We start from the raw sequence: 184,311 nt of genomic DNA, 5'->3' as shown, positions 1-184,311 counted from the left end.
GGAACCAACGAAGCCCCCCGGCCGTCGGCGTGTTGAGTGAGATCACCACACCAACGACGAGGGGCTTCGCCACGTCACCGCACCTGACCAGCCTGGTTCACCCGACAGCCCAGGATGAAATAGGTTCAGTGAACCTCTTTCATCCTGTATAGTCGCAGGTCAAAAGTGTGCGGATGGCTTGGACGGCGGTGCCGATACGCCGGGTGGAACATCGGGCTCGCCGTAAGAGTCGCCAGGACTTCAGCTGCGCAAAGGCACGTTCGCCGGGAGCCAGAGCCCGTGACCCAACTGCACCTTCAGCGCAGCAAATTGGGCCTCGCGAAACAGCGACGAGACCCAATCGGCTGCCACAATCCGAGCTCCAGTTCAGCGGTGAGACCCGCTAGCCTTTGAGCCGTCTTCAGGTGTGACAGGTGGCGCATGCCCGACGGTCGCGAGGTCTTCGAGCGCTTCCGCTGTAACCACTGCACCCGAGCTCTTCTTGTTGCGCCTAAGCCAGCCTTCCAGCCAGCTCGCGAAGCTTGTGAGAGCGAAGTTGATGACGATGAAGATCACGGCCACGACGGTGAAGCTGGCAATGGTGTTGGCGCCGTAGTACGAGCTCATCGGGCTCACGGCGGCGATCAAGTCGGGGAACGTGAGGACCGCGCCGCCGAGGGCCGTGTCCTTGACGATCACGACGAGCTGGCTGACGATCGCTGGCAGCATTGCGGTGACTGCTTGGGGGAGCAGGATCGATGTCATGGTCTGGGTCTTGCGCAGACCTACGGCCTGCGCGGCCTCCGTCTGACCCTTGGGCAGGGAAAGGATGCCCGCGCGGACGATCTCCGCGAGCACCGAGGCGTTGTAGAGCACCAGGCCTGTGATGACCGCGTACAGGGGGCGATCCTCGGAGCTGACATTCGTGTACTCCGAGTACAGGGCCACGCCGAAAATCATCAGGATCAGCACAGGAATGGCGCGGAAAAACTCGACGACCATGCCGGCCGGTACACGGACCCACGCGTGGTCCGAGAGGCGTGCGATGCCCAAGACCGCCCCGACCGGCAGGGCGATGACCATAGAGAGACCTGCTGCAACCACCGTGTTCTTCAGGCCGGGCAGGATGTACGTGGTCCATGCCTCAGTACCGGAGAAGAATGGCTTCCACTTCTCCCAGTCCAGTTGGCCCTTGTCATCAAGACTCTTGTAAACCCACCACACGAGCCCGGCCAAGGCGATCACAAACAGAGTCGTGAAGAGGACGTTACGACGCTTGGCACGCGGGCCCTGGGCGTCGTACAGGACGGAACTCATCGCTTCACCGCCACCTTCTTGCCCACCCAACCGAGGATCAAGCCGGTCGGCAACGTCAGGCACAGGAACCCGAATGCGAAGACCGCGGAGATCAGCAGGAGTTGTGCCTCGTTTTCGATCATGTCCTTCATCAGCAGGGCTGCTTCGGCCACGCCGATGGCGGCAGCGACCGTGGTGTTCTTGGTAAGTGCGATCAGCACGTTGGTGAGCGGGCCGACGACCGAACGGAAGGCTTGCGGCAACACGATCAGCGTAAGGACCTGCGTAAAGCTCAACCCGATGGCGCGGGCTGCCTCTGCTTGGCCCACTGGAACAGTGTTAACGCCGGAGCGGATTGCCTCGCAGACGAACGCCGAGGTGTATGCGATCAGACCGAGCACGGCGAGCCGGAAGTTGATGGAGTCGAAGTTGTCCGCACCCAGGCTGATGCCAAGGGTCTGGTTCAAGCCAAGAGAAGTGAACAGGATGATCACTGTGAGCGGAATGTTCCGCACCACATTGACGTATGCGGTGCCGAAGCCCCGCATCAGAGGCACCGGGCCGACGCGCATGGCGGCCAAGAGGGTTCCCCAGATAAGGGAACCGACAGCGGAGAGCAGGGTGAGCTGCACTGTCACCCAGAAGGCTCCCAGCAGGTCATAACCTTCAAGAAAGTCGAACACGATCTCCCGCGCTTCCGTATGCGGACTCGCCCCGGTGCGCCGCCCCTCTGGGCGGCGCACCCGTCAGGCGCTACTTCAGCTCTTGATGTCGCCGATCTTCGGTGCGGGCTCGTTCTTGTAGTTCGCGGGACCGAAGTTCTCCTTCACGGCTGTGTCCCAGGAACCGTCGGAGACCATGTCCTCCAGAGCCTGGTTGATCTTGTCCGTGAGGTCGCTTCCCTTCTTGACGCCGATGCCGTAGTTCTCGTTGGTCATCTTGAAGCCGCCGAGCTTGAACTTGCCCTTGAAGCTCTCCTGTGCGGCGTATCCGGCCAGGATCGAGTCGTCCGTGGTCAGCGCGTCAATGGCCTTGTTCTGCAGACCCGTCAGGCAGGCCGAGTACGTCGGGTACTGCTGCAGGTCCGCTTTGGGCGCCAGCTTGTCCTTGACGTTCTGTGCCGACGTCGAGCCGGTCACCGAACACAGCTTCTTGTCGTTCAGGTCCGACGGAGACTTGATCGAGTTGTCGTCCGCCCGGACCAAGACGTCCTGGTGCGCCAGGAGGTACGGGCCGGCGAAGTCGACCTTCTCCTGACGTTCGGGGGTGATCGAGTAGGAGGCGGCGATGAAGTCGACGTCACCACGCTGCAGCATGGTTTCGCGGTCGGCGCTCTTGGCTTCCTTCCACTCGATCTGGTCCTCGTTGTAGCCGAGCTTCTTGGCGACGTAGGTGGCGACATCGACATCGAAGCCCGAGTAGCCCTGCGGCGTCTTCTGGCCGATACCCGGCTGGTCGAACTTGATGCCGACAGTGATCTTGTCGCCGCCGCCCGAGCCGGTGTCGGCGCTGTCGCTGTCCTTGTCGTCGCCGCCACAGGCCGTCGCGGTGAGGGAGAGGACGAGCGCAGCGGCCGCCGCGGCGGTGACCTTGCGGAGCTTCATGGTGAACATCCTTTGTCTGGTGAAGAGATGCGAGCCGTCGGTGCGGTGACGCAGGGCCTGCGAGAGCGCCGGTGCGTCGTCAGTGGTGCAGGATCTTGGACAGGAAGTCCTTGGCACGGTCGCTGCGCGGGTTGCTGAAGAACTGGTCCGGCACAGCCTCTTCGACGATCCGCCCGTCCGCCATGAACACCACACGATTGGCGGCCGAACGGGCAAAGCCCATCTCGTGGGTGACGACGATCATGGTCATGCCGTCCCGGGCGAGCTGCTGCATGACCTCCAGCACCTCGTTGATCATTTCCGGGTCGAGGGCCGAGGTCGGCTCGTCGAAGAGCATGACCTTCGGGTCCATCGCCAGGGCGCGTGCGATGGCCACGCGCTGCTGCTGGCCGCCGGAGAGCTGGGCGGGGTACTTGTCCGCCTGGTTCGCCACACCCACCCGGTCGAGCAGGCCGCGGGCCTTCTCCTCGGCCTGCTTCTTGTCCGCCTTGCGGACCTTGATCTGGCCCAGCATGACGTTCTCGAGCACCGTCTTGTGCGCGAAGAGATTGAACGACTGGAAGACCATGCCGACGTCGGCGCGCAGCCGGGCCAGCTCCTTGCCCTCGTCGGGCAGCGGTTTGCCGTCGATGACGATCGTCCCCGAGTCGATCGTCTCCAGGCGGTTGATGGTGCGGCACAGGGTGGACTTCCCGGACCCGGAGGGCCCGATGACCACGACGACCTCGCCGCGGGCGATCGTCAGGTCGATGTCCTGGAGCACGTGCAACGCGCCGAAATGCTTGTTGACACTCTTCAGGACGACCAGGTCGCCGGTCGCAGCCACGTCTTCCTTGGCCACCGATACTTCGGTCATCGCTCTCAGGCTCCGTCCTCCTCGGTTTCGGAGGACACTAATAACCGTATCCGACCTGCGTCATTAGTCCTGAGGGGAATTTGAGCATCACGATCCGGTAGCAATCAGACACGTGTCGTAGCCCCGGAGACCTGGGCGCGTACCGGGTGGGTAACGACAAGCTCCGCGCAACCGGAACCCACTTGACGGCGTCCTCGTCCATCAGCGTGACTGCCAGGGTGCACGCGCGCGCGTGCACGCTTCGTGTGTAGCGAGGTCACCCGTACGGCCGATGAACAGGAGGGAGACGGGATGCGACTGCTCCTCGTCGAGGACGACAACCATGTCGCCGCCGCCCTGTCCGCGGTCCTGGCCCGGCACGGCTTCGACGTCACGCACGCCCGCAGCGGCGAGGAGGCCCTGCAGGCGCTCGTCCCGGAGGGCGCCGGCTTCGGCGTCGTCCTGCTCGACCTGGGCCTGCCCGACCAGGACGGCTACGAGGTCTGCGGCAAGATCCGCAAGCGCACCAGCACCCCGGTGATCATGGTCACCGCGCGCTCCGACGTCCGCTCCCGCATCCACGGCCTCAACCTCGGTGCCGACGACTACGTGGTCAAGCCGTACGACACCGGTGAGCTGCTCGCCCGGATCCACGCCGTCAGCCGGCGCTCCGTCCACGACGACCCCGCGGCCGGCGGCGACACCGTGCTGCGCCTGGGCCCGGTGCACATCGAACTGCCCACCCGGCAGGTCAGCGTGGACGGCTCGGTCGTCCAGCTGACCCGCAAGGAGTTCGACCTGCTGGCCCTGCTCGCCCAGCGGCCCGGCGTGGTCTTCCGCCGGGAGCAGATCATCAGCGAGGTGTGGCGGACCAGCTGGGAGGGGACCGGACGCACCCTGGAGGTGCATGTGGCGTCCCTGCGGGCCAAGCTGCGGATGCCGGCCCTGATCGAGACCGTGCGCGGGGTCGGCTACCGGCTCGTCGCCCCGGCCGCCTAGCGGGGACGGGTGCGCACACGACTCCTTCCGCTGCTGATCGTTCTGATGGCGGCCGTACTGCTGGCGCTCGGGGTGCCGCTCGCCGTCAGCCTGGCCGCCGCCCAGCAGCAGAAGGTGGTCGTCGACCGCATCGACGACACGGCCTACTTCGCCGCCATGGCCCGGTCCGTCATGGACACTCCCGAGGGCCCGCGCGACGAGGGCCGCACCCTGAGCCGGGAGCTGGAGAGCTACCACGGCGTATACGGCATCCGGGCCGGTGTCTTCCTGCCCGGCGACGCCCCGCTGGCCAACGCCCCGCGGACCTGGTTCCTGCCCGACTCGGGCGAGGTGCGCGACGCCTTCGAGGAGGCGCTGCTCAGCCGGCGCAGCCATGACCCGCGGCAGGTGTGGCCCTGGCAGCGCAACCGCCTGGTCGTCGCCTCACCGGTGGTCCGGGACGGCGATGTCGTCGCGGTCGTCGTCACCGACTCGCCCACCGGGGACATGCGCTCGCGCATCCTGTACGGCTGGCTGGTCATCGCCGCGGGCGAGTTCGCCGCGATGCTGCTCGCCGTCGGCGCCGCGCTGCGGCTCACCGGCTGGGTGCTCAGACCCGTACGCGTCCTGGACGCCACCACCCACGCCATCGCGAGCGGCGCGCTGAAGTCCCGGGTCGCGGCGGCCGGCGGACCGCCGGAACTCCAGCGCCTGGCCCGGTCGTTCAACGAGATGGCGGACAACGTCGAGGGCGTCCTGGAGCAGCAGCGCGCCTTCGTCGCCGACGCCTCGCACCAGCTGCGCAACCCGCTCGCCGCGCTGCTGCTGCGGATCGAGCTGCTCGCCTTCGAACTGCCCGAGGGTAATCAGGAGATCGCCTCGGTCCAGGCCGAGGGCAAGCGTCTCGCCCAGGTCCTGGACGGCCTGCTCGACCTCGCGCTCGCCGAGCACACCGCCGCCGACCTGCGGCTCACCGACATCGGTGCGCTGACCGCCGAGCGGGTCGCCGCCTGGTCGCCGACGGCCGCGGCGAAGGGGGTCGAGCTGGCCGGGGACTGCCCGGCCACCACCGCCTGGGTGGACCCGGTGGCGCTGTCGTCCGCGCTGGACGCGGTGATCGACAACGCCGTGAAGTTCACCCCGCGGGGCGAGCGGGTCGAGGTGGTGGTCGCCTCCAACGGCGACAGCGCGACCGTCGTGGTCGCCGACCGCGGGCCCGGGCTGACCGACGAGGAACTGGTCCGCATCGGCGACCGCTTCTGGCGCAGCGGCCGCCATCAGAACGTCAAGGGCTCCGGCCTGGGCCTGTCCATCTCCCGGGCCCTGCTCTCGGCGGGCGGCGGATCGATCGCGTACGGCCATCACGAGCCGCACGGGCTGAAGGTGACGGTGCGGGTGCCGCGCAGCGAGGCTACGGCTTGACCGAGCGGTAGTAGCGCCGGGCGCCCTCGTGCAGCGGCAGGGGGTCGGTGTAGATCGCGGTGCGTACGTCGACCAGTTGTGCGGAGTGGACGTGGGCACCGATGCCGTCCCGGCTGTCGAGCACGGTCCGGGTCAGCCACTCGGTGAGCCGGGGGTCCAGGTCCTTGCGGGTCACCAGCAGGTTGGAGACGGCCATGGTCGCGACCGTGGAGCCGTTCTGAATCGTCTTGTAGGCCGATTCCGGCATGTTGGTGGCCCGGTAATAGCGGGTGGCGCCGCCCTGCGCGTGCACCCGGGCGACCATCGAGGACTCGATCGGCACGAACCGGAAGGCGGAGGTCTCGGCCAGCTCCCGCAGCCCGCGCGTGGGCAGGCCGCCGGACCAGAAGAACGCGTCCAGGTCGGAGCCCAGCCGCTTCGGTCCGGTGTCGATGCCGTCGGAGCGGGGCGTGATGTCCTTCGCCGGGTCGATGCCCGCCGCCCGCAGCACCCGGTTGGCGATCAGCCGCACACCCGAGTTCGGTAGCCCTATGGCCACCCGCTTGCCCCGCAGGTCCGCGACGGACTCGATGTCGGAGTCCGGCGGGACGACCAGCTGCACATAGTCGTCGTACAGCCGCGCCACCCCGCGCAGCAGGTCCGCGCCGGTGCCGCCGTCGGTCTCGTACGTGTCCACCGCGTCGGCCGCGGCGATGGTCACGTCGGCGTTCCCGGTCGCCACACTGCGCACGTTCGCCAGTGAGCCGTCGCTCGTCTTCAGCTTGACCGTCAGGCCCGGCATGTCCTTGGCGAGCTCCTTCTGGAGCCGCTCGCCGTACTCGTGGTACACCCCGGCCTCGGTGCCCGTGCTGAAGGTGATCGTCCCGCTCGGCGGGTCCTCGCCCAGCGGCAGCAGCCACCACAGCAGCAGCCCGAGCGCGACGAAGCCGGCGACCGCGCCCTGAAGGGCCCGGCGCCTGCCGGCAGAGGGGAACAGCGTGGGCATGCGGCGATACTGCCAGGCCCTTCACCCCCCTGACCAGGGGCGGCGCCGCGCGGCCGCCGCTATACGTCGGCCACCGGGGCCTCCGTTTCCTCGTACCGCCGGGATTCCTGCCGCCTGCGCACCGCCGGTCCGCGGTCCGTCCACCACATCGCCACCGGCTCCGTGAACCGTGCCGTCAGCGGGCCGACGATCACCAGGATGAGGACGTAGGCCGTGGCCAGGGGCCCCAGCGACGGCTCGATACCCGCGCTCACCGCCAGCCCCGCGATGACGATGGAGAACTCGCCGCGGGCCACCAGGGCACCGCCCGCGCGCCAGCGGCCCTTGACGGAGATGCCCGCCCGGCGCGCCGCCCAGTACCCCGTGGCGATCTTCGTCGCCGCCGTCACCACCGCGAGCGCGAGGGCGGGCAGCAGGACCGGGGGGATGCTCGCCGGGTTGGTGTGGAGGCCGAAGAAGACGAAGAACACCGCGGCGAACAGGTCCCGCAACGGGCTGAGCAGGGTGTGCGCGCCCTCCGCCACCTCCCCGGACAGGGCGATGCCCACCAGGAAGGCGCCCACCGCCGCGGACACCTGGAGCTGCTGCGCGACGCCCGCGACCAGGATGGTCAGCCCCAGCACCACCAGCAGCAGCTTCTCCGGGTCGTCGCTGGAGACGTAACGGGAGATGACCCGGCCGTAGCGGACCGCGACGAACAGGACGAGTCCCGCCGCCCCCAGCGCGACGGCCAGCGTGACACTGCCCGCCAGCAGGCCCGCCCCGGCGACCAGGGCCGTGACGATGGGCAGGTACACCGCCATCGCCAGGTCCTCCAGGACCAGCACGCTGAGGATCACCGGTGTCTCGCGGTTGCCGATCCGGCCCAGGTCGCCCAGGACCTTCGCGATGACGCCCGAGGAGGAGATCCAGGTGACGCCCGCCAGCACCACGGCAGCCACCGGGCCCCAGCCGAGCAGGAGGGCCGCCAGCGCGCCCGGGACGGCGTTGAGCGCGCAGTCGACGAGGCCGGCGGGGTAGTGGGCCTTGAGGTTGGTGACGAGATCGCCGGCCGTGTACTCCAGGCCCAGCATCAGCAGCAGCAGGATGACGCCGATCTCCGCGCCCGCGGCGATGAACTCCTCGCTGGCCCCGAGCGGCAGCAGCCCGCCCTCGCCGAAGGCCAGCCCCGCGAGCAGGTACAGCGGGATCGGCGAGAGCCGGAAGCGGGCGGCGGCCCGGCCGAGCAGACCCAGACCGAGGATGATCGAACCGAACTCGATCAGCAGGATGCCGGAGTGCACCGGTTCACTCCCGCCCGAGTATCGACGCGGCGGCGTCCACACCCTCGCGGGTGCCGATGACGATCAGGGTGTCGCCGCCCACCAGCCGGAAGTCCGGCGCCGGGGACGGGATCGCCTCGGCCCGGCGCAGCACCGCCACCACGGAGGCGCCCGTCTCGGTGCGCATCCGGGTGTCGCCGAGCAGCCGGCCGTTCCAGCGCGAGGTCGCGGCCACCTCGATCCGCTCGGCGACCAGGCCCAGATCGGTGGTGTAGAGCAGGCTCGCGCTGTGGTGGGACGGCTTGAGGGCGTCGATCAGCGAGTCCGCCTCGGAGCCGGTCAGCCGCAGCGACTGCAGGCACGAGTCGGGATCGTCGGCCCGGTACACGTTCACCGTGCGGCCGCCGTCGCGGTGTGCCACCACGGACAGATGGCGGTGTTCCCGTGTCACGAGGTCGTACTGGACCCCGATGCCGGGCAGCGGCGTCCGCTTCAGGCGTGGAGCTGACACGTTTGTTCCCCTTGCCGTTCGTGATCGTTTCGATGGCTCGGTCGGCATGCTGCCAGGCCCCCGTACGGTGGCGATATGGGTGTCGTCACGGATATACGCGATCGGACTCGAGCATCGAGGCTGGTGACGGCCGTGCCCCGGAGAGCCGGAAGGAGCCGGAACGCGCCCGTGTCCCTGTTCTGGCGGATCTTCTCGCTCAACGCCGCGGGCCTGGTGGTGGCCGCGGCCCTGCTGCTCGGTCCGGTCACCGTCTCGACACCCGTGCTGCCGGCCGAGGCCCTGGTCGTCGTCGCGGGCCTCGCGCTGCTGCTGGTCGCCAACGCCCTGGTGCTGCGTCTCGGCCTCGCCCCGCTGCACCGGCTCGGCCGCGCCATGGCCGCCGCCGACCTGCTGCGGCCCGGGGCCCGCGCGGTGGTCGCGGGACCGGCCGAGGCGGCCGAGCTGATCACGACGTACAACACGATGCTCGACCGGTTGCAGAGCGAGCGGGCCGCCGGGGCCGCCCGCGCGCTGTCCGCGCAGGAGCGGGAGCGCCACCGGATCGCGCGGGAGCTGCACGACGAGGTCGGCCAGACCCTGACCGCCGTGCTGCTCCAGCTCAAGCGGGTCGCCGACCGGGTGCCCGCGGAACTGCGCGAGGACGTCGGCCAGGCGCAGGAGGCGACCCGGGCCGGCCTCGACGAGATCCGGCGCATCGCCCGCCGGCTGCGCCCCGGCGTCCTGGAGGAACTCGGCCTGGTCAGCGCCCTGCGTTCGCTCGCCGCCGAGTTCACCACGCACGGCCTGACCGTCCGCCACCACGTGCCCGCCGAGGCGCCCCCGCTCACCGAGGAGTCCGAACTCGTGCTCTACCGGGTCGCCCAGGAGGGCCTGACCAATACCGCCCGCCACGCCGGCGCCGACCGCGCGGAGATCACGCTCCACGTCCTCTCCTACGGCGTCGAACTCGTCGTACGCGACAACGGCAAGGGCGTCGGGGATTGCCCCGAGGGCGCCGGAATCCGCGGGATGCGGGAGCGGGCGCTGCTGGTGGGGGCGGAGCTGGCCGTGGGGCCGGGACCGGACGGCGGTACCGAGATACGGCTGCGGGTGCCGGCCGGGGCCGCGGGAGGCCGCTGATGCCGATCCGGGTGCCGGCCAGGGCTGCGGGAGACCGCTGATGCCGATCCGGGTGCTCCTGGCCGACGACCACACCCTCGTGCGCCGGGGCGTGCGGCTCATCCTGGACGGCGAACCGGACCTGGAGGTCGTCGCCGAGGCCGCCGACGGTGCCGAGGCGGTCGCGCTGGCCCGGTCCCGCGAGGTCGATCTCGCGGTGCTGGACATCGCCATGCCCCGCATGACCGGCCTGCAGGCGGCCAGGGAACTCTCCCGGCGACTGCCGGACCTGCGGATCCTGATCCTCACCATGTACGACAACGAGCAGTACTTCTTCGAGGCGCTGAAGGCGGGCGCGGGCGGGTACGTCCTCAAGTCCGTCGCCGACCGCGATCTCGTCGAGGCCTGCCGGGCGGCCGTACGCGACGAACCGTTCATCTACCCCGGGGCCGAACGCGCCCTGGTGCGCTCGTACCTGGAGCGGCTGCACGGCGGTGACCGGCTGCCGGAACGGCCCGTGACCGAGCGCGAGGAGGAGATCCTCAAGCTGGTCGCCGAGGGGCACACCTCCAAGGAGATCGGCGAGCTGCTCTTCATCAGCGCGAAGACCGTCGAGCGGCACCGGGCCAACCTGCTGCAGAAGCTGGGCGTGCGGGACCGCCTGGAGCTGACGCGGTACGCGATCCGGGCCGGGCTGATCGAGCCCTGAGGCGGCGGCCGGGAAGGGCGCTCCCGGCGCGCCCTTACCCTTGTGCCATGAGCAGCATCGACCGGAGCCACGCCGTGGACGTCAAGCGAACGTATGAGGTGCGCACCTACGGGTGCCAGATGAACGTCCACGACTCCGAGCGATTGTCCGGACTGCTCGAGGAGGCCGGTTACGTCCGCGCCCCCGAGGATGCCGACGGTGACGCCGACGTCGTCGTCTTCAACACCTGCGCCGTCCGTGAGAACGCCGACAACCGGCTCTACGGCAACCTCGGACGCCTCGCGCCGAGGAAGGCCTCGCGGCCCGGGATGCAGATCGCGGTCGGCGGCTGCCTGGCGCAGAAGGACCGCGACACCATCGTGAAGAAGGCGCCCTGGGTGGACGTCGTCTTCGGCACGCACAACATCGGCAAGCTGCCCGTCCTGCTGGAGCGCGCCCGCGTGCAGGAGGAGGCACAGGTCGAGATCGCCGAGTCGCTGGAGGCGTTCCCGTCGACCCTGCCGACCCGGCGCGAGAGCGCCTACGCGGCCTGGGTGTCGATCTCGGTCGGCTGCAACAACACCTGCACCTTCTGCATCGTCCCGGCCCTGCGCGGCAAGGAGAAGGACCGCCGCCCCGGCGACGTCCTCGCCGAGGTCGAGGCGCTGGTCGCCGAGGGCGTCTCCGAGATCACGCTGCTCGGGCAGAACGTCAACGCCTACGGCAGCGACATCGGCGACCGCGAGGCGTTCAGCAAGCTGCTGCGGGCCTGCGGGAAGATCGAGGGCCTGGAGCGGGTCCGGTTCACCTCCCCGCACCCCCGCGACTTCACGGACGACGTGATCGCGGCGATGGCGGAGACCCCGAACGTGATGCCGCAGCTGCACATGCCGCTCCAGTCCGGTTCGGACACCGTCCTGAAGGCGATGCGCCGCTCGTACCGGCAGGACCGTTACCTCGGGATCATCGAGAACGTGCGGGCCGCGATCCCGCACGCCGCGATCACCACCGACATCATCGTGGGCTTCCCCGGCGAGACCGAGGAGGACTTCGAGCAGACGATGCACGTGGTCCGCGAGGCCCGCTTCGCCCAGGCGTTCACCTTCCAGTACTCCAAGCGCCCCGGCACCCCGGCCGCGACCATGGAGAACCAGATCCCCAAGGAGGTCGTCCAGGCGCGCTACGAGCGTCTCGTCGCCCTTCAGGAGGAGATCTCCTGGGAGGAGAACAAGAAGCAGGTCGGCCGCACGCTGGAGCTGATGGTCGCGGAGGGCGAGGGCCGCAAGGACGGCGCCACCCACCGCCTCTCCGGCCGCGCCGCCGACAACCGCCTGGTCCACTTCACCAAGCCGGACCAGGAGGTCCGCCCCGGTGACGTGGTCACGGTCGATATCACCTACGCCGCCCCCCACCACCTCCTGGCCGAGGGCGACGTCCTCTCCGTGCGCCGCACGCGCGCGGGCGACGCCTGGCAGAAGCGCACCGCCGCGGCGGCGGCCGAGCCGGCGGGCGTGATGCTGGGCCTGCCGACGATCGGCGCCCCGGAGCCACTGCCGGCGACCACCGGAGGCTGCGCCCTCGGCTGACGGCTGGAGTGGGGCGGACCTCGGCTGCGCCTGCGGGGGCGGGGTGGGCGTCGGTTGTCGGCGGGGGCGGGGTGGGCGTCGGTTGTCGGCTGGGGTGGGGCGGGTCCGGTTGTCGGCTGGGGTAGCGGGTAGCGCTGGCCTCGACTGATGAGCGGGGTTTCGCGCGGGCCTGTGCTGCGCCTGCGGTGGGGTGGGCCCGGTTGTCGGCTGGGGTAGGGCTGGCCTGGACTGATGAGCGGGTTTCGCGCGGGCCTGTGCTGCGCCTGCGGTGGGGTGGGCCCGGTTGTCGGCTGGGGTAGCGCGTACCTCGACTGATGAGCGGGATTCGCGCGGGCCTGTACTGCGCTGCGGTGGGGCGGGCCTCCGCTGACGGTTGGGGTAGCGCGTGCCTCCACTGATGACCGTGGTGGCGCAGTCCTCGGCTGACGCCCGGGGTTCGCGCGGGCCTCGACTGCGCCCGTGGTGGCGTGGGCCTCGGCTGACGTCCGCGGTCGGGCGGGGTTACGCTGCCGATCATGCTTGTCGCCGCCGCCGTCTGTCCCTGTCCGCCCCTGCTCGTGCCCGAGGTCGCCTCGGGGGCGGCGCCCGAGCTGGACGCCGCGCGTGCCGCGTGCGCGGACGCGCTCGGGGTGCTGGCCGCCGCGCGGCCCGACCGGCTGCTGGTCGTCGGGCCCGCCGTGGAGGAGGGGCGCGGGACGTTCCCGGCGGGGTCGCGGGGCTCCTTCCGGGGCTTCGGCGTGGAAGTCGACGTACAGCTGGGAACGGCGGCCGGGTCCGGGCGTGAGCTGCCGGCGTCGCTGGCGGTGGCGGCGTGGCTGCTGGAGCGGGTCGGATGGGCCGATGCCCCGGTCGAGGGACTGGGGGTGGGGGAACCTCTGGCCGCCGAGCGGTGTATCGAAGTGGGAAGGGAGATCGCCGCGGGCCCGGACCGGGTGGCGATGCTGGTGATGGGCGACGCCAGCGCCTGTCGCACGCTCAAGGCACCCGGCTACCTCGACGAGCGCGCGGAACCCTTCGACGCCGCCGTCGCGCGGGCGCTGGGCGCGGCGGACCTGGGCGCGCTCAGGGGGCTGGACGCCGAGCTGGCGTCCGAGCTCAAGGCGTCCGGCCGGGCGCCCTGGCAAGTTCTCGCGGGCGCCGCGGAGGGTGCCGGGCTGTCCGGGGCGCTGCTGTACGAGAGCGCGCCGTACGGCGTGGGGTATCTCGTCGCGACCTGGTCGTAGCGCCTGCACGACGGCGGACGGCCGGGAGCGGGTCTGCTCCGCGGCCGTCCGTCGTTGTGCCGTGTCGCCTTGATCAGGTGGTCGGAGGCGGCGTGCCGGGCGGGGTGCTCGGCGGCGTGTGCGGCGGGGGGTTCGGCGGGGAGTACGGCGATGTGGCGCCGCCGCCCGTGCCAGTGCCTGTGCCGGTGCCCGAGCCAGTGGCTGTGCCAGTGGCCGTGCCCGTGCCCATGCCCGTGCCGTCCTCGTCCTTGTGCGCGAGTCGGTCCACGGCGCCCTTGGCCTTGCCCGAGCCCTTCTGGATCTTGTCGCTGTACTTGCCCTTGGTCTTCTCGTCGACGACCTTGGCAGCCTTGTCCAGGCCGTGCTGGACCTTGTCGCCGTGCTGCTGGGCGAGGTCGGTCACCTTGCCCTTGGCAGGTCCGAGCTTGGCCTTCAAATTGTCCAGGAGACCCATCGTTCGCCTTCCCACGCGGGATCGTCAGCTGCGGGCGCCCTCGCCGGCCTCTCGCTCGGCCGCCTCGTCGGCGGACTGCTGCTTGGGGATCTCGACGCCGTCCGCGGACTCGGACCCGACGGCCGCCGTCGTCTCCTGCGGAGCCCGGGCCTCGGTCCCGGCCGGCTCCTTCGCCCCGGTGGCCTCTTCCGGCTGAGCCGCCTCTTCCGCCTCGGTCCCGGCCGCACTGGTGTCGGCCCCTGCCTCGGCGGCCGACGCCTCCTGCGACGTCTTCGACCTCCGAAGAAGCCGTGCCAAAACGCCCATATCAACTCCATACGTTACTCGTGCGGGCGAAATCCCGCGTCGTCCGGTGCGTCCGTTTGCGTCGCCCGGATCGCCGCCTCTCGGGGACCGGCGGCGCGAACCACGCATCTGGCAACGACGCCGGATCCGCCCCGTCACGTAACTCGTTCGAGGCCACCCCGTGAGGTTTGCGAGACTGGGTCGGTGAGCAGCACACCTCCCGCCCCCCGCGTCATCGCCGTCGTCGGCCCCACTGCGGCCGGAAAGTCCGATCTGGGCGTCTTCCTCGCCCAGCGGCTCGGCGGCGAGGTCGTCAACGCCGACTCCATGCAGCTGTACCGAGGGATGGACATCGGCACCGCCAAGCTGACGCCCGAGGAGCGGTCCGGCGTCCCGCACCACCTGCTGGACATCTGGGACGTCACCGTCACCGCCTCGGTCGCCGAGTACCAGCGGCTCGCCCGGGAGCGGATCGACGCGCTGCTCGCCGAAGGGCGCTGGCCGATCCTGGTCGGCGGCTCCGGCCTGTACGTCCGTGGCGCCGTCGACAACCTGGAGTTCCCCGGCACCGACCCCGAGGTCCGGGCGCGCCTGGAGGAGGAGCTGACGCTGCGCGGTGCGGGCGCGCTGCACGCCCGCCTGGCGGCCGCCGACCCGGACGCCGCGCACGCCATCCTGCCCAGCAACGGCCGCCGTATCGTCCGTGCCCTCGAGGTGATCGAGATCACCGGCCAGCCCTTCACCGCCAACCTCCCGGGCCACGACTCGGTCTACGACACGGTGCAGATCGGCGTCGACGTCGCCCGGCCCGAACTCGACGAGCGCATCGCCCGCCGGGTCGACCGGATGTGGGACGCGGGACTCGTCGAGGAGGTGCGCGCACTGGAGGCGCAAGGGTTGCGCGAGGGGCGTACGGCCTCGCGCGCGCTCGGCTACCAGCAGGTCCTCGCGGCGCTCGCCGGTGAGTGCACCCTGGACGAGGCCCGCGCCGAGACCGTACGAGCCACCAAACGCTTCGCGCGCCGCCAGGATTCATGGTTCAGGCGCGACCCTCGGGTGCACTGGCTGAGTGGGGCTGCGGCGGATCTCACAGAACTTCCGCACCTCGCACTGGCGTTGGTCGAACGACCGGTTACAGCCTGATCACGTCCTGGCATCGGGACGCTCCGGCCGTCATCGCGGCCTCCGGCGCCGTGCCATCATCGAGCTTCGATCGACCAAGTGGAGTCCGAGTTGGGAGGGCGCGTGGCGATGGAGGCCGGCCCTCGCGACACCGCACAAGGCACCGAACCCGTCACCAGTGACCGGGGCGAACCGGAGCAGGACGGCGACCGTCTGAGCCCGGACGGCCCCGACGACACAGAGGGCGGCGTGACCGCCGACGGCCCCGAGCCGGAGGAGATGTTCACCGGCGGCCCCGAGGTCGAGGTCGAGCTGCGCCCGCAGCGCCGACTGCGCATCTGGCAGCTCGCCCCCATCGTGTCGCTGGCCGCGGTCGGCTCCCTGATGTTCGCCTTCCCGCTCGCCTTCGACTTCGGCGACAGCGGCGCGGTGATCGCCATGCTGGGCCTGCTGATCTGCTCGTGCGCCGCGGGCTGGGGCATGATGGCGGCCCGCCGCGTGGGGTACACCTGGCCCGGCCTGCCGCAGCGCGGCTCCGGCAGGCGCCCGGACTGGCGGGTGGTGCTGGCGTACGTGCTCGTCGTGGCCGTGGTCGTGGTACTGGCCGTGTGGCGCGTGGCAAGACTGCGCTGACCGGGTTTCGGGCACTGTCGGTGGCGCCCCGTACGATCGAGGCATGAGCACGCGGATCGCCTTCCTCAAGGGTCACGGCACCGAGAACGACTTCGTGATCGTCCCGGACCCCGAGAACGCCATCGACCTGCCCCCCTCGGCCGTCGCCGCCCTGTGCGACCGGCGCGCGGGCATCGGCGGTGACGGCCTGCTGCACGTCGTGCGGTCCGCCGCCCACCCCGAGGCGAAGGACATGGCGGCCGAGGCCGAGTGGTTCATGGACTACCGCAACGGCGACGGCTCCATCGCCGAGATGTGCGGCAACGGCGTCCGCGTCTTCGCCCGCTACCTCCAGCGCGCCGGACACGTCACCGAGGGAGACCTCGCGATCGCCACGCGCGGGGGCGTCAAGCGCGTGCGCCTCGCCCAGGACGGGGACGTCACGGTCGGCATGGGCAAGGCGCTCCTGCCCGAGGGCGACGTCACGGTGAGCGTCGGCGAGCGCAGCTGGCCCGCGTGGAACGTGAACATGGGCAACCCGCACGCCGTGGCCTTCGTGGAGGATCTCGCGCACGCCGGCGACCTGCGCTCCGCGCCGCCGTTCCGCCCTGCGTCGGCCTACCCGGACGGGGTGAACGTCGAGTTCGTCGTGGACCGCGGCCACCGGCACGTCGCCCTGCGCGTGCACGAGCGCGGCGCCGGTGAGACCCGCTCGTGCGGCACGGGCGCGTGCGCGGTCGCCGTGGCCGCGGCCCGCCGGGACGGCGCCGATCCCTCGGTCACCGGTACCCCGGCGACGTACACCGTCGATGTGCCCGGTGGCACCCTGGTGATCACCGAGCGGCCCGACGGCGAGATCGAGATGACCGGACCCGCGGTGATCGTCGCCGAGGGCACCATCGACGTCGGCTGGCTGGAGACGCTCGCCCGCTGAGCCGGGCAACGACTTGATATCGGTGTGCCGGGCATTCGGTCGGCGCGGGCGCTCCTTCCCCGGTCGCCCGGTCGAGGATCGAAACCCCGGTCGGCCGCAGGTCGCGGGGTTCGAAACCGTAAACCTGCGAACCTTCGCTCGAATGGGTGATCCGTTTCACGCTCGGCGAGAGGCGGTCAGCCGGGCGTGATGGGCTCGGTAGCATCAAGCACCGGCCCGGACGGGGGACCGTTGCACAGTCCCGTGAGCCGTGTCCGCCATGGGGCACCCCGTCCGCCGGTCCACGCAGCCGGAGGTGCCCATGAGTGCGGAGGCCACGAACCCCGCGACGCCAGGCCCGGTGACCGCCGGGCCCACCGCGCGCTGGCGGGCACGGATCGACCTGCGGCGCCTGGGCCGGGCCGCACTGCTCGGTCCGGCCACCCGGGACCGGCTGCCCGACGCCATCGGCCATGTCGCCGAGGCGCACCGCGCCCACCACCCCGACGCCGACCTCGAACCCCTGCGCCGCGCCTATGTGCTGGCCGAGTCCTCGCACCGGGGCCAGATGCGCAAGAGCGGCGAGCCGTACATCACGCACCCCCTCGCCGTGACCCTGATCCTCGCCGAACTCGGCGCCGAGACCACCGCGTTGACCGCCTCCCTGCTCCACGACACCGTCGAGGACACCGAGGTGACGCTCGATCAGGTCGGCGAGCAGTTCGGCGCGGAGGTGCGCTTCCTCGTCGACGGCGTGACCAAACTGGAGAAGGTCGACTACGGCGCCGCCGCCGAGCCGGAGACCTTCCGCAAGATGCTCGTCGCCACCGGCAACGACGTCCGCGTGATGTCGATCAAACTCGCCGACCGGCTGCACAACATGCGCACCCTCGGCGTGATGCGCCCCGAGAAACAGGCCCGGATCGCCAAGGTGACCCGGGACGTCCTCATCCCGCTCGCCGAACGGCTCGGCGTCCAGGCGCTCAAGACCGAGCTGGAGGACCTGGTCTTCGCGATCCTGCATCCCGAGGAGTACGAGCACACCCGGGAGTTGATCGTCGACAACGCCTCCCGTACGGACGATCCGCTCGCCGAGGTCGCCGACGAGATGCGCACGGTCCTGCGGGACGCCGACATCCAGGCCGAAGTCCTCATCCGGCCGCGGCACTTCGTCTCCGTGCACCGGGTGGCCCGCAAACGCGGCCGGCTGCGCGGCGCCGACTTCGGACGGCTGCTGGTGCTGGTCGGCGAGGACGCGGACTGTTACGGCGTCCTGGGCGAGCTGCACACCTGTATGACGCCGGTGGTCTCGGAGTTCAAGGACTTCATCGCCGTACCGAAGTTCAACCTCTACCAGTCCCTGCACACGGCGGTGGCCCGCGAGGACGGCCAGGTCGTCGAGGTCCTCATCCGCACCCACCAGATGCACAAGGTGGCGGAGGCCGGTGTGATCGCCCTCGGCAACCCCTACGCGCCCTCCTCCGACGAGCCCGTCGACGGCGAGCGCGCGGACCCGACCCGGCCCGGCTGGCTCTCCCGCCTCCTCGACTGGCAGGAGGCGGCCCCCGACCCCGACACCTTCTGGTCCACCCTCCGCGAGGACCTCGCCCAGGACCGCGAGATCACCGTGTTCCGCCCCGACGGCGGCACGCTCGGCCTGCCCGAGGGCGCGACCTGCGTGGACGCCGCCTACGCGCAGTACGGCGAGGACGCGCACGCCTGCATCGGCGCCCGGGTGAACGGCCGGCTGGCGACCCTGAGCACGGTGCTCAGGGACGGCGACACCGTCCAGCTCCTCATGGGACAGGACCCCGCCTCCGAGCCCTCCAGGGAGTGGCTGGAGCACGCCCACACCCCCGCGGCCCGCATCGCCATCCAGCGCTGGCTGGCCGCCCATCCCTCGCACGAGGACCAGGCCAGCCGCGCCGACGCCGACGCGACGGCCCCCCGCCCCACCACGGAGGCCCTGTCCACGGAGGGGTCGCCGACCGCCCGGCCGGCGGCGAACGTCGTGGCCGACCAGCCGGACGCGACGGTCCGCCTGGCCGGCTGCTGCACTCCGGTGCCGCCGGACGGGATCACGGGGTTCGCGGTCCGCGGGGGAACGGTGACCGTGCACCGGGTCGAATGCGCGGCGGTGGCCCGCATGAAGAGCACGGGCCGCGCGGAGATCGGGGTGCGCTGGGGCGACACGACGGAGGTCCGGGTGACGCTGGTAGCCGAATCGTTCGTCCGCCCCCATCTCCTGGCCGACCTGACCGAAGCGATGGCCCAGGAGGGCGCGGAGATCGTCTCGGCCACCGTCGAACCCCCCACCCAGCAACGGGTCCGCCACACCTACACGGTCCAGCTCCCGGACGCCGGACATCTCCCGGCGCTGATGCGGGCGATGCGGAATGTGGGCGGGGTCTATGACGTGAGCCGGACGCAGACCCAGCCGGGGATGTCCTAGGGCGCCGCTGAACCCCAACCCGTTCGGGTGGGCCGATCGCGCGTCGCCGCCGTCCCGCACGCCCCCGCTGGTAGCCGTGGTCCATGCCGCACACCCCCCGCAAGGCCACCGCCCTTCTCGCCTCGGCCGTCACCGTCTGCATCCTTGCCGCCGCCGCCCCCGCCGAGCCCCTCGGCATCGGCGACCGCCTCTTCCCCCACCTCGGCAACCCCGGCTACGACGTGGCGTCGTACGACCTCTCCTTCACCTATCCCGGCAGCAACAGCAAACCGCTCCCGTCGGTCACCACCATCGACGCCTGGACGACGACCCCCCTGGACCGCGTCAACCTGGACTTCACCCACGGCGACGTGGAGTCCGTGGAGCTGGACGGCGAACCGGCCGCCTTCAGCACCGCGGGCGAGGACCTCGTGGTCACCCCCGACGAACCCCTGCCCGCCGGCAGCTGGATGCGGATCACCGTGCGGCACACCAGCGACCCCAGGCCGGCCGAGAACCGGGACGGAGGCTGGCTGCGCACCGCCGACGGCCTGGCGATGGCCAACCAGGCCGACGCCGCCCACCTGGTGTTCCCCGGCAACGACCACCCCTCCGACAAGGCCATGTTCACCATCAGGGTGACCGCCCCGAACGGCTACACGGCGGTCGCCAACGGCCTGCCCACCGACATCGACCGCTCACACGCGGCGACGACCTGGACGTACCGCACCCAGCACCCCATGGCCACCGAGCTCGCCCAGGTCTCCATCGGCCGCTCCACCGTCCTGCGCCGCACCGGCCCGCACGGCCTGCCCGTCCGTGACGTGGTCCCCACCAAGCACCGCGAGCAGCTGGAGCCTTGGCTGCGGAAGACGCCCGACCAGATCTCCTGGATGGAGGAGAAGGTCGGCCGCTACCCCTTCGAGACGTACGGCGTGCTCATCGCGGACGTGGACACCGGCTTCGAACTGGAGACACAGACCCTCTCCCTGTTCGAGAAGGCCCTGTTCACCGACCGCGGCTTCCCCGCCTGGTACGTGGATTCGATCATGGTCCATGAGCTGGCCCACCAGTGGTTCGGCAACAGCGTCAGCCCCCGCACCTGGTCCGACCTGTGGCTCAACGAAGGGCATGCCACCTGGTACGAGGCCCTGTACGCGGAGGAGAAGGCCGGCCGCCCCCTGGCGGCGCGGATGAAGGCCGCGTACGGCGCCTCCGACCGCTGGCGCGCCGCCGGCGGCCCCCCGGCCGCGCCCAAGGTCCCCAAGCCCGGCCAGAAGATCGGCATCTTCCGCCCGAACGTCTACGACGGCGCGGCGCTCGTCCTGTACGCCCTGCGCCAGGAGATCGGCCACCCGGCCTTCGAGCGCCTGGAACGCGCCTGGGTCACCCGGCACCGGGACGGCGTCGCCACCACAGACGACTTCGTCGCGCTCGCGTCCGAGATGACCGGACGTGACCTCAGCGGCTTCCTCCAGCCCTGGCTGTACGGCGAGACGACCCCGCCCATGCCCGGCCACCCGGACTGGAAGCCGGTCGCACCCGCGAAAGCACCCGCCGCTTCCCCTGTGCGATAAGCCGATGACGAGACGCCTCGTCCCGTGCGAACATCTTCAGGTCGGCGCGGGCACGAGGCCGGGGCCGCAGGCGGTTCCACGGGAATCTCCCGGGGCACTCGTACGTTGTGCACTATGACTGCCGTACACGAATCCTCAACGACGTAAGGATCCAATGACCTCCTCTTCTTCCCCTTCCCAGGACTCGCAGCGCCTCGCGCACACCTACCCCGACGGTCTTCGGGCCGATGCCCTGATGGAAGAGGACGTCGCCTGGAGCCACGAGATCGACGGAGAGCGGGACGGCGATCAGTTCGACCGCTCCGAGCGCGCGGCTCTGCGCCGCGTCGCGGGCCTGTCCACCGAGCTCGAGGACGTCACCGAGGTCGAGTACCGCCAGCTCAGGCTCGAGCGGGTCGTGCTCGTCGGTGTCTGGACCACGGGGACGGTACAGGACTCGGAGAACTCCCTCGCCGAGCTCGCCGCCCTCGCGGAGACCGCGGGCGCGCTCGTGCTCGACGGCGTGATCCAGCGCCGCGACAAGCCGGACGCGGCCACCTTCATCGGCTCCGGCAAGGCTCTCGAACTGCGCGACATCGTCGTCGAGACCGGCGCGGACACCGTCATCTGCGACGGTGAGCTCGGCCCGGGCCAGCTCATCGCCCTCGAAGACGTCGTCAAGGTCAAGGTCATCGACCGTACGGCCCTGATCCTCGACATCTTCGCCCAGCACGCCAAGTCCCGGGAGGGCAAGGCGCAGGTCGCGCTCGCGCAGATGCAGTACATGCTGCCGAGGCTGCGCGGCTGGGGCCAGTCGCTGTCCCGTCAGATGGGCGGCGGCAAGGGCGGCGGCCTCGCCACCCGTGGTCCCGGTGAGACCAAGATCGAGACGGACCGGCGCCGGATCCGCGAGAAGATGGCGAAGATGCGCCGGGAGATCGCGGACATGAAGACCGGCCGCGAGATCAAGCGCCAGGAGCGCAAGCGCCACAAGGTGCCCTCCGTCGCCATCGCGGGCTACACCAACGCCGGTAAGTCCTCCCTGCTCAACCGCCTCACGGGCGCGGGCGTCCTGGTCGAGAACGCCCTGTTCGCGACCCTCGACCCGACCGTCCGCCGGGCCGAGACCCCGAGCGGCCGGCTCTACACGCTGGCCGACACCGTCGGCTTCGTCCGACACCTGCCGCACCACCTGGTCGAGGCGTTCCGCTCCACCATGGAGGAGGTCGGCGAGTCCGACCTGATCCTCCACGTGGTCGACGGTTCGCACCCGAACCCGGAGGAGCAGCTGGCCGCGGTGCGCGAGGTGATCAGGGACGTCGGCGCCACCGAGGTACCCGAGATCGTCGTGATCAACAAGGCCGACGCGGCCGACCCGCTGACCCTTCAGCGGCTGATGCGGATCGAGAAGCGTTCCATCGCGGTCTCGGCCCGTACCGGCCGGGGCATCCCCGAGCTGCTCGCGCTGATCGACAACGAGCTGCCGCGGCCGTCGGTCGAGATCGAGGCCCTGGTGCCGTACACCCTCGGCAAGCTCGTCGCCCGCGCACACGACGAGGGCGACGTGATCTCCGCGGAGCACACCCCGGAGGGCACTCTGCTCAAGGCGCGGGTGCACGAGGAACTGGCGGCCGAGCTGGCGCCGTACGTGCCTGCTCCCGCCGCGTAAGCGGTAAGCGCGAAGAAGGCCCGCCTCCTAAGGAGGCGGGCCTTGGTCATGTCGGCGTCGTCACTGGCCGCCGTAGGTCTTGCTCATGTCCTGGTACAGCGCCTCCGCGCTCTCGCCGAGCTGGGGTCCGGCCAGCCAGGTGTTGTCCTCGGGGCCGATCGACGTGTTCGACACCAGCTTGGTCTCACCGTCCACCACCCGGAACCAGCCGCCACCGGAGGAGCCCCCGGTCATCGTGCAGCCGATCCGGTACATCGTCGGCAGCGTCGGGTTCAGCGAGAACCGGCCCGGCCGGTCGAGGCACTTGAACATCTGCTGACCGTTGTACGGCGGCGCCGCCGGGTAGCCCCAGGCGCCCATCGTGCCCGACTCGGTCGCGGACGGGGCCGAGAAGTCCACGTCCAGCGCCGCGCCGACGGTCTCCTCGAGCGACTTGGAGCCCTGCTCCGGCTTCACATGCAGCACCGAGTAGTCGTACGCCGCACCCGCACCGCCGGTGGCCGAGCCGCCCTGGATCCACTCGTCGGACGTGGCGGCCCAGTCGGCCCACCAGTTGCCGTAGGGGGCGATCTCGGTGGCGTTCGCGCCGGCCAGCTGCGCCTCGGACTTGCCGAGGTCGTTGTAGGCCGGGACGAAGACGATGTTGCGGTACCAGCCGCCCGCACCGCCCGCGTGCACACAGTGGCCGGCCGTCCACACCAGGTTGGACTTGCCCGGGTGGTTGACGTCCTTGATCACCGTGCCGGAACAGACGGCGGGACCGTCGGGGGAGTCGAAGAAGACCTTCCCGACCGGAGCGGCGTTCTCGTGGTACGGCGTCTTCTCGGCCGTCGCCTCCACGGGCTCCGGCTCCGGGTCGCTGATGCCCTGGTCGGCGGAGGCGTCCTTCGTCGAGACGGTCTTGTCGGCCTCCTGCGCGGACCGCATCCGGTCCGGCTTCCACAGGCCCTCGATCACCGGGTTGACGAAGTCCTTGGCCTCACTGAGCCACTTGTCCTTGTCCCAGTCCCGCCAGCCGCCGTCGGCCCAGGCATCGACGTCGATGCCGTGTTCCTTCAGCCTGTCGGCGATGCCCTGACCGATCTCGGCCTTGCCCTGGTCGGCGGCGGCCTGAGAGGTGCTCGGCTTGTCACTCGCCTTGTCGTCGCCGGAACCGCTGCACGCGGTGGCGGTCAGCGCCACGGCCGCGAGAAGCGCGGTGGCGGCGAGGCGGGTACGTGTGGAACGCATGCTGCGGTGACCCCCGTAATACTGCTCTGACTGATTCGCACGTGCCCCTGGCACGCGACACCCCACTATGCCCGGGGAGTTGAGGGCGAACGGCGGTGAGACCGTGAAAGTTTCCCGGGCTCACCGCTGCCGGTGCTCACTGACCGGCGAACTTCCCGCTGACCTCGTCAAACACGCCCTTGGCCTCCGCACCGAGCCGCGGCCCGGCCAGCCAGCCCGACTCCACCGGCCCGATGGAGGTGTTGGAGACGAGCGCGGGCTTGCCGTCGGAGCCCGTCGCGACCCAGCCACCGCCCGATGAACCACCGGTCATCGTGCAGCCGATGCGGTACATCGTGGGATCGGCCTTGGTCAGCGACAGCCGCCCCGGCTGGTCCTGGCACTGGAACAGCTTCTGCCCGTCGAACGGCGGCGCCGCCGGGTACCCGGTCGCGGTGATGCTGTCCACCTCCTGCACGGCCGGCGCGTCGAAGTCCACGGGAAGCGCCGAACCGACCATCTCCTCCAGCGACTTGCCGCCGCTGCCCTCCTCCGGCGTCACATGGATGACGGCGAAGTCGTAACTGGCGCCGTCACCGCCGGTGGCACCACCCTGCTCGATCCACTGGTCCGAGGTCTGCACCCAGTCACCCCACCAGACGCCGTACGGAGCGACCTCCTCCCGGGAGGCACTCTCCAACTCCGCCGTTTCCATGGCGTCGTTGTTGTACGACGGCACGAACGCGATGTTCCGGTACCAGCCGCCGTCCTTGCCGGCGTGCACACAGTGGCCCGCCGTCCACACGAGGTTGGACTTACCGGGGTTGGCCGGGTCCGCCACGACCGTCGCCGAACACACCATGGTGCCCTCGGGGGAGTCGAAGAACACCTTGCCTGCCGTCGGCACGCTGTCGTGGTACGCCGCCTGCACGGCCTGCGCCTCCACCGGAGCGGGCGTCGGGTCGGTCACACCCGCGTCACCGGAGATGTCACCGGCGTCGACGTCCTTGTCCGGCTCCTCGGCCTCACGCATCCGGTCCGGGTCCCACAGGTCCTCGATGATCGGGTTGACGAAGTCCTCGGCCTCGCGCAGCCAGTCGTCCTTGTCCCAGTTCTTCCAGGCGCCGTCCTTCCACTTGTCGATGTCGATCCCGTGCTCCTTGAGCCGGTCCTTGATGTCATCAGGGATCGAGATCTTGTCGTCACCGGCGGCGGAGGTCGCGGAGGCCTCGCCACCGGCTTCGGCGTCGCCCGAGTCACAGGCGGTGGCGGTGAGCGCGAGGGCCGCGGCGAGGGCGACGGCAGCGGGCAGGGGGGACGTCCTGCGCCGCGCGCCCCTTCCTCGGCGAACGGTGAACGACGGCCGTATGGATCGCATGGTCTGACTCCCCCTGGGACGAACGAACTTGGCAGCACTGCCGCGCTCCCGCGCCGCTCGACGCGGCGACCGGGAACGGCAACACACACTATGCGCTCGCTGTGGGGGACTTCCCACGGAACGGCAACGGTTCCGTCACGGCAAGGATCTTGAGGCAACCCGTAACCGGGTGAGCGGTGCGGGGTTGGTAGCGGTGGGGGTTCTGCTGCCTGTACGCGGCCCTCTGTGCCCAATTCCCCGGAGCTTCGAGTGAAGCCTCGCGGGGGTGCGTATGTCGGGACGGGCGAGGACCGAGGTGACCTGCTCGCCCCTGAACGGCGGGAGGACGGCGAACGGTGGCTGTGACCGGGCCTGGTGGTGGGGGGTTGTGGCGGGGGTCTGTGACTCGGGTGCCTGTGACTCGGGTGCCTGTGATGGGGGTGAGCGAGGCCGAGGCATGTGGGCCGGGAGCGGTTGGGCCGGGCTGTGCGTCGGGTGAGGGTGAGCTGGGAGTGCGTGGCTTGGGTGGGCGTGAGCGGGGCGTGTGTGAGCCGGGAGTGCGTGGCTCGGGTGGGCTTGAGCAGGGCGTGCGTGAGTCGGGTGCACCTGACGTGGGTGGGCGTGGCGAGCGTGAGCCCCGAGTGCGCGCGTTGGGTGGGCGGAGGTTCGTGGGGCGCGGGGCCCCGGAGGAGCGCTCCTCCTGGCAGGAAGGGATCCTGCGGAGGCAGGCGGCGCGCGAGTCGGCGGCACGCACCTACGCGCGGGCGCTGCCCATCGTGCCGGTACGGGCGCGCGGGATGACGATCGAGGGCGCGGACGGACGCCGGTACCTGGACTGCCTCTCCGGGGCCGGGACCCTGGCCCTGGGCCACAACCACCCGGTCGTCCTGGAGGCCATTCGCAAGGTCCTGGACTCCGGTGTCCCCCTGCACGCTCTTGACCTGGCGACCCCCGTCAAGGACGCCTTCACCACCGAACTGTTCCGCACATTGCCTCCGGGGCTCGCCGAGCACGCCCGCGTGCAGTTCTGCGGCCCCGCCGGAACCGACGCCGTCGAGACCGCCTTCGAGCTGGTCCGCACCGCCACCGGCCGCACCGGAATGCTCGCCTTCACCGGCGCCTACCACGGCATGACCGCCGGTGCCCTCGAAGCGTCCGGCAACGCCCTCGACGTACGCGTCGCCCGCCTGCCCTATCCGCAGGACTACCGCTGCCCCTTCGGCGTCGGCGGCGAACGCGGTGCCGAACTCGCCGCCCGCTGGACCGAGTCCCTCCTCGACGACCCCAAGTGGGGCGTACCGCACCCCGCCGGGATGATCCTCGAACCCGTGCAGGGCGAAGGCGGAGTGATCCCCGCCCCCGACACCTGGCTGCGCCGCATGCGGCAACTCACCGCCGACCGGTCCATCCCGCTGATCGCCGACGAGATCCAGACGGGAGTCGGACGCACCGGCGCCTTCTGGGCCGTGGAACACGGTGGCGTCACACCCGACGTGATGGTCCTCTCCAAGGCCATCGGCGGCAGCCTCCCCCTGGCCGTCGTGGTCTACCACGAAGATCTCGACGTCTGGGCGCCCGGCACCCACGCCGACACCTTCCGCGGCAACCAACTTGCCATGGCCGCGGGCACCGCCACCCTCGCTCACGTCCGTGAGAACGGCCTCTCCGAGCGCGCCCATCACCTCGGCTCCCGCATGCTCGCCGAACTCCGCGGACAGGTCACCGAATTCGCCTGCGTCGGCGACGTCCGGGGGAGGGGCTTGATGATCGGCGTGGAAGTGGTGGACCCGACGGAGGGGCCGACACACGGCTGGGCGGAGGGGGCGACGGAGGGGCTGACACAGGGGTGGGCGGAGGGGGCGACAGAGCAATCGCCGGAAGGGCTGACGCCGAAGCAGCCCCTTGAGCCGAGTCAGGATCCGCTGCGGCCGGACGCCGCTCGTGCCCCTCGTCCACCGGCTCCGGGACTCGCCGCCGCCGTCCAGCGGGAGTGCCTGAGGCGAGGTCTGATCGTCGAACTCGGCGGACGCCACAACAGCGTCGTACGGCTCCTTCCACCGCTCACGATCAGCGATGAGCAGGCGGCCGCGGTACTGGACCGCCTCACCGACGCCCTGCACACGGTCGCCCGCGACCACGCCGAAAGCCGGCCACCGCACTGACGGCTTCCCCTCCACCAGAACCACCTCCCCAGGAACAGAGCAGAAGTTGAACACCACGCGCTCATCCGACGAGCACACCCCGAGGGACGCGGCAGGCCTCACCGACGCCGAGCCGCCCACGCCGACGGCCGCGACCGTCCCCCGGCAACAGGGAGCCAGCCCCGAGCTGAGCGAACCGGGGACCGCCGACTCGCTGCGAGGAAGGACTGCCGCACCCTCGCCGGAGCGCACTCCGGCGCAGCGTGGTGGACCCGACGCCGCACCCTCACGCCGCCCAGCCGCCGACCTTCTGGAGCACCCCGACCCGTACACCGCGGCCCAGGCCGCCGCCGTGGAGAACCTGCTCCGCTGCTGGGTGAGGGAGGTGGGCCTCCCCGCCCCCACCGACGGGTTCCTGCGCATCCCGCTGCCCGCCAGCGGCACAGCCCTCCTCGCACGGGTCCACTTCTGGTCCCCTACGGGTTGGCACCGCTTCGGCCTCCCACGCATGGCGGGCGCACCCGACCAGGCCCCGACTGCCGACGCGGTCACGGTCGCGGCACTGCTCGCCCGGGAAGCTCCGGAGGGCGCCGGCCCAGGGGCCGCTCCATCGGCCGACGGGGGAGTTGGCCCAGCAAGCCCCCCACGGGCCGACGAGGCTCCGGCACCGCGCGCCGCTCCGGCACCGCCGGCCGCTTCAGCACCGCCCGCTTCGGCACCAGGTGACACCCCGGCGATTCCCGGCGTCAGCGCCAGCGCCGATGCCACCCACAGCACCGACCTCGCCGCTCGCGTCGCCGACTCGGTCCGGCGTACCGCCCTGTTCATCAGCGACCGCCGGGACCGGCCCGCCGACGGCCCGGACCTCTTCCTCAGCGCCGAGCAGGCCCTCGTCCTGGGGCACCCGCTGCACCCCACCCCGAAGGGCCGCGAAGGCCTCTCCGACTCCGAAGCCCGGCTGTACTCACCCGAACTGCGCGGCTCCTTTCCCCTCCACTGGATCGCCGTAGCTCCCTCCCTGCTCGCCACCGACTCGGCCTGGACCGAACGCGGACGCCCTGTCGCCGCACCCCAGCTCACCGCCAGACTCGCCGGCCCTGGCCTGCCCCTGCCCGACACCTACGCGGCCCTGCCCCTACACCCCTGGCAACTGCGCGAGGCCAGCCACCGCCCCGAGGTCGCGGCCCTGTTCGACGCCGGCCTGCTCCGGGACCTCGGTCCTCATGGAGTCCCGTGGCACCCCACCTCCTCCGTACGGACCGTCCACCGGTCCGGGGCCCCCGCCATGCTCAAGCTCTCGCTGGGCCTGTGCATCACCAACTCCCGTCGCGAGAACCTCCGTAAAGAACTGCACCGCGGTGTCGAGGTCCACCGCTTGCTGCGGGCCGGCCTGGCCGGGCAGTGGCAGACCACGCACCCGGGTTTCGACATCGTCCGTGACCCCGCCTGGGTCGCCGTCGACGGACCGCAGGGTGATCCCGTGCCGGGTCTCGACGTGATGATCAGGCACAACCCCTTCCACCCCGCCGCCGATGTCTCCTGCATCGCCGGACTCGTCTCGCCCCGCCCTTACGCCGAGCCGGGCGCTCCGCGCGACGGCCACCGGCCCGCCTGGCGGTCCCGCCTCGCCGAGGTCGTCACCCGCCTCGCCGCCCGAACCGGCCGCCCCCGTGGCGCCGTGTCCACCGAGTGGTTCCTGCGCTACCTCGAACACGTCGTCCGCCCCGTGCTCTGGCTGGACGCGAACGCGGGCATCGCCTTGGAGGCGCACCAGCAGAACACCCTGCTCCTGCTGGACTCGGATGGTTGGCCCAGCGGCGGCCGCTACCGCGACAACCAGGGCTACTACTTCCGCGAGTCCCGTCGCGCGGAACTCGACGCCCGGCTCCCCGGCATCGGCCGGCACAGCGACACGTTCGTCTCCGACGAGGTGACCGACGAGCGCTTCGCCTACTACCTCGCCATCAACAACGTGTTCGGCCTCATCGGAGCCTTCGGCTCCCAGGGCCTCGCCGACGAACGGCTGCTGCTCGCCGCCTTCCGCCGCTTCCTCGGCGACGTGGCCTCCGGGCCCGCCCGACTGCGCACCTCGCTCCCGGCCCACCTGCTCGACTCACCCACCCTGCGCTGCAAGGCCAACCTCCTGACCCGGCTGCACGGCCTGGACGAGCTCGTCGGCCCGGTCGACACACAGTCCGTCTACGTCACCATCGCCAACCCCCTCCATTCCTGAGTGCGCCGTCGAACCACCTGAACCGCACCTCCGCACCACCTCACTCCCTCCAGCAAGGACCATGACCCACCCCGTCTTCTGAGAGGAGCGTCGCCGTGCCTCCCAACGACGCGAGCACCGACGCCGGAATCGACCCCGCCGCCTTGGTCGGCACCGACACGGCCCCCGGCGCCTGCCCCGGCGACGGGGACAGTGAGGACACGCTGGACCTGCGCCTGCCCGCCGAACTCCTCGCGCTGTTCGCGGCAACGGAGGAGGCCCAGGGCGATGTCGTCGGTGACGGGGGTGAGGGGGCAGCGCCGCCCGCCTGGTCCGCCTCCGTCATGACTGCCCAGCACCGAGCCACAGCCGGCGACGACCTCCTGGACCGCGTCGTCGACTGGGGGCCGATCACCACGACCGCGGGCGTGCTCCAACTCGTCCCCGTGCGCGTCGAGCAGGACCTTCCACTCATCGGCCGCTGGATGAACGACCCCGCCGTCGCCGCCTTCTGGGAGCTGGCCGGGCCCCAGAGCGTGACCGAGGAACATCTGCGGTCCCAGCTGGCCGGGGACGGGCGCAGTGTGCCGTGCGTGGGCGTACTGGACGGCACACCCATGAGTTACTGGGAGATCTACCGGGCGGACCTCGACCCGGTGGCCCGGCACTATCCCGCCCGTCCTCACGACACCGGGATTCATCTCCTCATCGGTGATGTGGCGGACCGCGGCCGTGGTCTCGCGACCACATGTCTCCGAGCCGTCGCCGATCGTGCCCTCGAGCGGCGGCCCGCCTGTGCACGCGTCATCGCGGAACCCGACATCCGTAACACTCCTTCCGTCGCTGCTTTCCTCAGCGCCGGTTTCCGGTTCTCGGCCGAGGTCGAGCTGCCCGGCAAGCGGGCCGCCCTCATGGTCCGGGACCGGGCCTTGCGCAATCTGCTGTAACGCCAAGCTGCGGTGTCGTCACTTTTGGTACACCGCTCGGGCGGCCGGGGTTCCCACTCGACGCGGAGCAATTCGCACCGGTCACCGGGTCTGCCCTTCGCATCACCCATCGGACCCACGCTGCATACCTTCCGACCCCTCGCACACCTCCCGCCCCCCCCGCATATCTCCCACCCGAGGACCCCAGGTCTTGATCCAGCCCCCCTCCACCTCCGTGATCACCCGTTTGTCAGTGCCGGGCCGTAGGGTGGTCGCGCTATGACGAAGCCCTCACTCCCCGAACTCCTGCATGCTGCCGTCACTGCCGTCGGCGGTACGGAGCGCCCCGGCCAGGTGACCATGGCCGAATCCGTCGCGGAGGCGATCGACGAAGGTTCCCACCTGCTGGTCCAGGCCGGCACCGGCACCGGAAAGTCGCTCGGCTATCTCGTGCCCGCGCTCGCACACGGGGAGCGCGTCGTGGTCGCGACGGCCACCCTGGCCCTGCAGCGCCAGCTCGTGGAGCGGGATCTGCCCCGCACGGTCGACGCCCTGCACCCGCTGCTGCGCCGCCGTCCCGAGTTCGCGATGCTCAAGGGCAGGTCGAACTACCTGTGTCTGCACCGCCTCCACGAGGGCGTCCCCCAGGACGAGGAGGAAGGCCTCTTCGACCAGTTCGAGGCGGCCGCGCCCACCAGCAAGCTCGGCCAGGACCTGCTCCGCCTGCGGGAGTGGTCCGACGAGACCGAGACGGGCGACCGCGACAACCTCACCCCCGGAGTCTCGGACCGCGCCTGGGCGCAGGTCTCCGTATCGTCCCGTGAGTGCCTGGGTGCCACGAAGTGCGCCTACGGAGCGGAGTGCTTCGCCGAGATGGCCCGTGAGCGGGCCAAGCTCGCCGAGGTCGTTGTCACGAACCACGCCCTGCTCGCGATCGACGCCATCGAGGGCGCCCCGGTCCTTCCCCAGCACGAGGTGCTGATCGTCGACGAGGCCCATGAGCTGGTCTCCCGGGTCACCGGCGTCGCCACCGGCGAGCTCTCCCCGGGTCAGGTCAACCGCGCCGTGCGCCGCGCCGCGAAGCTGGTCAACGAGAAGGCCGCCGACCAGCTCCAGACCGCCGCGGAGGGCTTCGAGCGGGTGATGGAGCTGGCGCTGCCGGGCCGTCTGGAGGAAGTCCCGGAAGATCTGGGTTACGCGCTCCTGGCTCTGCGCGACGCCTGTCGCACGGTGATCTCGGCGATCGGCGCGACCCGAGACAAGTCGGTCCAGGACGAGGACGCGGTCCGCAAGCAGGCGCTGGCCTCGGTGGAGTCGGTGCACGACGTGGCGGAGCGGATCACCAACGGCTCCGAGTGGGACGTCGTCTGGTACGAGCGCCACGACCGCTTCGGTGCGTCCCTGCGGGTGGCGCCCATGTCGGTCTCGGGCCTGCTGCGCGAGAAGCTCTTCGCGGACCGCTCGGTGGTGCTGACCTCGGCGACCCTGAAGCTGGGCGGTGACTTCAACGGCGTCGGCGCCTCCCTGGGCCTCGCCCCGGAGGGCACCGAAGGCGAGGACTTCCCGCAGTGGAAGGGCGTCGATGTCGGCTCGCCCTTCGACTATCCCAGGCAGGGAATCCTGTATGTCGCCAAGCACCTGTCGCGCCCCGCGCGGGACGGCGACCGGGCGGACATGCTGGACGAGCTGACGGAGCTGATCCAGGCGGCCGGCGGCCGGACGCTCGGCCTCTTCTCCTCGATGCGGGCCGCCCAGCTCGCCGCCGAGGAACTGCGCTCCCGGATTCCCGAGTTCCCGATCCTCCTCCAGGGCGAGGAGACGCTCGGCGAGCTGATCAAGAACTTCGCCGCCGACCCGAAGACCTGCCTGTTCGGCACGCTCTCGCTCTGGCAGGGCGTCGACGTCCCGGGCCCCAGCTGTCAGCTCGTCGTCATGGACAAGATTCCCTTCCCGCGCCCCGACGATCCGCTGATGAGCGCCCGCCAGAAGGCGGTCGAGGACGCGGGCGGCAACGGTTTCATGGCGGTGGCCGCCACCCATGCGGCACTGCTGATGGCCCAGGGCGCCGGTCGTCTCGTACGGGCGTCGGGGGACCGCGGTGTGGTCGCCGTACTGGATCAGCGGCTGGCCACGGCGCGCTACGGAAGCTATCTGAAGGCGTCGCTGCCCGACTTCTGGTACACCACGGACCGTAACCAGGTCCGTAGGTCGCTGGCCGCGATCGACGCGGCGGCGCAAGCTCAGGCGCAGGCCGAAGACGAGTGAGGTGTGGTTGGCCTGCCCGCAGCCGGGACAGGCAGACCACCCGCAGCGGGTGGTTGGCCTGCCCGCAGCCGGGACAGGCAGACCACCGCTGCGTAACCGAGCGTCGACCGGGGCCGGAAAGAGCAGGGCCCCGGAACCGGCGCAGGGGTCCCGGGGCCCGGTCAGATCGGCGAGATCTGCCGCGCGGTGCTCACACGCGCCGCAGCACCGCCACGACCTTGCCGAGAATGGTCGCGTCGTCGCCGGGGATCGGCTCGTACGCGGAGTTGTGCGGGAGGAGCCAGACGTGGCCGTCCTCGCGCTTGAAGCGCTTGACGGTGGCCTCGCCGTCGAGCATCGCGGCCACGATGTCGCCGTTCTCGGCGACGGGCTGACGGCGGACCGTGACCCAGTCGCCGTCGCAGATCGCGGCCTCGATCATCGAGTCACCGACGACCTTCAGGACGAACAGCTCGCCGTCGCCGACCAGCTGCCGCGGGAGAGGGAAGACGTCCTCGACGGATTCCTCCGCGAGGATCGGACCGCCGGCGGCGATCCGGCCGACCAGCGGGACGTACGACGCGGCGGGCTTGCCGGCGGTGTCCGTCGGCTGCACCGAGGCTGCCTGGTCGGAGCCGCGCACCTCGTACGCGCGCGGGCGGTGCGGATCGCGCCGGAGGAAGCCCTTGCGCTCCAGTGCCATCAGCTGGTGTGCGACCGAGGAGGTGCTCGACAGGCCGACGGCCTGGCCGATCTCGCGCATTGACGGCGGGTAGCCGCGCCGCTGCACCGAGTCCCTGATCACCTCGATGACCCGGCGCTGCCGGTCGGTCAGCCCTGAGCTGTCCGCCCGGATGCCTGGAGGTCGGCCCGGCAGGGAGCGCTTGTGCCCCTCGGGATTCGCGGCTTCGTTCATCGCATGCACCGGCTCGAGTCGGCCCTGGGAGCGGTCCTGGGCAGTGATGGTGGCACTGTCTGCGGTGGTGGTCACGTCGGCCCCTCTCGATGGTCTCCCTGCTGGACAACGGTAGTTGCTTTCGAAAGGTTGCGCCAAACACACGTTCGAGTGAAAAATCGCGATTCACCTGACGCGATCATGTGTCTGGGTGTATGGCTAACGCGGTGCCTGGCGGACAAAAGGGGTCATTGCTGTACCCTTCACCGCCGGGGTGACGACCTCGTGGGTTGTTGCCCCAGTCTGCCATCCGGCGTCCGGACGGCCGGGACGTGGTCCCTATCTCTGCGGGAGTCCCACGACGCCCCCCTGTGGCGCTCACGGTATCTCCGCATGTGCCGGAACGGTACGGCTGTGCACGCCCGTGTTGCCGCGGTACCGCGGTTCACCGCTGCGGCCCGGTGGGGTTGGTCTCCACAAGTGCGACACGCGCGCCTGGCGTGTATGTATGCGCCAATCCCCACATCTAGTGGTTGGATTGCAACAGCAGCCCAGAAGTTGTGGTCCCCCGGGTCTTCGGACTCCCAGCGATCGCCTATGCTTGGGGCTGCTTCGAGGGGCCCATGAGGCCCACGAGGCTATTGAGTCTGCTGTGAGGAGGGTTGGAGTTCATGCACTGCCCCTTCTGCAGGCACCCCGACAGCCGTGTGGTCGACAGTCGTACGACCGACGACGGCACGTCGATCCGCAGACGCCGCCAGTGCCCTGACTGCTCCCGTCGTTTCACGACCGTGGAGACGTGCTCGCTCATGGTGGTGAAGCGGTCCGGAGTCACCGAGCCGTTCAGCCGGACCAAGGTCATCAACGGCGTGCGCAAGGCGTGCCAGGGGCGGCCTGTCACCGAGGACGCACTCGCCCAGCTCGGCCAACGGGTCGAGGAGGCGGTGCGGGCCACCGGGAGCGCCGAGCTGACCACCCACGACGTGGGGCTGGCCATACTCGGTCCGCTGCAGGAGCTGGACCTCGTCGCCTACCTGCGATTCGCCTCCGTGTACCGGGCGTTCGACTCGCTGGACGACTTCGAGGCCGCGATTGCGGAACTCAGGGAGACACGACGTCCCGGCGCCGACGACGATGACGCGCGCGCGGGGAGCCAGGAAGACGACAGCGGGCCCGGAGGGACGGCTCACGTCCCCGTGCCCGCCAGCGCCGCCGACTGACCGACGGACCGGATCCGGAATTCCAGGACCCCGGGTCCGGCCGCGCGGCGGCGACCGAAGACCTGTTGCGGGCGGCAGCGCGAGATGCCCGCAACACCAGACAGAACACCGTGCCACGGGAACATCGGGGCACTTCAGGGCGTTTTAGCCCGTACCAGGGAGGCGGCATGACAGAGACGGCGAGCGGTCCGGCACGAGGTTCCCGCGCCAAGGGCACCAAGGCGAGCAAGGGCCTGCGTATCGAGCGCATTCACACCACCCCCGGCGTGCACCCGTACGACGAGGTCCAGTGGGAGCGCCGTGACGTCGTCATGACCAACTGGCGCGACGGCTCTGTGAACTTCGAACAGCGCGGCGTCGAGTTCCCCGACTTCTGGTCGGTGAACGCGGTCAACATCGTCACCAGCAAGTACTTCCGGGGTGCCGTCGGCACCCCGCAGCGCGAGGTGAGCCTCAGGCAGCTCATCGACCGGATCGTGAAGACGTACCGGAAGGCAGGTGAGGACTACAAGTACTTCGCCTCGCCCGCCGATGCCGAGATCTTCGAGCACGAGCTGGCCTACGCCCTCCTGCACCAGATCTTCAGCTTCAACAGCCCCGTCTGGTTCAACGTCGGCACGCCCCAGCCGCAGCAGGTCTCCGCCTGCTTCATCCTGTCCGTCGACGACTCCATGGAGTCGATCCTCGACTGGTACAAGGAAGAGGGCATGATCTTCAAGGGCGGCTCCGGTGCCGGCCTGAACCTCTCCCGCATCCGCTCCTCCAAGGAGCTGCTGTCCTCCGGCGGCAACGCCTCCGGCCCGGTCTCCTTCATGCGCGGCGCCGACGCCTCGGCCGGCACCATCAAGTCCGGCGGTGCCACCCGCCGCGCCGCCAAGATGGTCATCCTCGACGTCGACCACCCCGACATCGAGGACTTCATCGTGACCAAGGTGAAGGAGGAGGAGAAGATCCGCGCCCTGCGCGACGCGGGCTTCGACATGGACCTGGGCGGCGACGACATCACGTCCGTCCAGTACCAGAACGCCAACAACTCGGTCCGGGTGAACGACGAGTTCATGAAGGCGGTCGAGCAGGGCGGCAAGTTCGGCCTCCGCGCGCGGATGACCGGCGAGGTCATCGAAGAGGTCGACGCCAAGTCCCTGTTCCGCAAGATGGCCGAGGCGGCCTGGGCCTGCGCCGACCCGGGCATCCAGTACGACGACACCATCAACCACTGGCACACCTGCCCGGAGTCCGGCCGGATCAACGGCTCGAACCCCTGCAGCGAGTACATGCACCTGGACAACACGTCCTGCAACCTCGCCTCGCTGAACCTGATGAAGTTCCTGAAGGACGACGGCAAGGGCAACCAGTCCTTCGAGGTCGAGCGCTTCGCGAAGGTCGTCGAGCTGGTCATCACCGCGATGGACATCTCCATCTGCTTCGCGGACTTCCCGACCCAGAAGATCGGCGAGAACACGCGCGCGTTCCGCCAGCTCGGCATCGGCTACGCCAACCTCGGCGCCCTGCTGATGGCGACCGGCCACGCCTACGACTCCGACGGCGGCCGCGCCCTCGCCGGTGCCATCACCTCCCTGATGACCGGCACCTCGTACCGGCGCTCCGCCGAGCTCGCCTCGGTCGTCGGCCCGTACGACGGCTACGCCCGCAACGCGCAGCCGCACCTGCGGGTCATGAAGCAGCACGCCGACGAGAACACCAAGGCCGTCCGCGTGGACGACCTGGACACGCCGATCTGGGCCGCCGCCACGGAGGCCTGGCAGGACGTGCTGCGTCTCGGCGAGAAGAACGGTTTCCGTAACTCCCAGGCGTCCGTCATCGCCCCGACCGGCACCATCGGTCTCGCGATGTCCTGCGACACCACCGGTCTCGAGCCCGACCTCGCGCTGGTCAAATTCAAGAAGCTGGTCGGCGGCGGCTCCATGCAGATCGTCAACGGCACCGTCCCGCAGGCCTTGCGCCGCCTGGGCTACCAGGAGGAGCAGATCGAGGCGATCGTCGCCCACATCGCCGAGCACGGCAATGTGATCGACGCTCCGGGCCTCAGGCACGAGCACTACGAGGTGTTCGACTGCGCCATGGGTGAGCGCTCCATCTCCGCGATGGGCCACGTCCGGATGATGGCCGCGATCCAGCCCTGGATCTCCGGCGCGCTCTCCAAGACGGTCAACCTGCCGGAGACGGCGACCGTCGAGGACGTCGAAGAGGTCTACTTCGAGGCCTGGAAGATGGGCGTCAAGGCGCTCGCCATCTACCGCGACAACTGCAAGGTCGGCCAGCCGCTCTCCGCGAAGACCAAGGAGAAGGAGAAGGCCGAGGTCACGGAGAAGGCCGAGGCGACCATCCGCGAGACGGTCGAGAAGGTCATCGAGTACCGCCCGGTCCGCAAGCGCCTCCCCAAGGGCCGCCCCGGCATCACCACGTCCTTCACGGTCGGCGGCGCCGAGGGCTACATGACGGCCAACTCCTACCCGGACGACGGTCTCGGCGAGGTCTTCCTGAAGATGTCGAAGCAGGGCTCGACCCTCGCGGGCATGATGGACGCCTTCTCCATCGCGGTCTCCGTCGGCCTCCAGTACGGCGTGCCGCTGGAGACGTACGTCTCGAAGTTCACCAACATGCGCTTCGAGCCGGCCGGTATGACGGACGACCCGGACGTGCGGATGGCGCAGTCGATCGTCGACTACATCTTCCGCCGCCTGGCGCTGGACTTCCTGCCCTTCGAGACGCGCTCGGCGCTCGGCATCCACTCCGCCGAGGAGCGTCAGCGCCACCTGGAGACCGGTTCGTACGAACCGGCCGACGACGAGGTCGACGTCGAGGGCCTGGCCCAGTCGGCGCCGCGCGCCCAGGAACTGAAGGCCGTCGTCACGCCCAAGGCCGAGGTCGAGGCGGCCAAGCCCGCCCCGCAGCAGGCCCACACCAGCGCCGAGCTGGTGGAGATGCAGCTGGGCATCCAGGCCGACGCCCCGCTCTGCTTCTCCTGCGGTACGAAGATGCAGCGGGCCGGTTCCTGCTACATCTGCGAGGGCTGCGGCTCGACCAGCGGTTGCAGCTGATCATCAGTCCCTGACGAAGGAGGGGCACCGACTCTGCGTCGGCGCCCCTCCTTCGTCGTGCCCGGGGTCAGGGCTGGTGGGCCTTGCCCATGGCGCGGGTGAAGGTGGCGGGGTCGTCCTCGAAGCCGTGGATACCGGGATGGAAGTCCCAGGTGCCGTCCTCCTGGCGGGCGAACTCCGCCACCGTGGCGGCCGTAGCGCCGAGGACGCTGCCGAAGTCGTCCGTGACCAGGTCGTGATAGCCCTCGCGGATGCGCAGACCCGGGCTGGTCACGCTGACGAAGGTGCGCCGTCCCGACCGCTGCTGGATGACGACGCCGACCACCACGCGCGCGTAGCGGCTGTCGAGGCGGTTGAGCTCCACCGTCATGACCTCGTCCCAGCCGAAGCCCTTGCCGTCGTGGCTGTCGCGGTTGAGGTAGATGGTGCCGTCGGGGGACCGGCTGTCGAAGTGCACGACGAACGCCGGATCGCCGTACGGGTCGCTCGCCAGGTACGCCCCGGCGACAAGATCCAGATCGGTGGGCGGCTGCCCCGCCGGACTCGGATCCCACCTGAGCGAGATCTCGACCTTCTGGATCCCCTTGTTGAGGCCGTTCACAGACTCCCCTTCCCCGGTTCAACCTGCGCGTGCGGCCCGAACTGCTCGACAGACGAGGCCGATTGTCCATCCTGCCACGCGCGCGTGGGCCCTCGTGGGGGAGCAGTCGCCGCGAGGGCGGACTGTGCCAGGCGCCGTGGCCTTACCATGGCGCGGTGCTGGTCAAGTGGATTCGCTGCACCGTGGTGGACCGCCGCGGTTTCGAGCGCGGGCAGCGAAAGTGGGCGGGGCTTCTGGGGGAGCCGGGGTTTCGGGGGCAGGGCGGTGGTTGGAGCCGGAGCCGGCCGGGGGTGGCGCACATCGTCGCCTTCTGGGAGAGCCGCGCCTTCTACGACTCCTTCATGGCGCGCTCGCACGACCGGCTGGCCGCGTCCCAGTCGGGCACGTTCAAGGACGCCCAGGTCAAGCTCTTCGACCACCGGTTCGACGTGAAGACCGGCTTCGAGCCGCGTTTCACCGACGCCGACCTGCTGCGCGTCGCGCACTGCCGGGTGCACGAGGAACGTGCCGAGCACTTCACGCTGATGCAGGAGAAGGTCTGGAACCCTGCGATGGCGGGCTCACCCGGCATGGTCCGCGGGCTGTTCGGCGAGGCACCCGGCCATGAGTTCCTCGTCCTGTCGATGTGGCTGTCCGCCGCCGAGCACGGCAAATACCGTGCCGAACGCGTCGAGCGGCTGGCCCTGAGGGCCCAGACGGACGCGGACGTCGCCGCCCTCACCGGCGACATCGTGCAGCTGGAACCCTCCTGGACGGTGTGATCATCACGGCACAAACCGGAAGGACCACTCCCGGAAATATGTGACCTACGCCGTATGGAGCCCGTACGGGTGCTCCCTGGGCCCTCACCCGATCTAGGGTTTTGGCATGGCACGACCACGGCGCATCGTCCTTGTCCGGCACGGCGAGTCAACGGGCAATGTTGATGACACCGTGTACGAACGCGAACCCGATCACGCGCTGGCCCTCACCGAGCAGGGCTGGCGGCAGGCGGAGGAGACGGGCAAACGGCTGCGCGAGGTGTTCGGCCGCGAGCGGATCAGCGTGTACGTCTCCCCCTACCGCCGTACGCACGAGACGCTGCGCGCCTTCCATCTGGACCCCGAGCTCATACGCGTCCGGGAGGAGCCGCGCCTGCGCGAGCAGGACTGGGGGAACTGGCAGGACCGCGACGACGTACGCCTGCAGAAGGCCTACCGGGACGCCTACGGCCACTTCTTCTACCGCTTCGCCCAGGGGGAGTCCGGCGCCGACGTGTACGACCGGGTCGGCGGATTCCTGGAGAGCCTGTACCGCAGCTTCGAGGCCCCCGACCATCCGCCGAACGTCCTGCTGGTGACCCATGGGCTCGCGATGCGTCTGTTCTGCATGCGGTGGTTCCACTGGACGGTCGCGGAGTTCGAATCGCTGTCCAATCCTGGGAACGCCGAGATGCGGATGCTCGTTCTCGGGGACGACGGCAAGTACGCGCTTGACCGGCCTTTCGAACGCTGGCGAGATCCGGAACCGTACGGAATCACCGGATAGAGTGGACAGAGCGATGACCGCTGATTCCTCACCCGACGGGCGCCTGGGCCGCGCCCTTGCCAGCCTGCGCGGACTGTCCGTGGGGGACGCGCTGGGCTCCCAGTTCTTCGTCCCCGCGAACTACCCGCTGCTGAAGCGCCGTGAGCTGCCGGCCGGCCCCTGGCAATGGACCGACGACACGGAGATGGCCTGCTCCGTGGCCGCGGTCCTCGCCGTCCACCACCGCATCGACCAGGACGCGCTGGCCCGCTCCTTCGCCGAGCACCACGACTTCGACCGCGGCTACGGCCCTGCCACGAACCGCCTGCTGCGGCTGGTCCGGGAGGGCGGCGACTGGCGCGAGCTGTCCTCCGCGCTCTTCAAGGGGCTGGGCTCGTGGGGCAACGGCGCGGCGATGCGGATCGCGCCCCTCGGCGCCTGGTACGCGGACGATCCCGAGCAGGCCACCCACCAGGCCGAGATCTCGGCGTATCCGACGCATCAGCATCGCGAGGCCGTCGTCGGTTCGATGGCCGTCGCGGCGGCAGCGGCGCTGGCCGCCGCCCCGGGTGGTCCGCCCACTGCCGAGACGCTGCTCGACGGCGTGATCGCGCTGGTTCCGAAGAGCGCGGTCGGGGCCGGGTTGCGCCGGGCGCGCGACATGCTGGACTACGGCGACGCCGCGACCGTCGCTGCCGTACTCGGCTGCGGTCGGCGGACGACGGCCCATGACACCGTGCCTTTCGCGCTCTGGTCGGCCGCGCGGTCCCTCGGTGACTACGAGCAGGCGTTCTGGACCACCGCGCAGGTCGGCGGTGACATGGACACCACGTGCGCCATCGTCGGCGGGGTGCTCGCCGGGGGAAAGGCGGGGACTCCGCCGTCGGAGTGGGTGCAGCGGACCGAGGCGTTGCCGGAGTGGGTTCCGGGGGTTTGACGGAGCCCGCTCCCGTGCCTTTGCGGCGACATCGGAACTCTCCGTGAAGCACGGGAACTCTCTGTGACTGCCTACGCGTTCTTCTGGCATCGGCTGTGCGAGGCATGGGCTCGTGTGTGATCCACGGGTCCGTACAGCCAGGGGATGCGAAAGGGGGGCGGGGGGTGGACAGGTACGTGGTGCCGGCGCTGGCGCTTCGGTTGCTGGTGCTTCGGTTGCTGCGACGAGTGCGGATGACCGGGCCGTCGCCCTCGCCGTCGGTCCCCCGGGCGAGGTCCGGCCATCCGCGGTCCCATGCGGCGCCGGCCGGATCAACCGGCCATCGGGCCCGCCGTGCCGGCCAGGGCTTCCAGGTCGCTCTTGCGGACCTTGATCACCAGCCATGCGGTGGCCAGGGCGAGGACGCCCATCGCGGCGGCCGCCACGAAGCCCATGGAGATGCCCTGCGTGAGCACCGCGTGCCCCCAGGGGCCGGGCATCTGGTGCGTCTCGGCGAACTGTGCCTTCTGCTCCGGCGAGGCCTCTGCCATGAACCGCGGCAGTTGCTTCTCCGCCTCCTCCTTGCTGGCGGAGCCGAACACCGTGGTCAGGATGGACAGACCGAGCGCCCCGCCCACCTGCTGGGTGGTGTTGAGCAGTCCGGAGGCGGCACCGGCCTCGTGCTGGGCGACCCCGGAGACGGCGGTGATCGTCAGCGTCACGAAGTTCAGTCCCATGCCCAGGCCGAACAGCAGCATCGGCCCCAGCACTCCGCCCGCGTAGGAGCTGTCGGCGCTGATCAGTGCCTGCCAGGCCAGTCCGATCACGACGAGCGTCGAGCCGGCCACCATGAAGGGCTTCGGACCCAGCACCGGCAGGAACCGCTGCGACAGACCCGCGCCGATGGCGATCACCACGGTCACCGGAAGGAAGGCGAGGCCCGCTTCGATCGGGGTGTACCCCAGCACGTTCTGCACGAAGAGCACGATGTAGAAGAACATGCCGAACATCGCCGCTGCCAGGCTCAGCATGATCACGTACGTGCCGGAGCGGTTGCGGTCGGCGAACATCCGCAGGGGAGTGATCGGCTCCTTGGCCCGCCTCTCGATGAACGCGAAGGCCAGCAGCAGGACCACCGCCGCGACGAAGGATCCGATGGTCAGGCTGTCCCGCCAGCCCTCGTCGGCCGCCCGGATGAAGCCGTACACGAGGGACGCCATGCCCAGCGTCGAGGTCATCGCGCCCGTGATGTCGAAGCGGCCGCTGTGCCGTTCGGATTCGTTGATGTAGAGCGGGGTCAGGACGGCGATCAGGATGCCGATCGGCACGTTGACGAAGAGCACCCACCGCCAGTCGAGCCATTCGGTGAGCATGCCGCCGGCGAGCAGTCCGATGGCGCCGCCGCCCGCGGAGACCGCGGCGAAGACGCCGAACGCCCGGTTGCGTTCCGGGCCTTCGGGGAACGTCGTGGTGATGAGCGCCAGCGAGGTCGGCGACGCGATGGCGCCACCCACGCCCTGCAGCACGCGCGCCGCCAGCAGCTGCCAGGGCTCCTGGGCGAGGCCACCGAGCAGCGAGGCGAACGTGAAGAGCAGAATGCCGGTCATGAAGACCCGGCGGCGACCGAGGATGTCGCCGGCCCGGCCGCCGAGCAGGAGCAGACCGCCGAAGGTCAGCGTGTAGGAACTGACGACCCAGGTGAGGTCGGTGGTGCTGAACTTGAGGGCGTCTTGAATGTGCGGGAGTGCGATGTTCACAATCGTCGCGTCGAGGACCACCATGAGTTGGCAGGCCGCGATGACGGCGAGTGCGATGCCGGGACGGCCCGGCCTGCGGGCCGCACCTGGTTTCTGGTCCTGAATCAACTGAGAGGTTGTCACTATGGGTCCCCCACAAAGGCGTTAGTGAACGCTCGCGTTCACTGTCGCGTCAACGGTAGTGAGTCCCCAGTAGTGAACGCAAGCGTTCACTCAGCTTGTCGCCGCGTGGCGTTCCCCCTGTCGCTGCCGCGCGGTCTTCCTGAATCCCCTGAAACACCCGCTCCCTTGTTCGCTGGAGACGCTGATGGTTACCTCGCGCTGGACGGCCGCCCCCGCTCAGGCGGCCTCGATGCGCCGGCGCGGCGCCGTGCTGGAACGCGCGATCCTCGACGCCACGCTGGAACAGCTCAGTACGGTCGGCTGGAACGGCCTCACGATGGAGGGTGTCGCCGCCGGCGCCCAGACCGGCAAGGCCGCGGTCTATCGCCGCTGGCCGTCGAAGGAGGACCTCGTCGCCGACGCGCTGCAGGCCGGGCTGCCCCGGATAGAGGCGGTGCCCGATCTCGGCAGCGTGCGCGACGATCTGCTCGCGCTGTGCCGTATGGCGCGGGACGCCATGTACTCGCGCCCCGGTTTCGCCCTCCGTGCGGTCATTCACGAATGCGACCAGGTTCAGGCGGAGCGGTTCCACAGCGTGATCTACGACGGTGTCGTGGAGCCCACCCTCAAGCTGATCCGCGAGGTCATCACCCGTGGAATAGAGCGGGGAGAAGTGCGCTCCGACGCTGCCAACGGATGTGTCTTCGATGCGATCCCGGCGATGATGATGTACCGCTCCAAGATGCGCGGAAGTGAATGGGGCGATGACGAACTGGCGGAGTTGATCGATCAGCTGATGATGCCGGTGCTCCGGCCGAGCGGAGGCTGAGCGGCTGGGAAGCGGTGCCTGGAGCCGTCAGGGGAAACCGGGGTACCGCCCGGTGATCCGGGCGGCGTACGCTAAGGGCGCCATGCCGTACGAACCGCCTACTCACACCGTCGAGCGCTCACTCCGCGCCACGACCGGAGCGAAGATCATTGCCGGTGTCGACGAGGTGGGGCGCGGCGCCTGGGCCGGCCCCGTCACCGTCTGCGCGGCGATCACCGGACTGCGCCGGCCTCCCGACGGACTCACCGACTCCAAGCTCCTCACCCTCAAGCGGCGCACCGAACTGGCCGTGGTGTTGAAGACATGGGTGACGTCGTACGCCCTGGGGCACGCCTCGCCGGGGGAGATCGACGATCTCGGGATGACGGCCGCGCTGCGGCTGGCCGCGGTACGCGCCCTGGAGGCGCTGCCGGTCCGTCCCGACGCGGTGATCCTCGACGGCAAGCACAACTACCTCGGGGACCCGTGGAAGGTCCGCACGGTGATCAAGGGCGACCAGTCCTGTGTGGCGGTCGCGGCGGCCTCGGTGATCGCCAAGGTTCAGCGCGACAAAATGATGGCCGAACTGGGTATCGACCATGCAGACTTCGGTTTTGCGGACAATGCCGGGTATCCGTCGCCCGTGCACAAGGCCGCACTGGAGGAGCGGGGACCCACCCCGTACCACCGCTTGTCGTGGGCGTATCTTGATGCGCTGCCCCAATGGCAGCATCTCAAGAAGGTCCGCAGGTGGGCGGAACGGAGTGTTCCGGAGATCGAGGGGCAGCTCGGCTTCGATTTCTGACCGTTCTGTTCGCACTCATGTGCCACCCGTTCACGTGAGCCGCACCAACGTTTGATAAATATCAGCCCATGCCTCTCATTCCCGAGGAGCCTCAGATTCACGAGAGTGCCCAGGGTCCCCGCGCCACGCCGGCCAGTGGCCGCACCGCGCCGACCCCCCGCCCCGTACCCGGTCCGCGTCCCGCGGCTCCGTCGCGTCCCGGCCGCCCCGGGCCCCCGCGGCCCACGGCGCCGGCGCAACGCACGCCCCGTGACGTGCCCGCGGCCAAGCCCGGACCGGCCGGTCCGGCTGCCCCCGTCCCCGCACCGGCTGCGGCGACTCCGCAGATCCAGCTGATCCCGGCCTCGGCCGAGGGTGCGCTGGACGCTGCCGAGGAAGCCGTCGACCTGCTGCTGGAATCGGGCCGTTCCCCTGGTGACGTCCTGGTGATCACCACCGGCGAACAGCACCCGTGGGCCGCGCACGAGCTGTCCTTCGGCGAAGCCTCCTACTGGGCCCAGCACGACGCGGGCGACGACGTCTTCTACGCGGACGCCGCCACCGTGAGTCGTGCCGCCTCGCGCCCCGTCGTCGTGGTCGCCGTCAACGGCGGATCCGACACCGCCACCGCCCTGCCCCTGGCCCTCGGCCGGGCCGGCGCCCTGCTGATCGTCTGCGGCGACCCGCAGCAGATCAACTCGGTGCTGGGTGCGGGCGTCTGAGCCGCCTCCGGTTTCCTCCGGAGGCGGGTCCGCCGGGGTGCCGCCGCGGCGCGCGGCGGTATCGGCACGGGGTGGGCTTCGGCGTGCGCGGGTGAGGGCTGGCTCGGCTCCAGCCGTCGCCATCGGGTCTTCCGGCCTGAGCGTCCATGGGCGCCCCTAGGGCCGGCGTCATGTGGCGTCCTGTGGGGCGCCCGGCGTCTTGTGGGGCGTAAGAGGGCACGTGCGTCAGGTACAGGCCGTTGTGGGCGGAGAAACGTTCCGCCGTCGGGGAGGCTCAGCGAGCCGCCGCACGGCGCAACAGTTCCGAGGCGCCGCCGCCGGTGCGGGGGAGCGGGGGCGGTGACTCGGAGGTGGCGAACGGCTCCGGTATGGAGTCGACGCTGGGGCGACGGCCGCCGCGCCCCTCACCGAGCACCTGCCAGCCGTCCCGGGTCAGCGTGATGTACGCGCCGCAGCGCAGGCCGTGCAGAGTGCAGGCGTCCCGCAGGCCCCACATCCATGCTCCGTCCTCCGGCGTCCAACGCGCGTCTCCGTCACGGCAGTAGAGCAGGACGGCGGTGCGCACCGGGGTGCGGCGGCGCAGGTCGTGCGGGATGATCCGGCGCAGCTGGTCGAGCAGGACGTTGCGGAACATCCAGCCGTCGGCCGGGGCCGGCCGGCGGGTGAACGAGGCACTTGCCAGCAGCCGCTCGTCCGGATCCAGGACGGCCACGATCGCCGTCGCGGGCCGGGGGTGGTGCCGGGAGTGCAGTCCGCTGACGACCTCGCGGGGATTGCGCAGCAGGGGGATTCCGGCGGCGGCCCACTCCGCGGGCTCCAGCACGCGGCCCAGCGAGGTGGCGGACAGATCGTTGGAGGTCGACGTGGATGCCGCGGGGGACGGAGCGAATCCGAAGGTCACGGTCCTCCCTTCGGCTACGCGCCCACACTGCGGGCGGGGTGGAATCGGGGGAGCGCACACCGCGGCGGAGCCCTGCCGGACCACGGGCGAGCCGTGCGGGGAGCGGACTTCAATTCTTCCTGTCGAACTGGGTTGCGGCAACGAGCAATTGGGGCGACCGACCGATATAGGACGGCGTGCGTCTTATATCCCTACCCATTGCGTCACCTGGTGACGCGTGGGGTGCGACGCTCTTTGGAGGTGAGGGGGCGCGCGGCGGCGGTACAGGCCACTCTGCGCGCCGTACGACGCCATGACCCGCTGGTTACCAGCCTGGGGCGACACGTCGGTCGTGTCCACCGAGCAGTGATGCTTCGGCACGCGCGCGGGGCGGTGGGAAGCGGCCGGGCACGGGCTGCGGTGGCTGACTGTCAGTGCTATCAGGTTGCATGGGGGTATGGACGAACTGGAACTCCGTGCCGAAGCCGATGCCATCCTCGGTCAGCTGGTCGGCGACCGGGACAGAACGGCCCGCCTGCGGGAGGACCAGTGGCAGGCGGTCGCCGCCCTGGTGCGCGAGCACCGGCGCGCCCTGGTGGTGCAGCGCACCGGCTGGGGGAAGTCGGCGGTCTACTTCGTCGCCACCGCCCTGCTGCGCAAGCGCGGCGCGGGTCCCACGGTGATCGTCTCGCCCTTGCTGGCGCTGATGCGCAACCAGGTCGAGGCGGCGGGGCGGGCCGGCATCCGCGCGCGCACCATCAACTCGGCCAACCCCGAGGAGTGGGACACCATCCAGGAGGAGGTCGAACGCGGCGAGACCGATGTGCTCCTGGTGAGTCCGGAGCGTCTCAACTCCGTCGACTTCCGCGACCAGATGCTGCCCAAGCTGGCGGCTACGACCGGTCTGCTCGTCGTCGACGAGGCGCACTGCATCTCCGACTGGGGACATGACTTCCGCCCGGACTACCGCAGGCTGCGGGCGATGCTCGCCGAGCTCGCACCCGGTGTCCCCGTGCTGGCCACCACCGCGACGGCCAACGCGCGCGTGACGGCCGACGTGGCCGAGCAACTGGGCACCGGCGCGGGCGAGGCCCTGGTGCTGCGCGGCCCGCTGGAGCGGGAGAGCCTGCGCCTCGGTGTGGTCCAACTGCCCGACGCCGCCCACCGACTGGGCTGGCTCGCCGAGCACCTGAACGACCTCTCCGGGTCCGGGATCATCTACGCCCTCACCGTGGCCGCGGCCGAGGAGGCCACCGCCTTCCTGCGGCAGCGCGGCTTTGCTGTCGCCTCCTACACGGGCCGCACGGAGAACGCGGACCGGCTCCAAGCCGAGGAGGACCTGCTGGCGAACCGGGTGAAGGCACTGGTGGCGACCTCGGCGCTCGGCATGGGCTTCGACAAGCCTGACCTCGGCTTCGTGGTCCACCTCGGCTCTCCGTCCTCGCCCATCGCCTACTACCAGCAGGTCGGACGGGCGGGCCGAGGCGTCGCCCACGCCGACGTCCTGCTGCTGCCGGGCAAGGAGGACGAGGCCATCTGGCGCTACTTCGCCGACACCGCCTTCCCGCCCGAGACCCAGGTCCGCCAAACCCTCTCGGCGCTCGCCGGGGCCGGGCGCCCGCTGTCCGTACCCGCGCTGGAGGCGGCCGTGGACCTGCGGCGCAGCCGCCTGGAGACCATGTTGAAGGTGCTGGACGTCGACGGCGCGGTGAAGCGGGTCAAGGGCGGCTGGATCGCCACCGGAGCCGACTGGGTGTACGACACCGAGCGCTACGCCCGCGTCGCGCGCCAGCGGGCCGCCGAGCAGCAGGCCATGCGCGAGTACGCGAGTACGACCGGCTGCCGGATGGAGTTCCTGCGGCGCCAGCTGGACGACGAGGGTGCGACCGCGTGCGGCCGCTGCGACAACTGCGCGGGACCCTGGGCCGACCCCACGGTGACGGCGGAGGCGCTGACAGGCGCGGCCAAGGAACTGGACCGCCCCGGCGTGGAGGTCGAACCGCGCCGGATGTGGCCCACGGGGATGCCCGCCCTGGGCATCGAGCTCAAGGGCCGCATCCCCGCCGGAGAGCAGTGTTCCACCGGACGCGCCCTGGGCCGGCTCTCGGACATTGGCTGGGGCAACCGCCTGCGGCCACTGCTGGCCGGGCACGCGGCGGACGGCCCGGTCCCCGACGAAGTTCTGCGGGCGGCGGTGTCCGTGCTCGCCGACTGGGCACGGTCCCCCGGCGGTTGGGCATCGGGTGCGGCGGACGCCCCGCCCCGGCCGGTGGGAGTCGTCGCGGTGCCGTCCCTGACCCGTCCGCGGTTGGTGGCCACGCTGGCCCAGGGGATCGCTGACATCGGGCGGCTGCCTTTTCTCGGCACGCTGACCTACACCGGCCCGGGCGGCGCGCATGCGGTGCGGCGCAGCAACTCCGCGCAACGGCTGAGGGCACTGTCCGGCGCGTTCACCGTGTCCGGGGAACTGGCGGAGGCGCTGGCGAGCTCTCCGGGCCCGGTGCTGCTCGTGGACGACTACACGGACTCCGGCTGGACACTGGCGGTCGCGGCCCGTCTGCTGCGGCGGGCGGGGAGCGGGGAGGTGCTTCCGCTGGTGCTGGCCGCGGCGGGCTGAGCCTGGTCGGGCTGAGGTTCGCCGGACCGAGCTCGCACGGCAGTCGAGGTCGGGTCTGCGTTCCTGACGCAATTGCCATGTCCCTGCTCGGAGTTATCCACAGGCTCAAGCGGAGATTCGCAATCCGCGAGATCGTCAGGGCATGACGAATCACGGCGAAAACGCTGGAAACACCGAGAACGGCGACATCGTGGGGCACGAGACCCATCCCACCGACCAACTCGCCTGCACCGCTTACGAAAACCACGGGGGCGACCGGCAGGTCACCCTGCGCACCCCCGCCGAACTGGCCGACGCGCTGCCGTATCTGCTCGGATACCGGCCCGAGGACAGCATCGTGCTGGTCGCCCTGCACGACCGCGACGGCCGCGGCCGCTTCGGCGGACGAGCCCGGCTCGGCATCCCCACCAACCCGGCCGACTGGCCCTCCGCGGCACGACAGTTGGCCCAGGGTCTCGTCACCGGCAGCGAACGCCGGGGCACCCGACCCGAGCAGATGGTGGCCTACGTCTGCAAGGAGCCCGAGCCGGGCGAGACCGGCCGACAGGTCATGGAGCGGCTACGGCCGCTGGCCCAGAAGCTGCGCACCGAGTGCGGCCACCTCGACGTACCCGTGATTGAGGCCCTCTGCATCTCCGAGGGCCGCTGGTGGTCCTACTGCTGCGGGAACGAAGGCTGCTGCCCGTCCGACGGCACCCCCATGGGCCTGCCCGGGACCTCCGTGCTGGCAGCGGCCGCCACCTACGCCGGACTCCAGGTGCGCGGCACCCTGCGCGAACTGCGGGCCCGGCTCTTCCCCTGGGAGGCCCCGGCCGCTGCCCTGGAACAGGAAATCGCCCTCGACACCGCCGGTATGGCCCTGGTCCCCCGGATCCTCGACGAGACAAGTCGAGGGGAGGTTGCCGAGGAGACCCTGACACTGGCCGGGCGGATCATGGAACGCCTCGCCGGGGCATCCCCCGTCTCAGGCACCCTCACCGCGGATCTCCGCGACGACCAACTGATCACCCATGACGAGGCGGCCCTGCTCATCCTCGGCCTCCAGGACCGCACCACGCGCGACTGCGCCGCCGAATGGATGGAGGGCGACGAGGCCACCCACGCCCTGCGTCTGTGGCGGGCACTGGCCCGCCGCTGCGTCGGCCCCTACGGCGAGCACGCCGCGGCGCCGCTCACCCTCGCCGGCTGGGTCGCCTGGTCCACCGGTGACGAACTGGAGGCCCGCGAGGCCCTCGCCATGGCCCTCGGCGCCGACCCCGACTACCTCTTCGCCCGCCTCCTGCACCAGGCCTGCAACGAAGGGCTCGACCCCGAGTCCATCCGCCGCTGCCTGCGCGCGGCACGCACCGACCGAGCCCCCACGCAGACCACCGCCGAGCCGGCCCGCAAACACCGTGCGCGTGCTGCCACTTCAACCGCCGGGGCCTCCTCGGGACCCGCCGGCAGGGCCGGCCGCCGACCGGGGACCAGGGTCCCGGGTCCGCGCACCCCGGTCAGTGGCACGCATCCCGGCTCGGGCCGAAAGCCCCGCACCACCCGAGCCCAGGGGAAGCGGCGTGACGCGGGCAGGGAGACGGAGGGGGAGTCGTGACGGCGGGCGGGGTGGAGACCGGGGCCGAGGGGGAGCCGTGACGGCGGGCGGAGTGGACACTGGGACCGAGGGGGAGCCGTGACCGCGAGCCGCGTGGACACCGGGATCGAGGGGGGACGCGTGACCGCGAGCGGCGACGCGGACAGGAGGAGAGAGGGAGTCGGGGCCGCGAGCAGCGAGACGCAGGGGGAGTCGTGATCGCGAGCGACGCGAACACAAGGGCCCAGGGGAGCCGTGACCAAGAACGACACGCCTCCCTCCCACCCTCATTCGGCCGCTCCGAGCGTGACCCCGAGGAGCGCCCCCCCGTTCACCTGAGTGGCGGAACAACCCCACCCGCCGTGCCGCCGACCTGCCTGGGTATCCCCGGATCCCCCACCCGGCGCCGAACACGCCCGAGGTCCACAGAGCGCAGAGGAAGCCGCCCCATGCACCAGCCGACTCCGCCCTCTGCCGCCGACCGCAACCGCCCACCCGCGGCCCGCCCGCCCGAACCCCCCTTCGGCCCGATCCACCTCGCACCACCGCCCCACACAGCCGACGCCGCGTCGGACACCCCCCGGCAGACAGCCGGCTCAGTCGCAGGCGACCCTCGAATTAAGGCCCCCGTCCACCCCCCGCACTCCACCCACGCCCCGCACCCTCGCCGCCCCACCGACCTACCCCCCACCCACACCGCCCTGATCTGCGTAGCCCTCCCCGCTCTCGCCATCTCCACCGAACAGGGCCAGCTGACCGGCCGAGGGCTGGAAGGCTTCTACCGGGCGGGACGGCGCCTGCTCTCCCGATGCCAGGTACGCGTCGCCGGACGCGAGCCCCTCCCTGTGCACGCCCGGATGACCGCCGCGGACCAAGCACGTTTCGTCGGTACCCTCCGCGCCTCCCCCGACGCGGGCCCGGACCCCGACATCGTCGTCGAGCGCGTCCGTCACGCGGACGGCACCGAGCGGATCACCCTGCACAGCTCCGCCCCGCGCCCCCTGCGCCTCCCGGTCGAAGTCGCTCTCGGCACCGACCTGGCCGCCCTGGGAGCCATCGCGGCCGGCACTACCGGCCCCGAACTGCCCGCCACCGTCCACGACTCCGGCCTGCGCTGGACCTGCGCCTCCGGCAACGCGGCCGTCACAGCCCACCCCCCGCCCACCGACGCCCTGGCCTCCGCGGGCCTGCTGCGCTGGGAGTTCGAACTGCCCCCCGGCGGAAGCGCCCATGTGGAACTGCGGGTACGGCCCGACGGAGCAGGCCCGCTCCGCACCGTGGGCCGGACATCGGCGACGACCCCGCTGGCCCCCGCCCGGGCCTCGGGTGACCACTCCGGCGTCCAGCCACTGCTGCACACCTGCGTCGAAGACCTCCAGGCCCTGCTGCTGCGCGACCCCGCCCACCCCACCGACATCCACCTCGCCGCCGGAGCACCCTGGCGCTGCGGACTGGCCCCCGCCGAAGCCCTGGCCGCCGCCCGGATGACCCTGCCCCTCGGCACCCGGCTCGCCGCGGGCACACTGCGCACCCTGGCCCGCACCCAGCTGCCCGGATCCGGACCCCGGTCCGGCATGATCCCCGGGCCGCGCAGAGACGCCGGCCCCCACCTGCCACCGAGTTGCACGGCCACCGAAGCCACCCTGCTCTTCCCGGCCCTCCTCGCCGAAGCCCACCGCTGGGGACTCCCCGAGAAGGACACCGAGGAACTGCTCCCTGCCGCCGAGAACTGCCTGACCTGGCTGCGCAGAACCGTGGGCGACGACACCTATCTCCGCGACCCCCATCCCGGCGGACCACAGCGCTGCGAAACCCAGGCCCACGCCCACCGCGCGGCGCTGCTCGGCGCCGCACTGCTCGACACCTTCGGCAGACCGGGCGGCGCCGAGCTACGGCACTGGGCGAGGAGTCTGCGGACGGCGTTCCAGCGGGAGTTCTGGATCGACGACCTGGGCGGAGGCCGACCCGCGGGTGCCCGCTCCCCGGACGGACGGCTCGTACCGCACCTGGGCTCCGCCACCGTCCACCTCCTCGATACCGGCCTGCTCGGCGGAGGCGAACAGGCACCCGGGCTGCTCGACAAGGTGCAGACCGAACAGCTCGCCCGACTCCTCGGCGGCCCGGCCATGGACTCCGGCTGGGGCCTGCGCGGGCTCGGCGCCAAAGAGGCCGGGTTCAACCCGTTCGGCCACCGCAGCGGCGCCGTACGGACCCACGAGACCGCCATCGCCGTAGCGGGCCTGATCGCCGCAGGCTACGAGAGGGAGGCGACCGGGCTGCTGCGCGGCGTCATCGCGGCCGCCGAGGCATTCGGCCACCGGCTGCCGGAGATGTACGGCGGACAGCAGCGCACCGACGCCGGCACTCCCCTCCCGCACCCCGCGGCCTGCCGACCCGCCGCCACCGCCGCGGCGGCCGGAGTCCTGCTGCTGACCACCCTCGCCGGTATCCGCCCCGACGCCCCCGCCGGCACGGTCACCCTCCGCCCCGCGGCCGGCGCACCCCTCGGCGAGATCGTCCTCACTGGACTACGCGTCGCGGGCGCCCCCTTCTCCGTACGGGTGGGTCGGCTCGGCCTCGCCATGGTGGAGGAGGCCGCCGACGGCCTGCAACTGGGAGTGTGACCTCGTACGACAGCCTCACCGGAAACAGCGGACGCAAGATCGATCACGGACGAAACCGATCAGGGGACAGACCAGCGAACGACACCCGCGACCCGGGTCACTGATCGAACCCGATCAGGGAAGCGACCGCCGAGCGACACCCGAAAGACCGATCACCGACCGAACCCGATCAGCCGCCCCTGCGGCCGGCGAAGGGAGTGTTTATCGTCAGGAAGACGACTATGATCGCCGCATGCCCTACGACCCGTCAGCCTTTCCGCCCTTCGCCGTCACCGTGGACCTGGTCGTGCTGACCGTGCGCCGCCATGCCCTGTGCGCGCTGGCGGTCCGCAGGGGCGAGCCGCCGTTCCAGGGCCGCTGGGCCCTCCCCGGCGGATTCGTCCGGGCCGACGAGGACCTGGCCCAGGCGGCGGCACGCGAACTGGCCGAGGAAACGGGCATGCGCGCCCACGACGCCGCCGTACCCGTCCCGGACAACGGCGCCCACCTGGAACAGCTCGCCACCTACGGCGACCCCAAGCGCGACCCGCGCATGCGCGTCGTCAGCGTCGCCCACCTCGCCCTCGCCCCCGACCTGCCCGCCCCCCGCGCGGGCGGAGACGCCAGCAACGCCCGCTGGGCCCCGGTCGAGGAAATGCTCCAGCAGGACGGCTACGGCCGCGAGGACGAACCCGTCGCCCCGCTCGCCTTCGACCATGCCCAGATCCTGGCCGACGGCGTCGAGCGCGCCCGCTCCAAGATCGAGTACTCCTCGCTGGCCACCGCGTTCTGCCCCACCGAGTTCACCGTCGGCGAGCTGCGCCGCGTCTACGAGGCCGTCTGGGGCGTGGCCCTCGACCCGCGCAACTTCCACCGCAAGGTGACCGGCACCCCGGGCTTCCTCGTCCCCACCGGAGGCACCACCACCCGCCAAGGGGGACGCCCGGCGCAGCTCTTCCGAGCCGGCGGCGCCACCCTCCTCAACCCCCCGATGCTGCGCCCCGAAGTCTGAGACGAGCCCCGGGGCTCCAGCGGCCCGGATCCGCACACGAACCACGAACCACGAACAAGGATCCGAGCACACCGACTGCCGCCCGGGCAACGGGCCTTGCGGTGCCCGAAAAACCGGACATAGCGCGCTATCTTGCATCGGGTGATCCAGGCCTTCGGACTGACCAGCGACCCCCGCAAGGAGCTTCCGCCCGCCGTCGACGACGTCTCCTTCGAGGCACACGCGGGCCGTGTCACGGCGCTGCTCGGCGCCCCCGGCGCGGGCAAGACGACCGCGCTCAGACTCATGCTCGAACTCCAACAGGGCCGCGGGCTCACCTACTTCAGAGGCCGCCCCCTGCACCGCATCGCCCACCCCTCCCGCGAGGTGGGCGTACTCCTCGGGGATGTGCCGGGCCATCCCGCCCGCACGGTCCGCGGCCACCTGCGCATGCTGTGCGCCGCAGCCGGCGTCCCCGTCCGCCGCGCCGACGAAGTCCTCGAAGTCGTCGGCCTGGTCAGCCTGCGCGACGAACGGCTCGGCACCCTGTCCCGCGGTATGGACCGCCGCCTCGGCCTGGCCTGCGCCCTGCTCGCCGACCCCCACACCCTCGTCCTCGACGACCCCGCCGATGGACTGTCCGCCCGTGAGAGCCGCTGGCTCCACGGCCTCCTGCGAGCCCACGCCACTCAGGGCGGCACGGTCCTGCTCACCACCGCCGACCCCAAGGAAGCCGCACGCACGGCCGACCGCGTCATCACCCTGGACCAGGGCCGGCTCGTCGCCGACCAGGACGCCGCCGACTTCGCCCGCACCCGCCTCCGCCCCCGTGTCGCCGTCCGCACCCCCCACGCCGCCCGCCTCGCGGCCCTCATCGCCAAGGACGCCCGCACGGCACAACGCTCGGTGGAAGTCGTCCGCGAGGGCGGCAACCGCCTCTCGGTGTACGGCAGTACCTGTGCCGACATCGGCGAACTGGCCTTCCGGCACGACGTCCTCGTGCATCAACTCGCCGACGAGGTAGGGGACATGGGGCCCGGAGCGGCGGCGAGGGAGGAAGCGGCCGACGCCGTGGGGGAGACGGAGGCCGCGCAGGGATCCGGCGAGGAGCGGGACACCGGCCCCACCGAGAACGGTCCGGGGGCCCCCTCCCCCCTCCCCTCCCTCCCACCCCCCATCTCCGTCCGCCCCGCCCCCTCCCCCCTGCGCCCCCTCCGCTACGAGATCCGCCGCGCCGCGGGCGTCGGTACCGGGTTCCTCACCGCTGCCGCCGTCCTCGTCGTGTCGGCCCTCACCGCGCTGGTGCTCGCGCGCATCGGGCACACCCCGCAGGCCCGGCTGCTGGCTGCCTGGCCGCGGGAGCTGCCGTTGCCGCCCGCGGCGCTCGGGGCCGGGTTGCTGGGCGCGCTGGCCTTCGGGGACGAGTTCCGCCATCCCGCGCTGGCGGTGGACCGGGGCACCGTGCCCCGCCGGCTGGGGCTGCTGGCCGCCAAGCTCCTCGTCTCCGGGGTCACCGCGCTGTCGCTGGCTTGTCTGACGGTGGGGTGCGATGCCGAAGTGCTGTACCTCGTATACGGACGGGAGGTGGCGGAGGTTCCCGCGGACTGGCTGTCGCTGGGGGTGAGTTGGATCGGACTGGTGGTGGGGTGCGCGTGGGCCGGTGTGCTGGCCGCGGGGGTGTTCCGGTCCACCAGTGCCGGGCTCGCCGCCGTGGTGGCGGTACCCATGGTTGTCGTACCGCTGGTGCACAAGGTGCTGGAGGGGCCCGCGGTGCGATCGGCGGCCGGATTTCCCTTGCGGCTCAGGGAAGTGCTGCTGATGCAGTGGCCCTTCGGGGGAGAGCGGTATCTGGCGGCCGCGGTACGGGTGGTCGCCCAACCCGTGGGCGGTGCGCTGATGTTGTCGCTGACCGCACTGTTGTGCGCGTATCTGCTCACGACCCTGCGCAGCAAGGTCCGATGACGACCGTCCGCCCGCTTTCAGCACCCCCTGTGCGCACAACTCCCCGGGGAAAGCCCATTTCTTTCCGATAAGGCGTCAATTGCGACGGGGTGAGCGATCACCCTTTCGTGTGCTTTTCACCAAAGACCTCAAGGGAGTTGAAGAGGGCGCCGACAAAGGATCCGTGAGTACCCTTGCGCACACCATGATGACCGCCGCCCGCTCCGCCGACTCCGGTCTCGCCGGCCCGGGCGAACTCGACCGCTACCCCTACGCCGAGGCCCCTGTCGCCGGCCGCGTCGCAGTCCCCTCCTGGGAGGGCGCGGACCAGGAGCTGGGCCGCGTGGGCCGGCGCTCCGCGGGCCGCGGACGCGGACTGCACGGCCAACTCGTCCAGCAGCTCGGCCAGATGATCGTTTCCGGTGACCTGGGCGCCGACCGCCCGCTGGTGCCCGAGGAGATCGGCCAGCGGTTCGAGGTCTCCCGCACCGTCGTCCGTGAGTCGCTCCGCGTCCTGGAGGCCAAGGGCCTGGTCAGCGCCCGGCCGAACGTCGGCACGCGCGTGCGTCCCGTCAGCGACTGGAACCTCCTCGACCCGGACATCATCGAGTGGCGGGCCTTCGGACCGCAGCGCGACGATCAACGACGTGAGCTGACCGAGCTGCGCTGGACGATCGAGCCGCTGGCCGCGCGGCTGGCCGCCGGTCACGGCCGTGAGGACGTCCAGCAGCGGCTGGGTGACATGGTCGAGATCATGGGCCACGCCATGGCGCAGGGTGACGCCCTGACCTTCTCCCGGGCCGACGCCGAGTTCCACTCGCTGCTCATTCAGGTCGCCGGCAACCGCATGCTGGAACACCTGTCCGGGATCGTGTCGGCCGCGCTCCAGGTCTCCGGCGGTCCGGTCGCGGGGTGTGACCGGCCGAACGACGCCTCGCTGGCGCACCACGCCCGGATCGCCGACGCCCTGGCCGCGGGCGACGGCACGGGCGCGGAGACGGCGATGCGGCAGCTTCTGATGGTTCACCCCGAGGTGGAGCGCGTGGTGCCCGCCCCGCGCGAGCACTGAGCGCGCCCCACGGGCGGCGCGGCCGGCGATGCCTCCCCCCTCCTGTGGCATCGCCCGGCCGGCGGACCGCCTGCCGTCGGACCCCGCAGGATCACCCGGATCCGGCGGGGTCCGACGGTGCGGCGGGGCGAGGGCGCGGTGGCGTACGGCGGATGGGACCGGGAGACTGACCTCATTTGCCCGCATCTGACAGTTTTGAGCGCTTACGGGGTGTGACTCGGGCCACGCAGATTGGGCGTAACGCTCGTGGGAGCAGCGCGATGACCTAAGAGGTGACAGCCGCGGAGGGAATACGGACGCCATACAAGGCGCTGTGCATCTTCCCGGCCCCCGCCCGCACCGTCGGTCCATCCCCAGGCCGGTGGTCGGCTCCTGTCCGTCATGGACGGGGCCGGAAGCCGTTTTCCAACGTTCCGAGAGGTTGTTCGTGTCGGCCAGCACATCCCGTACGCTCCCGCCGGAGATCGCCGAGTCCGTCTCTGTCATGGCGCTCATCGAGCGGGGAAAGGCTGAGGGGCAGATCGCCGGCGATGACGTGCGTCGGGCCTTCGAAGCTGACCAGATTCCGGCCACTCAGTGGAAGAACGTACTGCGCAGCCTCAACCAGATCCTCGAGGAAGAGGGTGTGACGCTGATGGTCAGTGCCGCGGAGCCCAAGCGCACCCGAAAGAGCGTCGCAGCGAAGAGTCCGGCCAAGCGCACCGCCACCAAGACGGTCGCGGCGAAGACGGTGACCGCGAAGAAGGCCACCGCCACCGCCACGCCTGAGGCCCCCGCCGCCGAGGCAGCCGTCGAGGACGAGGCGCCCGCGAAGAAGGCCGCTGCCAAGAAGGCGACGCCCGCCAAGAAGACGGCCGCGAAGAAGACCGTCGCCAAGAAGATGGCGGCCAAGAAGACCACCGCCAAGAAGGACGACGCCGAGCTCGTCGAGGAAGAGGTCCTCGAGGAGGTCAAGCCCGGCGAGGAGCCCGAGGGCACCGAGAGCGCCGGCTTCGTGCTCTCCGACGAGGACGAGGACGACGCGCCCGCCCAGCAGGTCGCCGCCGCCGGTGCCACCGCCGACCCGGTCAAGGACTACCTCAAGCAGATCGGCAAGGTCCCGCTGCTCAACGCCGAGCAGGAGGTCGAGCTCGCCAAGCGTATCGAGGCCGGTCTGTTCGCCGAGGACAAGCTGGCCAACGCCGACAAGCTCGCCCCCAAGCTCAAGCGCGAGCTGGAGATCATCGCCGAGGACGGCCGCCGCGCCAAGAACCACCTCCTGGAGGCCAACCTCCGTCTGGTGGTCTCCCTGGCCAAGCGCTACACCGGCCGCGGCATGCTCTTCCTGGACCTCATCCAGGAGGGCAACCTCGGTCTGATCCGCGCGGTCGAGAAGTTCGACTACACCAAGGGCTACAAGTTCTCCACGTACGCCACCTGGTGGATCCGTCAGGCGATCACCCGCGCCATGGCCGACCAGGCCCGCACCATCCGTATCCCGGTGCACATGGTCGAGGTCATCAACAAGCTCGCGCGCGTGCAGCGCCAGATGCTCCAGGACCTGGGCCGCGAGCCCACCCCGGAGGAGCTGGCCAAGGAACTCGACATGACCCCCGAGAAGGTCATCGAGGTCCAGAAGTACGGTCGCGAACCGATCTCCCTGCACACCCCGCTGGGCGAGGACGGCGACAGCGAGTTCGGCGACCTCATCGAGGACTCCGAGGCCGTCGTCCCGGCCGACGCGGTCAGCTTCACGCTCCTCCAGGAGCAGCTGCACTCCGTCCTCGACACCCTGTCCGAGCGCGAGGCGGGCGTCGTCTCGATGCGCTTCGGTCTCACCGACGGTCAGCCGAAGACCCTCGACGAGATCGGCAAGGTGTACGGCGTGACGCGTGAGCGCATCCGCCAGATCGAGTCGAAGACCATGTCGAAGCTGCGCCACCCGTCGCGCTCCCAGGTGCTGCGCGACTACCTCGACTAGGCCGCGGTCCTACGGCGTACAAGGCCCGGTTCCCCGAGCGGGAGCCGGGTCTTTCGCGTGCCCGCGCGGGTGCGAGGCGCTGTGGGGTGGATCACGCTGGGTTTCTCAGCAACAGCCCTGAGTGAGGAGTACGCATGCGTCGCCCCCTTGTCCGGGCGCTGGCCGGGCCGCTGGTCCTGGCCGCCGCCGCGGCCGTCATACCGCTCGCGTCCGCCGCTCCGGCGGCCGCCGACAACGTCGTCGTCGGAGGTTTTCCGGTCGAGGCCTCCGACAGTCCCTGGACGGTGGCCCTCTCCAGCCGTGACCGGTTCGGGGGTACGCGCTCGGGCCAGTTCTGCGGCGGCGTGGCCGTCGGCCCGTCCACCGTGCTCACCGCGGCGCACTGCCTGGACGAGGACGTCCTCGGGGGGCCGCCGGGGCAGGTGGCCGACTTCAGCGTCATCGCGGGCCGCACGGACCTGCGCACGAAGGAGGGCCAGGAGATCAAGGTCCGCGAGGCCTGGGTGAATCCGGGGTACGACGGCGCCACCAATGTCGGGGACTTCGCCGTGCTCACGCTCGCCGAGTCCCTGCCGAAGGGGTCGGTGATCGCGATGGCGCCGACCGGGGATCCGGCGTACGTGGCGGGCACGCGGGCCATGGTCTACGGCTGGGGTGACGCGACCGGCAGCGGCAACTACCCGTCGGGCCTGCGGGCGGCACGTCTGCAGGTGCTGTCCGACACCCTGTGCCGGCAGGCGTACCCGGGCGGCGCGGGCGGCTCCTACAGCGCCGACAGCATGCTGTGCGCCGGTGAGGTGCACGGCGGTCCGGACGCCTGCCAGGGGGACAGTGGAGGGCCGCTGGTGGCCGGGGGGCGGCTGGTCGGGCTGGTGTCCTGGGGCGGCGGCTGCGGCCGCGCCGGCAGCCCCGGGGTGTACACACGGGTGTCCCACGCCCTGAAGACGCTGGGCTGGGACCTCGGCACCGGCCGGGCTGACGGGGCCGCTACGGGCCTCTGAGGGGGCCTGAGCGGCACGGCAACGCGTACGGGCGGCTGCCCCTGAAGGATCAGGGGCAGCCGCCCGTACGCCGGCCTAATGCCTGGAGCTGGCTCGTCGTGGACGCGAGTTGTCAGCGCTCTTCTTCGGAGGCGGTGGCTGGAGCGGCCGTCAGTCGCTCCGTCTCGTCCTGTATCTCAGCGGCGATCTTCTTGAGTCCCGGCTCGAACTTGCGGCCGTGGTGGGCGCAGAAGAGCAGTTCTCCGCCGCTCAGCAGGACGACACGCACGTATGCCTGAGCGCCGCAGCGGTCGCAGCGGTCGGCGGCCGTCAACGGGCTCGCGGGGGTCAGAACAGTAGTCACGTCGCCTCTTCTCTAGCTCGACGAGCTGTCGTACCAGGGTCAACATCCAACCAGCCCGAAAACGTTCCCGCTCGGGGCTTTTGCTTGAAAAAACTTTCCAGGCGGCCGGCTGTTGCCGGTTGGCGGCGAATGTGCCGTATTGCGTGTCTGTGTGTCGTACGGGTTCGCGCTGTCGGTAGTGGTCGGTCCTCCCGGCTGGATTGCCGCTTTGTTCATGAGGACGTGCCCGGAGCCTAAATGGTTCATGCCCCGAAGGGAACGTGATATGTACTTCACTCCATCGAGGGATCGAACACCTATGCGACCCTGCACTACTCTGCCCAGAGACGAGGGTGGCGTTACATCGGCTCTACCAGGCCTCTGTACGCTCTGAGCGGCAACCGAAGCCGCGCCCTTACCCCAAAGGGCACCACCTGAAATTCAGCGAGGAGCGAACCGCGTGACCGCCGAGACGTCCGTGCCGTCCACAGCGCTGCTGGCAGGAGCAGACCGGGACGGTTCCAACTACACCGCGCGGCACCTCCTCGTCCTCGAGGGACTCGAGGCCGTGCGCAAACGCCCGGGCATGTACATCGGCTCGACCGACAGCCGCGGCCTGATGCACTGCCTCTGGGAGATCATCGACAACTCCGTCGACGAGGCCCTCGGGGGCTACTGCGACCACATCGAGGTCGTCCTCCATGACGACGGCTCGGTAGAGGTCCGCGACAACGGCCGGGGCATCCCCGTCGACGTCGAGCCCAAGACGGGCCTCTCCGGTGTCGAGGTCGTCATGACCAAGCTGCACGCGGGCGGCAAGTTCGGCGGCGGCTCCTACGCGGCCTCCGGCGGCCTGCACGGCGTCGGCGCCTCCGTGGTGAACGCCCTGTCCGCCCGGCTCGACGTCGAGGTGGACCGCAGCGGCCACACCCACGCCATCAGCTTCCGGCGCGGTGTCCCGGGAGCCTTCGCCTCCGACGGGGCCGACGCCAAGTTCGAGGCCAAGAGCGGACTGCGCAAGACCAAGAAGATCCCCAGGAACCGCACCGGCACGCGCGTGCGCTACTGGGCGGACCGCCAGATCTTCATCAAGGACGCCAAGCTCTCCCTGGAGCACCTGCACCAGCGGGCCCGCCAGACGGCCTTCCTGGTGCCGGGCCTGACCATCGTCGTGCGCGACGAAGTCGGTCTCGGCCAGGACGGCAGCAAGGGCGAGGAGTCCTTCCGCTTCGATGGCGGCATCAGCGAGTTCTGCGAGTACCTCGCCGCCGACAAGCCGGTCAACGACGTCCTCCGCTTCTCCGGCCAGGGCACCTTCAGGGAGACCGTCCCGGTCCTGGACGAGCACGGGCAGATGACGCCTACCCAGGTCACCCGCGAGCTCGACGTCGACGTCGCCATGCGCTGGGGCACCGGGTACGACACCACCCTGCGCTCGTTCGTGAACATCATCGCCACCCCCAAGGGCGGCACCCATGTCGCGGGCTTCGAGACGGCCGTCACCAGCACGCTCAACGAGGTGCTGCGGGCCAAGAAGCTGCTGCGCGTGGCCGAGGACGACATCGTCAAGGACGACGCCCTGGAGGGCCTCACCGCCGTCGTCACCGTGCGTCTGGCCGAACCCCAGTTCGAAGGCCAGACCAAGGAGGTCCTCGGCACCTCGGCGGCCCGCCGCATCGTGAACGCCGTGATCACCAAGGAGCTCAAGGCGTTCCTGACGTCCACCAAGCGGGACGCGGCCGCCCAGGCCCGGGTGGTCATGGAGAAGGCGGTCGCAGCCGCCCGTACGCGCATCGCTGCCCGTCAGCACAAGGACGCCCAGCGCAGGAAGACGGCCCTGGAGTCGTCCTCGCTGCCCGCCAAGCTCGCCGACTGCCGCAGCGACGACGTCGAGCGCAGCGAGCTGTTCATCGTCGAGGGAGACTCCGCGCTCGGCACCGCCAAGCTCGCCCGGAACTCCGAGTTCCAGGCGCTGCTGCCGATCCGCGGCAAGATCCTCAACGTCCAGAAGTCGTCCGTGACCGACATGCTGAAGAACACCGAGTGCGGCGCGATCATCCAGGTCATAGGAGCGGGCTCGGGCCGCACCTTCGACATCGACGCGGCCCGCTACGGCAAGATCGTCATGATGACCGACGCCGATGTGGACGGCTCGCACATCCGCTGTCTGCTGCTGACGCTGTTCCAGCGCTACATGCGGCCCATGGTCGAGGCGGGACGCGTCTTCGCGGCCGTACCGCCGCTGCACCGGATCGAGCTCGTCCAGCCCAAGAAGGGGCAGGACAAGTACGTCTACACGTACTCGGACCGGGAACTGCGCGACAAGCTCATGGAGTTCCAGACCAAGGGCATCCGCTACAAGGACTCGATCCAGCGCTACAAGGGCCTCGGCGAGATGGACGCCGACCAGCTGGCCGAGACCACGATGGACCCGCGCCACCGCACCCTGCGCCGCATCAACCTCTCCGACCTGGAGGCGGCCGAGCAGGTCTTCGACCTGCTGATGGGCAACGACGTGGCACCGCGCAAGGAGTTCATCTCCTCCTCCGCGGCGACCCTGGACCGCTCGCGCATCGACGCGTAGGCGCCGCGCCCGGCGAGAGACGGGGTGGGCACGGCACAGGCCGTTCCCACCCCGTTTCACGGCTTCCTCCGGGACAAATCACCTGATGGGGTGAAAGGCGAGGGGAACAAGAGTCGGGGATCTTCCCGTTCTGTCCATCCTTGGGCATGCAGTCAAGCAACGGTCGCTCCCACGCGCGCGTGCCCTACGACGACCCCTGGTACGACGCGCTGGCCTCCGGCTGGGGTGAGGCGGACGCCGGTGCCGACGCCGTCCCCGAGCCCCGCGAGGAGGGCGCGAGGGCCGCGGCCGACATCTACCTGGAGGTGCAGCGCAGCGCCGCCTTCCAGGAGGTGCGCAGCCGGTACCGGAGGTTCGTGGTGCCGGCCGTCATCGGCTTCCTGGCCTGGTACATCGGCTACGTCGTGACCGCCACCACCGCACCGGGGCTGATGGCCCGGCCCGTGGCCGGCGCGGTGAACGTGGCGATGCTCGCCGGCCTCGGGCAGTTCCTCTCCACCTTCCTGCTCACCTGGGCCTACGCCCGGCACGCGCGCCTGCGCCGCGACCGGCCCGCGCTGGACCTGCGCTGGGACACCCAGGAGCTGACCCGGGCCGCGAAGGGCGGCCACTCGTGACGGGCGATCATCAGACCCTGGCGCTGCTGCTGTTCAGCGCGTTCGTCGCGGTCACCCTCGCGATCACGACCTGGGTGAGCCGCCACCGCCACGGTTCGGCCGAGGAGTTCTACGCCGGCGGCCGGCTCTTCTCGCCGATGGAGAATGGTTTTGCCATCGCGGGCGACTACATGTCGGCCGCCTCCTTCCTCGGCATCTCCGGACTCATCGCGCTCTACGGCTACGACGGACTGCTCTACTCGGTGGGCTTCCTCGTCGCCTGGCTGGTCGTGCTGTTCCTGGTCGCCGAACTGGTCCGCAACTGCGGCCGGTTCACCCTGGCCGACGTCGTCGCCGCGCGGATGCGCGAGCGGCCCGTCAGGATCGCGGCGGGAACTTCCTCGGTCACCGTGTCCGTTCTGTATCTGGTGGCGCAGATGGTGGGTGCGGGCAGCCTGGTCGCGCTGCTGCTCGGCGGCCAGAGCGAGGCGGCGCGGACCTGGACCGTCATCGGCGTCGGCGCGCTCATGGTCATCTATGTGTCGTTGGGAGGGATGCGAGCCACCACCTGGATCCAGATCGTCAAAGCGGTCCTGCTGCTCGGCGGCACCATCACCCTGACCGTGCTCGTCCTGGTGCGCTTCCACGGCGACTTCGACGCACTGCTGCTCACCGCGGCCGAACGCAGCGGCCACGGCGCATCGTTCCTCGCGCCCGGGCTCAAGTACGGTGCCGACTGGACCGCCCGCTTCGACTTCATCAGCCTCGGCATCGCCCTGGTGCTCGGCACCGCTGGGCTGCCGCACATCCTGTCCCGCTTCTACACCGTGCCCACCGCCCGCGCGGCCCGGCGCTCGGTGGTCTGGTCGATCGGACTCATCGGCAGCTTCTACCTGATGACGATCGTCCTCGGCTTCGGCGCCGCCGCGATCGTCGGCACCGACGTGGTGCGCCGCTCGAACGCCGCGGGCAACACGGCCGTACCGCTGCTCGCCCTCGATCTGGGCGGCGGGCCGGAATCCGCCGGTGGAACGGTTCTGTTCGCGATCGTCGCCGCCGTCGCCTTCGCCACCATCCTCGCCGTGGTCGCCGGGATCACCCTCGCCTCCTCCGCGTCCGTGGCCCACGACCTGTACGCGTCACTGCGGCGCCGGCGCGCCGCACCGCGCAGCGAGGTCGCCGTCGCCCGGGTCGCCGCGGTCGGCATCGGCGTCGTCGCCATCGCCCTCGGCCTGCTCGCCCGCGACCTCAACGTCGCCTTCCTGGTGGGCCTCGCCTTCGCCGTCGCCGCGTCCGCCAACCTGCCCGTGCTGCTCTACTCCCTGTTCTGGCGCGGCTTCACCACCCGCGGTGCCGTCTGGTCGGTGTACGGCGGCCTGATCCCGGCCGTCGCGCTCGTGCTGCTGTCCCCCGTGGTGTCCGGCAGCCCCGACTCCCTGTTCCCCGGCGTCGACTTCCAGGTGTTCCCGCTGCAGAACCCCGGCATCGTCTCGATCCCGCTCGGCTTCCTCGCCGGCTGGCTCGGCACCGCCACCTCCGGGGAGGTCCCGGACGAGGCCAAGCACGCGGAGACCGAGGTGCGGTCGCTCACCGGGGCGGGGGCGGCCTAGCCGTAACGGCGCCGCCGGAGACAACGGCGTGCCGGATCCGTATGGACAGGGGGTACGGCCGCTTCCCCGCCCCCACCGCCGGCCGTGCCCTCAGGCGCGGGTCGCCCACACGTAACGGTGTTCCGGGCGGCCCGCGTCCCCGTACTTGAGGGTGAGCCGTGCCCGGCCCGTGCGCTCCAGGAGCTTCAGATACCGCTGGGCGGTCTGGCGGCTGATGCCGGTGCGCTCCGCGATCTCCTGGGCGGACAGAGGGCCTTCGGCGCCGATCAGGCAGCGGCGGACGACGTCGGCGGTCGTGGGGGAGTGGCCCTTGGGCAGCGCCGGCTCCGACGGCGTGGAGAGCGCGCCGAAGATCCGGTCCACCTCGGCCTGTTCGGCCTCGCCGCCTCCGTCGAGGGTGCGGCGCAGCTCCGCGTACGCCTCCAGCTTGGTGCGCAGGCCCGCGAAGGCGAACGGCTTGACCAGGTACTGGAGCGCGCCGTGCCGCATCGCCTCCTGGACGGTGGAGACGTCCCGGGCCGCCGTCACCATGATCACGTCGGCCCGGTGGCCGCGCCGCCGCATCTCCCGGACGACCGACAGACCCGTTTCGTCGGGCAGGTAGTGGTCCATCAGGACCAGGTCCACCCGGGGCAGCTCCTCGACCCGCCGCAGCGCCTCGGCAGCGCTGTGCGCCTCGCCGGCCACGTGGAAGCCCGGCACCTTCTCCACGTAGGCGGCATTGACCCGCGCGACCCGTGTGTCGTCGTCCACGACCAGGACCTCGATCATCGCGACTCCCTCTCGGCGGTGCGGTGTGCCAGGGGCCCGGTGAGGGCCGGTTCGGCGTCCGGCTCGGTGAGCGCCTCGGGCAGGACGACGGTGAACTCCGCGCCGCCCCCGTGCGCCTGGTCCACGGTGGCGGCGCCGCCCTGCCGTTCGGCGAGCCTGCGCACCAGGGAGAGACCGATCCCGCGCTCGCGATGGGCCGGTGCCTCCTTCGTGGACCAGCCCTCCGTGAAGATCAACTCGCGCTGTGCGGCCGGGATCCCCGGCCCCGTGTCCCGCACCCGCAGGACGGCCGCGCGCCCCTCGGTGCGCAACTCGACCTCCACGCGCGCGTGCGCCGTCCCGGCGACCGCGTCCAGGGCGTTGTCCACCAGGTTCCCGACGATCGTGACGATGCCCCGGGGGTCGATCAAGCGGTCCGGGAGCCGCGTCCGCTCCGACACCAGCAGCGCGACCCCGCGCTCCGCCGCCACGGTCGCCTTGCCCACCAGCAGCGCCGCCAGCAGCGGGTCCTGGATCTTCTCCGTGATCTGTTCCGCGGTCACCCTGTGGTCACCCACCACCTCGCCGACGAACTCCATGGCGTCGTCGTACATCTCCAGCTCCAGCAGCCCGAGAAGCGTGTGCATCCGGTTGGCGTGCTCATGGTCCTGGGCGCGCAGGGCGTCGATCAGGCCGCGCGTGGAGTCCAGCTCCCGCCCGAGCTGCTCCAGCTCCGTGCGGTCGCGCAGGGTGGCGACCGCGCCGCCGTCGTCGGTGGGCATCCGGTTGGCGACCAGGACGCGCCGGCCGCGCACGGTGAGCAGATCGGTGCCCGTGACCCGCCCGGCCAGCACATCGGTCGTACGGCCTTCCCCCAGCGCCTCGTCCAGGGAGCGGCCGACGGCCTCCTCGCCGACGCCGAGCAGCCGGCGCGCCTCGTCGTTCAGCAGCCGCACCCGCCCCGCGCGGTCCAGGGCGACGACGCCCTCCCGGATGCCGTGCAGCATCGCCTCGCGCTCCGCGAGCAGCGCCGCGATGTCGGAGAAGGCCAGGTCACGCGTCTGCCGCTGGACCCGCCGAGAGATCAGCCACGCGGCCAGCGCGCCGACCGCCAGCGCACCGCCCGCATACGCCAGCAGCTCCGGTATCGCGTGGATCAGCCGGGCGCGGACACTGTCGTACGCGATCCCGACCGAGACCGCGCCCACGATGTCCCCGTCGCTGTCGCGCAGCGGCACCTTGCCGCGGGCGGTGCGGCCGAGGGTGCCGTCGTCGATCTGCATGACTTCGTGACCGGCGAGGGCCTGCCCGGGATCGGTGGACACCGTCCTGCCGATCTCGCCGGGCGTGGGGTGCGACCAGCGCACCCCACGCCAGTCCATCACCACGACGTACTCGGCCCGGGTGGCCCTCCGGATCCGCTCCGCCGCCTCCTGGACGGGGCCGCCGGCCGTCGGAGGCGTGTTCACGACGTCCTCGGCGATCCGCGGCTGGACGGCGGTGGTCTGGGCGATGGCGAGGGCCCGGCGCATCGCCTGGTCGTCGAGCTGGTTGCCGAGCGGGGCGAGGAACAGGCCGGTCGCGAGCACCGCGACACCCGCCGCGATGGCCACCTGCATCAGCAGCACCTGCGAGAACATCCGCCGCGGCAGGCCGAGGCGCAGGCGGCGCGCGGGGGCAGTGGGGCTCATACCCCAGACGGTACGTGGACGCGTCGGGAGCACCGAAGGGGGTGTGGCCCGGATCTCTTGATCAATGGTGGACGCGGGGCCTCTTGATCAGACGCGGGGCCTCTTGATCAATGGTGGACGGGGCCGGTCCACGAGGGAGGCCGGCCACGGTCGACCAGGCAGGTCAGCCCGCCAGTGCCGTCGCGGCCGCCAGCTCCCGCACCGCGACCACGTCCATCTGCGCGGGCGAGCCCAGCACCGAGGTTCCGCAGCTCTCCGCGCGGGGCGGCAGCGCGGCTCCCTGGGTGACGACCACATGCCAGAGGCGTCCGTCGGTGTGCGCGACGGTCACCGTCCAGCGTGGCGCGGCACCCTCCGTACGGACGACGCTCAGCACGTTCACCGCGTACTCGCCAAGGGCCCTGCGCACGGCCAGCTCGGCCGCCTGCCCCGGCCGCTCCCAGGCGGAGCTCCCGCGGCATCCCTCGACGACGACCCGGCCCTCCCGCACCTCGCGGAGGATCTCCTGCACGGAGTGCGCCTCGGCCCGGCCGTAGGCGTAGCCGTACGGCAGGACCAGCAGCGTCGGCGAGAAGCGATGTCCACCCAGATGGGTGACCTCCCAGACGCCACCGACGCCGGAGGCGGCCAGCTCGGCGGCGAGGGGGCGGCCCAGGAGGGCGCAGCACCGGTCCCGCTTGCCGTTGGTGCACACCAGCGCGAGCGGGTCGCCCGTGTACGGCCCCGCCCCCAGCGCCGAGTCGAAGGAGCGGGCGTCGCCCCTGCCGAGCGCGGCGAAGTCGAGGTCGAGCAGCCGGCGCGGATCGCGGACCGCCGCGCCGTGCAGCCAGGCATGACCCGGGGTGGTGTGGGCGGCGTACACCTGCCGCTCGACGGGTGTGCCGCCGTCGGCGTGCCGCCCGGGGCGGCGGATGAGCGCCACACGCACCCCGGTGTGCTTGGCGGCAGCCTCCAGTGCGCGGCCCAGTGCGGGGTCCAGATGGCTGGAGGTGAGCGCCTTGGCACCCCACGGGCCGGGCTGTTCCAGCAGCAGCCAGGTCCTCGCGGTGGCCGCGGTGCCCGCGATGGGCTCGCCGAGGTCCCGGGAGTCACTTGAGCAAGTACTCACAAAGGTGAGCCTAACCTGAGTTGATCCGGTGTCGCTCACCGAACCGCTCGTGTCCTGCTCCGGCAATGGCTGCGTCCTACTCCGGCAATGGTTGCGGGGGCCTCGGGCCCACGTAGTGACCGCTGGGGCGCATCCGCAGCGGGCGCTCGCCGTACTCCTCCAGGGCGTGGGCGATCCAGCCCGCCGTTCGGGCCACGGCGAAGATCGTCTCGCCCGCGGTGGCGGGCATACCGCTGGAGGCGGTGAGCACGGCCAGCGCCAGGTCGACATTGGCGTGCAGCGGCGTGTGGCGGGCGGTCGTGGCGACGATGTCGCGGGCCGCCGCGAGCGCGGGTTCGGCCCGCGGGATCTCCTCCAGCAGCCCGAACAGCACACGCGCGCGGGGGTCTTCGCCCGGGTACAGCCGGTGGCCGAGCCCGGGGACGCGGCGGCCGGCCCGCAGCTCCTCGGCGATCACCGGGGCCGCGTCGCCGCGGTCGAGGACGTCCAGCAGCATCCGGTGGGCAAGCCCGCTGGCGGCGCCGTGCAGGGGGCCTTCGAGGACGCCCAGGCCCGCCGAGACGGCCGCGTAGGCGTGGGCGCGGGCGGACGCTGCGACGCGTACCGCGAGCGTCGAGGCGGCGAGGTCGTGGTCGACCAGCAGGGCCAGTGCCGTGTCCAGGGTGCGCAGCGAGGCCTCGTCCGCCTCGTGGCCGCTGAGCCGGGCCCACAGCCGGTGCGCCAGCGGGCCCGCGTCGCGGTGGTCGCGGCGCACCGGCGGCAGGGCGGCGACGAGGGTGGGGATGAGGCTGCGCGCGGTGCCCAGGACGGCGTTCTCGGACAGGTCGAAGCGCAGCGGGTCCACTGTCGCGGCGGCGATGGCCGCGACCCTCAACCGGTCGGTGGGCCCGGCGTGTTCGGGCAGGGCGTCCACCGCGCGGCGGGCGGCGGCGACCGTGGCCTCGGGGGCGGCGAAGGCGATGCCGGGGCGCAGTTGGCCGGTCCACAGCCACTCGGCGACCTCCTCGTAGGAGTGGCGGACGGCGAGTTCGGCCGCGTCGACGCCCCGGAAGTAGTACCGGTCCGTGTCGATGAACGTGATGCGGGTGCGCACCGCCAGCTCACCGCCCGATCCCGAAGTCCCACTGCTCTCACGCCGGTTGCGCCGTGCGAGCGCCTCGACCTCCTGCGCGTCGAAGGTGCTGCCCCGGCCGCTGGGCACCCGCCGGCTGCTGAGCTGGCCGCGGCTGACGTACGCGTACACGGTCTCGGGCTTCACGCCGAGCAGTTCGGCGGCTTCCTTGGTGGTCAGCCGCCGGGTCGGGTGGGGGGAGCCGGGCTCTTGATCGCGCATGGGGGTCACCGTATCCGCTGGACGATGTATTGACACACGTATTGACCCGATCAATATTGACAGGGATTGAGTCAAGCATGGACAGTCAAATCAAGTCCAGGGAGGAAATCATGTCCGTCAACAGGTCGGCCCCTGCTCTCGTCGAGGCGCCGCGAGGACTCGCCGGCGTCGTCGTCACCGACACCGCCATCGGTGACGTCCGAGGGCTGGAGGGCTTCTATCACTACCGCCAGTACTCGGCCGTCGAACTCGCGCAGACCCGCGCCTTCGAGGACGTCTGGCATCTGCTGGTCCACGGCGAGCTGCCGGACGCCGAGCGTGCCGCGGCCTTCGCCGCCGAGACCGCGGCGCTGCGGTCGCTGCCGGACGAGGTCCGCGCGGTCCTGCCTGCCGTCGCCGGGGCGAGCGGAGGCGCGGGCGGCTCCGGCCCGCTGGCCGGGATGCGCACCGCGCTGTCGCTGCTCGGTGCGGTGCGGGGCTTCCGGCCGGTGTACGACCTCGACGCGGACGAGCGCCGCCGGGACGTGCTCACCGCGGCGGCCGCCGTACCGACGCTGCTGACGGCGCTGTACCGGCTGGGTGAAGGGCTGGAGCCGGTCGAGCCGCGGGAGGATCTGTCGTACGCGGCGAACTACCTGTACATGCTGACGGGTTCGGAGCCGGATCCGGTGCGGGCGAGGGCCGTCGAGCAATACTTGATCTCAACCATTGACCACGGATTCAATGCATCAACGTTCACGGCGCGGGTCATCGCCTCTACCGGAGCGGATGTGGCGGCCTGTCTGATGGGGGCGGTCGGGGCGCTGTCCGGTCCTCTGCACGGGGGCGCGCCCAGCCGGGCGCTGGACACCCTGGACGCGATCGGAACGCCCGAGCGCATCGACCCCTGGATCCGCGGACGCGTCCTCGCCGGCGACCGCATCATGGGCTTCGGCCACGCCGTCTACCGCACGGAGGACCCCCGCTCCCGCATGCTCCGCGAGATCGCCCAGCGCTTCGGCGGTCCGCGCGTGGATTTCGCCGTGGAGGTGGAACGCCGGGTCGAGGCGATCCTCGCCGAACTGAAACCCGGCCGCGAACTCCACACCAACGTCGAGTTCTACGCGGGCGTGGTCATGGAACTCTGCGGTCTGCCCCGCGAGATGTTCACCCCCACCTTCGCGGCGGCCCGCGTGGTGGGCTGGAGCGCCAACATCCTGGAACAGGCGGAGGACCCCAAGATCATCCGCCCGGCGGCGCGGTACGTGGGGCCGGGGGCGCCGGTGGCGGTACCCCGGCGGGCGGCCTGACGCGCGAAGCCCGGCAGGGAGGCGTACCGGGCTGCGCGGGGCGGATCAGGCATCGGGAATGTCAGGTCTGGCGCGCAGCAGTGTCTCGCGTGAGATGACCACGATCCGCTCGTAGTCGGCCCGTGCGGCGTCGGACGGAAGCTCGGGGTCGAGCTCCGCGGTCGCTTCGCGCCCAATGACGGCGAAGTCGCCGTTGCTGAGCTCGAAGATGTCGGGGCAGGTCTGGCCGGTGGCGCTGCCGCGCTCACGAGGGGAAGCCCCGACACGTCGCACGATCTTCACGGAGAGATACCGCCTTCTTGGGAGGGAAAATGAGTCCTCCAGGCAGGGCGGCCTCCGGACAAGGGTGCGCCGGAGTCGACGAAATTCTCCGAGCGCAAGGGGTGTTCGTCGGAGCGCCCGGAGAGGGCCAGCGACAAGATATCGACTTTGCCGTGCGTGCGGCGGCAGTTACGAACAGGCGGGGGAGTGAATTTCGGGAGCGGCTCCTGACCCCTCCGCACGCCGGAATCAAGGCGCGTCGTCGGAGGGTGGCCGGCCGACGACCCACCACTGTTCGGTGTCGGAGTCGGCGAGTTCCTGGATGAGTTCGTCCATCATCCGGCCCAGCTCGAACTCCTCCGAGACGGCCGGAAGGCTCTTGCGGTGGTGCCGCGTCGCCTCCCAGTACTCCTGGAACACCTCGTTGCGGCACATGACCCGCAGATGTCCGTGGAGTTCGGCCCGGCTCAGGGCGCCGATCCGGTGGAAGTGCAGGGCGTTGATGTAGAGCGCGTTGGCGAAGAGGAACTGGCGCTGCTTGTCCAGGGGGACATCGGTCTCGTAGGTGTCGAGGACCGCGGCGAGCGCAGGGTCGTCCATGGCCTTGCAGAGCAGGGTCAGATGGAGTCGATGCTGTTCGCGGAGCGCTGCTTTCTTGTGGTGGCGCGTGCTCGGTGCGGCCAGGGAGTGGCTCATGGCCACGAACCCCGCTCGCACCGCAGAACCGATCCTCCGAATGCCAGAACTCTGTGTGGCCATGTCAACCCCCGAATTAGGCGGCCGTCCGCCGGTCGTCGGGGTGCGGGTCGACTGAAGGGGACCGGCGAGCGGTGGGCGGCGCTTGCCGTCTCCCAGGGTGCCGAGCGGCTCTGATCGGCGGGGAGGCGGAGAGGAGGCGCACGGAGGGAAGCGAGGGTCGCACAGTCCGGCGCCATGCCCAACGTCTGCCCCGCTGGCGCAGCTAACAATCGTTCACTTCGCGCGGTTTCTCGCGGCTCGTATCCTGGACCGGCATTCATTGTTCGTACGCTCGCCGGAACGTGAGCCGGTGCACGCGTAGGGGTGAGAGAGGTCGCTCGTTGGTCCGCAGCCGCACTGCGCAGCAGATCCCCGTCGTCGTTCTCGCCGGTTTCCTCGGCTCCGGCAAGACGACGCTCCTCAACCATCTCCTCCACCGCAGCAAAGGCAGCCGGATCGGAGCGCTCGTCAACGACTTCGGGGCCATCGAGATCGACGCCATGGCCGTGGCCGGCGCGCTCGGCGACTCGACCGTCTCCCTCGGCAACGGCTGCCTGTGCTGCGCCGTCGACGCCAGTGAGCTCGACCGCTACCTGGAACGCCTCGCCGCCCCCTCCGCCGGCCTCGACGTCATCGTCATCGAGGCCAGCGGTCTCGCCGAGCCGCAGGAACTGGTCCGCATGGTGCTCGCCAGCGAGCATCCGGGGATCGTCTACGGCGGTCTCGTCGAGGTCGTCGACGCCGCCGAGTTCGACGCCACCCGCGCCAGGCACCCCGAGATCGACCGCCATCTCGCCCTCGCCGACCTCGTCGTCGTCAACAAGCTCGACCGCGTCGCGGACCCGGACCAGCTCGTCCCGCGCGTCCGGGAGCTCGCCCCGCGCGCCGCCGTCGTACCCGCCGTCCACGGCCGTATCGACCCGGAGTTCCTCTTCGACTGCCGGCCCGGCGAGGAGCGCGTCGGGCAGCTGTCCTTCGACGACCTGCACGAGCACGGCGACCACGACGGGCATCTGCACGCCGGCTACGACAGCGTCTCGTTCGTGTCGCGGCAGCCCCTCGACCCCCGCGCCCTCATGAGCTTCCTCGACAGCCGCCCAGAGGGGCTCTACCGGATCAAGGGGTACGTCGACTTCGGCCCCCACGACACCCTGAACCGGTACGCCGTGCACGCCGTCGGGAGCTTCCTGCGGTTCTACCCCGAACCCTGGGCGCCCGCCGAGGAGCGGCTCACCCAGCTCGTCCTCATCGGCTCCGGCATCGACGCCCCCGCCCTCGGCAAGGAACTCGAGGCGTGCCGCAGCGACGCCCCGCACGCCGACGAGCACGGCATGTGGGGCGTCCTGCGCTACGTACAGGGCACCGAGGACGAGCCCGGCGACGTGGCCTAGACCGGGCCCGCCACCACCGCCACCGTCTTCGGCAGCGACACGCCCGAGCCGTCGCGGCGCGGGTCCATCTCCGGAAGCTCGGCCGGGGTGCCGTTCTTCTGCGCCGCCCGGGCCGGAGCGGGGCCCGCCCAGGCCAGCGAGAGACAGTCCTCGCCCTTCAGGAACCGCTGGCAGCGGACCCCGCCGGTCGCGCGTCCCTTGCGCGGGTACTGGTCGAACGGGGTCAGCTTGGCCGTCGTCTGGACCGAGTCGTCCAGCGTGCCGCGCGAGCCCGCGACGGTGAAGACGACCGCGTCGGCCGCCGGGTCCACCGCCGTGAAGGAGATGACCTTCGCGCCCTCGGTCAGCTTGATGCCCGCCACACCGCCCGCCGGCCGGCCCTGCGGACGCACCTGCGCGGCCTGGTAGCGCAGCAGTTGCGCGTCGTCCGTGATGAAGACCAGGTCCTCCTCGCCGGTGCGCAGTTCCACCGCGCCGACGATCCGGTCGCCCTCCTTGAGGGTGATGACCTCCAACTCCTCCTTGTTGGACGGATAGTCGGGCACCACGCGCTTGACGACACCCTGCTCGGTGCCGAGCGCCAGGCCGGGGGAGGACTCGTCCAGCGTGGTCAGGCAGACCACCGTCTCGTCGCCCTCCAGGGAGACGAACTCCGTCAGCGGAGCGCCGCCCGAGAGGGTGGGACGCGCCGCCGTGTCCGGCAGCGTCGGCAGGTCGACGACGCTGATCCGCAGCAGCCGGCCCGCGGACGTCACCGCGCCCACCTCACCGCGGGCCGTGGCCGGCACCGCCGAGACGATCACGTCGTGCTTGGCGCGCTTGGTGTCGGCGTCCTCCGCGAACGGGTCGCCGTTCGCCGTACGGGCCAGAAGGCCCGTGGAGGACAGCAGAACCCGGCACGGGTCGTCGGCCACCTGGAGCGGTACGGCGGCGGACACCGCGCCCGCCGAGTCCAGCAGGACCGTACGCCGCTCGGTGCCGAACTTCTTGGCCACCGAAGCCAGTTCGTTGGAGACCAGCTTGCGCAGCTCGGCGTCCGAGTCCAGGATCCGGGTCAGCTCGGCGATCTCCTCGTTGAGCCGGTCCTTCTCCGCCTCCAGTTCGATGCGGTCGTACTTGGTGAGCCGGCGCAGCGGGGTGTCCAGGATGTACTGCGTCTGGATCTCCGACAGCGAGAAGCGCTCCATCAGGCGCTGCTTGGCCTCGGCGCTGTTCTCGCTGGAGCGGATCAGCCGGATGACCTCGTCGATGTCGACGAGCGCGGTGAGCAGGCCCTCCACCAGGTGCAGCCGGTCGCGCCGCTTGGTGCGGCGGAACTCGCTGCGGCGCCGCACGACCTCGAAACGGTGGTCGAGGTAGACCTCCAGCAGCTCCTTGAGGCCCAGGGTGAGGGGCTGGCCGTCGACCAGGGCGACGTTGTTGATGCCGAAGGACTCCTCCATCGGCGTCAGCTTGTACAGCTGCTCCAGCACCGCCTCCGGCACGAAGCCGTTCTTGATCTCGATGACCAGGCGCAGGCCGTGCGCGCGGTCGGTGAGGTCCTTGACGTCGGCGATGCCCTGGAGCTTCTTCGAGCCGACCAGGTCCTTGATCTTGGCGATGACCTTCTCGGGGCCGACCGTGAAGGGCAGCTCGGTGACGACGAGGCCCTTGCGGCGCGCCGTCACGTTCTCCACGGCCACCGTCGCGCGGATCTTGAAGGTGCCGCGGCCGGTCTCGTAGGCGTCCCGGATGCCGGTCAGGCCGACGATCCGGCCGCCGGTGGGCAGGTCGGGGCCCGGGACGTGGCGCATCAGGGCGTCCAGATCCGCGTTCGGGTGGCGGATCAGGTGGCGGGCCGCCGCGATGACCTCGGCGAGGTTGTGCGGGGGCATGTTGGTGGCCATGCCGACCGCGATGCCCGACGCGCCGTTGACCAGGAGGTTCGGGAACGCGGCGGGCAGCGCCACCGGCTCCTGCTCCTGGCCGTCGTAGTTGGGCGCGAAGTCGACCGTGTCCTCGTCGATCGACTCGGTCATCAGGCTGGTCGCGGCGGCCTGCCGGCACTCGGTGTACCGCATGGCGGCCGGCGGGTCGTCGTTGCCCAGCGAGCCGAAGTTGCCGTGGCCGTCGACCAGGGGGAGCCGCATCGAGAAGGGCTGCGCCATGCGCACCAGCGCGTCGTAGATCGACGCGTCGCCGTGCGGGTGCAACTTACCCATGACCTCGCCGACCACGCGCGCGCACTTCACATAGCCGCGGTCGGGGCGCAGGCCCATCTCGTTCATCTGGTAGACGATCCGGCGGTGCACCGGCTTGAGGCCGTCACGGGCGTCCGGCAGGGCACGGGAGTAGATGACCGAGTACGCGTACTCGAGGAAGGAGCCCTGCATCTCGTCGACGACGTCGATGTCGAGGATCTTCTCCTCGTACGAGTCGTCGGGCGGCGGGGTCTTCGTGCTGCGGCGGGCCATCGCTGCCAAGGCTCCTTTTTCTGTGTGCTCACCTACGGGGCGCTCATGCTGACGCGTGAACTGGATCCGACGCGGACCATTGTGGACCGCGGCACTGACAACCCGGACCAGGACCCGGCGTCGCCCGTCCGCCCCGGCGCGGAGAGGGGCCTCCGCTCACGGCTGCCCGCAGGCTACGCGATCCGCTGTCGGCATCCGCCCTCGGCGTACGCGGCCCGGGAACTTCGCCGCGGCCCCGCACGCTTGCATACAGTGGCAGGACCGGCAGGAAAACCGCGGTTTCGAGACCGCGTCCGCGATCGAAGGGACGTACATGCCCATGGGTCACACGGCCACCACCCAGGCAGGCTCCGGAGGCCTGACAGCGACCGAGCACCGCCTGGCCAACGGCCTGCGCGTGGTGCTCTCGGAGGACCACCTGACCCCGGTCGCGGCGGTGTGCCTCTGGTACGACGTCGGCTCGCGCCACGAGGTCAAGGGGCGCACCGGCCTGGCTCACCTTTTCGAGCACTTGATGTTCCAGGGCTCCGCCCAGGTCGAGGGCAACGGTCACTTCGAGCTCGTGCAGGGCGCGGGCGGCTCGCTCAACGGCACCACCAGCTTCGAGCGCACCAACTACTTCGAGACCATGCCCGCGCACCAGCTGGAGCTCGCCCTCTGGCTGGAGGCCGACCGCATGGGCTCGCTGCTCGCCGCCCTGGACGACGAGTCGATGGAGAACCAGCGCGACGTCGTGAAGAACGAGCGCCGCCAGCGCTACGACAACGTCCCCTACGGCACGGCCTTCGAGAAGCTGACCGCTCTCGCCTACCCCGAGGGCCACCCCTACCACCACACGCCGATCGGTTCGATGGCCGACCTGGACGCGGCGACCCTGGAGGACGCGCGCGCGTTCTTCCGTACGTACTACGCGCCCAACAACGCCGTGCTGTCGATCGTCGGCGACATCGACCCCGAGCGGACGCTCGCCTGGGTGGAGAAGTACTTCGGCTCCATCGCCTCCCATGACGGCAAGCCCGCCCCGCGCGACGGCTCGCTGCCGGAGATCATCGGCAAGGAGCTGCGCGAGGTCGTCGAGGAGGAGGTCCCCGCGCGGGCGTTGATGGCTGCCTACCGCCTCCCCGAGGACGGCACGCGCGCGTGCGACGCGGTCGACCTGGCCCTGACGGTGCTCGGCGGCGGCGAGTCCTCCCGCCTCTACAACCGTCTCGTACGCCGTGACCGCACGGCCGTCGCCGCCGGGTTCGGCCTGCTGCGGCTGGCCGGAGCGCCCTCGCTGGGCTGGCTGGACGTGAAGACCTCCGGTGACGTCGAGGTCCCGGTCATCGAGGCGGCCATCGACGAGGAGCTCGCCCGGTTCGCGGCGGAGGGCCCCACGGCGGAGGAGATGGAGCGCGCCCAGGCCCAGTTGGAGCGCGAGTGGCTGGACCGGCTCGGCACGGTCGCGGGCCGCGCCGACGAACTGTGCCGCTACGCCGTCCTGTTCGGCGACCCGCAGCTCGCCCTCACCGCCGTGCAGCGGGTGCTGGAGGTGACCCCCGAGGAGGTCCAGGAGGTCGCCAAGGCCCGCCTGCGCCCCGACAACCGCGCGGTGCTCGTCTACGAGCCGACGGTCCCCCCGGAGACCGTCGAGGAGCCCACCGAGGACCTGGAGTCCGCGGCCACCGTGGAAGCAAGCGCCCACAACGAGGAGACGGCCAAGTGACCGAGCTCGCCACCATGGAGTTCCACCCCCGGCCCGAGGCGGGCGAGCCGAAGGTCTGGGCCTTCCCGGCGCCCACGCGCGGGTCCCTCGACAACGGCCTGACGGTCCTGCGCTGCCACCGCCCCGGCCAGCAGGTCGTCGCCGTCGAGATCCTGCTGGACGCGCCCCTGGAGGCCGAGCCGGCCGGTCTGGACGGCGTCGCCACGGTCATGGCGCGGGCCTTCTCCGAGGGCACCGACAAGCACTCCGCCGAGGAGTTCGCCGCCGAGCTGGAGCGCTGCGGCGCCACCCTCGACGCGCACGCCGACCACCCCGGCGTCCGGCTCTCCCTCGAAGTGCCGGTCTCCCGCCTGCCCAAGGCGCTCGGGCTGCTCTCCGACGCCCTCAGGGCGCCCGCGTTCGCCGACAGCGAGGTCGAACGGCTGGTCCGCAACCGGCTGGACGAGATCCCGCACGAGCTGGCCAACCCCTCCCGGCGCGCCGCCAAGGAGCTGTCCCGGCAGCTCTTCCCGGCGACCTCGCGCATGTCCCGCCCGCGCCAGGGCACCGAGGAGACCGTCGCCGCCATCGACTCCGCGGCCGTACGCGCCTTCTACGAGCGCCATGTGCGCCCCGCCACGGCCACCGCCGTGGTCGTCGGCGACCTGACCGGCACCGACCTCGACGCGCTCCTCGCCGACACCCTCGGCTCCTGGACCGGCTCCGCCGCCGAACCCCGGCCGGTGCCCCCGGTCACCGCCGACGACACCGGCCGGGTCGTCATCGTGGACCGCCCCGGCGCCGTCCAGACGCAGCTGCTGATCGGCCGCGTCGGCCCCGACCGGCACGACCGCGTGTGGCCCGCGCAGGTCCTCGGCACCTACTGCCTCGGCGGCACCCTCACCTCCCGCCTGGACCGCGTTCTGCGGGAGGAGAAGGGTTACACCTACGGGGTGCGCTCCTTCGGGCAGGTGCTGCGCTCCACCCCCGACGGCACCGGCGCGGCGATGCTCGCCATCAGCGGCTCCGTCGACACCCCCAACACCGGTCCCGCGCTCGAGGACCTGTGGAGGGTGCTGCGCACCCTCGCCGAGGGCGGGCTCACCGACGCCGAGCGGGACGTCGCCGTACAGAACCTCGTCGGGGTGGCGCCGCTGAAGTACGAGACGGCCGCCGCCGTGGCGAGCACCCTGGCCGACCAAGTGGAGCAGCACCTGCCGGACGACTACCAGGCCACGCTCTACCGCCGGCTCGCCGAGACCGGCACCGTGGAGGCCACCGCGGCCGTCGTCAGCGCCTTCCCGGTGGACCGGCTGGTGACCGTGCTCGTCGGCGACGCGGCGCAGATCAAGAAGGCCGTCGAGCCCCTCGGAATCGGTGAAGTCACCGTCGTGACGGCCGAGTAGAGACACCCTCGGATGTGAACGTGCTGTCACGCGCGTGTGGGGCCCTGGTGACGGAAGCGTCACCAGGGCCCTTCCATGTCCGATTTGAGGGAGAGGTTGCCTGTCTGCTCTGTGGCGTGCGCTACAAAAACCGCGATCCGTTTGGGGATTGAAAGTTGCGGCGTTTAGCGTCATCCGGGCTGTTCGTCAGGCAGTGCGCCGCACCCGCGGCACCGGACAGTCATCGCCGAGTCCCCGTACGGCGCGAGCCAGGGGAGCCGGGGACCCATCGCAGTCCCTGGGGTGAATCGGACGCCCGCGCGTGAGCGAGGGGGTCCGTAGGAGACCTTCCTGCTCCGAACCCGTCAGCTAACCCGGTAGGCGAGAGGGAAGGAAAGGACCAGCCACTACATGGCGTTCACGCGCGCCACCGGGAAGCACCGACGTCCCAGCCGGATGCAGCGCACCACCGCCCGCGCGGCGGGTGTCGCGGCCCTCACCACCACCGGCGTCATCGGCACCCTCGCGAGCCCGGCGCTCGCCGCGGAGGCCGCGCCCGAGCAGACCGGTCTCACCCCCGTCATCACCATCGGCGACTCGGTCGCCCAGCAGATCGACGCCCAGGCCGCCGCCCAGCAGCAGGCCGCCGACGAGGCGGCGGCGAAGCAGGCGGCCGAGGAGGCCGCCCGCAAGAGGGCCGCCGAGGCGGCCGAGAAGGCCCGCGAGGCCAAGGAGCGCGCCGCCCGCGAGGCCGAGCGCAAGCGCCTGAACACCTTCGTCTCCCCGATCTCCGGCTCCTACGTCTCGACGAGCTACAAGGCCGGCGGCGCCGTCTGGTCCTCCGGCACCCACACCGGCGTCGACTTCCACGCCGCCACCGGCACCCCCGTCCGCTCGGTCGGCATGGGCACCGTCGTGGAGGCCGGCTGGGGCGGGGCGTACGGCAACCAGGTCGTCATCAAGATGCACGACGGCACGTACACCCAGTACGGGCACCTGTCGTCCGTCGGCGTCTCGGTCGGCCAGAGCGTCACCCCGGGCCAGCAGATAGGCGTCTCCGGCGCGACCGGCAACGTCACCGGGGCGCACCTGCACTTCGAGGCCCGCATGAGCGCGGAGTACGGCTCGGACATCGACCCGGTCGCCTACCTCCGCTCGCACGGCGTGAACATCTGACGGCACCCGCCCCGCGCTGCCCGGACCCCGGCTCACCGAGCCGGGGTTTTGGCGTTTGCGACCCCCCGCTGTCCAAAAAATATGCATGGATTCCGTCCCCCCTTCGGAAATTCCGGCTCATTGGAATAGAGTCACTGAACACACGTCAGTTGTCGACGTTTCACGGGGATTAAAGCGGAGGTCGGGTCATGCGTATTCCGGCGCACTCGGTATGCACGGCGATCCGGGACGACATCGTCGCCGGTGTCTACGAGCGCGGCAGCCGACTCACCGAGGAACTGCTCGCGCGCCGCTACGGCGTCTCGCGCGTCCCCGTCCGGGAGGCCCTGCGCACGCTGGAGGCGGAGGGCTTCGTGGTGACCCGGCGGCACGCGGGCGCGTGCGTCGCGGAACCGACCGAGCAGGAGGCCGCCGACCTGCTGGAGATGCGCTCGCTGCTGGAGCCGCTCGGCGCCGCCCGGGCTGCCCAGCGGCGCACCGAGGCACATCTGAAGGTGCTGCGCGGCCTGGTGCGGCTCGGTCAGGAGCGGGCCAGGCGGGGCAACAGCGAGGATCTGCGCTCCCTGGGCGGCTGGTTCCACGAGACGCTCGCCCAGGCCTCCGGCAGCCCCGCCCTGACCTCGATGCTGACCCAGCTGCGGCACAAGATCGCCTGGATGTACTCGGTGGAGGCGTCGGCCGCCCCCGTGGACGCCTGGGCGGAGCACGGGGCGATCGTGGACGCGGTGGCCCGCGGCGACAGCGAACGCGCGCGGGCGATCACGGCCGTGCACACCGAGCGCTCCAGCGGCACGCACCGACTGCGGTTCCCCGCCGGGGAGCGTGTGAGGAATTCGCAACATCCCGTAAACATGTCGGGCCTCCGGCATTAACATGCGCGCCGTATACAAAGAAGGCGTAATTCCCGGGGGATTATTTCCGCTGCCCGGAATCGGGAAATGCGAAGGGCTCGCCCGGTAATTCGGACGAGCCCGGTGAGGAGGCGGCGGCTGCCGCGCCCGGTATTCGCTCAGACGGTCTCGGGGAGTTCCTCGAGGCCCTCGGAGACCAGCTTCGCCAGACGGTCGAGAGCGGCGTCCGCGCCCTCGGCGTCGGAGGCGAGCACGATCTCCTCGCCGCCCTGGGCGCCCAGGCCCAGGACCGCCAGCATGGAGGCCGCGTTGACGGGGTTGCCGTCGGCCTTGGCGATCGTCACCGGGACGCCTGTGGCCGTGGCGGCTCGGACGAAGATGGAGGCGGGGCGGGCGTGGAGGCCCTCGGCCCAGCCGACGTTGACGCGGCGCTCAGCCATGTGATGCTGCCCTTCAGGTTCTCAGGTTGTCTAGACCAGTGTTCCACAACGCGAAGCGTGCCCGGTACGGTCCTGCGTCCCGTCCCGCGCGTGACCGTCGGACCGCGGCCTCGATCCGACACCCGTCCTCCACAGACTGCCCCGCGCCGTTGTCGTACGCGAGCCGTAGTCTGGGCCCCATGCAGAGCGCGTCGGACCGGCACGAGTACCCCGCCCACTGGGAAGCCGACGTGGTGCTGCGCGACGGCGGCACCGCGCGCATCCGCCCCATCACCGTTGATGACGCCGAGCGCCTGGTCAGCTTCTACGAGCAGGTCTCGGACGAGTCGAAGTACTACCGCTTCTTCGCGCCCTACCCGCGTCTGTCCGCCAAGGACGTCCACCGCTTCACGCACCACGACTTCGTGGACCGGGTGGGACTCGCGGCCACCATCGGCGGCGAGTTCATCGCCACCGTACGCTATGACCGCATTGGTGCCGACGGAATGCCCGCCTCCGCGCCCGCCGACGAGGCCGAGGTCGCCTTCCTCGTCCAGGACGCCCACCAGGGACGCGGAGTCGCCTCCGCCCTGCTCGAACACATCGGCGCCGTCGCGCGGGAGCGCGGGATCCGCCGGTTCGCGGCCGAGGTGCTGCCCGCCAACACCAAGATGATCAAGGTGTTCACGGACGCCGGGTACACCCAGAAGCGCAGCTTCGAGGACGGGGTCGTCCGGCTGGAGTTCGGCCTGGAGCCGACGGACCGCTCGCTCGCCGTGCAGCACGCGCGCGAGCAGCGCGCCGAGGCGCGATCCGTCCAACGGCTGCTGGCTCCCGGCTCGGTGGCCGTCATCGGCGCCGGCCGGACCCCCGGCGGGGTGGGCCGCGGAGTCCTCGACAACATCCGGCAGGGCGGCTTCCGCGGTCCGCTGTACGCCGTGAACCAGGCGTTCCCCGAGGACCTGAAGGAACTCGCCGGGGTGCCCGCGCACCGATCGGTGCGCGACATCGACGGGCATGTCGACCTCGCGGTGGTCGCCGTGCCCGCCGAACAGGTCCCCGAGGTCGTCACCGAGTGCGGTGAGCACGGCGTGCAAGGGCTGGTCGTGGTCTCCGCCGGCTACGCCGAGAGCGGCCCCGAGGGCCGGGAGCGCCAGCGCGAACTCGTCCGGCACGCACGCGCGTACGGCATGCGCATCATCGGGCCGAACGCCTTCGGCGTCATCAACACCTCGGTGGACGTACGGCTCAACGCCTCCCTCGCGCCCGAGATGCCGCGGCCCGGGCGGATAGGGCTGTTCGCCCAGTCCGGTGCCATCGGCATCGCGCTGCTGTCCCGGCTGCACCGGCGCGGCGGCGGGGTCACCGGGGTCACCGGGGTGTCCACCTTCGTCTCCTGCGGCAACCGCGCGGACGTGTCCGGCAACGACGTCCTGCAGTACTGGTACGACGACCCGGACACCGATGTCGCCCTGATGTACCTGGAGTCCATCGGCAACCCGCGCAAGTTCACCCGGCTCGCCCGGCGTACGGCCGCCGCGAAGCCGCTGGTCGTGGTGCAGGGCGCGCGGCACGGCGGGGCGGCTCCGCAGGGGCACGCGGTACGGGCGACGCGGCTGCCGCACGCCACCGTGTCGGCGCTGCTGCGGCAGGCCGGGGTGATCCGGGTGGACACGATCACCGAACTGGTCGACGCGGGGCTGCTGCTCGCGCGCCAGCCGCTGCCGGCCGGGCCCCGGGTGGCGATCCTCGGCAACTCCGAGTCGCTGGGGCTGCTGACGTACGACGCGTGCCTCTCCGAGGGGCTGCGGCCGCTGCCGCCGCTGGATCTGACGACGGGGGCGTCGGCGCGGGACTTCCGGGCGGCGCTGTCGCGGGCGCTCGCCGACGACGCCTGCGACTCCGTCGTGGTGACCGCGATTCCGGCGCTGGGGGAGCCCTCGGTGGGGGAGGCGGTCCTGGCGGAGGCGCTGAGGTCGGCGGCGGAGGAGGTGCCGGGCAAGCCGGTGCTGGTGGTGCACGTGGAACTGGGCGGACTGGCCGAGGCACTGTCCGCGGCGGCGAGCACAGCACCACAGACGGCGCCCGCGCCCGCCGGAGCGGCTTCGGGCGCCGGAGCTATTGCTGGGGCGGCGTCGGCCGTACCCGGGGCTGCGGCTGCGGCGGGGCCGGACGCGCGGCCCGGCGCTGACGCGGTGCCGCCCGCGCCCACCCGTGCCGCCCCAGGCGGCACGACTGCCCGCGGCCTGACGGGCCCGGCGGCCCGCGGTGAGGCGGAGGAGGCGGCCCGCGGCGGAGCCGAAGAGGGTGCCCACGGTGGAACCGAACCCGTTGCCCACGGTGGAGCCGAACCTGCTGCCCGCGGTGCGGTGGAAGGGGCTGCCGACGGTCAGGTGGATGCGGTTGCCCGCGATCAGGCGGAAAGGGCCGCCCGCGGCCAGCTGGATGCGGCGGGTGCCCGCAGCCACGCGGAAGAGGCCGCCCGCGATCAGGCGGAAGGGACTGCCCAAGGCCAAGTGGACGTGCCTGCCCGCGGCCAGGTGGAAGCAGTTGCCCGTGGCCAGGTGGAAGCCGCTGTCCGTGGCCGAGCGGAGGCCGCTGCCCGTGGCCCCGTGGGACCAAGTGTCCGTGGTGGCGAGGAGGCCGGTGGGGGAGAGCCGGCGCCTGCGGGTCGGCTCATTCCTGCCTACCCCGCCGCCGAGCGGGCCGTTCGCGCGCTCGCCGAAGCGGTCAAGTACGCCCAGTGGCGCCGGGAGGCCGCCGAGCCCGGGCGCGTGCCCGAGTACGACGACATCGACGAGCGCGGGGCCGCCGCCCTCATCGACGGGCTGCTCGCCAGGGGCCAGGGGCTCACCCTCGGCTCCGAGGACACCTGCGACCTGCTCGGGAAGTACGGGATCCATGTGCGCCGGGCCCTCCCCGCCCCCACCCCCGACGCCGCCGCGGAAGCCGCCCGGGCCGTCGGCTACCCGGTCGCCCTCAAGGCCACCGCACCGCACCTGCGCCACCGCGCCGACCTGGGCGGCGTACGGCTGGACCTCGCCGACGAGGAGCAACTGCGCAGGGCGTACACCGAGTTGGCCGAGCTGTTCGGGACGCCGGCGGAGCTGCGGCCGGTCGTGCAGGCGATGGCCCCGCGCGGGGTCGACACCGTCGTACGGGCCGTGATCGACCCGGCGGCCGGTGCCGTGCTGTCGTTCGCGCTCGCCGGGGCCGCCTCCCAGCTGCTCGGGGACATGGCGCACCGGCTCATCCCGGTCACCGACCGGGAGGCGGCCTCGCTGGTCCGCTCGATCCGGACCGCGCCCCTGCTGTTCGGCTGGCGCGGCTCCACCCCGGTCGACACACCCGCCCTGGAGGGACTGCTGCTGCGGGTCTCCCGCCTGGTCCACGACCACCCGGAGGTCGTCGCGGTGACCCTGGAGCCCGTCGTCGTCGCCCCGCACGGCCTGACCGTGCTCGGCGCGACCGTACGGCTGGCCCCGCCGCCCGCCCGCGACGACCTCGGCCCGCGCACGCTGCCCGCCTACTGACCGGCGCGAGCGGTCCCTCGCAGTCAGTGGGCCCCCGTAGGATGGGGGCCATGGCCAAGACCAGTACGACGACCCAGGGGCTGCGAGCGGCGATCGAGCGCAGCGGCTACTACCCGGCCCTCGTGGCCGAGGCGGTGGAGGCCGCCGTGGGCGGCGAGCCCATCCGGTCGTACCTGGTCCACCAGGAGACCACGTTCGACCAGAACGAGGTGCGCCGGCATGTCACCGTGCTGGTCCTCACCGACAACCGCTTCATCGTCAGCCACACCGATGAGCAGGCCGCCGACACCACCTCTCCGACCCCGTACGCCACCACCTCCACCGAGTCGGTCAAGATCGGCCGGATCTCGTCGGTCGTCCTGAGCCGGATGGTCGCGAACCCGGAGTCGTACACGCCCGGCACCCTGCCCCGCGAGGTCGTGCTGACCATCGGCTGGGGCGCGGTCTCCCGGATCGACCTGGAGCCGGCCGCCTGCGGCGACCCCAACTGCGAGGCCGACCACGGCTACACGGGCAGCTCCACGGCCGACGACCTCAGCCTCCGCGTCAGCGAGGCCGGCGACGGACCGGAGACCGTGCGCCAGGCGCTCGCCTTCGCGCAGGCCCTCTCCGAGGCGACCGCGGACACCGCCCGCTGATGGCCCAGCCCGCCTGGGAGCACGACCCGCAGCCGCTGCCCCTCGACTCCGCCCCCCTGCCCGAGTACGGCGCGGGATCGCTCGCCGACCTGCTGCCCACGCTGGCCGCCGGCATGGACGTACCCGGCATGACCGCCGCGATCAGCGAGCTGACCCCGGCCGACCGGAACTGCGTGTTCCTGATCGACGGCCTCGGCTGGGAGCAGCTGAAGGCGCACCCCGACGACGCCCCGTTCATGACGTCGCTCCTCGCCAGCTCCCGCGGCGGCACCGGACGGCCGCTCACCACCGGCTACCCGGCGACCACCGCGACCTCCCTCGCCTCCGTCGGCACCGGCCTGCCGCCCGGCGCGCACGGACTGCCCGGGTACACCGTGCGCGATCCGGCGACCGGCGCGCTGATGAACCAGCTGCGCTGGCAGCCCTGGACCGCGCCGGGCCCCTGGCAGCCGTACCCCACCGTCTTCCAGCTGGCCCACGACGCCGGTGTGCACGCCGCGCAGGTGTCGTCCCCCGCCTTCGAGAACACGCCGCTGACCAAGGTGGCGCTGAGCGGCGGCACCTTCCACGGGCGGCTGAGCGGCGAGGAGCGGATGGATCTCGCGGCCGAGCAACTGGCCGTCGGAGACCGCTCCTTGGTCTACACGTACTACGCCGAGGTGGACGGCGCCGGACACCGCTTCGGCGTCGACTCCGACCTGTGGCGCGGCCAGCTCATGTACGTCGACCGGCTCGTCCAGCGCCTCGCCGAGCAGCTGCCGCCGCGCACCGCGCTGTACGTCACCGCCGACCACGGCATGGTCGACGTGCCCTTCGACGAGCAGCACCGCATCGACTTCGACGAGGACTGGGAGCTGCGCGCCGGGGTTGCCCTGCTCGGCGGCGAGGGCCGCGCGCGGCACGTCTACGCGGTGCCCGGCGCCGAGAACGACGTCCTGACCTGCTGGCGCGAGGTGCTCGGCGAGCAGTTCTGGGTGGCCTCCCGGGAGGAGGCGATCGCGGCGGGCTGGTTCGGCCCGCGGATCGACGAGCGGGTGTACGCCCGGCTCGGCGATGTGATCGCTGCCGCTCGCGACGATGTGCTGATCATCGCTTCCGAGCGGGAGCCGAAGGAGTCGGCGATGGTCGGCAACCACGGCTCGATGACTCCGGCGGAGCAGTTGGTGCCGCTGCTGGAAGTACGTTCCTGAGGCCTCTCCCTCCCCCCGTTACGACCCTGTTGCCGAAAGGTGCTCAACACGCCATGCCCGAGCTGGTGTTCTTCTCCGGAACGATGGACTGCGGGAAGTCGACGCTGGCTCTCCAGATCGAGCACAACCGCTCGGCGCGCGGCCTGGCCGGCATGATCTTCACCCGGGACGACCGCGCGGGCGAGGGCAAGCTCTCCTCCCGCCTCGGCCTGGTCACGGACGCGGTGGAGGTCGAGGACGGGCAGGACCTGTACGCGTACCTGGTGGACCACCTCTCCCAGGGCGGCCGCGCGGACTACGTCATCGCGGACGAGGCGCAGTTCCTGGCCCCGCAGCAGATCGACCAGCTCGCGCGCGTGGTGGACGACCTGGGCCTCGACGTCTACGCCTTCGGCATCACCACCGACTTCCGCTCCAAGCTCTTCCCCGGCTCGCAGCGCCTGGTGGAACTGGCCGACCGCGTGGAGGTCCTCCAGGTGGAGGCCCTGTGCTGGTGCGGCGCCCGGGCGACCCACAACGCGCGCACGGTGGGCGGCGAGATGGTGGTGGAGGGCGCCCAGGTGGTCGTCGGCGACGTCGACCAGTCGGACACCATCGGCTACGAGGTCCTCTGCCGTCGCCACCACCGCCGCCGCATGACAGCGGCCACCGCGCGGGCGGCGGCCCTCTCCCCGGACGTCCTGCCGGTGCCTTCGGCCTAGCGGGAGCGGCGCCGGCCGCGGGCCGGGGTCAGGGGCGGCTCTGCAGCAGCGAGAACCTCGCGCCTTCCGGGTCCGTCACCGTGGACATGCGGCCCAGGGCGCTGTCGTGGGGCGGGGTCAGGATCTGGCCGCCCAGGGCTTCGGCCTGGGCCGTCGACGCGTCGGTGTCGGCCACCTCGAAGAAGGTCATCCAGTGGGGGCCCCGGTCGCGGGGGAGGGACTGGCCGAGGCCGAGGACCGCGGCGATGGTGCGGCCGGCGAGGTGGAGGGTGACGTAGTCGAAGTCCGCGGAGACCACTTTCTGCTGTTCGTGGCCGAACACCGTCTCGTAGAACTTGGTCACGGCGACCGTCTCGAAGGTCAGCAGCTCGTTCCAGACCGGGGTGCCCGGGACTCCGGTGAGGGCGCTGCCGAGGTGGGCCGCGGCCTGCCAGACGCCGAAGACGGCGCCGGAGGGGTCGGAGCAGACCGCGAGCCGGCCGGCCTCGGCGGCGTCCAGCGGGCCCACTCCCACGGTGCCGCCGCACAGCCGTACCGTCTCGGCCGTCAGGTCCACGTCCGTCGAGGCGAAGTAGGGCGTCCAGGCGATGGGCAGATGCCGGTCAGGCGGCAGCTGGCCGATGCCGGCGACTTCCTTGCCGTCGAGCAGCGCCCGTACGTACGGGCCGAGCTGCTGCGGTCCGGGCCGGAACTCCCAGCCGAACAGCTCACCGTAGAACTCCTGGGTCGCGGCCACCCCGTGCGCCATCAGACTCACCCAGCAGGGCGAGCCGGGCGCGTGCCGAGCGTGCGCTTCGCCGTTCAGGCCGGCCGACCCCCGTGCCTCGGTCATCGTCACTCTCTCCTCGGCCCCTCACGGTGGCCGCGTCGATTCCGCTCTCCGGACGCCCGTGCCGATGCTCGCACCACCCGTGGTGCCGTGCGTCCCGGGCGCGCCGCGGTACCGCGCGCTGTGCCCAGAGGATGCCCGGTGTGCCGCTTCTCGTCCGTTTCCGCGCGATGGCCCACGGGTGTCGATCGGCTGTACAGCATGTGCCCGATCCCGTACGCCTCGTGATCGGGGCTGTCCGGCCGAGCAGAGTAGCCGGACCTGGACTTCGCGGCCACCCCGTACGCGAGGATGGGAGCCATGAACGCCATCATCTCCGCAACCGAACTCGCGGGCGACCTGGGCGGATCCCGTCCGCCGGTGCTGCTGGACGTCCGCTGGCAGTTGAGCGTGGCTCGAGCGGCGGGCGAGCCGCCCTTCGACGGACGGGCCGAGTACGCGGCCGGACACCTTCCCGGCGCGGTCTTCGTCGACCTGGACGAAGAGCTCGCCGCCGCACCCGGAAGCGCCGGCCGCCATCCGCTGCCGGATCTCGCGGAGTTCGGCTCCGCGATGCGCCGCGCGGGTGTCTCGGCCGGACGTCCCGTGGTCGTGTACGACGGCGGCCAGGGCTGGGCCGCGGCCCGCGCGTGGTGGCTGCTGCGCTGGACGGGTCACCCGGACGTGCGGGTCCTCGACGGCGGGTTGCCGGTCTGGGACGGACCGCTGGAGACGTCGGTCCCGACGCCTGCGGAGGGTGATTTCCGGCCGAACCCGGGCGCCGCCGGCCTGCTCGACGCGGACGGCGCCGCCGCACTGGCCCGCTCCGGGCTGCTGCTGGACGCCCGCGCGGGGGAGCGCTACCGGGGCGAGGTGGAGCCGATCGACCGCGTCGGCGGGCACATCCCGGGCGCGGTGTCCGCGCCGACCGACCAGAACGTCGCCGCCGACGGCCGCTTCCTGCCCGCCGAGGAACTGCACGCCCGCTTCAAGGCCCTCGGCGCCGACGAGGGCACGGCGGTCGGCGTGTACTGCGGCTCGGGCGTCTCGGGGGCGCACGAGGTCCTGGCCCTCGCCGTCGCCGGTATCCCCGCCGCGCTCTACGTCGGCTCCTGGTCGGAATGGTCCACAGACCCTTCCCGCCCGGTGGCGACCGGTCCGGATCCGCAGTAGCGCACGGCAGAGGGCGAGGGTTTGGGCCGGGACGGAGGTGGTCGGCGGGGCTGACGTTGACTGGCTTCGGGCGGGGGGGTCTCGGATCCGGTTCGGACGGGCGCGCGGCCCGGATGCAGTGACACCGAGCGGCGTGAGGCTCTTGGGCCCGTCCCGGCCCGGCCCCGGGACGGTGGTGGTCGGCCGGGCTGACGCTGACCGGCATCGGGCGGGGGCCTCGGACCTGGTCCGGCTGGGCGCGCGGCCCGGTTCCGCGGCACTGCTGGGCGGGGTGGACTTGTCGGCGGTGGTCGGCTCGGGCCGCCTGTGCTGGCTAAGGCTGGCGTTGACTCGCGTCGGGTGGGGTGGTCTCGGAACCGGGATCGGCCGGGTGGTCGGTCCGCGGTGCGGTCCAGGGCCGGTCCGGCCGGGGTGGGTGGTCTCGCACTTGGCCCCGGCCTGCATGACGGGTTTCGGGCGGTGCGGGTGGAGCGGCTGGTGCTGGCTGGTGGGGTCCTCGGACCTGGGCCGGGCGGGGCAGGGGACGGGCTGGGCCCGCGCCGCGTGGGGCGGGCCCAGGGCGGCGATCTGGCGGCGCCGCGTGGTCGGTCGTTACGGCGCCCTCGGCGGCGTAACGACCGGACTACTCCTGCTTCTTGCGGCGGGTGCCGAAGACGATCTCGTCCCAGCTCGGGACCGCCGCGCGGCGGCCCGGGCGGACGCCGTCGGCCTCGGCCTGGCGGTCGGTCGAGCCGATCAGCCGGTCGCGGTGGCTGCCCACGGAGCGGGGCATGAGGACATCGGCGTAGGCGGAACCGGCCGACGCCGCGGGGGCGGGCGGTTCCTCCGCCTCGGGCTCGACCGGGGGCTCCTCCGTCGCGGGGGCATCCGACGGGCGCTCCGGTACCACGAGGTCGCCGCGGAAGCTGGGCACGGCCTCCAACAGGCTGGTCAGCGAGTCCCGTTCGCTCACGGTCTCCTCGACCGGCTCGGGCGCGGGCAGGCTCGGCCGCTCCCGCTCGATCCTGCCGTCCAGCGGACGGTCACGGGGCAGCCGGGCGATACGCGGAACGAACGGAAAGCTGGGCTCGGGCGGCGCCGCGAGGTCCTCGGACTCGCCGATCAGCGAGCGGGCCTCGTCGTCGACGGCCTGGACGAGCCGCCGGGGCGGGTCGTACGTCCAGCTCGCCGAGTGCGGTTCGCCCGCCACCCGGTAGACCAGCAGCACCTCCCAGGTGCCGTCGTCACGGCGCCAGGAGTCCCACTGCACGCTGTCCTTCTCGGCGCCGCGCAGCAGCAGCCGCTCCTGGACGGCCTCACCGAGCTGGGGTCCGGCGTTCTCGCCGGGGCGGCGGACCGGGGTCTTGCGGGCCCGCTCGGCCATGAAGGCGCGCTCGGCCAGCACGGGGCCCTCGAAGCGCCGGACGCGGTCGACGGGAATGCCCGCCATCTGCGCGACTTCCTCCGCCGTGGCACCCGCGCGTATACGCGCCTGAATGTCCCGGGGGCGGAGATGGCTCTCCACCTCGATCTCGATCTGGCCGAGGCGGGGACGGTCGCCGCGTACCGCGGCACGGAGACGTTCGTCGATCGGAAGCGTGTACTCCGTCGCGTCGGCAGCCTTCAGCACCAGCCGTGTGCCGTCATTGGAGACGGCCACGACACGCAGTTCGGGCATGGGGACCTCCCGGGTGGTGCCTGCCGACGTCACGTGCGTCGCTGCTTCCGCTAGTCGAGTGTGGCCTGCCCGGGTGCAGCCTGCCACAACCTTGCCGAGTTGCCCGGCGTGTCGGGCACGGGCCCTGGATCGCCGTTATGGCACGGTTACCTATTCGCAACGCTAAGTGACTAACTCCGTCACCCTGTGCAACTAGCCCCCTCCAGGCGGTCCTTGAAGGCCACGGACGCCCTGGCGGGAGACCGGACCCAGGGCTCGCAACAGTACTCCATTTGGGCCACGTGCGTGGATTGGCGCGCCGCCCGAGTTGGCGCAAGAGGCGGGAGTCGGCCGCAGGGCAAGGGGGTTGGGGGATCTGGAATGTGGCGTACCTCACGCGGCCCGGCGCTTGTGCTAGGCCCCCAGAACCCGCCGCAGGTAGTCGTTCTGGAACAGCCGGTCCGGATCCAGCCGGTCCCGCAGCGCCGTGAACTCGCCGAAGCGCGGGTAGACCCCGGCGAAGTACTCGGCGTCCCGTGTGTGCACCTTGCCCCAGTGCGGCCGCCCCTCGTGCGCGGTGAAGATGCGCTCCGCGGCCGTGAAGTACCGCTGGTGGGCCCCCTTGGCCAGGTGGACGGCGATGTACCCGCTGTCCCGGCCCGCGGCGGTGGACAGGGCGATGTCGTCGGCCGGGGCGGTGCGCACCTCCACGGGGAAGCTGACCCGCAGGTTGGAGCGGTCGAGCATCGACTTCAGTTCGCGCAGCGTCTCGACGACGGCCGCGCGCGGGACGGCGTACTCCATCTCCACGAACCGCACCCGGCGCGGCGAGGTGAAGACCTTGTACGGGATGTCCGTGTACGTCCGCGCGGACAGGGCCTTGCTGGAGATCCGGGCGATGGCCGGGACCGCGGGGGGTGCCGCGCGGCCGATCCACTGGGCGGCCTGGAAGACGCCGTTGGAGAGGAACTCGTCCTCGAACCAGGCTTTGAACCGGCCCACCGGACGCTCGGGGCCCGCGCTGCGGTTGTTGCGCTTGGTGTTGGTGCTGCCGGTGTGCGGGAACCAGTAGAACTCGAAGTGCTCGTTCTCCGCCCACAGTTCGTCGAAGTCCCGGGTGACCCGGTCGAAGGTCATCGGCTCCTCGCGGGCCGTCAGCAGGAAGACCGGCTCCACGGCGAAGGTGATCGCGGTGACGATGCCGAGCGCGCCGAGGCCGATCCGGGCGGCGGCGAAGACGTCCGGGTTCTCCTCGGGGGAAGAGGTGAGGACCGAGCCGTCGGCCGTGACCAGTTCAAGTGCCCTGATCTGGGCGGCTGTCGAGCCCGACTCCCGGCCCGTGCCATGGGTGCCGGTGCTGGTGGCTCCGGCGACCGTCTGCTCCATGATGTCGCCCATGTTGGTCAGCGACAGACCCTCGCGGGCCAGGGCCAGGTTGAGCCTCTTGAGCGGGGTGCCGGCCTCCACCGTGACGGTCATGGCGTCCCGGTCAATATTGCGGATACCGGTCAACAGTTGAGGACGGATCAACACACCGTCGGTGGCGGCGATCGACGTGAAGGAGTGCCCGGTGCCCACGGCCTTCACCTTCAGGCCGTCCTCGGCGGCCCGGCGCACGGCCTGAGCCAGTTCCTCGGCGGAGGCGGGCGTGACCTCCCGCGCAGGGCGGGCGGAGACGTTTCCGCCCCAGTTACGCCACGTGCCGTTCTTCCCGCTCGCTGTGCTGCTCAACGGTGCCTCCCCGACGCGGATCCGGCCGCTTGAGCCGGCGGTACCCGAGGAAACCGACCGCGACCGCGACGGCTCCGGACACCGCCGGAACCCCGTACCCGGCCTGCGCGCCGGCCGCGTCGATCACCCAGCCGGCCGCGGAGGAGCCGAGCGCGACCCCGACCGCGAGCCCCGTGCTCACCCAGGTCATGCCCTCGGTCAGCTGCGCGCGTGGTACGTGCTGTTCGATGAGGGACATCGTCGTGATCATCGTCGGAGCGATGCAGAGCCCCGCAAGGAACAGCGCCACGGCCAGAAACGGCAAGTTTCCGACCAGTAGGAGGGGGATCATACTCACGGCCATCGCACATATGCCCAGCAGCCAGCGGGGTTCGGGCGCCCCCTTGAGGTGCAGCAGCCCGAACACGGCGCCCGCCGCACAGGAACCGGCCGCGTACACGGCCAGGACGATGCTCGCGGCCCCCTTGTGGCCCTGCTCCTCGGCGAAGGCCACGGTGACCACGTCGACGGCCCCGAAGATCGCTCCCGTCGCCACGAAGGTGGCCACCAGGACCTGGAGGCCGGCGGAGCGCAGCGCGCTGGTGCCGCGCCTCTCGTGCCGCGCGCGCGGGTGCGGCTCGGGCTCGGTGGCGCGCTGGGAGGTCAGCCAGAAGACGCCGGCCGCGAGGAAGCAGGCGGCGAGCAGCGGACCCGCCTCCGGGAACCAGGCCGTGGACAGACCGATCGAGAAGATCGGCCCGAAGATGAAGCAGACCTCGTCCACCACCGACTCGAAGGAGTACGCGGTGTGCAGCTGCGGGGTGCCCCGGTACACGGCCGCCCAGCGGGCGCGGATCATCGCGCCGACGCTCGGCACACAGCCGATGCCGGCGGAGAACACGAACAGCGTCCAGTCCGGCCAGCGGTAGTGCGCGGCCAGCAGCAGCCCGGCCGCCGCGATGAGCGAGACCAGGGTCGCCGGCCGCAGCACGCGCCGCTGGCCGTACTGGTCCACCCATCGGGAGACCTGCGGCCCGGCCGCCGCCGCGGCCAGCGCGATGGTGGCCGACAGGGCACCGGCCAGGCCGTAGCGCCCGGTCAGCTGGGACACCATCGTCACCACGCCGATCCCCATCATCGACAGGGGCATCCGGCCGAGGAAGCCCGCGGCGGAGAAGGCCTTGGAGCCGGGGGCGGCGAACAGGGCGCGGTAGGGGCTGGGCACTGGGGTCTCCGGTCGAGAGGCGGGCGGCTCGTCGAGGACGCGCCCGGCACGGCGCGCACCCCTGCGCCCGTAAGGCGCGAACACAGCTGATACAGCTTACGAGTAAGGCAACCCTAATGCACCCGATCGGCCGGTCGGAGGCCCAGGTCGACCCCCCGCACTGTCCCGGCTGTCAGTGCCGGGTGGCAGGATCGGACCCATGCCAGACGCGCTCGATGCCAGCCCCTACGACGCCCTCCTGCTGCTCTCCTTCGGTGGCCCCGAGGGCCCGGACGACGTGGTTCCGTTCCTGGAGAACGTGACGCGGGGGCGCGGTATCCCCAAGGAACGGCTGAAGGAAGTCGGACAGCACTACTTCCTGTTCGGCGGGGTCAGCCCCATCAACGACCAGAACCGCGCACTCCTCGACGCCCTGCGCAAGGACTTCGCCGGCCACGGCCTGGACCTGCCCGTCTACTGGGGCAACCGCAACTGGGCGCCGTATCTCACGGACACCCTGCGCGAGATGGTGCGCGACGGCCGCCGCCGCATCCTGGTCCTCGCCACCAGTGCCTACGCCTCGTACTCGGGCTGCCGCCAGTACCGCGAGAACCTCGCCGACTCGCTCGCCGCCCTGGAGGCCGAGGGCCTGGAGCTGCCTAAGATCGACAAGCTCCGGCACTACTTCAACCACCCCGGCTTCGTGGAGCCCATGACCGACGGCGTGCTGCGGTCCCTGGCCGACCTCCCGGAGGAGGTCCGGGACGGCGCCCAGATCGCGTTCACGACCCACTCCATCCCCCTCTCGGCCGCGGACACCTCCGGACCGGTCGAGGACCACGGCGACGGCGGGGCGTACGTCAGGCAGCATCTGGACGTGGCGCGACTGATCGCCGAGGCCGTCCGCGAGCGCACCGGCGTCGACCGCCCCTGGCAGCTCGTCTACCAGTCCCGCTCCGGCGCCCCGCACGTCCCGTGGCTGGAGCCCGACATCTGCGACCACCTGGAGGAGCGGCACGCCGCCGGTGCCCCGGCCGTGGTCATGGCGCCCATCGGGTTCGTCTCGGACCACATGGAGGTCCTGTACGACCTCGACACCGAGGCCACCGCCAAGGCCGCGGAGCTAGGTCTTCCGGTCCGCCGCTCGGCCACCGTCGGAGCCGACCCCCGGTTCGTCGCCGCCGTCCGCGAGCTGGTCCTGGAGCGGGCAGCCGCCGAGAGCGGCCGGGCCGTCACCCCGTGCGCCCTGGGCGCCCTCGGTGCGAGCCACCACCTCTGCCCGGTCGGCTGCTGCCCGGCCCGCGCCCCCCGGCCCGCCGCCGCGGGCGCCGACAGCCCCTACGCCTGAGGAGCCCCGTGACCGACCCCGTCCACACGGACCTGCTCCGTCTCGCCCGGCAGGCCGCGCGCCGCGCGGGCGACCTGCTGCGGGACGGCCGCCCGGCCGATCTCGCGGTGGCCAAGACCAAGTCGAGCCCGATCGACGTGGTCACCGAGATGGACATCGCCGCCGAGAAGCTGATCACCGACCTGATCTCCGACCAGCGCCCCGACGACGGCTTCCTCGGTGAGGAGGGCGCCTCCACCGAGGGCACCAGCGGGGTCCGCTGGGTGATCGACCCGCTCGACGGCACCGTCAACTACCTGTACGGCCTGCCCACTTGGGCCGTCTCCATCGCCGCCGAGCAGGACGGCGAGACCGTCGTCGGAGTCGTCGCCGCCCCCATGCGCGGCGAGACGTACCACGCCGTCCGCGGCGCCGGAGCCTTCGCCACCGGCGCCTGGGAGGGCGAGCGCCCCCTGGCCTGCCGGCCGGCGCCGCCGCTGGAGCAGGCGCTGGTCTCCACCGGCTTCAACTACGTGACCGGCGTCCGGGTCCACCAGGCGGAGATCGCGCACCGGCTGATCCCGCTGCTGCGGGACATCCGGCGCTCCGGATCGGCGGCGGTCGACCTGTGCGACGTGGCCGCGGGCCGACTGGACGGCTACTACGAGCGGGGCCTGCACCCCTGGGACCTCGCGGCGGGCGACCTGATCGCCCGGGAAGCGGGGGCCCTGACCGGTGGACGGCCCGGAGAGGGCTCCACGGGTGATCTGGCGATCGCGGCCACCCCGGGCGTCTTCGAGCCCCTCCAGCGGCTGCTGGAGGACTTCGGCGCCTGGCACGACTGAACCGCTGTCCGGCACGGCACGAGAGCGGGCCCCCGGCGCTGGATTCGCCGGGGGCCCGCTCCTGTGCGTAAGTTTTTTGTGCGCAAGTACTGATCAGACGCTGTACGCGCCGACTTCCACACCGTGCTCCGCGGCGAGGCGGCGCAGGTCGTCGAGCTCGCCCTGCTCCACCTCGACGAGGAAGTCGTCGCCCTCGTCGCGGGCCCGCGTCAGGTCGGACTCGGTCGCCCTTATGCGCTGCAGAAGCCCTGCGGTGAATGCGTCCATGCTGTGCCCCCTCGTCCTGGGTCGTGGGTCGGTGGCACCGGGGTGTGCCGTTCGGAAGGGGCGATCACGTCCCCTGTGGGTGCCCGGCGCTGCCCCAGCCGGGCGGCGACGGTGCCGGACATCCACGACCGCTCTGCGGAAAGCGGATTGCCGCGTACCGCATGGTGGTGCGGCACAAGCGGAGCGTGATCGCGGGGTGTAAAGCCGTCCTCCCCCCGCGCTTCCTCACGGAAACCTCAACCCCCGCAGAAAATCCCGCATTCCCGGGCCCGCACAGCCGCCCTTCATGCGCCCCTCACCCGCCTTACCGCCGACTTATGGCCGAAAAGGGCAGGATGGACGCCGACACACCCCACCAGACCCCTGCTCGCGCGCCCCAGCGGCGCTACGCGGGTGGACCTCAGGAAGGAACAGCGACGTGCGCGTACTCGTCGTCGAGGACGAGCAACTGCTCGCCGATGCGGTGGCCACCGGACTGCGCCGGGAGGCCATGGCCGTCGACGTCGTGTACGACGGTGCGGCCGCCCTGGAGCGCATCGGCGTCAACGACTACGACGTGGTCGTCCTCGACCGTGACCTCCCGCTCGTGCACGGCGACGACGTCTGCCGCAGGATCGTCGAACTCGGCATGCCCACCCGCGTGCTGATGCTGACGGCGTCCGGCGATGTGAGCGACCGGGTCGAGGGCCTGGAGATCGGCGCCGACGACTATCTCCCCAAGCCCTTCGCCTTCAGCGAGCTCACGGCACGCGTGCGTGCCCTCGGCCGGCGCACCAGCGTGCCGCTGCCGCCCGTCCTGGAGCGCGCCGGGATCAAGCTCGACCCCAACCGCCGCGAGGTCTTCCGCGACGGCAAGGAGGTGCAGCTCGCCCCCAAGGAGTTCGCCGTCCTGGAGGTGCTGATGCGCAGCGAGGGCGCCGTGGTCTCCGCGGAGCAGCTGCTGGAGAAGGCCTGGGACGAGAACACCGACCCGTTCACCAACGTCGTCCGGGTCACCGTCATGACGCTGCGCCGCAAGCTGGGCGAGCCCCCCGTGATCGTCACCGTCCCCGGCTCCGGCTACCGGATCTGATCCCCCGTGGCAGCGACCCCCGCACCGCCCCATGCGCCCCCCAAACCGACCTGGGACCCGAGGAAGCCGGTGCAGCCCTTCCCCTGGCTGCGCCCCACCATCCGGATACGGCTCACCCTGCTCTACGGCGGCATGTTCCTGATCGCCGGCATCCTGCTGCTGTCGATCATCTATCTGCTGGCCGCGAGCGCGCTGAACGTCGGCAGTGATCTGCCGTTCAGGGTCCTGTCCGGCCAGGTGTCCAGTGACATGTGCAACATGCGCGCCACCCAACTGCCCGCGGACGAGCTCAACCGCGCGCTGAACGAGTGCGTGAACGAACAGCGGCAGAACGCCCTGGACACCCTGCTCAGCCGCTCCCTGCTGGCCCTGCTCGGCCTCGCCGTCATCGCCTTCGCGTTCGGCTACGCCATGGCGGGCCGCGTCCTGTCGCCGCTCGGCCGGATCACCCGAACCGCCCGCGCGGTGGCCGGCTCCGACCTGTCCCGGCGGATCGAGCTGGACGGCCCGGACGACGAGCTGAAGGAGCTGGCGGACACCTTCGACGACATGCTGGAGCGCCTCCAGCGGGCCTTCACCGCCCAGCAGCGCTTCGTCGGCAACGCCTCGCACGAGCTGCGCACCCCGCTCGCGATCAACCGCACGCTGCTGGAAGTGCACCTGTCCGACCCGATCGCGCCGGTGGAGCTCCAGCAGCTCGGCAAGACCCTGCTGGCCACCAACGAGCGCAGCGAGCAGCTCGTGGAGGGCCTGCTGCTGCTCGCCCGCAGCGACAACCAGATCATCGAGCGCAAGCCGGTCGACCTCGCGGAGGTGGCCGAGCAGGCCGTCGACCAGGTGCACGGCGAGGCCGAGGCCAAGGGCGTGGAGATCCGCGGCAAGCGGGACCCCGCGGTGGTCCAGGGCAACGGCGTCCTGCTGGAGCGGATCGCCCTGAACCTCGTGCAGAACGCCGTGCGGTACAACATCCCCGAGGGCGGCTGGGTCGAGGTCACCACCGAGCTGCAGCACGGCCAGGCGGTCCTGGTCGTGTCCAACACGGGGCCGGTCGTCCCGGCGTACGAGATCGACAATCTCTTCGAGCCGTTCCGGCGGCTGCGCACGGAGCGCACGGGCAGCGACAAGGGCGTAGGACTCGGTCTGTCCATCGCGCGGTCCGTGGCCCGGGCGCACGGCGGGCACATCGCGGCACAGCCGCGCGAGGGCGGAGGGCTGGTGATGAGAGTGGCTCTGCCGGTCTGAGAGCGGCGACCCAAACAGAGATCGATAAGGCGACACTCGGACTTGTTCGCTTTGCGCGGAATTTTCTGGACGTGAAGTAAGAGGTACCGTGTGTGATCGATCACAGGGGCGAATTTCCAGCCATCTACTCTCCGTGATCATGCGAGCCGCCGGAAAGCCGGGATAATCCGGGTTTTCGGGGGTCGTGATCACGGGAAGTACACGGTGAGACGCCTTTGAAGTGCGGCATTGGGACCGTGTACGGTCCGCATCGCCATCCAAGCCGATCACTCTTGAGGAGTCCGGTTGGGTGTCGATTGAGTAACAGACCTTGATGTGAGGCAAAATCTCCGCCTCGGGTCGGGCACAAGTCCGGCCTCTCACGCGTTACGTGCGCTGGAGACACCGCAGACACCCAGAGGGGGAGAGCGACATGGCAACGGATTACGACACCCCACGCAAGACCGACGACGACGTCGACTCGGACAGCCTTGAAGAGCTCAAGGCCCGCCGGAACGACAAGTCGACCTCCGCAGTGGACGTCGACGAATTCGAGGCCGCGGAAGGCCTCGAGCTGCCCGGCGCGGACCTCTCGAACGAGGAGCTGGCCGTCCGGGTGCTGCCCAAGCAGCAGGACGAGTTCACTTGCATGAGCTGCTTCCTGGTGCACCACCGCAGCCAGCTGGCCCGGGAGAAGAACGGCCAGCCGATCTGCCGCGACTGCGACTGAGGGCGGGTCGGCCGTGACTGGCTCGACCCCTCCCTGGAAGCGCCGCTTCCCCGGCCGGGGAGCGGACCAAGGGCCGCCCGGCGGCCCCTACGGCGCGCGTGACGACGGGCGAGGCTCATCCGCTGACGGATCGGCCTCGCTCGAACCGGCGGCCGGCTCCGGCACTGCGCCGGTGCCGGCTCAGCCTCCTGCTCCCGTCGCCCGGCGACGGGCCGCGGTGATCCGCGACAAGGCCCTGGAAGGCGTCCGCAAGGGCGGCAGCCGCGCCAAGGCGGGCCTCGCCTACCTCGCCGACCGGATCATCGACAACGCCCCGCGAGTGCCCGTACGGGACCTCGCGACCCTGCGCAGACAGTTCCCGGGGCTCGGCCCCGAACAGCTCGCCGACAAGCTCGTGGCCGGCGCGATGACCGCGACGTCCACGGTCGGTGCGGGCGTCGGTGCGGCGGCGATGCTGCCCGTGCCGCCGGCCATGCCGGCGGAGCTGGCCGCGGAGGTCACCGGAGTCGCCGCGATCGAGCTGAAGCTGATCGCCGAACTCCACGAGGTCTACGGCGTACGCCCGCCGGGGAACCTGAAACAGCGCTCCACCGCCTACCTGGACTCCTGGTCGGGGGAGCGCGGCATCGACGTGACCAAGCCGGCCACGGTGAGCACGGCGCTGAACAGCCACATGAAGCACCAGATGCGCCAGCAGATCATGAAGCGGATGGTGCGCAACCTGCCGAACCTGATGCCGTTCATGGTCGGCGCGGCCGTGGGCGCGCTGATGAACCGCCGGGACACCAAGAAGCTGGCCGACCGGATCCGTGCGGACCTGCGCCGGATCCAGGTGCCGTGGGACGCGCTGCCCGATCTCCCGCCGCTGGAGACACCGGCCGACCCGCTGACGCTGGGGGACGTCGCGAAGGAGGTCCGCCCCAGACGTCTCGGGCGCGGATGGCCGGGGAAATGACCTGCTCCGGGTCCCCGTTCCGGGGACCCTTCGACCCTGTGTGCTAGGCCGCCTTGGCCGCCGCGATGGCCTCCGCCAGGGCCTCTGGCTGCCGCGTCGACAGGTACAGGTACGGCGTCGGGTCCTCGGGGTCGGTGACCTGCACGCGCAGCGCGGTCGGGATGTAGGCCCGCAGCAGCAGGAAGGCGCGGGTGTCGGCCTTGTACGTGCGCCAGGCCCGGGCCTCCTCGCGGTCCAGGACCTCCGCCTCGCCCAGCGCCGTGACCGGGATCTTCGCGTCGCCCGCGATCAGCGAGCCGCCCACCACCCGGATCCGCACCGCGCCGTAGGAACTGGCCACCACGGCCGCCGCGGCGGTGCCACCCACCAGGCCGCCGAGCATCGGCAGGGTGCCGAAGGGCAGCAGGATCAGCGCCAGCGCGAAGCCGGCCAGCAGCGACACCAGCCACCACGAGCGGGGGGCGGTGAGGCGTTCTTCGTACGGGGTGGCGGAGAGCTGCATGGATCCAAGCTTGGCACGGTGTCCGGAAGGCGCCGACGCGCGGGTAAGGTCTGCGGCTGTGAGTGGTACATCCGCAAACCTTCAGCCCCCGGCCGGCGCCGTGAAACCGGTGCGACACCCGGACGCCCCCGCGCCCGGTGAACTGCTCGGCGCGCACTACGGCCAGTGTTTCGGCTGTGGCGGCGAGCAGCCGCACGGGCTGCACCTCCAGGCGCGGGCGGGCGAAGGGGTCACCCTCACCGCCGAGTTCACCGTGCGCCCCGAGCACCAGGGCGCGCCGGGCCTCGCGCACGGCGGCATCCTCGCGACCGCGCTCGACGAGACCCTCGGCTCGCTGAACTGGCTGCTGCGGACCATCGCCGTGACCGGCCGCCTGGAGACCGACTTCCGGCGGCCCGTGCCGGTCGGCACCGTGCTGCATCTCGAGGCCGAGGTGACCGCGGTGGCCGGGCGGAAGATCTACTGCACCGCCACCGGACGCGTCGGCGGCCCCGAAGGACCCGTCGCCGTCCGCGCCGACGCGCTCTTCGTCGAGGTCAAGGTCGACCACTTCATCGACAACGGCCGCCAGGAGGAGATCCAGGCCGCCATGAACGACCCGGACCAGGTGCGGCGGGCCCGCGCCTTCGAGGTGAACCCGTGAGCCGTGCCCCCCTGAACGTGCTGATCCGCCGCGTCGACCCGGACGTACCGCTGCCGTCGTACGCGCATCCCGGCGACGCCGGCGCGGATATGCGCACCACCAAGGCCTGTGAACTGAAGCCGGGCGAGCGCGCGGTGCTGCCGACGGGGGTGTCTGTGGCGCTCCCCGAGGGGTACGCGGCCTTCGTGCACCCACGTTCCGGTCTGGCCGCCCGCTGCGGTGTTGCCCTGGTGAATGCCCCGGGGACGGTTGATGCCGGGTACCGTGGGGAGATCAAGGTGATCGTGGTGAATCTCGACCCGCGCGAGTCCGTGCGGTTCGAGCGCTTCGACCGGATTGCCCAACTGGTCGTCCAGCAGGTCGAGAGGGTCCGCTTCCAGGAGGTCGCGGAGCTTCCCGGCTCGGCGCGGGCCGAGGGGGGCTTCGGGTCCACCGGTGGGCACGCCGCCGTGGACGGCGGGCGCGGCACAAGCGGTCAGGCCGCCGAGGGCGGCACGACGGGTGGGACTAGATACGCTTCGGTCGTATCCGACCGGGAAGGACAGTGACGTGTTCGGACGTCGCAAGAAGAAGGGTGCCGCCGAGGACGCGGCCGGCGAGCCCGAGCAGGTCGTCGACGGCGTCGACACCGAGGCGGACGACGAGGGCACGCGCGAGCGCGTGCGGCTGGAGCCGGAGCCGCGGCCCGACGGGCCGTGGGACAGCACCGAGGTGCGTGAGCCCGGCGAGGGCCGGGTCGACCTGGGCGGGCTCTTCGTGCCCGGGGTCGAGGGCATGGAGCTGCGGGTCGAGGTCGCGGGCGACGCGATCGTCGCGGCGACCGTCGTCCTGCGCGACAGCGCCATCCAGCTGCAGGCCTTCGCCGCCCCCAAGCGCGAGGGCATCTGGGGCGAGGTGCGCGAGGAGATCGGCTCCGGCATCACCCAGCAGGGCGGCATCATCGACGAGGTCGAGGGCCCGCTGGGCTGGGAGCTGCGGGCGCAGGTCCCGGTGCAGCTGCCGGACGGCACGGGCGGCTTCCAGGTCGTGCGGTTCGTCGGTGTGGACGGGCCGCGCTGGTTCCTGCGCGGAGTGATCTCGGGCCAGGGTGCGGTGCAGCCGCAGGCGGCCGGGCTGCTGGAGCAGATCTTCCGGGACACGGTCGTGGTCCGCGGCGAGGGCCCGATGGCGCCCCGCGACCCGATCGTCCTGAAGCTGCCGAACGACGCCCAGATGGTCCCCGAGGGGGTCCAGCAGGAGGATGCCGGATCCCGGTTCTCGGGCGGCATGGGGCAGTTGCAGCGCGGACCGGAGATCACCGAGGTCCGTTAGACAGGCCTGAGCGAGAGGGCCGTACCCCCGAGGGGGTGCGGCCCTCTCGCATGCGGTCCTCTCGCGTGCGCGGGGGTCTTGACGGCGTACGAACCGGACTGCTCGCGGCCGCCACCGGGTCGGTGCGTCAGGGTTGTGTCAAGGACGCACCGGCTGCCGCACCCGGCGGCATATGCCCGGTTTGCGGGTCGTAAGGTCGACGCTGTGGGACGCGGCAGGCTCAGGATCTATCTCGGTGCGGCACCGGGCGTCGGCAAGACGTACGCGATGCTCTCCGAGGCGCACCGGCGTGCCGAGCGGGGCACCGACTGCGTGGTGGCGTTCGTGGAGCACCACGACCGGCCGCGCACCGAGGTGCTGCTGCACGGCCTGGAGCAGATCCCGCGCCGGACGCCGGCCTACCGCGGCGGCACCTTCTCCGAGATGGACGTCGACGCCGTCCTCGCCCGGCGGCCCCGGGTGGCGCTGGTGGACGAGCTCGCCCACACCAATGTCCCCGGCTCCCGCAACGCCAAGCGCTGGCAGGACGTCGAGGAGCTGCTCGCGGCCGGGATCGACGTCATATCGACGGTCAACATCCAGCACCTGGAGTCGCTGGGCGACGTCGTGGAGTCCATCACCGGCGTACGGCAGCGGGAGACCGTGCCGGACGAGGTGGTGCGCCGCGCCGACCAGATCGAGCTGGTCGACATGTCCCCGCAGGCCCTGCGCCGGCGGCTGGCGCACGGCAACGTCTACCGGCCCGACAAGGTCGACGCGGCCCTGTCCCACTACTTCCGGCCCGGCAACCTCACCGCTCTGCGCGAGCTGGCGCTGCTGTGGGTGGCCGACCGGGCCGATGAGTACCTGCGCGCCTACCGCGGCGAGCACCGGGTGTCGAGGATCTGGGGCTCGCGCGAGCGGATCGTGGTCGGTGTCACCGGCGGCCCCGAGGGCCGGACCCTGATCCGGCGGGCCGCGCGGCTGGCCGAGAAGGGCGCCGGCGGTGAGGTCCTCGCCGTCTACATCGCCCGCAGCGATGGCCTGACCTCGGCCTCGCCCGAGGAACTCGCCGTACAGCGCACCCTCGTGGAGGAGCTGGGCGGCACCTTCCACCATGTCGTGGGCGACGACATCCCGGCCGCCCTGCTGGACTTCGCGCGCGGGGTGAACGCCACCCAGATCGTGCTCGGCTCCTCGCGCCGCAAGACCTGGCAGTACGTCTTCGGGCCCGGCGTCGGGGCGACCGTCGCCCGGGAGTCGGGGCCCGACCTCGACGTGCACATCGTCACCCACGAAGAGGCCGCCAAGGGGCGCGGGCTGCCGGTCGCCCGGGGAGCCCGGCTCGGCCGGTCGCGGATCGTGTGGGGCTGGCTGGCCGGGGTCGGCGGTCCGGCCCTGCTCACCCTGCTGCTGACCCACGTCGACGCCGACCTGGGCCTCACCAACGACATGCTGCTGTTCCTGGCCCTGACGGTGGCGGCGGCACTGCTCGGCGGGCTGCTGCCCGCGCTGGCCTCGGCGCTGACCGGATCGCTGCTGCTGAACTGGTTCTTCACCGCGCCCGTGCACCGGATCACCATCGCCGACCCGAAGAACATCCTGGCCCTGGTGATCTTCGTGGCCGTGGCGGTGTCGGTGGCCTCGGTGGTCGACCTCGCCGCCCGCCGCACCCACCAGGCCGCCCGGCTGCGCGCCGAGTCCGAGATCCTCTCCTTCCTCGCCGGGGACGTGCTGCGCGGCGAGACCAGCGTCGAGGCGCTGCTGGAACGGGTCCGGGAGACCTTCGGGATGGAGTCGGCGGCCCTGCTGGAGCGGGCGGGCGACCTCGATCCATGGACCTGCGCCGGCAGCGCCGGCCAGGGCGGGCCCGTGCGGCGGCCCGAGGACGCGGACGTGGACATGCCGGTCGGCGATCACCTGGCGCTGGCGCTGACCGGCCGGGTGCTCCCCGCCGAGGACCGCCGGGTGCTGGCCGCGTTCGCCGCGCAGGCCGCCGTCGTCCTGGACCGGCGCCGGCTCCACGAGGAGGCCGAGCAGGCCCGCGCGCTGGCCGAGGGCAACCGCATCCGTACGGCGCTGCTGGCCGCCGTCAGCCACGATCTGCGCACTCCGCTCGCGGGGATCAAGGCGGCCGTGAGCAGCCTGCGCTCGGACGACGTGGCCTGGTCGCAGGAGGACGAGGCGGAGCTGCTGGCCGGGATCGAGGAGGGCGCCGACCGCCTCGACCACCTGGTCGGCAACCTGCTCGACATGTCCCGCCTGCAGACCGGCACGGTCAGCGCGATCCTCCGCGGGACCGGCCTGGACGAAGTGGTGCCGGTGGCGCTCGGCGGGGTGCCCGAGGACAGCGTCGAACTCGACATCCCCGAGACCCTGCCCATCGTCGCCGTCGACCCCGGGCTGCTGGAGCGCTCGGTCGCCAACGTCGTCGAGAACGCCGTCAAGTACAGCCCGCCCGGCGCCCGCGTCCTCGTCTCCGCCAGCTCCCTCGCCGACCGCGTCGAGGTACGGGTCGTGGACCGCGGACCCGGTGTCCCCGATGACGCCAAGGAGCGGATCTTCGCGCCCTTCCAGCGGTACGGTGACGCGCCGCGCGGGGCCGGGGTGGGACTAGGGCTCGCGGTGGCGCGGGGGTTCGCGGAGGCGATGGGCGGGACGCTGAACGCGGAGGACACCCCGGGCGGCGGCCTGACGATGGTGTTCACGCTCCGCGTAGCCGCCGGCGAACTCGTACTGCCCCCCGTACCGGACGTACCCCAACCCGAAAGGCAGGAGGCCCCATGACCCGGGTGCTCGTGATCGACGACGATCCGCAGATCGTGCGGGCCCTGGTGATCAACCTCAAGGCCCGCAAGTACGAGGTGGACGCCGCGCACGACGGCGCCGGCGCCCTCCAACTCGCCGCCGCCCGCCATCCTGATGTGGTCGTCCTCGACCTCGGTCTGCCCGACATGGACGGCGTCGACGTCATCCGGGGTCTGCGCGGCTGGACCCGGGTGCCGGTCCTCGTGCTGTCCGCCCGGCACTCCTCCGACGAGAAGGTCGAGGCGCTGGACGCGGGCGCCGACGACTACGTCACCAAGCCGTTCGGCATGGACGAGCTGCTGGCCCGGCTGCGGGCGGCGGTCCGGCGCGCCGAGCCGCTCGGCGGCGATGAGGAGGTGATCGTCGAGACGGGCACGTTCACCGTCGATCTGGCCGCGAAGAAGGTCAACCGTGCCGGGGCCGACGTCCGGCTGACGCCGACCGAGTGGCACCTGCTGGAGGTCCTGGTCCGCAACGCCGGGCGGCTGGTCGGCCAGAAGCAGCTGCTGCAGGAGGTCTGGGGGCCGTCCTACGGGACCGAGACGAACTATCTGCGGGTGTACATGGCCCAGTTGAGACGGAAGCTGGAGGCGGACCCCTCGCACCCGAAGCACTTCGTCACGGAACCCGGGATGGGGTACCGCTTCGAGCGCTGACCAGGGCTGACCAGGGCTGACTAGGCCTGGAGGACGAGTTTCGCGAAGCGGTCGCCGATCAGGCGGTGGGTGGCCGCGTCCGGGTGGAGGTCGTCGGGAAGGGGGAACTCGGCCCAGTCCTGTTCGCCGTAGAGGTCCAGGCCGTCGAGGTAGCCGAGGTTCGGGTCCTCGGGGGTGCGCTGTTCGACGATCCGGGACAGCTCCTCGCGGATCACCTTGAGGGTCAGTTTGCCGGTGGCCCGCTCCGCGGGGTCGCCGAGGGCCTGGAACTTCAGGTGTCCGGTGCTCAGGGCGGCCGGGTCGAAGGCGCCGGGGCCCGGGGTGTCCTCGTGGATGGGGCACAGGATCGGGGAGACGACCAGCAGCGGGGTGTCGGGGTGGCCGTCGCGGATGGTGTCGAGGAAGCCGTGGACGGCGGGCGTGAAGGCGCGCAGCCGCATCAGGTCCAGGTTGACCAGGTTGATGCCGATCTTGACGCTGATCATGTCGGCCGGGGTGTCCCGCATCGCGCGGGCGGTGAAGGGGTCCAGGAGGGCGCTGCCGCCGAAGCCCAGGTTGATCAGCTCCACTCCGGCCAGGGTCGCGGCGCGGGCGGGCCAGATGCCGGTGGGGCTCGCCGCGTCGGAGCCGTGGCTGATGGAACTGCCGTGGTGCAGCCAGACCTTGCGGCCGCGGTCGGGCAGGGGCTCGACGGGGGCGTCGGCGCGCAGGTCCACCAGTTCGGTGGTCTCGTTGTGCGGCAGCCAGATCTCCACGTCCTTCTCGCGGGCCGGCAGCCCGGAGAAGAGCACCGTGGCGACCGGTCCGGGGCGGTGCTCGGTGGTGCCGGTGGCCATGTCGACGATCAGGGTGTTGCCGCCGGCCGCCACGGCCTGGTGGGTCAGCGTGCCGTCGACGAGCAGGTCGTACAGGCCGTCCGGGCGGGGCGGGACGCCGACGTAGGACCGCTTGGTGGGGAGCGTGTCCAGTTCGACGGTGGTGGCCCGGGTGCGGAAGGCGAGGCGTACGCCGGAGGGCTGGGACTCGACCATGGCGAGCTGGGGGTCGGCGCACTGGGCGCGGGCCCGCGCGGGGAGCCGGTGCGGGAGCAGCCCGTGCTCGGTGCGCTCCAGGTCGAGGGCGCCGCGGACGAGGGCGGGGGTGAGGGGCGTCGTCTGCATGGAGTGGGCTTTCAGGAGGGGGGCCAGGTGCGCAGGGTGGCGTCGAGGGCATCCAGGATCCGCGTCCAGGACTCCTCGCTGCCGGGGGAGCTGTGGCTGAAGCCGCCGGCCAGTTCCAGGTCGACGTAGCCGTGGAAGACGCTGCCCAGGAGGCGGACGGCGTGGGTCTGGTCCGGCTCGGCCAGGTCGTAGCCGCGCAGGATCGCCCGGGTCATCTGGGCGTGCCGCACCCCGGCGCTGCGGGCGGCCGTCTCGGGGTCGAGGCGGTAGCGGGTCGCGGCGTAGCGGCCGGGGTGGGAGCGGGCGTAGTCGCGGTAGACGTCGGCGAACGCGGTCAGGGCGTCCTTGCCGGCCCGGCCCGCCAGGGCGTCCGCCGCCCGGTCGGCGAGCTCCTCCAGGGCGAGCAGGGCGATGCGGGTCCTGAGCTCGTGGGAGTTCTTCAGATGCGAGTACAGGCTCGCGACCTTCACGTCGAACCGGCGGGCGAGCTCCGAGACGGTCACCCGGTCGAAGCCGACCTCGTCGGCCAGCTCCGCCCCGGCCCGGGTCAGCAGCTCCGGGGTGAGTCCTGCACGTACCATGATCGCCCTTCCTTTTGCCGAAAGCCATTATGGGATTGCCTAAAGGTTTTAGGCAAGTCGGGGCCGGTCCCACCGTCTCCCGCCGCTCCCCGGGGGTTACGTAGGTGTCGGTGTGCCCCGGTACGCTTCAGACATGAGTTCTGTTCCTCGATCCGAGAAACCGGCGGGCCGGTTCCGGCGCATGCTCGACCGGCTCTCCTCGTCGCAGGAGGACCTGGAGTCCGAGGAACTGCGCGAGGACTCCGCGACGGCCGGCTGTACCCGCATCGGTGACTGCCGGGACCGACAGATAGTCACGGTTACTGGTACCTTGCGCACGGTCACCCTGCGGCCGCGTGCCGGGGTCCCGGCCCTGGAGGCCGAGCTGTTCGACGGCTCCGCCGCGCTGGACGTGGTGTGGCTCGGCAGACGCTCCATCGTGGGCATAGAGCCGGGGCGCAAGCTGATCGCATCGGGCCGGATCTCGATGAGCCGGGGCCGCCGGGTGCTGTTCAACCCGAAATACGAACTGAGACCGCTCGGACGGGAGTAGCCGGTGACGTCGCTCGACAAGCCGACCGAAGACACCACCGCAGAAGGCGGGCACGACTCCCGGGCGGTGACCCAGGACGCGCTGTTCGAAGCCTTCGGCGGCCTGCGCGGCATGATCGAGACGGTGCTGCCCGGACTGCTCTTCGTCACGATCTACACCATCAACAAGGACCTGCACCTGTCGGCGATCGCCGCGCTCGGTGTGTCCCTGCTGCTCGTCGCCGTCCGCCTGGTGATGAAGGACACCGTCAAGCACGCCTTCAGCGGTGTCTTCGGCGTCGCCTTCGGTGTCGTCTTCGCGATGATGACCGGCAACGCCAAGGACTTCTACCTGCCCGGCATGCTCTACACGCTGGGCCTGGGCCTGGCGTACATCATCACCACCCTGTGCGGTGTCCCGCTGATCGGCCTGATCCTCGGCCCGGTCTTCAAGGAGAACCTCTCCTGGCGCACCCGCAACCCCGGCCGCAAGAAGGCGTACGCCAAGGCCAGTTACGCCTGGGGCGCGATCCTGCTCGCCAAGTGCGCGATCCTCTTCCCGCTGTACTGGTGGGCGGACACCGAGCAGCTGGGCTGGGTCCTGGTCTCCCTGAAGATCCCGCCGTTCCTACTGGCCGTCTGGCTGACCTGGGTCTTCCTCGCCAAGGCCCCCGCGCCGATCGACGTGTTCGCGGAGATGGAGGCGGCGGAGAAGGCCGAGAAGGATCGGCAGGCCGCCGGCTGACGGTACGAGAAGAAGGGCGCCCCGGGTGATCCCGGGGCGCCCTTCGCCGTCGTACGGCCTCAGTCGGCAGGCTGCTCGCGGCGTACCGAGAGCAGGTCCTCCAGCTGTTCCTCGCGGGCCTGGGCGGCCACGAACAGCAGCTCGTCGCCCGCCTCCAGGGAGTCGTCGCGGGTCGGGGTGAGCACCCGGGTGCCGCGGATGATGGTGACCAGCGAGGTGTCCTGCGGCCACTCCACATCGCCGACCTGGGTGCCGGCCAGCGCCGACTCCTCGGGCAGGGTCAGCTCGACGAGGTTGGCGTCGCCGTGGCTGAAGCGCAGCAGCCGGACCAGGTCGCCGACGCTGACCGCCTCCTCGACCAGGGCGGACATCAGGCGGGGGGTGGACACGGCGACGTCGACGCCCCAGGACTCGTTGAAGAGCCACTCGTTCTTGGGGTTGTTGACGCGGGCGACGACGCGCGGGACGCCGTACTCCGTCTTCGCCAGCAGGGAGACGACCAGGTTCACCTTGTCGTCGCCGGTCGCGGCGATCACGACGTTGCAGCGCTGCAGCGCGGCCTCGTCCAGGGACGTGATCTCGCAGGCGTCGGCGAGCAGCCACTCCGCCTGCGGGACGCGCTCGACCGAGATGGCGGTCGGCGCCTTGTCGATCAGCAGGATTTCGTGGCCGTTCTCCAGCAGCTCGCCCGCGATCGAGCGGCCGACGGCGCCGGCACCGGCAATGGCGACCCTCATCAGTGACCGCTCTCCTCTTCGGGACCCTGGGCGAACGCCGCCTCGACCTTGTCGACCTCGTCGGTGCGCATCATCACGTGCACCAGGTCGCCCTCCTGCAACACCGTCTGCGAGCTGGGCAGGATGGCCTCACCGAGGCGGGTCAGGAACGCCACGCGGACGCCCGTCTCCTCCTGGAGCCTGCTGATCTTGTGGCCCACCCAGGCCGGGGAGGTGTGCACCTCGGCGAGCTGGACGCCACCGGTGGGGTCGCGCCACAGCGGCTCGGCGCCCGAGGGGAGCAGCCGGCGCAGCATCTGGTCGGCGGTCCAGCGCACGGTCGCCACGGTCGGGATGCCCAGGCGCTGGTAGACCTCGGCACGGCGGGGGTCGTAGATACGGGCCGCGACGTTCTCCACGCCGAACATCTCGCGGGCCACGCGCGCGGAGATGATGTTGGAGTTGTCGCCGCTGGAGACGGCTGCGAAGGCACCGGCCTCCTCGATGCCCGCCTCGCGCAGGGTGTCCTGGTCGAAGCCGATGCCGGTGACCCGGCGGCCACCGAAACCGGGGCCGAGCCGGCGGAAGGCGGTGGGGTCCTGATCGATCACAGCGACCGTGTGCCCCTGTTGCTCCAGGGTCTGGGCGAGAGCGGAACCCACTCTTCCGCAGCCCATGATGACGATGTGCACGACCGTCCTTCCGAAGTCAAGAGTTACTGCTCAGCCAGATCAGGGTCTCAGATCGACGCCCAAGCTACACACGCGCGGTAGGACGTCGGCACCCCTGTGCACGGTTGCCGTCGGGACGGGTCGATCAGCGGCGGTTGATGCTGCGGACGCTCGCAAGTGTCAGGATTCCGAGGCCGACGAGCGCGGCGGCGGCGCCGATCAGCTGGGCGGTGGTGTCCATGGGACCTCCGGAGGGCGGCAACGGCGGGCAGAACCAGCGGGTTTAGTCATATAGACATGCCGACGCTCCGGCCTGCGGAATCCGCAGCCGCGCCACCCCCGTTTTCACCCGGAGAGCAGGGGCCGCCCGTAAGGGGGGTGGCGGGTGGGCGGCAGCCCGTTCGAACGCCTACGATCCTCTGTTGTGTCCAAACTGACCGACGTGCCCAAACGGATCCTGATCGGGCGCGCACTGCGCAGTGACCGGCTCGGGGAAACGCTCCTGCCGAAGCGCATCGCACTGCCCGTCTTCGCCTCCGACCCGCTCTCCTCCGTGGCCTACGCGCCCGGCGAGGTGCTGCTGGTCCTCTCCATCGCGGGCGTGTCGGCGTACCACTTCAGCCCCTGGATCGCGGTCGCGGTCGTCGTCCTGATGTTCACGGTCGTCGCCTCCTACCGGCAGAACGTGCACGCCTACCCGAGCGGCGGCGGCGACTACGAGGTGGCCAACACCAACCTCGGCCCCAGGGCCGGGCTGACCGTGGCCAGCGCGCTGCTCGTGGACTACGTGCTCACCGTGGCCGTGTCCATCTCCTCCGGCGTGGAGAACCTGGGTTCCGCCATCCCGTTCGTCGTCGAGCACAAGGTGTTCTGCGCGATCGGCATCATCGTGCTGCTGACGCTGATGAACCTGCGCGGGGTGAAGGAGTCCGGCAAGCTCTTCGCGATCCCGACGTACGTCTTCGTCGCCGGTGTCTTCCTCATGATCGCCTGGGGCGCGTTCCAGGGCCTGGTCCTCGACGAGACCATGAAGTCGCCCACCGCCGACTTCGAGATCAAGCCCGAGCACGAGGGCCTGGCCGGCTTCGCGCTGGTCTTCCTGCTGCTGCGCGCCTTCTCCTCCGGCTGTGCCGCGCTCACCGGTGTCGAGGCGATCAGCAACGGCGTCCCCGCCTTCCGCAAGCCCAAGTCGAGGAACGCGGCGACCACCCTCGCCCTGATGGGCGGCCTCGCGGTCACCATGTTCTGCGGCATCATCGGGCTCGCCATGGCCACCGATGTGCACATGGCGGAGAACCCGGCCAAGGACCTCATCGAGGACGGCGTGCCCGTCGGCAGCGACTACGTCCAGCACCCGGTGATCTCGCAGGTCGCGGCCGCCGTCTTCGGTGACGGCTCGTTCCTCTTCCTCCTGCTCGCCGCCGCCACGGCCCTGGTCCTGTTCCTCGCGGCGAACACCGCGTACAACGGCTTCCCGCTGCTCGGCTCGATCCTCGCCCAGGACCGCTACCTGCCCCGCCAGCTGCACACCCGCGGCGACCGCCTCGCGTTCTCCAACGGCATCGTGCTGCTGGCCGGCGCGGCCATCCTGCTGGTGTGGATCTACGGCGCCGACTCCACGCGGCTGATCCAGCTCTACATCGTCGGCGTGTTCGTCTCCTTCACGCTGAGCCAGACCGGCATGGTCCGGCACTGGAACCGCCATCTGCGCACCGAGACCGACCCGGCCAAGCGCCGCCGTATGATCCGCTCCCGCGCGATCAACACCTTCGGCGCCTTCTTCACCGGCCTGGTCCTGGTCGTCGTCCTGGTCACCAAGTTCACCCACGGCGCCTGGGTCGCCCTGCTCGGCATGGTGATCTTCTACGCGACCATGTCCGCGATCCGGAAGCACTACGACCGGGTCTCCGAGGAGATCGCGGCGCCCGACGGCCCGACCGACGACAGCGTCCGCCCCTCCCGGGTGCACTCCGTGGTCCTGGTCTCCAAGATCCACCGGCCCACGCTGCGCGCCCTCGCGTACGCCAAGCTGATGCGTACCGACACCCTGGAAGCGCTCAGCGTCAACGTCGACCCGGCCGAGACCAAGTCCCTCAAGGCCGAGTGGGAGCGGCGCGGCATCGACGTACCGCTGAAGGTCCTCGACTCGCCCTACCGCGAGATCACCCGGCCGATCATCGAGTACGTCAAGAACCTGCGCCGCGAGTCGCCGCGCGAGGCCGTGTCCGTGATCATCCCCGAGTACGTCGTCGGCCACTGGTACGAGCATCTGCTGCACAACCAGAGCGCCCTGCGGCTGAAGGGGCGGCTGCTGTTCACGCCGGGTGTCATGGTGACGTCGGTGCCCTACCAGCTGCAGTCCTCCGAGGTCGCGAAGAAGCGGGCCCGCAAGCGGCAGGACTGGACCGCGCCGGGTTCCGTGCGGCGGGGGCCGGCTCAGGAGCGGGCGAAGGAGTCCTCGAAACAGTCGTAGACTGGTGGGCTGTTGTCCCGGCGGCTGTTGTCCCGGCTCGAACCTCTACGCACCTGGAGTCACCCCGCCATGCAGGCAGAACCGAAGAAGTCGCTGGTGGGGCTGGAGTACGAGGTCGAGGTCGGCCCCGTCGCCCACGGCGGCCACTGCATCGCCCGCACCGACGAGGGCCAGGTCCTCTTCGTGCGGCACACGCTGCCCGGGGAGCGGGTGGTCGCCCGGGTCACCGAGGGTGAGGAGGGCGCCCGCTTCCTGCGCGCGGACGCCGTCGAGGTGCTCGACGCGTCCAAGGACCGCATCGAGGCGCCCTGTCCGTACGCCGGCCCCGGCCGCTGCGGCGGCTGCGACTGGCAGCACGCCAAGCCGGGGGCGCAGCGGCGGCTCAAGGGCGAGGTCGTCACGGAGCAGCTGGCGCGGCTCGCCGGGCTCACGCCCGAGGAGGCCGGCTGGGACGGCACGGTGATGCCCGCCGAGGGCGACAAGCTGCCCGCCGGGCAGGTGCCGCAGTGGCGCACGCGCGTGCAGTACGCGGTGGACGCCGAGACGGGCCGCGCGGGTCTGCGCCGGCACCGCTCGCACGAGGTCGAGCCGATCGAGCACTGCATGATCGCGGCCGAGGGTGTGAGCGAGCTGGGCATCGAGGACCGTGACTGGTCCGGGATGGCGTCCGTGGAGGCCATCGCGGCGACCGGCTCCCAGGACCGCATGGTGATCCTCGAGCCCAGGCCGGGCGCGCGGCTCCCCCTGGTCGAGCTGAACAAGCCGGTGTCCGTCATGCGGGTCGAGGAGAAGGACGGCGGCGTTCACCGCGTCCACGGCCGCGCCTTCGTCCGTGAGCGGGCCGACGGCCGGACGCACCGCGTGGGCAGCGGCGGCTTCTGGCAGGTCCACCCGAAGGCGGCGGACACCCTGGTCACGGCGGTGATGCAGGGACTGCTGCCGCGCAAGGGCGACATGGCGCTCGACCTGTACTGCGGCGTCGGCCTCTTCGCGGGCGCCCTCGCCGACCGCCTCGGCGACCAGGGCGCGGTGCTCGGCATCGAGTCCGGCAAGCGTGCGGTCGAGGACGCCCGGCACAACCTCGCGGACTTCGACCGGGTCCGGATCGAACAGGGCAAGGTCGAGGCGGTGCTGCCGCGCACGGGTATCACGGAGGTCGACCTCATCGTCCTGGACCCGCCGCGGGCGGGCGCGGGCCGCAAGACGGTGGCACACCTGTCGTCCCTGGGCGCCCGGCGCATCGCGTACGTGGCCTGCGATCCGGCGGCGCTGGCGCGGGACTTGGGGTACTTCCGGGACGGGGGGTATCGGGTGCGGACGTTGCGGGTGTTCGATCTGTTTCCGATGACTCATCATGTGGAGTGCGTGGCGATTCTGGAGCCTGCCGCCAAGGGTTCCTGAGCTGCCGTCTCCGCCAGGGTCGCTGCGCCCACCAGGCCGGAGTCCGGGCCCAACTCGGCCGGGACGGCGTGCAGATGGTTCAGGAACGGCATGGCCGCGTAGCGGCGCAGGTGGTGGGTGAGGGGGGAGAAGAGGACCTCGCCCGCCTGGGCGACGCCGCCGCCGATCACCGCGATGTCGATCTCGACCAGGGCGGCCGTGGCCGCGATGCCCGCTGCCAGGGCGCGGGCCGCACGGTCGAAGGCGGCTACGGCGGCCGGGTCGCCGGCCCGGGCCGCGGTGGCGACCGCCGAGGCGTCCGGCGTCGCGGGCGGGCGCCAGCCGAGCGAGAGCGCGTGGCGGGTGATGGCCGTACCGCTGGCGATGCCCTCCAGGCAGCCGCGCGCACCGCACGGGCAGGGGTCGCCGTCGAAGTCGACGCTGATGTGCCCGAGGTGACCGGCGTTGCCGGTGCGGCCGTGGCGGACCCGGCCGTCGAGGACCAGACCGGCGCCCACGCCCGTGGACACCACCAGGCACAGGGCGTTTCCGTGGCCGCGCGCCGCGCCGTGGCGGTGCTCGGCCGCGGCCATGGCCACCGCGTCGCCCGCCAGGACGACGGGTAGGCGCGCCAGCGCCGGGTGGGCGCCGACCGCCGCGACGAGCGGGAAGCCGCGCCAGGCGGGGATGTTCACGGGGCTGACGGATCCGTGCGCCAGGTCGACCGGGCCGGCGCTGCCGATGCCGAGGGCGCGGACGGTGTCCCACCGCGGGTCGGCGGCCAGGGCGTCCAGCACGTGGTGCACCGTGTCGAGGAGGGTGTCCGCCGAGCCCTGGGCCGGGGTGGGGCGGCGCACGCGGTGGACGAGGGTGCCGTCCCTCGTGACGAGCGCACCCGCGATCTTGGTCCCCCCTATGTCGAGGGCGGCTATCAGGGCATCGCCCAGGGTGGGGGCGGCACTTTCCTGACTACTCATCGTGATCGGTCTCCGGGGGAGTGGGGTGGGTGCTGGAGGGGGACGGCGCCCCTATCGGAGCACGCCTTTGACAACGATGTCCAGCGGTGCGCGCAGCTCCGCCACAGCGTGCGTCCCGGCCCGGTCCGATTTAGTCATGGTTTAGTAAAGCCGCAGATCAAGGCCGTCAGGATTGGGGAAATCGATCTAGACCGGTCTATGGACATTGCCACGACGTTACGTCTACGTTGAGCGCTCATCAGGCCGGGGGTGCCGTGGTCGAACGCGGCGTTCTGCTCGGTCTGGCGTCGACAGTTCGCGATGAGAGGTGGCGGGGATGCGGAGAAGTTGGGTGGCTCTTGTGGCTGCGACCATGGTGGCGGCCACAGCCTGTAGCGGTCAGGAGGACGACCAGCGTGGCGAGATCGCCGCTCCGCCGAGCGATCCGGCGAAGGTGTCGGGCGAGATCACTGTCCTCACCAACCGGACGGACCAGATAGCCGACGGCACCCTGAAGAAGTACGCCGCGGAGTTCCGCAAGGTGTACCCGGGTGTGAAGGTCAAGTTCGAGGGACTGACCGACTACGAGGGCGAGACCAAGATCCGGATGAACACCGACAAGTACGGTGACGTCCTGCTGATCCCCAACTCCCTGTCCGTGGAGCAGTACCCCACCTTCTTCGCCCCCCTGGGCAAGGCCGAGGAACTGTCGGCGAAGTTCGACTACACCGACCACGCCACCGTGGACGGCCAGGTCTACGGCCTCGCCAACATCGGTGTGGCCAACGGGTTCGTCTACAACAAGGCGGTCTGGAAGAAGGCCGGCATCACCGAATGGCCCGCCACGCCCGAGGAGTTCGTCGCGGACCTCCAGACGATCAAGGCGAAGACCGGCGTCACGCCGTACTACACGAACTACAAGGACGGCTGGCCGCTCACCAACTGGACGAACGCGGTGGGTTCCCCCGCCTGCGACCCCGGTGCCTACGACGCGCTGGCGACGACGGAGGAGCCCTGGAGCGAGGGCTCGGACCTGCACACGATCGACAAGCTCCTCTACACGATCGTCGACAAGAAGCTCTCCGAGACCGACCCCACCACCACCAACTGGGAGGACTCCAAGTCCCGGATCGCGACCGGCGAGGTCGCGTCGATGTGGCTCGGCTCCTGGGCGATCTCCCAGATGACGGCCGCGGCCGAGGCGGCCGGTGAGAACCCCGAGGACATCGGGTTCATGCCGTTCCCCGCGCAGAAGGACGGGAAGTTCTGCTCCGTGCTGCGCCCTGACTACCAGTACGCGGTCAACGTCCACTCCGACCGGAAGGCCGCCGCCCGGGCGTGGATCGACTGGTACATCACCAAGTCCGGCCAGGCCGCCGCCGAGGGATCCATCTCCTCCGTCAAGGGCACCCCGCTGCCGGACACACTCGAGGACTTCGCCGACAACGATGTCACCCTGATCCAGCAGCACCAGAAGAAGCGGGCCGAGGTCAGCGAGATCGACAAGGCGTCCGAGGTCGGTATCACCGCTCAGGACTACCGGCAGAAGCTGGTGGACGTCGCCCGCGGCGCCGCCGACGGCGACATGGACAGCTACTTCGACGAGCTGAACGGCAAGTGGTCCGAGGCGCAGCAGACCCTCGGCGGCTGACCGCACCACGCTACGGCGGACACCACCGCGCAGGGCCGTCCCGGCCGCACCGGGACGGCACGCGCCCCTCGATCGCCGTGCCGCCGCCGCTCAGCAGGCCCGACCGGGAACCCACCACGAGGAACCATGAGATGACCGCTGCCCAGAAGACCCGCGCCGGGGCACCTGCCGCCGGCCGGGGAAGCGCACCGCCTCCCGAGCCCGGCGCCGGCCGGCCAGGCACCGGCAGACGCCACCGCGCCACGGCCCTGACCCCCTGGCTCTTCCTGGCCGCCCCGCTGACGCTGCTGGTGATGTTCACCTATCTCCCGGTGGCCGACATGATCGGCTACAGCTTCACCGACTGGGACGGTGTCAGCCCCACCCGCTCCTACGTGGGCGGGGAGAACTACACCGACCTGGTCACGCGGCCCGCCCGGTTCGAGGTGTTCCTCGTCAGCGGCTTCTACCTGGTGGCCTCCGTCGTGCAGATCGCTCTCGCCCTGTACTTCGCGACGGTCCTCAGCTTCGACACCCGGTTCCGCAACCTGTTCAAGGGCCTGCTGTTCTTCCCCTACCTGATCAACGGGGTGGCCGTCGGCTTCGTGTTCCTGTACTTCTTCCAGCCCGACGGAACGCTCGACACGCTGCTGCGCATGGTCGGCGTCGAGGGCGAGCGTCTGTGGCTGGGCGACGCGGATCTGGCCAATCCCTCGCTGGCGGGGGTCTCGGTGTGGCGCTTCATGGGGCTGAACATGGTGCTCTTCCTGGGCGCCATCCAGTCGATCCCGCCGCACCTGTACGAGGCGGCACAGCTGGACGGCGCCAACCGCTGGCAGCAGTTCCGGCACATCATCGCGCCGAGCATCAAGCCCATCATCAGCCTGAGCTTCGTCCTCGCCGTCTCCGGCTCCCTGGCCGTCTTCGAGATCCCGTACATCATGACCGGCGGCGCCAACGGCACGGAGACGTTCGTCATCCAGACGGTCAAGCTCGCCTTCCAGTTCGACAAGGTCGGCCTGGCGTCCGCCTCGGCCGTCGTCCTGCTGGTCCTGATCCTGCTGATCACCTGGGTCCAGCGCCGGCTGATCCCCGAGGAGAGGGTGGAGCTCTCGTGACCACCGACACCCGCGGCGGCGCGCTCTCCCGGACCGCCGTCTTCCTGAAGTACCTCTCGCTGGTGCTGGCCTCGGCCGTGGTCGTCGTCCCGCTCGGCGTCGTCCTGCTGACGTCGCTGAAGACCCAGTCGGAGGTGGCGAACGACGGGCCGCTGTCGCCCCCCGGCAACTGGTTCAACTTCGCCAACTACGCCACCGCCTTCGAACAGGGCGCGATGCTGCGGGCGTTCGGCAACACCGCGCTGATCCTCGTGGTCTCCACCGTCGGGACCGTACTGATCGGCTCGATGACCGCCTACGCCATCGACCGTTTCCAGTTCCGGCTGAAGAAGCTCGTGATGGGCCTGTTCCTGCTGGCCACGCTGGTCCCGAGTGTCACCACCCAGGTCGCCACCTTCCAAGTGATCGACGAACTGGGCGCCTTCAACACCCGCTGGGCCCCGATCCTGCTCTACACCGGTACCGACATCGTCTCCATCTACATCTTCCTGCAGTTCATCCGCTCCATCCCGATGTCCGTGGACGAGGCCGCGCGTATCGACGGGGCGAGCCACTGGACGATCTACCGGAAGATCATCTTTCCGATGCTGCGGCCGGCCGTGGCCACGGTCGTCATCGTCAAGGGCATCGCCGTCTACAACGACTTCTACGTGCCCTTCCTCTACATGCCCGACCCCGAGCTGGGCACCATCTCCACCGCCCTGTTCCGGTTCAAGGGTCCCTTCGGCGCCCACTGGGAGACCATCTCCGCCGGCGCGATCCTGGTGATCGTGCCGACCCTGATCGTCTTCCTGGCGCTCCAGCGCTTCATCTACAGCGGCTTCGCGGCCGGTTCCACCAAATGACCCGCCCGCACCGCGCCCGCACCACGTCTCACGAGGAGTCCCGCATGAAGGTCCGCACCCCGCTGTCCCAGGGTTGGACGCTGCGCCTGAACACCGACCGTCACACCCCCGAGCAGGCGCCCCCGGGGCTGGCCGGGACCGCCGTGCCGGCCCGGGTTCCCGGCTGCGTCCACACCGACCTGATGGCGGCGGGATGGCTGGCCGACCCCTACCTCGACCGCAACGAGGAAGAGGTCGCCTGGGTGGGCCGTGCCGACTGGACATATGCGACTCAACTGCCCGCGCGGGACGGGGCGTTCGAGCGTGCGGACCTGGTCTTCGACGGTCTGGACACGGTCGCCGCGGTACGCGTGGGCGGCCGGCTGCTGGGCCGTACCCGCAACATGCACCGGTCCTACCGGTACGACGTCACCGACCTGCTGGCGGACGGGCCCGCCCCGCTCGACATCGCCTTCACCTCCGCCTACACCGAGGCCGAGGCGGTGCGGGCCGCGCTGGGGGAGCGGCCCAACTCCTATCCCGAGCCGTTCAACTACGTACGCAAGATGGCCTGTTCGTTCGGCTGGGACTGGGGTCCCACCCTGGTGACGGCCGGGGTGTGGCGCGAGGCGCGCATCGAGCAGTGGTCCACGGCCCGGCTGGCCGCGGTCCGTCCGCGGGTCACCGTCGCCGAGGACGGCACCGGTGTCGCCGAGATCGTCGTCGACCTGGACCGCACGGCGACCGGACACGACCGCGCCCTGCGGCTGGTGGCCACGGTCGGGGACGCGTCCGCGGAGATCGCCGTCGCACCCGGGGAGCACGCCGCGACGGTGACGGTGCGGGTGCCGGACGCGCGGCTGTGGTGGCCGCGCGGGTACGGCGAGCAGCCGCTGTACGGGTGCACCGTCGTCCTCGGCGATGCCGACCGCGGCCAGGCCCTGGACAGCTGGGAGCGCCGCATCGGCTTCCGCACGATCGAGCTCGACACCTCGGCGGACGCCCAAGGCAGCGCCTTCACCCTGGTCGTCAACGGCACCCCGGTCTTCGCCCGGGGCGTGAACTGGATCCCCGACGACGCCTTCCCCGCCCGCGTCACCGCCGACCGCTACCGCACCCGCCTCACCCAGGCCGCCCAGGCGGGCGTGGACCTGGTGCGCGTGTGGGGCGGCGGCATCTACGAGGACCGGGCCTTCTACGACGTGTGCGACGAACTGGGCCTGATGGTCTGGCAGGACTTCCTGTTCGCCTGCGCCGCCTACCCCGAGGAGCAGCCGCTGCGCTCGGAGATCGAGGCCGAGGCCCGGGAGAACGTGACCCGGCTGATGCCCCATCCGTCGCTGGTCCTGTGGAACGGCAACAACGAGAACCTGTGGGGCTTCGCCGACTGGGACTGGGAGCAGGCCCTGGCCGGCGACTCCTGGGGCGAGGGCTACTACCTCGGCCTGCTGCCGCGCATCGTGGCGCAGACGGACCCGACCCGGCCGTACTGGGCGGGCAGCCCCTGGTCGGGATCGTGGGACCACACTCCCAACGACCCCGACCACGGCACCGCGCACTCCTGGGAGGTGTGGAACCGCCGTGACTACAGCGACTACCTCACCACCGTGCCGCGCTTCGTCGCCGAGTTCGGCTGGCAGGCGCCGCCCGCGCTCGCCACGCTGGAACGCGCCCTGACGGAGCGGCCGTTGGCGGCGGACTCACCCGGCATGCTGCACCACCAGAAGGCGGAGGACGGCAACGGCAAGCTGAACCGGGGCCTCGCCCCGCACTTCACCGAGCCCGCCGACTTCGACACCTGGCACTACCTGACCCAGCTCAACCAGGCGCGGGCCGTGGCCGCGGGCGTCGAGCACTGGCGCTCCCACTGGCCGCGCTGCGCGGGCACGGTGCTGTGGCAGCTCAACGACTGCTGGCCGGTCACGTCCTGGGCGGCGATCGACGGCGACGGCCGCCTCAAGCCCCTCTGGTTCGAGCTGCGCCGCCTGTACGCCGACCGGCTGCTGACGATCCAGGACCGCGACGGCGAGCTGGTGCTCGCGGGCTGCAACCAGGGCGCGGCGGTCTGGGACACCACCGTGACGGTCCGCCGGATCCGTGCGGACGGGACGGTGCTGGCCCACGCCGAGGTCGCGCTGAAGGCGGCCGGACGGGAGGTGGCCCTGGAGCGGCTGCCGGAGTCGGTCGCACGCTTCGGCGACGCGCGCCGGGAGTTCCTGGTCGCCGACGCGGACGGGCTGCGCGCGGTGCACTTCGCCTGCCCGGACCGGGAGTTCACCTACCCCGCCGCCTCCTACGAGGTGGAGGTGAGCGCGGACGGCGACGACGGCGCGCTGATCACGGTCACGGCCGGCACGCTCGTACGGGACCTGCTGCTGCAGGCCGACCGGCTGGACGCGGACGCCCGTACCGACCACGGGCGGGTGACGCTCCTGCCCGGCGAGAGCACGACATGGCGGGTCACCGGCGCGCGGCCCGCCGCGGAGGCCGCCCGGGCGGCGCTGTTCTGCGTCAACGCCGGGAGCCGTCCGTGAATGAGGGGGCACGCCGGCCGAGGCGCGTCACGATCTCGGACGTGGCAGCCCGCGCCGGTGTGTCCCGGGGCGCGGTCTCCCTGGCCTTCAACAACCGCCCCGGGGTCTCGGAGGCCACGCGTGAGCGCATCATGGCCGCCGTCGCGGAGCTGGGCTGGGTGCCGAACCAGGCGGCGATCAAGCTGTCCGGTTCGGCGACCGGCGCGGGCGACACCGTCGGCCTGGTCATCGCCCGGCCGGCGCGGCAACTCGGCCTGGAGCCCTTCTACATGGAGTTCATCTCCGGCGCCGAGTCCGTGCTGGAGGAGCAGGGCTGCTCGCTCCTGCTGCACCTCGTGCGGGACACCGCCCAGGAGATCGCCGTCCACCGCCAGTGGTGGCAGTCCCGCCGGATCGCCGGGTCGATCCTGGTCGACATCCAGCACGACGACCCGCGGATCACCGAGCTGGCGACGATCGGGCTGCCCGCCGTCGCCGTCGGACACCCGTCCCTGACGGGCGACTTCACCTCGGTGTGGACCGACGACGCGACCGCGGTGCACGAGGCGGTGCGCTACCTCGCCGCCCTCGGCCACCGGCGCATCGCCCGGGTGGGCGGCCACCCGGCGCTCGGCCACACCGTGATCCGTACCGCCGCGCTCGACGCGATGGTGGCGGAACTGGGCCTGGAGCCCGCCCGCAGCCTCACCACCGACTACTCCGGGGAGCAGGGCGCCCGGGCCACCCGGTCGCTGCTCGCCTCCCGGGAGCGGCCCACGGCGATCATCTACGACAACGACATCATGGCCGTGGCGGGTCTGTCCGTGGCCGCCGAGATGGGCCTGAGCGTGCCGAAGGACGTCAGCCTGATCGCCTGGGACGACTCCCAGCTGTGCCAGCTGACCCATCCCAACCTGTCGGCCATGAGCCACGACGTCTTCGGGTTCGGGGCCGATGTCACCCGCCGGCTGTTCGACGTCGTCCACCGGCGCAACCCCTCGTCCGGCCCGGCCGCGACCCCGGTGCTGCTGCCCCGCGGCAGCAGCGCGCCGCCGCCGCGGGACACCGACTGACCTCACCGGGAGGGACCCATGCTCGCGGTCCGGGTCTGGGGCGACGGGCCCCGTACGGCCGTCCTGGTGCACGGCATCATGTCGGACTCGCGGGGCTGGAGCCGGGTCGCCCCGGCGATCGCCGGGCACGGCTACCGGGTGGTCGCCGTGGACCTGCCCGGCCACGGCGCCAGCGGGCCCGCCCCCGGGTACACGCCCACCGCGCTCGCCGCCGCCCTGCTCGACACCCTGCCCGTGGCGCCCGACCTCGCCATCGGCCACTCCCTGGGCTCGGCCGCCCTGCTGCTCGCCGTACCGGGACTCGGCTGCGCCCGAGCCGTCCACTGCGATCCCGCCTGGCTGCCCCGGCCACGGGACCTGGACGCCCTGCGGGCCGGCAAGCACGCCGGCCGGCGGGAGCTGCGCGCCGCCCATCCGAGGTGGCACGACGACGACATCACCGCCGAGCAGCAGGCCCTCGCGACCTGGGACCCCGCGTCGGTCACCGCGCTCCAGCACCTGCCCGGCCTGCCGGGCGCCCCCGCCGTCCCCTCGCTCGCCCTGCTCGCCGGTCCCAGCGAGCGGATTCCGCCGGCGCCCGCCGCCGCACTGCGCCGCCGCGGCTGGCACGTCCGCACGGTGGACGGTGCCGGGCACACCGTCCACCGTGACGATCCGGCGGGGTTCCTGCGGGCACTGCACGGCTGGCTGTGACCGGCACCGTCAGGGCAGCACGACCTCACCCTGGTTCAGCACACGGGGGTGGAAGTACGCCGCCTGGATCTCGGCGTTGGTGTTGTTCCCGCGCAGCTGCTCGGACCACATCATGAACCACGCCCACCTGGTCTGGCTGTTCAGCAGGGTGGAGTTCGGCACCTTGCCCATTTCGGCGAGGGCCATGGGCTTGGTCCCCGCGATGCTCTGCATCTGCTGGTAGTCGGCGGCACTGGGGTGGTTCTTGTACCAGACGTCCAGCGAGACGACATCCACGTACTGATGGCCCGGGTAGTACGTGTTCCAGCCGCCCGCGGGATTGTCCTGGACGTTCCAGACCCAGATCAGATTGTCCAGCCCTTTCGTGCCGGCGAGGTAGTCGCGGGTGATCTGATAGAGGCGCGCACTGCCGTTCGCTCCGGGCCGGTTTCCCCACCAGTTCCACGATTCGTTCATTTCGTGCAGTGGCCGGAAGAGAACCGGAACGCCCGCGTTCTTCAGTTGCTGGAGGTAGGGCACGACTTCGTCGAGACGCCGCTTCCAGGCATTGTTCAGGGCGCTTCCCGAGGTGATGATCTGGGAGAATTGCGCGTTGGTTATGTTCGACTTCACGCCGCCCTCGAAGGGGCAGCTGCTGCCGCCGGTCGGCGGGCAGACATGCCAGGTCAGGGTGACCAGCGAGCCGTTCGCCCACTCGGTCTTCGCCTGGTCGATCACCCGCTGGCGGTTGGCCACGTCGGTGGCGTTGAACATCAGGTCACCGCCCCACAGCCCGGGGTACTGCCCGGTCACGTCCTTGACCTGCTGCGTGTACTGGCCGGGCGCGGTAGCGGGCTCCTTGTTGTGCTGTCCGGAGACGATGGAGTTCCCCGTGATGGTGCGGAGGTAGTTCAGCACGGTCTGCTTGGGCGTCGCGGGAAATGCCCGCGCGGATTCCGCCGTGGGCCAGACGAAGATTGTCGCGGTGACGGCTGCGGCCGTCAGGACGGAAGTGACGCAGCGCCGCATTCTGCTCATGGGCGTACCAGCTCTCGTGGCCGAGGGAATTGCTTTTCGCCACAAAGGTGGCCGCCACGGCGGCAGTCGTCAATGGGCCGAATCGATTTCCGCAACCGGCCCGCGCAATGTTTTACTGAACCTTTCCTGAACGGCCGGGCGATTCCGGGAAATGTCGTATCGCCGCGATGACACGGCTCTGGGCGACGCTCGTCGCAAGGCCCGTGGGGGCGCCGGTGCGGACGGCGGCGGCGAAACGGGAGAGGGTGTTCGCGCACTGGTCGTCCGCCGGCAGGGTGCGCAGCTCCTGGTGGTCCTGGCGGTCGACGCGGATCACCGGGCGGTGGTCCCGGGGTGTGGTGAAGGCGTGGTCCACGGTGATCCGGCCGGTGCTGCCCAGGAGTTGGTAGCGGGACACGTAGAAGTGCTCCATGCCGAAGCCGATCTGGGCGGTGACACCGCCGGAGTGCCGCAGCAGGGCGTCGCCCGCGATGTCCACGTCATGGGTGGCGTGCGGCTTCAGGCTCGCCCCGAGCACTTCGAGGTCGTCGCCGAGGAAGAACTGGGCGGCCCGAATCGGATAGCCCGCCCCGTCCAGCAGGGCCCCGCCTCCGAGGCCGGAGCGCAGCCGGTGGTCGTCGGCGGGGCGGGGCGGGATGGTGAACGCGGCCTGGAAGGAGCGCAGTTCGCCGATAGCACCGTCGGCCACCAGGTCCCGTACGCAGTGGTGCTGGGAGTGGTGGACGAACATGTAGTTCTCCATCAGCGCCAGACCGGACGCCTCGGCCCGCGCCGCCAGGTCGGCCGTTCGCGCCGGGTCGGTGGTCAGCGGTTTCTCCGCGAACACATGCTTGCCCGCGTCGAGTGCCGCCCGTACCCACGGCGCGCGCAGCGCGGGCGGCAGCGGGATGTACACCGCCTCGACCTCGGGGTCCGCCAGCAGCTCCTCGTACCCGGCGACGGCCCGCGCGCCGAAGCGGGCGGCCACCTCCTCGGCCTTCTCGGGCGTACGGCTGGCCACCGCGGCCAGCCGCAGCCCGCTCGCGGGGGCCGCGGCCAGGGCGGGGAGCACCTTGCGGACCGCGATGTCGGCGCAGCCGAGGAGCCCCAGGCGTACCGGGTCGGACATCCGGGGTCTCCCTAGTCCATCAGGCAGGCGAGCAGTGAGCGCGCGACCACGTTGACGTGGTTGCCGTAGCGGACGAAGCCGGTGAGCTGGCGCCGGGTCATCCAGATGTAGTCCTCGGGCACGTCGGCGGGGAAGTCGTCCGGGACCTCCACCAGGAGATAGCGGTTCTCGGCGTGGTGGAACCGGCCGCCCTCCTCGGAGAGCACGGTGTCGACGTGGATCCGGGACGGCGGCGCGGACAGCACGGCGTCGAGGAACGGGGGCCGCTGCCGCTCGGGCAGATGGGCGTAGTTCTGCGGCACGCAGTTCACCGTCGGCGACATCTCGACCACGTCGGAGGTGCCCGCCTCGCTCTGGGCGTGCACGAGCAACTGCCAGTCCGCGTCCGGTCCGCCGCGCCGGGCCAGGAAGGCGACCACGCCCCGGTCGACGGGGGCGAGCAGTGGCTGCGACCAGCGGGCCACCTCCCGGCTGCTGGCCTCCACGTCGACCCCGAGCACGGTGAAGAAGGCGCCCCGCTCGTGCTCGATCCGCTCCGGGCCCCGGCTCCAGCCCTTGACCTGGTTCAGCGGGATCCGCCGCCGCTCCAGTACGTGATTGCTGCGCGCCTCGGTGAACCAGCTGAGGATCTCCGCCGCCGTGTGCGGTGCCGGCAGGCCCCGGTCCGGCGCGTCGTCGTACAGGAAGGGCAGCCCCGACAGCACGGTCCGGGAGTCCATGTTGACGACGTTGTCGATCCGCAGCAGCTCCTTCAGCAGCGCGAGGTTCACCCAGCGGAAGCTGTCGTGCGCGGGCACCTCGGCGTCCTCGGGGACCTCGACGATCATGTTGCGGTTGCGTTTGGCGAGGAACCAGGAGCCCTGCTCGGACTGCAGGGAGTCGAAGACCCGCCTGCCCCGCCGGGGGTCCACGAAGAAGTCCAGAAAGGGAACCGCGCTCCCGCGGTGCACGCGCGTGTAGTTGCTGCGCGTCGCCTGGACCGTCGGCGACAGCTGGAGCGTGTTCACGTTGCCGGGCTCCATCTTCGCCTGCATCAGGCAGTACGGGACGCCGCCGAACCGCTTGACCAGGATCCCCAGGATGCCGATCTCGTCCTGGATGATGATCGGCTGCGTCCAGCTGCCGACGTCCTCGCCCAGGGACGCCTCGATGCCCTCCACGGTGAAGAAGCCGCCGCTGCGGTGCCCGAGGTTCCCGGTCGCCGGGTCGAAGTGCCAGCCGTCCAGCTCGTCGAGCGGCACCGGCGTCACGCGGTAGTGGTTCGCCGCCCGCCGCTCGGCGAACCACTGCCGGAACGCGTCCGCGTCCTCCAGCACCGCGTCCTCCAGCGCCGTACTCCCGGTCACGTGCGCGCCCTGGCTTCGGCGTACGTCTTGGCGTGGCCCAGGGTGGCCCGGCTGTTGGTGCCCAGGGCGTTGCGCAGGAACACCCGGGCCTCGGGGACGCCCGCGTCCTCGCCCAGGATCGCCTGGATGTTCTCGGTGTTGACGATCACCGTGTGCTGGGAGGTGGCGGTGGTGACGCCCCGGTCGTCCTCGGTGAGCTGCCAGTACCCGGTGTGCAGGGCCATCAGCGCGGGCAGCGTGGTCTGCTTGTAGACGATGCGGTGGTGCGGGAAGCACACGCGGACGGACTCGGTGGTGTGGGACGAGCCGTCCTTGGTCAGGGTGTCCATCCGCAGCACCTGAAGGCCCGGGGTCTCCTCGCGCAGATCCACCGCGGCGACGTGCGGCAGCCGCTCGCGCCACCGGTCGGCCTCGTTGATGAAGTCGTACACGTCCTTGGCCGAGCCGTCGATCTCGACGCTGTCCTCGAAGGACAGCCTCAGGTCGGGCGCGCCGGTGGCCAGCTCCACATTGGTCTTCAGCGCGGCCAGCTCCGAGCGGCTGTTGCGGTCCACGGCCTCATCGATCCACTCCAGGCCCTTGGGGTCGTCGTCCACGGCCCGGTAGTCGTGCAGCAGCCGCAGCCGGGTGCGCTCCGGCGCCAGGGCCTCGGCGATCCAGGTGCCGCCCATCGCGGCCACGGGCGGCGCCGACACCTCCTGACGGAAGGTGATCGTCAGCGCCCCGGGGTCCAGGACCCGGCGGGAGGTCCAGTTCTTCGCGGTGCCGTTGGCGGTGGCCCAGATCCGGATCCGCTCCTCGTTCCCCGTCTGCTCCACCCGCTCCACGAGCACGGACGGCGGGAAGATCAGCGGCCAGTTCTCCACCTCGGCGATCAGCCGGTACACCTCCGCTGCCGGAGCCTCGACGGTGATCTCGTGCTCGACCTCGCGTACGGTCATGATCGGTGTCACCTCTTTCGACGGGTCCGAAGACGCCGGAGGGGTCAGAAGTTGCCGAGCCCGCCGCAGACGTTGAGCGCCTGCGCGGTGATGGAGGAGGCGGCGTCGGTGACCAGATAGCCGACGAGCCCGGCGACCTCCTCGGGGGTGGAGTACCGGCCGAGCGGGATCTTCGCCTGGAACTTCTCCAGGATCCGCTCCTCGCTGGTGTCGTACGCGGCCGCGTATCCCGAGCGCACCCGCTGCGCCATCGGCGTCTCCACATAGCCGGGGCAGACCGCGTTGACGGTGATCCCGGTCGGCGCCAGCTCGTTGCCGAGGGCCTTGGTGAAGCCGACCACCCCGTGCTTGGAGGCCGAGTAGGGGGCGCCCAGCACCACGCCCTGCTTCCCGGCGGTGGAGGCGATGTTGACGATGCGGCCCCAGTCCTTGTGCCGCAGCCCGCCCGTGTTCAGCACCTCACGGGTCATCAGGAACACGCTGTTGAGGTTGGTGCCGATGACGTCCAGCCACAGCTCGTCGGTGATGTCGGCGGTGACCCCGCCGCCGCTGCGGCCGGCGTTGTTGACCAGGACGTCGACCGTGCCGTACCGGTCGACGGCGGCACCGACGAAACGCCGGATGTCCTCGGTGGACCGCACGTCGCACGGCGTGCCGTCGACGTCGAGTCCCTCCTCGCGCAGTTCCTTGACCGTTCGCAGCACACTGTCCTCGGTACGGGCGCAGATGAAGACCCGGTATCCCCGCTGTGCCAGCAGCCGGGTGGTGGCGAGACCGATCCCGCTGGTCGCGCCGGTCACCACGGCGGTCCGTGACTCCTGCTCCGACATACATCCTCCTGACGGTGCTCCGGAAGGTCCGAACGACGCGGGGATGCTCACAGCCCGCTCTGGAAGGGCACTTGAAGGGACCTCAGGGCCCGGACGACGGCCCGTCGGGCCGTTCGCTCCCGCGACGCGGCACCACTGCCGCTCCATCTGTGGTCGAGGTGGCCTTCCCAGACTGACCGCCACCGTGACGACTCAAGAGGCGGCGATGACCCGTACTGCTCGGATCACGACACGCACGGCGGCACCCCCGGGGACGGTGGGAGCGGGCCCAAAGCTCTTCTGTTTCCCGCACGCGGGCGCCGGCACCTCCGCGTTCGGCGGCTGGCCCGCGGTGCTGGGCACGGCGGCACGGCCGGTACCCGTCCTGCTGCCCGGCCGCGACCGCAGACGCCGCGAGCCCCGCGTCACCTCGGTCCGCGGACTCTTCGCCGACCTGCTGCGGCAGCACGGACCGCCGCCCGGGGAGCCGTACGTCCTCTACGGGCACAGCCTGGGCGGGCTGATCGCGTACTCGGTGACCCGTGCCCTGGAGCGGGCGGGCAGGCGCGGGCCGGCGCTCGTGGTGGTGGGCGCCTGTCCGCCGCCCGACGCCCGCACCGCACTCGGGGACGCCCCCGAACTCCCCGACGACCTGCTGATCGACCTGCTGGAGACCTTCGGCGCGGTCGAGCCGGGCACCCCGCGCGGCGGCATCTGGCAGCGCACGGCGCTGGGTGTGATCCGTGACGACCTGCGGCTCGCCCGCGAGCTGCGCCGGGTCGCCGACGCCCCCCTCACCACCCCGCTGCTGACGGTCGCGGGCACCGACGACCCGCTGGCCGGTCCCGAGGTGATGGACGGCTGGCGGGCGTGGGCCGACGACTTCCACGGGCAGCACCTCGTCGCCGGCGACCATCACTTCGTCCGGGGCCGGGCCCTGCCCGAACTGCTGGGCCAGGTCTGCCGGGACCTGCCGCGCCATCCGTCCGCGAGCGCAGCCACTGATGAAGGGCAGCCGTTACTCATGAAGGGCAGCCGATGAACCGTCGTGTCGCCATCACCGGAATCGGTGTGGTCGCTCCAGGAGGGGTGGGAACGAAGGAGTTCTGGTCCCTGCTCACCTCCGGCCGGACCGCCACCCGGTCCATCACCTCGTTCGACGCCTCCCAGTTCAGGTCGCGGATCGCCGCCGAGGCCGACTTCGACCCGCTGGAGCACGGCTTCAGCGCCGCCGAGGCCGAACGCCTGGACCGCGCCGCCCAGTTCGCCCTCGTCAGCGCCCGGGAGGCGGTCCGTGACAGCGGCGCCGACCAGGATCTCGACCCGCTGCGCACGGGCGTCACCCTCGGCAGCGCGGTCGGCTGCACGATGGGCCTGGACGCCGAGTACAACGTCGTCAGCCAGGGCGGCAGCGCGTGGGAGGTGGACCACACCCTCGCCGTACCGCATCTCTTCGACTACTTCGTGCCCAGTTCCATGGCCGCCGAGGTCGCCTGGCGCACCGGCGCCCAGGGGCCGGTGTCCATGGTGTCCACGGGCTGCACCTCCGGTCTGGACTCGCTCGGCCACGCCGTCGAACTGATCCGGGAGGGCAGCGCGGACGTCATGATCGCGGGTGCCACCGAGGCGCCCATCTCGCCGATCACCATCGCCTGCTTCGACGCCATCAAGGCCACCTCGCCGCGCAACGACGACCCGGCGACCGCCTCCCGGCCGTTCGACGCCACCCGCAACGGCTTCGTGCTCGGCGAGGGCTCCGCCGTCCTGGTCCTGGAGGAGCTGGACCGGGCCCGTCGGCGGGGCGCGCACATCTATGCCGAGATCGCCGGGTTCGCCACCCGCTGCAACGCCTACCACATGACTGGTCTCACCAATGACGGCCGGGAGATGGCCGAGGCGATCCGGGTCGCCCTGGACGAGGCGCGGCTCGACCCCACCGACGTCCAGTACGTCAACGCGCACGGCTCGGGCACCAAGCAGAACGACCGGCACGAGACGGCCGCCTTCAAGCGCAGCCTGGGCAGTCACGCCCACGACATACCGGTCAGCTCCATCAAGTCGATGATCGGTCACTCGCTCGGCGCGATCGGCTCCCTGGAGGTCGCGGCCAGCGCCCTGGTCATCGAGCACGGTGTCATCCCGCCCACCGCCAACCTGCACACCGCCGACCCGGCCTGCGACCTGGACTACACCCCGCTGACCGCGCGGGAGCAGCGCACCGACGTCGTGCTCAGCGTGGGCAGCGGATTCGGCGGCTTCCAGAGCGCGATGGTCCTCATCCGCCCCGAGAAGGGAGACGCACGATGACCGCCCCCGCCCCCGCGCCCCCGGTCGTCACCGGTATCGGAGTGGCCGCGCCCAACGGCTTCGGGCGGGAGGAGTGGTGGCGCGCGACCCTCGCCGGGGAGAGCGGGATCCGGGAGATCAGCCGCTTCGACGCCGCCCGCTACCCGGCCCGCCTCGCCGGGGAGATCCGGGACTTCGACCCCGCCCAGCACACCCCCGGCCGGCTGCTGCCGCAGACGGACCAGGTCACCCGGCTGGCGCTCGCCGTCGCGGACGAGGCCCTCGCCGACGCCGCCGTCGACCCCGCCGCACTGCCCGACTACGCCGCGGGCGTGGTCACCGCCAGCTCCGCGGGCGGCTTCGAGTTCGGCCAGCGCGAGCTCGAAGCGCTGTGGAGCAAGGGCGGACGGTACGTCAGCGCGTACCAGTCGTTCGCCTGGTTCTACGCCGTCAACACCGGCCAGATCTCCATCCGGCACGGGCTGCGCGGCCCCAGCGGGGTGCTGGTCACCGAGCAGGCGGGCGGACTCGACGCGGTCGCCCAGGCCCGTCGGCAGCTGCGCAAGGGGATCCGCCTGGTGGTCACCGGCGGGGTCGAGTCCGCGCTGTGCCCCTGGGGCTGGGTCGCCCAGCTCGCCGACGGCCGGCTGAGCACGGTCACCGATCCGGACCGCGCCTATCTCCCGTTCTCCGCCGACGCCTCCGGGCATGTCGCCGGCGAGGGGGGCGCCCTGCTCGTCACGGAGGACGCGGCGGCCGCCCGGGAACGGGGAGCCGAGACGTACGGCACGATCGCCGGGTACGCGGCCACCTTCGACCCGGCGCCGGGCGAGGGCGGCTCGCGCCTGCGGGACGCCGCCGAACTCGCGCTGCGCGACGCACGGCTGACCCCCGCTGACGTGGACGTCGTGTTCGCGGACGCCGCGGGCGGCACCGCCGCGGACCGTGCGGAGGCGGAGGCCATTTCCGGGCTCTTCGGCCCGAACGGCGTTCCGGTCACCGTACCCAAGACGATGACCGGCCGGCTGTCCTCGGGCGGCGCCTCACTCGACCTGGCCGCGGCCCTGCTCTCGTTGCGCGACCAGGTGATCCCACCGACCGTCAACGTCGACGGTCCCGGCCCGGGTCTCACCCTCGACCTGGTCACCGGGAAGCCCCGCCCCGCGGCGCTGCGCACCGCACTGGTGCTGGCCCGCGGCCGGGGCGGCTTCAACGCGGCGATGGTGGTGCGGGCAGCGGACTGAGCCCGTCCCGCCGGACCCGCGACCCCACATGAGAACCCGACGCAGGAGACGGAGACACCATGCCGACTGAATTCACTCTCGACGACCTGACCACGCTGCTGCGTGATTGCGCCGGAACGGACGAGACGGTCAACCTGGACGGCGACATCCTCGACAAGACGTTCACCGATCTGAACTACGACTCCCTGGCCGTGCTCCAGATCACCGGCAAGATCGAGAACGAGCACGGCATCGACGTCGACGAGGACGCGGTGGCGGTCGCGGAGACCCCCCGCGCGTACCTGGCCGCGGTCAACGCCGCGTTCGCCGCGAACGGCGCGGCGACCGCCTGAGCGCACGACGGCCGGCGCGGTCAGCGCCGGCCGTCGCGACGACCCGGGGCCCGGCTACCAGTTGAGGCCCCCGTTCACCTCCAGCACATGCCCGTTCACGTACGAGCTCTCCGCCCCCGCGAGGAACAGCGCCGCGGCGGTGACCTCGTCGGGGGAGCCCAGGCGGCCCATCGCCAGCTTCGGCTCGTACACCGCCCAGACCCGCGCGTTGTCCTTGATCGAGCGGGTCATGCCCTCGTCGATCAGGCCCGGGCACAGCGCGTTGACGGTGATCCCCTTCGGTGCGAGCTCCACCGCAGTCACCCGGGTGAACATCTCCACCGCAGCCTTGGTCGCCGCGTAGGCGGACGCGCCCGGGGCGACGCGGGTGGCGAGCGCCGAGGACAGGTTGACGATCCGTCCGCCGTACTCACTGCGCTCCAGGTAGGGAACCGCGGAACGGGTGCAGTGGAAGACCCCGCCGAGGTTCGTGGCCATGGTGTCCGCGAAGGCCGCGGGGTCGAGCTGGGCCGCCGGTCCCGGCCGGCTGACCCCGGCGTTGGCCACCACCACGTCCAGGTGCCCGAAGTACTCGGCGGCCGCCCGCATCAGCTCGTCCACCGACTCGGGGTCCCGTACGTCCGCCTCGTGCACGACGATGTCGCCGCCGCTCCCCACCAGGTCCGCGCCGGCGCTCTTGTCCCGGCCCGCGGCGACGACCTTGCAGCCCTCGCGCGCGAACGCCTCGACGATCCGTCGGCCGAGCCCCTTGGTGCCGCCCGTGACGACCGCGACCCTTCCGTCGAGCCTCATGCGTGTCTCCCTCCGAGGTGGGTTGTCTGCTCACGTCGTGGGGAAGGGTCGTCGCACTCGCTGTGCGATGAATCGAGTTCACCTTGAGAGCGCGCTGGCACCCTCGGCCCGGGACGCGGAGGGGCCTCCGCGCGCAGCCGAGAACGAGGAGAAGAACTCGATGACCGAAGCCGCGGCCGTGCCCGGCCAGGCCGGCGACGGCAGCCTCTTCCAGCAGATCCAGCAGTTCTACGCCCGGCAGATGAGGCTGCTCGACCACGGCGCCGCCGAGGAGTGGGCGGACACGTTCACCGAGGACGGCGTCTTCGACCAGAACGTCGCCGAACCGCTGACCGGCCGCGTGAACATCGCCGCGGCCTCGCAGAAGAGGGTGGACCAGATCGTCGCCGAGGGCATCACCCGCCGCCACTGGCTCGGCATGCTCGAAGTGGATCCGCCGGACGAGCAGGGCGTCGTACAGACCCGTTACTACGCCTTCTCCATGGCCACCGAGCGCGGCGGCCGGCCGCGGATCACGGCGAACACCTATGCCGAGGACACCCTGGTCCGCCACGAGGGCGGCTGGCTCGTCCGGTACCGGCGCGTCACCCACGACGGCACCACCTGATCCGTACGCCCTGATCCGCCCGCCCTGATCCGTACGCCCCAAGGAGGCACACCCATGTCAATGCAGCGGGTCGCCCTGGTGACCGGTTCGACGTCCGGGATCGGCGAGGCGACCGCGAAAACCCTGGCAGCCGCGGGCTACCGGGTCGCGGTCAACTCCCGCAACTCGCCCAAGGAGGGCAAGGAACTCGCCGACTCGCTGCCCGGTGCCGTCTATGTGCAGGGCGACATCGCGGTGGAGGAGCAGGCGGCGCGGATCGTGGACACGGTGGTGGAGCGGCTCGGCCGGCTCGACCTGCTGGTCAACAACGCGGGCGCCACCCGGCTCATCCCGCACGCCGACCTCGCCGCCGCCTCACCGGCCGTCTGGCGGGAGATCCTGGACGTCAACGTGGTCGGCACCTGGCAGATGAGCGTGGCGGCCATGCCGCACCTGAAGGCCGACGGCGGCGGAGCCATCGTCAACATCTCGTCGATCGCCGGGGTCAAGCCGACCGGCAGCTCGATCCCGTACGCCGTCAGCAAGGCGGCGATCAACCATCTGACGCGCCTGCTGGCCAACGTCGCCGGTCCCGACGTCCGGGTCAACGCGGTGGCCCCCGGCCTCATCGACACCCCCTGGACCGCCGGCTTCACCGGCCCGCGCGAGGCCGTCACCGCGGGCGCCCCGCTGCGCCGGATCGGCACCCCCGAGGACGTCGCCCAGGCGGTGCTGACGCTGGCCGAGGCCGCGTACTCCACCGGTGTGGTGCTGCTGGTGGACGGCGGTATCCACAACCTCTGAGCGGTACGGCACGACCGCGGGACAGGATGAGGGAGCCCTCACCCCGTCCCGCGGTCGTGCCGCCGAGGCGGCTCAGGCACCCGCGAACGCCTCCAGCTCACCGACCATGTGGGCCGGTGCCGGCTGCGCCCTGACCTCCTCGGCCACCCGCTCGGCCGCCGCCCGCAGCGCCCGGTCCGTCAGCAGCCGCTCCAGCGTGCCGGTGGTCACCTCGTGCGGGTCCACGGACAGCCCCGGCCCCGCCCGGTCGATGACGTCCGCGTTGACGAAGTTGTCCGCGCCGTGGGGCAGCAGCAGCTGGGGCAGACCGAAGGTGAGCGCGGTCAGGGTGGAGCCGGAGCCACCGTGGTGCACGGTGGCGTCGCACCGCTCCAGCAGCGCGTTCAGCGGCAGCCAGCGCACCACGCGCACGTTCTCCGGCAGCCGGGGCAGGTCCTGCTCGCTCATCCCCGTGACGACGAAGTCCGCGTCGGTCTCGGCGGCCGCCCCCAGCAGCTTCTCCAGACCGCCGGTGCCCAGCATCCTCGGCACGATGGTGCCCAGGGAGACCGCGACCCGGGCGCGCGGACGGGGAGCGGTGAGCCAGCCGGGCAGTTCGCCCCCGGCGTTGTAGGGGACGTACCGCATGGTCCAGCCCGCGCCCTCGCCCCGCATCAGGCTCGGCGGGCCGACGTGCAGGACCGCGTGGGCGGGCAGTTCCACGGGCACGCCGTGGCGTTCGAAGGACGGGGCGAGGTAGGGCAGGAAGCCCTGCGCGAAGCCGCCCTCGCGCAGCATCCCGAACCCGTGCTCCACCGCCGGCACCCCGAGCCGCCGCGCGGCGAGCAGCCCCGCGCCCTGGAGCCGTCCGTGCACGACCAGATCGGGCCGCCACTCCTCGGCGACCCGCAGCGTGCCGTCCGCCATCAGGTCGCTCACCGTCGCGAACCGCTCCAGCATGGCCGGGGTGGTGGCGCCGCCCGCCTTGACGATCGCCTGGCCGCGCACCTTCATCTGCTGCGCCAGCTCGGCGGGCGAGAGCTGCGGGCCGCCGCCGAAGACCCGGTCGAAGTCGGTGCCGGGGGACACGTCGACGACGGGCAGGCCCGCCTTCACCGCCGCGTCCACCGCCGTGTCGGACGAGGCGACGAGCACCTCGTGGCCCGCGGAGCGCAGCGCCCAGGCCAGCGGGATGACCGGGAAGAGGTGGCCCAGGGCGGGTGGGGAGGTGAACAGCACGCGCATGGTGGGGACTCCGTTCGTCGAGGCGGTTACGAGGTCCGGGTGGCGACGACGTCCACGGTGAAGCTGCTCACGACGTTGCCCTGGAGGTCGAGGACCTTGGACACGCCGTGCGAGGTCCAGTGGTCCCGGTCGCTCATGACGGCGTCCTGGTGCCCCACGACCGACCCGTCGACCGCGCCGGTCGCGTCCTTGTGCGGGTGCTTGATGTCGTACGAGAACGTGGTCCGGCCCGTGCGGTACCAGGTGTCGGTGTCGTTGCCCATGGATCCGTCGGCGAGGAACGTGAAGCTGGTCGTCCCGGCGCTCGGGATCGAGGTCTGCACCTGCGCGCTCCACGTGCCCACCGGGGAGTAGTGCCTGGCCGCCTGGACCGTGTCGGCCTCCGCGGCGCCGCCGATCGCGAGCAGCGACGGGACGGTCAGCACGGTGACGGCCAGCGTCCGCAGGAAGCGGCGGGGGCGGCGGGACGGGGCGGATACGGCGGACATGGCGGCTCCTCGGTCGGAAGGACGCGGGTGGGGCCCCGCTCCGGAATGACGCGGGTGCGCAGCCTTACGGCCGCCGCTCGAAATCCGCTGACGCGGGGCTGGAGCCGTCGTCCGTCCCCGGGGCGCCCGGCTCCCCGGCGTCGCGGGGCCGGCCGGGCAGGAACAGCGCCGGGACGAGGGCCACCGCACTGAGCCCGGCGGTCCACCAGAACGTGGTGCCGAACGCGTCGGCGACGGCCGCGGCGGACGGCTCGCCCGCGCCCTCCGCCCGGCCGAGCCGCCCCTGGAGCAGGACGGCCAGGGCGGCCGTACCGAGGGAGCCGCCGGTGCGCTGCACGATGACCAGCGCGGGGGCGGCCCGGGGCACGGCCTCCTTGGTCAGCGAGCGGTAGGCGCAGGCGGTCAGCGGCGTGGCCACGGCGCCCAGGCCGAGCCCGCGCAGGACCAGTGAGCCGGTCAGCACGGCGTCGCCGCTGCCGGGTCCGGCCCCGGTGAAGGCGAGGGTGCCCAGGACGGTCAGCGCGATGCCCGTGAGCACGATCCAGCGCGGCCCGAAACGGTCCACCAGCGCTCCGGCGAGGGCGAGCGCGATCACCGTGCCGGCGCCCTGGGGGGCCAGCAGCAGCCCGGCCCGCAGCGCGTCGTGGCCCTGCACCTGCTGGTAGTACAGGGGCAGCAGGAACATGGCGCCGAACAGGGTGGCGCCGAGCAGGAACAGCAGCCCGGACGAGAGCGCGAACGCCCGGTTGCCGAACAGCCGGAGGTCGACGACCGGGGGCAGGGCCCGCTGCCGCAGCGCCCGGACGACGAACACCGCCATCAGCGCCGCCCCGCCGCCGACGCAGGCCAGCACCCGCCCGGAGCCGAAGCCACCCTCGGACTCCTCCAGCACGGACAGCCCGTACAGCAGCGCGGTCAGACCGGGGGAGAGCAGCAGCAGCCCGAGCACATCGAGGCGGGGCCGTTCACCGGGAGCGGGGGTGTCCTTCTCCAGGGCGCGCCAGGCGAACGCCAGGGCGACGGCGCCGAGCGGCAGGTTGATCCAGTAGATCCAGCGCCAGCCCAGGTCGTGGACCAGCAGTCCGCCCACGCTCGGCCCGACGATCGGCGCGAGCTGCGTGGGCACGCTCACCAGCGTCATCACCCGGCCGATCCGCCGCGGCCCGGCGGCCCGTACCAGCAGGATCTGGGCGAGCGGCGGGATGAGCCCGCCGCCCAGGCCCTGCAACAGCCGGAAGGCGATCAGGCTCTCCACCGACCAGGCCGCGCCGCACAGGGCGGAGGCCGCGACGAACAGCGCGAGCGCGGACAGCCACATGCGCCGGGCGCCGAAGCGCTCCGCCGCCCAGCCGGTGACCGGGACGACCATGGCGAGCGCGAGCAGATACCCGGCCGCCACCCACTGGAGCGAGGAGAGCGGGGCGGAGAAGTCCCGGCCGACGCTGTCCAGCGACACCGAGACGATGGTGGCGTCCATCGCCGAGAGGAACGCGCCGCAGACGATGACCGCCCCGAGTCGCACCAGACGCGCGTCCAGCTTGTCGCCGGTGTCCTGCTCGGCCATGGCCTTCCCCCGTTTCCGAGACGCCCTCAAGTGTCTCAACTGCCAAGCATCGTAGGGTGGTTGGGAAGAGACTGACCGGAAGTCCAACGGGAGGAAGACCGCATGGCCACGGCAATGGCGTTCGCCGCGTACGGAGGTCCCGAGGTGCTGCGCCCCCTGGAGTTGGAGGAACCGGTCGCGGGACCCGGGGAGGTGCGGGTCCGGGTCCGCGCCGCCGGGGTCAATCCGGTCGATGTGAAGCTGCGGCGCGGTGACTTCGCGGGCATGGTCCCGGTGACCTTCCCGCAGCGGCTCGGCAACGAGTTCGCGGGGGTGGTCGACCAGGTCGGCACGGACGTCACCGGCCTCGCCGTGGGCGACGAGGTGCTGGGCTTCACCGCGATGGCCGCCTACGCCGAGGTCCTCACGGTCCCCGCCGGCTCGGTCACCGCCAAGCCCGGCGCGCTGTCCTGGGAGGTGGCCGGCGCCCTGTCCGCCGTGGGGCAGACCGCGTACAACGCGCTGCGGGAGCTGAAGGTCGGGCCCGGCGACACCCTGCTGGTGCACGCCGCGGCCGGGGGAGTGGGCACCGTCGCGGTCCAGCTCGCCCGGCGCCTCGGCGCGCGGGTCATCGGCACGGCGAGCGAGCGCAACCACGCCTACCTGCGGTCCCTGGGCGCGGAACCGGCCGTGTACGGCGACGGACTCGCCGAGCGGGTACGGGCCCTCGCCCCCGAGGGCGTGGACGTGGTGCTCGACGCGGTCGGCGGGGAGGCGGTGCAGGCGTCCCTGGAACTGGTCCCCGACCGGTCCCGGATCGGTACGACCGTGGACCAGAAGGCGGCCGACGAGCACGGCATCGTACGGCTGCGGGGCGCCCGTTCGGCCGGGATCCTCGCCGAACTTGCGGAGCTGGCGGCGGCGGGCGACCTGGTGCTGCCGGTCAGCTCCGCGCATGCGCTGACGGCCGCCGCCGAGGCGCATCGCGAGGTCGAGGGCGGCCATGTGCGCGGCAAGGTGGTGCTCACCGTCGGCTGACCGCTCCCGCGTCCTCACCCGCCGTGCCGTCGCCGCTCCGCGAACTCCCGCGCACGGGCCAGCACTTGGCGGCTGCTGGTGCTCAGCGCCCGGCGGGTGAAGGCACCGGCCTCCGCCACATCGGGGACGCCGCCCTGGGCCAGGACCACGGTGTGCCGGGAGGAGACGAGCGTCCCGTCCCCGTCCGCCGTCACGGTGTAGCAGCCGGTGTGCACCGCGGCGAGCGGCGGGATCAGCAGATGCCGGTACGCGATCCGCTCGGGCGGGAAGCACACGCGGACGACCTTGGAGGGGTGGTCCACCCCGCGTTCGGTGTGCGTGACCCAGTCCAGCAACTGCACGTTCTCGCCGCCGTCGCGCGCGTCCACGGACACGATGTGCGGGATGCGGCCGGGCCAGGCCGCCGCGTCCGCCAGGAACTCGTACACGTCCGCGACCGAGCCGTCGATCCGCGCGGTGTCCTCGATCTCGACGACCAGCCGCTCGTCGGCGGCCTCCCGCTCGGCCGCCTCCTTGAACGCGGCCAGCTCGGCGGTGCTGTTGCGGTCCAGGGTGTCGGCGATGAACTCCAGGACTGCCGCCTCGTCCGAGGCCGGCCGGCAGTCGTGCAGCAGCCGCACCCGGCAGGTGCGCTCCGACAGCGGTTCCACGATCCAGGAGCCGCCCATGTCCGCCACCGGCGCCTGGGTCGTCTCCTGCCGGTAGTCGACCCGCAGTTCCCCGGGGCGCAGGGTTCGCAGGGCCACCCACGGGAAGACCCGGTCGCCCGAGATCAGCCAGACACCGACGCGTTCGCGGGTGCCGTCGCCGGAGAACCGCTCCATGTGCGCGATGTTCGGGAAGAGCCGCGGCCAGTGGGCGACGTCGGCGAGCAGCCGGTACACCAGAGCGGCCGGCGCGGCGACCTCGGCCCGGTGCTCCACCTCGTGCACCTCGCCGGGTGCCGTTCCTGCGGGCGCGCTCATGAGGGTGCTCCCTTCCCGGCGGCCGCGGCGCCGGCGTCCAGGCTCGCGGTGAAACGCCGGCAGGCGTCGTAGTCGGGCAACAGCCCTTCCTCGGCGAGCTGTTTGAGGGTGGGCGCGCCCGCGTCGCGCTCGGACAGCAGTGGCTCGCCGAGCGCCGGCCAGTCGATGTCCAGGTCGGGGTCCATGGGGTGCACGGCCCGTTCCCGCTCGGGGGCGTAGACCGACGAGCAGAGGTAGGCGACGGTGGCCGAGTCGGTCAGCGCGCAGTAGCCGTGCCCCAGGCCCTCCGCGATGTACACCGCCTTGCGGGTGTCCCCGTCCAGCCGTACCGCCTCCCAGCGCCCGAACGTCGGGGAGCCCTCCCGCATGTCGACGATCACGTCGAGGACCGCACCGGCCGGGCAGGTCACGAACTTGGCCTGGCCGGGCGGCACATCGGCGAAGTGGATCCCGCGCACCACACCGAGCGAGGAGACCGCGAGGTTCGCCTGCCGCAGCTCCAGCGGATGCCCGACCGCCTCGGCGAGCCGGTCGAAGCGGTACCACTCCATGAAGCGGCCCCGGGCGTCCTGGTGCTGCTGGGGAGTCACCTCCCACAGCCCCTCGATCGACAGAGCTCTGATCTGCACGGTGCCTCCTAGAGGTCGGCTGCGGCAGTCGGAGTCGCGCTGAACGCCCCGCTGGGCTGCAGGAGTTCGAGCAGGTACGTGCCGTATCCGCTCGGCAGGAGCGGCTCGGCGAGCTGTGCGAGCCGGTCGTCGTCGATGAGCCCGGCGCGCCAGGCGGCCTCCTCCACACAGCCGATCATCAGCCGTTGCCGCGCCTCCAGGACCCGGACGAACTCGCCGGCCTGCATGAGCGAGGTGAAGGTGCCGGTGTCGAGCCAGGCCGTGCCCCGCTCCAGCACGGTGACGTGCAGCTGCCCGCGCCGGATGTACTCCGCGTTCACGTCGGAGATCTCCAGCTCACCCCGGGCGGAGGGGCGCAGCGCGCGGGCGATGCCGAGGACGTCGTTGTCGTAGAAGTACAGGCCCGGCACCGCGTAGGGGGACTTGGGGACGGCCGGCTTCTCCTCGATCGACGTCGCCCTGCCCCGGTCGTCGAACTCGATCACGCCGTAGGCGGTGGGGTCCTTCACCTGGTGGGCGAAGACATGGCCGCCCGTGATGTCCCGCCTGGCGCGCAACTGGGTGCCCAGCCCGACGCCGTGGAAGATGTTGTCGCCCAGGATCAGCGCGACCGGATCGTCGCCGATGAATCCGGCCCCGATCAGAAAGGCCTGCGCGATCCCCTCGGGGCGGTCCTGAGTGGCGTACTCCAGCCGGAGCCCCCATTGCGAGCCATCGCCCAGAAGCCGCTGGAACTGTTCCTTCTCATGGGGTGTCGTGATGATCAGGATGTCCTGGACACCCGCATTGATGAGGGTGGTCAACGGGTAATAGATCATCGGTTTGTTGAACACTGGCATGAGCTGCTTGGAAACCGCCTGGGTGAGGGGCCGTAAACGCGACCCCGTGCCACCGGCGAGAAGTATGCCGCGCATATCCGGCAGCATAGGCACAGGGAACTCCCGCAGTACACACGGAAACAGCCGAGATCCAGTGCTGTCCGAGCGCAGCACCACCGCACATCGAGTACCGGACCCCAGTCTCCGGACATGAGGATTCTCGTGACCGGCGGCGCCGGTTTCATCGGCTCCCATTTCGTGCGCAATTTACTCTCCGGACGATATCCGAAGATCCCGGATCCGAAAGTCACCGTACTGGACGCGCTCACCTACTCGGGCACGCTCACCAATCTGCGGGCGGTGGCGGAGCATCCCGGATTCACCTTCGTCCAGGGGGACATCCGGGACGTGGAACTGGTCCACTCGGTCCTGCCCGGCCATGACGCGGTGGTGCACTTCGCTGCTGAGTCCCACGTCGACCGCTCGATCCACGGGGTGTTGCCCTTCGTCACGACCAACGTCACCGGCACGGCCGTCCTGCTCGACGCCGCGCGCGCCCACCGGCTCGGCCGCTTCGTGCACGTCTCCACCGACGAGGTGTACGGCTCGATCCCGGCCGGGTCCTGGCGCGAGGACCAGCCGCTCGCGCCCAACTCGCCCTACGCCGCGAGCAAGGCCGGCTCCGATCTGCTGGCCCTCGCCCATCACCGCACCCACGGGCTGGACGTGGTGGTGACCCGGTGCTCCAACAACTACGGGCCGCACCAGTTCCCGGAGAAGGTCATCCCCCTGTTCGTGACCCGGCTGCTGGCCGGACAGGACGTTCCGCTCTACGGCGACGGCGGCAACGTACGCGACTGGCTGCACGTCGACGACCACTGCGCCGGTATCGAGCTGGTGCTGCGCGGCGGCCGCGCGGGGGAGGTCTACCACATCGGCGGCGGCACCGAGCTGACCAACCGTGAGCTGACCGGCCTGCTGCTGGAGGCCTGTGGCGCGGGCTGGGAGCGGGTGCGCCCGGTCGAGGACCGCAAAGGGCACGACCGCCGGTACTCACTGGCCATCGACAAGATCCGCCACGAGCTGGGCTACCGGCCCGCGATCCCCTTCGAGCGGGGACTGGCCGCCACCGTGGCCTGGTACCGGGACAATCCGTCCTGGTGGGAGCCGCTGCTCGACCGCGCGGCGCTCGGCGTGTGAGCGGACCGTCGGGCACGGCCGTGCCGTCCCGGGCAAACCCGCCCCGGGACGGCACCGCCTTGTTCAGGCGGCCTGGAGCGGGGACAGTCCGGGCAGCACCTTCTCGGCCAGCAGACGCAGCGTGCCGGCCGCGTCCTCGTAGGACAGATGGCCCGAGTGGACGCCCAGGCTGAGGGTGATGTCGTCGCCGTACCACCCGGCGATGGTCTCCAGCTGGCCCCGCACCGCGTCCGGCGTGCCGACCAGCAGCTTGTTCGCGTCCACCTTGGCCTCGAAGTCCGAGCCCCGGGACAGCTTCTCGGCGAGCTTGCCGTAACCGGGATACGCCGTGCTCGACACCTTCCGCCAGGACTCGACCGCGGCCCGGAACGACACCGTGTTGGCCTCGTCGTCCGCCCGCCCCGCCGCGCGCGCCCGCTCCGCGTCCTCGCTCACCACGGTCGGATAGCTGAGGTGGATGCGCGGTGCGCCGGTCCCCGCCCACTCCGCGCGGAAGAGCCGCAGCCGCTCCTCGAGTCCCTCCCGGGACATGGCGTTGGGGACCGTCTGGAGATGGTGGCCGCGGCGGGCGGCGTCGGCGACGGAGTCCAGGCTCTGCGCGGTAGTCACGAACACCGGCGGGTGCGGCTGCTGCACCGGCCGCGGCAGCAGGGTCACGGGGCCGAACCGGTGGAACTCCCCGTCCCACACCACGTTCTCCTCCGACCACAGCTTCTGAATGGCCGCCACGTTCTCGGTGAAGCGCCTGCGGCTTTCGTCGATCGGAATGCCGAACGCCTCGAACTCGTCGGGCAGAAAAGCCCGGCCGAAAGCCGCGTCGAGACGTCCCTGGGAGAGGTTGTCCAGCATGGCGAGTTTCCCGGCCAGTTTCACCGGGTGCTGGAACGCCGGAATGGTGGCGCTGGTGCCGAGCCGGATACGCCGGGTCCGGCCCGCCGCCGCGGCGAGGAATGTGGTGGCGTCGGGGCTGTATCCGCCGTAGGTGAAGAAGTAGTGCTCGACTATCTTGACGTGGTCGTAGCCCAGTTCCTCCGCCAGGTCGACGAGCCGCAGGCATTCGTCGAAATACTGGTCGGCCGGCCTGTCGGCCGGACCCACCGTGGGAAAGAAGACGATTCCGATACGCAAGGTCCACTCCTGTCGCATGGGACCGGCCGGGGCGGGGCCGGGGCCGGATTCAGTGCTCTAAGGCGTCGATGCCGATGTGCCGGTGGCGGATGAACCACTGGCCGCCCTCCCGTACCAGCACGTCCCGGCAGACCACGTGCGCGAAGATGTCCGGCCGCTGTCCACGCGGCGCCCGCATCGCCAGCGAGTAGTACTGGGCGCGCAGCGTGCCGTCCGGCAACGGGGTGACCATCAGGTTGCTCATCCAGTGCCGCATGACGACGCCCGCCTCGGCGAGTTCCGCCGCGCGCCGGGTGATCGAGGCCCGGATGGCCTCCCGGCCGCGGAGCGCGTCGGTGCGTCCCGGTTCCTCGAACACCGCGTCCTCGGTGTAGGCGTCGGCCCAGGCGTCCGGCTCGCGGTCGTCCATCAGCGCCATGTGCCAGGCGTAGAACTGGGTGATCTCCGCGTAGAGGCCGGGGTCGGCGAACGGACGGGCCGACGACCCGGTCGGGGGCGGGGCGGTCTCTGAGTGCAACTCGGTCACCCTTTCTCGGTGTGGGAGGGGGCCGGGGTGCCGCTTCACGCGGTCCCCAGCAGCCGGCCGCCGTGGGCGTGGCCCGCGGTGTCCAGGCGCAGGGCGGCGTGGCTCGCCACGCAGTGCACATCGCGCCAGACGCGCTGGAGCGGGTCGTCCTGCGCCTGCGCGCCGGAGCCGGCCGAGCGGAAGAGGCGTTCCACCGCGTCGACGAGGTGGTCCGCGGCGAGCGCGCAGTCCCGCGGCGCCCTGGTCCGCTCGTCCTCGCCGAAGCAGCCCTCGTCGGCCGTGCGCGCCACCCGGCGCAGCAGCAGGGCCGCGCCCTCGATGTCGCCCTCGGCGCGGGCCAGTACGCCCTGCGCCGCAGGTCCGGGCCGGGCCAACGCCCGTGCCGACCAGGCCCGCACGGCCGCGCGCGCCGCGCCGAGCGCCGGGGCGGCGAACAGCGGTCCGCTGACCGCCCGCAGCGGGGCGGTGTGGCACCGCGCGGCGGAGCCGACGGCACGGCCCTGCCAGATGTCGTCGCGCGGGACGGAGCGGTGCGCGGGGACGAAGACCTCGTCCGCGATCAGCGTGTTGCTGCCCGTCGCCCGCATGCCGACGTTGAACCAGGTGTCCGCGACCCGGTAGTCGCGGCGCGGCACGGCGAGGAACAGGGCGGTCTCCCGCTCGCCGGCGGGGGCCAGTGCGCACACCAGGGTCCAGTCGGCGAAGTCCACGCCGCTGACCAGCGGCCACTGTCCGGTGAGGCGCCAGCCGCCGGGGACGGCGGTCGCCCGTCCGGTGGGGTTGAGCGCTCCCACGACGAGCGTGTCGGCGCCGCCGGACCAGAGTTCGCTCTGTCCTTCCTCGGGCAGACAGGCGCCCATCCGGGCGGCGCCGGAGGTGACGGTGGCGATCCAGGCGGCCGAGGTGCAGCCCTCGCCCACCAGGGCCACGGTGTCCAGCAGTTCCTCGAAACCACCGGCCCGCCCGCCCCAGCGGACCGGCACGAAGTGCCGCGCGAAACCCGCCGCGACCAGGGCGTCCACCACCTCGCCGGGCAGCCGCCGGGCGAGATCGGCGTCGGTCGCGTGCTGGGCGGCGAGGTCGGCGGCCTTGCGCACGTCGCCGGACGGGCCGGTGGGGCTGGGTAACGAGCCGGACATGGGCGCTGCCTCCTCGCCACGGGACGTTGGCGTGCCGCCACTCAACCTGGTCGAACGGTCTTGAGGAGGGTTGGGGGATGCCTGGAGACCCGGTGGATCGGCTGCCGGTGAGACCGGGCCGTCACTTCCCGTGCGCCTCAACTCCACTGTGTTTCAAGTCAGTTGAACGGGCAATGATCCATATCCCGAACGCGGTCCGGGGTCCCGGGCGAGGGCCGTCGCCCGCGCTGCAGCGCGGCTCAGCAGGTTCTTGAACCCCTCCGGCCCCCCGGTGGAGATCGAAGACGGCCTCAATCGCGGCGAAGTCGCGAGTTTCGGCGCTCCGTTCGGATCCGGACGGCCGGACTCCGAGCGATACTTGCCAAGTTCAGCACGGGTGCGGTCAGGAATCGAGGACAGGATCCGACCGGATCGGTTCCTCAACACGTCATGAATTACCCGTACCGCGACGGCATCTTCCCTCGTTATGATGCGGTCTCAGACGGCCGACACCCGTCTGGGTGTCGAGGTGAGGTCATGCGTTTCTCGAGCATCGGCCGTTAGCTTCGCGCCATTGAGTCGAACGGGGGCGGTTCGAAATGGGTGGTTTTCTTGGCGCATTACGGCGTCGCCTGGAGGCGGCGGATCCCAGCCGCGAGGCCTTCAGCTTCGTCGGCGCCGAGCCGCCCGCCCACCGTGGGCCGGGATCACCGGCCCGGACTCTGACCTACGGTGAACTCGACCGCCAGGCACGGCAGTTGGCGGCCTGGGTCCAGTCGCGGGGCGGGGCGGGACAGCGCGTCCTGCTGCCGCACAGCGAGGGCCCGCTGCAGATCGCCGCGCTGCTCGGCTGTTTCTACGCCGGAGCCACCGCGGTGCCCTGTCCGTCCCCGCTGGACGGCGGGCGCAATGTGCGCCGGCTGACAGCCGTCGCCAAGGACGCCGACGTGGGCCTGGCCCTCGCCGACTCCGCGGTGGCGGCGGAGCTGTCCCGGCTCTTCGCGGGCAGCGACCTGGTCTGCCTCGCGGCGGACCGGGCGGCCCTGCCGGACCCCGAGGACTGGCGGCCGACGGTGTCGTCCGACGACGACATCGCCCTCATCCAGTACACGTCCGGGTCCGTGACCCAGGTGAAGGGCGTCGTGATCAGCCAGCGGAACCTGCTGGCCGGACAGGAGGCCATCGCCCGGGCGCTCGGCACGGACGAGCACGCGGTGATCGGCGGCTGGCTGCCGCCGTACCACGACATGGGCCTGGTGGGGCAGTTGCTGCACCCGCTCCACGTCGGCGCCCGAGGCGTGCTCATGCCCGCCACCACCTTCGCCGCACGGCCGCTCAGCTGGCTGCGGATGATCCAGACGTACGGCATCACCCTGTCCGGCGGCCCCGACTACGCGTACGACATGTGTGTGCGGGCGGCGACGGACGAGGAGGTCGCACGGCTCGACCTGTCCTCCTGGCAGGTCGCCGTCAACGGCGCCGAGCCCGTGCGGGAGGCCACCATGGCCGCCTTCGCGGAACGGTTCGCCCCGGCCGGGTTCCGGCCCCAGGCGTTCTACCCGGCGTACGGGCTCGCCGAGGCGACCCTGCTGGTGTCGGGCGGCATCCCGGGACGGCGTCCGGTGGAGCGCGCGGTGGATCCCGCCGCGCTCGCCGCCGGCCGGATGGCCGCACCGGTGAACGGCTCCCGCAGCCGGACCCTGGTCGGGGTCGGACGGCCGCGCGGGGTGGAGATACGGATCGTCGACCCGGAGACCCGGCAGGTACTGGAGCCGGGGCGGGTGGGCGAGATCTGGGTCCGCGGCGAGAGCGTCGCGCCGGGCTACTGGCGGCGCCGAGCCGAGACCGAGGAGAGTTTCGGGGCGATCACGTCCGCTCATGACGGATCGTTTTTGCGTAGCGGCGACCTGGGAGCCGTGGACGAACACGGCGAGCTGTTCGTGATCGGACGGCTCAAGGAAGGCGTCGTCGTCAACGGGGTGGATGTCGCGCCGGAGGACATCGAGACCTCGGTCCAGGGCCTGCACCCCTTGTTCGGGGTGACCGCGGCCGTCACCACGGGGCCGGAACGCGACCGGCTCATCGTGATCCAGGAGGTGCGCGAGAACGGCGTCCTCGACGGCGAACTGCCGTCGCTCGCCGAGTCCGTACAGACCCATCTCGACGGGGAGTTCGGCATCCCCGACGCGGTGATCCTGCTCGTCCGGCCGGGCGTGGTACGGCGTACCACCAGTGGGAAGCTCCAGCGCTCGGCCATGCGCGGGCTGCTGCGGAGCGGTGGAATCCGGCCGCTGTATCCGCGCGTACCGGCGTTCCAGGCCGACTTGAGTCCGAGTTGAGTCCTTCTCCAGACGCTCACCGGACCATCACGTAACCATCACATCACCGAGCGAATCCATGCTGCGGAACCTCAGCAGCGGAGTGCAGGCTACAGAGAGGATGCCGATGGACATCGAAGTGCTCGGCGCATGCAGATTGATGCAGACCGGCAAGTCTGTGGTGCCTTCCGCGGTCAAGCCACGCAAGGTTCTCGCGGTACTGGCCCTCAACCCTGACCGTCCCGTCTCCGTAGGGATGCTGGTGGAGGAGGTCTGGGGCGAGACCCCACCACCCAGCGTCGCAACAACCCTGCAGACGTACATACTTCAACTTCGGAACCTTATCACCTCCGCCATCGGAGGCCCATCGCTGGACATGCCGCTGGGCGCGAAGAGCGTCCTCGTGACCCAGCCCGGCGGCTATCTGCTCGACACCCAGGGCGGTTCCGTCGACGTCCGGGAGTACGAGCGGCTCTCCGGCGGCGGTCACCGGGCCCTGGAGAAGGGGGACTACGAGGCGGCGGCGGACCTGTTCCGCAAGGCCCTGTCGCTCTGGCGCGGGCCGGCCCTCGCCGACGTGGAGTGCGGGCGGGTGCTGGACGTCGAGGTGACCCGCCTGGAGGAGTCCCGGATGGGCATCCTGTGCCGCCGCATCGAGGCGGACCTGCTGCTCGGGCGCCACCACGAGATCATCGGCGAGCTGTTCGGGCTCGCGGCACGGCACCCGCTGCACGAGGGCATCCATCTCCAGCTGATGCTCGCGCTGTACCGGGCCGGGCGGCGCACCACCGCGCTGGAGGTCTACCAGCGGCTGCGGGACGTGCTCGCCGGGGAGCTCGGGCTCGACCCGAGCTACGAACTGCAGTCGCTCCAGGGGGCGTTGCTCGACTCCTCCTCCGAACTACGGCTGGACCAGCCGCTCTCGCTCTTCCGGGTGCGGGCGCCGGGCCGGTACTGACGTACCGGTGCCGCCGGTCGCGTTGCTCCTGCCCGGTGCGGGAGCTCAGTACCCCGCCATGGCCTACGGCCTGTACCGGTACGAGCCCGCCTTCACCACGGCGATGGACACCGTGTTGGAACTGCTGGGCCCGGCCGGGGAACGGTTGTACCGACTGTGGTCCTCCGGTGAGCGGCTGCGCACCGTGGCCGAGGTGCATCCGCTGCTGTTCGCGGTCTGCCACGCGCTCAGCGAGACGGTGCGGGACCGAGGCCTGCGCCCCGGCGCGGTCCTCGGTCAGAGTGTCGGCGAGCTGGTGGCCGCTGTCCAGACCGGCGTGCTGCCGCTGACGGACGCGGTACGCCTGGTCGCCGTGCAGGCGGACGCGCTCGCCGGGGCACCGGCGGGCGGAGCGCTCGCGGTCGCCGCCGCACCGCCCGCGGTGACGCCCTTCCTGCGGGGCGGCACGGTGGTGGCCGCGTCCAACGGGCCCGGGCAGACCCTGGTGTCCGGCTCGGAGTTCGGGCTGGCGGCCACGCGACGGGCACTGGAGGTCGCCGGGCTGACCTGGATGCGGGTGCAGGTGCCCGCGGGGCTGCACGGACCGCTGGTGGCTCAGGCGTGCCGGGAGACGTTGCCGGCGTTCCAGGCCTCCGTGTACGCGGCTCCGCACACGCCCCTGCTGTCCGGGAGCGCGGGCGGCCTGCCCGGCAACGAGCGGGCGGTCGATCCCGAGTTCTGGGCCCTGCAGCCGTCCCAGCCGGTGCTGCTGGACGCGGCGCTCGGCCAACTCACCTCGACCGGCGCGCTGTTGTGCGCTGAGGTGGGTCCCGGCCATGGGCTCGCGGTACAGGCCCGGCGGCACGGTCACCGGGCGGTGTCGCTGCTCGACGGGCGGGTCGGGGCGCCGCACGAGGAGCGGGAGCGGTTGCGGCAGGCGCTGGACTGTCTGGCGCTCGGGGATCCCGAGGAGCGGTCGGGCCCGCCGACGGACGCGAGGGTGGCGTGGTTACGGACGCCCCCCGAATCGCAACCGGAATCGGGAACCTGAACTGGGCATATGCCGCCCCGCGCGCCTGCGGGGCGGTCCACCAGGGCTTGAGCGGTGCGGCGGACGCTTGGTCCGTTCTCGTGCGGGTGGTTGTGGTAGCCGGACGTACGGGGACTGACCGGACCCTACGGACCGCGAGGAGTGACACCCGGTGGAGCGATCTGTGCGTGCGACCACGGCCGAGGCGCGGCTCCGGAGCCGCACGGACGAACTGGAGCGCACGCTGGCTCCCTTGGGGACGGCCGCGCTCGGCGGCGAGGCGCTCGCCCGGGCCGAACGGATGCTGGACGACTGCGAGTTCGGCGCGGAGTTCGTGCCGGTGGAGTCCGGCGGCCGGCTGGAGCGGATCGACGGGCTCGGCCGGGTGGTGCGGCCCGCGTGCAGGCGCGATCTCTCGCTCGGCTTCGGCTACGGGCTCAACTGCTACTTCGCCTCCACCCCCGTGTGGGCCGCCGGTGACCTGGCGCAGCGTGAATGGACCGCCGCCCTGTTGCTCGGCGGGGGCAGGATCGCCGTTGCCCGGCCCGCCGTGGCACACGCCAACGACTTCGTGCGCGACGAGTTCGCGCTCGTCACCAGGAAAGGCCGGCGACGCCTGGACGGCGCCAAGACCGCCGTACTCAACTACTCCCGCGCCCGCGGTCTCACCGTCATCGCCGGCACCGGGGACGGCAGCCACGAGGCGCTGCTGATCGACCGCGAGATCCTGCCCGCGGGCGCCCTGCGCACCCGGTACCGGTACCGCACCGTCGGGCTGGACGGCTGCGAGTTCGGCGGCCTGGAGTTCACCGACTGCCCGGTGCCGGAGGAGGCCGTGATCGGTGAGCCCGGCCAGGGCATGGCGCTGGCCGTCCGCTGCTCGGTCGTCACCCGCGCCCTGCTGCCCTCGGTGCTCATCGCCGCCGCCGACACCGTGCTGCGCACGGCCATCCGGTTCGCCGTGGAGAACCGCGGCGACGACCCCTACGGCCCGCTCAAGTCGACGTACGGGCGCGAGGTGCTGACCGGCGCCCTGCTGGACCTGCTGATCAGCGACAGCATCGCCCTGGCGGCCGCCCGCGGCATCCATCTGCTGCCCGACCGGGTGAGCGCCTGCGCCGCGGCCGCCGCCTACACCGTGCCCAAGCTGCTGCAGGACTCCGCGCACGATCTGTCCACGGTGCTGGGCGAGGCCTACTTCGACGGCAAGGGCCCCTACGGCGCCTTCGGCCGCATGGCGCGCGACCTGCCGCTGCTGGCCCAGGGCCACGCGGGCACCGCCGCCCGCCAGGCGATGCTGGTCGCCCAGCTCCCGCACCTGGCCCGCACCTCCTGGCTGGTGGACGACGAACCGCCGGCCGCGCTGCTGCGGCCCTGGGAGGACCTGCCGCCCGCCGATCTCGGCATCCTGGCACCCGCGGGCATCGCCGACCCCATCGTCCCGGTCCTGAGCGCCTGCGCCGGCCTCGGCGACGAGCTCGGCGAGCTGGTCACCGCCTTCCTCGGCGAACTCCGCAAGCTGCGCGGGCGGTTCGCCAGGATGACCCCCGGCGAAGGACTCTCCACGCCGGACACCCTGGCCCTCACCGACCGGTACGCCCTGGTCTGCGCCGCGGCGGCGAGCCTCGGCGTCTGGCGGGAGCACCGCGACGCCCGCCCCGGGACCTTCCTCGCGGACCCGGCGTGGATCACCGGCGCACTGCACCGGCTGGGCGCCCTGCTGGGGCTCGACATCCCCAAGGCTCCTCAGGAGGCCGTCGAACGGCGTCTCTTCGAGGCCGTCCTCGAACGCTACGAGCTCAAGCGCTCCTACGACCTGTACGAGACGAACCTCGCAGAGTCCTGACCGGAAGGAAACCGCCCATGCGCGCACACGCCGACGACACACACGCCGACGACACGTCCGGCGATCTGATCTCCGCGGTGGTCCAGGCGGTGCGGCGGGTGATCGACGATCCGGTGGCCGAGGTCGGCACGGACTCCCTGCTGAGGGAGGACCTGGGCTTCGACTCGGTCCTCATCATGCAGCTGAAGTACCGCGTCGAACAGGCGGTCCCGGAGCTCGGCGAACTCTCCCTGCCCGACATGGTCGACAGCATGACGTCCGTGGGCTCCCTGGTCGGCTACCTGCGCGACCGCCTGGTGAAGGCGGCCGTCTGATGGCCCCTCCCAGCGCCGGAGCCCCCGTGCTCGTGACCGGTCCCGACGGCCAGTGGGACGACGTGCTCGGCCCCCTGGCCACCCGCGGCACCGTGGTGACCTACGGCAGGGTCGCCGACTGGCTTCCCGAGGAAACTGGAGAAAGGGTTCTGCGCCCGCTGCTCGGCCCCCGCGACTGGGGCCGCTTCCAACGGCTGAGCCACCGCCGGGTGCGGGAGGGCTTCCTCGCCTCCCGGCTGCTGCTCAAGCACACCGCGGCCCGGGTGCTGGCCAGCAGCCCCGAGGCGGTGGACCTGGCGTACAAGCCGGGCGGCCGGCCGTACCTGCGCGGCTGCGACCAGATCGACATCAGCCTCAGCCACACCGAGGAGGTCATGGTCGTCGGGGTCACCCGGCGCGGCCTGCTCGGCGTGGACGTGGAGCGCGCCGAGCGCCCCATGGTGGGCACCGGTGTGGAGTTCCAGGCGTGCACGCCGCACGAGCGCGAGCTGCTGGAATCGCTGCCCGAACAGACCCGCAACAGCGCCCTGGTCCGGCTGTGGACGCTCAAGGAGGCGTACAGCAAGGCCATCGGCCAAGGGCTGCGCTTCCGGTTCACCGAGTTCGGCTTCACGCTCGACGACGCGCGCATCAGCCTCCAGCGGCCGGACGGCTCCCCGGGCACCGGCCCGGAGTGGAGCTTCGGCACCTACGCCCTGGAGTCCGACTACGTGGTGAGCGCCGCCCTGCGCGACGAGGGCTTCGGCGCCGCGGCCGACACGGCCGTCGACACCACGCTGGACCAGAGCCTGCTCGGCGTGCTGCTCGGCCGGCTCTGAACCGTCGGCCCCCGCGCGCCGCCCTCTTCTTCCGTCCCTTCTTCTCCCGACACCTGTTCCCCCACTCAAGGAGGCACCCATGGCCATGTCCGAATCCCCCGACCGCTTCACCCTCGCCGATCTGATCCGGCTGCTCAGCGAGAGCGCCGGCGTCCCCGAGGGCATCGACCTGGAGGCCGAGGACGTCGTCGACACGCCCTTCTACCGGCTCGGCTACGACTCGCTGGCCCTGCTCCAGGTCACCGGCCGGCTCAAGCGGGAGTACGGCCTGATGCTGCCCGACACGATCGTCGCCGACGCCCCGACCCCCCGGGCCCTGCTCACCGTCATCGCGCACGCGCGTGCCGCCTGACGTCCCGCGCGGCTCGCGCCGAAAACGGTGCCGGCCGCGTACCTTCCCGGATTTCTCCGGAGAAGGTACGCGGCCGGTTGTGCGCTCCAGCTCCTTGCTCCCCCGGCTGGGGGAGGGCCGGGTGGATCAGAAGCTGGGCGCGGCGGTGGGGGACCTCAGCTGACCCAGGTACGGGTGCCACAGGTGGGTCGGGTCGCTCTCGACCGCCTCGATGATCTCCCACATCGCGGAGAGCGCCTTCGGCTCCTCGTCGTCGTAGACGTCGCCCTGGAGCATCTTGAGGATGTCCAGCCGGTAGCGGTCGTCCTGGACGAAGGCGGTGAACAGGATGTTGAGGCGGTAGTAGGCCTCGATGAAGCGGTGCCAGTAGCCCACCGCCTTGCGGAGCTTGCCCTCGTAGGCGGCGAAGCGCTCGTGCTTGAAGTCCCCGGCCTCGTGGGCGGCGATGATGTCCTTCGCCGCGAGCCGGGCGCTGTTGAGCGCGACGGAGACGCCGGAGGAGAAGATCGGGTCGACGAAGCGGGCCGCGTCCCCGATGAGGACGTAGTTGTCGCCGGCGATCTGCTTCATGCCGTAGCTGTAGTCGCCCTCGGTCTTCATGGGCTTGACCTGCTCGCAGTTCTTCAGCACGTCGAGCAGCTCGGGGCGGGAGGCCACGGTCTCCCAGAAGTACTTCTCGCGGTCGCCGCCGTACTCCTGGAACCGCTTCTTCTGGCTGACGACACCGATCGAGGTGATGGTGTCGGTGATCGGGATCTGCCACACCCAGGTGTCGATCACCGGGAGGAAGTGGATGAAGATGTAGTCGGCCTGGTCCTTGTTGACGGCGAGGGCCTTGCGGTCCAGGCCGTCGAACCACGTGTGCACGGCGTACTGGTTGAAGACCGGGTCCGGGATCTTGGTCTTGAGCTGGTTGCCCAGACGGGTCTGCCGGCCACTGGCGTCGACGACCATCTTGACCGGGATGTGCGTCGACGAGGAGCCGACCTTCACCTCCACGACCGGCAGTTCGCCGTCGAAGTCGACCTTGCCGACCCGGACGCCCTGGAAGACCTTGGCGCCCAGCTCCTCGGCGTGCTTGAGGAGGATGTGGTCGAACTTGCTGCGGTCGACGTGGAAGGTGTGGTCCCGGTCCACGCCGTCCTGGTCACGCTCGCTGAACAGGACCTCGGCGGCGCGGAAGTCGTGGTTCAGGCCGCGGAAACCGTTGTGGTTGATGTCGCGTTCCTCGGCGGAGGTCCAGGCGGCACCGAACTTCTTCGGGAAGCCGGCGGCCTCGACCTTGTCCATGGCCCCGATCTCCAGGAGCACCGGGGTGGTGGCCGGGACCAGGGACTCGCCGACGTGCTCACGAGGAAAGTTCTCCGCCTCGAACACGGCCACGGACAGACCGGCCTTGGCCAGGTACGAGGCCACGGTCGATCCCGCGGGGCCGCCGCCGATGACTGCGACGTCGAATTGTGCGTCCACGATGCTCTCTCTTCCTTCGGTCGGTTCAGGCAGCGGGCTGCGGGGCCAGGGAGTGGACCATGTCCGTGATGGCCGCCAGGTTCGCGAAGTTCCGGCCGGTGATGTGGGTCGGGGGCACGACGACCCCCAGCTCGGTGCGGATGAACGAGAGCAGCAGGGAGGTGTTCATGGAGGTGAGGACGCTCCACTCCAGCAGCGGGGTCTCGTCCGTCAGCTCCGAAACCTCGCTCTCGCCGAGGAACTGCTGCTCGATGTACTCGCTGATCCTCTGACGGATCTCTTCATGGGACAGCGCCGCCACTGGGGCCTCCTGTTGGTCTCGGGCTTCGGCGTGGGGGGAGAGCCGTACAGCCGGTGATGCTGGGTGTTCGCGGTTGAGGTTCACTCGGCAACCGCTCGGGCGACCGCCCCACGGGCCGCCGGAACACGGTTCGCGGTGGCCGCGAACCGGGTCAGCCGGGCGCTCAGCGCGGCCCTGAACTCCGGTTCCTGGAGGAAGAAGTGACCGCCGGAGACCAGCGTCAGATCGAAGACCCCGGTGGTGATCCGCGACCACGCGGCCATCGACGAGGCATCGGTCAGGACGTCCTTGCGCCCGGCGAACGCGGTCACCGGAACGGTCAGCCGGGGGCCCGGGGCATGGGCGTAGGTCTCGACGACCTTCAGGTCGGTGCGGATGGCCGGCAGATAGAACTTCAGCAGCTCCGGCTCGGCGAGCAGCGCCTCGGGCAGCCCGCCGATCCGCTGCAGCCCCTGGACGAAGCCGTCGTCGGGCAGATGGGCGAAGGGGCGGTGCGACAGCGGCTCGGTCGGTCCGTTGCGCCCGGAGACCAGCAGCAGCTCCGGCGGGGTGCCCCGGGCGGTCAGCGCCCGGGCGGTCTCGTAGCCGACGAGCGAGCCGAAGCTGTGCCCGAACAGTGCGTACGGCTCGTGCCGGCGCTCGCCGATCAGCCGTACCGCCTCCTCGGTCAGTGCGGACAGGCCGTGCAGCAGGGGTTCGCGTACCCGGGTTCCGTGCCCGGGCAGTTCGAGGGGGACCACGGTGACGTGGTCGGGCAGATCGGCGGCGAGCCGGAGGTACGGATGCGCGCTGCCGCCCGCGTGGGCCAGGCAGAACAGGGGGAGTCGGTGGTCGGTGGCCAAGGGAGGGTTTCCTTCCGCGCTCTGAGAAACCGGCGGGACTTGTTCGACGGGGATCGCACCAGCCGCCGCTCAAGCCGCCGTCGACACGGCTTCGAGAGGTGTGGGGCCTGCGGGCGCCCTCGGCAAGAGCGAGGACCGGCCACTCCCGCGCACTCTCAAGGGCGTCTTGAGTCCGTCTGCCTACCGTCGCTTTCGGCCGCACTTGAGGATGAGAGGTGCCACGGTGAGCGGACCTGCGAGGGAGATCACCCCCGAAGCGGTGGAGAACTGGCTGGTGGAGCAGATTGCACAAAGGACCCTGCTTCCACCGGCGATGGTGTCGGTCCACCTGTGCTTCGACGAGTTCGACATCGACTCCGCGGACAGCCTGGTGATCACCACGGCCCTGGCGGACTGGCTCGGCGACGAGGTTGACCCGCGTGCACTGGTACGTCATCCGACGATCCGGTCGCTCGCCGGATACCTGGCCGGTCGACGGAGCCAGGTCACAACGGGAGGTACACCGGTCCATGGCTGAGAACCGACGGTACGAGCCGCGCCCCGACGACATCGCAGTCGTCGGGGCCGGTTGCCGCTTCCCCGGCGGCGTACGCGACCTCGACGGGCTGTGGCGGGTGCTGATGGACGGCGTGGACGTCATCACGCCGGTACCCGCCGACCGCTGGAGCGACGACTTCCACCACCCCGACCGGCACAACCCCGGCACCACCTACTGCCGGGAGGGCGGCTTCCTCGACGAGATCGACCGGTTCGACGCCGACTACTTCGGCGTCTCCCCGCGCGAGGCCCGCGGCATGGACCCCCAGCAGCGGCTGCTGCTGGAGGTGTGCTCGGAGGCCATGGAGGACGCCGGGCTGCCGCGCGGCGGCTGGGAGGGCACCCGGACCTCGGTCCACATGGGCATCCTCGGCTCCGACTACCTGCTCCTGCACGCCCGGACCTCCGGGATCCAGGCCATCGACCCCTACTTCGCCTCCGGCAAGGAGTTCAGCTTCGCCGCCGGACGCATCGCCTACACCTTCGGGCTGCACGGTCCCGCGATGACCGTCAACACCGCCTGCTCCTCGTCGCTGGTCGCCGTCCACCTGGCTTGCCAGGCACTGCGCAACGGCGAGGCCGACACCGCGCTCGCGGGCGGCGTGAACGTGATCGTCGCGCCCGAGCTGTCCGTCTTCATGGGCAAGGTGCAAGCGCTGTCCCCGACCGGACGGTGCCGCCCCTTCGACGCCCGCGCCGACGGCATCGTCCGCGGCGAGGGCTGCGGCGTCGTCGTCCTCAAGCGGTACGCCGACGCCGTACGCGACCACGACCGCGTCCACGGGCTGATCCGTGGCTCGGCCGTCAACCAGGACGGCCGCAGCGCCGGACTGACCGCCCCCAACGCCCTCGCGCAGCAGGCCCTGCTGCGCTCGGCGCTGGCCTCGGCGTCGGTTGCCCCCGAGGAGCCGGTGTTCGTCGAGGCGCACGGCACCGGCACCCCGCTCGGGGACCCGCTGGAGATCTCCGCGCTCACCGAGGTGCTCGGCCGCACCCGGCCGCCCGAGGAGCCCCTGCTGGTCGGCTCCCACAAGGCGCACTTCGGGCACATGGACTCCGCCGCGGGCATCGCGGGCCTGCTCAAGACGATGCTGGTGCTCCGGCACCGCACGGTCCCGGGGCAGATCCACCATGTCTATCCGGCCCCGATGATCGACTGGGAGTCCTCCGGGACGCTGGTCCCGGTCGAGCACGTCCGGCTGCCCGGCGAGGACCTGCCGCTGACCGCGGGCGTGAGCGCCTTCGGGCTCTCCGGCACCAACGCGCACATCGTGCTCGGCAGCGCCCCGCAGCCCGCGGCCACCGACCTCCCGGACGGACCGCACACCCTGCTCATCTCGGCGACCACCGCCGAGGGGCTGCGCCGGCTGGCCGCCGACTACGGCGCCCGGCTCGCCGACCCGGTCGGACCGGCCGCGGCCGCCTCCGCCGTACGGCGCACCCATCTCAAGCACCGGATCGCCGTCGTCGGCAAGGACGCGGCCGAGATCACCGCCGCGCTCGCCGACGCCGAGGGCACCCGGGCCGCCGAGAACCCGCCGAAGCTGATCCATGTCTTCTCCGGGCAGGGCTCGCAGTGGCCGCGCATGGGCCTGGACCTCGCCGAGAGCGAGCCCGTGGTCCGCGACGTTCTCGACGACTGCGACGAACTGCTGCGCGCCGAGGCCGGCTGGTCCCTGTACGACGTCCTGCGCGACGCCGACCCGGCCCGGGTCAAGGCCACGGACGTCGCCCAGCCCGCGGTGTTCGCGGTCCAGGTCGCGCTCGCCCGGCTCTGGCAGTCCTGGGGCGTGCGCCCCGACGCGGTGATCGGCCACAGCATGGGCGAGGTCGCCGCCGCGCACATGTCCGGCGCGCTCGAACTCGAGGACGCCGTACGGCTCGTGGCGCACCGCGGACGGCTGATGCACCGGGCCGCCGGCACCGGCCGGATGGCCAACGTCGAACTCGGCGCCGACCAGGTCCGCGAGCGGCTCGCCGCCCGCCACCCCGAGGTCGTCGTCGCCACCGAGAACGGACCCGCCTCCGTCGTCGTCGCCGGGCCCAAGGAGGCCGTGGAGAGCGCGGTCCGCGAGCTCGCCGACGACGGCGTCAACGTGGTCGCGCTCCCGGTCGACTACGCCTTCCACTCCCCGCTGATGCAGCCTTACGCCGACGAACTCGCCGACCTGCTCAGCGACTTGACGCCGAAGGCGCCGACCGTGCCGTTCCTGTCCACGGCCCTGCCGGGCCAGGAGGTCCCGCTCGACGCGGCCTACTGGAGCGCCAACCTGCGGGAGCCGGTGCGGCTGTGGCCCGTCGTCGACACGCTGCTCGCCGAGGGCGAGACGGCGTTCGTCGAGATCGGGGCGCACCCCGTCCTCTCCCGTCCGCTCCAGGCCTCCCTCGCGCACCGCGAGCGGCGCGGACCGGTCGTCTCCTCGCTGGTCCGGGGCCAGGACGGCCCGACCATGCTGGCCCGTTCCCGGGCCAAGCTGCACGAGGCCGGCGTCGAGATCGACTGGGCCGAGGCGCACGGCGCGCCGGTGCGCCCGGTGACCCTGCCGCCGCACCGCTGGGCCGACGAGCGGTTCTGGCTGGACGGCGTGGAGCGCGGCGAACAGGGCTCGGGCCCGGCCGACTTGAACGGCCTGCGGGCCGAGGTGCGGCTGGTGGACGCGAAGGGACGCGTGGTCGCGGAGCTCGGGGCGGACGCGGGGGCCGCGACCGCGGCGCCTGCGGCTGCCGCTCCAGCCACCGTCCCGGCTGCCGCCGCTCCCGCTCCGGCCGCCGTGGCCACGCTCTCCGCGGAGGAGCCCGCCGAGGCGCCGCCGTCCGCGCCGGTCGCCCATGGCCGGGAGCACGTGGCGTCCACGGTCCACGCCCAGCTGGTCAAGGTCCTCGGCCACGGGCCGCGCAAGCGGCTGCCGCGTACCCGGGGGTTCTTCGAGCTGGGCATCGACTCGATCTCGGTCGCGGAGTTCGCCCGCCGGGTGGCGGAGGAACTGCGGGTGCCGGTGGACGGTGCGGATGCGCTGGCGCACGGCACGATTGACGGTTTTACGGACTACATCATGACGTTGGTTCCGGAGCCGGAGCGCTCCGCTGTGAGTGCCGAGTCGGGCGGTGGGGCGGCTGCTGCGCCGTCCGGGCCGGTCGCGCAGTTCCCCGCGCCCCTTGGCGGTGCTGGTGAACCCGGTGATTCCAAGGAAGCGGTGACTGTCGCCTCCGCTGCCGAGTCCTCGGGCTCGGGGTCTGCCGAGGCCGATTCTGTCGCCGTACCCGAGCCCGCCTTCGACGGCGACGAGGCCGTCGAGCCCATCGCCGTCGTCGGTATCGGCTGCCGCCTCCCCGGCGGTGTCGGAGGGCCCGAGGACTTCTGGCGGCTGCTCGAACAGCGCGTCGACGCCAGCGGTGACGTGCCCGCCCAGCGGTGGGACGCCGCGGCCCTCGACGGCGTACCGGCCCGCGGCTCCTTCCTCGGTGAGGTCGACGGGTTCGACAACTCCTTCTTCCGGATCTCGCCCCGCGAGGCCCGCACCATGGACCCGCAGCAGCGGCTGTTCCTGGAGGTGGCCTGGGAGGCGCTGGAGGACGCCGGGGTTCGCGCCGACCGGATCGGCGGCACCCGTACCGGGGTGTTCGTCGGCCTCAACACGACCGACTACCAGCAGCTGGTGACCCGCCGCGAGGCCGACGTCGACCTGTACTACGGCACCGGCAACTCCTTCAGCGCCACCGCGGGCCGCATCTCCTACTTCCTGGGACTGCGCGGCCCGAGCCTCGCCGTGGACACCGCCTGCTCCTCCTCCCTCACCGCCGTGCACCTGGCCTGCCAGAGCCTGCGCGCGGGGGAGAGCCGGCTGGCGCTGGCCGGCGGGGTCAACGTCATGGCGACCCCGACGGTGTTCCTCTCCATGGGCGCGGCCGGGGCGCTCGCCCCCGACGGACGGTGCAAGACCTTCGACGACTCCGCCGACGGTTACGGCCGCGGCGAGGGCGCGGGTGTGGTCATCCTCAAGAAACTCTCGACCGCCCTGCGCGACGGTGACCGGGTGTACGCGATCATCCGCGGCAGCGCGGTCAACCAGGACGGGGCCAGCGGCGGATTCACCGTGCCCAGCGGCACCGCCCAGGAAGAGGTCATCCTCACCGCGCTCGACCAGGCCGGAATCGAACCGCACGAGGTGTCCTACGTCGAGGCGCACGGCACCGGCACCCGGCTCGGCGACGCCGTCGAACTGCGCGCCCTGGCAGGGGCGTTGGGCACCGGCCGACCCGCCGACCGCCCGCTGGTGGTGGGCTCGGTGAAGACCAACGTCGGCCATCTGGAGGCCGCCGCCGGAGTCACCGGACTGATCAAGACGGTGCTGGCGCTCGGCCGGGAGCGCATCCCCGCCCAGCTCCACCTGTCCGAGCCGACCCGCCAGCTGGACTGGGCGAAGCTGCCGTTGGACGTGGCCGGGGACCCCGTGCCGTGGCCGCGCGGCGAACGGCCCAGGATCGCGGGCATCAGCGCGTTCGGCTTCACCGGCACCAACGCCCACGTCCTGGTCCAGGAGGCCCCGGTCCGGCCGGAGCCCCCGGCCGCGCCCCGGCCGGTACGGCCCTGTGTGCTGACCGTGTCCGCCGCGACCCCGGACGCCCTGACCGACGCCACGGCCCTGATGCGCGAGCGCGTCGCCACCGCCGACGCCGGCGAACTCGCCGACCTGTGCTGGACGTCGGGCGCCCGCCGCGCCCACCTCGCGCACCGGATCACGGCCGTCGGACGCAGCCGCGACGAACTCCTCGCCGCCCTGGACCGGGCCCGCCCGGTGCAGGCCCGCGACGAGGCATCGGTGCTGTTCGTCTACGGCCGCACCCCCGCCGACCTGACGGGTCACGAGGAGGCACTGGCCGGGGACCCGGAGGCCATCGAGGCCTACCGCACCACCCTCGCCGAGGCCCGCGAGGCGCTCCGCGCCGAACTGGGCGAACCCGAGGGCCCGGCGCACCCGGGCAGCGTGGAGCACGCCGGCGAGGTGTTCGCGGGCCAGCTCGCGACGACCGCCCTGTGGAAGGTGCTCGGCGTCGAGCCCGACGCGGTGGTCGGCTGGGACATCGGCGAGTACGCGGCCGCCGTGGCAGCGGGCGACCTCACGCTCGTCAACGCCGTACGGCTGCTCGCGGCCGGTGTGCCCGTCCCCGCGCAGTCCGACGGGGCGCGGGTGGCCCGCCACTCCGCCGCCGACGGCTGGAACGCGCTGGCCAACGAGGTCATCATGGCCGGCCTCGACGTGCTGCTCGACATCGGCACCGGAAGCCGCGCCATCCGCATGCTGGGTGCCGCCCTGGACGCGGCGGCGGAGCCGGGGGAGACCGTCCCGGTCCAGCTCACCGCGCCGCGCCGGCGCCAGCCCAGCGGCATCGAGAAGGCCTACCTCGGCCCGGTCGAGCTGCTGGAACTGGCGGGGGCGCTGCACGCCCACGGGGCGGGCGTCGACTGGGACCGGCTGGTTCCCGGAGCGCACCGCCCGGTACCGCTGCCCGCCTACCCCTGGCAGCGCAAGCCCTATTGGGTGGACACTCCCTACGCGGTGGAAGCCCGGCCGCAGGCCGAGCCGCAGCCCGCGGCCCCGGCCGCGCCGGGACCCGCCGGTGATCTCGCCGCCGAACTGCTCGCGCTGCCGCCCGACCGGCGGGAGGAGCGACTGGTCGACCTGCTGCTCAAGCTGGTCGCGCAGGTGCTCGGCGAGGAGGCCGATGTCTCGCCCGACCAGGGCTTCTTCGACCTCGGTATGGACTCGGTGCTCTCCCAGGACCTCAAGCAGCGCGCCGAACGCGAGCTGGGCCTCGAACTGCCCGGCACCGTCATGTTCGAGTGCCCCAATGTCACGTCCTTCGCCCGCTTCGTCCTCGACGAGGTGCTCACCGAACCGCAGGACCAGGCCGAACCCGTCGAGGCAGCCGCCCCGCAGGAGCCGGCCGAGGACCTGGATGACCTCGACGACGACTCCCTGCTGAGCCGTCTCGACGACGCGCTGGCGTCGTCCGAAGCCCTGTTGACCGAGGGAGACTGACCATGACGACCCCGGACTACCGGGCCAAACTCGTCGAAGCCGTCCGCACGATCGAGAAGCTCCAGGGCGAGCTGGCGAAGAACCGCAGCCGCCCGCTGGACGAGCCCATCGCCGTCATCGGGCTCGGCTGCCGGCTGCCGGGCGGCGCCAAGGACCCCGACTCGCTGTGGCGGATGCTGGTGGCGGGCACCGACACCATCCGGGACTTCCCGGCCGAACGTGGCGACGCGCAGGCGGTGTTCGACGACGACCCCGACCAGCCCGGCAAGGCGTACGTCACCCAGGGCGGCTTCCTCGACGAGCGCGTGGACCTGTTCGAGCCCGGCGTCTTCGGCATCTCGCCGCGCGAGGCCGTCGGCATGGACCCGCAGCAGCGGCTGGTGCTGGAGGTGGCCTGGGAGGCGCTGGAGCGGGCCGGGTACGCCCCGGACCGGCTCACCGGCAGCCCCACCGGCGTCTACTTCGGCGTCTCCACCACCGACTACGCCCGGATGCGCCAGAGCGAGGGCGACATCCGGGACGTCGACGCCTACCAGCTGGTCGGCGAGCCCAGCTTCGTCGCGGGCCGGATCTCCTACACCCTCGGCCTGATGGGACCGAGCAAGGTCGTCGACACGACCTGCTCCTCCTCCCTGGTCGCCCTGCACGAGGCCTGCCAGGACCTGCGCACCGGCGAGTGCGACATGGCACTCGCCGGCGGCGTCAACCTGATGCTGTCGCCGTACGGCTTCGTCATGATGAGCAAGTTCGGCGGGCTCTCCCCGGACGGCCGCTGCAAGACCTTCGACGCGGGTGCGAACGGCTATGTGCGCGGTGAGGGCGCCGGTGTGGTCGTCCTCAAGCGCTACTCCGACGCGCTGCGCGACGGCGACCCGGTGCTGGCGCTGGTCCGCGGCTCGGCCGTCAACCACGACGGACGCAGCAGCGGGCTCACGGTGCCCAACCCGGCCGCCCAGCAGGGCGTCATCCGCGGTGCCCTGGAGCAGGCGGGCATCGCGCCCGGCGACGTCGACTACATCGAGGCGCACGGCACCGGCACCGCGCTCGGCGACCCGATCGAACTGCGCGCCCTCCAGGCCGTGATCGGCCGCAACCGCCCGGCGGACAACCCGCTGAAGGTCGGCTCGATCAAGACCAACATCGGCCACCTGGAATCGGCGGCCGGCATCGCCGGTGTGCTGAAGCTGGTCCTGGCCCTGCAGCACGGTCACATCCCGCCGCACCTGCACTTCAACGACCCCAACCCCAACGTCGACTGGGGCAAGCTGAACGTCGAGGTCACCAAGGACGGCGGGCCATGGGACGCGGAGGGCGGCCGGCCCCGCGTCGGCGGCATCAGCAGCTTCGGCGCGAGCGGCACCAACGCGCACGCCGTCATCAGCGCGGCGCCCGTCAAGGCCGAGCCGCCGGCGTCCGCCGGGCCCCAGGTGCTGACCCTGTCCGCGCACTCCGCCGAGGGCCTCGCCGAACTGGCCGGGCGCTACGCCGGCCACCTCCGCGACAACCCCGGGATCCCGCTCGCCGACATCAGCTGGACCAGCCAGGTCGGCCGGTCCCGGCAGCGGCACGGACTTGCCGTCACCGGCGCCGCGGCGGGCGAACTCGCCGCCGCGCTGGAGGCGTTCGCGCGCGGCGAGCGGGCCTCCGGCACCGCGACCGCCGAACTGCCCGTCCACAAGCACCGCAAGACGGCCTGGCTGTTCACCGGCCAGGGCTCGCAGTACGCCGGAATGGCCCGCGGCCTGGCCGACGAGCCCGCCTTCCGCACCCCCTTCGACGAGGCCGCGGACCTGTTCGACGTCCATCTGGACCGCCCGCTGGCGTCCGTGGTGTGGCCCGAGCCCGGCCAGGAGTCGCCGGTCGACGACACCCGCTACACCCAGCCCGCGCTGTTCGCCGTCGAGTACGCGCTGGCCCGGATGTGGCAGTCCTGGGGTCTGAAGCCCAGCGGGCTGCTCGGGCACAGCATCGGCGGCATCGTCGCCGCCTGCATCGCGGGCGTCTTCGAACTGCCGGACGCCGTCCGGCTGGTCGCGGCGCGCGCCGCCCTGATGGCCGAGCTGCCCGCGGGCGGCGCCATGGCCGCCCTGGACTGCGACGAGGCCACGGCCCGCACGGCCATCGCCGGATACCGCGACACGGTGTCGCTGGCCGGGGTCAACGGCCCCTCCAGCGTGGTGATCTCGGGTGCCGCCGCCGACGTGGACGCGGTGCGCACGGCGCTGGAGCGGCGCGGGATGCGCACCACCCGGCTCACCGTCAGCCACGCCTTCCACTCCCCGCTGCTGGCGCCGATGCTGGCTCAGTTCCGCGCGGTCGCCGAGTCGCTGACCTACCGGATGCCGGACCTGCCGCTGGTCTCCGACCACACCGGACGCGCCTGGACCGCCGAGGACTGCGGCCCGGAGTACTGGGTGCGGCACGCGGCCGGCACGGTCCGCTTCCACGACGGCCTCACCGCGCTGCACGCGGAAGGGGCCCGCACCTTCCTGGAGATCGGCCCCGCCCCGGTGCTCAGCGGCATCGGGGAGCGCACCGGCCTGGACGGCGACTGCCTGTACGTGCCGTCCCTGTACAAGCCGAGGGCCGGCGCACCCGAGGACCGCACCGCCGTCCAGCGGGCGCTGGGTCTGCTGCACCTGCGCGGCGAGACCGTGGACTGGACGGTGGTGCACTCGGGTTCGGGACGCACTCCGCGCCGGGTGGCCCTGCCGGTCACCCCCTGGCACGGCGAGCGCTACTGGTTCGAGGAGCGCCGTGCGGCGCCCCGGGCTGCCGCCGCCGGCACTCCGGTGCCGCAGGCCGGGATCCGGCTGCACAGCGCCGTACCGACCTATGAGCTCCAGCTGGACGAGCCGGAGTGGGACCGCTACGCGCGCACCGACTCCGACGGCCTCAGGTTCCTGCCCGTCGGCTCGCTGGGCCGGGCGGCGCGGGCGGCGGCCGCGGACGCGCTCGGCGGGGTGTGGTCCTGCATCGAGCAGCTCGACGTGTTCCAGCCGCCGCCGATGGACCGGGCCGGGCGGGTGCTGCAGATCACCGTCAACAAGGACGACGACGGCTGCGCGATCGTGGAACTGCACAGCCAGACCCCGGCCGAGGCGGCCGCCGGAGCACCCTGGACGCGGCACGCCCACGCCGTTCTGCGGCGCCGGGCGAGCACCCGCTCGCGGCACTCCGGCAGCTCGGCGCCGACGCTGGCCGGGCAGGAGTACCGGGACGAACTCCACTACGAGACGGCCTCGTTGTCGGACGCCCTGATCGGTGCCGTCGTCTCGGCGCACCGCGGTGACGAGGGTGTGCTGGTGGCCCTCGGCCTGGACAGCGGGGAGACCGCCGACCACGCCGTGCAGGTCTTCGACGCGGCCGTGGCGGCCGTGTCCTGGGACGCGGGGCTGAGCGAGGCGGGCTTCGCCGGGCGGATCACCGAGGCCACCCTCGAATCGCTGGACCGTGCCCGCTACGTACGGGCCATCGCCCAGAGCGGCAAGGAGCCCGGCACGGTCTGCGGCAGCGTCGACCTGTTCGCCGAGGACGGCGCCTACCTGGGCGGCATCCGCGATCTGACGGTCGTCAGCCGGACGGCGTCCGCCGCGGCGCCCGCCCCGGCGCCCTGGCGGGACCCGGAGGAACTGCTCACCCGGCTGGAATGGCACGAGATCGAACCGGCCGCCGCCGCACCGGACCTGTCCGGCCAGGGCTGGCTGCTGGTGCCCGACCGCACCGGAACCGCCCGCCGGCTGGCCACCGCGCTGCGGGCCCGGGGCGCGCACTGCCGGATCGAGGAGTCCGGCGCCCCCGACCTGGACGACTGGCTGCGCGAGCTGCCCGACGGGGTCGCCCCGCACCGGGTGGTGCTGCTGACCGGCCTGGACGCGCCGCGCCCGGACGCCGCCGACGCGGACTCGCTCACCGCCTTCCGGGACCGCGCCGAACTGGCCGCCGTCGCCCTCATCCAGGGCCTGACGGCCCGCGCGGCCTGCACGAAGACCGGGCTCAGCCTGGTCACCCGGGGTGCCGTGCCCGCCCTGGCGGAACAGGGCGTCACCTCGCCCTTCGCCGGGACGCTCTGGGGTCTCGGCCGGGCGATCGCGCTGGAGCACCCCGAGCACTGGGCCGGCGCCGTCGACCTCGACCCGGGGCCGGGGGAGAGCGACGAGGGCGCTGCGCTGGTCGCGGCGCTCGCCGACACGGCCGCCGAGGACCAGCAGGCGCTGCGCGGCGAGAGCCGCCGGGTGGCGCGGCTGGTGAAGTTCCCGCTGACCGCCGAGGAGCTCGGGCGCCGGCCGCGCATCGACCGGCAGGGCACCTATCTGATCACCGGCGCGTTCGGCGGCATCGGCCAGGCCCTCGCCCGCCGGCTCGCCGACAGCGGCGCGGGCAAGCTCGTCCTGCTCGGCCGCACCCCGCTGCCGCCCCGCACCACGTGGAACGACCCCGAGCTGACCGGATCCGTCCGGGAACGCGTCGACTTCGTGTCCGCGCTGGAGGAGACCGGGGTGCTGGTCGACGTGGTCGCGGCCGACGTCAACGACATCGAGGACATGCTGCCGGTGATCCAGGGCCTGGCGACCGGCCTGATGCCGCTGCGCGGTGTGGTGCACGCGGCCGGCACCTCGGTCCCGCAGTTCCTGCGGGACATCCCGGTGTCGGACCCGAGCGACTACGACGCCGTGTGGCGGCCCAAGGTGGTCGGCGGCTGGCTGCTGCACCAGCTGACCGAGGGACTGGAGCTCGACTTCTTCCTGGGCTTCTCCTCGATCGCCGCGACCTGGGGCTCCCAGCACGTCACCAGCTACGCCGCCGCCAACTCCTTCCTCGACGCGCTCGCCGAGTACCGGCGCGCCCAGGGCCTGACCGCGCTCACCGTGAGCTGGGGCCCGTGGGAGCTGACGTCCAATCTGTTCGGCGCCGACGTCGTGGAGTTCCTGACCTCCACCGGTCTGCGCATGCTCTCCGCACCGCAGTGTCTGCGGCTGCTGGACGCACTGCTGGCCGGTGACGCGCCGCAGGCGGTGGTCTGCTCCGCCGACTGGTCGGTGTACAAGCCGGTCATGGAGGCCCGTGCCGACCGCCCGGTGCTGCGCACGGTCGAGATCGACGAGGGCACCGGCGGGGGCACGTCCACGGCGGTGCTGGAGGCCGTGCAGGGGGCCGACGCGGCAGGCCGTACGGCCGTGCTGACCGGTTATCTCCAGCAGGTGCTCGGTGAGGTGCTGGCGGTGGAGCCGGAGTCGGTGCTGCCGGAGGCGGACGTGATGTCGCACGGCCTGGACTCGCTGATGGTCATGGAGGTCGTCAAGCGCTGCAAGGGCGATCTGGGCATCAGCGTGCGTCCGAGCCAGTTCTTCGAGCGGACCGCGCTGGAGGACTGGGTGCGGCTGCTGGACACCGAGCTCGGCGGCGAGGGCGAGGCCACGCCGCAGCCGACCGCGGACTGGACGGAGCCGGCGCTGATCGCGGCCGACGTCGTCCTGGACCCGGCGATCGTGCCGGCCGGACCGGTCGGCGAGGGCTACACCGACCCGACCGACGTGCTGCTCACCGGCGCCACCGGCTTCCTCGGGGCCTACCTCCTCGACGAACTGCTGTCCACCACCGACGCCACCGTCCACTGCCTGGTCCGCTGCGACGCCCCGGAGTCGGGCCTGGCCCGGATCCGGCGGAACCTGGAGCAGTACCTGCCCTGGCGGGAGGATGCCGCGGACCGCGTCAAGGTCGTCCCCGGCGATCTGGCCAAGCCCCGGCTCGGCCTGGCGGACGCGGAGTTCACCCGGCTCGCCGGCACCCTGGACGCGATCTACCACAACGGCGCCTGGGTCAACTTCTCCTACACCTATGAGCAGTTGCGGCCCGCGAACCTGATCGGCACCCAGGAGATCCTGCGGCTCGCCTGCGCCGGCCCGGAGCAGATCCCGGTCTCGTACGTGTCGACGTACGGCATCTGGGGCATCCCCGCCGACGGCCGGACCGTGATCGGCGAGGGGGACGACATCCTCGGCGCCGGCAAGCTGGTGACCGGGTACGTGCAGACCAAGTGGGCGGCCGAGCTGCTGGTCCGCCAGGCGCAGGAGCGCGGTATCCCCGTCGACATGCACCGGCCCGGCCGGGTGCTCGGCGACTCGCGCACCGGAGCCTGCCTGACCACGCACTTCACCACCCGGGTGATCAAGGGCTGTGTGCAGCTCGGGATGGCTCCGGATCTCGATCTGGAGATCGAGATGACCCCGGTCGACTACGTCACCTCGGCGCTGGTGCGGATCTCCCGCGGAGCGCACGCGTGGGGGCTGACGTACCACCTGGTCAACCGGCGCAAGGCGGCCTTCAAGGAGCTGCTGTCCGCGATGGAGCGGCACGGCTGGGAGTTCCGCACGGTGCCGGTGGAGCAGTGGTGGCGGGGGCTGCAGGAGTCGTTCGGCGTCAACGACAACGAGCTGCACCCCGTCATGGGGGTGGTCGAGGAGTTCGTCGTCGGCGGCGAGGAGGCCATCGACTACGACGCCACGAACACCGTCCAGGCCCTGGTGGGCTCGGGAATCGCTTGTCCTCCGCTCGATGAGTCACTGCTGTCGCTCTACTTCGAGTGGATGGTCCGAACGGGGTACTTGCCTGCACCGTCGAGCAGGGAGAATAATTCATGGCAGGATGAATCCATCAACGGGTGAATTCATGACGCGGTGAGGTCACGCTCCAGGAGCAGGCCGATACCCGCCCGGCCGAGCCACAGTCCCTTGCCCTATATTCAGGGTCTGCGGAATATAACGACGGAGAAAGGCATCTCCCCCCATGACCACATCCGAAGACCGGGTCCCCGGCGGTGGCGCCGTCGGAGCGGCCCCGTTAGCGAACCCCAAGCGCTGGACGGCTCTCGTCTTCATCTGCCTGGCCCAGCTGATGGTGGTTCTCGACATCACGATCGTGAACATCGCGCTGCCGGAGATGCAGTCCGACCTGGGCTTCTCCAATGAGAACCGGCAGTGGGTCGTCACCTCATACACCCTCGCCTTCGGCAGCCTCCTGCTGCTCGGCGGCCGGATCGCCGACTACACCGGCCGCAAGCGGGCCTTCCTGATCGCCCTGGCGGGCTTCGCGATCGCCTCCTGCCTCGGCGGCGCGGCGCCCAACGTCGAGATGCTGCTCACGGCGCGTGTGCTGCAGGGTGTCTTCGGCGCCCTGCTCGCCCCCACCGCGCTGTCGCTGATCTCGGTGAACTTCACCGACCAGAAGGAACGCGCCAAGGCGTTCAGCATCTTCGGCGGCATCGTCGCCAGTGGTGCCGTCATCGGTCTGCTGCTCGGTGGCTTCCTCACCGAGTACATGGACTGGACCTGGTGCATGTACGTCAACGCGCCGATCGCCGTGATCGCCGCGCTCGGTGTGCTGTACCTCGGTCCGGAGCAGCGGGCAGCGGTGCGCGCGCGGATGGACATTCCCGGCGTGCTGCTGGTCACCACCGGTCTCGTCGCCATCGTGTACGCGTGCAGCGAGGCCGAGTCCGAGGGCTGGGGCTCCGGCCTGGTGCTCGGCCTGTTCGCCGCCGGCGCGGTGCTGCTGCTGGCGTTCGTCGCGGTGGAGGCCCGTTCCTCGCATCCGCTGCTGCCGCTCGGGGTGATCAGCGACCGTACCCGGGGCAGCTCCTACCTCGCGGTGGGCATCGCGATGATCGCCATGCTCGGCGCGCTGTTCTTCCTGACGTTCTACCTCCAGCTGGTCAAGGGGTACTCCCCGGTGGAGACCGGTCTGGCCTTCCTGCCGCTGCCGGTCGGCGTCGGCATGTTCGCCGGCGGTGTCTCCACCAAGCTGATCCCCAAGGCCCCGCCGCGCGCCCTCGTGGTGCCCGGCATGGTCATCGCGGCCTGCGCACTGTTCTGGCTGGCCGCGCTGGACCCGGGCTCCGGCTACTGGACGATGGTCGCGCCCGCCCTGTACGTCCAGGGCGCGGGCATGGGTCTGGTGATCGCCACCGCGATGAACTACGCCACCTACCGGATCGCCGACGAGCACGCGGGCGTGGCCTCCGGCACCGTCAACACCGCTCAGCAGATCGGTGGTTCGATCGGTACGGCGCTGCTCAGCACGCTGGCCGCGGACGCGGCGGCGGAGTACCTCGCGGATCACTCCTCGGGGGGCAAGAACCCCGCGGTGGTGCACGAGGCGATGACCGAGGGCTTCACCACCGCGTTCACCTGGGCCGGCGCGATCATGGCCTGCGGTGCGGTGGTCATCGCCGTGCTGATGAACACGCCGAAGCCGCGGCCCGGTGAGGCCTCGGCGCCGGTGGCGCACATGGGCTGACGTTCCCGTACGGCCTCGGCGGCCGGCCTCCCCCTCGGGGGAGGCCGGCCGTTTTTTGTATGCCGTGTGCGCCCTTTGTGGGCGCGGGGTGAAGGTTTAATATGGGCGATTTGTCATCGTCAATGCAGTTGCATGCATTAATGGTTAACATGACCTGTATGTGACCAGACTTCGAGGTCACGCTTCTACCTTGGCCGCATCAGAAGCCAGACGGCGCAATCGACCAAGGAGAGGCTTATGTCAACTGACGCCCTCCGTCCCAAAAGCCCCACCTCACCGCAGTACGACGTGGCCATCCTGGGGTCCGGCCTGGCCGGCACCACGCTGGCCGCCTGCCTCGCCAACAACGGTGCGAAGGTGCTCGTCCTCGACGCGGGCACCCACCCGCGCTTCGCCATCGGCGAGTCCACCATCCCGTACACGTCGATGATGATGAGGCTGGTCAGCGAGCGGTACGGCGTGCCCGAGGTCAAATGGCTCACGACCTTCGAGGCCGTGCAGTCGAAGATCTCCACCAACTGCGGTGTGAAGCGCAACTTCGGCTTCCTCTACCACCGCGAGGGCGCCCGCCAGAACCCGCTGGAAACCAGCATGTTCCCGATCCCGAAGATCACCCACACCGAGAACCACTTCTTCCGCCAGGACACCGACGCCTGGATGCTGAACGTGGCCATCAAGTACGGCGCCGAGGTCCGCCAGCAGACGAAGATCGTCGACGTCGACATCGACGACACCGGCGTCACCGTCATCCCGGACCACGGCGACCCGGTGCGCGTGAAGTTCATCGTGGACGCCAGCGGCCACCGCTCCCCGCTGGCGCAGAAGTTCGGCCTGCGCGAGGAGCCCAGCCGGCTGCGCCACCAGTCGCGCTCGCTGTTCACCCACATGATCGGTGTGAAGCCGTACGAGGACACCCTGCCGAAGGGCACGCACCACAACCCCAGCCCGTGGAGCGAGGGCACCCTCCACCACATGTTCGAGGGCGGCTGGATGTGGGTCATCCCCTTCGACAACCACCCGCTGGCCACCAGCCCCCAGTGCAGCGTGGGCCTCAACCTCGACCCGCGCATCCACCCCACGCCGGACTGCTCCCCGGAGGAGGAGTTCCGCAACTTCATCGCCAAGTACCCCGACATCGCACCGCAGTTCGAGGGCGCGGTCGCCACCCGGGACTGGGTGCGCACCGGGCGTCTGCAGTACTCCTCCAAGCAGACCGTCGGCTACCGCTGGTGCCTGACCTCGCACGCGGCCGGTTTCGTGGACGCGCTCTTCTCGCGCGGTCTGTCCAACACCATGGAGATCATCCACGCCCTCGGCTGGCGCCTGCTGGACGCCATCAAGGAGGACGACTTCGCCGAGGAGCGGTTCTCCTACGTCCAGGAGCTGGAGCAGGGCCTGCTCGACTTCAACGACGACCTGGTCGCCAACGCCTACACCTCGTTCGGCAGCTGGTTCCTGTGGAACGCCTGGTTCAGGGTGTGGTCGCTCGGCCAGATCCTCGCCACGTTCGAGATCAACCGCGCCTACGCCACCTTCCTGAACGACCGGGACCCGGCCGGACTCGCCCGTCTCGAGCGCCAGGCCCCGGACGGCGCGATCCCCGACTACGCCCCCGTCCGCCGGCTGCTGAAGAACGTCAGCACGCTCGTGCAGGAGGTGCAGAAGGGGAACGCGGACCCGCGGCAGGCCTCGGAGGAGATCCTCGCGCAACTGCGCGCCGCCGACTTCGTCCCGCCCGCCTTCGGTCTCGCCGACCCCGACAACCACTGGACGGACGCCTCCACGGTCAAGGTCCTGCAGACCTTGCAGTGGGCGAAGAAGAACGCCCCGGACGAGATCGGCGACCTGGTCTACGACGGTCTCACCCTGTTCCTGCGCAAGCGGTTCGACAAGGAGGAGTTCAAGGTCACCGAGGAGCTCAAGCACATGGCCGCGTACTGGCCTGTGATCGGACGAGTCATCAAGCACCGGAACGCCAGCGCGAGCTGACCACACGGGGAGTGAAATGAAGCAGTCGAGCGACACCTACGATGTCGTCATCCTGGGCACGGGCTTAGCCGGCTCCGTCCTTGGCGCGATCCTTGCCAAGGCCGGAAACAAGGTCCTGCTCCTGGATGCCGGGTCCCACCCGCGGTTCGCGATCGGTGAGTCGACCGTCGGCTACACCCTGGTCCACCTGCGGATGCTCGCCCACCGCTACGGCGTGCCCGAGATCGGTCACCTCGGCAGCCTGGAGGAGTGCAATCAGTACATCAGCACGACCTCCGGACTGAAGCGGCACTTCGGCTTCATGATCCACCGGGACGGCGAGGAGCCGGACCCGCGGGAGATCAACCAGTTCCGGCTGCCGAAGGTCCTGCACCTGGCCAGCCACTACTTCCGCCAGGACATCGACCAGTACCTGTTCCACGTGGCGCTGAAGTACGGCTGCCAGGCGCGGCAGAACTACCGTGTCGAGAAGGTGGACTTCGACGAAAGCGGCGTCACGGTCATCGGCGTGGACGGCACCACCCACCGGGCCCGCTTCGTCGTCGACGGCAGCGGCTTCCGTTCCCCGCTCGCGGAGCAGCTGGGCCTGCGGGAGGAGCCGACCCGGCTCAAGCACCACGCCCGGTCGATCTTCACCCACATGCTCAACGTGGACCGGGTCGACGACCATGTCCGCATGGGCCCGGACGACGTGCCGCCGCGGCCCTGGCACGAGGGCACGATGCACCACATGTTCGACCGCGGCTGGTTCTGGATCATCCCGTTCGACAACCACCCGAAGAGCACCAACCCGCTGTGCAGCGTCGGCCTCCAGCTCGACCCGCGTCGCTACCCCAAGCCCAGCGACATGACGGCCGAGGAGGAGTTCTGGCACCACGTCGACCGGTTCCCGCTGGTGAAGCGGCAGCTGGCCAGGGCGCGCAGCGTCCGTCCCTGGGTCAGCACCGGGCGGCTGCAGTACTCCTCGAAGCAGGTCGTCGGCGAGCGCTGGGTCCTGCTGCCGCACGCGGCGGGCTTCGTCGACCCGCTGTTCTCCCGCGGGCTGTCCAACACGGCCGAGATCCTCAACGTGCTGGCCTGGCGGCTGATCAAGGCGCTGAAGCGGGACGACTTCGACCCGGCCCAGTTCGCCTACGTCGAGCAGCTGGAGCAGAACCTGCTCCACTTCAACGACCGCCTGGTCAACTCGGCCTTCATCAGCTTCTCCGACTACGACCTGTGGAACGCGGTCTTCCGGATCTGGAGCTACGGCTCCCTGCCCGGTGCCTTCCGCGTCATCCACGAGGACCTCAAGGCACGCCGGCAGCACGACCCGGACATCTGGCGGGGCATGGAGGACGTGCCGAACCCCGGTCTGTGGTGGCCGGACAAGCCGGAGTACCGGCAGATCTTCGACGAGATGGCCGACTTCTGCGAGGCCGTCGAAGCCGGTGAGATGAGTTCCCAGGACGCGGCCGACCAGCTGTTCGCCAAGATGCGCCAGGCGGACTGGATCCCGCCGTCCCTGCAGATCGCCCAGCGCGACGTCCGGTTCATCGACCCGAACCCGGCACGGCTGCGCAAGATGCTGCTCTGGTCCCGCACCAAGGCGCCCGCGGACATGCGGCCGTACATGGTGGGCACCGCCGTCGAGGCGATCAAACACTTCGTGAAAGGCAAACGAATCTTCTGAGCCCCTCCACGGGCTCGGCCACGGTCGGCGGGACCGCGCGTCCCGCCGACCGGTCCGCCGGCCGGTCGCATGATGCGAGGCAGTGCTCGGAGAACGGTCGAGAAAGGTCATTGCTTTGGACGAGAAGACCACCGCATTCGACGTGATCGTCGCCGGCGCGGGCCCCACCGGTCTGATGCTGGCGGGTGAACTCGCCATGGCCGGCGTGCGCTGCCGGGTCGTCGAACGGCGGGAAGACCGCACCCGGGAGTCCCGGGCCCTCGGACTCCATGGACGGACCATGGAGGTCCTCAACATGCGCGGGGTCGCCGATGAGGTGCTGGCCCGCGCCAATCCGATTCCGCAGGTGAGGGTGTCCCTCGGCGGCTCCCTCTTCGACATGGGCCGACTCGCCACGGACTACGGCCAGTTGACCATCATCCCGCAAGGGGAGACCGAGGAGATCCTGGAGAAGCGCGCCACGGAGCTCGGGGTGGTCGTGGACCGCGGGGTCGCCCTGACCGACTGCCGGCAAGAAGGCACCGTCGTCCGCTGCACGCTGGAGCAGGACGGCCGGGTATGGGAGGAGAGCGCCTCCTGGCTGGTCGGCTGCGACGGCTCGCGCAGCCGGGTGCGGGAGGCCATGGGCGCCGAGTTCACCGGCGCGACCTACCCGTACACGATCATCGTCGCCGATGTGAAGCTGGGCACCCCGCTCGACGACCAGCTGCTGATCCGGGTCGGCCGGGCCGGGCTGGTGGTGGCGACCGACTTCGGCAACGGCTGGTACCGCATGGGCGTGATCGACCGGGAGAAGCCCTGGTCGGACGAGCCCGTCACGCTCCAGGAGGTCGACCAGACCCTGGCCAAGCTGTTCGGCAAGGACATGCGGCCCAGCGAGCCGCTGTGGACCTCGCGCTTCCACATCCAGGAGCGGCAGGCGTCGTTCTACCGCAAGGGGCGCATGCTCATCGCCGGTGACGCCGCCCACGTCCACTCCCCGCTCGGCGGACAGGGGCTCAACCTCGGTATCCAGGACGCCATGAACCTCGGCTGGAAGCTGGGCGCCGTGGTCAACGGGCGGGCCGCCGACGATCTGCTGGACACCTACGCGCTCGAGCGGCGCCGGGTGTCCCAGGGCGTGATCAAGGTGACGGACCTGGCCACCCGCATGATGACCTCCGACCGGCTGCCCGAGCGGATCGCCCGCAAGGCCGTGATGTCCGTGGCCAGCCGGGTCCGGCCGGCCCACCAGCTCGCGGTCGGACATCTGTCCGGCATCGCCACGCGGTACCCGTCGATGGCCGCCGCCGTCGGGGCGTCGCCGCTGGCCGGCACCCGGGTCCCCGACCTGGAGATCAGCGGGCACGGCGCCCCGCTCCGGCTCCACGAGGCGCTGCGCCACGGCGGGTTCGTCCTCGTCGACGGCGGTACCGGCGGGCCGCTGCTGCCCTCGGTCCCCGAGACGGACCGCAATCTCCTGCGCCTCAATGGCCGAATCGTCGCGGGTCCCGGGCCGTGGCGAGGAGTCGAAGTCGTCCTGATCCGCCCCGACGGCTACTGCGTCTGGGCGGGTTCACGTACGCGCGCCCGGCACGAACTGACCAACGCCTATTTCCGCTGGACCCAAGGCTGACCAGGCACTGAGACCCGTTTCGGGGTGCCGCCGCCCGGCCGCGGCGGCGGCACCCCGCGGACGCCGCGGGGCCGATGCCCAGGGGCCCTGAGCGGTGGCTGAGTGGGGCTTGAGTCGGTGGCCCTAACTTGCCCGAAACGGATGCCCGGATCGACCAAGGAGAGGCTCATGCCGACTCGCTCGAAGCACCCCACGTCGCCGCAGTACGATGTGGCCATCCTGGGGTCGGGTCTGGCGGGTACCACACTGGCCGCCTGCCTCGCCCGCAACGGCGCCAAGGTGCTCGTCCTCGACGCGGGCACCCACCCCCGTTTCGCCGTCGGCGAGTCGACCATCCCGTACACCTCGATGCTGATGCGCCTCGTCAGCGAGCGCTATGACGTGCCCGAGATCAAGTGGCTCACCACCTTCGAGTCCGTGCAGTCGAAGATCTCCACCAACTGCGGTGTGAAGCGCAACTTCGGCTTCCTCTACCACCGCGAGGGCGCCCGGCAGAACCCGCTGGAAACCAGCATGTTCCCGATCCCGAAGATCACCCACACCGAGAACCACTTCTTCCGCCAGGACGTCGACGCCTGGATGCTGGCCGTGGCCATCAAGTACGGCGCCGACGTCCGCCAGCAGACGAAGATCGTCGACGCGGAGTTCGACGACGACGGCGTGACCGTCATACCGACGGCCGGGGACCCGGTGCGGGTGAAGTTCGTCGTCGACGCGAGCGGCCACCGCTCCCCGCTGGCCGAGAAGTTCGGCCTGCGCGAGGAGCCCAGCCGGCTGCGCCACCAGTCGCGCTCGCTGTTCACCCACATGATCAACGTGAAGCCCTGGGAGGACACCGTCCCCAAGGGCAGCCACAAGAACCCGAGCCCGTGGAGCCAGGGCACCCTGCACCACATGTTCGAGGGTGGCTGGATGTGGGTCATCCCCTTCGACAACCACCCGCGCGCCACCAACCCGCTGTGCAGCGTGGGCCTCAACCTCGACCCGCGGATTTACCCGACGCCGGACTGCTCCCCCGAGGAGGAGTTCCGCAACTTCATCGCCAAGTACCCCGACATCGCACCGCAGTTCGCGGACGCCATCACGGTCCGGGACTGGGTGCGCACCGACCGGCTGCAGTACTCCTCCAAGCAGACCGTCGGCTACCGCTGGTGCCTGACCTCGCACGCGGCCGGGTTCGTGGACGCGCTCTTCTCGCGCGGCCTGTCCAACACCATGGAGATCATCCACGCCCTGACCTGGCGCCTGCTGGACGCCATCAAGGAGGACGACTTCGCCGTCGAGCGGTTCGAGTACGTCCAGGAGCTGGAGCAGGGCCTGCTCGACTTCAACGACGACCTGGTCGCCAACGCCTACACCGGCACCAAGAGCTGGTTCCTCTGGAACGCCTACTACCGCTCCTGGGTGCTCAGCCAGGCGCTGGCCACCTTCGAGATCAACCGCGGCTACGCCCGCTTCCTGGAGAACCACGACCCGAAGGTCCTGGAACGCCTGGAGCGCCAGGCGCCCAACGGGGCCATCCCCGACTACGCGCCGGCGCGCGAGCTGCTCAAGGCCATGAGCGAGACGATCCAGGACGTCCAGAACGGCCGCCGCGAGCACCGGGAAGCCTCCGACCACATCATGGGGCTGCTCGGCAAGGCCGACTTCATTCCGCCGGTGTTCGGCCTGGACGACCCCGACGTCCACTGGACCGAGGTGAACCCGCTCAAGCTGGCGAAGACGCTGCGCTGGGCGCGGACCAAGGCCCCCAAGGAAATCGGTGACCTGACCTGGGAAGGGCTCACGCTCTTCATGAAGAAGCGCTTCGACCGCGACGAGTTCCAGCTCGCCGAGGAGCTCAAGCACATGGCCGCGGGCTGGCCGGTGATCGGACGGGCCTTCCGGGTGCCCGAGCCCGAGTGACCGCACCCGAACCGGATCCCGAAGACCAGCAGCCCGACAAGCCAGAGGAGTTCCCCGTGTCCGACAGTCCCGCCCTGGTCAGTGGCCCGGCGCCGGTCTACGACGTGGCGATCCTGGGGTCCGGCATCGCCGGCTCCATGCTCGCCGCCGTGCTGGCCCGCAACGGCGTCAAGGTCCTGCTCCTGGACGCCGCGGCCCACCCGCGCTTCGCCATCGGCGAGTCGACCATCCCGTACACCCTGGTGTGCCTGCGCACCATCGCCGAGCGCTACGACGTGCCGGAGATCAAGACGCTGGCCACCTTCACCAACAGCACCAAGCTGCTCGGCCCCAAGTTCGGTGTGAAGAAGCACTTCAGCTTCCTGCTGCACCACGAGGGCCAGGACCAGGACCCGCAGGAGGTCAACCAGTTCGGCACCCCGGGCCTGCTGCACGAGGCGAGCCACCTGTACCGCCAGGACACCGACGCGTACATGTTCCATGTGGCCCTGAAGTACGGCGCCGACTCCCGGCAGAACTTCCGGGTCGCCGACGTCGACTTCGACGACAGCGGGGTCACGCTCAGCACGGCCGAGGGCGAGCAGTACCGCGCCAAGTACGTCGTCGACGCCAGTGGTTACCGCTCGCCGCTCGCGGACAAGTTCAACCTGCGCGAGGACCCCTGCCGGTTCGCCCACCACTCCCGGTCCATGTGGAACCACATGACCAACGTCCGCAAGACGGACGACCTGTTCACCCACCGCAGCGCCGCGGACACCCCGCCCTCGCCCTGGTACCAGGGCACGGTGCACCACATGTTCGAGCGCGGCTGGTTCTGGGTGATCGGCTTCGACAACCACGAGATGTCCCGCAACCCGCTGTGCAGCGTCGGCCTCACCCTCGACCCGCGCAAGTACCCCAAGTCCGCGGACATGACGCCGGAGGAGGAGTTCTTCTCCTACGCCGAGCGCTTCCCGGACATCGCCCGCCAGTACGAGGGCGCCCGCGCGGTGCGCAACTGGGTCTCCACCGACCGGCTCCAGTACTCCTCGCGGCAGTGCGCGGGCGACCGCTGGTTCCTGCTGTCGCACGCGGCCGGCTTCCTCGACCCGCTGTACTCGCGCGGTCTGTCCAACACCGCCGAGGCCATCAACAGCCTCACCTGGCGGCTGCTGGAGGCCGTCAAGGACGGCGACTTCTCCCGCGAGCGCTTCGACTACGTCGACAAGATGCAGCAGGGCCTGTTCGACTACAACGACTCGCTGGTCAACGCCTCCTTCATCTCCTGGAGCGACTACGACCTGTGGACGGCCGTCTACCGGATGTGGGCCTGGGGCGCCAACGCCGGTACCTACCGGCTCTCCGAGGGCCTGTTCAAGTACTTCAAGGACGGCAGCGAGCAGCACTTCAAGGACCTGGAGAAGGCCCCGCACCTCGGCCTGTACTGGCCGGACCACGACGGCTTCAAGGAACTGTACGACCTCATGATCAACCAGGTGCTCGACTACGAGGCCGGCCGGACCACCGCGCGCGAGGCCGCGGACACGATCTACGAGCAGCTTGAGACCGTGAACTTCGTGCCGAAGAACTTCGGCTTCTCGGAGCGCAAGCTGCGCTTCATGATCCCCGGGCCCAAGACGATCCTGAAGACCGCGCGCTGGCTGCACACCGAGGCCGACCCGGTCGTCAAGCGGATGATGACGGGCAACGGGCGGGAGGCCGTCAAGGCGAAGCTGCGCGGCAAGCGCATCTTCTGATGACGCGTTCGGCGCCGGTCCCGGTGGGACCGGCGCCCACGCGCGTCCAGGGAGCGAATGAGGGGAGTTGAACCCATGAAGATCAACCGAACCGCCCCCGCCGGCGAGCGCGCGGCTCCTCCCGCGGATCCCCGGGAGAGGTACGACGTGGCCGTCCTGGGCGGCACCATGGCGGGCGGCCTGCTCGCCGCGGTGCTGGCCCGCCAGGGTGTACGGGTGCTGGTGGTGCCGAGCGCCGAGGACCGCAGCGAGCCCTCCGGCGAGACCACCGTGCCCTACACGGCCGAGGTGTTCCTGCTGCTGGCCAAGCGTTTCGACATCCCGGAGATCGCCGCGTTCGGGCTCTTCCCGGACCTGCCCGCGGAGGTACGGCGGGACAGCGGCGTCAAGAAGAGCCTCGGCTTCCTCTACCACCGGCCCGGCCGGCGGCAGAACCCCGAGGAGAGCGTCCAGTTCAACGTGCCCGGCGAGCACGCCGAGTGGCATCTGGAGCGGCGCACGGTCGACGCGTACACCCAGCGCATCGCGCACCGGTACGGCGCCGCGGTGCTCTCGCACGGGGTGCAGGCGACCGACGCGTGGACCGAGGACGACGGGGCGCGGATCGAGACCACCGACGGGCATGTCTGGAAGGCCCGCTACCTGGTCGACGTCAGCGGTCCCGGCTCCTTCCTGGTCGCCAAGAACGGCGGCGACGACCCCGAGCCGCGGCTCGGACTGCGCTCACGGGTCATCGCCACCCACATGACCGGGGTGACGCCGTACGAGGACGTGCGGCCCACCGCGGACTACCCGAAGGCCACCGCCTGGTCCGAGGGCACCGTCCACCATCTGTTCGACGGCGGCTGGGTCCAGCTCGTCCGGTTCGACAACCACGCCCAGGGCGCCAACCCGGCCACCGGCGTCACGCTCAGCCTCGACCCCGAGCGCTGGGCGCATCTGCCGGAGGACCCCGAGAAGGCGTTCCGGACGGTCGTCGAGCAGTTCCCCGACCTGGAGAAGCAGTTCACCGACGCCACCGCGGTCCGGCCGTGGACCACGGCCCCCCTGTGGCAGCGGACGGCCTCGCGGACGTACGGGGACCGCTGGTTCGCGCTGGAGCGGACGGCCGCGCGCAACGACCTGTTCCTGTCCCGGGACGTCACGATGGCCACGGAAGTGGTGCACGCCCTGGCGAGCGCCCTCGTCCCGGCCGTGCGGCGCGACGACTTCGGCACGGCGCCGTTCGCCCGGGTGGCGGCCTTCCAGGACGACCTGAACACCTTCAACGACCGCTGGCTGCGCTGCGCGCGCATCGCGAGCCGGGACTTCGAGCTGTTCAACGCCTTCTCCCGGGTGTGGCTGCTGTGGCAGATCCTCGCGGACCTGTCGCTCAAGCGGGCCCGGCTGGACTGCGAGTCGAGCGCCGGCGGCCGGGACTGGACGCCGGTGGAGCGGTTCGAGCTGGGCGGCATCTGGTTCCATGTGCCCGAGGGCCTGCGGGGCGTCATCGACCGCTCGCTGCGGGCCATCGAACGCGTCGGCGACGGCGAGGTCTCCCCGGCCCCGGTGGCGGACAGCATTTTCGCCGACCTGCGCCGGGAGAAGTTCATCCCCCCGCTGTACGCCTTCGGTGACCCGGCGGCCAAGGTCTACCACTTCACGATCCCCAAGCGCCTGAGGATGCTCTGGTGGGTCAAGACCGCGGCCCCCGCGGACTTCCGCCGGCTGCTGACCCGCGACAACGTGACCTCGGTGACGTCGGCGGCATCCCGCTGACCCGACCGATCCCGACCCGGCACGCCGCTCCCTCACCAAGGGGGCGGCGTGCCGGCGTACGGGGCAGTCCGGCACCGGGTGCCGGGGCGTGCACCCCGAAGCCCGCCACCGAGGTCGGTGGCGGGCTTCGGGGGGAGGCCGGGCGGGGGCTGATCAGCCCGCGTTGGGCAGGAGGCGGGCGTAGGCACCGCGCCAGTAGGTCAGCGGGAAGCGGTCCTCCGCCGTGCCGCCGCCCACCACCCGGCCTATCAGGAGGGTGTGGTCGCCGGCCTCCACCGCGTCGTGCAGTTCGCACTCCGCGTGGCCCACGTTGACCGCGAGCAGGGGAGTGCCGGTGGCCGGACCCGGGGTCCAGCGGACACGCTCGAACTTGTCGGTCGCGCCGGAGGCGAACAGCTGCGAGGCCATCTGGCCCTGCGAGCCCAGGATGTTGACCGAGAACTGGGCCCGGTCCAGCACCGCGCGCAGCGTGCCGCTGCGGTTGCTGACGCTCGCCAGCACCAGCGGCGGGTCCACGGAGACGCTGCACACCGCGGAGCAGGTCAGACCGCGCGGCTCGTCCTCCTTGTCCAGGGTGGTCACGATGGAGACGCCGCTGGCCAGCGACGCCATGACGGTACGGAACAGCTGGATGTCGACGGACGAGGCCATCGTGGGCATGGCGGTCTGCATCACAGCTCACCCGCCTCTACGGCCGTGACGAGCGCGGCCCGGTGCAGCTTGCCGTTGGGTGTCCTCGGCAGATCCTCGGCGATGTGCAAACGATCGATGTTCATATAGGTGGGCAACCTTTCCGCACAGCGGCGTTTGATGGCGAGCAGGGAGGGCCGCTGTCCCGGCGAGGGGACGACGACCGCGTGCAGTTGGGACGTGAGGCCGGTGCCGATCACCAGGACCGTCACCTCGGCGACGGACTCGAGGGTGCCGATGGCCGCCTCGATCTCGCCCAGCTCGATCCGGTTGCCGCGCACCTTCACCATGTGGTCGCGGCGTCCGACGTACTCCAGGTTCCCGTCCGCCCCGAGCCGGGCGATGTCACCGGTGCGGTAGGCGCCCTCGTGGGGGCCGCGCCCCCAGTAGCCGAGCATCACCGTCGGGCCGGTCACCACGACCTCGCCCTCACCGCCCTCGGGGCCGTCCAGGGTGACGGTGTCACCGGAGCAGGCCGTGCCGATCGGCAGCGGGGTGTCGCGCTTCAGGTCGGCCTCGGTGACCTCGTAGGAGGTGCAGACGTTGGTCTCGGTCGGCCCGTACCAGTTCAGCAGCCGCACCCCGGGCCAGGCCTTGCGCAGCTCCTGGACGTGGTGGATGGCGAACGGCTCGCCGGCGAACAGACAGACCCGCAACGACGACGGGGGAGGCCCGTCCAGCAGACCGCCCTCCCGCATCATCAGGCTGATCGCGGACGGCACCGAGTACCAGACGGTGATCAGCCGCTGCCGCATGAACTCGGCCAGCTGCAGCGGGGCGTAGGCCAGCTCCTCGGGGACCAGATGCACCGAGGCGCCGGAGGCGAAGGCGCCGTACAGGTCGAAGACCGAGAGGTCGAAGTTGAACGGCGCGTGGTTGGACAGCCGGTCGGAGACGGTGAGCTGGAGCTCCTCCACCGCCCAGTCCACGAAGGCCAGCGCGTTGCGGTGGCTGATCATCACGCCCTTGGGCTCACCGGTGGAGCCCGAGGTGTAGAGGATGTACGCCGGGTCGTCCGGCTCGTTGCGGAACTGCGGCGGGCGCACCCCGTCCTCGGCCCGGCCGAACAGCTCCTCGAAGCCGGCCAGCGGTGCCGCGTCGAACTCCGTGGACCGGGCCCGCTCCACCCCGCCCGCGTCGGCCACGACCAGCTTCGGCTCGCAGCCGGCCGCGATCCGGGCCACCCGGGCGGGCGGGTTGGAGCCGGTGACCGGCACGTACAGGGCGCCGATGCGCAACGCGGCCTGCATCACGGCGATCGCGTCGACGCTCTTGTGGCTCCAGATGATCACCCGGTCGCCGACGCCCACCCCGCTCTCCAGCAGGGCCGCGGCATACCGGTCCGCGCGGCGGTCCAGCGTCCGGTAGTCGACGGGGCCGTCCGCCCCGTGCACCGCCACGGCGTACGGGTTGCGCCGGGCGGAGTCGTACAGCAGGCGGTGCAGGCTGACGTTGGTGCTCATAGTCCCAGCTCCCTGGAGATGATGTCGCGCTGGATGTCCGATGTGCCGGAGAAGATGACGGAGGGCACCGCGTCCCGCAGGGCGGCCTCGATGCCCTCGGCGCGCTGGTAGCCGCGACCGCCGAAGTGCCGGATGGCGTCCAGCGCCGTGGCGACCACACTCTCGGAGACCGCCAGCTTGGACAGGGCGATCCACAGGGTGGCCGGGCCGCCGCGGTCCATCTCCCAGGCGGCGCGGTACAGCAGCAGCCGGGCGCTCTCGGTGCGCAGCTTCATGTCCGCGATCCGGTGCGACACGGCCTGGAACTGGGAGATCCGGCGCCCCGACTGCCGGCGGGTGCGGGCGTGCTCGACGGCCCGGTCCAGCAGATGGTCCGCGAGGCCGAGGAAGCCGGCGAACAGACAGCACCGCTCCCAGCCCATCGAGTGCTGGAAGATGAAGCCGCCCTGGCCCTCCTCACCGAGGACCTGCTCGTCGGGCACGAAGCAGTTCTCGAACGTCAGCCGCCCGGCCGGGACATGGGCCATGCCCATCTTCTCGAAGGGCTCCCCGATCGTCAGACCGGGAGCGCCGCGCTCCACCACGAACCCGGTGACGCCGAGATAGCCCGCCTTGGGGTCGGTCGTCGCGTACGTCGTGAAGACGTGCGCGGCCGGACCGTTGGTGACGAAGCTCTTCTCGCCGTTGAGGATCCAACCGCCGTCGGTGCGTTCGCCGACCGTGGCGAGACGGGAGACGTCGGAACCCGCCTCGTCCTCCGTCATGGCGTTGCCGGCGATCAGCTCGCCCGAGCACATCCCGGGCAGGATCCGGGACTTGAGGGCCGGGCTGCCGAAGTCGACGATCGGCATGGCGCAGGCGAACAGGTGCGCCGAGGCGCCGAAGACCAGCCCGGTGCGGTCGCAGCCGCGGCCGAGGGCCTCCACCTGACGTGCGGTGTCCAGGGCGCCGAGCCCGCCACCGCCGTACTCGGCGGGCACGGAGAGCCCCAGCAGGCCCAGCTTGCCGAGCTGCGTCCAGTCGCCGCGGTCGTAGTACTCGGCCGTGCCGTCACTGGCGGGGAACGCCTCGCGCACGGCGGCCAGGGTGCGGTCGTACGCCTGCCTCTGTTCCTCGGTCCAGGCGAAGTCCATGGTGCGTGCCTGCCTTTCAGTCACTTTGGGGAGGAGAGCGCGGAAACCGCGGGACGGGACCTCAGCAGCTCCTCATGGGCGCGCTCGTTGGGCCTGGCCAGCAGCCGGGTC

150 protein-coding genes, 1 pseudogene and 1 riboswitch (1 of these 152 only partly in view) are annotated in these 184,311 nt (G+C 71.4%); of the genes and pseudogenes, 93 read left to right on the top strand and 58 right to left on the bottom strand.

Features of this window, described 5'->3' with window-relative positions; genetic code table 11:
- Nucleotides 1–139 precede the first annotated feature (139 nt).
- The 5 genes and pseudogenes from ACWD11_RS19200 to ACWD11_RS19180 form a co-directional block, all read right to left on the bottom strand.
- Nucleotides 140–283, bottom strand: a pseudogene (locus ACWD11_RS19200) (IS5/IS1182 family transposase); the annotation flags it as partial.
- 83 nt (nt 284–366) lie between these two features.
- On the bottom strand, nt 367–1,296 hold the full coding sequence (locus tag ACWD11_RS19195; protein ID WP_451284251.1) for an amino acid ABC transporter permease: 930 nt from the start codon (nt 1,294–1,296) through the stop codon (nt 367–369).
- The gene (locus ACWD11_RS19190; protein WP_451284249.1) at nt 1,293–1,958 is read right to left on the bottom strand and encodes an amino acid ABC transporter permease; all 666 of its coding nucleotides are present in this window, start codon (nt 1,956–1,958) and stop codon (nt 1,293–1,295) included. Before ACWD11_RS19190 ends, ACWD11_RS19195 begins: the two co-directional genes overlap by 4 nt.
- A 75-nt stretch (nt 1,959–2,033) precedes the next feature.
- Nucleotides 2,034–2,879 carry a glutamate ABC transporter substrate-binding protein gene (locus ACWD11_RS19185; RefSeq protein WP_451284247.1) on the bottom strand — a complete coding sequence of 282 codons (846 nt, stop codon included), beginning with the start codon at nt 2,877–2,879 and terminating at the stop codon, nt 2,034–2,036.
- Between the two features lie 79 nt (nt 2,880–2,958).
- On the bottom strand, nt 2,959–3,735 hold the full coding sequence (locus tag ACWD11_RS19180; RefSeq protein ID WP_389420982.1) for an amino acid ABC transporter ATP-binding protein: 777 nt from the start codon (nt 3,733–3,735) through the stop codon (nt 2,959–2,961).
- Nucleotides 3,736–4,026: 291 nt separating this feature from the next.
- Between ACWD11_RS19180 and ACWD11_RS19175 the strand changes: the two genes are divergently transcribed.
- Both ACWD11_RS19175 and ACWD11_RS19170 read left to right on the top strand, forming a co-directional pair.
- Nucleotides 4,027–4,713, top strand: coding sequence for a response regulator transcription factor (locus ACWD11_RS19175; RefSeq protein WP_389420983.1), 687 nt, complete (start codon nt 4,027–4,029; stop codon nt 4,711–4,713).
- 9 nt (nt 4,714–4,722) lie between these two features.
- Entirely contained in the window at nt 4,723–6,114 is a 1,392-nt protein-coding gene (locus ACWD11_RS19170) for a sensor histidine kinase (RefSeq protein WP_389420984.1), read from the top strand.
- Here the strand turns inward: ACWD11_RS19170 and ACWD11_RS19165 are convergent.
- The 3 genes from ACWD11_RS19165 to ACWD11_RS19155 are packed head-to-tail and all read right to left on the bottom strand — an operon-like array spanning nt 6,104 to nt 8,872.
- Nucleotides 6,104–7,099, bottom strand: a complete 996-nt coding sequence (locus ACWD11_RS19165; RefSeq protein ID WP_451284245.1) for a TAXI family TRAP transporter solute-binding subunit — start codon at nt 7,097–7,099, stop codon at nt 6,104–6,106. The two genes, ACWD11_RS19170 and ACWD11_RS19165, sit on opposite strands and share 11 nt — an antisense overlap.
- Before the next feature lie 59 nt (nt 7,100–7,158).
- Nucleotides 7,159–8,382, bottom strand: a complete 1,224-nt coding sequence (locus tag ACWD11_RS19160) for a cation:proton antiporter (RefSeq protein ID WP_451284243.1) — start codon at nt 8,380–8,382, stop codon at nt 7,159–7,161.
- Nucleotides 8,383–8,386: 4 nt separating this feature from the next.
- A complete protein-coding gene (locus tag ACWD11_RS19155) occupies nt 8,387–8,872 on the bottom strand; it encodes a cation:proton antiporter regulatory subunit (protein ID WP_389420987.1) in 486 nt (161 codons plus the stop codon).
- Nucleotides 8,873–9,040: 168 nt separating this feature from the next.
- Between ACWD11_RS19155 and ACWD11_RS19150 the strand changes: the two genes are divergently transcribed.
- The 4 genes from ACWD11_RS19150 (at nt 9,041) to ACWD11_RS19135 (ending at nt 13,467) form a co-directional block, all read left to right on the top strand.
- A complete protein-coding gene (locus tag ACWD11_RS19150) occupies nt 9,041–9,991 on the top strand; it encodes a sensor histidine kinase (protein WP_451284241.1) in 951 nt (316 codons plus the stop codon).
- 40 nt (nt 9,992–10,031) lie between these two features.
- Nucleotides 10,032–10,679, top strand: a complete 648-nt coding sequence (locus tag ACWD11_RS19145) for a response regulator (RefSeq protein ID WP_389420989.1) — start codon at nt 10,032–10,034, stop codon at nt 10,677–10,679.
- A gap of 47 nt (nt 10,680–10,726) precedes the next feature.
- Nucleotides 10,727–12,244 (top strand): tRNA (N6-isopentenyl adenosine(37)-C2)-methylthiotransferase MiaB, encoded by a 1,518-nt coding sequence (miaB, locus tag ACWD11_RS19140; protein ID WP_451284239.1) that lies wholly within the window; start codon nt 10,727–10,729, stop codon nt 12,242–12,244.
- A gap of 515 nt (nt 12,245–12,759) precedes the next feature.
- The gene (locus ACWD11_RS19135) at nt 12,760–13,467 is read left to right on the top strand and encodes a class III extradiol dioxygenase subunit B-like domain-containing protein (protein WP_451284237.1); all 708 of its coding nucleotides are present in this window, start codon (nt 12,760–12,762) and stop codon (nt 13,465–13,467) included.
- A gap of 73 nt (nt 13,468–13,540) precedes the next feature.
- Here the strand turns inward: ACWD11_RS19135 and ACWD11_RS19130 are convergent, their stop codons facing one another.
- Nucleotides 13,541–13,921 (bottom strand): antitoxin, encoded by a 381-nt coding sequence (locus ACWD11_RS19130; RefSeq protein ID WP_451284235.1) that lies wholly within the window; start codon nt 13,919–13,921, stop codon nt 13,541–13,543.
- Between the two features lie 24 nt (nt 13,922–13,945).
- Complete coding sequence (locus ACWD11_RS19125; protein ID WP_389420993.1) at nt 13,946–14,227, bottom strand: hypothetical protein; 282 nt, start codon at nt 14,225–14,227, stop codon at nt 13,946–13,948.
- Nucleotides 14,228–14,410: 183 nt separating this feature from the next.
- On the opposite strand from ACWD11_RS19125, the gene miaA reads away from it, so the two are divergent.
- The 6 genes from miaA to hflX all read left to right on the top strand — a co-directional run bounded on the left by miaA (nt 14,411) and on the right by hflX (nt 22,509).
- On the top strand, nt 14,411–15,349 hold the full coding sequence (miaA, locus tag ACWD11_RS19120; RefSeq protein ID WP_389420994.1) for a tRNA (adenosine(37)-N6)-dimethylallyltransferase MiaA: 939 nt from the start codon (nt 14,411–14,413) through the stop codon (nt 15,347–15,349).
- Between the two features lie 108 nt (nt 15,350–15,457).
- On the top strand, nt 15,458–15,961 hold the full coding sequence (locus ACWD11_RS19115) for a hypothetical protein (protein WP_389421012.1): 504 nt from the start codon (nt 15,458–15,460) through the stop codon (nt 15,959–15,961).
- 43 nt (nt 15,962–16,004) lie between these two features.
- The gene (gene dapF, locus ACWD11_RS19110) at nt 16,005–16,874 is read left to right on the top strand and encodes a diaminopimelate epimerase (protein ID WP_451284232.1); all 870 of its coding nucleotides are present in this window, start codon (nt 16,005–16,007) and stop codon (nt 16,872–16,874) included.
- 301 nt (nt 16,875–17,175) lie between these two features.
- Entirely contained in the window at nt 17,176–19,305 is a 2,130-nt protein-coding gene (locus tag ACWD11_RS19105) for a RelA/SpoT family protein (protein WP_451284230.1), read from the top strand.
- Between the two features lie 83 nt (nt 19,306–19,388).
- Entirely contained in the window at nt 19,389–20,861 is a 1,473-nt protein-coding gene (locus tag ACWD11_RS19100) for a M1 family metallopeptidase (protein ID WP_451284228.1), read from the top strand.
- A 154-nt stretch (nt 20,862–21,015) separates the two neighbouring features.
- Entirely contained in the window at nt 21,016–22,509 is a 1,494-nt protein-coding gene (hflX, locus tag ACWD11_RS19095; RefSeq protein WP_389420998.1) for a GTPase HflX, read from the top strand.
- 60 nt (nt 22,510–22,569) lie between these two features.
- On the opposite strand, the gene ACWD11_RS19090 is transcribed toward hflX, so the two are convergent.
- Both ACWD11_RS19090 and ACWD11_RS19085 read right to left on the bottom strand, forming a co-directional pair.
- Nucleotides 22,570–23,739, bottom strand: coding sequence for a trypsin-like serine peptidase (locus ACWD11_RS19090; RefSeq protein ID WP_451284225.1), 1,170 nt, complete (start codon nt 23,737–23,739; stop codon nt 22,570–22,572).
- A 136-nt stretch (nt 23,740–23,875) separates the two neighbouring features.
- The gene (locus tag ACWD11_RS19085) at nt 23,876–25,096 is read right to left on the bottom strand and encodes a trypsin-like serine peptidase (RefSeq protein ID WP_451284223.1); all 1,221 of its coding nucleotides are present in this window, start codon (nt 25,094–25,096) and stop codon (nt 23,876–23,878) included.
- 647 nt (nt 25,097–25,743) lie between these two features.
- On the opposite strand from ACWD11_RS19085, the gene ACWD11_RS19080 reads away from it, so the two are divergent.
- From ACWD11_RS19080 to ACWD11_RS19065, 4 genes are all read left to right on the top strand, one after another.
- Nucleotides 25,744–27,237: a diaminobutyrate--2-oxoglutarate transaminase family protein gene (locus ACWD11_RS19080; RefSeq protein ID WP_451284221.1), complete on the top strand. Its 1,494-nt coding sequence runs from the start codon at nt 25,744–25,746 to the stop codon at nt 27,235–27,237.
- 46 nt (nt 27,238–27,283) lie between these two features.
- Nucleotides 27,284–29,449 carry an IucA/IucC family protein gene (locus ACWD11_RS19075; protein WP_451284219.1) on the top strand — a complete coding sequence of 722 codons (2,166 nt, stop codon included), beginning with the start codon at nt 27,284–27,286 and terminating at the stop codon, nt 29,447–29,449.
- 95 nt (nt 29,450–29,544) lie between these two features.
- On the top strand, nt 29,545–30,375 hold the full coding sequence (locus ACWD11_RS19070) for a GNAT family N-acetyltransferase (RefSeq protein ID WP_389421003.1): 831 nt from the start codon (nt 29,545–29,547) through the stop codon (nt 30,373–30,375).
- 258 nt (nt 30,376–30,633) lie between these two features.
- Nucleotides 30,634–32,619: an ATP-dependent DNA helicase gene (locus tag ACWD11_RS19065; protein ID WP_451284217.1), complete on the top strand. Its 1,986-nt coding sequence runs from the start codon at nt 30,634–30,636 to the stop codon at nt 32,617–32,619.
- Between the two features lie 190 nt (nt 32,620–32,809).
- On the opposite strand, the gene lexA is transcribed toward ACWD11_RS19065, so the two are convergent.
- Nucleotides 32,810–33,589 (bottom strand): transcriptional repressor LexA, encoded by a 780-nt coding sequence (gene lexA, locus ACWD11_RS19060; protein WP_250079895.1) that lies wholly within the window; start codon nt 33,587–33,589, stop codon nt 32,810–32,812.
- 575 nt (nt 33,590–34,164) lie between these two features.
- Here lexA and nrdR point away from each other — a divergent pair.
- Together nrdR and ACWD11_RS19050 are read left to right on the top strand one after the other, a co-directional pair.
- Nucleotides 34,165–34,713 carry a transcriptional regulator NrdR gene (gene nrdR, locus ACWD11_RS19055; protein ID WP_389421005.1) on the top strand — a complete coding sequence of 183 codons (549 nt, stop codon included), beginning with the start codon at nt 34,165–34,167 and terminating at the stop codon, nt 34,711–34,713.
- Nucleotides 34,714–34,880: 167 nt separating this feature from the next.
- Nucleotides 34,881–37,775, top strand: a complete 2,895-nt coding sequence (locus ACWD11_RS19050; RefSeq protein WP_451284215.1) for a vitamin B12-dependent ribonucleotide reductase — start codon at nt 34,881–34,883, stop codon at nt 37,773–37,775.
- A gap of 67 nt (nt 37,776–37,842) precedes the next feature.
- Here the strand turns inward: ACWD11_RS19050 and ACWD11_RS19045 are convergent, their stop codons facing one another.
- Nucleotides 37,843–38,376: a TerD family protein gene (locus ACWD11_RS19045; protein WP_389421007.1), complete on the bottom strand. Its 534-nt coding sequence runs from the start codon at nt 38,374–38,376 to the stop codon at nt 37,843–37,845.
- Between the two features lie 155 nt (nt 38,377–38,531).
- Between ACWD11_RS19045 and ACWD11_RS19040 the strand changes: the two genes are divergently transcribed.
- The 3 genes from ACWD11_RS19040 to ACWD11_RS19030 all read left to right on the top strand — a co-directional run bounded on the left by ACWD11_RS19040 (nt 38,532) and on the right by ACWD11_RS19030 (nt 40,819).
- Nucleotides 38,532–39,137 (top strand): YdbC family protein, encoded by a 606-nt coding sequence (locus ACWD11_RS19040; protein WP_389421008.1) that lies wholly within the window; start codon nt 38,532–38,534, stop codon nt 39,135–39,137.
- Nucleotides 39,138–39,243: 106 nt separating this feature from the next.
- Entirely contained in the window at nt 39,244–39,903 is a 660-nt protein-coding gene (locus ACWD11_RS19035) for a histidine phosphatase family protein (RefSeq protein ID WP_389421009.1), read from the top strand.
- Between the two features lie 13 nt (nt 39,904–39,916).
- Complete coding sequence (locus ACWD11_RS19030) at nt 39,917–40,819, top strand: ADP-ribosylglycohydrolase family protein (protein WP_451284212.1); 903 nt, start codon at nt 39,917–39,919, stop codon at nt 40,817–40,819.
- A gap of 311 nt (nt 40,820–41,130) precedes the next feature.
- Here the strand turns inward: ACWD11_RS19030 and ACWD11_RS19025 are convergent, their stop codons facing one another.
- On the bottom strand, nt 41,131–42,678 hold the full coding sequence (locus tag ACWD11_RS19025) for an MFS transporter (protein WP_451284210.1): 1,548 nt from the start codon (nt 42,676–42,678) through the stop codon (nt 41,131–41,133).
- A gap of 184 nt (nt 42,679–42,862) precedes the next feature.
- Here ACWD11_RS19025 and ACWD11_RS19020 point away from each other — a divergent pair, with 184 nt between their 5' ends.
- From ACWD11_RS19020 to ACWD11_RS19010, 3 genes are all read left to right on the top strand, one after another.
- On the top strand, nt 42,863–43,486 hold the full coding sequence (locus ACWD11_RS19020; protein ID WP_389420073.1) for a TetR/AcrR family transcriptional regulator: 624 nt from the start codon (nt 42,863–42,865) through the stop codon (nt 43,484–43,486).
- A gap of 82 nt (nt 43,487–43,568) precedes the next feature.
- Nucleotides 43,569–44,270: a ribonuclease HII gene (locus tag ACWD11_RS19015; protein ID WP_451284208.1), complete on the top strand. Its 702-nt coding sequence runs from the start codon at nt 43,569–43,571 to the stop codon at nt 44,268–44,270.
- A 68-nt stretch (nt 44,271–44,338) separates the two neighbouring features.
- Nucleotides 44,339–44,971: a hypothetical protein gene (locus ACWD11_RS19010; RefSeq protein ID WP_451284206.1), complete on the top strand. Its 633-nt coding sequence runs from the start codon at nt 44,339–44,341 to the stop codon at nt 44,969–44,971.
- A 274-nt stretch (nt 44,972–45,245) separates the two neighbouring features.
- Here ACWD11_RS19010 and ACWD11_RS19005 read toward each other — a convergent pair whose 3' ends face one another.
- A complete protein-coding gene (locus tag ACWD11_RS19005) occupies nt 45,246–45,872 on the bottom strand; it encodes a hypothetical protein (RefSeq protein ID WP_389420070.1) in 627 nt (208 codons plus the stop codon).
- A 436-nt stretch (nt 45,873–46,308) separates the two neighbouring features.
- On the opposite strand from ACWD11_RS19005, the gene ACWD11_RS19000 reads away from it, so the two are divergent.
- The 8 genes from ACWD11_RS19000 (at nt 46,309) to ACWD11_RS18965 (ending at nt 59,603) form a co-directional block, all read left to right on the top strand.
- Nucleotides 46,309–48,468, top strand: a complete 2,160-nt coding sequence (locus tag ACWD11_RS19000; protein WP_451284204.1) for a RecQ family ATP-dependent DNA helicase — start codon at nt 46,309–46,311, stop codon at nt 48,466–48,468.
- A 142-nt stretch (nt 48,469–48,610) separates the two neighbouring features.
- Complete coding sequence (locus ACWD11_RS18995) at nt 48,611–50,059, top strand: DUF4192 domain-containing protein (RefSeq protein ID WP_451284202.1); 1,449 nt, start codon at nt 48,611–48,613, stop codon at nt 50,057–50,059.
- A gap of 683 nt (nt 50,060–50,742) precedes the next feature.
- Nucleotides 50,743–52,662 carry a glycogen debranching N-terminal domain-containing protein gene (locus tag ACWD11_RS18990; protein WP_451284267.1) on the top strand — a complete coding sequence of 640 codons (1,920 nt, stop codon included), beginning with the start codon at nt 50,743–50,745 and terminating at the stop codon, nt 52,660–52,662.
- 232 nt (nt 52,663–52,894) lie between these two features.
- A complete protein-coding gene (locus ACWD11_RS18985) occupies nt 52,895–53,653 on the top strand; it encodes an NUDIX hydrolase (protein ID WP_451284200.1) in 759 nt (252 codons plus the stop codon).
- 141 nt (nt 53,654–53,794) lie between these two features.
- Nucleotides 53,795–55,594 carry an ABC transporter ATP-binding protein gene (locus ACWD11_RS18980; RefSeq protein WP_451284198.1) on the top strand — a complete coding sequence of 600 codons (1,800 nt, stop codon included), beginning with the start codon at nt 53,795–53,797 and terminating at the stop codon, nt 55,592–55,594.
- A gap of 163 nt (nt 55,595–55,757) precedes the next feature.
- Nucleotides 55,758–56,642 carry a FadR/GntR family transcriptional regulator gene (locus ACWD11_RS18975; protein ID WP_389420064.1) on the top strand — a complete coding sequence of 295 codons (885 nt, stop codon included), beginning with the start codon at nt 55,758–55,760 and terminating at the stop codon, nt 56,640–56,642.
- 427 nt (nt 56,643–57,069) lie between these two features.
- Complete coding sequence (locus tag ACWD11_RS18970; protein ID WP_451284196.1) at nt 57,070–58,602, top strand: RNA polymerase sigma factor; 1,533 nt, start codon at nt 57,070–57,072, stop codon at nt 58,600–58,602.
- Between the two features lie 134 nt (nt 58,603–58,736).
- Nucleotides 58,737–59,603, top strand: a complete 867-nt coding sequence (locus ACWD11_RS18965; RefSeq protein WP_451284194.1) for a serine protease — start codon at nt 58,737–58,739, stop codon at nt 59,601–59,603.
- A 112-nt stretch (nt 59,604–59,715) separates the two neighbouring features.
- Here ACWD11_RS18965 and ACWD11_RS18960 read toward each other — a convergent pair whose 3' ends face one another.
- Nucleotides 59,716–59,946: a DUF7455 domain-containing protein gene (locus tag ACWD11_RS18960; RefSeq protein WP_250071150.1), complete on the bottom strand. Its 231-nt coding sequence runs from the start codon at nt 59,944–59,946 to the stop codon at nt 59,716–59,718.
- A 439-nt stretch (nt 59,947–60,385) separates the two neighbouring features.
- Between ACWD11_RS18960 and ACWD11_RS18955 the strand changes: the two genes are divergently transcribed.
- The 3 genes from ACWD11_RS18955 (at nt 60,386) to ACWD11_RS18945 (ending at nt 64,715) form a co-directional block, all read left to right on the top strand.
- Nucleotides 60,386–62,509 carry a DNA gyrase/topoisomerase IV subunit B gene (locus ACWD11_RS18955; protein WP_389420061.1) on the top strand — a complete coding sequence of 708 codons (2,124 nt, stop codon included), beginning with the start codon at nt 60,386–60,388 and terminating at the stop codon, nt 62,507–62,509.
- Nucleotides 62,510–62,655: 146 nt separating this feature from the next.
- Nucleotides 62,656–63,126, top strand: a complete 471-nt coding sequence (locus ACWD11_RS18950; RefSeq protein WP_389420060.1) for a DUF485 domain-containing protein — start codon at nt 62,656–62,658, stop codon at nt 63,124–63,126.
- On the top strand, nt 63,123–64,715 hold the full coding sequence (locus ACWD11_RS18945) for a solute symporter family protein (RefSeq protein ID WP_389420059.1): 1,593 nt from the start codon (nt 63,123–63,125) through the stop codon (nt 64,713–64,715). The genes ACWD11_RS18950 and ACWD11_RS18945 overlap by 4 nt, the downstream gene beginning before the upstream one ends.
- 90 nt (nt 64,716–64,805) lie before the next feature.
- Here ACWD11_RS18945 and ACWD11_RS18940 read toward each other — a convergent pair whose 3' ends face one another.
- From ACWD11_RS18940 to ACWD11_RS18925, 4 genes are all read right to left on the bottom strand, one after another.
- Complete coding sequence (locus ACWD11_RS18940; RefSeq protein WP_451284191.1) at nt 64,806–65,486, bottom strand: response regulator; 681 nt, start codon at nt 65,484–65,486, stop codon at nt 64,806–64,808.
- The gene (locus ACWD11_RS18935) at nt 65,483–67,156 is read right to left on the bottom strand and encodes an ATP-binding protein (RefSeq protein WP_389420057.1); all 1,674 of its coding nucleotides are present in this window, start codon (nt 67,154–67,156) and stop codon (nt 65,483–65,485) included. Before ACWD11_RS18935 ends, ACWD11_RS18940 begins: the two co-directional genes overlap by 4 nt.
- A gap of 163 nt (nt 67,157–67,319) precedes the next feature.
- Nucleotides 67,320–68,264 (bottom strand): sucrase ferredoxin, encoded by a 945-nt coding sequence (locus tag ACWD11_RS18930; RefSeq protein WP_451284189.1) that lies wholly within the window; start codon nt 68,262–68,264, stop codon nt 67,320–67,322.
- A gap of 76 nt (nt 68,265–68,340) precedes the next feature.
- Nucleotides 68,341–69,597, bottom strand: coding sequence for a citrate synthase (locus ACWD11_RS18925; protein ID WP_451284187.1), 1,257 nt, complete (start codon nt 69,595–69,597; stop codon nt 68,341–68,343).
- A 110-nt stretch (nt 69,598–69,707) separates the two neighbouring features.
- Here ACWD11_RS18925 and ACWD11_RS18920 point away from each other — a divergent pair, with 110 nt between their 5' ends.
- Nucleotides 69,708–70,886, top strand: a complete 1,179-nt coding sequence (locus ACWD11_RS18920) for a citrate synthase/methylcitrate synthase (protein WP_451284185.1) — start codon at nt 69,708–69,710, stop codon at nt 70,884–70,886.
- A 45-nt stretch (nt 70,887–70,931) separates the two neighbouring features.
- Here the strand turns inward: ACWD11_RS18920 and ACWD11_RS18915 are convergent, their stop codons facing one another.
- On the bottom strand, nt 70,932–71,168 hold the full coding sequence (locus ACWD11_RS18915; RefSeq protein ID WP_389420053.1) for a hypothetical protein: 237 nt from the start codon (nt 71,166–71,168) through the stop codon (nt 70,932–70,934).
- A gap of 228 nt (nt 71,169–71,396) precedes the next feature.
- A complete protein-coding gene (locus tag ACWD11_RS18910; protein ID WP_389420052.1) occupies nt 71,397–71,843 on the bottom strand; it encodes a DUF6082 family protein in 447 nt (148 codons plus the stop codon).
- A gap of 383 nt (nt 71,844–72,226) precedes the next feature.
- Between ACWD11_RS18910 and ACWD11_RS18905 the strand changes: the two genes are divergently transcribed.
- Nucleotides 72,227–73,276 carry a CobW family GTP-binding protein gene (locus tag ACWD11_RS18905; protein ID WP_451284183.1) on the top strand — a complete coding sequence of 350 codons (1,050 nt, stop codon included), beginning with the start codon at nt 72,227–72,229 and terminating at the stop codon, nt 73,274–73,276.
- On the opposite strand, the gene ACWD11_RS18900 is transcribed toward ACWD11_RS18905, so the two are convergent.
- Nucleotides 73,273–75,729, bottom strand: a complete 2,457-nt coding sequence (locus ACWD11_RS18900; RefSeq protein ID WP_389420050.1) for a DNA gyrase/topoisomerase IV subunit A — start codon at nt 75,727–75,729, stop codon at nt 73,273–73,275. The genes ACWD11_RS18905 and ACWD11_RS18900 overlap by 4 nt on opposite strands.
- A 313-nt stretch (nt 75,730–76,042) precedes the next feature.
- On the opposite strand from ACWD11_RS18900, the gene ACWD11_RS18895 reads away from it, so the two are divergent.
- The 4 genes from ACWD11_RS18895 (at nt 76,043) to ACWD11_RS18880 (ending at nt 80,846) form a co-directional block, all read left to right on the top strand.
- Nucleotides 76,043–77,434, top strand: coding sequence for a M16 family metallopeptidase (locus ACWD11_RS18895; protein ID WP_451284180.1), 1,392 nt, complete (start codon nt 76,043–76,045; stop codon nt 77,432–77,434).
- Entirely contained in the window at nt 77,431–78,819 is a 1,389-nt protein-coding gene (locus ACWD11_RS18890; RefSeq protein WP_389420048.1) for a M16 family metallopeptidase, read from the top strand. The genes ACWD11_RS18895 and ACWD11_RS18890 overlap by 4 nt, the downstream gene beginning before the upstream one ends.
- A 214-nt stretch (nt 78,820–79,033) precedes the next feature.
- A riboswitch (cyclic di-AMP (ydaO/yuaA leader) is annotated at nt 79,034–79,197 on the top strand.
- 12 nt (nt 79,198–79,209) lie between these two features.
- The gene (locus ACWD11_RS18885; protein WP_451284178.1) at nt 79,210–79,974 is read left to right on the top strand and encodes a M23 family metallopeptidase; all 765 of its coding nucleotides are present in this window, start codon (nt 79,210–79,212) and stop codon (nt 79,972–79,974) included.
- Nucleotides 79,975–80,162: 188 nt separating this feature from the next.
- A complete protein-coding gene (locus ACWD11_RS18880; protein WP_389420046.1) occupies nt 80,163–80,846 on the top strand; it encodes a GntR family transcriptional regulator in 684 nt (227 codons plus the stop codon).
- Nucleotides 80,847–80,983: 137 nt separating this feature from the next.
- On the opposite strand, the gene ACWD11_RS18875 is transcribed toward ACWD11_RS18880, so the two are convergent.
- Nucleotides 80,984–81,265 carry an HPr family phosphocarrier protein gene (locus ACWD11_RS18875; protein ID WP_019755624.1) on the bottom strand — a complete coding sequence of 94 codons (282 nt, stop codon included), beginning with the start codon at nt 81,263–81,265 and terminating at the stop codon, nt 80,984–80,986.
- A 179-nt stretch (nt 81,266–81,444) separates the two neighbouring features.
- On the opposite strand from ACWD11_RS18875, the gene ACWD11_RS18870 reads away from it, so the two are divergent.
- Genes ACWD11_RS18870 through ACWD11_RS18855 form a run of 4 tightly spaced genes read left to right on the top strand, consistent with a single transcriptional unit; the run spans nt 81,445 to nt 87,306 of the window.
- Nucleotides 81,445–84,777 (top strand): GNAT family N-acetyltransferase, encoded by a 3,333-nt coding sequence (locus tag ACWD11_RS18870; protein ID WP_451284176.1) that lies wholly within the window; start codon nt 81,445–81,447, stop codon nt 84,775–84,777.
- 50 nt (nt 84,778–84,827) lie between these two features.
- Entirely contained in the window at nt 84,828–85,415 is a 588-nt protein-coding gene (locus ACWD11_RS18865; RefSeq protein WP_389420044.1) for a DUF5998 family protein, read from the top strand.
- Nucleotides 85,415–86,605, top strand: coding sequence for an alkaline phosphatase family protein (locus tag ACWD11_RS18860; RefSeq protein WP_451284174.1), 1,191 nt, complete (start codon nt 85,415–85,417; stop codon nt 86,603–86,605). Before ACWD11_RS18865 ends, ACWD11_RS18860 begins: the two co-directional genes overlap by 1 nt.
- 53 nt (nt 86,606–86,658) lie before the next feature.
- A complete protein-coding gene (locus ACWD11_RS18855; protein WP_451122324.1) occupies nt 86,659–87,306 on the top strand; it encodes a thymidine kinase in 648 nt (215 codons plus the stop codon).
- 28 nt (nt 87,307–87,334) lie between these two features.
- On the opposite strand, the gene ACWD11_RS18850 is transcribed toward ACWD11_RS18855, so the two are convergent.
- On the bottom strand, nt 87,335–88,138 hold the full coding sequence (locus ACWD11_RS18850) for a VOC family protein (protein WP_389420042.1): 804 nt from the start codon (nt 88,136–88,138) through the stop codon (nt 87,335–87,337).
- 297 nt (nt 88,139–88,435) lie between these two features.
- Here ACWD11_RS18850 and ACWD11_RS18845 point away from each other — a divergent pair, with 297 nt between their 5' ends.
- Nucleotides 88,436–89,287 carry a sulfurtransferase gene (locus tag ACWD11_RS18845; RefSeq protein WP_389420041.1) on the top strand — a complete coding sequence of 284 codons (852 nt, stop codon included), beginning with the start codon at nt 88,436–88,438 and terminating at the stop codon, nt 89,285–89,287.
- A gap of 622 nt (nt 89,288–89,909) precedes the next feature.
- On the opposite strand, the gene sepH is transcribed toward ACWD11_RS18845, so the two are convergent.
- The 3 genes from sepH to ACWD11_RS18830 all read right to left on the bottom strand — a co-directional run bounded on the left by sepH (nt 89,910) and on the right by ACWD11_RS18830 (nt 93,858).
- A complete protein-coding gene (gene sepH / locus ACWD11_RS18840; protein WP_451284172.1) occupies nt 89,910–90,944 on the bottom strand; it encodes a septation protein SepH in 1,035 nt (344 codons plus the stop codon).
- Nucleotides 90,945–91,337: 393 nt separating this feature from the next.
- Nucleotides 91,338–92,654 (bottom strand): D-arabinono-1,4-lactone oxidase, encoded by a 1,317-nt coding sequence (locus ACWD11_RS18835; RefSeq protein ID WP_451284170.1) that lies wholly within the window; start codon nt 92,652–92,654, stop codon nt 91,338–91,340.
- Entirely contained in the window at nt 92,614–93,858 is a 1,245-nt protein-coding gene (locus tag ACWD11_RS18830; protein WP_389420038.1) for an MFS transporter, read from the bottom strand. Before ACWD11_RS18830 ends, ACWD11_RS18835 begins: the two co-directional genes overlap by 41 nt.
- Nucleotides 93,859–94,057: 199 nt before the next feature.
- Here ACWD11_RS18830 and ACWD11_RS18825 point away from each other — a divergent pair, with 199 nt between their 5' ends.
- Nucleotides 94,058–95,185, top strand: coding sequence for a ferrochelatase (locus tag ACWD11_RS18825; RefSeq protein WP_451284168.1), 1,128 nt, complete (start codon nt 94,058–94,060; stop codon nt 95,183–95,185).
- 8 nt (nt 95,186–95,193) lie between these two features.
- Nucleotides 95,194–96,009, top strand: coding sequence for an inositol monophosphatase family protein (locus ACWD11_RS18820; protein ID WP_389420036.1), 816 nt, complete (start codon nt 95,194–95,196; stop codon nt 96,007–96,009).
- A 93-nt stretch (nt 96,010–96,102) separates the two neighbouring features.
- On the opposite strand, the gene ACWD11_RS18815 is transcribed toward ACWD11_RS18820, so the two are convergent.
- On the bottom strand, nt 96,103–96,276 hold the full coding sequence (locus tag ACWD11_RS18815; RefSeq protein ID WP_015657365.1) for a hypothetical protein: 174 nt from the start codon (nt 96,274–96,276) through the stop codon (nt 96,103–96,105).
- 418 nt (nt 96,277–96,694) lie between these two features.
- Between ACWD11_RS18815 and ACWD11_RS18810 the strand changes: the two genes are divergently transcribed.
- The 4 genes from ACWD11_RS18810 to ACWD11_RS18795 all read left to right on the top strand — a co-directional run bounded on the left by ACWD11_RS18810 (nt 96,695) and on the right by ACWD11_RS18795 (nt 100,254).
- Nucleotides 96,695–97,348, top strand: coding sequence for a response regulator transcription factor (locus ACWD11_RS18810; RefSeq protein ID WP_009191109.1), 654 nt, complete (start codon nt 96,695–96,697; stop codon nt 97,346–97,348).
- A 6-nt stretch (nt 97,349–97,354) separates the two neighbouring features.
- The gene (locus tag ACWD11_RS18805; protein WP_451284166.1) at nt 97,355–98,590 is read left to right on the top strand and encodes a sensor histidine kinase; all 1,236 of its coding nucleotides are present in this window, start codon (nt 97,355–97,357) and stop codon (nt 98,588–98,590) included.
- A gap of 412 nt (nt 98,591–99,002) precedes the next feature.
- Entirely contained in the window at nt 99,003–99,299 is a 297-nt protein-coding gene (locus tag ACWD11_RS18800) for a DUF4193 domain-containing protein (RefSeq protein ID WP_005481602.1), read from the top strand.
- Between the two features lie 13 nt (nt 99,300–99,312).
- Complete coding sequence (locus ACWD11_RS18795) at nt 99,313–100,254, top strand: hypothetical protein (RefSeq protein WP_451284164.1); 942 nt, start codon at nt 99,313–99,315, stop codon at nt 100,252–100,254.
- A 43-nt stretch (nt 100,255–100,297) separates the two neighbouring features.
- Here ACWD11_RS18795 and ACWD11_RS18790 read toward each other — a convergent pair whose 3' ends face one another.
- Nucleotides 100,298–100,756, bottom strand: coding sequence for a DUF3093 domain-containing protein (locus ACWD11_RS18790; RefSeq protein WP_389420033.1), 459 nt, complete (start codon nt 100,754–100,756; stop codon nt 100,298–100,300).
- Between the two features lie 58 nt (nt 100,757–100,814).
- Between ACWD11_RS18790 and ACWD11_RS18785 the strand changes: the two genes are divergently transcribed.
- From ACWD11_RS18785 to ACWD11_RS18765, 5 genes are all read left to right on the top strand, one after another.
- Nucleotides 100,815–101,399, top strand: a complete 585-nt coding sequence (locus ACWD11_RS18785) for a PaaI family thioesterase (protein WP_451284162.1) — start codon at nt 100,815–100,817, stop codon at nt 101,397–101,399.
- Nucleotides 101,396–101,947 (top strand): dUTP diphosphatase, encoded by a 552-nt coding sequence (gene dut, locus ACWD11_RS18780; RefSeq protein ID WP_451284160.1) that lies wholly within the window; start codon nt 101,396–101,398, stop codon nt 101,945–101,947. The genes ACWD11_RS18785 and dut overlap by 4 nt, the downstream gene beginning before the upstream one ends.
- Nucleotide 101,948: 1 nt before the next feature.
- Nucleotides 101,949–102,710 carry a DUF3710 domain-containing protein gene (locus ACWD11_RS18775; RefSeq protein WP_250071186.1) on the top strand — a complete coding sequence of 254 codons (762 nt, stop codon included), beginning with the start codon at nt 101,949–101,951 and terminating at the stop codon, nt 102,708–102,710.
- Nucleotides 102,711–102,914: 204 nt separating this feature from the next.
- Complete coding sequence (locus tag ACWD11_RS18770; RefSeq protein WP_451284158.1) at nt 102,915–105,476, top strand: ATP-binding protein; 2,562 nt, start codon at nt 102,915–102,917, stop codon at nt 105,474–105,476.
- Complete coding sequence (locus ACWD11_RS18765) at nt 105,473–106,153, top strand: response regulator (RefSeq protein ID WP_451284156.1); 681 nt, start codon at nt 105,473–105,475, stop codon at nt 106,151–106,153. The genes ACWD11_RS18770 and ACWD11_RS18765 overlap by 4 nt, the downstream gene beginning before the upstream one ends.
- Nucleotides 106,154–106,173: 20 nt before the next feature.
- Here the strand turns inward: ACWD11_RS18765 and ACWD11_RS18760 are convergent, their stop codons facing one another.
- Nucleotides 106,174–107,313 carry an SGNH/GDSL hydrolase family protein gene (locus tag ACWD11_RS18760; RefSeq protein ID WP_451284154.1) on the bottom strand — a complete coding sequence of 380 codons (1,140 nt, stop codon included), beginning with the start codon at nt 107,311–107,313 and terminating at the stop codon, nt 106,174–106,176.
- An 11-nt stretch (nt 107,314–107,324) separates the two neighbouring features.
- Nucleotides 107,325–107,894 carry a TetR/AcrR family transcriptional regulator gene (locus tag ACWD11_RS18755; RefSeq protein ID WP_451284152.1) on the bottom strand — a complete coding sequence of 190 codons (570 nt, stop codon included), beginning with the start codon at nt 107,892–107,894 and terminating at the stop codon, nt 107,325–107,327.
- A 133-nt stretch (nt 107,895–108,027) separates the two neighbouring features.
- Here ACWD11_RS18755 and ACWD11_RS18750 point away from each other — a divergent pair, with 133 nt between their 5' ends.
- Together ACWD11_RS18750 and ACWD11_RS18745 are read left to right on the top strand one after the other, a co-directional pair.
- The gene (locus ACWD11_RS18750; protein ID WP_250071191.1) at nt 108,028–108,426 is read left to right on the top strand and encodes an OB-fold nucleic acid binding domain-containing protein; all 399 of its coding nucleotides are present in this window, start codon (nt 108,028–108,030) and stop codon (nt 108,424–108,426) included.
- A 3-nt stretch (nt 108,427–108,429) separates the two neighbouring features.
- A complete protein-coding gene (locus ACWD11_RS18745; RefSeq protein WP_389420026.1) occupies nt 108,430–109,149 on the top strand; it encodes a DUF3159 domain-containing protein in 720 nt (239 codons plus the stop codon).
- Between the two features lie 59 nt (nt 109,150–109,208).
- Here ACWD11_RS18745 and ACWD11_RS18740 read toward each other — a convergent pair whose 3' ends face one another.
- The gene (locus ACWD11_RS18740) at nt 109,209–109,886 is read right to left on the bottom strand and encodes a potassium channel family protein (RefSeq protein WP_389420025.1); all 678 of its coding nucleotides are present in this window, start codon (nt 109,884–109,886) and stop codon (nt 109,209–109,211) included.
- On the bottom strand, nt 109,886–110,557 hold the full coding sequence (locus ACWD11_RS18735) for a potassium channel family protein (RefSeq protein ID WP_389420024.1): 672 nt from the start codon (nt 110,555–110,557) through the stop codon (nt 109,886–109,888). The genes ACWD11_RS18740 and ACWD11_RS18735 overlap by 1 nt, the downstream gene beginning before the upstream one ends.
- 403 nt (nt 110,558–110,960) lie before the next feature.
- On the opposite strand from ACWD11_RS18735, the gene ACWD11_RS18730 reads away from it, so the two are divergent.
- Together ACWD11_RS18730 and ACWD11_RS18725 are read left to right on the top strand one after the other, a co-directional pair.
- On the top strand, nt 110,961–113,009 hold the full coding sequence (locus ACWD11_RS18730; RefSeq protein ID WP_389420023.1) for an APC family permease: 2,049 nt from the start codon (nt 110,961–110,963) through the stop codon (nt 113,007–113,009).
- 69 nt (nt 113,010–113,078) lie between these two features.
- Nucleotides 113,079–114,410, top strand: coding sequence for a class I SAM-dependent RNA methyltransferase (locus tag ACWD11_RS18725; protein WP_389420022.1), 1,332 nt, complete (start codon nt 113,079–113,081; stop codon nt 114,408–114,410).
- On the opposite strand, the gene ACWD11_RS18720 is transcribed toward ACWD11_RS18725, so the two are convergent.
- A complete protein-coding gene (locus ACWD11_RS18720) occupies nt 114,362–115,366 on the bottom strand; it encodes an ROK family protein (RefSeq protein ID WP_451284149.1) in 1,005 nt (334 codons plus the stop codon). The genes ACWD11_RS18725 and ACWD11_RS18720 overlap by 49 nt on opposite strands.
- A gap of 316 nt (nt 115,367–115,682) precedes the next feature.
- Between ACWD11_RS18720 and ACWD11_RS18715 the strand changes: the two genes are divergently transcribed.
- From ACWD11_RS18715 to ACWD11_RS18690, 6 genes are all read left to right on the top strand, one after another.
- Nucleotides 115,683–116,996, top strand: a complete 1,314-nt coding sequence (locus ACWD11_RS18715) for an ABC transporter substrate-binding protein (RefSeq protein WP_451284147.1) — start codon at nt 115,683–115,685, stop codon at nt 116,994–116,996.
- 131 nt (nt 116,997–117,127) lie between these two features.
- A complete protein-coding gene (locus tag ACWD11_RS18710; protein WP_389420019.1) occupies nt 117,128–118,093 on the top strand; it encodes a carbohydrate ABC transporter permease in 966 nt (321 codons plus the stop codon).
- A complete protein-coding gene (locus ACWD11_RS18705; protein WP_451284145.1) occupies nt 118,090–118,938 on the top strand; it encodes a carbohydrate ABC transporter permease in 849 nt (282 codons plus the stop codon). The genes ACWD11_RS18710 and ACWD11_RS18705 overlap by 4 nt, the downstream gene beginning before the upstream one ends.
- Nucleotides 118,939–118,982: 44 nt before the next feature.
- Nucleotides 118,983–121,451 carry a glycoside hydrolase family 2 protein gene (locus tag ACWD11_RS18700; RefSeq protein ID WP_451284143.1) on the top strand — a complete coding sequence of 823 codons (2,469 nt, stop codon included), beginning with the start codon at nt 118,983–118,985 and terminating at the stop codon, nt 121,449–121,451.
- Between the two features lie 41 nt (nt 121,452–121,492).
- Nucleotides 121,493–122,503 carry a LacI family DNA-binding transcriptional regulator gene (locus ACWD11_RS18695; RefSeq protein WP_451284141.1) on the top strand — a complete coding sequence of 337 codons (1,011 nt, stop codon included), beginning with the start codon at nt 121,493–121,495 and terminating at the stop codon, nt 122,501–122,503.
- Between the two features lie 18 nt (nt 122,504–122,521).
- On the top strand, nt 122,522–123,196 hold the full coding sequence (locus ACWD11_RS18690; protein ID WP_451284139.1) for an alpha/beta fold hydrolase: 675 nt from the start codon (nt 122,522–122,524) through the stop codon (nt 123,194–123,196).
- 9 nt (nt 123,197–123,205) lie between these two features.
- On the opposite strand, the gene ACWD11_RS18685 is transcribed toward ACWD11_RS18690, so the two are convergent.
- Nucleotides 123,206–124,093 carry a glycosyl hydrolase gene (locus tag ACWD11_RS18685; RefSeq protein WP_389420014.1) on the bottom strand — a complete coding sequence of 296 codons (888 nt, stop codon included), beginning with the start codon at nt 124,091–124,093 and terminating at the stop codon, nt 123,206–123,208.
- Between the two features lie 43 nt (nt 124,094–124,136).
- Here ACWD11_RS18685 and ACWD11_RS18680 point away from each other — a divergent pair, with 43 nt between their 5' ends.
- The gene (locus ACWD11_RS18680) at nt 124,137–124,343 is read left to right on the top strand and encodes a hypothetical protein (protein ID WP_451284137.1); all 207 of its coding nucleotides are present in this window, start codon (nt 124,137–124,139) and stop codon (nt 124,341–124,343) included.
- Here ACWD11_RS18680 and ACWD11_RS18675 read toward each other — a convergent pair.
- From ACWD11_RS18675 to fabG, 4 genes are read right to left on the bottom strand one after another with little or no spacing between them, the layout of a single operon-like run.
- A complete protein-coding gene (locus ACWD11_RS18675) occupies nt 124,326–125,321 on the bottom strand; it encodes a Gfo/Idh/MocA family protein (RefSeq protein WP_389420012.1) in 996 nt (331 codons plus the stop codon). The two genes, ACWD11_RS18680 and ACWD11_RS18675, sit on opposite strands and share 18 nt — an antisense overlap.
- Nucleotides 125,322–125,332: 11 nt before the next feature.
- On the bottom strand, nt 125,333–126,667 hold the full coding sequence (locus ACWD11_RS18670) for an NDP-hexose 2,3-dehydratase family protein (protein ID WP_389420011.1): 1,335 nt from the start codon (nt 126,665–126,667) through the stop codon (nt 125,333–125,335).
- Nucleotides 126,664–127,608, bottom strand: coding sequence for an aromatase/cyclase (locus ACWD11_RS18665; RefSeq protein WP_389420010.1), 945 nt, complete (start codon nt 127,606–127,608; stop codon nt 126,664–126,666). Before ACWD11_RS18665 ends, ACWD11_RS18670 begins: the two co-directional genes overlap by 4 nt.
- A gap of 44 nt (nt 127,609–127,652) precedes the next feature.
- A complete protein-coding gene (gene fabG / locus ACWD11_RS18660; RefSeq protein ID WP_389420009.1) occupies nt 127,653–128,438 on the bottom strand; it encodes a 3-oxoacyl-ACP reductase FabG in 786 nt (261 codons plus the stop codon).
- A gap of 205 nt (nt 128,439–128,643) precedes the next feature.
- Between fabG and ACWD11_RS18655 the strand changes: the two genes are divergently transcribed.
- The 4 genes from ACWD11_RS18655 to ACWD11_RS18640 are packed head-to-tail and all read left to right on the top strand — an operon-like array spanning nt 128,644 to nt 132,279.
- The gene (locus ACWD11_RS18655) at nt 128,644–129,459 is read left to right on the top strand and encodes a thioesterase II family protein (RefSeq protein ID WP_389420008.1); all 816 of its coding nucleotides are present in this window, start codon (nt 128,644–128,646) and stop codon (nt 129,457–129,459) included.
- The gene (locus tag ACWD11_RS18650; RefSeq protein ID WP_451284134.1) at nt 129,456–130,724 is read left to right on the top strand and encodes a beta-ketoacyl-[acyl-carrier-protein] synthase family protein; all 1,269 of its coding nucleotides are present in this window, start codon (nt 129,456–129,458) and stop codon (nt 130,722–130,724) included. Before ACWD11_RS18655 ends, ACWD11_RS18650 begins: the two co-directional genes overlap by 4 nt.
- The gene (locus ACWD11_RS18645) at nt 130,721–131,947 is read left to right on the top strand and encodes a ketosynthase chain-length factor (protein ID WP_451284132.1); all 1,227 of its coding nucleotides are present in this window, start codon (nt 130,721–130,723) and stop codon (nt 131,945–131,947) included. The genes ACWD11_RS18650 and ACWD11_RS18645 overlap by 4 nt, the downstream gene beginning before the upstream one ends.
- A gap of 59 nt (nt 131,948–132,006) precedes the next feature.
- On the top strand, nt 132,007–132,279 hold the full coding sequence (locus ACWD11_RS18640) for a phosphopantetheine-binding protein (protein WP_389420005.1): 273 nt from the start codon (nt 132,007–132,009) through the stop codon (nt 132,277–132,279).
- Nucleotides 132,280–132,333: 54 nt separating this feature from the next.
- Here the strand turns inward: ACWD11_RS18640 and ACWD11_RS18635 are convergent, their stop codons facing one another.
- Nucleotides 132,334–133,071: an SDR family NAD(P)-dependent oxidoreductase gene (locus ACWD11_RS18635; RefSeq protein ID WP_389420004.1), complete on the bottom strand. Its 738-nt coding sequence runs from the start codon at nt 133,069–133,071 to the stop codon at nt 132,334–132,336.
- A 160-nt stretch (nt 133,072–133,231) separates the two neighbouring features.
- Between ACWD11_RS18635 and ACWD11_RS18630 the strand changes: the two genes are divergently transcribed.
- Both ACWD11_RS18630 and ACWD11_RS18625 read left to right on the top strand, forming a co-directional pair.
- Nucleotides 133,232–133,678 carry a nuclear transport factor 2 family protein gene (locus ACWD11_RS18630; RefSeq protein WP_451284129.1) on the top strand — a complete coding sequence of 149 codons (447 nt, stop codon included), beginning with the start codon at nt 133,232–133,234 and terminating at the stop codon, nt 133,676–133,678.
- Between the two features lie 54 nt (nt 133,679–133,732).
- Nucleotides 133,733–134,461 (top strand): SDR family NAD(P)-dependent oxidoreductase, encoded by a 729-nt coding sequence (locus ACWD11_RS18625; RefSeq protein WP_451284127.1) that lies wholly within the window; start codon nt 133,733–133,735, stop codon nt 134,459–134,461.
- A gap of 72 nt (nt 134,462–134,533) precedes the next feature.
- Here ACWD11_RS18625 and ACWD11_RS18620 read toward each other — a convergent pair whose 3' ends face one another.
- The 3 genes from ACWD11_RS18620 to ACWD11_RS18610 all read right to left on the bottom strand — a co-directional run bounded on the left by ACWD11_RS18620 (nt 134,534) and on the right by ACWD11_RS18610 (nt 137,737).
- Complete coding sequence (locus tag ACWD11_RS18620; protein WP_389420001.1) at nt 134,534–135,685, bottom strand: nucleotide disphospho-sugar-binding domain-containing protein; 1,152 nt, start codon at nt 135,683–135,685, stop codon at nt 134,534–134,536.
- A gap of 26 nt (nt 135,686–135,711) precedes the next feature.
- A complete protein-coding gene (locus ACWD11_RS18615; protein WP_389420000.1) occupies nt 135,712–136,173 on the bottom strand; it encodes a hypothetical protein in 462 nt (153 codons plus the stop codon).
- Nucleotides 136,174–136,237: 64 nt separating this feature from the next.
- Nucleotides 136,238–137,737 (bottom strand): MDR family MFS transporter, encoded by a 1,500-nt coding sequence (locus ACWD11_RS18610; RefSeq protein ID WP_451284125.1) that lies wholly within the window; start codon nt 137,735–137,737, stop codon nt 136,238–136,240.
- A 102-nt stretch (nt 137,738–137,839) separates the two neighbouring features.
- Here ACWD11_RS18610 and ACWD11_RS18605 point away from each other — a divergent pair, with 102 nt between their 5' ends.
- Nucleotides 137,840–138,754, top strand: a complete 915-nt coding sequence (locus tag ACWD11_RS18605) for an NADP-dependent oxidoreductase (protein ID WP_389419998.1) — start codon at nt 137,840–137,842, stop codon at nt 138,752–138,754.
- Between the two features lie 14 nt (nt 138,755–138,768).
- Here ACWD11_RS18605 and ACWD11_RS18600 read toward each other — a convergent pair whose 3' ends face one another.
- From ACWD11_RS18600 to rfbA, 3 genes are read right to left on the bottom strand one after another with little or no spacing between them, the layout of a single operon-like run.
- Nucleotides 138,769–139,719 (bottom strand): aromatase/cyclase, encoded by a 951-nt coding sequence (locus ACWD11_RS18600; RefSeq protein WP_389419997.1) that lies wholly within the window; start codon nt 139,717–139,719, stop codon nt 138,769–138,771.
- Nucleotides 139,716–140,342, bottom strand: coding sequence for a dTDP-4-dehydrorhamnose 3,5-epimerase family protein (locus tag ACWD11_RS18595; protein WP_389420089.1), 627 nt, complete (start codon nt 140,340–140,342; stop codon nt 139,716–139,718). Before ACWD11_RS18595 ends, ACWD11_RS18600 begins: the two co-directional genes overlap by 4 nt.
- A gap of 14 nt (nt 140,343–140,356) precedes the next feature.
- Nucleotides 140,357–141,262, bottom strand: a complete 906-nt coding sequence (rfbA, locus tag ACWD11_RS18590) for a glucose-1-phosphate thymidylyltransferase RfbA (protein WP_389419996.1) — start codon at nt 141,260–141,262, stop codon at nt 140,357–140,359.
- Between the two features lie 114 nt (nt 141,263–141,376).
- On the opposite strand from rfbA, the gene rfbB reads away from it, so the two are divergent.
- Entirely contained in the window at nt 141,377–142,366 is a 990-nt protein-coding gene (gene rfbB / locus ACWD11_RS18585) for a dTDP-glucose 4,6-dehydratase (protein ID WP_451284122.1), read from the top strand.
- Nucleotides 142,367–142,429: 63 nt separating this feature from the next.
- Here rfbB and ACWD11_RS18580 read toward each other — a convergent pair whose 3' ends face one another.
- Genes ACWD11_RS18580 through ACWD11_RS18570 form a run of 3 tightly spaced genes read right to left on the bottom strand, consistent with a single transcriptional unit; the run spans nt 142,430 to nt 145,159 of the window.
- On the bottom strand, nt 142,430–143,494 hold the full coding sequence (locus ACWD11_RS18580) for an LLM class flavin-dependent oxidoreductase (protein WP_451284120.1): 1,065 nt from the start codon (nt 143,492–143,494) through the stop codon (nt 142,430–142,432).
- A gap of 49 nt (nt 143,495–143,543) precedes the next feature.
- On the bottom strand, nt 143,544–144,011 hold the full coding sequence (locus ACWD11_RS18575) for a nuclear transport factor 2 family protein (RefSeq protein ID WP_451284118.1): 468 nt from the start codon (nt 144,009–144,011) through the stop codon (nt 143,544–143,546).
- A 44-nt stretch (nt 144,012–144,055) separates the two neighbouring features.
- Nucleotides 144,056–145,159 carry a hydrolase gene (locus tag ACWD11_RS18570; protein WP_451284116.1) on the bottom strand — a complete coding sequence of 368 codons (1,104 nt, stop codon included), beginning with the start codon at nt 145,157–145,159 and terminating at the stop codon, nt 144,056–144,058.
- 578 nt (nt 145,160–145,737) lie between these two features.
- On the opposite strand from ACWD11_RS18570, the gene ACWD11_RS18565 reads away from it, so the two are divergent.
- The 7 genes from ACWD11_RS18565 to ACWD11_RS18535 all read left to right on the top strand — a co-directional run bounded on the left by ACWD11_RS18565 (nt 145,738) and on the right by ACWD11_RS18535 (nt 152,753).
- Nucleotides 145,738–147,477: a fatty acyl-AMP ligase gene (locus ACWD11_RS18565; protein WP_451284114.1), complete on the top strand. Its 1,740-nt coding sequence runs from the start codon at nt 145,738–145,740 to the stop codon at nt 147,475–147,477.
- A gap of 106 nt (nt 147,478–147,583) precedes the next feature.
- Complete coding sequence (locus ACWD11_RS18560; RefSeq protein WP_389419990.1) at nt 147,584–148,414, top strand: AfsR/SARP family transcriptional regulator; 831 nt, start codon at nt 147,584–147,586, stop codon at nt 148,412–148,414.
- Nucleotides 148,415–148,421: 7 nt separating this feature from the next.
- Entirely contained in the window at nt 148,422–149,444 is a 1,023-nt protein-coding gene (locus ACWD11_RS18555) for an acyltransferase domain-containing protein (RefSeq protein ID WP_451284112.1), read from the top strand.
- Nucleotides 149,445–149,607: 163 nt separating this feature from the next.
- On the top strand, nt 149,608–151,269 hold the full coding sequence (locus ACWD11_RS18550) for an acyl-CoA dehydrogenase family protein (protein WP_389419988.1): 1,662 nt from the start codon (nt 149,608–149,610) through the stop codon (nt 151,267–151,269).
- 17 nt (nt 151,270–151,286) lie between these two features.
- Entirely contained in the window at nt 151,287–151,583 is a 297-nt protein-coding gene (locus tag ACWD11_RS18545; RefSeq protein ID WP_389419987.1) for an acyl carrier protein, read from the top strand.
- Nucleotides 151,583–152,401 carry a 4'-phosphopantetheinyl transferase family protein gene (locus tag ACWD11_RS18540; RefSeq protein WP_389419986.1) on the top strand — a complete coding sequence of 273 codons (819 nt, stop codon included), beginning with the start codon at nt 151,583–151,585 and terminating at the stop codon, nt 152,399–152,401. Before ACWD11_RS18545 ends, ACWD11_RS18540 begins: the two co-directional genes overlap by 1 nt.
- 79 nt (nt 152,402–152,480) lie before the next feature.
- The gene (locus ACWD11_RS18535; RefSeq protein WP_389419985.1) at nt 152,481–152,753 is read left to right on the top strand and encodes an acyl carrier protein; all 273 of its coding nucleotides are present in this window, start codon (nt 152,481–152,483) and stop codon (nt 152,751–152,753) included.
- A gap of 126 nt (nt 152,754–152,879) precedes the next feature.
- Here ACWD11_RS18535 and ACWD11_RS18530 read toward each other — a convergent pair whose 3' ends face one another.
- The 3 genes from ACWD11_RS18530 to ACWD11_RS18520 all read right to left on the bottom strand — a co-directional run bounded on the left by ACWD11_RS18530 (nt 152,880) and on the right by ACWD11_RS18520 (nt 155,366).
- Nucleotides 152,880–154,223, bottom strand: coding sequence for an NAD(P)/FAD-dependent oxidoreductase (locus ACWD11_RS18530; RefSeq protein WP_389419984.1), 1,344 nt, complete (start codon nt 154,221–154,223; stop codon nt 152,880–152,882).
- Nucleotides 154,224–154,248: 25 nt separating this feature from the next.
- A complete protein-coding gene (locus ACWD11_RS18525; RefSeq protein ID WP_250071219.1) occupies nt 154,249–154,524 on the bottom strand; it encodes an acyl carrier protein in 276 nt (91 codons plus the stop codon).
- An 80-nt stretch (nt 154,525–154,604) separates the two neighbouring features.
- The gene (locus ACWD11_RS18520) at nt 154,605–155,366 is read right to left on the bottom strand and encodes a thioesterase II family protein (RefSeq protein ID WP_389419983.1); all 762 of its coding nucleotides are present in this window, start codon (nt 155,364–155,366) and stop codon (nt 154,605–154,607) included.
- A gap of 223 nt (nt 155,367–155,589) precedes the next feature.
- Here ACWD11_RS18520 and ACWD11_RS18515 point away from each other — a divergent pair, with 223 nt between their 5' ends.
- The 10 genes from ACWD11_RS18515 to ACWD11_RS18470 all read left to right on the top strand — a co-directional run bounded on the left by ACWD11_RS18515 (nt 155,590) and on the right by ACWD11_RS18470 (nt 180,914).
- A complete protein-coding gene (locus tag ACWD11_RS18515) occupies nt 155,590–155,883 on the top strand; it encodes an acyl carrier protein (RefSeq protein ID WP_389419982.1) in 294 nt (97 codons plus the stop codon).
- Complete coding sequence (locus ACWD11_RS18510; protein WP_451284109.1) at nt 155,876–161,944, top strand: type I polyketide synthase; 6,069 nt, start codon at nt 155,876–155,878, stop codon at nt 161,942–161,944. The genes ACWD11_RS18515 and ACWD11_RS18510 overlap by 8 nt, the downstream gene beginning before the upstream one ends.
- 2 nt (nt 161,945–161,946) lie before the next feature.
- Nucleotides 161,947–168,609 carry a thioester reductase domain-containing protein gene (locus ACWD11_RS18505; RefSeq protein WP_451284107.1) on the top strand — a complete coding sequence of 2,221 codons (6,663 nt, stop codon included), beginning with the start codon at nt 161,947–161,949 and terminating at the stop codon, nt 168,607–168,609.
- 121 nt (nt 168,610–168,730) lie between these two features.
- Nucleotides 168,731–170,239 (top strand): MFS transporter, encoded by a 1,509-nt coding sequence (locus tag ACWD11_RS18500; RefSeq protein WP_389419979.1) that lies wholly within the window; start codon nt 168,731–168,733, stop codon nt 170,237–170,239.
- Between the two features lie 237 nt (nt 170,240–170,476).
- On the top strand, nt 170,477–172,228 hold the full coding sequence (locus tag ACWD11_RS18495; RefSeq protein WP_389419978.1) for an NAD(P)/FAD-dependent oxidoreductase: 1,752 nt from the start codon (nt 170,477–170,479) through the stop codon (nt 172,226–172,228).
- A gap of 16 nt (nt 172,229–172,244) precedes the next feature.
- The gene (locus ACWD11_RS18490) at nt 172,245–173,900 is read left to right on the top strand and encodes an NAD(P)/FAD-dependent oxidoreductase (RefSeq protein WP_389419977.1); all 1,656 of its coding nucleotides are present in this window, start codon (nt 172,245–172,247) and stop codon (nt 173,898–173,900) included.
- Between the two features lie 115 nt (nt 173,901–174,015).
- A complete protein-coding gene (locus ACWD11_RS18485; RefSeq protein ID WP_451284105.1) occupies nt 174,016–175,515 on the top strand; it encodes an FAD-dependent monooxygenase in 1,500 nt (499 codons plus the stop codon).
- 168 nt (nt 175,516–175,683) lie between these two features.
- Entirely contained in the window at nt 175,684–177,420 is a 1,737-nt protein-coding gene (locus tag ACWD11_RS18480; protein ID WP_451284103.1) for an NAD(P)/FAD-dependent oxidoreductase, read from the top strand.
- 56 nt (nt 177,421–177,476) lie between these two features.
- On the top strand, nt 177,477–179,156 hold the full coding sequence (locus tag ACWD11_RS18475) for an NAD(P)/FAD-dependent oxidoreductase (protein WP_451284101.1): 1,680 nt from the start codon (nt 177,477–177,479) through the stop codon (nt 179,154–179,156).
- A gap of 75 nt (nt 179,157–179,231) precedes the next feature.
- Nucleotides 179,232–180,914 (top strand): NAD(P)/FAD-dependent oxidoreductase, encoded by a 1,683-nt coding sequence (locus ACWD11_RS18470; protein WP_389419973.1) that lies wholly within the window; start codon nt 179,232–179,234, stop codon nt 180,912–180,914.
- A 153-nt stretch (nt 180,915–181,067) separates the two neighbouring features.
- Here the strand turns inward: ACWD11_RS18470 and ACWD11_RS18465 are convergent, their stop codons facing one another.
- The 4 genes in view from ACWD11_RS18465 to ACWD11_RS18450 are tightly spaced (at most 20 nt apart) and all read right to left on the bottom strand, a layout consistent with a single transcriptional unit that may run on beyond the window.
- On the bottom strand, nt 181,068–181,586 hold the full coding sequence (locus ACWD11_RS18465) for a flavin reductase family protein (RefSeq protein ID WP_389419972.1): 519 nt from the start codon (nt 181,584–181,586) through the stop codon (nt 181,068–181,070).
- Nucleotides 181,586–183,067: an amino acid adenylation domain-containing protein gene (locus tag ACWD11_RS18460; RefSeq protein WP_451284098.1), complete on the bottom strand. Its 1,482-nt coding sequence runs from the start codon at nt 183,065–183,067 to the stop codon at nt 181,586–181,588. Before ACWD11_RS18460 ends, ACWD11_RS18465 begins: the two co-directional genes overlap by 1 nt.
- Nucleotides 183,064–184,200, bottom strand: coding sequence for an acyl-CoA dehydrogenase family protein (locus tag ACWD11_RS18455; protein ID WP_451284265.1), 1,137 nt, complete (start codon nt 184,198–184,200; stop codon nt 183,064–183,066). The genes ACWD11_RS18460 and ACWD11_RS18455 overlap by 4 nt, the downstream gene beginning before the upstream one ends.
- A 20-nt stretch (nt 184,201–184,220) precedes the next feature.
- Nucleotides 184,221–184,311 carry the 3' portion of a cation:proton antiporter gene (locus ACWD11_RS18450; protein ID WP_389419970.1) on the bottom strand. The gene runs 1,217 nt beyond the window's last position, so the window shows 91 of its 1,308 coding nt (coding positions 1,218–1,308); its start codon lies beyond the right edge, outside the window — the gene reads right to left on this strand; its stop codon occupies nt 184,221–184,223.

It is taken from the genome of Streptomyces sp. NPDC002776 (assembly GCF_053592195.1).
Note: the sequence above shows the minus strand (reverse complement) of the source record. Positions and strands in the feature narration are given on the sequence as shown.

Bases quoted from the DNA above. Each gene is read 5' to 3' on its own strand.
- ACWD11_RS19195 (WP_451284251.1), bottom strand. From the start codon at position 1,296: ATGAGTTCCGTCCTGTACGACGCCCAGGGCCCGCGTGCCAAGCGTCGT.
- ACWD11_RS19185 (WP_451284247.1), bottom strand. From the start codon at position 2,879: ATGAAGCTCCGCAAGGTCACCGCCGCGGCGGCCGCTGCGCTCGTCCTC.
- ACWD11_RS19180 (WP_389420982.1), bottom strand. From the start codon at position 3,735: ATGACCGAAGTATCGGTGGCCAAGGAAGACGTGGCTGCGACCGGCGAC.
- ACWD11_RS19175 (WP_389420983.1), top strand. From the start codon at position 4,027: ATGCGACTGCTCCTCGTCGAGGACGACAACCATGTCGCCGCCGCCCTG.
- ACWD11_RS19165 (WP_451284245.1), bottom strand. From the start codon at position 7,099: ATGCCCACGCTGTTCCCCTCTGCCGGCAGGCGCCGGGCCCTTCAGGGC.
- ACWD11_RS19145 (WP_389420989.1), top strand. From the start codon at position 10,032: ATGCCGATCCGGGTGCTCCTGGCCGACGACCACACCCTCGTGCGCCGG.
- miaB (WP_451284239.1), top strand. From the start codon at position 10,727: ATGAGCAGCATCGACCGGAGCCACGCCGTGGACGTCAAGCGAACGTAT.
- ACWD11_RS19135 (WP_451284237.1), top strand. From the start codon at position 12,760: ATGCTTGTCGCCGCCGCCGTCTGTCCCTGTCCGCCCCTGCTCGTGCCC.
- ACWD11_RS19130 (WP_451284235.1), bottom strand. From the start codon at position 13,921: ATGGGTCTCCTGGACAATTTGAAGGCCAAGCTCGGACCTGCCAAGGGC.
- ACWD11_RS19125 (WP_389420993.1), bottom strand. From the start codon at position 14,227: ATGGGCGTTTTGGCACGGCTTCTTCGGAGGTCGAAGACGTCGCAGGAG.
- ACWD11_RS19115 (WP_389421012.1), top strand. From the start codon at position 15,458: ATGGAGGCCGGCCCTCGCGACACCGCACAAGGCACCGAACCCGTCACC.
- dapF (WP_451284232.1), top strand. From the start codon at position 16,005: ATGAGCACGCGGATCGCCTTCCTCAAGGGTCACGGCACCGAGAACGAC.
- ACWD11_RS19105 (WP_451284230.1), top strand. From the start codon at position 17,176: ATGAGTGCGGAGGCCACGAACCCCGCGACGCCAGGCCCGGTGACCGCC.
- ACWD11_RS19100 (WP_451284228.1), top strand. From the start codon at position 19,389: ATGCCGCACACCCCCCGCAAGGCCACCGCCCTTCTCGCCTCGGCCGTC.
- hflX (WP_389420998.1), top strand. From the start codon at position 21,016: ATGACCTCCTCTTCTTCCCCTTCCCAGGACTCGCAGCGCCTCGCGCAC.
- ACWD11_RS19090 (WP_451284225.1), bottom strand. From the start codon at position 23,739: ATGCGTTCCACACGTACCCGCCTCGCCGCCACCGCGCTTCTCGCGGCC.
- ACWD11_RS19085 (WP_451284223.1), bottom strand. From the start codon at position 25,096: ATGCGATCCATACGGCCGTCGTTCACCGTTCGCCGAGGAAGGGGCGCG.
- ACWD11_RS19065 (WP_451284217.1), top strand. From the start codon at position 30,634: ATGACGAAGCCCTCACTCCCCGAACTCCTGCATGCTGCCGTCACTGCC.
- nrdR (WP_389421005.1), top strand. From the start codon at position 34,165: ATGCACTGCCCCTTCTGCAGGCACCCCGACAGCCGTGTGGTCGACAGT.
- ACWD11_RS19050 (WP_451284215.1), top strand. From the start codon at position 34,881: ATGACAGAGACGGCGAGCGGTCCGGCACGAGGTTCCCGCGCCAAGGGC.
- ACWD11_RS19035 (WP_389421009.1), top strand. From the start codon at position 39,244: ATGGCACGACCACGGCGCATCGTCCTTGTCCGGCACGGCGAGTCAACG.
- ACWD11_RS19030 (WP_451284212.1), top strand. From the start codon at position 39,917: ATGACCGCTGATTCCTCACCCGACGGGCGCCTGGGCCGCGCCCTTGCC.
- ACWD11_RS19020 (WP_389420073.1), top strand. From the start codon at position 42,863: ATGGTTACCTCGCGCTGGACGGCCGCCCCCGCTCAGGCGGCCTCGATG.
- ACWD11_RS19015 (WP_451284208.1), top strand. From the start codon at position 43,569: ATGCCGTACGAACCGCCTACTCACACCGTCGAGCGCTCACTCCGCGCC.
- ACWD11_RS19010 (WP_451284206.1), top strand. From the start codon at position 44,339: ATGCCTCTCATTCCCGAGGAGCCTCAGATTCACGAGAGTGCCCAGGGT.
- ACWD11_RS19000 (WP_451284204.1), top strand. From the start codon at position 46,309: ATGGACGAACTGGAACTCCGTGCCGAAGCCGATGCCATCCTCGGTCAG.
- ACWD11_RS18995 (WP_451284202.1), top strand. From the start codon at position 48,611: ATGACGAATCACGGCGAAAACGCTGGAAACACCGAGAACGGCGACATC.
- ACWD11_RS18985 (WP_451284200.1), top strand. From the start codon at position 52,895: ATGCCCTACGACCCGTCAGCCTTTCCGCCCTTCGCCGTCACCGTGGAC.
- ACWD11_RS18965 (WP_451284194.1), top strand. From the start codon at position 58,737: ATGCGTCGCCCCCTTGTCCGGGCGCTGGCCGGGCCGCTGGTCCTGGCC.
- ACWD11_RS18950 (WP_389420060.1), top strand. From the start codon at position 62,656: ATGCAGTCAAGCAACGGTCGCTCCCACGCGCGCGTGCCCTACGACGAC.
- ACWD11_RS18940 (WP_451284191.1), bottom strand. From the start codon at position 65,486: ATGATCGAGGTCCTGGTCGTGGACGACGACACACGGGTCGCGCGGGTC.
- ACWD11_RS18935 (WP_389420057.1), bottom strand. From the start codon at position 67,156: ATGAGCCCCACTGCCCCCGCGCGCCGCCTGCGCCTCGGCCTGCCGCGG.
- ACWD11_RS18925 (WP_451284187.1), bottom strand. From the start codon at position 69,597: ATGCGCGATCAAGAGCCCGGCTCCCCCCACCCGACCCGGCGGCTGACC.
- ACWD11_RS18920 (WP_451284185.1), top strand. From the start codon at position 69,708: ATGTCCGTCAACAGGTCGGCCCCTGCTCTCGTCGAGGCGCCGCGAGGA.
- ACWD11_RS18910 (WP_389420052.1), bottom strand. From the start codon at position 71,843: ATGAGCCACTCCCTGGCCGCACCGAGCACGCGCCACCACAAGAAAGCA.
- ACWD11_RS18900 (WP_389420050.1), bottom strand. From the start codon at position 75,729: ATGGCCCGCCGCAGCACGAAGACCCCGCCGCCCGACGACTCGTACGAG.
- ACWD11_RS18895 (WP_451284180.1), top strand. From the start codon at position 76,043: ATGCCCATGGGTCACACGGCCACCACCCAGGCAGGCTCCGGAGGCCTG.
- ACWD11_RS18885 (WP_451284178.1), top strand. From the start codon at position 79,210: ATGGCGTTCACGCGCGCCACCGGGAAGCACCGACGTCCCAGCCGGATG.
- ACWD11_RS18880 (WP_389420046.1), top strand. From the start codon at position 80,163: ATGCGTATTCCGGCGCACTCGGTATGCACGGCGATCCGGGACGACATC.
- ACWD11_RS18875 (WP_019755624.1), bottom strand. From the start codon at position 81,265: ATGGCTGAGCGCCGCGTCAACGTCGGCTGGGCCGAGGGCCTCCACGCC.
- ACWD11_RS18870 (WP_451284176.1), top strand. From the start codon at position 81,445: ATGCAGAGCGCGTCGGACCGGCACGAGTACCCCGCCCACTGGGAAGCC.
- ACWD11_RS18865 (WP_389420044.1), top strand. From the start codon at position 84,828: ATGGCCAAGACCAGTACGACGACCCAGGGGCTGCGAGCGGCGATCGAG.
- ACWD11_RS18860 (WP_451284174.1), top strand. From the start codon at position 85,415: ATGGCCCAGCCCGCCTGGGAGCACGACCCGCAGCCGCTGCCCCTCGAC.
- ACWD11_RS18855 (WP_451122324.1), top strand. From the start codon at position 86,659: ATGCCCGAGCTGGTGTTCTTCTCCGGAACGATGGACTGCGGGAAGTCG.
- ACWD11_RS18850 (WP_389420042.1), bottom strand. From the start codon at position 88,138: ATGACCGAGGCACGGGGGTCGGCCGGCCTGAACGGCGAAGCGCACGCT.
- ACWD11_RS18845 (WP_389420041.1), top strand. From the start codon at position 88,436: ATGAACGCCATCATCTCCGCAACCGAACTCGCGGGCGACCTGGGCGGA.
- sepH (WP_451284172.1), bottom strand. From the start codon at position 90,944: ATGCCCGAACTGCGTGTCGTGGCCGTCTCCAATGACGGCACACGGCTG.
- ACWD11_RS18825 (WP_451284168.1), top strand. From the start codon at position 94,058: ATGCCAGACGCGCTCGATGCCAGCCCCTACGACGCCCTCCTGCTGCTC.
- ACWD11_RS18815 (WP_015657365.1), bottom strand. From the start codon at position 96,276: ATGGACGCATTCACCGCAGGGCTTCTGCAGCGCATAAGGGCGACCGAG.
- ACWD11_RS18800 (WP_005481602.1), top strand. From the start codon at position 99,003: ATGGCAACGGATTACGACACCCCACGCAAGACCGACGACGACGTCGAC.
- ACWD11_RS18790 (WP_389420033.1), bottom strand. From the start codon at position 100,756: ATGCAGCTCTCCGCCACCCCGTACGAAGAACGCCTCACCGCCCCCCGC.
- ACWD11_RS18765 (WP_451284156.1), top strand. From the start codon at position 105,473: ATGACCCGGGTGCTCGTGATCGACGACGATCCGCAGATCGTGCGGGCC.
- ACWD11_RS18760 (WP_451284154.1), bottom strand. From the start codon at position 107,313: ATGCAGACGACGCCCCTCACCCCCGCCCTCGTCCGCGGCGCCCTCGAC.
- ACWD11_RS18755 (WP_451284152.1), bottom strand. From the start codon at position 107,894: ATGGTACGTGCAGGACTCACCCCGGAGCTGCTGACCCGGGCCGGGGCG.
- ACWD11_RS18750 (WP_250071191.1), top strand. From the start codon at position 108,028: ATGAGTTCTGTTCCTCGATCCGAGAAACCGGCGGGCCGGTTCCGGCGC.
- ACWD11_RS18740 (WP_389420025.1), bottom strand. From the start codon at position 109,886: ATGAGGGTCGCCATTGCCGGTGCCGGCGCCGTCGGCCGCTCGATCGCG.
- ACWD11_RS18725 (WP_389420022.1), top strand. From the start codon at position 113,079: ATGCAGGCAGAACCGAAGAAGTCGCTGGTGGGGCTGGAGTACGAGGTC.
- ACWD11_RS18720 (WP_451284149.1), bottom strand. From the start codon at position 115,366: ATGAGTAGTCAGGAAAGTGCCGCCCCCACCCTGGGCGATGCCCTGATA.
- ACWD11_RS18715 (WP_451284147.1), top strand. From the start codon at position 115,683: ATGCGGAGAAGTTGGGTGGCTCTTGTGGCTGCGACCATGGTGGCGGCC.
- ACWD11_RS18710 (WP_389420019.1), top strand. From the start codon at position 117,128: ATGACCGCTGCCCAGAAGACCCGCGCCGGGGCACCTGCCGCCGGCCGG.
- ACWD11_RS18700 (WP_451284143.1), top strand. From the start codon at position 118,983: ATGAAGGTCCGCACCCCGCTGTCCCAGGGTTGGACGCTGCGCCTGAAC.
- ACWD11_RS18690 (WP_451284139.1), top strand. From the start codon at position 122,522: ATGCTCGCGGTCCGGGTCTGGGGCGACGGGCCCCGTACGGCCGTCCTG.
- ACWD11_RS18675 (WP_389420012.1), bottom strand. From the start codon at position 125,321: ATGTCCGACCCGGTACGCCTGGGGCTCCTCGGCTGCGCCGACATCGCG.
- ACWD11_RS18665 (WP_389420010.1), bottom strand. From the start codon at position 127,608: ATGACCGTACGCGAGGTCGAGCACGAGATCACCGTCGAGGCTCCGGCA.
- fabG (WP_389420009.1), bottom strand. From the start codon at position 128,438: ATGTCGGAGCAGGAGTCACGGACCGCCGTGGTGACCGGCGCGACCAGC.
- ACWD11_RS18655 (WP_389420008.1), top strand. From the start codon at position 128,644: ATGACCCGTACTGCTCGGATCACGACACGCACGGCGGCACCCCCGGGG.
- ACWD11_RS18650 (WP_451284134.1), top strand. From the start codon at position 129,456: ATGAACCGTCGTGTCGCCATCACCGGAATCGGTGTGGTCGCTCCAGGA.
- ACWD11_RS18645 (WP_451284132.1), top strand. From the start codon at position 130,721: ATGACCGCCCCCGCCCCCGCGCCCCCGGTCGTCACCGGTATCGGAGTG.
- ACWD11_RS18640 (WP_389420005.1), top strand. From the start codon at position 132,007: ATGCCGACTGAATTCACTCTCGACGACCTGACCACGCTGCTGCGTGAT.
- ACWD11_RS18635 (WP_389420004.1), bottom strand. From the start codon at position 133,071: ATGAGGCTCGACGGAAGGGTCGCGGTCGTCACGGGCGGCACCAAGGGG.
- ACWD11_RS18630 (WP_451284129.1), top strand. From the start codon at position 133,232: ATGACCGAAGCCGCGGCCGTGCCCGGCCAGGCCGGCGACGGCAGCCTC.
- ACWD11_RS18625 (WP_451284127.1), top strand. From the start codon at position 133,733: ATGTCAATGCAGCGGGTCGCCCTGGTGACCGGTTCGACGTCCGGGATC.
- ACWD11_RS18620 (WP_389420001.1), bottom strand. From the start codon at position 135,685: ATGCGCGTGCTGTTCACCTCCCCACCCGCCCTGGGCCACCTCTTCCCG.
- ACWD11_RS18615 (WP_389420000.1), bottom strand. From the start codon at position 136,173: ATGTCCGCCGTATCCGCCCCGTCCCGCCGCCCCCGCCGCTTCCTGCGG.
- ACWD11_RS18610 (WP_451284125.1), bottom strand. From the start codon at position 137,737: ATGGCCGAGCAGGACACCGGCGACAAGCTGGACGCGCGTCTGGTGCGA.
- ACWD11_RS18605 (WP_389419998.1), top strand. From the start codon at position 137,840: ATGGCCACGGCAATGGCGTTCGCCGCGTACGGAGGTCCCGAGGTGCTG.
- ACWD11_RS18600 (WP_389419997.1), bottom strand. From the start codon at position 139,719: ATGAGCGCGCCCGCAGGAACGGCACCCGGCGAGGTGCACGAGGTGGAG.
- rfbA (WP_389419996.1), bottom strand. From the start codon at position 141,262: ATGCGCGGCATACTTCTCGCCGGTGGCACGGGGTCGCGTTTACGGCCC.
- rfbB (WP_451284122.1), top strand. From the start codon at position 141,377: ATGAGGATTCTCGTGACCGGCGGCGCCGGTTTCATCGGCTCCCATTTC.
- ACWD11_RS18570 (WP_451284116.1), bottom strand. From the start codon at position 145,159: ATGTCCGGCTCGTTACCCAGCCCCACCGGCCCGTCCGGCGACGTGCGC.
- ACWD11_RS18565 (WP_451284114.1), top strand. From the start codon at position 145,738: ATGGGTGGTTTTCTTGGCGCATTACGGCGTCGCCTGGAGGCGGCGGAT.
- ACWD11_RS18560 (WP_389419990.1), top strand. From the start codon at position 147,584: ATGGACATCGAAGTGCTCGGCGCATGCAGATTGATGCAGACCGGCAAG.
- ACWD11_RS18545 (WP_389419987.1), top strand. From the start codon at position 151,287: ATGCGCGCACACGCCGACGACACACACGCCGACGACACGTCCGGCGAT.
- ACWD11_RS18540 (WP_389419986.1), top strand. From the start codon at position 151,583: ATGGCCCCTCCCAGCGCCGGAGCCCCCGTGCTCGTGACCGGTCCCGAC.
- ACWD11_RS18535 (WP_389419985.1), top strand. From the start codon at position 152,481: ATGGCCATGTCCGAATCCCCCGACCGCTTCACCCTCGCCGATCTGATC.
- ACWD11_RS18510 (WP_451284109.1), top strand. From the start codon at position 155,876: ATGGCTGAGAACCGACGGTACGAGCCGCGCCCCGACGACATCGCAGTC.
- ACWD11_RS18505 (WP_451284107.1), top strand. From the start codon at position 161,947: ATGACGACCCCGGACTACCGGGCCAAACTCGTCGAAGCCGTCCGCACG.
- ACWD11_RS18500 (WP_389419979.1), top strand. From the start codon at position 168,731: ATGACCACATCCGAAGACCGGGTCCCCGGCGGTGGCGCCGTCGGAGCG.
- ACWD11_RS18495 (WP_389419978.1), top strand. From the start codon at position 170,477: ATGTCAACTGACGCCCTCCGTCCCAAAAGCCCCACCTCACCGCAGTAC.
- ACWD11_RS18490 (WP_389419977.1), top strand. From the start codon at position 172,245: ATGAAGCAGTCGAGCGACACCTACGATGTCGTCATCCTGGGCACGGGC.
- ACWD11_RS18480 (WP_451284103.1), top strand. From the start codon at position 175,684: ATGCCGACTCGCTCGAAGCACCCCACGTCGCCGCAGTACGATGTGGCC.
- ACWD11_RS18470 (WP_389419973.1), top strand. From the start codon at position 179,232: ATGAAGATCAACCGAACCGCCCCCGCCGGCGAGCGCGCGGCTCCTCCC.
- ACWD11_RS18465 (WP_389419972.1), bottom strand. From the start codon at position 181,586: ATGCAGACCGCCATGCCCACGATGGCCTCGTCCGTCGACATCCAGCTG.
- ACWD11_RS18460 (WP_451284098.1), bottom strand. From the start codon at position 183,067: ATGAGCACCAACGTCAGCCTGCACCGCCTGCTGTACGACTCCGCCCGG.
- ACWD11_RS18455 (WP_451284265.1), bottom strand. From the start codon at position 184,200: ATGGACTTCGCCTGGACCGAGGAACAGAGGCAGGCGTACGACCGCACC.